The organism is Methylomonas montana, from assembly GCF_030490285.1.
In the GTDB taxonomy this organism is placed as follows: domain Bacteria; phylum Pseudomonadota; class Gammaproteobacteria; order Methylococcales; family Methylomonadaceae; genus Methylomonas; species Methylomonas montana.
The window spans coordinates 2,815,012-3,045,697 of sequence record NZ_CP129884.1 but is presented as its reverse complement, the minus strand read 5'-3'; the positions used below and the strand labels follow the sequence as shown (position 1 = coordinate 3,045,697).

Annotated in this window: 194 protein-coding genes, 2 tRNA genes, 3 pseudogenes and 3 riboswitches (2 of these 202 running past the window's edge); of the genes and pseudogenes, 101 read left to right on the top strand and 98 right to left on the bottom strand. The window is 52.7% G+C overall.

The annotated features are described in order from the left end of the window. Nucleotides 1-1,139 carry the 5' portion of an MFS transporter gene (locus tag QZJ86_RS13985; protein WP_301671037.1) on the bottom strand. It extends 340 nt beyond the left edge of the window, so 1,139 of the gene's 1,479 nt are visible here — the first part of the coding sequence; it begins with the start codon at nucleotides 1,137-1,139; its stop codon lies beyond the left edge, outside the window. Nucleotides 1,140-1,572: 433 nt separating this feature from the next. Between QZJ86_RS13985 and nirB the strand changes: the two genes are divergently transcribed. From nirB to QZJ86_RS13970, 3 genes are read left to right on the top strand one after another with little or no spacing between them, the layout of a single operon-like run. Then, nucleotides 1,573-4,113, top strand: a complete 2,541-nt coding sequence (gene nirB / locus QZJ86_RS13980) for a nitrite reductase large subunit NirB (RefSeq protein ID WP_301671036.1) — start codon at nucleotides 1,573-1,575, stop codon at nucleotides 4,111-4,113. Further along, a complete protein-coding gene (gene nirD / locus QZJ86_RS13975; RefSeq protein ID WP_301671035.1) occupies nucleotides 4,113-4,493 on the top strand; it encodes a nitrite reductase small subunit NirD in 381 nt (126 codons plus the stop codon). The genes nirB and nirD overlap by 1 nt, the downstream gene beginning before the upstream one ends. Before the next feature lie 3 nt (nucleotides 4,494-4,496). Next, entirely contained in the window at nucleotides 4,497-5,414 is a 918-nt protein-coding gene (locus QZJ86_RS13970) for a PhzF family phenazine biosynthesis protein (RefSeq protein WP_301671034.1), read from the top strand. Between the two features lie 86 nt (nucleotides 5,415-5,500). On the opposite strand, the gene QZJ86_RS13965 is transcribed toward QZJ86_RS13970, so the two are convergent. From QZJ86_RS13965 to ygfZ, 4 genes are all read right to left on the bottom strand, one after another. Beyond that, nucleotides 5,501-7,231 (bottom strand): DEAD/DEAH box helicase, encoded by a 1,731-nt coding sequence (locus tag QZJ86_RS13965; protein ID WP_301671033.1) that lies wholly within the window; start codon nucleotides 7,229-7,231, stop codon nucleotides 5,501-5,503. 122 nt (nucleotides 7,232-7,353) lie between these two features. Next, nucleotides 7,354-8,328, bottom strand: a complete 975-nt coding sequence (locus QZJ86_RS13960; protein WP_301671032.1) for a COX15/CtaA family protein — start codon at nucleotides 8,326-8,328, stop codon at nucleotides 7,354-7,356. Between the two features lie 18 nt (nucleotides 8,329-8,346). Continuing rightward, nucleotides 8,347-9,189, bottom strand: coding sequence for an HDOD domain-containing protein (locus QZJ86_RS13955; RefSeq protein WP_301671031.1), 843 nt, complete (start codon nucleotides 9,187-9,189; stop codon nucleotides 8,347-8,349). Between the two features lie 14 nt (nucleotides 9,190-9,203). Then, nucleotides 9,204-10,163 carry a CAF17-like 4Fe-4S cluster assembly/insertion protein YgfZ gene (ygfZ, locus tag QZJ86_RS13950; protein ID WP_301671030.1) on the bottom strand — a complete coding sequence of 320 codons (960 nt, stop codon included), beginning with the start codon at nucleotides 10,161-10,163 and terminating at the stop codon, nucleotides 9,204-9,206. Nucleotides 10,164-10,248: 85 nt separating this feature from the next. Here ygfZ and QZJ86_RS13945 point away from each other — a divergent pair, with 85 nt between their 5' ends. The 7 genes from QZJ86_RS13945 (at nucleotide 10,249) to QZJ86_RS13915 (ending at nucleotide 15,395) form a co-directional block, all read left to right on the top strand. Next, the gene (locus tag QZJ86_RS13945; protein ID WP_301671029.1) at nucleotides 10,249-10,680 is read left to right on the top strand and encodes a protein YgfX; all 432 of its coding nucleotides are present in this window, start codon (nucleotides 10,249-10,251) and stop codon (nucleotides 10,678-10,680) included. Then, entirely contained in the window at nucleotides 10,680-11,549 is an 870-nt protein-coding gene (locus tag QZJ86_RS13940) for an HDOD domain-containing protein (RefSeq protein ID WP_301671028.1), read from the top strand. The genes QZJ86_RS13945 and QZJ86_RS13940 overlap by 1 nt, the downstream gene beginning before the upstream one ends. Continuing rightward, entirely contained in the window at nucleotides 11,549-12,739 is a 1,191-nt protein-coding gene (locus QZJ86_RS13935; RefSeq protein WP_301671027.1) for a sensor domain-containing diguanylate cyclase, read from the top strand. Before QZJ86_RS13940 ends, QZJ86_RS13935 begins: the two co-directional genes overlap by 1 nt. 155 nt (nucleotides 12,740-12,894) lie before the next feature. After that, nucleotides 12,895-13,218 carry a hypothetical protein gene (locus QZJ86_RS13930; protein ID WP_301671026.1) on the top strand — a complete coding sequence of 108 codons (324 nt, stop codon included), beginning with the start codon at nucleotides 12,895-12,897 and terminating at the stop codon, nucleotides 13,216-13,218. Between the two features lie 43 nt (nucleotides 13,219-13,261). Beyond that, nucleotides 13,262-14,023: a complement resistance protein TraT gene (locus QZJ86_RS13925; RefSeq protein WP_301671025.1), complete on the top strand. Its 762-nt coding sequence runs from the start codon at nucleotides 13,262-13,264 to the stop codon at nucleotides 14,021-14,023. A gap of 150 nt (nucleotides 14,024-14,173) precedes the next feature. Further along, complete coding sequence (gene ychF, locus QZJ86_RS13920; protein ID WP_301671024.1) at nucleotides 14,174-15,265, top strand: redox-regulated ATPase YchF; 1,092 nt, start codon at nucleotides 14,174-14,176, stop codon at nucleotides 15,263-15,265. A gap of 52 nt (nucleotides 15,266-15,317) precedes the next feature. Next, a tRNA-Met gene (locus QZJ86_RS13915) sits at nucleotides 15,318-15,395 on the top strand. A 339-nt stretch (nucleotides 15,396-15,734) separates the two neighbouring features. On the opposite strand, the gene QZJ86_RS13910 is transcribed toward QZJ86_RS13915, so the two are convergent. Beyond that, complete coding sequence (locus QZJ86_RS13910) at nucleotides 15,735-17,810, bottom strand: carbon starvation CstA family protein (RefSeq protein ID WP_301671023.1); 2,076 nt, start codon at nucleotides 17,808-17,810, stop codon at nucleotides 15,735-15,737. Nucleotides 17,811-18,054: 244 nt separating this feature from the next. On the opposite strand from QZJ86_RS13910, the gene QZJ86_RS13905 reads away from it, so the two are divergent. Further along, nucleotides 18,055-18,546 (top strand): cytochrome P460 family protein, encoded by a 492-nt coding sequence (locus tag QZJ86_RS13905; RefSeq protein WP_301671022.1) that lies wholly within the window; start codon nucleotides 18,055-18,057, stop codon nucleotides 18,544-18,546. Nucleotides 18,547-18,575: 29 nt separating this feature from the next. Here the strand turns inward: QZJ86_RS13905 and QZJ86_RS13900 are convergent, their stop codons facing one another. Next, nucleotides 18,576-19,523, bottom strand: coding sequence for a histone deacetylase family protein (locus QZJ86_RS13900; protein ID WP_301671021.1), 948 nt, complete (start codon nucleotides 19,521-19,523; stop codon nucleotides 18,576-18,578). Between the two features lie 317 nt (nucleotides 19,524-19,840). Between QZJ86_RS13900 and QZJ86_RS13895 the strand changes: the two genes are divergently transcribed. The 3 genes from QZJ86_RS13895 (at nucleotide 19,841) to QZJ86_RS13885 (ending at nucleotide 22,808) form a co-directional block, all read left to right on the top strand. Then, complete coding sequence (locus tag QZJ86_RS13895) at nucleotides 19,841-20,221, top strand: hypothetical protein (RefSeq protein ID WP_301671020.1); 381 nt, start codon at nucleotides 19,841-19,843, stop codon at nucleotides 20,219-20,221. Between the two features lie 107 nt (nucleotides 20,222-20,328). After that, nucleotides 20,329-20,973 (top strand): DUF2760 domain-containing protein, encoded by a 645-nt coding sequence (locus QZJ86_RS13890; RefSeq protein ID WP_301671019.1) that lies wholly within the window; start codon nucleotides 20,329-20,331, stop codon nucleotides 20,971-20,973. After that, entirely contained in the window at nucleotides 20,970-22,808 is a 1,839-nt protein-coding gene (locus tag QZJ86_RS13885; protein WP_301671018.1) for an Hsp70 family protein, read from the top strand. The genes QZJ86_RS13890 and QZJ86_RS13885 overlap by 4 nt, the downstream gene beginning before the upstream one ends. A 100-nt stretch (nucleotides 22,809-22,908) precedes the next feature. On the opposite strand, the gene QZJ86_RS13880 is transcribed toward QZJ86_RS13885, so the two are convergent. Both QZJ86_RS13880 and QZJ86_RS13875 read right to left on the bottom strand, forming a co-directional pair. Continuing rightward, nucleotides 22,909-23,814, bottom strand: coding sequence for an OmpA family protein (locus QZJ86_RS13880; protein WP_301671017.1), 906 nt, complete (start codon nucleotides 23,812-23,814; stop codon nucleotides 22,909-22,911). A 567-nt stretch (nucleotides 23,815-24,381) separates the two neighbouring features. Next, nucleotides 24,382-24,864 carry a hypothetical protein gene (locus QZJ86_RS13875; RefSeq protein ID WP_301671016.1) on the bottom strand — a complete coding sequence of 161 codons (483 nt, stop codon included), beginning with the start codon at nucleotides 24,862-24,864 and terminating at the stop codon, nucleotides 24,382-24,384. A 611-nt stretch (nucleotides 24,865-25,475) separates the two neighbouring features. On the opposite strand from QZJ86_RS13875, the gene QZJ86_RS13870 reads away from it, so the two are divergent. From QZJ86_RS13870 to QZJ86_RS13860, 3 genes are all read left to right on the top strand, one after another. Beyond that, nucleotides 25,476-25,754: a hypothetical protein gene (locus QZJ86_RS13870; protein ID WP_301671015.1), complete on the top strand. Its 279-nt coding sequence runs from the start codon at nucleotides 25,476-25,478 to the stop codon at nucleotides 25,752-25,754. 44 nt (nucleotides 25,755-25,798) lie between these two features. Further along, the gene (locus QZJ86_RS13865; protein ID WP_301671014.1) at nucleotides 25,799-26,371 is read left to right on the top strand and encodes a hypothetical protein; all 573 of its coding nucleotides are present in this window, start codon (nucleotides 25,799-25,801) and stop codon (nucleotides 26,369-26,371) included. Between the two features lie 295 nt (nucleotides 26,372-26,666). Then, nucleotides 26,667-27,140 carry a DUF2059 domain-containing protein gene (locus QZJ86_RS13860; RefSeq protein ID WP_301671013.1) on the top strand — a complete coding sequence of 158 codons (474 nt, stop codon included), beginning with the start codon at nucleotides 26,667-26,669 and terminating at the stop codon, nucleotides 27,138-27,140. 26 nt (nucleotides 27,141-27,166) lie between these two features. Here QZJ86_RS13860 and QZJ86_RS13855 read toward each other — a convergent pair whose 3' ends face one another. From QZJ86_RS13855 to QZJ86_RS13835, 5 genes are all read right to left on the bottom strand, one after another. Then, nucleotides 27,167-27,787, bottom strand: coding sequence for a hypothetical protein (locus QZJ86_RS13855; RefSeq protein WP_301671012.1), 621 nt, complete (start codon nucleotides 27,785-27,787; stop codon nucleotides 27,167-27,169). A 348-nt stretch (nucleotides 27,788-28,135) separates the two neighbouring features. Continuing rightward, nucleotides 28,136-28,558 carry a hypothetical protein gene (locus tag QZJ86_RS13850; protein WP_301671011.1) on the bottom strand — a complete coding sequence of 141 codons (423 nt, stop codon included), beginning with the start codon at nucleotides 28,556-28,558 and terminating at the stop codon, nucleotides 28,136-28,138. Between the two features lie 9 nt (nucleotides 28,559-28,567). Next, nucleotides 28,568-28,873: a hypothetical protein gene (locus QZJ86_RS13845; RefSeq protein ID WP_301671010.1), complete on the bottom strand. Its 306-nt coding sequence runs from the start codon at nucleotides 28,871-28,873 to the stop codon at nucleotides 28,568-28,570. 91 nt (nucleotides 28,874-28,964) lie between these two features. Next, nucleotides 28,965-29,792 (bottom strand): MOSC domain-containing protein, encoded by an 828-nt coding sequence (locus tag QZJ86_RS13840; protein WP_301671009.1) that lies wholly within the window; start codon nucleotides 29,790-29,792, stop codon nucleotides 28,965-28,967. Nucleotides 29,793-29,805: 13 nt separating this feature from the next. Continuing rightward, entirely contained in the window at nucleotides 29,806-30,195 is a 390-nt protein-coding gene (locus QZJ86_RS13835) for a PilZ domain-containing protein (protein WP_301671008.1), read from the bottom strand. Between the two features lie 139 nt (nucleotides 30,196-30,334). Here QZJ86_RS13835 and QZJ86_RS13830 point away from each other — a divergent pair, with 139 nt between their 5' ends. Continuing rightward, nucleotides 30,335-31,507: an ABC transporter substrate-binding protein gene (locus QZJ86_RS13830; protein ID WP_301671007.1), complete on the top strand. Its 1,173-nt coding sequence runs from the start codon at nucleotides 30,335-30,337 to the stop codon at nucleotides 31,505-31,507. 93 nt (nucleotides 31,508-31,600) lie between these two features. Here QZJ86_RS13830 and QZJ86_RS13825 read toward each other — a convergent pair whose 3' ends face one another. Further along, complete coding sequence (locus QZJ86_RS13825; protein WP_301671006.1) at nucleotides 31,601-32,920, bottom strand: TolC family outer membrane protein; 1,320 nt, start codon at nucleotides 32,918-32,920, stop codon at nucleotides 31,601-31,603. Between the two features lie 144 nt (nucleotides 32,921-33,064). Here QZJ86_RS13825 and galU point away from each other — a divergent pair, with 144 nt between their 5' ends. Beyond that, the gene (gene galU / locus QZJ86_RS13820) at nucleotides 33,065-33,946 is read left to right on the top strand and encodes a UTP--glucose-1-phosphate uridylyltransferase GalU (protein ID WP_301671005.1); all 882 of its coding nucleotides are present in this window, start codon (nucleotides 33,065-33,067) and stop codon (nucleotides 33,944-33,946) included. A gap of 3 nt (nucleotides 33,947-33,949) precedes the next feature. Here galU and QZJ86_RS13815 read toward each other — a convergent pair whose 3' ends face one another. From QZJ86_RS13815 to dksA, 4 genes are read right to left on the bottom strand one after another with little or no spacing between them, the layout of a single operon-like run. Then, nucleotides 33,950-34,861, bottom strand: coding sequence for a DMT family transporter (locus tag QZJ86_RS13815; RefSeq protein WP_301671004.1), 912 nt, complete (start codon nucleotides 34,859-34,861; stop codon nucleotides 33,950-33,952). 1 nt (nucleotide 34,862) lies between these two features. Then, entirely contained in the window at nucleotides 34,863-36,803 is a 1,941-nt protein-coding gene (gene acs, locus QZJ86_RS13810; protein WP_301671003.1) for an acetate--CoA ligase, read from the bottom strand. A gap of 26 nt (nucleotides 36,804-36,829) precedes the next feature. After that, complete coding sequence (gene gluQRS / locus QZJ86_RS13805) at nucleotides 36,830-37,702, bottom strand: tRNA glutamyl-Q(34) synthetase GluQRS (RefSeq protein WP_320415856.1); 873 nt, start codon at nucleotides 37,700-37,702, stop codon at nucleotides 36,830-36,832. Nucleotides 37,703-37,725: 23 nt separating this feature from the next. Then, the gene (gene dksA, locus QZJ86_RS13800) at nucleotides 37,726-38,157 is read right to left on the bottom strand and encodes an RNA polymerase-binding protein DksA (RefSeq protein WP_301671002.1); all 432 of its coding nucleotides are present in this window, start codon (nucleotides 38,155-38,157) and stop codon (nucleotides 37,726-37,728) included. A 110-nt stretch (nucleotides 38,158-38,267) separates the two neighbouring features. On the opposite strand from dksA, the gene QZJ86_RS13795 reads away from it, so the two are divergent. Genes QZJ86_RS13795 through QZJ86_RS13785 form a run of 3 tightly spaced genes read left to right on the top strand, consistent with a single transcriptional unit; the run spans nucleotide 38,268 to nucleotide 40,494 of the window. Then, nucleotides 38,268-39,431, top strand: coding sequence for a pyridoxal phosphate-dependent aminotransferase (locus QZJ86_RS13795; protein ID WP_301671001.1), 1,164 nt, complete (start codon nucleotides 38,268-38,270; stop codon nucleotides 39,429-39,431). Then, the gene (locus QZJ86_RS13790; protein ID WP_301671000.1) at nucleotides 39,422-39,745 is read left to right on the top strand and encodes a rhodanese-like domain-containing protein; all 324 of its coding nucleotides are present in this window, start codon (nucleotides 39,422-39,424) and stop codon (nucleotides 39,743-39,745) included. Before QZJ86_RS13795 ends, QZJ86_RS13790 begins: the two co-directional genes overlap by 10 nt. A 17-nt stretch (nucleotides 39,746-39,762) precedes the next feature. Further along, nucleotides 39,763-40,494, top strand: coding sequence for a DUF3581 domain-containing protein (locus QZJ86_RS13785; protein WP_301670999.1), 732 nt, complete (start codon nucleotides 39,763-39,765; stop codon nucleotides 40,492-40,494). A gap of 75 nt (nucleotides 40,495-40,569) precedes the next feature. On the opposite strand, the gene QZJ86_RS13780 is transcribed toward QZJ86_RS13785, so the two are convergent. Beyond that, nucleotides 40,570-42,339 (bottom strand): bifunctional molybdopterin-guanine dinucleotide biosynthesis adaptor protein MobB/molybdopterin molybdotransferase MoeA, encoded by a 1,770-nt coding sequence (locus tag QZJ86_RS13780; RefSeq protein WP_301670998.1) that lies wholly within the window; start codon nucleotides 42,337-42,339, stop codon nucleotides 40,570-40,572. Nucleotides 42,340-42,421: 82 nt separating this feature from the next. Between QZJ86_RS13780 and QZJ86_RS13775 the strand changes: the two genes are divergently transcribed. From QZJ86_RS13775 to rpoS, 3 genes are all read left to right on the top strand, one after another. Beyond that, entirely contained in the window at nucleotides 42,422-42,913 is a 492-nt protein-coding gene (locus QZJ86_RS13775) for a DnaJ domain-containing protein (protein ID WP_301670997.1), read from the top strand. Nucleotides 42,914-43,242: 329 nt separating this feature from the next. After that, a complete protein-coding gene (locus QZJ86_RS13770) occupies nucleotides 43,243-43,386 on the top strand; it encodes a hypothetical protein (RefSeq protein WP_301670996.1) in 144 nt (47 codons plus the stop codon). A 23-nt stretch (nucleotides 43,387-43,409) separates the two neighbouring features. Beyond that, entirely contained in the window at nucleotides 43,410-44,390 is a 981-nt protein-coding gene (gene rpoS / locus QZJ86_RS13765; RefSeq protein ID WP_301670995.1) for an RNA polymerase sigma factor RpoS, read from the top strand. Nucleotides 44,391-44,480: 90 nt separating this feature from the next. On the opposite strand, the gene QZJ86_RS13760 is transcribed toward rpoS, so the two are convergent. After that, on the bottom strand, nucleotides 44,481-45,719 hold the full coding sequence (locus QZJ86_RS13760) for a hypothetical protein (RefSeq protein WP_301670994.1): 1,239 nt from the start codon (nucleotides 45,717-45,719) through the stop codon (nucleotides 44,481-44,483). Then, nucleotides 45,713-47,215, bottom strand: coding sequence for an exopolyphosphatase (gene ppx, locus QZJ86_RS13755; protein WP_301670993.1), 1,503 nt, complete (start codon nucleotides 47,213-47,215; stop codon nucleotides 45,713-45,715). Before ppx ends, QZJ86_RS13760 begins: the two co-directional genes overlap by 7 nt. 119 nt (nucleotides 47,216-47,334) lie before the next feature. Between ppx and QZJ86_RS13750 the strand changes: the two genes are divergently transcribed. Both QZJ86_RS13750 and QZJ86_RS13745 read left to right on the top strand, forming a co-directional pair. After that, complete coding sequence (locus QZJ86_RS13750) at nucleotides 47,335-48,240, top strand: ABC transporter ATP-binding protein (RefSeq protein ID WP_301670992.1); 906 nt, start codon at nucleotides 47,335-47,337, stop codon at nucleotides 48,238-48,240. Next, nucleotides 48,237-49,001, top strand: coding sequence for an ABC transporter permease (locus QZJ86_RS13745; protein WP_301670991.1), 765 nt, complete (start codon nucleotides 48,237-48,239; stop codon nucleotides 48,999-49,001). Before QZJ86_RS13750 ends, QZJ86_RS13745 begins: the two co-directional genes overlap by 4 nt. A 4-nt stretch (nucleotides 49,002-49,005) precedes the next feature. On the opposite strand, the gene QZJ86_RS13740 is transcribed toward QZJ86_RS13745, so the two are convergent. From QZJ86_RS13740 to QZJ86_RS13725, 4 genes and pseudogenes are all read right to left on the bottom strand, one after another. Further along, entirely contained in the window at nucleotides 49,006-49,752 is a 747-nt protein-coding gene (locus QZJ86_RS13740; protein WP_301670990.1) for a helix-turn-helix domain-containing protein, read from the bottom strand. A 17-nt stretch (nucleotides 49,753-49,769) separates the two neighbouring features. Then, the gene (locus QZJ86_RS13735; RefSeq protein WP_301670989.1) at nucleotides 49,770-50,774 is read right to left on the bottom strand and encodes a class 1 fructose-bisphosphatase; all 1,005 of its coding nucleotides are present in this window, start codon (nucleotides 50,772-50,774) and stop codon (nucleotides 49,770-49,772) included. A 149-nt stretch (nucleotides 50,775-50,923) separates the two neighbouring features. Beyond that, nucleotides 50,924-52,399 (bottom strand): flagellar hook-length control protein FliK, encoded by a 1,476-nt coding sequence (gene fliK / locus QZJ86_RS13730; RefSeq protein WP_301670988.1) that lies wholly within the window; start codon nucleotides 52,397-52,399, stop codon nucleotides 50,924-50,926. A gap of 314 nt (nucleotides 52,400-52,713) precedes the next feature. After that, nucleotides 52,714-53,946, bottom strand: a pseudogene (locus tag QZJ86_RS13725) (IS5 family transposase); the annotation flags it as partial. A gap of 441 nt (nucleotides 53,947-54,387) precedes the next feature. On the opposite strand from QZJ86_RS13725, the gene QZJ86_RS13720 reads away from it, so the two are divergent. The 3 genes from QZJ86_RS13720 to QZJ86_RS13710 all read left to right on the top strand — a co-directional run bounded on the left by QZJ86_RS13720 (nucleotide 54,388) and on the right by QZJ86_RS13710 (nucleotide 56,672). Then, nucleotides 54,388-54,630 carry a type II toxin-antitoxin system ParD family antitoxin gene (locus tag QZJ86_RS13720; RefSeq protein WP_301670987.1) on the top strand — a complete coding sequence of 81 codons (243 nt, stop codon included), beginning with the start codon at nucleotides 54,388-54,390 and terminating at the stop codon, nucleotides 54,628-54,630. Continuing rightward, nucleotides 54,630-54,932, top strand: coding sequence for a type II toxin-antitoxin system RelE/ParE family toxin (locus QZJ86_RS13715; protein WP_301670986.1), 303 nt, complete (start codon nucleotides 54,630-54,632; stop codon nucleotides 54,930-54,932). The genes QZJ86_RS13720 and QZJ86_RS13715 overlap by 1 nt, the downstream gene beginning before the upstream one ends. Before the next feature lie 168 nt (nucleotides 54,933-55,100). After that, nucleotides 55,101-56,672 carry an IS5 family transposase gene (locus QZJ86_RS13710; RefSeq protein ID WP_301670985.1) on the top strand — a complete coding sequence of 524 codons (1,572 nt, stop codon included), beginning with the start codon at nucleotides 55,101-55,103 and terminating at the stop codon, nucleotides 56,670-56,672. Nucleotides 56,673-56,774: 102 nt separating this feature from the next. Here the strand turns inward: QZJ86_RS13710 and QZJ86_RS13705 are convergent, their stop codons facing one another. After that, a complete protein-coding gene (locus tag QZJ86_RS13705) occupies nucleotides 56,775-57,320 on the bottom strand; it encodes a hypothetical protein (RefSeq protein WP_301670984.1) in 546 nt (181 codons plus the stop codon). A gap of 202 nt (nucleotides 57,321-57,522) precedes the next feature. Here QZJ86_RS13705 and QZJ86_RS13700 point away from each other — a divergent pair. Both QZJ86_RS13700 and QZJ86_RS13695 read left to right on the top strand, forming a co-directional pair. Next, a pseudogene (locus QZJ86_RS13700) lies at nucleotides 57,523-57,759 on the top strand (transposase); the annotation flags it as partial. 282 nt (nucleotides 57,760-58,041) lie between these two features. Beyond that, entirely contained in the window at nucleotides 58,042-58,254 is a 213-nt protein-coding gene (locus QZJ86_RS13695) for a winged helix-turn-helix transcriptional regulator (RefSeq protein WP_301670983.1), read from the top strand. Here QZJ86_RS13695 and QZJ86_RS13690 read toward each other — a convergent pair. From QZJ86_RS13690 to QZJ86_RS13680, 3 genes are all read right to left on the bottom strand, one after another. Beyond that, nucleotides 58,236-59,090 carry an IS3 family transposase gene (locus tag QZJ86_RS13690; RefSeq protein WP_301938983.1) on the bottom strand — a complete coding sequence of 285 codons (855 nt, stop codon included), beginning with the start codon at nucleotides 59,088-59,090 and terminating at the stop codon, nucleotides 58,236-58,238. The two genes, QZJ86_RS13695 and QZJ86_RS13690, sit on opposite strands and share 19 nt — an antisense overlap. A gap of 11 nt (nucleotides 59,091-59,101) precedes the next feature. Continuing rightward, nucleotides 59,102-59,416, bottom strand: coding sequence for a transposase (locus tag QZJ86_RS13685; RefSeq protein WP_301670982.1), 315 nt, complete (start codon nucleotides 59,414-59,416; stop codon nucleotides 59,102-59,104). Nucleotides 59,417-59,726: 310 nt separating this feature from the next. Next, nucleotides 59,727-60,788: a site-specific integrase gene (locus QZJ86_RS13680; RefSeq protein WP_301670981.1), complete on the bottom strand. Its 1,062-nt coding sequence runs from the start codon at nucleotides 60,786-60,788 to the stop codon at nucleotides 59,727-59,729. Here QZJ86_RS13680 and QZJ86_RS13675 point away from each other — a divergent pair. Beyond that, the gene (locus QZJ86_RS13675) at nucleotides 60,777-61,829 is read left to right on the top strand and encodes an IS630 family transposase (protein ID WP_301670980.1); all 1,053 of its coding nucleotides are present in this window, start codon (nucleotides 60,777-60,779) and stop codon (nucleotides 61,827-61,829) included. The genes QZJ86_RS13680 and QZJ86_RS13675 overlap by 12 nt on opposite strands. Here the strand turns inward: QZJ86_RS13675 and QZJ86_RS13670 are convergent. Further along, nucleotides 61,789-62,595, bottom strand: coding sequence for a DUF6538 domain-containing protein (locus QZJ86_RS13670; protein WP_320415822.1), 807 nt, complete (start codon nucleotides 62,593-62,595; stop codon nucleotides 61,789-61,791). The two genes, QZJ86_RS13675 and QZJ86_RS13670, sit on opposite strands and share 41 nt — an antisense overlap. 94 nt (nucleotides 62,596-62,689) lie before the next feature. Beyond that, a tRNA-Ser gene (locus QZJ86_RS13665) sits at nucleotides 62,690-62,779 on the bottom strand. A gap of 75 nt (nucleotides 62,780-62,854) precedes the next feature. Here QZJ86_RS13665 and QZJ86_RS13660 point away from each other — a divergent pair. The 5 genes from QZJ86_RS13660 (at nucleotide 62,855) to fae (ending at nucleotide 67,402) form a co-directional block, all read left to right on the top strand. Next, nucleotides 62,855-63,958, top strand: coding sequence for an ATP-grasp domain-containing protein (locus QZJ86_RS13660; protein WP_301670978.1), 1,104 nt, complete (start codon nucleotides 62,855-62,857; stop codon nucleotides 63,956-63,958). Between the two features lie 5 nt (nucleotides 63,959-63,963). Next, nucleotides 63,964-64,947 carry a methenyltetrahydromethanopterin cyclohydrolase gene (gene mch / locus QZJ86_RS13655; protein WP_301670977.1) on the top strand — a complete coding sequence of 328 codons (984 nt, stop codon included), beginning with the start codon at nucleotides 63,964-63,966 and terminating at the stop codon, nucleotides 64,945-64,947. Between the two features lie 88 nt (nucleotides 64,948-65,035). Then, entirely contained in the window at nucleotides 65,036-65,938 is a 903-nt protein-coding gene (locus QZJ86_RS13650; RefSeq protein WP_301670976.1) for an ATP-grasp domain-containing protein, read from the top strand. Next, on the top strand, nucleotides 65,932-66,801 hold the full coding sequence (locus tag QZJ86_RS13645) for a triphosphoribosyl-dephospho-CoA synthase (RefSeq protein ID WP_301670975.1): 870 nt from the start codon (nucleotides 65,932-65,934) through the stop codon (nucleotides 66,799-66,801). Before QZJ86_RS13650 ends, QZJ86_RS13645 begins: the two co-directional genes overlap by 7 nt. 85 nt (nucleotides 66,802-66,886) lie before the next feature. Further along, complete coding sequence (gene fae, locus QZJ86_RS13640) at nucleotides 66,887-67,402, top strand: formaldehyde-activating enzyme (RefSeq protein ID WP_301670974.1); 516 nt, start codon at nucleotides 66,887-66,889, stop codon at nucleotides 67,400-67,402. 54 nt (nucleotides 67,403-67,456) lie between these two features. On the opposite strand, the gene QZJ86_RS13635 is transcribed toward fae, so the two are convergent. Then, the gene (locus tag QZJ86_RS13635) at nucleotides 67,457-68,140 is read right to left on the bottom strand and encodes a HisA/HisF-related TIM barrel protein (protein ID WP_301670973.1); all 684 of its coding nucleotides are present in this window, start codon (nucleotides 68,138-68,140) and stop codon (nucleotides 67,457-67,459) included. A gap of 21 nt (nucleotides 68,141-68,161) precedes the next feature. Between QZJ86_RS13635 and QZJ86_RS13630 the strand changes: the two genes are divergently transcribed. From QZJ86_RS13630 to QZJ86_RS13610, 5 genes are all read left to right on the top strand, one after another. Beyond that, nucleotides 68,162-69,151, top strand: a complete 990-nt coding sequence (locus QZJ86_RS13630) for an ATP-grasp domain-containing protein (protein ID WP_301670972.1) — start codon at nucleotides 68,162-68,164, stop codon at nucleotides 69,149-69,151. 8 nt (nucleotides 69,152-69,159) lie between these two features. Continuing rightward, a complete protein-coding gene (locus QZJ86_RS13625) occupies nucleotides 69,160-70,206 on the top strand; it encodes a hydantoinase/oxoprolinase family protein (RefSeq protein ID WP_301670971.1) in 1,047 nt (348 codons plus the stop codon). A gap of 83 nt (nucleotides 70,207-70,289) precedes the next feature. After that, nucleotides 70,290-71,663, top strand: a complete 1,374-nt coding sequence (pabB, locus tag QZJ86_RS13620; protein WP_301670970.1) for an aminodeoxychorismate synthase component I — start codon at nucleotides 70,290-70,292, stop codon at nucleotides 71,661-71,663. Next, nucleotides 71,660-72,226, top strand: coding sequence for an amino acid kinase family protein (locus QZJ86_RS13615; RefSeq protein ID WP_301670969.1), 567 nt, complete (start codon nucleotides 71,660-71,662; stop codon nucleotides 72,224-72,226). The genes pabB and QZJ86_RS13615 overlap by 4 nt, the downstream gene beginning before the upstream one ends. Beyond that, the gene (locus QZJ86_RS13610; protein WP_301670968.1) at nucleotides 72,219-72,881 is read left to right on the top strand and encodes a DUF2959 domain-containing protein; all 663 of its coding nucleotides are present in this window, start codon (nucleotides 72,219-72,221) and stop codon (nucleotides 72,879-72,881) included. The genes QZJ86_RS13615 and QZJ86_RS13610 overlap by 8 nt, the downstream gene beginning before the upstream one ends. Before the next feature lies 1 nt (nucleotide 72,882). Here QZJ86_RS13610 and QZJ86_RS13605 read toward each other — a convergent pair whose 3' ends face one another. Continuing rightward, the gene (locus tag QZJ86_RS13605; protein ID WP_301670967.1) at nucleotides 72,883-73,317 is read right to left on the bottom strand and encodes a DUF6694 family lipoprotein; all 435 of its coding nucleotides are present in this window, start codon (nucleotides 73,315-73,317) and stop codon (nucleotides 72,883-72,885) included. Between the two features lie 117 nt (nucleotides 73,318-73,434). Here QZJ86_RS13605 and QZJ86_RS13600 point away from each other — a divergent pair, with 117 nt between their 5' ends. From QZJ86_RS13600 to QZJ86_RS13585, 4 genes are all read left to right on the top strand, one after another. Next, nucleotides 73,435-75,177 carry a GTPase gene (locus QZJ86_RS13600; RefSeq protein ID WP_301670966.1) on the top strand — a complete coding sequence of 581 codons (1,743 nt, stop codon included), beginning with the start codon at nucleotides 73,435-73,437 and terminating at the stop codon, nucleotides 75,175-75,177. Next, nucleotides 75,158-76,741: a GTPase gene (locus tag QZJ86_RS13595; RefSeq protein WP_301670965.1), complete on the top strand. Its 1,584-nt coding sequence runs from the start codon at nucleotides 75,158-75,160 to the stop codon at nucleotides 76,739-76,741. Before QZJ86_RS13600 ends, QZJ86_RS13595 begins: the two co-directional genes overlap by 20 nt. Before the next feature lie 194 nt (nucleotides 76,742-76,935). Next, nucleotides 76,936-77,718, top strand: coding sequence for a polyphosphate kinase 2 (gene ppk2, locus QZJ86_RS13590; RefSeq protein WP_301670964.1), 783 nt, complete (start codon nucleotides 76,936-76,938; stop codon nucleotides 77,716-77,718). Nucleotides 77,719-77,743: 25 nt separating this feature from the next. Continuing rightward, the gene (locus QZJ86_RS13585) at nucleotides 77,744-77,866 is read left to right on the top strand and encodes a hypothetical protein (RefSeq protein ID WP_301670963.1); all 123 of its coding nucleotides are present in this window, start codon (nucleotides 77,744-77,746) and stop codon (nucleotides 77,864-77,866) included. Between the two features lie 196 nt (nucleotides 77,867-78,062). Here the strand turns inward: QZJ86_RS13585 and QZJ86_RS13580 are convergent, their stop codons facing one another. After that, entirely contained in the window at nucleotides 78,063-79,202 is a 1,140-nt protein-coding gene (locus tag QZJ86_RS13580; protein ID WP_301670962.1) for a hypothetical protein, read from the bottom strand. Between the two features lie 466 nt (nucleotides 79,203-79,668). Beyond that, nucleotides 79,669-79,767, top strand: a riboswitch (cyclic di-GMP riboswitch). Between the two features lie 94 nt (nucleotides 79,768-79,861). Here QZJ86_RS13580 and QZJ86_RS13575 point away from each other — a divergent pair. The 10 genes from QZJ86_RS13575 to QZJ86_RS13530 all read left to right on the top strand — a co-directional run bounded on the left by QZJ86_RS13575 (nucleotide 79,862) and on the right by QZJ86_RS13530 (nucleotide 103,726). Continuing rightward, nucleotides 79,862-80,632, top strand: a complete 771-nt coding sequence (locus QZJ86_RS13575; RefSeq protein ID WP_301670961.1) for a hypothetical protein — start codon at nucleotides 79,862-79,864, stop codon at nucleotides 80,630-80,632. Nucleotides 80,633-80,702: 70 nt separating this feature from the next. Then, nucleotides 80,703-82,316 carry a hypothetical protein gene (locus QZJ86_RS13570; RefSeq protein ID WP_301670960.1) on the top strand — a complete coding sequence of 538 codons (1,614 nt, stop codon included), beginning with the start codon at nucleotides 80,703-80,705 and terminating at the stop codon, nucleotides 82,314-82,316. 250 nt (nucleotides 82,317-82,566) lie between these two features. Beyond that, the gene (locus QZJ86_RS13565) at nucleotides 82,567-84,222 is read left to right on the top strand and encodes a ShlB/FhaC/HecB family hemolysin secretion/activation protein (protein WP_301670959.1); all 1,656 of its coding nucleotides are present in this window, start codon (nucleotides 82,567-82,569) and stop codon (nucleotides 84,220-84,222) included. Nucleotides 84,223-84,622: 400 nt separating this feature from the next. Continuing rightward, nucleotides 84,623-84,701: riboswitch (cyclic di-GMP riboswitch) on the top strand. A 39-nt stretch (nucleotides 84,702-84,740) separates the two neighbouring features. Next, nucleotides 84,741-95,561, top strand: coding sequence for a filamentous haemagglutinin family protein (locus tag QZJ86_RS13560; protein WP_301670958.1), 10,821 nt, complete (start codon nucleotides 84,741-84,743; stop codon nucleotides 95,559-95,561). 202 nt (nucleotides 95,562-95,763) lie between these two features. Then, a complete protein-coding gene (locus QZJ86_RS13555) occupies nucleotides 95,764-97,551 on the top strand; it encodes a DUF2341 domain-containing protein (protein ID WP_301670957.1) in 1,788 nt (595 codons plus the stop codon). Between the two features lie 168 nt (nucleotides 97,552-97,719). Beyond that, nucleotides 97,720-98,124, top strand: coding sequence for an ExbD/TolR family protein (locus tag QZJ86_RS13550; RefSeq protein ID WP_036276642.1), 405 nt, complete (start codon nucleotides 97,720-97,722; stop codon nucleotides 98,122-98,124). Nucleotides 98,125-98,135: 11 nt separating this feature from the next. Beyond that, nucleotides 98,136-98,789 (top strand): TonB C-terminal domain-containing protein, encoded by a 654-nt coding sequence (locus QZJ86_RS13545; protein ID WP_301670956.1) that lies wholly within the window; start codon nucleotides 98,136-98,138, stop codon nucleotides 98,787-98,789. Nucleotides 98,790-98,808: 19 nt separating this feature from the next. After that, nucleotides 98,809-100,503, top strand: a complete 1,695-nt coding sequence (locus QZJ86_RS13540; RefSeq protein ID WP_301670955.1) for a putative porin — start codon at nucleotides 98,809-98,811, stop codon at nucleotides 100,501-100,503. 68 nt (nucleotides 100,504-100,571) lie between these two features. After that, on the top strand, nucleotides 100,572-101,183 hold the full coding sequence (locus QZJ86_RS13535; RefSeq protein ID WP_301670954.1) for a hypothetical protein: 612 nt from the start codon (nucleotides 100,572-100,574) through the stop codon (nucleotides 101,181-101,183). Between the two features lie 155 nt (nucleotides 101,184-101,338). Next, on the top strand, nucleotides 101,339-103,726 hold the full coding sequence (locus QZJ86_RS13530; RefSeq protein WP_301670953.1) for a tetratricopeptide repeat protein: 2,388 nt from the start codon (nucleotides 101,339-101,341) through the stop codon (nucleotides 103,724-103,726). A 49-nt stretch (nucleotides 103,727-103,775) separates the two neighbouring features. Here the strand turns inward: QZJ86_RS13530 and QZJ86_RS13525 are convergent, their stop codons facing one another. From QZJ86_RS13525 to QZJ86_RS13510, 4 genes are read right to left on the bottom strand one after another with little or no spacing between them, the layout of a single operon-like run. Then, nucleotides 103,776-104,558: a CpsD/CapB family tyrosine-protein kinase gene (locus tag QZJ86_RS13525; RefSeq protein ID WP_301670952.1), complete on the bottom strand. Its 783-nt coding sequence runs from the start codon at nucleotides 104,556-104,558 to the stop codon at nucleotides 103,776-103,778. Nucleotides 104,559-104,576: 18 nt separating this feature from the next. Beyond that, nucleotides 104,577-106,319 (bottom strand): lipopolysaccharide biosynthesis protein, encoded by a 1,743-nt coding sequence (locus QZJ86_RS13520; RefSeq protein ID WP_301670951.1) that lies wholly within the window; start codon nucleotides 106,317-106,319, stop codon nucleotides 104,577-104,579. Between the two features lies 1 nt (nucleotide 106,320). After that, nucleotides 106,321-107,661: a porin family protein gene (locus QZJ86_RS13515; RefSeq protein WP_301670950.1), complete on the bottom strand. Its 1,341-nt coding sequence runs from the start codon at nucleotides 107,659-107,661 to the stop codon at nucleotides 106,321-106,323. A 26-nt stretch (nucleotides 107,662-107,687) separates the two neighbouring features. After that, on the bottom strand, nucleotides 107,688-108,329 hold the full coding sequence (locus QZJ86_RS13510) for a polysaccharide biosynthesis/export family protein (protein WP_301670949.1): 642 nt from the start codon (nucleotides 108,327-108,329) through the stop codon (nucleotides 107,688-107,690). Nucleotides 108,330-108,558: 229 nt separating this feature from the next. Here QZJ86_RS13510 and QZJ86_RS13505 point away from each other — a divergent pair, with 229 nt between their 5' ends. From QZJ86_RS13505 to QZJ86_RS13485, 5 genes are read left to right on the top strand one after another with little or no spacing between them, the layout of a single operon-like run. Further along, nucleotides 108,559-108,912 (top strand): HopJ type III effector protein, encoded by a 354-nt coding sequence (locus QZJ86_RS13505; RefSeq protein ID WP_301670948.1) that lies wholly within the window; start codon nucleotides 108,559-108,561, stop codon nucleotides 108,910-108,912. A gap of 2 nt (nucleotides 108,913-108,914) precedes the next feature. Next, nucleotides 108,915-109,970 carry an NAD(P)/FAD-dependent oxidoreductase gene (locus tag QZJ86_RS13500; protein ID WP_301670947.1) on the top strand — a complete coding sequence of 352 codons (1,056 nt, stop codon included), beginning with the start codon at nucleotides 108,915-108,917 and terminating at the stop codon, nucleotides 109,968-109,970. After that, the gene (locus QZJ86_RS13495) at nucleotides 109,945-110,532 is read left to right on the top strand and encodes a tRNA (mnm(5)s(2)U34)-methyltransferase (RefSeq protein ID WP_301670946.1); all 588 of its coding nucleotides are present in this window, start codon (nucleotides 109,945-109,947) and stop codon (nucleotides 110,530-110,532) included. Before QZJ86_RS13500 ends, QZJ86_RS13495 begins: the two co-directional genes overlap by 26 nt. A gap of 36 nt (nucleotides 110,533-110,568) precedes the next feature. Continuing rightward, nucleotides 110,569-110,883: a pyrimidine/purine nucleoside phosphorylase gene (gene ppnP, locus QZJ86_RS13490; RefSeq protein ID WP_301670945.1), complete on the top strand. Its 315-nt coding sequence runs from the start codon at nucleotides 110,569-110,571 to the stop codon at nucleotides 110,881-110,883. 7 nt (nucleotides 110,884-110,890) lie between these two features. Continuing rightward, nucleotides 110,891-111,364, top strand: a complete 474-nt coding sequence (locus QZJ86_RS13485) for a LabA-like NYN domain-containing protein (protein WP_301670944.1) — start codon at nucleotides 110,891-110,893, stop codon at nucleotides 111,362-111,364. Nucleotides 111,365-111,383: 19 nt separating this feature from the next. Here QZJ86_RS13485 and QZJ86_RS13480 read toward each other — a convergent pair whose 3' ends face one another. Then, nucleotides 111,384-111,929, bottom strand: a complete 546-nt coding sequence (locus tag QZJ86_RS13480) for an outer membrane protein assembly factor BamE (protein ID WP_301670943.1) — start codon at nucleotides 111,927-111,929, stop codon at nucleotides 111,384-111,386. A 116-nt stretch (nucleotides 111,930-112,045) separates the two neighbouring features. Here QZJ86_RS13480 and fur point away from each other — a divergent pair, with 116 nt between their 5' ends. The 3 genes from fur to lolD are packed head-to-tail and all read left to right on the top strand — an operon-like array spanning nucleotide 112,046 to nucleotide 114,411. Further along, complete coding sequence (gene fur, locus QZJ86_RS13475; RefSeq protein WP_301670942.1) at nucleotides 112,046-112,462, top strand: ferric iron uptake transcriptional regulator; 417 nt, start codon at nucleotides 112,046-112,048, stop codon at nucleotides 112,460-112,462. 10 nt (nucleotides 112,463-112,472) lie between these two features. Beyond that, a complete protein-coding gene (locus QZJ86_RS13470) occupies nucleotides 112,473-113,720 on the top strand; it encodes a lipoprotein-releasing ABC transporter permease subunit (protein ID WP_301670941.1) in 1,248 nt (415 codons plus the stop codon). Then, a complete protein-coding gene (gene lolD, locus QZJ86_RS13465; protein WP_301670940.1) occupies nucleotides 113,713-114,411 on the top strand; it encodes a lipoprotein-releasing ABC transporter ATP-binding protein LolD in 699 nt (232 codons plus the stop codon). The genes QZJ86_RS13470 and lolD overlap by 8 nt, the downstream gene beginning before the upstream one ends. A gap of 310 nt (nucleotides 114,412-114,721) precedes the next feature. Here the strand turns inward: lolD and QZJ86_RS13460 are convergent, their stop codons facing one another. The 20 genes from QZJ86_RS13460 to QZJ86_RS13365 form a co-directional block, all read right to left on the bottom strand. Then, the gene (locus QZJ86_RS13460) at nucleotides 114,722-115,183 is read right to left on the bottom strand and encodes a c-type cytochrome (protein WP_301670939.1); all 462 of its coding nucleotides are present in this window, start codon (nucleotides 115,181-115,183) and stop codon (nucleotides 114,722-114,724) included. 40 nt (nucleotides 115,184-115,223) lie between these two features. Then, the gene (locus tag QZJ86_RS13455) at nucleotides 115,224-115,934 is read right to left on the bottom strand and encodes a cytochrome b/b6 domain-containing protein (RefSeq protein ID WP_301670938.1); all 711 of its coding nucleotides are present in this window, start codon (nucleotides 115,932-115,934) and stop codon (nucleotides 115,224-115,226) included. Nucleotides 115,935-115,951: 17 nt separating this feature from the next. Continuing rightward, nucleotides 115,952-116,845, bottom strand: coding sequence for a dienelactone hydrolase family protein (locus QZJ86_RS13450; RefSeq protein WP_301670937.1), 894 nt, complete (start codon nucleotides 116,843-116,845; stop codon nucleotides 115,952-115,954). A gap of 157 nt (nucleotides 116,846-117,002) precedes the next feature. Beyond that, complete coding sequence (locus tag QZJ86_RS13445) at nucleotides 117,003-117,413, bottom strand: ExbD/TolR family protein (protein WP_301670936.1); 411 nt, start codon at nucleotides 117,411-117,413, stop codon at nucleotides 117,003-117,005. Beyond that, the gene (locus tag QZJ86_RS13440) at nucleotides 117,413-118,186 is read right to left on the bottom strand and encodes a MotA/TolQ/ExbB proton channel family protein (protein ID WP_301670935.1); all 774 of its coding nucleotides are present in this window, start codon (nucleotides 118,184-118,186) and stop codon (nucleotides 117,413-117,415) included. The genes QZJ86_RS13445 and QZJ86_RS13440 overlap by 1 nt, the downstream gene beginning before the upstream one ends. 19 nt (nucleotides 118,187-118,205) lie before the next feature. Next, the gene (locus QZJ86_RS13435) at nucleotides 118,206-119,009 is read right to left on the bottom strand and encodes an energy transducer TonB (protein ID WP_301670934.1); all 804 of its coding nucleotides are present in this window, start codon (nucleotides 119,007-119,009) and stop codon (nucleotides 118,206-118,208) included. A gap of 916 nt (nucleotides 119,010-119,925) precedes the next feature. Continuing rightward, the gene (locus QZJ86_RS13430; RefSeq protein WP_301670933.1) at nucleotides 119,926-120,729 is read right to left on the bottom strand and encodes a PEP-CTERM sorting domain-containing protein; all 804 of its coding nucleotides are present in this window, start codon (nucleotides 120,727-120,729) and stop codon (nucleotides 119,926-119,928) included. Nucleotides 120,730-120,752: 23 nt separating this feature from the next. Further along, nucleotides 120,753-120,839, bottom strand: a riboswitch (cyclic di-GMP riboswitch). Between the two features lie 569 nt (nucleotides 120,840-121,408). Further along, a complete protein-coding gene (locus QZJ86_RS13425) occupies nucleotides 121,409-121,891 on the bottom strand; it encodes a cupin domain-containing protein (protein WP_301670932.1) in 483 nt (160 codons plus the stop codon). Nucleotides 121,892-121,926: 35 nt separating this feature from the next. Continuing rightward, nucleotides 121,927-123,411, bottom strand: a complete 1,485-nt coding sequence (locus QZJ86_RS13420) for an efflux transporter outer membrane subunit (RefSeq protein WP_301670931.1) — start codon at nucleotides 123,409-123,411, stop codon at nucleotides 121,927-121,929. Between the two features lie 17 nt (nucleotides 123,412-123,428). Further along, entirely contained in the window at nucleotides 123,429-126,557 is a 3,129-nt protein-coding gene (locus QZJ86_RS13415; RefSeq protein ID WP_301670930.1) for a multidrug efflux RND transporter permease subunit, read from the bottom strand. Then, nucleotides 126,557-129,691 carry an MdtB/MuxB family multidrug efflux RND transporter permease subunit gene (locus QZJ86_RS13410; protein WP_301670929.1) on the bottom strand — a complete coding sequence of 1,045 codons (3,135 nt, stop codon included), beginning with the start codon at nucleotides 129,689-129,691 and terminating at the stop codon, nucleotides 126,557-126,559. The genes QZJ86_RS13415 and QZJ86_RS13410 overlap by 1 nt, the downstream gene beginning before the upstream one ends. 2 nt (nucleotides 129,692-129,693) lie before the next feature. Further along, a complete protein-coding gene (locus QZJ86_RS13405) occupies nucleotides 129,694-130,968 on the bottom strand; it encodes an MdtA/MuxA family multidrug efflux RND transporter periplasmic adaptor subunit (protein ID WP_301670928.1) in 1,275 nt (424 codons plus the stop codon). A gap of 11 nt (nucleotides 130,969-130,979) precedes the next feature. After that, entirely contained in the window at nucleotides 130,980-131,624 is a 645-nt protein-coding gene (locus QZJ86_RS13400) for a CerR family C-terminal domain-containing protein (RefSeq protein ID WP_301670927.1), read from the bottom strand. Between the two features lie 298 nt (nucleotides 131,625-131,922). Continuing rightward, a complete protein-coding gene (locus QZJ86_RS13395) occupies nucleotides 131,923-132,480 on the bottom strand; it encodes a chorismate--pyruvate lyase family protein (RefSeq protein WP_301670926.1) in 558 nt (185 codons plus the stop codon). A 3-nt stretch (nucleotides 132,481-132,483) separates the two neighbouring features. After that, nucleotides 132,484-134,583 (bottom strand): ATP-dependent DNA helicase RecG, encoded by a 2,100-nt coding sequence (gene recG / locus QZJ86_RS13390; RefSeq protein WP_301670925.1) that lies wholly within the window; start codon nucleotides 134,581-134,583, stop codon nucleotides 132,484-132,486. Nucleotides 134,584-134,648: 65 nt separating this feature from the next. Then, entirely contained in the window at nucleotides 134,649-135,044 is a 396-nt protein-coding gene (locus tag QZJ86_RS13385) for a RidA family protein (protein WP_301670924.1), read from the bottom strand. Nucleotides 135,045-135,046: 2 nt separating this feature from the next. After that, entirely contained in the window at nucleotides 135,047-137,230 is a 2,184-nt protein-coding gene (locus tag QZJ86_RS13380) for a RelA/SpoT family protein (protein WP_301670923.1), read from the bottom strand. Nucleotides 137,231-137,235: 5 nt separating this feature from the next. After that, a complete protein-coding gene (gene rpoZ / locus QZJ86_RS13375; protein WP_301670922.1) occupies nucleotides 137,236-137,475 on the bottom strand; it encodes a DNA-directed RNA polymerase subunit omega in 240 nt (79 codons plus the stop codon). Between the two features lie 451 nt (nucleotides 137,476-137,926). Continuing rightward, a complete protein-coding gene (locus QZJ86_RS13370; RefSeq protein WP_301670921.1) occupies nucleotides 137,927-138,874 on the bottom strand; it encodes an IS1595 family transposase in 948 nt (315 codons plus the stop codon). A 118-nt stretch (nucleotides 138,875-138,992) separates the two neighbouring features. Beyond that, entirely contained in the window at nucleotides 138,993-140,444 is a 1,452-nt protein-coding gene (locus QZJ86_RS13365; RefSeq protein ID WP_301670920.1) for a M48 family metalloprotease, read from the bottom strand. 129 nt (nucleotides 140,445-140,573) lie between these two features. On the opposite strand from QZJ86_RS13365, the gene tusD reads away from it, so the two are divergent. The 6 genes from tusD (at nucleotide 140,574) to QZJ86_RS13335 (ending at nucleotide 144,530) form a co-directional block, all read left to right on the top strand. After that, entirely contained in the window at nucleotides 140,574-140,963 is a 390-nt protein-coding gene (gene tusD, locus QZJ86_RS13360) for a sulfurtransferase complex subunit TusD (protein WP_301670919.1), read from the top strand. A gap of 7 nt (nucleotides 140,964-140,970) precedes the next feature. Next, a complete protein-coding gene (tusC, locus tag QZJ86_RS13355) occupies nucleotides 140,971-141,327 on the top strand; it encodes a sulfurtransferase complex subunit TusC (protein ID WP_301670918.1) in 357 nt (118 codons plus the stop codon). 91 nt (nucleotides 141,328-141,418) lie between these two features. After that, a complete protein-coding gene (locus tag QZJ86_RS13350; protein ID WP_301670917.1) occupies nucleotides 141,419-142,003 on the top strand; it encodes a PilZ domain-containing protein in 585 nt (194 codons plus the stop codon). 51 nt (nucleotides 142,004-142,054) lie between these two features. Next, entirely contained in the window at nucleotides 142,055-143,047 is a 993-nt protein-coding gene (gene birA / locus QZJ86_RS13345) for a bifunctional biotin--[acetyl-CoA-carboxylase] ligase/biotin operon repressor BirA (RefSeq protein WP_301670916.1), read from the top strand. Further along, nucleotides 143,044-143,784 (top strand): type III pantothenate kinase, encoded by a 741-nt coding sequence (locus tag QZJ86_RS13340; RefSeq protein WP_301670915.1) that lies wholly within the window; start codon nucleotides 143,044-143,046, stop codon nucleotides 143,782-143,784. The genes birA and QZJ86_RS13340 overlap by 4 nt, the downstream gene beginning before the upstream one ends. Before the next feature lie 68 nt (nucleotides 143,785-143,852). Beyond that, entirely contained in the window at nucleotides 143,853-144,530 is a 678-nt protein-coding gene (locus tag QZJ86_RS13335) for a hypothetical protein (RefSeq protein WP_301670914.1), read from the top strand. A gap of 215 nt (nucleotides 144,531-144,745) precedes the next feature. On the opposite strand, the gene QZJ86_RS13330 is transcribed toward QZJ86_RS13335, so the two are convergent. From QZJ86_RS13330 to QZJ86_RS13305, 6 genes are all read right to left on the bottom strand, one after another. Continuing rightward, complete coding sequence (locus tag QZJ86_RS13330; RefSeq protein ID WP_301670913.1) at nucleotides 144,746-146,869, bottom strand: hypothetical protein; 2,124 nt, start codon at nucleotides 146,867-146,869, stop codon at nucleotides 144,746-144,748. A gap of 460 nt (nucleotides 146,870-147,329) precedes the next feature. Then, nucleotides 147,330-148,859, bottom strand: coding sequence for a tetratricopeptide repeat-containing sulfotransferase family protein (locus QZJ86_RS13325; protein ID WP_301670912.1), 1,530 nt, complete (start codon nucleotides 148,857-148,859; stop codon nucleotides 147,330-147,332). A gap of 118 nt (nucleotides 148,860-148,977) precedes the next feature. After that, nucleotides 148,978-149,976, bottom strand: coding sequence for a VPLPA-CTERM sorting domain-containing protein (locus QZJ86_RS13320; RefSeq protein ID WP_301670911.1), 999 nt, complete (start codon nucleotides 149,974-149,976; stop codon nucleotides 148,978-148,980). A gap of 341 nt (nucleotides 149,977-150,317) precedes the next feature. Next, on the bottom strand, nucleotides 150,318-153,674 hold the full coding sequence (locus QZJ86_RS13315) for a DUF3570 domain-containing protein (RefSeq protein ID WP_301670910.1): 3,357 nt from the start codon (nucleotides 153,672-153,674) through the stop codon (nucleotides 150,318-150,320). Further along, nucleotides 153,661-153,885, bottom strand: coding sequence for a DUF4266 domain-containing protein (locus tag QZJ86_RS13310; protein WP_301670909.1), 225 nt, complete (start codon nucleotides 153,883-153,885; stop codon nucleotides 153,661-153,663). Before QZJ86_RS13310 ends, QZJ86_RS13315 begins: the two co-directional genes overlap by 14 nt. Nucleotides 153,886-153,901: 16 nt before the next feature. Beyond that, entirely contained in the window at nucleotides 153,902-154,393 is a 492-nt protein-coding gene (locus QZJ86_RS13305; protein WP_301670908.1) for a TlpA disulfide reductase family protein, read from the bottom strand. Nucleotides 154,394-154,846: 453 nt separating this feature from the next. Between QZJ86_RS13305 and QZJ86_RS13300 the strand changes: the two genes are divergently transcribed. The 3 genes from QZJ86_RS13300 (at nucleotide 154,847) to QZJ86_RS13290 (ending at nucleotide 159,042) form a co-directional block, all read left to right on the top strand. Continuing rightward, on the top strand, nucleotides 154,847-155,605 hold the full coding sequence (locus tag QZJ86_RS13300) for a hypothetical protein (protein WP_301670907.1): 759 nt from the start codon (nucleotides 154,847-154,849) through the stop codon (nucleotides 155,603-155,605). A gap of 316 nt (nucleotides 155,606-155,921) precedes the next feature. Next, a complete protein-coding gene (locus QZJ86_RS13295) occupies nucleotides 155,922-158,219 on the top strand; it encodes a cytochrome c peroxidase (protein ID WP_301670906.1) in 2,298 nt (765 codons plus the stop codon). A gap of 79 nt (nucleotides 158,220-158,298) precedes the next feature. Continuing rightward, nucleotides 158,299-159,042 carry a hypothetical protein gene (locus tag QZJ86_RS13290; RefSeq protein WP_301670905.1) on the top strand — a complete coding sequence of 248 codons (744 nt, stop codon included), beginning with the start codon at nucleotides 158,299-158,301 and terminating at the stop codon, nucleotides 159,040-159,042. A 51-nt stretch (nucleotides 159,043-159,093) separates the two neighbouring features. Here the strand turns inward: QZJ86_RS13290 and QZJ86_RS13285 are convergent, their stop codons facing one another. Together QZJ86_RS13285 and QZJ86_RS13280 are read right to left on the bottom strand one after the other, a co-directional pair. Beyond that, nucleotides 159,094-160,065, bottom strand: a complete 972-nt coding sequence (locus QZJ86_RS13285) for a 2-hydroxyacid dehydrogenase (protein ID WP_301670904.1) — start codon at nucleotides 160,063-160,065, stop codon at nucleotides 159,094-159,096. 266 nt (nucleotides 160,066-160,331) lie between these two features. Continuing rightward, nucleotides 160,332-161,498 (bottom strand): aminotransferase class V-fold PLP-dependent enzyme, encoded by a 1,167-nt coding sequence (locus tag QZJ86_RS13280; RefSeq protein ID WP_301670903.1) that lies wholly within the window; start codon nucleotides 161,496-161,498, stop codon nucleotides 160,332-160,334. 190 nt (nucleotides 161,499-161,688) lie between these two features. Here QZJ86_RS13280 and QZJ86_RS13275 point away from each other — a divergent pair, with 190 nt between their 5' ends. From QZJ86_RS13275 to QZJ86_RS13255, 5 genes are all read left to right on the top strand, one after another. Beyond that, nucleotides 161,689-166,128, top strand: a complete 4,440-nt coding sequence (locus QZJ86_RS13275) for a YCF48-related protein (RefSeq protein WP_301670902.1) — start codon at nucleotides 161,689-161,691, stop codon at nucleotides 166,126-166,128. Nucleotides 166,129-166,243: 115 nt separating this feature from the next. Beyond that, nucleotides 166,244-167,197: an HpcH/HpaI aldolase/citrate lyase family protein gene (locus QZJ86_RS13270; RefSeq protein WP_301670901.1), complete on the top strand. Its 954-nt coding sequence runs from the start codon at nucleotides 166,244-166,246 to the stop codon at nucleotides 167,195-167,197. 115 nt (nucleotides 167,198-167,312) lie between these two features. Then, entirely contained in the window at nucleotides 167,313-168,530 is a 1,218-nt protein-coding gene (locus QZJ86_RS13265; protein ID WP_301670900.1) for a malate--CoA ligase subunit beta, read from the top strand. 18 nt (nucleotides 168,531-168,548) lie between these two features. After that, complete coding sequence (gene sucD / locus QZJ86_RS13260) at nucleotides 168,549-169,436, top strand: succinate--CoA ligase subunit alpha (protein WP_301670899.1); 888 nt, start codon at nucleotides 168,549-168,551, stop codon at nucleotides 169,434-169,436. 123 nt (nucleotides 169,437-169,559) lie between these two features. Further along, entirely contained in the window at nucleotides 169,560-173,780 is a 4,221-nt protein-coding gene (locus QZJ86_RS13255; RefSeq protein ID WP_301670898.1) for a DEAD/DEAH box helicase, read from the top strand. 40 nt (nucleotides 173,781-173,820) lie between these two features. Here QZJ86_RS13255 and QZJ86_RS13250 read toward each other — a convergent pair whose 3' ends face one another. Continuing rightward, nucleotides 173,821-174,150, bottom strand: coding sequence for a hypothetical protein (locus tag QZJ86_RS13250; protein ID WP_301670897.1), 330 nt, complete (start codon nucleotides 174,148-174,150; stop codon nucleotides 173,821-173,823). Nucleotides 174,151-174,590: 440 nt separating this feature from the next. Here QZJ86_RS13250 and QZJ86_RS13245 point away from each other — a divergent pair, with 440 nt between their 5' ends. The 5 genes from QZJ86_RS13245 (at nucleotide 174,591) to mscL (ending at nucleotide 180,483) form a co-directional block, all read left to right on the top strand. After that, nucleotides 174,591-176,741, top strand: a complete 2,151-nt coding sequence (locus QZJ86_RS13245) for an adenosylcobalamin-dependent ribonucleoside-diphosphate reductase (RefSeq protein ID WP_301670896.1) — start codon at nucleotides 174,591-174,593, stop codon at nucleotides 176,739-176,741. Nucleotides 176,742-176,862: 121 nt separating this feature from the next. Beyond that, nucleotides 176,863-177,543, top strand: a complete 681-nt coding sequence (locus tag QZJ86_RS13240) for a TSCPD domain-containing protein (RefSeq protein ID WP_301670895.1) — start codon at nucleotides 176,863-176,865, stop codon at nucleotides 177,541-177,543. A gap of 296 nt (nucleotides 177,544-177,839) precedes the next feature. Next, nucleotides 177,840-178,055, top strand: a complete 216-nt coding sequence (locus tag QZJ86_RS13235; protein ID WP_301670894.1) for a DUF2283 domain-containing protein — start codon at nucleotides 177,840-177,842, stop codon at nucleotides 178,053-178,055. A gap of 1,532 nt (nucleotides 178,056-179,587) precedes the next feature. Continuing rightward, nucleotides 179,588-179,815 (top strand): type II toxin-antitoxin system MqsA family antitoxin, encoded by a 228-nt coding sequence (locus QZJ86_RS13230; protein WP_301670893.1) that lies wholly within the window; start codon nucleotides 179,588-179,590, stop codon nucleotides 179,813-179,815. A 251-nt stretch (nucleotides 179,816-180,066) separates the two neighbouring features. Then, complete coding sequence (gene mscL / locus QZJ86_RS13225) at nucleotides 180,067-180,483, top strand: large-conductance mechanosensitive channel protein MscL (RefSeq protein ID WP_301670892.1); 417 nt, start codon at nucleotides 180,067-180,069, stop codon at nucleotides 180,481-180,483. Nucleotides 180,484-180,687: 204 nt separating this feature from the next. Here mscL and QZJ86_RS13220 read toward each other — a convergent pair whose 3' ends face one another. Continuing rightward, a complete protein-coding gene (locus QZJ86_RS13220; RefSeq protein WP_301670891.1) occupies nucleotides 180,688-181,200 on the bottom strand; it encodes a hypothetical protein in 513 nt (170 codons plus the stop codon). A 672-nt stretch (nucleotides 181,201-181,872) separates the two neighbouring features. Here QZJ86_RS13220 and QZJ86_RS13215 point away from each other — a divergent pair. Then, complete coding sequence (locus QZJ86_RS13215; RefSeq protein WP_301670890.1) at nucleotides 181,873-182,238, top strand: DUF167 domain-containing protein; 366 nt, start codon at nucleotides 181,873-181,875, stop codon at nucleotides 182,236-182,238. Between the two features lie 22 nt (nucleotides 182,239-182,260). On the opposite strand, the gene QZJ86_RS13210 is transcribed toward QZJ86_RS13215, so the two are convergent. Both QZJ86_RS13210 and QZJ86_RS13205 read right to left on the bottom strand, forming a co-directional pair. Then, a complete protein-coding gene (locus QZJ86_RS13210) occupies nucleotides 182,261-182,494 on the bottom strand; it encodes a VF530 family protein (RefSeq protein WP_301670889.1) in 234 nt (77 codons plus the stop codon). Next, complete coding sequence (locus QZJ86_RS13205) at nucleotides 182,487-182,750, bottom strand: RNA recognition motif domain-containing protein (protein WP_301670888.1); 264 nt, start codon at nucleotides 182,748-182,750, stop codon at nucleotides 182,487-182,489. The genes QZJ86_RS13210 and QZJ86_RS13205 overlap by 8 nt, the downstream gene beginning before the upstream one ends. A gap of 355 nt (nucleotides 182,751-183,105) precedes the next feature. Here QZJ86_RS13205 and QZJ86_RS13200 point away from each other — a divergent pair, with 355 nt between their 5' ends. After that, nucleotides 183,106-183,513, top strand: coding sequence for a DUF2750 domain-containing protein (locus QZJ86_RS13200; RefSeq protein WP_301670887.1), 408 nt, complete (start codon nucleotides 183,106-183,108; stop codon nucleotides 183,511-183,513). 76 nt (nucleotides 183,514-183,589) lie between these two features. Here the strand turns inward: QZJ86_RS13200 and QZJ86_RS13195 are convergent, their stop codons facing one another. Both QZJ86_RS13195 and QZJ86_RS13190 read right to left on the bottom strand, forming a co-directional pair. After that, nucleotides 183,590-183,916, bottom strand: coding sequence for a hypothetical protein (locus tag QZJ86_RS13195; RefSeq protein WP_301670886.1), 327 nt, complete (start codon nucleotides 183,914-183,916; stop codon nucleotides 183,590-183,592). A gap of 71 nt (nucleotides 183,917-183,987) precedes the next feature. Continuing rightward, on the bottom strand, nucleotides 183,988-185,148 hold the full coding sequence (locus QZJ86_RS13190; RefSeq protein WP_301670885.1) for a right-handed parallel beta-helix repeat-containing protein: 1,161 nt from the start codon (nucleotides 185,146-185,148) through the stop codon (nucleotides 183,988-183,990). 219 nt (nucleotides 185,149-185,367) lie between these two features. Here QZJ86_RS13190 and QZJ86_RS13185 point away from each other — a divergent pair, with 219 nt between their 5' ends. Next, the gene (locus tag QZJ86_RS13185) at nucleotides 185,368-185,724 is read left to right on the top strand and encodes a hypothetical protein (RefSeq protein WP_301670884.1); all 357 of its coding nucleotides are present in this window, start codon (nucleotides 185,368-185,370) and stop codon (nucleotides 185,722-185,724) included. A 272-nt stretch (nucleotides 185,725-185,996) separates the two neighbouring features. Then, a complete protein-coding gene (locus QZJ86_RS13180) occupies nucleotides 185,997-186,392 on the top strand; it encodes a CBS domain-containing protein (protein WP_301670883.1) in 396 nt (131 codons plus the stop codon). 222 nt (nucleotides 186,393-186,614) lie between these two features. Here the strand turns inward: QZJ86_RS13180 and QZJ86_RS13175 are convergent, their stop codons facing one another. The 4 genes from QZJ86_RS13175 to QZJ86_RS13160 all read right to left on the bottom strand — a co-directional run bounded on the left by QZJ86_RS13175 (nucleotide 186,615) and on the right by QZJ86_RS13160 (nucleotide 188,408). Beyond that, nucleotides 186,615-187,193, bottom strand: a complete 579-nt coding sequence (locus QZJ86_RS13175; protein WP_301670882.1) for a hypothetical protein — start codon at nucleotides 187,191-187,193, stop codon at nucleotides 186,615-186,617. A 191-nt stretch (nucleotides 187,194-187,384) separates the two neighbouring features. Beyond that, complete coding sequence (gene dtd / locus QZJ86_RS13170) at nucleotides 187,385-187,837, bottom strand: D-aminoacyl-tRNA deacylase (RefSeq protein ID WP_301670881.1); 453 nt, start codon at nucleotides 187,835-187,837, stop codon at nucleotides 187,385-187,387. Next, nucleotides 187,834-188,247: a gamma-glutamylcyclotransferase family protein gene (locus QZJ86_RS13165; RefSeq protein ID WP_301670880.1), complete on the bottom strand. Its 414-nt coding sequence runs from the start codon at nucleotides 188,245-188,247 to the stop codon at nucleotides 187,834-187,836. The genes dtd and QZJ86_RS13165 overlap by 4 nt, the downstream gene beginning before the upstream one ends. Further along, the gene (locus QZJ86_RS13160) at nucleotides 188,244-188,408 is read right to left on the bottom strand and encodes a hypothetical protein (protein ID WP_301670879.1); all 165 of its coding nucleotides are present in this window, start codon (nucleotides 188,406-188,408) and stop codon (nucleotides 188,244-188,246) included. Before QZJ86_RS13160 ends, QZJ86_RS13165 begins: the two co-directional genes overlap by 4 nt. Nucleotides 188,409-188,704: 296 nt before the next feature. Here QZJ86_RS13160 and QZJ86_RS13155 point away from each other — a divergent pair, with 296 nt between their 5' ends. Further along, the gene (locus QZJ86_RS13155) at nucleotides 188,705-190,303 is read left to right on the top strand and encodes a flavin monoamine oxidase family protein (RefSeq protein WP_301670878.1); all 1,599 of its coding nucleotides are present in this window, start codon (nucleotides 188,705-188,707) and stop codon (nucleotides 190,301-190,303) included. A 36-nt stretch (nucleotides 190,304-190,339) separates the two neighbouring features. Here the strand turns inward: QZJ86_RS13155 and QZJ86_RS13150 are convergent, their stop codons facing one another. Next, nucleotides 190,340-190,813: a copper resistance protein NlpE gene (locus QZJ86_RS13150; protein WP_301670877.1), complete on the bottom strand. Its 474-nt coding sequence runs from the start codon at nucleotides 190,811-190,813 to the stop codon at nucleotides 190,340-190,342. Between the two features lie 434 nt (nucleotides 190,814-191,247). Here QZJ86_RS13150 and greB point away from each other — a divergent pair, with 434 nt between their 5' ends. The 5 genes and pseudogenes from greB to QZJ86_RS13125 all read left to right on the top strand — a co-directional run bounded on the left by greB (nucleotide 191,248) and on the right by QZJ86_RS13125 (nucleotide 195,236). After that, entirely contained in the window at nucleotides 191,248-191,721 is a 474-nt protein-coding gene (greB, locus tag QZJ86_RS13145; RefSeq protein WP_301670876.1) for a transcription elongation factor GreB, read from the top strand. Between the two features lie 83 nt (nucleotides 191,722-191,804). Next, nucleotides 191,805-192,281 (top strand): FKBP-type peptidyl-prolyl cis-trans isomerase, encoded by a 477-nt coding sequence (locus QZJ86_RS13140; protein WP_301670875.1) that lies wholly within the window; start codon nucleotides 191,805-191,807, stop codon nucleotides 192,279-192,281. Nucleotides 192,282-192,540: 259 nt separating this feature from the next. After that, complete coding sequence (locus tag QZJ86_RS13135) at nucleotides 192,541-194,712, top strand: putative bifunctional diguanylate cyclase/phosphodiesterase (RefSeq protein ID WP_301670874.1); 2,172 nt, start codon at nucleotides 192,541-192,543, stop codon at nucleotides 194,710-194,712. A gap of 34 nt (nucleotides 194,713-194,746) precedes the next feature. After that, nucleotides 194,747-194,881, top strand: a pseudogene (locus QZJ86_RS13130) (hypothetical protein); the annotation flags it as partial. 52 nt (nucleotides 194,882-194,933) lie between these two features. After that, nucleotides 194,934-195,236 carry a hypothetical protein gene (locus QZJ86_RS13125; protein WP_301938981.1) on the top strand — a complete coding sequence of 101 codons (303 nt, stop codon included), beginning with the start codon at nucleotides 194,934-194,936 and terminating at the stop codon, nucleotides 195,234-195,236. Nucleotides 195,237-195,646: 410 nt separating this feature from the next. Here the strand turns inward: QZJ86_RS13125 and QZJ86_RS13120 are convergent, their stop codons facing one another. The 5 genes from QZJ86_RS13120 to QZJ86_RS13100 form a co-directional block, all read right to left on the bottom strand. Beyond that, complete coding sequence (locus tag QZJ86_RS13120) at nucleotides 195,647-195,856, bottom strand: dodecin (protein ID WP_301670873.1); 210 nt, start codon at nucleotides 195,854-195,856, stop codon at nucleotides 195,647-195,649. Beyond that, nucleotides 195,849-196,490, bottom strand: coding sequence for a thiamine phosphate synthase (thiE, locus tag QZJ86_RS13115; RefSeq protein WP_301670872.1), 642 nt, complete (start codon nucleotides 196,488-196,490; stop codon nucleotides 195,849-195,851). The genes QZJ86_RS13120 and thiE overlap by 8 nt, the downstream gene beginning before the upstream one ends. Beyond that, on the bottom strand, nucleotides 196,487-197,272 hold the full coding sequence (gene thiD / locus QZJ86_RS13110) for a bifunctional hydroxymethylpyrimidine kinase/phosphomethylpyrimidine kinase (RefSeq protein WP_301670871.1): 786 nt from the start codon (nucleotides 197,270-197,272) through the stop codon (nucleotides 196,487-196,489). Before thiD ends, thiE begins: the two co-directional genes overlap by 4 nt. Then, nucleotides 197,269-199,224, bottom strand: coding sequence for a helix-hairpin-helix domain-containing protein (locus QZJ86_RS13105; RefSeq protein ID WP_301670870.1), 1,956 nt, complete (start codon nucleotides 199,222-199,224; stop codon nucleotides 197,269-197,271). Before QZJ86_RS13105 ends, thiD begins: the two co-directional genes overlap by 4 nt. 221 nt (nucleotides 199,225-199,445) lie before the next feature. After that, complete coding sequence (locus QZJ86_RS13100) at nucleotides 199,446-199,934, bottom strand: transcriptional repressor (RefSeq protein WP_301670869.1); 489 nt, start codon at nucleotides 199,932-199,934, stop codon at nucleotides 199,446-199,448. A gap of 202 nt (nucleotides 199,935-200,136) precedes the next feature. Here QZJ86_RS13100 and QZJ86_RS13095 point away from each other — a divergent pair, with 202 nt between their 5' ends. Continuing rightward, nucleotides 200,137-201,375, top strand: a complete 1,239-nt coding sequence (locus QZJ86_RS13095) for a diguanylate cyclase domain-containing protein (protein WP_301670868.1) — start codon at nucleotides 200,137-200,139, stop codon at nucleotides 201,373-201,375. A gap of 67 nt (nucleotides 201,376-201,442) precedes the next feature. On the opposite strand, the gene ppdK is transcribed toward QZJ86_RS13095, so the two are convergent. Then, nucleotides 201,443-204,181, bottom strand: a complete 2,739-nt coding sequence (gene ppdK, locus QZJ86_RS13090; RefSeq protein WP_301670867.1) for a pyruvate, phosphate dikinase — start codon at nucleotides 204,179-204,181, stop codon at nucleotides 201,443-201,445. Nucleotides 204,182-204,324: 143 nt separating this feature from the next. On the opposite strand from ppdK, the gene QZJ86_RS13085 reads away from it, so the two are divergent. The 3 genes from QZJ86_RS13085 to QZJ86_RS13075 all read left to right on the top strand — a co-directional run bounded on the left by QZJ86_RS13085 (nucleotide 204,325) and on the right by QZJ86_RS13075 (nucleotide 206,374). Beyond that, nucleotides 204,325-205,506, top strand: a complete 1,182-nt coding sequence (locus QZJ86_RS13085; RefSeq protein ID WP_301670866.1) for a BaiN/RdsA family NAD(P)/FAD-dependent oxidoreductase — start codon at nucleotides 204,325-204,327, stop codon at nucleotides 205,504-205,506. A gap of 168 nt (nucleotides 205,507-205,674) precedes the next feature. Beyond that, entirely contained in the window at nucleotides 205,675-206,106 is a 432-nt protein-coding gene (locus QZJ86_RS13080; RefSeq protein WP_301670865.1) for an RNA recognition motif domain-containing protein, read from the top strand. 61 nt (nucleotides 206,107-206,167) lie between these two features. Next, complete coding sequence (locus QZJ86_RS13075; RefSeq protein WP_301670864.1) at nucleotides 206,168-206,374, top strand: DUF6494 family protein; 207 nt, start codon at nucleotides 206,168-206,170, stop codon at nucleotides 206,372-206,374. A gap of 105 nt (nucleotides 206,375-206,479) precedes the next feature. Here the strand turns inward: QZJ86_RS13075 and QZJ86_RS13070 are convergent, their stop codons facing one another. From QZJ86_RS13070 to QZJ86_RS13045, 6 genes are all read right to left on the bottom strand, one after another. Next, nucleotides 206,480-207,460, bottom strand: a complete 981-nt coding sequence (locus QZJ86_RS13070) for a response regulator (RefSeq protein WP_301670863.1) — start codon at nucleotides 207,458-207,460, stop codon at nucleotides 206,480-206,482. Continuing rightward, the gene (locus tag QZJ86_RS13065; protein ID WP_301670862.1) at nucleotides 207,457-211,155 is read right to left on the bottom strand and encodes a PAS domain S-box protein; all 3,699 of its coding nucleotides are present in this window, start codon (nucleotides 211,153-211,155) and stop codon (nucleotides 207,457-207,459) included. Before QZJ86_RS13065 ends, QZJ86_RS13070 begins: the two co-directional genes overlap by 4 nt. Nucleotides 211,156-211,469: 314 nt before the next feature. Beyond that, nucleotides 211,470-212,408, bottom strand: coding sequence for a peptidoglycan-binding protein (locus QZJ86_RS13060; protein ID WP_301670861.1), 939 nt, complete (start codon nucleotides 212,406-212,408; stop codon nucleotides 211,470-211,472). A 26-nt stretch (nucleotides 212,409-212,434) separates the two neighbouring features. Continuing rightward, the gene (locus QZJ86_RS13055) at nucleotides 212,435-213,103 is read right to left on the bottom strand and encodes a hypothetical protein (RefSeq protein ID WP_301670860.1); all 669 of its coding nucleotides are present in this window, start codon (nucleotides 213,101-213,103) and stop codon (nucleotides 212,435-212,437) included. Then, nucleotides 213,100-214,446, bottom strand: coding sequence for a hypothetical protein (locus QZJ86_RS13050; protein ID WP_301670859.1), 1,347 nt, complete (start codon nucleotides 214,444-214,446; stop codon nucleotides 213,100-213,102). Before QZJ86_RS13050 ends, QZJ86_RS13055 begins: the two co-directional genes overlap by 4 nt. 205 nt (nucleotides 214,447-214,651) lie before the next feature. Beyond that, a complete protein-coding gene (locus tag QZJ86_RS13045; protein ID WP_301670858.1) occupies nucleotides 214,652-215,353 on the bottom strand; it encodes a hypothetical protein in 702 nt (233 codons plus the stop codon). A 368-nt stretch (nucleotides 215,354-215,721) separates the two neighbouring features. Here QZJ86_RS13045 and ftsH point away from each other — a divergent pair, with 368 nt between their 5' ends. After that, entirely contained in the window at nucleotides 215,722-217,653 is a 1,932-nt protein-coding gene (ftsH, locus tag QZJ86_RS13040; RefSeq protein ID WP_301670857.1) for an ATP-dependent zinc metalloprotease FtsH, read from the top strand. A 138-nt stretch (nucleotides 217,654-217,791) separates the two neighbouring features. On the opposite strand, the gene QZJ86_RS13035 is transcribed toward ftsH, so the two are convergent. The 3 genes from QZJ86_RS13035 to QZJ86_RS13025 all read right to left on the bottom strand — a co-directional run bounded on the left by QZJ86_RS13035 (nucleotide 217,792) and on the right by QZJ86_RS13025 (nucleotide 221,600). After that, on the bottom strand, nucleotides 217,792-219,219 hold the full coding sequence (locus QZJ86_RS13035) for an alkaline phosphatase D family protein (RefSeq protein WP_301670856.1): 1,428 nt from the start codon (nucleotides 219,217-219,219) through the stop codon (nucleotides 217,792-217,794). A 174-nt stretch (nucleotides 219,220-219,393) separates the two neighbouring features. Continuing rightward, the gene (locus tag QZJ86_RS13030; RefSeq protein ID WP_301670855.1) at nucleotides 219,394-220,689 is read right to left on the bottom strand and encodes a hypothetical protein; all 1,296 of its coding nucleotides are present in this window, start codon (nucleotides 220,687-220,689) and stop codon (nucleotides 219,394-219,396) included. Next, the gene (locus QZJ86_RS13025) at nucleotides 220,686-221,600 is read right to left on the bottom strand and encodes an ABC transporter ATP-binding protein (protein ID WP_301670854.1); all 915 of its coding nucleotides are present in this window, start codon (nucleotides 221,598-221,600) and stop codon (nucleotides 220,686-220,688) included. The genes QZJ86_RS13030 and QZJ86_RS13025 overlap by 4 nt, the downstream gene beginning before the upstream one ends. 281 nt (nucleotides 221,601-221,881) lie before the next feature. Here QZJ86_RS13025 and QZJ86_RS13020 point away from each other — a divergent pair, with 281 nt between their 5' ends. Both QZJ86_RS13020 and acnB read left to right on the top strand, forming a co-directional pair. Further along, the gene (locus QZJ86_RS13020) at nucleotides 221,882-222,892 is read left to right on the top strand and encodes an isocitrate/isopropylmalate dehydrogenase family protein (protein WP_301670853.1); all 1,011 of its coding nucleotides are present in this window, start codon (nucleotides 221,882-221,884) and stop codon (nucleotides 222,890-222,892) included. Between the two features lie 64 nt (nucleotides 222,893-222,956). Beyond that, nucleotides 222,957-225,515: a bifunctional aconitate hydratase 2/2-methylisocitrate dehydratase gene (gene acnB, locus QZJ86_RS13015; protein ID WP_301670852.1), complete on the top strand. Its 2,559-nt coding sequence runs from the start codon at nucleotides 222,957-222,959 to the stop codon at nucleotides 225,513-225,515. Here acnB and QZJ86_RS13010 read toward each other — a convergent pair. The 4 genes from QZJ86_RS13010 to QZJ86_RS12995 all read right to left on the bottom strand — a co-directional run. Further along, nucleotides 225,512-226,801, bottom strand: a complete 1,290-nt coding sequence (locus tag QZJ86_RS13010; RefSeq protein WP_301670851.1) for a PepSY-associated TM helix domain-containing protein — start codon at nucleotides 226,799-226,801, stop codon at nucleotides 225,512-225,514. The genes acnB and QZJ86_RS13010 overlap by 4 nt on opposite strands. 89 nt (nucleotides 226,802-226,890) lie before the next feature. After that, a complete protein-coding gene (locus tag QZJ86_RS13005; RefSeq protein ID WP_301670850.1) occupies nucleotides 226,891-229,284 on the bottom strand; it encodes a TonB-dependent siderophore receptor in 2,394 nt (797 codons plus the stop codon). Nucleotides 229,285-229,453: 169 nt separating this feature from the next. After that, nucleotides 229,454-230,434, bottom strand: a complete 981-nt coding sequence (locus QZJ86_RS13000) for a FecR family protein (RefSeq protein WP_301670849.1) — start codon at nucleotides 230,432-230,434, stop codon at nucleotides 229,454-229,456. A gap of 57 nt (nucleotides 230,435-230,491) precedes the next feature. Further along, a protein-coding gene (locus QZJ86_RS12995) for an RNA polymerase sigma factor (protein WP_301670848.1) crosses the window boundary here: on the bottom strand, nucleotides 230,492-230,686 show its 3' portion. It continues 294 nt past the right edge of the window; 195 of the gene's 489 nt are visible here — the last part of the coding sequence; the start codon falls outside the window, past its right edge; it ends in the stop codon at nucleotides 230,492-230,494.

Genomic DNA, 230,686 nt, shown 5'->3' with positions numbered 1-230,686 from the left:
ATTAGCCAATAACCGCCGGCCAGCCCAGCTACGAATACATACAGGGACAGTTTGCGGCCGATCTTGTCGCTAAACCAGCCACCGGCAGGCCGAGCGATCACATTGGTCACCACGAAACTGGAGGCCAGGAAGCCGGCATCCAACATGCTGGTGCCTTGAGTTTCGTTGAAGGTTTTGAAGAAAAACATCGGCAACATGGACAATACCGCCAGCTTGGAGCCGAAGGTAATCAGATAGGCAGCCGCCAGGATGAATACTTGCCGGTATTGATAAAGATGAATGCTGGCGATTGGCTGGCTGAGGCGTTCGGCATTGTTGTTGACCAGCTGGTAGACGTGTATGAAAAACAGCGTCCAGACCACCAGATGGATCGTCAGATTCCAGCCTTCACTGAGAACCGGCGTCGCCGGCGTCGATAGTTTCCAAGCCAATAGCGAAATGGTGGCGTACAAGGGCACCAAGCTGAGCATGTATAAAAACAGGTCGCGGATGCTGGTGACTTCCATCGCCATAGGCCGGCGGGTTTTCAGCGCGGCGATTTCCGGTGGCAGGTTTTCCACGCTGAAATAATAAATCACCGAATAGATCAGCGCGATGACGCCGGTCAGCGCAATCGCCGCGCGCCAGCCGTGCTCTGCGCCGAAATAAAACGCCAGCCCCGGCAGGAAAATCGCCGCGATCGCCGAGCCGAAATTACCCCAGCCGGCGTAAATACCCTCGGCGGTGCCGACCTGGCTGGCCGGAAACCAGTCGCCGATAATACGCACACCCACTACAAAGCCGGCGCCGATGAAGCCGAGCAAGAAGCGCGACCAGGCCAGTTCGGTAAAGTTTTCCGCCATCGCGAACGTGAAACAGGGGATGCTGCACACTGCCAGCAGTACGCTGTAACTGATCTTGGCGCCGAATTTATCCACCAGCATGCCGGTGATCACCCGAGCGGGTATGGTGAGAGCGACGTTGAGCAGCAACAGAATCTCGATTTGGGTTTCACTGATACCCAGGTCTTGTTGAATCAGCACCAGCAAGGAGGCGTGGTTAAACCAAATCACGAAACTGATGAAAAACGCGATCCAGCTCATATGTAGCACTTTGGTTTTTCCGTGCAGGGACAGCAATTTAAAAGGCGTAAAAGACATGGTTTATCCGTGGTGATGATCGATCCTTGGATTAATCCAAGCATCTTGTATGCCAATGGCGCGGCAACGGAGAAACTGGCAATAGATGCTGACGTGGCTCCATGGTGGTGCAAAGTGCCGGTTTTTATGCCTTATTTGGGTGCGTAATGGTTCGCAGGATGCGGTGCTCTGGTCTGGAGATGCGATGTTTCAAGGGTTTAGGTTGTTGGCACTAATTTTGTTATAGATTTATCAAGTCTCGTCGTTAGACTTACCCCCGTATTAAACCTGGACAAAGGCGTCCTGCTTGAATGAGTTAATCATTCGATCAGGATGCCTTTTTTTTTGGGTTTGAAAAAGGGGTGACGACGAGACGGTAGCTCATTTAACCGCGCTACCGCCTGTTTGGCCGGGTAGCGCGTTTGGATAAATCGAAGTAAACAGAGGCCCACTGATGAATATAAAGCAAACCCTGGTTGTTATCGGAAACGGTATGGTCGGCCAGAATTTTCTGGCTGGATTGGTCAGCAGCAGCGCGAAAGATCGCTACCGGATAGTTACTTTTTGCGAAGAGCCCAGAGCGGCTTACGATAGGGTACATTTATCCGAATATTTTTCCGGCAAAACCGCCGCCGATTTGTCGCTGGTGGCCGACGGTTTTTTCGAAGAGCACGGCATAGAAATTCATTTAGGTGATAGGGCGGCGAGTATCGACCGGGAACGTAAACAAGTCACCTCCACCAACGGCGTAGTGGTCGATTACGACAAATTGGTATTGGCGACGGGCTCCTATCCTTTCGTGCCACCGGTACCGGGCCATGAAAGGCCGCAATGTCTGGTGTACCGCACCATCGAAGATTTGGAGGCGATGACCGCCGCGGCGGCTAAATCCAAAGTTGGCGTGGTGATCGGCGGCGGCTTGCTGGGCTTGGAAGCCGCCAAAGCTTTGAAGGATTTAGGGCTGGATACCCATGTGGTCGAATTCGCGCCGCGCTTGATGGCGGTGCAACTCGACGATGGCGGCGGGGCGATGTTGAAACGCAAGATTGAAGCGCTCGGCGTCAAAGTACATTTAAACAAAAACACCAGCTTGATCGATGACGGCAGCGAATGTCTGCATAAGATGAATTTCGCCGATGGCGAAACCTTGGAAACCGACATTGTGTTGTTCTCCGCCGGCATCAGGCCGCGTGACGATATTGCCCGCGGCTGCGGTTTGGACGTCGGGCCGCGCGGCGGTATCGTCATCGACAATCAGTGCCGTACCTCCGATGCCGATATTTATGCGATTGGCGAATGCGCATTGTGGAACGGCCAGATTTTCGGTTTGGTAGCGCCCGGTTATGCGATGGCGCGAACCGTAGTGGCCGATTTGGCTGGCGAAGTGGGCAATTTTACCGGCGCGGACATGAGTACCAAGTTAAAACTGATGGGGGTCGATGTGGCCAGCATCGGCGATGCGCATGCCCGTACCCAAGGCGCGCTGGTCTATACCTATCAAAACGGCTCCAGCGAAATTTACAAACGTCTAGTCGTCAGCGAAGACCGGAAGCGTCTGTTGGGCGCGGTATTGGTCGGCGAGGCCGCAGGTTATGGCACCTTGCTGCAATACTGTTTAAACGGCATCGAACTGCCGGAAAACCCCGACGCCTTGATTTTGCCGCAACGCCACGACGAATCTGTCGGTTTGGGTCCGGACGCGTTGCCGGCCTCGGCGCAAATCTGTTCCTGTCACGATGTCAGCAAGGGCCAGGTGTGCGGTGCGATCGAAGCCGGTTGTACCACGATAGGCGGCTTGAAAGCCGAGACCAAAGCCGGCACCGGCTGCGGCGGTTGCTCGGCTTTGTTGAAGTCGGTATTGGATTGCGAGCTGACCAAGCTTGGTGTGGAAGTCAGTACCGATATTTGCGAGCATTTTCCGCATACCCGCCAGGATTTGTATCACTTGGTGATGGTGGAAGAAATCAAAACTTTTGACGAATTGCTGGATAAACACGGCAAGGGCCTTGGCTGCGAAGTCTGCAAACAGGCGGTCGGCTCGATCCTGGCCTCGTACTGGAACGATTACATCTTGGAAAAAGAGCATATTGGTTTGCAGGATACCAACGACATCTTCCTGGCCAATATGCAAAAAGACGGCACCTATTCGGTGGTGCCGCGCGTCACCGGCGGCGAAATTACTCCGGATATGTTGATTGCGCTGGGACAAGTAGGCAAGAAATACCAGCTCTACACCAAAATCACCGGAGGCCAACGCGTGGATCTTTTCGGCGCTCGCGTCGAACAATTGCCGCTGATTTGGCAAGAGCTGATCGACGCCGGTTTCGAATCCGGCCATGCTTACGGCAAATCGTTGCGCACCGTCAAATCCTGCGTCGGCAGCACCTGGTGCCGGTTCGGCGTCGACGATAGCGTCGGTTTGGCGATTGAGTTGGAGAATCGCTATAAAGGTTTGCGGGCGCCGCATAAGATCAAGTTTGCGGTGTCCGGCTGCACCCGAGAATGCGCAGAGGCTCAAGGCAAGGACATCGGCGTGATCGCTACCGAAAACGGCTGGAACTTGTATGTGTGCGGCAACGGCGGCATGAAGCCGCGTCATGCCGATCTGTTCGCGACCAATCTGGACAAGGCAACCCTGATCAAATACATCGACAGAGTGTTGATTTTTTACATCCGTACCGCGAACCGTTTGCAGCGTACCTCGGTCTGGATGGAAAACATGGAAGGTGGCTTGGATTATTTAAAAAGCGTGGTGATTGAAGATCGGCTGGGCATAGGCGAGCAGCTGGAGCAGCAGATGCAGCATGTCATCGACACCTATCAATGCGAATGGAAAACCACGCTGGCCGATGAACAGCGCCTGAAACGCTTCCGGCATTTCGTGAACAGCGATCAAGCCGACGACAATGTGGTGTTCGTCGAGGAGCGCGGCCAGGTTCGGCCGGCCAATGCGCAAGAGCGTAGGCATTTCAAACTGATAGAGGAGGCGGCATAATGTGTGCGTGGATAGAGGTGTGTCATGTCGACGACTTGCAAGCCGATTCCGGGGTGTGCGCCTTGGTGCAGGGGAAGCAAGTGGCTATTTTTTACCAGCCGCGCCGGCAGTCGGTATATGCTATAGGCAATTTCGATCCGTTTAGCGGAGCCAATGTCTTGTCCAGGGGCATGATAGGCGATATCGGCGGCGAACCGATGGTGGCGTCGCCGATGTACAAGCAGCATTTTCATCTGCGGACCGGGGTTTGTTTCGAAGATGCCAATGTGTGTGTGCCAGTCTATCCGGTACGGCTCGAACACGGCAAGGTGGCCGTGTTGACAACGCCGATGTCTGTCGAACGCAAATCGCCGTCCCTGACGGCATGTGAAGTGGGGTAACGCGTGAAATACCAATATTACATCGCCGATGTATTTACCGACCGGGTTTTCAACGGTGCTCAGATTGCGGTGTTTCCGAAAGCCGACGGTTTGAATGCCGAGAAAATGGCTGTGCTTGCCAAGGAATTGAACCTGTCGGAGACGGTGTTTATTTTCCATAAACTTCAAGAGGACGGTCGGCGGCGGATGCGGATTTTTTCGCCATTGGGCGAAATCAATTTCGCCGGCCACCCGATTATCGCCGCCGCCTATGTATTGGCGATCTCCGGCGATATAGCGCTAACCGACCCACTCACTAAGTTGGTCTTCGAACAAAATGTCGGCGCTATCGAAGTCAATATTTCCAGCCGGGATGGTCAGCCTAGTCTGGTGCAATTTAGTCGTAGCGTCAGTTCGATTATCGATCGGTTTGCCCCCAGCGACGACGAACTTTGTCGTTTCCTTGGCTTGAACTTGGCCGATCTGGATCATAAAAAATACTCGCCGCGCCTGGTTTCTTGCGGTTTCCCTTATCTGGCGGTGCCGGTATGGAATTACGAGTCGGTGCGCAAGGCCCGCTTCAATTATGCCGCATGGTCGCAATCGGCCGCGCCGCAGACTGCCGCGCAGGAAATTTTGCTGTTCGCGCCCAAGTCGTCCGGTCCGGAAGCCGACTTTAACGTGCGCTTGCTTGGGCCTAATATTGGTATTCACGATGATCCGCCGGTCGGCAGCGCGATGCCGGCATTTTGCTGCTATTTGTGTTCGTTCGAGCAAACCCGAAAAGGCACCCATGTGTTTGCGGTGGAGCGTGGAGACCAATTCAGCCGTCGTAGCTTGATTCAGCTGGAAATGGATAATAAGGGCTTGGAGAATTTGACGATCAGGGTCGGTGGTCAGGCGGTGTTGTTTGCGGAAGGTAGCGTTAATTTGCCTGATTAACGGAACGGTTCTAACAGCGAGGCCTTAAGCAAGCCAGGCCCCGCTTTGATCAGCACAAAGCAGGGACTTCAAGCTTCGCGACCAGATTATTCCTTGTTTTTACCGCGTTTCGACGGCGAACCGACGCGTTTTTTGCTTTTATCTTTCTTGACCAGGTTGGCGTCGAATTTGGAAATATCCAACGTTTTGCCGGCTACTCTGACTTTCTTCAGTGCTTGAAATAAATCTTTGGGCATGCCGGCCGGCAGTTCCACGGTGCTGTAGTGTTCCTCGATCTTGATGCGGGCGATGTGGTCGCCGTCGATACCGGTCTCGTTGGCGATGGCGCCGACGATATTGCCGGGTTTGACGCCGTCACTATGGCCGACTTCGATACGAAATGTCTCCATTTCCACCGCGCCGACGCGGCCCTTTTCACGTCGTGGACCGCGATCACGGTCTGGGCGGCCTTTGTTATCGTCTGCATCTTTACGCGGTTTTTTGCTGGGTTCCTTCAACAGCAGCGGTGTATCGCCCTGCAACAGTTTCGCCAGTGCGGCGGCAATGTCTAAAGCCGGTACGTTGTGCTCGACCTGGAATTGGTTGATCAGCTGGTTGTAAAAGCTGAGTTCCTCGCCGGCCAGGGTGTCGGTAATGCGTTGTTTGAAGCGGTTGATGCGGGCGTTGTTGATGAACTCGGTCGAAGGTAGTTGCATTTCCTCGACTTTTTGTTTGGTGGCTTGTTCGATATTGGCCAGCAGGCGTTTTTCGCGTGGCGAGACAAACAAAATCGCATCGCCGGTGCGACCGGCGCGACCGGTACGGCCGATACGATGCACGTAAGATTCGGTGTCGTAAGGAATATCGTAGTTGACGACGTGGGTGATGCGGTCCACGTCCAGGCCGCGCGCGGCGACGTCGGTGGCGATCAGGATGTCCAGTTTGCCGCTTTTCAGGTTATCGATGGCCCGTTCCCGCAAGGCTTGCGACATATCGCCATTGATCGCCGAGGCGGAAAAGCCGCGCGCTTCCAGTTTTTCGGCGACTTCGATGGTAGCGGTTTTGGTGCGGACGAAAATAATCATGCCGTCGAAGTTTTCCGCTTCCAAAATCCGGGTCAAGGCATCCATTTTGTGCACGCCGCTGACGAACCAGTAACGTTGGCGGATATTGGCCGCCGTGGCGGTTTTGACCTTGATGGTGACTTGTTCCGGGTTGTTCAGATATTTCTGAGCGATTTTGCGGATCTCGGTCGGCATGGTCGCCGAGAACAATGCGGTTTGCCGGGTCGACGGGGTTTGTTCCAGAATCCACTCGACATCGTCGATGAAACCCATCCGCAACATTTCGTCGGCTTCGTCCAAGACCAGGGTTTTCAGTTGATCGAGTTTCAGCGTGCCGCGACGCATGTGGTCCATGACCCGGCCAGGGGTGCCGACGATGACGTGGGCGCCGCGATTCAATTGACGCAGCTGGCTGGTGTAGTCTTGGCCGCCGTAAATCGGCAATACATGAAAGCCTTTGATATGCGCGGCATAGCTTTGAAATGCCTCGGCTACCTGAATCGCCAATTCGCGAGTCGGGGCTAGCACCAAAGCTTGCGGGTCTTTTTGTTTAAGGTCGATACGCGACAAAATCGGCAACGCGAAAGCGGCGGTTTTGCCAGTGCCGGTTTGTGCCTGGCCCAGCACGTCGCGGCCGGCCATCACGAAAGGGATAATCTGTGCCTGAATCGGCGAAGGGGTTTCGTAACCGACACTTTCCAGGGCTTTGAGAATGGGGTCTGAAAGCGATAAATCTTTAAAGGAAGGCGTGGCGGAGGAGGGGGTGTCGGACATTAATAATACCTGTAGAAAAAAAGAGAGTAGCCGGCCGTTGGCAAGCAATGCTCGACATTGTATCGCAATTCGAGCTAATCCTGTTTAACTTATTGATAATTACAGTAAAAATCCTGGCTTGTCTATTCGGTCCGGTTTGCCGAATACTTCAGGCAAATATAGATGAAAAATTGCGCGCCGAATATCAGATTGGCCATCAATAAATGCACCGGTTGGGCAATGGCCGGAAAGCCAAGTCGGTCGAGGCTGACGCCCGCCAGAATGGCGGTGGTAATCAATCCCATCAATATATAAGCCATGCGCAATAATGGGCTGGTTTTCGCAGCTTGTTGATAGATCTTCCAGGCCAGCCAAAGGTTGGTGAACAGAATGATCGATGAAAACGAGCGGTGCACGTAGAAAATAATCGGAAAACTGTCGCGCCAGTATTGTCTATCGATGTAGCTGTGTTGATGAGCGATGTAATCGACCGTTTCCCGGACCTGGGTGCCCATCGCTATTTGCAATAAGGTCATCGCCATCGCAATCTTTAACACCAAGTTGAAACGCGGTATTAGCCAATGGCTGTCGATGGTTTGCAGCAAGGGCTTTTGGGAGCGGGCGATGGCATAGATCAATAATGCGACGATGAATAAAGCCAGCAACATGTGCAACGTGATCATCAAGGGTTTTAAATTGCTGGCTACCACGGCCGAGCCGAGCCAACCTTGAAAACCGACCAGAAAAAACACCGATACGGCCAGATAAAAGATGGTTTTGTCGGCTTTCAAATAAATCCGCGACGACCAGGCGGTTAGGAAAATCAGGAAACCGATCGTCACGCCGACCAGGCGGTTGGTGTATTCGGTCCAGGTTTTGACCGGATTGAAGGTCGTACTTTCGTAACCGCGCGCCGCGTAGATTTCGTGGTAATTGGCGGGTAACTGCGATTCGTCGGTGGGCGGCACCCATTGACCGAAGCAGGTTGGCCAATCCGGACAACCCATGCCGGCCCCTGAGGCGCGCACGATGCCGCCGACTAAAATCACGAAATACACGGCAAAAATAGTGAGCGTGCCTAAGCGGCGAAAGCGGGCGGCGGCCTGGGTATCTATCATGGTTGTTTGGTTTATTGCTTACAGAAACATGGAGTGGGTGAGTTCAATATCGTCCGATACGCCTTCGATTTCCAGAATTTCGGCATCAGCATTCAAGCCTAATTTAGCAAAGGCCGGCACGGTGTGCCAATCGACTCGGCATGCCGGATGGCCGGTGCCGGCTATGCTTTGCAGAAAGGCAACTTGCACTAAGTCTACATAATCGGCCTTAGGTCCGGAGTCGCGTTGAAAATCCACATATTCGGAAGGCACCGGCTTGAGTTCATTCGGAAAATTCCAGGTGTTCATAATGATTTTGCCGACATGGGGGTGGGCTTTTTCCAGTAATTTATCCAGCCTGGACGGACTATCCCTAAATTCCGGGATTTTTTCGACCAAAGTCAGTATCGGCAGTTTACCGATTTGGTGTATCAGGCCGGCCAACATGGCTTCCTCGGCATTCAAGTGCGGAACGAATGCACTCAGGGCTCGGCTGATCGCGGACACGTTGACGCCTTGTTCCCAGACGCTACGGAAATAACTTTCCAACAGCGCGGTGGGCGGTGCGAACATTTGCTGCATGATCAGGCTGGTGATCAGGGTGCGGATGGTATTGTTGCCAAGTCGAGTGACCGCCATTTGAATGTTTTTGATTTCGACGGCGCCGCGATACAACGGGCTATTGGCAACTTGTATCAAACGTGCTGAGATGGCGGCATCGGTCGCAATTATCTCCGCCAGACTTTGTGCAGTGGCATCGCCTTTACCAACAGCATCGCGTACTCTGATAGCCACGTCCGGCAAGGTGGGCAGCACTAAACGATTGGCGTCCAGCTCCGCTTGCACGTGGACCAGAAAGTCTTGAACAGATCTGAATTGCATGGATTGGATTTCCGTTAATAATCCGAAATAATCGCCAAGGGGGTGCGATGGTCGTCGTCAAGTATAAGGTTTTTTGGCTGACCATCAACTATTTGCAGGACTAGCAGTAGCCGGGTAACCCCCGCCCAAGTTCTGGCTGCCAGTACGCATCCGAGATTTTGCAGGTTGTTGCTGTCCAACACCGCGCAGCCATGATCGAATGTGCCGGGTTGGTGGCATTCCGCAACGAACAGTGCCCGTTTGACTTTACCCAGATAATGGCTGCGGGCAACGATTTCCTGGCCAGTATAGCAACCCTTGTTGAAACTGATGCCGCCTAGCTGGTCCAGATTCAACATCTGCGGGATATGTTGTTCCGTTTGGTCCATATCGAACCAGGGCAGCGCGGAACTTATGTCTTGGTAACGCCATTCGTCGAGATCGCCGGTTTCGAAACCTTGCCGCTCGCGCAGATGTGCTATCAGTTCTTGGGCTTGCGTGGGGTCGGCGACCAACAAGTAACGTGGTGTCGAAGGCAATTTAACCAGCATGGCCGGGTGATGGCCGACCGCGAAATCGGCGGTTGGCCAATCAAATTCATTGACTTGATTCGGCAGCGCTTGCAAGCCTAATAGCTGGCATTTATCGGTTTGGTCGTGCAATTTCACTTGAGCGCGCAGCACATACATGCCGAGCTTTTTTATGACCGTGTCGAGTAGGGAGATGGGCAAAATCAACAGGAACGATTGTTGGATTTTGACCACCACCAGCGTGCTGATCACGCGGCCTTTGGCATTGCAGAATGCGGCTATGCTTGCTTGAGATTCCGATAAGTCGTTGACATTGCAAGTCAGCTGGCCTTGCAGGAATTTTGGAGCGTCTTGGCCGCTGACTTCAATGACTGTCAGGCCAGTGGCAGTGAAAATCTTGTTCTGAAGCAGATGGCTAGAACTAGAGTGGTTGGTATCAAAAAGGGAGGGGACGACTTCAATCATACTGGTTGCGGTTCTTTCTTAAAGAGTAATGATGAACAAAATGGTTGGCGGTAGTTTACCTTAGCTCAAAAAAGACGATTCGATTGTGTCCAGAAATCTTGATCAGAGTTTACATTTTACGATTCAGTCTTCACGGTTACTGACTTTCACCGTGATTGCCATTCATCTCCTGGCAGCCTTGTCCTGTTGGCTGGCAGCAATGGCGATAAGCTATAAATTAATGCTATTGGCGCTGGTGTGTTTTAGTTGGCTGTTGAACGGCGCATCCGCTAAAACTTGTCCTATTTTTCTGCGTTATACTGCACAGCAAGATTGGTGTCTGTGTGGCATGGGCGGTGAATATCTGCCGATTCGTATTAGGCCATCGACTGTGATAAGCAGGACGCTAATCGTTTTACATTGGACCAGGGATGAGAAATGCATAGGAAACTTAGTGATCTTTAAAGACGCCATGTCTCCAAATGACTATCGTAGACTTTTGGTTTGTTTAAAAATTTCGGGTTGTGGTCAGGGTTAATGGACGCAAAAGCAAAGCAAAAGATTCAAATACAAGTCGGTACGCTGAAAAACTTGCCGGTATTGCCCGAGGCCAGCTTAAGGATTTTGGAGGCTATTAACACGCCAGACGTCTCCATCGATAAATTGGCCGCAGTGTTGTCGCTATCGCCGGGATTGGTCGCCAGACTGCTCGGATTGGCCAATTCGGCGTATTTTGCGCGCGGCAAAGACGTTGGTGACGTGCGTACAGCTATTTTTCAGGTTCTAGGCTTGGATTTGGTGAAAGCGTTGTCGATGGCGATTATTTTCAATATTCAATTCGATACTCGTAAATGTCAGGAATTCGATAGCGAACATTTCTGGATGCGTTCGCTGCTGACTGCGGTCGCGGCGCAAAAATTAGCCGCCGATGCCGGGCAACTGCGGGCATCGGCACCGTCGGCGGTTTACGCTAGTGGTTTACTATTGGATATCGGGATTATGGTATTGGCTTATTTGATGCCGGATGATCTGAACGATATTTTTTTGGCATCTAAAAAAAATCAGTTAACCGTTAGCGAGGAAATTGTACGTCGGCTCGGGCAAAGTCATTTTCAGCTAGGTTACTTACTACTGAATAAATGGCAATTGCCGTTGTTGTATCAAACCGTTTTGCAGCATTATGACGACGACCAGTTTAGCGGTCCGGAGCAGCCGTTGTTAATGCTGTTGCGGATTTGCCGGCGTCTGAGCGCCGTTTTGGTTGCAGGTAAAGCGATTGATACGCTAGAGTTTGAGCACGTTTGCCGACAACTTGATTTGCCGATGGCAAGGTTGAACGAGCTAGTCGAGCAATTGAGCGAGAATAAAGAGGCTATTCAAAACCTGGCATCTATTATGAGAAATTGATGATCCAAGAAATCAAAGACAGCCAGCAGCCGCCATTCGGTGGTTTAGGCGTGCAAGATTTACTGATCGGTTTGGTCAATGCGCTTTCCGCGGTAAAGCAGTTGTCGGAGTTGGATTATCAGGTTGACGACGAACGCAACTTGATCAGGCAGGCTCTGGCTAGCCTTCTTCAGTATCAAGACATGGAAAGGTGTTCTTTTTTCATCGTCGATGACGAAGGTTTATTGACCAATGTCACCGGTATCAGCATAGCTGAAAATGTGCCTGAATCACCCACAAGTCTGGAACAGCCGTTACAGTTCAAAATAGGCGAAGGCTTAATCGGTGCGGCAGCGGCTAGCGGCGATTTGCAATATTGCCAAAACTGTCATGAGGATCCACGCTTTGAAAAAAAACTGAATTCCAGACAATTGCCTGGTTCTATTATCAGCGTTCCGGTTTTTACCTTAAATCGGGCCTTGATCGGTGTTTTAAATGTCTCTCATCCCCAAGCGAATTATTTCAACGATTGGCATATACGTTTGTTGGAAGTATATAAAAATATCCTGGGGCAGTTGATCACCACGCGACGATTAGTCCAGCAAATGGAGCAGCAAATTGCTTCTCGGACAGCCGAATTGGAATCTTTGGTCGTGGAAACCAAGCAGTTAAAAGATCATTTCGCTAGTATGTCCATGCATGACCAATTGACGGGTTTGCATAACCGGCGTTTTTTTTACGATCAGGTTGAAGTCGCAATTGCTCATCATAAACGTTACAAGAGCAGCTTTTGTCTGTTGGTTTTAGATATCGATCATTTCAAATTCGTTAACGATCGCTTTGGACACCTGTTTGGCGATCAAGTATTGACTGGCGTGGCTGATGCCTTGAGAAGACAGGTGCGTGCTACCGATATTTTGGTCAGATTTGGTGGTGAAGAATTTGTAGTGATTTTTACTAACACTCGCTGTGATAACGGCAAAACATTCGCCGAACGCATTCGGCAGGAAATAAAAAATCTACAGTGGCAAGTCGATAACGAAGTGGTTAAGGTCACGCTGAGTATCGGCTTATATTGTCTCAATGCCGATACTTATCCTGCCCAACAAACGCCAGATATCGATCAGATGATTAATTGGGCGGATACGGCCTTGTACCAGGCAAAAGCTAGCGGCCGAGATCGGTTGGTGGTGTTTGGCGAGGAAGGCTGAACGACACTTGGCGTTGTATCGCCAAACTAGTTGTTCGGGATGGCTATCGATTTTACAATCGGGAGAGTTGAACAAAAGGCATGGAATTGGGCAATATTTTTCGAGGGTAAATGACTAAGGGGTTTTCTGCAAAACTGGGATTGACGGAGTAGAAAATGAAAAAGAAAAAGAAATTATGGCAATACCTATTATTGGGTCTGATAGCGGCGAATAGTGCCGGTGTAATGGCTGATCAAGCTAGCGACATGCAAAAAATGCTCAACGATCAGGTAATGGCCAAGCCGTTCAGCGTGGAAGACGAAGCAAAGCTGAACAGTTATATCGAAGAGGCGACAAAAAGAGGCACGCCGCCGAAATCGGAACCTAGCAAATATTGGCGTAAAGGTTATACCTGTGGCGATTTAAGGCGCTATTCCTGGAACGATTACCGGGATTGCAGTTATTACCATCATTATTACGGCTATTATTGGCCCTATTGAGTAGGTGTTTTCATTGTTTTGGATAATTTTTTTGGAGATATAAATGGCTATAGATAGAGCTAGATGGGTCAATATTGCCGGTGTTGTTGCTATGACTGCAGTGTTGGGCGGTTGCGCCGCTGTACATACTTCGATTGCTAAAAAGGATCTGGATGTGCAAACCAAAATGAGCGACACGATATTTCTCGATCCGGTCGGCCCGGAACAGCGGACTATTTATTTAGACGTGCGCAATACCTCGGATAAAGCCAATTTTGATGTACTGTTGCCGGTCAAACAAGCTCTGCAATCGAAAGGTTTCATCATCTCGAACGACCCGGAAGCCTCGCATTACTGGTTGCGCGCCAATGTGTTGAGCGTCGATAAAGCCAGCCCGACGGCGGCTGAGTCGGCTTTACATTCCGGTTACGGCGGTGCACTGGCCGGAGCAACTGCTGGTGCGGCTATTGGCGGCGGCTTGGGAGGCTGGTCCGGCGCGGGTATCGGTGGTTTGGCCGGTGTTGCGGTGGGTGGCGCCCTCGAAACAATTGCCGATGCGGCGGTAAAAGATGTTACTTATATGGTCGTCACGGACATCGAAATTGCCGAAAAAGCCAAAAGCGGCGTGGTGGTCAGACAGGATAGTCAGCAAGATGCCAAACAAGGTATCGGCGGTTCGCGTCGTCAAACTTCATCGGAAGTCAGCGATAGAAAAAAATATCGTACTCGCATCGTCAGCACCGCCAATCAAGCTAATCTGGAATATGAGGCGGCCGCGCCAAGTTTGACTTCCGGTTTGGTAAGATCTATTTCCGGCTTGTTCTAACGGATCCCATCCAAGCTCTCCCGGCTGCGTCACGAGCGGCGGGGAGGGCTGAGTTAGTTTTCAATTTCCAAATTCGCTGTATAATCGCGCCTCGCTTCAATCCCGGTATCTGCCGGTAATCCTCCTCTTAAATTCAAAAAAAATATTGCTATGGCACTTTATTGCGGAATCGTTGGGCTGCCCAACGTCGGTAAATCGACTCTATTTAATGCACTGACTAAAGCGACTATCGCCGCCGAAAATTATCCGTTCTGCACCATAGATCCCAACGTCGGCGTCGTGCCGGTTCCCGATCCGCGCATGGATAAACTCGCGGAAATTGTCAAACCGGAACGTGTATTGCCCACCACGATCGAGTTTGTCGATATTGCCGGTCTGGTAGCGGGGGCGTCCAAAGGCGAGGGCTTGGGTAACCAATTTCTGGGGAATATTCGCGAAACCGATGCCATTGTGCATGTAGTGCGCTGTTTTGAAGACGACAACGTGATTCATGTCGCTGGCAAAGTCGATCCGATTAACGATATTGAAGTCATCAATACCGAATTGGCGCTGGCGGATATGGCATCCGTCGAAAGAGCGCTGCAAAAAGCCGCGAAAGCGTCAAAGTCGGGTAACAAAGACGAGTTGGCTAGGAAAGAAGTCTTGGAGCGCGTCCTGGAGCATCTTAACGCCGGCGAAGCCGTGCGGACTTTAGGGTTGACCGAAGACGAAGCCAAACTTATCAAAGAGTTGTGTCTGATCACCATCAAGCCGACACTATATGTTGCCAATGTTCAAGACGACGGTTTTGAGAACAATCCGATGCTGGACAAAGTCAAGGCTTTTGCCGAAAAAGAAGGCTCAAAAGTGGTTGCGGTCTGTGCTGCGATAGAAGCTGAGATCGTTCAATTGGACGAGGACGAAAAGAAAGAATTTCTCGAAGACCTGGGCCTTGACGAGCCCGGCTTGAATAGAGTCGTACGTGCCGGTTATGAGTTGCTGAATCTATCCACATATTTTACCGCCGGTGTCAAAGAAGTAAGAGCTTGGACGATTCCGGTCAATGCGACCGCACCACAAGCGGCCGGCGTGATACATTCCGATTTCGAAAAGGGCTTTATCCGAGCGGAAGTCATGTCTTATCAAGATTTTGTGACTTACAAAGGCGAGCAAGGTGCGAAAGACGCCGGCAAATGGCGGCTTGAAGGTAAAGAATACAAAGTCCAGGATGGCGATGTCATGCATTTCCGCTTCAATGTTTGACAATCGAAAAGGCGCCACCTATAATGCGCGTCTTTTCAAAGCTGTTCCCAGTGGCGATATAGCTCAATCCGGTTAGAGCGCGGGATTCATAACCCCGAGGTTCCAGGTTCGATCCCCGGTATCGCCACCATTTATAGCTTTAACAGTACCCAAAGAAAGCCTAAGTCCGTTAATTACAAAGACTTGGGTTTTTTTATGCCCTAAACATTTAGTTAAATTCTTGAAGTCACGACGACTTAAAAGCCGAATTGCCGCTCAAGCGGATTGGGACGGTGGCGGTGCAGGATGAGGAATAATTCTAAAACGCCAACTTATGGCGGTAGGATTATAAGAACTGGATTGTCGATAAGCGTTGGCTACAACATGCGAAGAACGACTTAAACGCTGCTGCAGATTCTTTTTGTTGAAAATGCTCATAAATCATGGCAGTTCATTCCGTCAACGCGACGGAATGGCTTTTTAAATCCCGTTAATCCCTTACCCATTCCTCGACCAAACGGCTGGGCATATGCTGTGACTCGCTGGATTGCGGGTAGTTTTTGCCGGCGAGGATGCAATAGATCACCCGTAAGGTATCCGCCAGCAATAGCCAGGTGATCAGCATGAACAAACTGGTCAAGCCGGCATTCAAATAGTCATTAAAAATCAAATGTGGAGCGGCTTTGATTTGCTCGGCCGGCAGCGTGCCATTATTCAGTTTGGTGGATAAATCGGCGGCATGTGCCAGAAAACCTACTCGCAAATCTTCGGCGAACAGTTTCTCCCAGGCGGCGCAACTGGTCACGATAATCAGCCACACTAAAGGTAGTGCGGTGACCCAAACGTATTTGAGCTTATCGGTTTTCACCAATATCGTGGTGGCGACGCATAAAGCAATCGCGGCAAGCATTTGGTTGGCGATGCCGAATAAGGGCCACAAACTGTTGATGCCGCCCAACGGATCAATGGTGCCCATGTACAGGAAATAGCCCCAGGCGCCCACCACCAAACCACTGGTCAGCAGGATGCTGGGATAACTGTTGGTTTTGGCGAGACCGATATTACCCAGCATGTCTTGCAGCATGAAACGGGCGACGCGGGTGCCGGCATCCAAAGTGGTCAAAATAAACAGCGCTTCGAACATGATCGCGAAGTGATACCAGGCAGCCAGCAGATGCTCGCCAAACACTTGTGCGAACAGGCTGGCCATACCTACCGCCAGCGACGGCGCGCCGCCGGTGCGGGCGAACAGCGTCGACTCGCCCATGGTTTTGGCCAGGGTTTGCATTTGTTCTACACCGACCGGAAAACCCCAGCTACTGATCTTGGCGACCGCATCGACCGCTTCCTTGCCGACGATGCCGGCCGGGCTGTTGATCGCAAAATACACACCAGGCTCTAACACCGATGCGGCGATCATCGCCATGATGGCGACGAAGGATTCCATCATCATCGCGCCGTAGCCGATGAAGCGGGCGTCCTGCTCGTTAGCCAGCAACTTGGGCGTAGTGCCGGAGGAAATTAGCGCATGAAAGCCGGAAATCGCGCCACAAGCGATGGTGATGAACACGAACGGAAACAGTTTGCCGCCGAAGATCGGTCCGCTGCCGTCGATAAACTGGGTCAGGGCGGGCATTTTCAGTTCCGGGCGCAGCACCACGATGGCGACCGCCAGCGCGGCAATGGTGCCGAGTTTCATGAAGGTGGACAAGTAATCGCGCGGCGCCAGCAATAGCCAGACTGGCAATACCGCTGCCGCGAAGCCATACAGAATCACCATCAGTGCCAGTTGTGGTGCGTCGTAATCGAACCAGACGCGAATGGCAGCGTTATCGTCGATCCAGCCACCGCCTACTACCGCGAAAATCAGCAAGGAGACGCCGATCAAAGTCGCTTCCAACACCCGGCCCGGCCGCAAGTGGTGTAGATAACAGCCCATCAGCACCGCTATCGGTATCGTCGCGGCCACGGTGGAGGTCGCCCAGGGGCTGTGTTTCATCGCGTTGACCACCACCAGGCCCAGTACCGCGATCAAAATTACCATGATCATCATCACGCCTATCATCGCCGCGCTGCCGCCGATTGCCCCCAGCTCGTCCTTGGCCATTTGTCCCAAAGAGCGGCCGTCGCGGCGGATCGAGAAAAACAGCGTAACGAAATCCTGCACGCAGCCGCCCAATACTGCGCCGATCAAAATCCACAAAGTGCCTGGCAAATAGCCGAATTGCGCGGCCAGGGTCGGGCCGATCAATGGGCCCGGTCCGGCGATTGCCGCAAAATGATGGCCGAACACTACCCATTTGTGGGTCGGCATGAAATCGCGGCCGTCATCAAAGCGTTCGGCCGGCGTGGCGCGGCTGGGATCCAGCACCAAGACTTTAGTGGCGACAAAGGCGCTATAGAAGCGATATCCCAGCGCGTAGATGCAAATCGCCGCGACGATCAGCCACATGCTGTTGATGCTTTCGCCGCGTTGCAAGGCGATGCCGCCGACGGCAAAGGCGCCGGTCAGTGCGACGCCGGTCCAAAATATAATGGACGGTAATTGTTTGTTGTTGCCAGGCATGGCGAATTCCTTTCGAAAGTAGTGCGGTGTATTGCGCGATAAAATTCGCAAAATGGTAGCACGCCGGCAACGATTGGCGTAGACGGGTTTAACGCCGAATCAGGCCGGTTGAGCGGTGTTTATCGGCTATTGGCTCACGGTTAAGGATGATTGCGGTCGATAGTATTGGTGGCTTATCGCGTTAGTCGTTAAAATCCGCAGCGCATGAGTAGACTTTTTTGATGGTTGATTACGGAGGATGAAGATGAATAAAAATACTTTCAGCGGCTTGTTATTGGCGGCGACCGCATTACTGACGGTCGATGCGGCATTCGCCGAAACCGCGCCGGCCGCGAAACCGGAACATGGCGAATACCGCGATTGGCGTGTGCTGGGCGTATCCTTGCGTCACGACAAAAACAGTATGCGCGCTATCGTCGGCAACCATGTGGCTATCGCCGCGGCTCGGGCCGGCAAAGTCAAACCCTGGCCGGATGGTAGCATCATCGCCAAGATCAAATGGGGCGAAAGGAAGCATCCCAATTGGGAACAAGCCACCGTTCCCGGCGAATTCATCGCCGCCGAAGCGATGGTGAAAGACACCAAGAAATACGCTGAAACCGGCGGCTGGGGTTTCGGTATTTGGGAAGGCAAGACCTTGAAAATGCTGGATCAGGAAAAATCCGCGCCGTGTTTCGCTTGCCATTTGCCGATGAAGGATAGCGACTACGTCTATACCCTGCCTAATCTACAATAAACGCGATACCCCTAACTCGAGAGGCGAGTTCATTCGCCTCTCTTCGCCGCGCCCAGTAGACCAGTAACATGCGCCGCAACACTGGCCGCCAAGGCCCTCAGATTGTAACCGCCTTCCAAAGCCGAAATAATCCGGCCCTGGCAGCAGGCATCGGCGATCGCGATCAATTCATCGGTAATCCAGCGGTAATCGTCTTCTTCCAGTTGTAAAGAAGCCAAGGGGTCGTCTTTATGAGCATCGAAACCGGCCGAGATCAAGATCAGTTGCGGAGCGAATTTTTTCACGGCAGGCAAGATAATCTCGCGATATTTGGCCCGAAACACCGCGCCGTCGCTACCGGGCGGCAAAGGCACGTTGATGATGTTGCCGACGCCGTGTTCCGACGGATGGCCGCTGCCCGGATAATGCGGCCATTGATGGCTAGAGGCGTATAACACTTGCGCTTGCTCGTAAAACGCCGCCTGAGTACCGTTGCCGTGATGAACGTCGAAATCGACGATGGCGATCCGCTGCATGCCATAATGGTGGCGAGCGTATTCCGCGGCTATCGCGATATTGTTGAACAGACAAAATCCCATCGGATAATCCGGCATGGCGTGGTGCCCCGGTGGCCGCACCGCACAGAAGGCCCGATCGGCTTGTCCTCCGAATATCTTATCCACCGCATCGCAAAGCGCCGCTACCGCTCGCAATGCCGCTTGCTTGGAACCGGGCGAAACCACGGTATCGGCATCGAAATGGGCGGTGCCTTGCTGGGGTATCGTCGTCAACACCTTGGCGATCATGGCCTTGCCATGCACCAGCGCGATTTTGTCTTCGATATCGGCCGGAATAGCGGGTTCGATTCTGATCAGGGCCGCAAATTCCGGCTCTGCCAGCGCCTCATCTATCACCCTAAGTCTGTCGGCGCATTCGGGGTGCGCCAGGCCGGTATCGTGAATCAGAAAATCCGGGTGACTGTAATAAAGCGTATTCATAAGCTGGACTCCGGCGGACATTGCGCTGAGGTATCACGGTCTAGTGATTGCTTGGATGCAGTGTATCTCGCTCCACGGCAAAAAAGCTATGAATATTAGTTATTTATACAAATTAATCCGTAGCGTTTTTCAGCGGTATGAGGATACTTTATTCAAAATTGATGTAGTGAATTCGCGGTAAGGCAATGGCGCTGTCTACAGACACCCAGTAGATTACGGGGCACGGATTTTGGATGCGCTTTTCCCTACATTGTCCATTTCAGCTCGCATCGCGTAAAATCCGTTTTCAAAATCATGCTCGCTTTGGAGAAAAACCCATGAAATACCCCTTGTTTGTTGCATTAATGTTGGTCGCCGGCCTGGTTGGCGCGGAAGAAGCCAAGGAAGAGTGGAATGAAACGACGCTGAAGGACGAGACGATTCAGAAAATTCAGCAGGCTCAGTTTACCTATAAAAAATGCGTGGTCGATACCATGCAAAAGCCTGAATATGCCAAGATGGAAAGCCGCAATGCCACCGATGCCATCATCAGACTGTGCGAACCGACGCTGGCCGAAATACGCAAAGTGTATACCGATGCCGAAGTACCGGGCGTGATCGCCGACCGGCATTTGAAGAAAATGCGGATTCAAGTGACGCGCAATTTGCTGCAAGAATTGATGTATGTCGAAGCGGCCAAGAAGGCCGGCATGCCCTAAACCTATCAGGATGCGCCTCTGCCATTGTCACGCGGTCGTGCCAGTCGAACGGCCATAGTGTTAACGGGCGCCGCGATACCTCTTTTTAATTCATCATTTAGTCTTTCATGAATACCTACACCATCGATTTATCCTTGCGCCCGACCACCTTCGATTTGTGGCATGTGTGTTTAGCCGGTACCGCCGCGCTGTTGGCTTTGATCCTGATTGTGGTTTTAGTCTCGGTACTGCTGGGCATGCGCCGTTGTAAATCCGCCGCGCCGGCTGTAGTTGCCGTTGCGCCGCAACCGGAAATCAAAATCGTCGAGAAGATCGTCGAAGTGGAAAAAATTGTCCAAGCTCCGACGCCGGAACCGGTGGTCTTGAAGGAAACCACTCCGGATGCGGCTTTGCAATTATTGAGTTTGCTGCAAAAAGAAGCCCGTTTTATCGACTTTATCAAGGAAGATGTCAGCGCCTTCTCCGACGCCGAAATCGGCGCGGCGGCGCGGGTGGTGCATCAAGGTTGCAGCAAGGCGGTCAGCGAGCACTTCACACTGGCGCCGGTCAGCAACGATCCGGAAGGCAACCGGGTGACCTTGAATAAAGGCTTCGATGCCGCGTCATTCCGTTTGACCGGCAATATCGTCGGCGAAGCGCCGTTTACCGGTACCTTGGTGCACAAAGGCTGGCAAGTCACCGAACTGCGCTTGCCGAAATTGACCGAAGGCCATAACGCCAAAATCGTCGCACCGGCCGAGGTGGAATTATGACGGCGCGTTATTCGGTCGGTATCGACTTAGGGACGACGCATTGCGTTTTGTCTTATGTCGATTTGGAGGCTGGCGACGATCAAGTGGTTCTGGATGTGTTGGCAATCCCGCAACTCACTGGCCCCGGCAGCATAGAAGACAAGGCGCAACTGCCGTCCTTCACCTATTTGGCCCACCCGGCCGAGATTGCCGAAGGCGCGACTGCCTTGCCGTGGACTGCTAAACCGGAGTATCTGGTCGGTGAAATCGCCCGCAATCTGGGCAGCAAAACCCCTATCCGGCTGGTGTCCAGCGCCAAGAGCTGGTTGTGTCATGCCGGCGTCGATTGCAAACAAGCGATTTTGCCTGTGGAAGCGCCGGAAGATGTGGAGCGGATTTCGCCGTTTGCCGCTACCAAAGCCTATCTGCAACATCTGCGCGATGCCTGGAATCACCGGTTCCCGGAACACAATTTACAAGATCAGGATGTCACCATCACCGTGCCGGCCTCGTTCGACCCGGCCGCCCGCGAACTGACTGTCGAAGCGGCGCGAGCGGTGGGCTTGGGGCAGGCGGTGTTATTGGAAGAGCCGCAGGCTGCCTTGTATAGCTGGATCGAAAACAGCGAAGGCGACTGGCGCAATCACGTGCAAATCGGCGACGTGATTTTGGTGGCCGACATCGGTGGTGGCACCACCGACTTGTCGTTAATTGCAGTCACCGAACAGGACGGCAATCTGCAACTGACGCGGGTGGCGGTTGGCGATCATATCTTGCTGGGCGGCGACAATATGGATTTAGCCTTAGCCTATACCGTGAAAGCCAAGCTGGAACAGGATGGCGGTAAGCGCCTGGAATCCTGGCAATTGCAGGCTTTAACCCATGCCTGCCGAGAAGCGAAAGAAAAACTGTTCAATCAACCGGAATTAGGCAGCATGCCTTTGGTCGTAGCGAGTCGCGGTTCGTCCCTAATCGGCGGCACTTTGCGTACCGAGCTGACCCGCGATGAGCTGAACCGCATTTTGGTCGAAGGCTTTTTGCCTTGGGTACCAATTGACGAAAGACCGGTGGTCAGGCCGCGTAGCGGTTTGCGTACCGCCGGTTTACCTTACGCGCAGGATGCCGGGATTACCCGCCATCTGGCCGCATTTTTGTCCAGGCAAAAAGAGGCTACTGGCGAACTACCCGATCACGTTTTGCCGGAACACGCCAGTTTCCTGCATCCGACCGCCGTGCTATTCAATGGCGGGGTGCTAAAAGCAGGCTTGATGGCCGAGCGTTTGATGCAGATATTAAATAACTGGTTGCAAGCCGAACAGGCCGAGCCGGCCAGATTATTGCAAGGCGCCGATCTGGATTTGGCGGTGGCTCGTGGGGCGGCGTACTACGGTTTTGTGCGTAAAGGCAAAGGCGTACGCATCAAGGGTGGCACGGCGGCAGCCTATTATGTCGGCATCGAGAGTTCCATGCCTGCAGTACCCGGATTGCCCGCGGAAATCGAAGCCTTGTGCATCGCCCCGTTTGGCATGGAGGAGGGCAGCGAACAGGAATTGCCCAACGACGAATTCGGCTTGGTGATTGGCGAACCGGTGCGGTTTCGTTTCTTTGCCTCGAAAACCCGCCGCGACGATGTGGTGGGCGTACGCCTGGAACATTGGCAAGACGACGAACTTGAAGAACTGGACGAAATCGAGATTACCTTGCCGGAAGAGGGCCGCCATGCCGGCGACATCGTGCCGGTGCATTTGTCGGCGGCGGTGACCGAAGTGGGGACTTTGGAACTAAAAGCCGTTTCCAAACGCGATCAACAGCGCTGGAAAATCGAGTTTGATGTCAGGGCAGGCGAGGCAGGATAGAGTTTGAATCGAGCTTGAACCGAATGGCTCAAGCTTTGGACGATTGCTCTGTTTATGGTTAACCCTCTCCGGAAAGGAGAGGGTAACTTGATGGATGGCCTTATCGTTGTTGATAGTAAGGCTGCTGGTATTGCTGCTGCGGGTATTGCTGGTACTGTTGAGGATAGCCTTGCTGTGGATATCCTTGTTGTTGCGGGTACTGTTGTTGAGGGTAGTTTTGCTGTGGATACCCTTGTTGCTGATAAGGCTGGTTTTGCTGAGGATAACTCTGTTGCGGATAACCGCCCTGTTGATACGGTTGGTTTGGTTGTTGCGGGTAACCTTGCTGCGGTTGCTGTGCGGCACCGGCATTTTGATTGGCGTTAATAGCCAGTTCTACCCGGCGATTGATCGCGCGGTTGGAGTCACTGGTGTTTGAAACCTTTGGCGAGCTTTCGCCCATGCCTTGCTGCGATATACGCATACGGTTCACACCGCGTTGGCTTAAAAAATTGGCAACGCTGGTCGCGCGGGCCTCCGATAAGCGTTGGTTGTCAGCGTCGGAACCGACATCGTCGGTGTGGCCGGTGACCGAAATAGTCGATTCGGGATAGTTGTTCAGGATTCTGGCTATCGGATCGAGGGCATTTTGAGCCTCCGGTGTTAAGTCCGCTTTACCGAACGCGAAGGTGACATTGCTGGTGCTGGGCATGTTCAAAGTCAACTGGTTTTCGGCGGTACGCTGAACCTCGATGCCGGTACCTTGCAACGATTGCTGCATCTCTTCTTGTTGTTTGTCCATGTAATAACCGACACCTGCGCCCACCGCAGCCCCGGCTAAAGCGCCCAGGCCGGCATTTTTCCAGTCGTTACCGCCGAACAGGGTGCCGGCACCCGCGCCCACTGCCGCGCCAACGCCGGCGCCCTTGCCGAGGTTGCTGATGCCGGATTGGCCGGTGTAGGGATTGGTAGCGCAAGCAGTGGTTAATGCCGCGATGATGCCCGATATAAGTATTTTTTTTGTCATAGTTATTTCCCAATGTGAGTGCCTAAAAACCCGTGAATTGTCCGCCGATATGACAATCTCTACAAGTGCGCACGAATTAAAACTAAGCTTGCTTAATCTTGGCTTAAAGCGGCACGATTTAGCAATAATACCTTGTCAGCCTGTCGAAGCATGAACGGATATATTTTTTTAGAGGTCCATGAATAAAAACGGTACCGTTGTCCGGTCGGATATACCGGGAATGCAGCGAGAAGGGGGATGGCCCAAGTAAAAACTCCCTTATTTACGGATCAAATCATCAGCGTTCGAGTTATTTTCTCCATCAATCAAGCTCGGAACCGCAACGACCGAGAAATTTTCTTGAATGATCGAGCTCAGAGCTCAATCGGCCGAGAAATTTTCTCAATCGATTGAGTTCTGAATCGGAACGTTCGAGCTTTTTTCTCGATCGTTCTTCTTCGGAGCTGCATCATTCGGGCTCCGAGCTAAAACGTTGGAGTTATTTTGTCCAATGGTCGAGAAAAAAGCTTGGCCGTTGCAGAAAATTTGTGCAACAGCCAAGAAAATAAGTCAATTTGCGGTACTGGCTTAGTGAGCGGTTGGCGTCGTGGCCTGGGTGGTCGAGCTGGTCGATTTTCTGGCGAAGCGGCGGCTTAAACCGTCCAGGTGTTGTTCCAGGGCGCCATTTTTGCCGGCCAGTTTCGCCGCTTGATAAACCAGCAAGGTCTGGCTGTAAGCATCGCTGCCCGCCGCCAAAAACGTATCCTCCAGTCGGCCTTGTAACTGCGCGAGGGCCAATACCAGCGGCTCCAACTGCCGGACTAAAGTCACGTCGCGCTGGTATTCGTCCAGATCGAAACTGCGCGGCAATATGCCGGGATTTTGCACGGCCAACACCAAGCCCTGGTCTACAAACGCCCGGCTCTTGTCGCCCAGCTTGGGCAAGGCCCGGCGCTCGTCGGCATTTAAATCGATCAAAAACGGCAACAGGCTCTGAATTTGACCAATCAAACCCAACACGGCGTTCTGCTGGTCGGCGGAGAGTTCGCCCTTGACTAAATCGTTGTTCATAATTGCTCCTTGTCAAAAATATTAATACCGGGATTCATGCCGATGCAAGCATAGAACGGGTTGAATGCCTGTATTTTAAGGGGATAGTAGTGGGGTGGCAGTCGCTGCACACTTAAACTGCCGCTTTCGGCAACCGGCAAGCAAGGTATTGCGCGTAAACGGCTAAAATGAGTCGCCTTTGGGTTGCCGGCTGAGTTTAGTGGAAAAATGGCAGGGATTCAAACCTATCGGAACCCGAATGCTAAGCACGGTTAATATTTTTAGCCGGTTTATATTTGATCGCAATGTCTAATGGCCGCTTGGTTTGTATAGTGGCTATCCAGTTCAAACGTTCGAGTTCGGCCAACTCCTGCCGGTCACGAGTGGCGCCTTTATGGTGGCGAATAAAGTAGTGCGAGGTTGGGCAACGAACTAATATTGCTGGAAGCTGCTAAAATAAAAAGGTTTCTTTTTATGCGGCATTTTTGAGACAAACTTTTGAAACTTGCAAACCCTTGATTCTGAGGGCTTTAGAAAGCATGTCAAAACTTACCCTTTGTGAGAATAGTATTTAGGATAAGCCGCTTTCGATTACAATGTCATGGTCAATTAAATAGCCACGTGGTAAAACTATGACAAAGCTAAATCGTGAAGATGCCTCAAAAAAAGGGGCTGATTTCTATCTTAAAAATCAAGATAAGTGCAGTAAAATTTTTTCAGAACCTGATAAACTCGAATATTATAAAATTGCAAAAAATGTAATAGGCGAAGGCGATGATAAAGATAATAGTCTCAATAAACTAATAATGTTTATTGGTGGTTATAAGTGGGAAGCATTTAAATTTTATGATTTAGATGAACATGCACAATCCGCGCTAAAAACGATTTTAGACGACCAAAAAGAACAATGAATCAACGCGGGAGCGCGTGTTCTCGTTAGCCTTTAGGAGAAGATATGGGATTTTTAAATAATTTGTTTGGTGGAAAAAAAAGCATTTCATCAGTTTTAGTCAATACACAAAAAAAGCTTTTTAGAATATATAATATATCAAATCCAAGTGATGCTCAAAAAATGAAAGCATCCGTTTATCTTTGTATCACTGGAATTGCTAGTTTTAATGAATTAGGAAATAATAAGCCAGAATTAAGACCACATTTATTGCCACTAATTGACAATTTAGTTCAAGAAGCAAAAGAACTTACAAAATCATTATCAATTAGGGTTAAGGATATAACGAACGATAATGAAGAGCTGAAAGGTATGCTTGATTTTTTTCCTAGACATATTCCGATAAATGAATCAACTAACCTAAACGGTTTGGCAGCATTTGAAGCTCTATATAACTCTAAAGTTACAAATTTGATTGACGAAATTCTAAATCATACACGCGGCCCGTTTGGATCTACAGGGTATGCGGCAATTATTGTTGCAGATGGAATATTTGGCAAAGGTGCATCAGAAGATTATTTTATTGATGTTGCGAAGGAACTTGAAAAGTTCACATTAGAGCTTTGCGAAGCGCGTTAAAATGGTTATAAGCTACTTCAAAAGGTGACACAATGGAAAACTCTATACTGTACACGTTTAGCACCATCGCTCAAACTTTATCTGGTTCAATTACAGTATTGGCCTCGTTTTTTCTTTATTACTTACAGAAATCAAATACAAAATAGAAAGTATTAGCGAACAATTAATGAGTTGGATTGATCATATAAAAATCAAACCTAATTCATGTCTTTATAAGATTAGTTAATGAAATAAGAATTTATTCATAATAAATCAATAAGGTATCAAGTAATTCTATCCTAATATAGGAATAGGTATGAAAAAAATAACATTATGTTTGGTTTTATTCTGCTCTTTTGTGTTTGGTTCCACGGCTTTTAGTGAAGACAGCTCCGCACAACTTTTACTAGCGCGTAGCGCAGGATCATATCTCGGTATATTTGAGTATATTAGGGTTTTTAAATATTCTAATTGTGGATATACAATGCCAAAATCCTTTCCATCTGTTGATGAAGTGCTTGTAAGTGAAGTTATTCCAGTAATCCAACCAGAGTATAGAGATGAGATAAAGACCTCACTAATTAGCATAAAACCTGAGTTATCAAAACAGGCAAATGAAATTGTTAGTGGCATGATTGCTTCAGCTCGAAAGGATTATGATGATAAAACAGCCTGTGGTGTGGCGGCTTCAATTATGGGAGATATACATGGGCGCGCAAGTCAAAAATGGGAATCAGACAAAGCAAAGTATGGCTGGAAAGAAAGTAAATGGAAATTTTTGGCCAAGTAATATACACCTTAAATTCAATGGTAATATTACAAAAAACCAACAGAAACTTTAAATTGGTTTAAAAAGCACATACTTATAAAATATCTGTAATCACCAAATTGAGGTGTGCATATATAATAAAAAATATCTCTATTATCCCCAGAAATATCTGGTTGGTTAAATAAATTTAGTATATTTTGGTCTGTATCTTTTTCTAAAAAGTGTATGTGGATTTTTGTTTTCCCTTCGAATCTTTTTTTATGCTGATGAAAAAATAGGCCACGAGACAGACAATTGAAAAATTCATGTATTCTTTTTATACAAACTTTAGCATAAACAACTTCTTTTCCAGATGGTTCAATACATATCTTTGCTTGATTTAAAATAGCATGTCTAAAACGAGATTTTCTTTCAAACATTGCTCGATGCGATGACTCAAGTAATGAAATCAAACTAGAATCATTTTCAATTTTTTCAGATGCGTTAGCAAATAAGGTTTTAATATATTCGTCATTCATTGATTTGCTCGAGTTATGCTCATCACATGATGGAACAGTAATTAGATTATTTCTTTTTCCTTTGGGAAAGAAACATTTAGGCGGGAGATGCTCCATTGAAGTTTTTTTTGCATTGCAAAAATAACATCCATTGCTCTTATCGTTTTGCATCGTTATAAGCCAAATTAAAAAGTCAAAAATTAACCTTTAGTTTACAATAAATTTATAAGTCTGTTAGTTTGGTAGCATCAAAATCTCAAATATGAGACATTTTAATACGTTCTGTCTCATGTTTTGACTGCCTGTTCATTGCTGTTTGCCAAACATCGTGAATGACAGGATTTGGGCGTCTTAAATCCAAAGTTGACTGGCAGATGTGGGTCGATAACGCCAACCCACTAATTTCATATGCCGAATAATTTCTGCGCAGCCACATTCAGACTTCTTATTAAAACTTATCTAGCTATAGCCATATGTCTGGATGCGCCGAAACTTAAGTCACAAGTATGCCTATCAGCGTTATGGCAACGCGTTGATCATTCGAGCGCATTTCGCATAATATTCGCCGCCTTCCCAGGCTAAGGTAACCAGGCTGAGTGCCTTGCTATCGGTATCATTCGTTGGATCAGCAATTAGCGATAATTGCGTTTGCCAGTACCAGTTAACCGACTCTACTGATTTGGTGCAATCGCCGAACGGAGATATAACATCGCCAAACAAGGTTTCCGCTTTTGTTCGCAGTGATTTGAGTAATTCGGAGAGTTCTTCCCGCTTCAAATTGCTTTTTAACACTATCCCGTCTCGGGTCATGTCTTGGGCATCGGTAAATGCATTCAGCCATGCTTCCGCATCGGCTTTGCTGGGCGCTTTAAATGATAGATAGTTGTCGGCATTGGCGGCCGAACAAAAGGCCAGAATAGTCCCCAATAGATGTCTTTTCATGATGTCTGGTTAATAGGTGGATGGTTTGGTTTGGGTGGCGGACCGAACTTGGTTTAAAACCTCTAACAGCTGAGCAATATCTTCACCCGTTGCTTGAGGAGTTGTTTGCGGTTTGCCCTGAATTTTTGCTTCAGTCCAGTCGACCACTTCGCCCGATCCCCAGGACAACAGAGAGGCTAAGGTAAACACCAGCAGACTACGTGTCGTGCCTTTCGGCAAACCTTGATTATCCAGGAAACCTCGGGCACGCTTGGCTATCCAGATGAATACGATGGTGGTAATAAGCAGGTTCCAGATGGATGGTAAGGTAAACAAATTCACTCCAATTTTTTATAACTTAAGAGCGGGATGGGGTACATACCCCGTCCCGCGAGTTTGAAACCAACATTGGAATTGACGGGATTTTCTAGGTTGCGGATACCGGTGGCTGCGGCTCGCCGGTTTCCTCAATACTCACCGGCTGGCCGACCGACAAGTTGCCGGGTTTGTCGTGCAAGGCATTTTGGCCGAAATAGACTTTGTTTTGCCATTTGCGTAGCCGATTCAGCGTCGTCAGCGGTTCTTTGCCGCTTAACGCGGTCAAAGGATCGATAGTCGGTACCGAACAGCGTGAACAAGGTTTGGGTAATCTGAAGCCGATATGGTTGATGGTGATGCGCCGCCAAGCGTCTTCGGCGTAGCTGTCGCAGTCGGCGACCACGAGATTAGGCCGGAAGCGAACCATATCCAATTCCAGTTGCATGGCTTGATTCAGTGCATTTAAGGAATTTTCCGAAACGATTAAAAATGGAAAACCGTCGGAAAACGAAGTTTGATCATTATCTGTCGCATATTTCGGATCAACCTTGCGAATGTCTTGGTCGGTTTGATAGACCAGCCTGCAGTCGATTTCCAGAAAACGGCTTAACCAAACGTCTGGATCACGGCCGCAGGATTTAGCCAGACAATGGTCGTGCCAGACATCTACTTCAAGCACTTCGCCGTCGTCCGCTTGTAAGGGCAGTGCTAAATCGGCTTGACCCGGCGCGGATAAAATCAACTGCTCATCGTCGATATGGGTTTTGATTAACGCCATTTTCGGCAAACGCCGTTGGCTAAGGAACTGTCCGTCCTTGTCGACCAGCATCCATTTTCTGTCGTACAACAAGCCTTTGTTATCGACCGGCCAGTGTTGCACCGGAATACCGGCTAGCGATTTGACCGGATAAACATATATTTGGCTGAGTATCGGCATGGTTTTGATTGTATCAGCTGAAATTTAAGTCTGTTTGGGTATGCAGTATGTGGTCGGCTAGCGCCGCATTGGTGGTGTCGAATTTAATGCCATAACGGTGGGCGGCACAATCGCAATGGACGACAACAGCATCGATTTCAAAGCGGCTCCCGTCGCTAAATAACAAAAAAAGCTTTATCCGGCATTTTTTGACCATTTTTTTTTCGCTAAGCACCAAGGCGCCTCGGCTGCTGATATCGCGCAATAATACCGGAAATAGGCGGGGAAACCACAGGCTGCGGATCTTGATGGCGGCTTTGATGTCATCGCGCAAATATCGGACCGCACTACGCTTGTGAGACCATGGGTCATCGGGCGTAACCTTCTGATCGAGAAAATCCAAAGAGAAATCTGGCTCTGACATGGCGAAAGCTGCGAATGTAAAGGTGGCTAAGTATTGATGTTAAACCGCTAAAATTCAATAGACGGCCAGTGATTATTGGTTGAGCCTGCCGCTTGGTAATCCGTTAAAATTATGATTTTGTGAAAAGATTCCGCGAAATATGAAAAAAACCAAGCAACTTGTAATTTGTGCGTTGATATTGGCATGGCTTACCCAGGGTATCGCGCTGGCGGCGCCGGCTAAACAGTTGGTGAAAATAGCTTATCTGAGTCAGGAACAAGCCGTACCGGTGGCTTTATCGAATCTTGATCCGTTTATCCAAAATAAAGGCCAAATTGGGGCCGAGCTGGCCATCAGCGATAACAACACTACAGGCCAGTTCACTGGTCAGCAGTATGAATTAAAGAAAGTCGTGGTGCCGGTCGACGGGGATATTCAGCAAGCGTTTAATCAATTGGGCGACGATATCGGATTGGTGGTGCTGAATGTCGGTCCCGAGCAACTGAATCAGCTGGCAGATTTGCCTTCCGCTAAGAATAAATTGTTGCTGGATGCCGCGACTAGCGATGACGAATTGCGTAACGGCGGCTGTCGGCATCATGTCTTGCATCTCTTGCCGAGCCGGGCGATGCGGGCCGATGCGCTAGCGCAATACATGCTGAAAAAACGCTGGCAAAACTGGTTTTTGGTGACAGGACCCAGTCCGGCGGATCAGTTGTATGCGGCGGCGGTCAAGCGGGCCGCTAAACGATTTGGTATGAAGCTGGTCGCTGAAAAAGCCTGGACCAACGATTACGACGCGCGCCGTACTGCCCAAGCCGATGTGCCGGTGTTTACCCAAATAGACGATTATGACGTATTGGTAGTGGCCGATGAGCAGGGCTTGTTCGGCGAATATCTGGATTACCGCACCTGGAAGCCGCGGCCAGTGATAGGCACGCAAGGCCTGATCGCCACTGCTTGGCATAGAACTCACGAACAATGGGGGGCGGTGCAATTGCAGAATCGTTTTAAGGAGGCTGCCGGCCGCTGGATGGAAGAACAAGATTACGCGGCCTATCTGGCTGTCAGAGCGATAGGCGAGGCTAGTGTCCGCAGTAAGTCCAATCAGGTGCTAGCCATCAAGGATTATATGCTGTCGGAGGCGTTTGCCTTGCAGGGGTACAAGGGTATGCCGCTGTCGTTCCGTGCTTGGGACGGACAGTTGCGCCAGCCGTTGCTGCTGGCTGCGCCACGCTCAATGGTCGGTGTGGCACCGGTAGAAGGTTTTTTGCATCCCAAGACCGAGCTGGACACCTTGGGTTACGATCAACCGGAAACGGCCTGTAAATAAGGGTTGATTTAAGGTTGTTTTATAGGCGCGGATTTTTTGCGCCTATAAACGAGAAACCGGATTTGCTTGGCGTTTTTGGCACTAAAAGCTCCGCTAATTCTGGCTGAGCTGACCCTGCAAATACTGATTGATCTGTTCTAAGTCCTGTTCGTTCAGGCTGCCGGCGGCTTCCTTCAGTTTGATACCGTTGATCAGATAATCGTAGCGGCTTCTGGCGTAATCGCTTTTGGCTTTGAACAGGTTACGTTGTTCGGTTAACACGTCCACCATGGTGCGGGTACCGACTTCAAAACCGGCCTCTGCCGCTTCCACAGCCATTTCCGCGGATTTGCTGGTGGCGTCCAGAGCCTTGACTCGGCTGATGCTGGACACGACGCCGCGAAATGCGTCCTTGACGCCACGATTGACGCTGCGCTTCACTTTAATTAAATCTTCCTTGGCGGCTTCGTATTCGTGTTCCGCTTGACGGGTACGAGACGAGGTGCCGCCGCCTTCGAACAACGGTAAATTCAATTGCAAGCCCACGCTTTCGTTATCGCCGCGCAAGCCGTAACGGTTACCGTTGTCTTCTTCGCCATATTGGGCAACGATGTCCAGGGTCGGCAAATGTTTGGATTGTTGCAAGTCGACGTTTTTGCGAACGTATTCGGCTTGGTTGATCTGAGCGACTATCGAGAAATTATTGCTTTCGGCAGAGTTGGACCACGAGGCTAAATCTTCCGGGGCTGGTGGGCTGAGCGGAATATGCGGCTGCAAACCATTTAAATCGGCGGCGTTTTCACCGATGATTTCCCGCAAGGCTTCCTTGCTGTTATCCAATAGGTTTTGCGCCTCGATTTCGCTGGCTGTGGCCCGGTCGAAACCGGCTTGCGCTTCGTATACATCGGTAATGGCGATAATGCCCACATCGAAGCGCTGCTTGGCTTGTTCCAATTGTTTTTCGATAGATTTTTTCTCAGCCACGCTGAATTCCAGGTTATCCTGCGCGGCCAGTATATTGAAATAAGCCTCGGCGGTTCGACGCATCAAGTTCTGTTGTTTGGCTTGGAACTGGGCTTCGGCCTGGGCGATTTTATTATCACTTTGATCAAGCTGGATCCAGTGGTCCCAATGAAACACGGGTTGTTTCAAGTTAAAACCCAGCTTGTGGTCCCAATAGTGCTGTAAGGTGGTACCCAAAAAGCTGGAGCTTTCCAGACGATTGCGGCTGCTATTGGCGCTAAACGAAATATTCGGCAACATCTGCGCAATACTTTGTGATTTTATCTCTGCGGTCGTCAGCTTATTGATATCCGAGCTTTTAAATTCGGGGTCGTTTGCCTTTGCCAGCTGATAAGTTTCCAGCAAATCCTGGCTAAAAGCCGATTTCGCCGGAATCAACACGGCCAAAAGCGTGAATAACAGTCTTGTCATTGCTATATCTCGTGCGGAGAGGTGAAAATAAACCAACATTATCGCCTAAAATACAGGCGCTTCTGTTGTTAATTAAGAGTGCCATAAGGTTAGGCACACATTATTCGTTCGTCAAAAATAAAACCTAAACCCAAAAGAGTCATTATGAGTCAGAAAATTACTAAAGCTGTATTTCCGGTTGCCGGCCTGGGAACCCGTTCTTTGCCCGCCACCAAGGCCGTTGCCAAGGAGATGCTGCCCGTCGTCGATAAACCCTTGATTCAATACGCCGTGGAAGAAGCGATTGCCGCCGGCATCGATACCATGGTGTTTGTGACCGGCCGTAATAAAAATTCTATTCCAGACCACTTTGATAAATCCTACGAACTGGAAAAAGAACTGGAAAAAAGCGGTAAAACCGAGCTGCTGAAAATGCTGCGCGAGTTGTTACCGCCACACGTCTCTTGTGTGTTTGTCCGTCAAGCCGAGGCGTTGGGCCTGGGTCATGCGGTGCATTGCGCCAAGCCGGTGGTCGGTAACGAACCGTTCGCGGTGATTCTGCCGGACGACTTGATCGAAGACGGCAGCCGCGGTTGCATGAAGCAAATGGTCGAGCTGTTCAACAAAGAGCAAAGCAGCATTCTGGGCGTGGAGCGGGTCGATCCCAAGGAAACCCATAAATACGGTATCGTCGAGCATACCGAAACCGCGCCGCGCATCGGTAAATTAAGTTCTATCGTCGAAAAGCCGAAGCCGGAAGTGGCGCCTTCCAATATCGCCGTGGTGGGCCGTTATATTTTGACGCCGGCGATCTTCGAAAAAATCGAAAACACCGGTCGCGGTGCCGGCGGCGAGATTCAGTTGACCGACGCGATCGCCGCGCTGATGAAAGATGAACAAGTGCTGTCTTATGAGTTTGAAGGCAACCGCTACGATTGCGGTTCCAAATTCGGTTTCTTGCTGGCCAACGTCGAATACGGTTTGCTGCATCAGGAAATCAAATCCGAATTCGCCGCGTATCTGAAACAACGCGTCAACCGCGTTTAAGCGCTAGACAACGGAATGGCGACGATTAACGCCATTCCGTTGTTGCCGGCGATTGACGATCTCGTAAATCAACAACGCGCACATAATCAGCGCAGTGCCTAATATGGTTTTTACCGTCAACGGTTCATGGTTGACGCTATAGCCCAGCAACAAGGACATTACCGGTGTCATCAGATTCATCATGGCCACATTGGTCGCTTGCATATTGTTCAATACGAAATAATACAAAGCAAAGCCTAGCGTCGTGGCAATCACGCCCAGGTAGATGATCGAATACAAAGTTTGCGGCGGAATATTGGTCGGTAACGCGCCGTCGTCCAGCCAATACCAGGTGCAGAAATACAAGGGCACCGCTACCAACAATCCACCGGTTACTAACTGCAGGGCCGATAGGCCAGCCTGAATCTGTTTGACCCACACCGCGCTGGCCGCGTGGATAAAGGTGGCGACCAGCACGCCTATCACGCCTTGTAAAGCCAGCTCGTCCAATTCCAAAGCCGAGCTGAACATCACGACTAATCCGCCAACGCCCAAGCTGTAGGCGATTAATTTACCCCAACCCAGGCTGCGTTCTTTCAAATAGGCTGCCGCCATGAAGGCTGTCATGAAAGGGCTTAAGCCGAAAATCACCGAAATCCAGCCGGAAGGTACGAACTGTGCCGACCAATAAGTGACCAGCATACTGCCATAGAGCTGCACTGCAACCGCCAAGTAGGTTAACAACGCGGCGCGATGCCAGGGCAGTGGCCGGCGTATCAGCAGCAATAGCAACAGCAGACAAACCAAGCCCGTGGTCATCCGCGCCGTTGCGCCGAACACGAAACTGACGCCGTTGCTGCTCCATTTGATCGCCAACGGCGTGGTGGTCCAGACCAGTACTACGCTGATATAGGCTAAAGCCAGCCGAGTTTTCACCTTAAGGTAGTTTCAAGCGATTGGCGATTAATTGCTCAACTACCGATGGATCGGCAAGCGTCGAAGTATCCCCGAGATCGTGGAATTCGTTGGCGGCGATTTTGCGCAGGATGCGGCGCATGATTTTGCCGGAACGAGTCTTCGGCAAGCCGGGCGCCCACTGAATCAGATCGGGCAGCGCGATAGCGCTGATTTCTTCTCTGACCAAGTCTTTTAATTCGCCTTTCAGACTACTGTTGCCCTCGATGCCGACGTTTAAGGTCACATAAGCGTAAATCCCCTGGCCCTTGATCGGATGTGGGAAACCGACCACGGCGGCTTCGGCCACCAGATCGTGCAGCACCAGCGCGCTTTCGATTTCGGCGGTGCCCAAACGATGGCCGCAAACGTTCAGTACATCGTCGATCCGACCGGTAATCCAGTAATAACCGTCTTTGTCGCGGCGGGCGCCGTCGCCGGCTAAGTAATAGCCGGGGAATTTGCTGAAGTAAGTATCGACGAAACGTTGATGGTCGCCATAAATAGTGCGGGCCTGGCCGGGCCAGGGATAGGTCAGCACTAAAATGCCTTCCGCTTCGCCTTCCAGGACATTGCCATCCTGATCGAGTAGAGCGGGTTTGATGCCAAAGAACGGCAGTGTCGCCGAGCCGGGTTTTAACGCGGTGGCGCCGGGCAGGGGCGTGATCAGAATGCCGCCGGTTTCGGTTTGCCACCAGGTGTCCACCAGTGGGCAACGTTTGCTGCCGACTACTTGGTAGTACCATTCCCAGGCCTCAGGGTTAATCGGCTCGCCAACGCTACCCAGGATGCGTAAAGAGCTGCGTTTGGTGCGGGTAACGAATTCGTCGCCCTGTGCCATCAGTGCGCGAATCGCGGTCGGCGCGGTGTAAAAAATATTGACCTGATGTTTGTCGATGACTTGCCAGAAACGATCGGGGTGCGGATGAGTCGGTACGCCCTCGAACATCAAACTGGTGGCACCGTTGCATAACGGTCCGTACAGCACGTAGGAATGGCCGGTAATCCAGCCGATGTCGGCGGTGCACCAGTAAATATCGCCCTCTTGATAATCGAAGATATATTTATGCGTCATCGCCGCATACAGCAAATAACCGCCTGTGGTATGCAGCACGCCTTTCGGTTGGCCGGTGGAGCCGGAGGTATACAGGATGAACAGCGGATCTTCGGCGTCAACCATCACCGGTTCGCAGTCGGCCGACGCGGTTTGCATGGCTTCGTGATAGCAAATGTCGCGACCTTCAGTCCACGGGATTTCGTGGCCGGTGTGCTTGATGACGATGAGGGTCGTTAAATTGGGGCATTGCTTGACGGCTTTGTCGGCATTCAGCTTGGAATGAACCAGCTTGCCGCCGCGATAACTTTCGTCGGCGCAGATCAACAGCCGGCAATCGGCGTCGATAATCCGGTCGCGCAATGCATCCGCCGAGAATCCGCCGAACACAATGGAATGCACCGCGCCGATCCGGGCGCAAGCCAGGATCACCACGGCGGCTTCGGCGATCATCGGTAGATAGATGCAGACTCTATCGCCTTTCTCCACGCCGTTGGCTTTTAACACATTGGCAAATTGGCAGACTTGGTGATGCAGTTCCCGATAGGTCAGCGTTTTCTGATGGGCCGGATCGTCGCCTTCCCAGATGATGGCCACCTGCTCGCCGCGTTTTTCGAGGTGACGATCCAGACAATTGACGGTGACGTTGAGTTTGCCACCCTTAAACCAGTGGATTTCGCCTTTTGGATAATCGTATTGCATCAGCTGCTGCCAGGGCTGATGCCAGTCTAAAAACCGCGTCGCCTGTTCGGACCAAAAAGTCTCCGGATCGTCTATCGACTGCCGGTAGAGGCGTTGATAAGTATCGGCGTCAATATGCGCGTTACCGGCGATGATCGGGTTGACCGGATAGATTTTTTGATCTGACATAACGTAACCTCCTTCTTTGAACGTTATTAGTGATGTTTTAGGTCTGAAACGGTTTGGATTTTTGCCAATCGCTCGACTTGCCAATGCGCTATAGCCCATTCCAGAATACTGTCGATAGGGGCCAGCCGCAAATCGAGCGGCGGATTTTGTTCGAGTAAGGTTAGCAGCAGAAACAAGGTTGGTCCGGCTAGTGCGGTATTTACCGCTTCGGCGCGGGTTTGTTTGCTGAGCTTATTGCCGTCTCGGTCGACAATCAGCGGTATATGCATATAACTTGGCGACGGATGACTCAATAGACTTTGCAAATACAATTGCTTAGGCGTCGAATCCAGCAAGTCGTATCCGCGTACCACATGGGTAATGCCTTGCCGATAATCGTCGACGACTACCGCCATTTGGTAGGCAAAGATGCCGTCCTTCCGCTTGACGATGAAATCGCCATGTTGCGTCGCCAGGTTTTCACTGATTTCACCTTGCAAGGCATCGACAAAAGCGACTGGCGCATCGGCCGTTTTGACGCGTAAGGCGTGCGGACTATTGGTCGCAGGATGTTTATCGCGGCAGTAGCCCGGATAGATCAGCGGCGCATTGGCCAGCAAACGACGGCTGCAAGTGCACGGATAAAGCTGCTGCTCATTTTGTAATACCGCGACGGCTTTTTCATATTCGTCAAGATGCCGGCTTTGGTAATCTACCTCGCCGTCCCAATGCAGCCCGAATCTTTGCAAGCAATCTAAGATTTTGTCAGTTGCCCCAGGCATATTGCGCGGTGTATCGAGATCGTCGATACGCAGCAACCAAAGCCCTTGATGATGACGGGCATCCAAATAACTGGCCAGCGCCGTGTATAGGGAGCCGAGATGAAGCGGGCCGGTAGGCGAAGGCGCGAACCGGCCGATATACGGAGTCGAGTGGGGCAGAGTTAACCCAATTGTTTTTCCCTGATTTCATCGAGTGTTTTGCAATCGATGCACAGGGTCGCGGTCGGGCGCGCTTCCAGACGACGGATGCCGATCTCGATGCCGCAAGTTTCGCAAAAACCGTAGTTGCCGGACTCGATTTCCTTTAAGGACTCGTCGATTTTTTTAATCAATTTGCGTTCGCGATCGCGAGTACGCAGTTCCAGACTGAACTCCGATTCCTGCGTAGCCCGATCGTTGGGATCCGGAAAGTTGGCCGCTTCGTCCTGCATGTGGTGGACGGTACGATCCACTTCCATCATTAACTCGGATTTCCATTTGTTTAAAATGGCGGAAAAATGGCTCAACTGCGCCTCGTTCATGTACTCTTCGCCTTCTTTTTCTTCATAAGGCTTAAAAGTAAATTCCGATGCGGCAGGGTTAGAATTGTTCATCCAATGACTCCTGACGGTCTGTAAAAAAATCGGGGCTTTTTAACAGAATAGCAGGGGGCAAGCAAGAAGTTTGTTATGATGCGGACGCTTAAGACTAACGGAATTTTGGCATGAAACAACACGTCGCCGAGCGGATGCGCGGCATCAGCTCATTTTATGTGATGGAATTATTACAACGCGCAAAGCAACTTGAGCAGCAAGGTCGCGACATCATTCACATGGAAATCGGCGAGCCGGATTTTGCCACCCCGCAAGCAGTATTGGAGGCCGGTCAGGCTTTTATGCAGGGCGGCGAAGTGAAATATACCGCTGCAGCCGGATTGCCGGAATTGCGGCGCAGCATTGCCGATTATTACCAAACGCAATACGGCGTTAAGCTGGACCCGAAACGGGTATTTATCACGCCCGGCGCTTCAGGCGCGTTTTTGCTGGCGTTTGGCATCAGCCTGAATCCGGGCGAGCAAATCTTGATGGCCGATCCCTGCTATCCGTGCAACGATAACTTCGTACAGCTGTTCGACGGCATAACCCGTTTTATCGATGTCGAGGCAGACAGTGCGTACCAATTGAATGCCGAGCTGATTCGGCAGCACTGGCAGCCGGCTAGTAAAGGCGTATTGATCGCATCGCCCTCCAATCCCACTGGCACGGTGATCGGCAATGATGGGTTGCGCGATGCGGTTCGGCAGACGCAAGCGCTGGGGGGCTGTTTTTACTCCGATGAGATTTATCACGGCTTGGTTTACGGCGAGTCGGTGAGCAGCGCGCTGGAATACAGCGACGATGTATTCGTGATCAACAGTTTTTCGAAATTTTTTGGCATGACCGGTTGGCGCATCGGTTGGCTAGTGGTGCCGGAAGATTTTATCGATGCGGTCGAAAAATTGGCGCAAAACATTTTTATTTCTACGCCGACCCATTCCCAATATGCCGCGCTGGCGTCGTTCAGCCCGGAAAACATGGCCGAGTTGCGTAGACGCCGCGACGAGTTTGAAAAACGCCGGGATTTTTTATACGAGAACCTGTTGAAGTTGGGTTTTAAAATTGCCTGCAAACCGCAGGGCGCGTTTTATATTTACGCCGACTGTAGTGCTTTTACTCAGGACAGTTTCGAGTTTGCTAAACAATTGCTGGAACAAGAAGGGGTGGCGGTAACGCCGGGTAAGGACTTTGGCCGGTATCGTGCCAACCAACATATTCGATTTGCATATACCGCCTCAATCGATAGAATGGCCGCCGCGCTAAAAAGACTGGAAAGATTTATATGCCAATAAGCCAATATACACCGCAACAATTACAGCAACACATACAGGACGCTCCGTCAGTGTTTTTGCTGGACGTCAGAGAGCCTCATGAATTTGCTTATGCGCAAATCGCCGGCAGTGTATTAATTCCGTTGCAACAACTGCCGTCGCGCATCGGCGAAGTGCCTGCCGATCAAGATGTGGTGGTGATTTGTCACCACGGCATGCGCAGCCAGCAGGCCTGCCATTTTTTGCAACATTCCGGGTTTCAACGGTTGTTCAATCTGAAAGGCGGCATCGATGCTTGGTCCGCGCTGTGCGATTCTTCCGTTCCACGCTATTAATAAAAATAAATAAATCTATGTTTTTAAAAGAGTTTTATGATCTTCAAGGTGGCGGCATCGCTATTAGCGCCGCACAGGCCAGCATGTTTGCCAAGGAAGTGGCGCACGATTTCAATCCCTTGCACGACGAAGACGCCAAACGCTTTTGCGTGCCCGGCGATCTGTTGTTTTCCTTGGTACTGGATAAATATGGGCTGAGCCGGAACATGCATTTCATCTTTTCCGGGATGGTTGGGCACGGCGTGTTGTTGAATTTCCCGGATAGCGACGCCGAACGGATCGATGTGACCGATAACCAAGGCAAAACCTATCTGCAAATTGAGCGCTCTGGTGAGGTGATTCGCGATCCGGCTCTGATCGAGGCCTTGATTCGCGATTACGTGGCGTTTTCCGGGCAAAACTTTCCCTATGTATTGGTGCCCTTATTGGCCAAGGAACAAGTGATGTTCAACATCGACCGGCCGCTGGTGATATACGAAAGCATGACCTTGAGTCTGAATCGGATGGATTTTCACGAGCCGCGCTTGGAAATGCTGGAACCGAAAATGGAAGTGAACGGCAAACGCGCGACCGCTTATCTCTATTTTCAAATCAAATGCGGCGAGGAAGTGGTTGGTTCCGGATTTAAAAAATTGGCTGTGAGCGGCCTGCGCGAATACGAGGCTGAGCCGATGCAAGCCTTCGTCGACGAGTATTTGGCCAGAAAACATGGTTATTTGGGCGATTTAGCGCTCGCGGCAGCGAGCTGAGCAGTGAGTGTCAACCGCCCAAGCAAAAAGACGAGTTTTCCATCCGATGTTTGCTTGGGTTGAATGCGGCGCTAGTTAGATCAAAATATCGAAAGGTTCTACCGTCACGCTCTCTCCGGGCGAGACGCCTGCACAATCGGCGTCCAAAACAATAAAACAGTTGGCGATGCTGGCGACCTTGAGTTGGTGCGAGTCTTGTTGGCCGGCCAGTTTGACCACCAACTCGCCGTCGGCGGATTGGCTGAGGATGCCGCGCTGATATTCTTGGCGCCCCGGCGACTTTCTAAGCGGGCTGTCGCAACGAGCTTGCAATTGCAAGGCATCGGCATGTGGGCAACCGGCCAACTGGGCAAGCCCCGGTTTGACGAATTTGTGGTAGGTCACTAATACCGCTACCGGGTTACCGGGTAGGCCGAAAAACCAACAATCGTTAATTTTGCCGAAGGCCAACGGTTTACCCGGTTTGATGGCTAGCTTCCAAAAATTGACCTGTCCGCATTTTTCCAGAGTCTCGCCGACAAAATCCGCATCGCCCACCGAAGCGCCGCCGCTGGATAGCAGTACGTCGTGCTGCCGGGAGGCTGTTAATAAGATTTGCTCCAGTTGCTGTCGGTCGTCACCGACAAGGCCCAGGTCGTTGACGATGTGATTCGAATCGCTTAGTAACGCGGCTAGCAGATAACGGTTGCTGTCGTAGATTTGGCCGTAAGCTAACGGTTCTCCAATCGCAGTCAATTCGTCGCCGGTTGAAAAAAAACCGATTTTTATCTTTCTTTTCACGCTGATTTTTGCGATACCGGCCGCCGCTAGCAGGCTGAGATCGCAAGCGTTGAGTTTTTTGGGGGCGGCGACCAATATCTGATGGCGTTCGACATCACTACCGGCGGCGCGAATGTTTTTGTATGGCGGGCAGTCTTTTGGGAACGTGACCATATCGCCGTTAACGATAACTTGTTCTTGAGCGATGACGCTGTCGGCGAAGTCGGGGACGACGGCGCCGGTAAATATGCGCACGCATTGGCCGGACGCAACCGGTTGCAGATAAGGTTGACCGGCCCAGGCAGTGCCGACCACTTGCAGATCAAAGGCTTGTAGCGTGTTTATGTCGGCCGAGGCAAATGCGTAGCCATCCATGGCCGCGTTGCGTTGCGGTGGTATGTCGATAGGTGATTGGACGTTTTGTGCCAGTATCCGGCCCAGCGCTTGCGGCAAGTCGATTATTTCCGGTTCGGCGATTGGGGCTATGGCCTGGCGAATTTCGGTCAAGGCTTGCTCGACGCTTAACAAAGCGGTTTTCTTGGGATAACAGATATCAGTCACGAGATGGCTGCTCAAAAATGTATGAAGGATGAAGTCGGCGATGGCATGCGGATTGTTTAAATCCAGGCAAGGCAAAGCGGCGGGTGTCGACAGCGCTTGATCGCTGGCTATGGCAATAATCGCATGGTCGTCCGGATAGAGTAAGGGTTTGCCCAAGCTGGGTCTATGCAGTTCTATCTTTGGGAATATTTCATGTCTGAAGCCTTCCACCAATATCAAATCCAGCTCGTCATACGGAAATGCGGCGAGTTGGTCTGCTAGATTGATTTCCCGGTCCGCAGGCAATTCGCTGATCAGCGCGCACCGGTAGGGCGAGACCAGCATTACCGGTGAGGCGCCGGCCTTGCGTAAACGGTAACTGTCTTTGCTCGGTTGGTCTATTTCAAAATCGTGATGACTGTGTTTGATGATGCCGATTCTCAGACCTTGATCTTTAAGTATGGGGATAAGTTTAGTCAGTAGGCTGGTTTTGCCAGTGCCGCTGGGGGCGGCAAAGCCCAGAACGGGAGGGCGGCGATCAGACATTGGGTGGCTCAGCGGTTATCGAACGAAGAGCCGTTATTCTAAGGTATTATGGTTTGCAATTGTTAGAGTGCTCGGAGATAGAGTGATACGCATAGGCATACTATTGGTTGTGATATTGGCGATTTTGGCCGTGCGGTGGTTTTTGAAAACGCCGCGGGAGACATCGGGCAAACAACTTAAACAAATAGTCTGGATTGCGGCAGCACTATTTCTGGCGATTTTGTTGCTCACCGGTAAATTGAGTGCGCTAATCGCATTGCTGGGTGTGTTGTTGGCGTTCATCGTGCGCTCCATGCCGATAATATTGAATTATGGGCCGCAGTTACATCGTATTTGGTTGAAATTTAATGCCTCAAAACAACAGGAGCAAGGCAAATCGAGCGGCGCGGTTCGAACCGCCGGGATGACAAAAGCCCAGGCGTTGGAAGTTTTGGGGCTTAAAGCGGGCGCATCGGACGAAGAGATTATCCAAGCCCACCGTAAACTGATTTCGCGAGTTCATCCCGATCGGGGTGGTTCCGATTATTTGGCTGCGCAAATTAATCAGGCTAAAAAAGTCTTACTAAAGCGTTGAATCGGTGTTTCTCTAAGTAATAGTTGCTGAGTTTTGGTTTTGTCAGCGTGCGTTCTGTTTTTTGGCTTGCGTAAATAATTGTGATGAACGCCGCTATCTTGTTTGATAATTTTGCGTAAGAGTGTGGTCTTCTTTTTAATCGGCTTTTTTTGACGTTGTTTGGGAGCGGCAAAAGAATGCGGATAATATCAAAAAAGAGATATGTGCCACAAAAAAACCAGTAAATTCAATTTATAAGATGAATCTTTTAAAGTTATACTGGCACTCGCCGTTAAGGCCAATATGGATTCGAAATGCGTGCTTTAAGGGGATAAAAAAGCGGAGACTTGGTGCCGGATGACTCAGTATTGTCGGTGATTTTGCGCAATTGCCGGCGTGATGTAGCGTTGGATTTCAATCTTATCCGTATTGAGATTAACAATGGAAGATCGGTGATCGGGCTGGATACTTACCAAAAACAACTGAATCAGTAAGCCAAATACCTGGGAGATTAATCATGATGGAAGAAGCGATAGGTGTAATAAAAGACATGGATATTCCAGATTTCATTTCTTTTGAAGATGTGGACGAAGAAGTGGTTGAAATCGATCCGCAAGAAACGTTTAAACTCACAGACATTGAAAGTAGTGAATCACAGAATGAAAGTGCTTTCGACGCCACTCGTGCTTATCTGAACGAACTCAGTAAATCGCAGTTATTAACGGCTGATGAAGAAAAAATTTACGGCAAGCGCACTCAACAAGGCGATCCTAAAGCCCGCAAAATCATGATCGAAAGTAATTTGCGCTTGGTGGTCAAAATATCAAGGCGTTACCTCAATCGTGGTTTACCGTTGCTTGATTTGATTGAAGAAGGCAACTTAGGGCTGATCAGAGCCGTCGAGAAATTCGATCCGGACCGTGGTTTTAGATTTTCAACCTATGCAACCTGGTGGATCAGACAAACCATAGAAAGAGCAATCATGAATCAGACGCGGACCATACGCTTGCCGATTCATATCGTTAAGGAAATGAATATATACCTCAAAGCCCAAAGAAATTTGGCGCAGCAACTCGATCACGAGCCTACGGTCGACGAGATTGCCAAGCATCTCGACAAACCGGTCAAGACAGTCAGTAAAATGCTGAAACTCAACGAACGGGTCACTTCGGTAGATGTTTCATTCGGTAAGGACTTCGATAAACCGTTACTCGATACTATTTCGGAAGAAGAAAGTCGTAATCCCGCCGAAATTCTGCAAGATGACATTATTCAAAATAATGTCACATACTGGGTGTATCAACTCGCTGAAAAACAACGTGAAGTGATTTGCCGCCGATACGGATTATGCGGATTTGAAAATGCGACGCTCGAGCAGGTGGCGCTTGAGTTGGGTGTTACTCGCGAACGAGTCAGACAAATTCAAATGGACGGATTGAAACGACTAAAAGAAATTCTGGAAAGTAGCGGTTATTCGTTCGAATCTATTTTTAGCTGATTACGGCTTGGCATCCGAACCTGATTTGACACTTTGTGTAAGATCAGGTTCGGATGCCGGTGCACTGTCCCAGCTTTTCGACTTCAGACTTCAGGGTTGTTGATACAGCGGTAAAGCCGCTATCCGGCTGTCAATTTGCTCAATCAATTGTCGGTAAGCAGGGCTATCGATCTTATCAAATTTCAATTTAAACGCTTGTTCGTCCATCTGTTCCGGCAAATCCTGCGGATTAGGGATGATAGAACCGTAGTCTTTGGTGGCCGACATTATTCTCTGTAGTTCTCTGGCTTTTGGGTTGGAGGCAATCGCTAGTTGGCCAAAACGGCTACCGGCGCGGTCTGCCATCAAGTCTATAAAGCTGAAGCCACTACCTGTTTGCGCATCACCTAATTCCTTATCGATGCCGATTTGTTCGCCTAGTAGCGAGGAATCGACGGTTGCTAATAGCGCCGACGCGATAAAGTGTTGAGGGATGTCGACGCGTTTATACGCGAATACCGGGTATTCCTTGCTGTAAACCAGGCCTAATGGCAAATAGCGGCGTAAATCATGTTTATAAATATAACTGCCGACGGCAATGATAATGGCGCGGTTCTCTTGAATCGCATTCTTTTCAGTGGTGTTCTGATAGGCCGAGCGAAACAGCGGTTGTAATAAATCAATCAGCGATAAGCGCCAGCTAGGGTCGTGTTGGCTGACGATTTCATTGATCTGTTGCTGGTAAAGATGCAGATTGGGATATTCGCGATGTTTGCGAATCGCCAATTGTTTCGCGGCGTCAACGATGGAACCCAGATAGCTGATTTCCAGGGCTTGTGGGCTGATACGTACGTTTTTGACGTATTGGCTCAAGACCCGCCAATATTGATTGAGTGGTGTGTGATGGACGATGGCTGGAATCAAGACATTGGCGGCTGGGTCCGGGATCGAAATTTCGCCGACTTTGAATGATTTGATCCGGATCGTATCGCCAGCCTGGCGGAGGCTAAAACTGAAATCCAGATATCTGCCCCAAAGGCTTTTCGGTACGAATATCGCAATTTGGAATGCAACCCTATCGTCTATAAATTGAATCTGAGTGGTGTTTTCGGCGAAGTGGTTGAGTAGGTAGCTGACCGCGATATTCAGATCTTTTTGATCCAAATTGACCGTTTTGATTTGATTGCGTTCTTCCGGCGAAACATGCAGCAATTGCTTGGCACGTTGGATGTCGTCGCGATTCAGGCCCTGGTGGATACGTAATAACGGTGAATCGTCGATCGCAAAAAATAGCAGCACTACTAATAAAGCCGCCGCTGAAAGCAGCAGGTATAGTAGCGGTCTTAGCATTGATCGAAGATTAAATTGAAGTGGGCATTTTTTAGATAATGCATTTCTTGTTTGAGATCGGCATGCGTCAAAGGCGCTTGTTCCAGCCAATGTTCCGGGAAATCAATTTTTATATCGTTCTGGTCAATGGTAATTTTAAAGTCGGAACGCTGGTCGTGGCGATTGCGATGCAACAGAGTGGCCAGTCGAAACACGACCGCCATGAGTGGAGCACGTTGCCGCCAAGGCGACGGTAAGTCTTCGAAACGGTCCAGGTTGAGCTTTTTGCGATGGCTGCGTACCAATTTCGAAAGCAGTAGCTGATCTTGTTTGGAGAATCCGGCCAGATCGCCGTTTTCGATGATATATGCGCTGTGTTTGTGATATTGGCTGTGCGCAATTTCGAAACCGATTTCGTGCAATTCCGCCGCCCATTCCAGAAACTGTAAACTGGCGGGATTATCATGAAAGCAGGAATGACTGTCCAACTGTCGGACGATGTAACGTAAGGTCTCCTTGAGCTGTTGGCTATGGCCTTTGTCGGTGTGGTAACGCTCGGCAATGATCTGACTGGTCTGCGAGCGGATGTCGTCGTCGTAAATTCTGCCTAATAAATCCTGAATCAAGCCTTCGCGTAGCGCGCCGTCGGAAACTGTCATTTGTTGGATATTCAGGGTTTTGAATGTGGCATAAATAATCGCTACCGCGCCGATGAACACCGGCCGTCTCTCGATGCTCAAGGCCGGAAAGCTGATTTCATCAATCCGATTTAGCTTTAGTAAGTGTCCGACTAATTGTTCCAGGCCTTCGTTGGTAATCCCATTATTACTCCAGCCCATCGTTTGCAGGACATTGCTGATGGCTTTTAGGCTGCCGGAGGCGCCGATAGCTTCGTCCCAGTTTTTGGAATTAAAGGTGTTCTGAAAAGGTTCCAGATGCTGTTCGGCGAACAGCATCGCTTTGCGGAAGGCCTTTTTGTTAAGTTCGCCGTTCTTGAAAAAATTCTGACTGACGGTCACGCAGCCCATGTTCAAGCTTTCTTTGGTGTGGGCAATATCGTCTCGGCCGATAATGTATTCCGTGCTGCTGCCGCCGATGTCCATCACGAAGCGGTTATTGGCGTTGCTGCCCAGGCTGTGGGCGACACCTTGGTAAATCAACCTGGCTTCTTCGATACCTGAAACGATGTGGATCGGATGGCCCAAAGCCTTCTCTGCCTTATTAATGAATTGCTGAGAATTTTTGGCTACACGTAAGGTATTGGTGCCGACTATCGCCACGCTATTGGGAGGGAAGTCGCGGATGCGTTGGCCGAAGCGTTGCAGACAAGCTAGCGCTCTTTCTTGGGTGCTCTGATCGATGTTTCTATGCTGATCGAGTCCGGCGGCCAGTCGAACCATCTCTTTCAAGCGATCTAAAGTTTGCAACTTGCCGTTTTGCAGGCTGCAAATGATCATATGAAAACTGTTGGAGCCAAGATCCACGGCAGCAACGCTGGTCGGTATTTGATGTGGCAAGAGTCTATTCCTGTTCAGGCTGCTGAGAAATTGCGAATTCTGATAGAATTTCGAAGCTTAACTGGCGCTGTTTTATCGAATGACGCCAGCCCTTATTGCTTGGCATTATAACTTAGAGCATGACGGCTTTATCCATCCAAAACCTAAAAAAAACCTATAACAATGGCTTTGAAGCCTTAAAAGGCGTTGATCTTGACGTCCAGCGCGGCGACTTTTTTGCCTTGTTAGGTCCTAATGGGGCAGGTAAATCGACGCTGATCGGCATCATCAGTTCGCTGGTCAACAAGACTAGCGGTTCGGTTAGTATCTTCGGACATGATTTGAATAAAGACAATGTCGCCGCAAAAACCTGTATTGGTGTGGTGCCGCAGGAAGTCAACTTTAACCAATTCGAAACCAGTTTGAGTGTGGTGTTGAATCAAGCCGGTTACTACGGTATCCCGCGTAAACAAGCCTTGCAGCGCAGCGAACAGTGTTTGCGGCAAATGGAGCTTTGGGACAAGCGTGACCTTGTTTCCCGGCGCTTGTCCGGTGGCATGAAGCGGCGCTTGATGATCGCGCGGGCCATGGTGCATTCGCCGCGCTTGCTGATACTCGACGAGCCCACCGCCGGTGTCGATATCGAGATTCGTCGCTCGATGTGGAAGATGATGCAAGAGGTTAACCAGCAGGGTACCACCATTATCCTGACCACCCATTATCTGGAAGAAGCCGAAAGCCTGTGCCGGAATATCGCCATCATCAACAATGGCCAGATTATCGAAAAATCGGCGATGAGCAGTTTATTGAGTCGCCTGCATACCGATCATTTCGTGCTGGATATCGCCCAACCGCTGACCGCTACGCCTGTGATTGATGGCTACGGTATCAATCGTGGTACCGATAACACATTGGAGGTGGCGGTGCCGAAAAGTTTAGGCCTTAATCGTTTGTTTCAGGAATTGTCCGCACAGCATATCGAGGTGTCGAGCCTGAGGAATAAATCCAACCGCCTAGAACAATTATTCATGGATTTGGTGCAATGAATTACTCGGTCGCATTTTTCACGATACTGCTCAAAGAAATCCGCCGTTTTACCCGAATTTGGCCGCAAACCTTATTGCCGCCGGCTATTACCACTGCGCTGTATTTTCTGATCTTCGGCAAGTTGATCGGCGATCGTATCGGCTTGGTGCATGGCGTCCGTTACATGGATTACATCGTGCCGGGCATTATCCTGATGTCGGTGATCAGCCATTCTTATTCCAATGTGGTGTCGTCCTTTTATTCCACTAAATTCCAGCGCCATATCGAGGAATTGCTGGTGGCGCCAGTGCCGAATTATGTGATTCTGGCCGGCTATGTTTGCGGCGGCATTGCCCGCGGGGTGCTGGTCGGCGTGGTGGTGATGGGTATATCGATGATGTTTACCCATACCACGGTTCTGCATTGGGACATTGCAGCGGCGGTATTTGTGCTGACCGCCACCTTGTTTGCGCTGGCGGGGTTCATTAACGCAGTGTTTGCCGATAGTTTCGACGATATTTCCATCATCCCCAACTTTGTGTTGACGCCGTTGAGCTATCTGGGCGGTGTGTTCTATTCGGTGGCAATGCTGCCGGGCATTTGGCAAAAAATTGCCCAAGCCAATCCGATTCTATACATGATCAACGCCTTTCGTTACGGCTTGATCGGGGTAAGCGATGTCAAAATCGAACTGGCTTTCGCGATGATTACCGGATTTATCGTATTTTTAACCGCACTGAGCCTATTGCTATTGCATAAAGGTATAGGCATCAAAAACTGAAGTCTTAATCCATGGGTAGCAGCAAGTTTCTTAAGGCTGTGGAGTTTTTGATCGCGATAAAACGGTTTTGGACGATGATCAAGTTTTCGTCCTGAAATTTCTTCAATAAGCGGCTGACGGTTTCCAGTGCCAAACCCAGATGATTGCCGATTTCCTGACGAGTGAGCGATAGCTTGAATTCCGAGGAAGAAAATCCGCGCCGTTTCAGGCGTTCGGACAAGCTGATCAAAAAATAAGCCAAACGTTCTTCCGCCGGTCTTTTGCTCAACACCAGCTGATTTTTGTCCTCTATCATTTTTTCGCCGGTATGACGGAACAGCTCTCGCGTCAAGCTAGGCATGTTTTTGAACAATTCTTCCATATTGTCGGCGGGCAGGATGCAAAAGCTCATGGTCTCCAAGGCAATCGCCGCGCAGCCGTGTTTTTCGGCCGACAAGCCGTCAAATCCTAGCAATTCACCTGGCAGTAGAATATTCAGGATGTGTTCGTTGCCATGACTGTCGTTAGCCACCAGTTTGGCGCTGCCGGATTTTATCGCCAGGATGCCGCGAAAATTGTCGCCTTCGCGATAGATGAAATCGCCGCGTTGCAGGGTTTTGCGGGCCCTGACGACTTGGCTGATATTATTGATCTCGGCTTGGGACAAGCCGCGAGGCAGACAGATATTGTCCAGACTACAATTGACGCAATTGACTTGGTTTTTGATCGACACGTTGGGTTGGGTTTCCGGTAAAGAGTGTTGATGTTGCAAAAGGGATCGCCTGTGCTTTAGTCCTGTTGGTGATAGCCGATAATCCGCTCAACTTCGGATTTCGAGCCTAAAATCAGCGGGACTCGCTGATGAATACTGCTAGGCTTCAGGTCCAAAATCCTATCCCGACCCGTTGAACATAGGCCGCCGGCTTGTTCGATAATAAACGCCATCGGATTGGCTTCGTACATCAGTCGTAACTTACCGGGTTTGGATGGATCGCGTAAATCGTGCGGATACAGGAATACGCCACCGCGGTTCAAGATTCGATAGACTTCCGCCACCAGCGAGGCGACCCAGCGCATATTGAAATTCTTGCCGCGCGGACCGTCTTCACCGGCCACGCATTCATCGATATAACGTTTGACCGGCGCTTCCCAGAAACGTTGGTTGGACATATTGATGGCAAATTCGCTGCTTTCCTCGGGAATTTTCATATTGCAATGGGTGAGGATGAATTCGCCGACGTCTTGATCCAGCGTGAAGGCGTTAACGCCATTGCCTGTAGTCAACACCAGCATCGTCGATGGGCCGTATAACACGAAACCGGCACAGACTTGTTCGGTGCCCTTGCGCAGAAAATCCTCGGTTTCGGGTTCGACGCCTTCGCGGCAACGCAGAATCGAGAAAATGGTACCTACGGTCAGGTTAATATCGATATTGGATGAGCCGTCCAGCGGGTCGAACAACACCAGATATTTACCTTTCGGATACTGATTCGGGATTTTGATCGGGTCGTTGATTTCTTCCGAAGCCATGCCGCCCAGCGAACCGCTCCAATCCAGGGCTTTGACCATGATGTCGTTGGTGATGATGTCCAACTTTTTCTGCACTTCGCCTTGCACATTTTCCGATTCCGCACTGCCCAACACTCCGATCAAGGCGCCGCAGTTGACGCGGTGAGAGATTTGTTTGCACGCCGTCACGATATTATTCAGCAGCAACGTAAAGGTGCCGGACGCATCCGGCAAACCGCGCTGCTGTTCGATAATGAACTGGGTTAGGGTGACTTGGTGGGTCATGCGTTAAATCTCCGTTGGGTAAGCGGGTGGTGTGATGACGGGGTCTTGCTAGGCAAGGCAGCGGTCATCAATTGTCTGGGTAAAAGCCGGGGTTGCCAGCTCATTTGTGTATGGGGTTCCCATGCGCCGTAGTCTGATCAAGCACAGTTTCAGACTTTTTCACTTAACAGGTTGGTTGGCATGGTTTGCAGGTTGGGTTGCGCAGGTTTACCTTGTTGAGCATCCATAAATCCGGGCTTTAATCCTTTTTCTTCGAATTGCTGTCTCAGATAATCGAGACGGGCATTAATTTTATCAACAGTGCTGGTGGACTCACTCCAGAAACGGGTATTTACGCTACCGTCATAGCAGGAGATTTTGCAGTGTATTGTATCAAGTTCGGGCGGGGTAATGGTAATGCTCACTACCCAGTTTTTTTGTCCGCCCTGTTGATCGGCTTGTTTGTCTTGTTCGATCAGCAGTTGCACCGTTTCCGGCGTGGCATTATTGAAGAACGGCAATTCCAGCAGCCAGACCTGTTTTGGCGAGTCGTCTCTGGGTAATGAATTGAGTTGATCCAGAGTAATCCGGGCTAGACTGCCTTGGGCTTTTTGCAAGATTTCCTTCAACAGCTCATTGCCGCCCGACTGGGCCGACGTCGCCATTTCCAGACCCAACTGGGCAATAAATTTGCTTAAAGTCAGCTTGAAATCCTGTTGCAAAGCCAGTGTGGGTGGGTTCGATTGTGCAGTGTCCAGTAAACCGCGCTCCATGAATAAACCCGATTGAGCGATGAGTTGCTTTAACGATGCCGGCTCAAACAGCCTGGCCTTATCGGGAATGGCCAGCAAAATTTTGAGTGCCAGTTGCTTAAGTGTTTCCCCGACATTTTGAGCGTCGATTAGCGTGGATATCGCTTGGTTGAGTTGATGCAGTAGCAGGGCGGGCGGACTTTGTTGTGGCAGCAATTGTTTATAGGCTGCCACGATGTGTTCTTCAATGGCGACTGCCGAAAGCGAAGCTTTAAAAATCGGGTTGGCGCCGGTGTTCGAGACCTGCAAATCAATACGGCTGCCAACAGTCAATGCCGCTTTATCGCCGGTTTGCGTCCAAAGCAATTGTTTGTTATCCAAGACCAATGGCTGAGGATTAGTGCTGGAACCCGTCGTGTTTTCCGCGAAGTTACCGCTAGGCAACGATATAAGTTGTACGGTAAGCGTATGTTTGCCTATATCCACTATCTGGACTTGAAGCTGCTGACCGCTGCTTAAGGTGTTAATCAGGCTGCTAGGAGACGTGGTTGAGGACGACGTGGGGGGCGACAATAATTTCAATATCGCCGGTTCGGCGCCTTGAGCGGTTAACGAACCGCTGGTTGACGGCGGCTCCAGAATTTTTAGTTCCAGCGTCGGCAACAGTTTTGCCACTTGCAATTGCAGAGTTTGACCGGGTTGTAAGGGTAGTGCTTGTTGGTTTTGCAGCGTCAGCGTTTTGCCGGCTATGCTGACCGACAAAGTGTTCAGCGTGGCCTGATGCGTAATAATCTTAGCGTCCAATATTTGGTTCAGCTTCAATTCCGGAGCAGTGCCGCCGACTTTATCGATCGCCAACTGCAGCTTCGCATCTAAGGGCAACTTGATATCCATGAATTTTCACCTTGGCACTGATCGCGTCGAGCGGTCACGGAGCGGGGGAGTAGTTTGAGATGCCGCGGCACGAAAACCAGTAAGGCTATCATTTTCGTCGCCTCTGTTCGTATAGCAGGGCATCCTGAATTTTGTCCAAACCAGGAATAGTTTAACGGCTCAGCCGTGTTATTGACATCGCATGGTAAACCGGTTCAGAGCGGCTTTCCAGTCTCGCAACGGTGCCTTAGCATTTTTCTGGACTCAGCCTTTAGGCTGCTGTGATGTTATCTAGTCGCCCCTGAAAAAGCCGAAATTTTCATAGATACTTGGTTTTATGCAGTCAGAAAGAATTGCTCGACTGATGAAGTCATCCCAAGCCGAGACAGTAGTTCCCAAAAACGAGGCAAAAAAATCCTCAACCGCCTGAGGATCATACGGATGTTGTGGCCGGCACCACAGAGGATGGCATGCAACGCATCGCCCACTTCGCCTTTCAGGCAGTTGCGCCCCAATAATCAGTCGTTCTTCAGGTGGCCGATGATCGGTTCGATAGCGTTGCGACGTTTCAGGACCCGTTTGAGACGTCGAGTATCCACGCCGCGCTTTTGTCGGGCTTTATAAATCGTGACTCCTGGTACCTCGACGCCCCGATAACCCAAATCCACAAAGGCTTCTTTGGCGCGGGCACCGCTTAGTATCTCTGCCTGTTCCAGACACGACTCCAGGGCATGTCCATCATAAGGATTGCCAGGAAAGCTGCGAGCGCCGAGCACGAAATTGCTTTTGTTGGTGACGGTGATGCCCACTTTGACGCCGAATTCATATTTTTTGTGGACTTTGCCTTTGGCAATGCATTCCACTTCCGGGGCATGAAAGCTGTACAGCTTGTTTTTATCCTGGGGTTGCTGATTTAAAATCCGTTGGGTTTTTTCCAGCGTCTCTTTGAACGCACCTTTGACGATATCAGACTGATTGCCTAATTGACGCTCGATGTCTCGATACACCCGGCCCACCAGGGCTTTCAGTTGCTTGAGCATTTTACGTTTGCGCTTCATTTGCTTGGCATGATGGTAACGGTTGGCCATTAGCAGCAAATACGGGGCTTTGCGATTGTAGTTCTGCCGTAGTGGAATCTCATGCCGCTCGGCTAAACGCACCAGGTGCTGGCGGCAGCGTTCATACAATTTGCCATCCGTCGGATACGTGATGGCTTTCTCCTGGACGGTACTATCCACCGTCACTGATTCAAAGTCTTGCTGCTTCACGGTCTTGCTGTCGACGCCTGCTTGAATCGTCACCATTAACATCCACTCACAGCCTGCTTCACCGATCCGCTTCCGCCAATAGGTCAGCGAGGTGGGATGACAGGGTGTCTGGTGTTGGAAAGACTCTGAGCCGCAAAAATATTGCCAATAGGGATTTTCCAGCCACTGTGCCACGACCGCTTCATCAGAGCGTGCGAACGCATGTTTGAGGTAATGAAGCCCGACAATCAGTCGCGTGGGCGTGGGCGTGGGCGTGGGCAAGGCGGGCGCACCTTGATTCCGGGTAAAAAACTCACCAAAGGCAAACGGGTGAGGCTGTCCATTGCGATCAACGCCCCTTAACGGTAAGCAATCAATGTTGAGATGGTTTGATGGTGTATTCTGTAAAGCAATACCCAATCGATTTTCTTATGGTAGATACGATGGTAAAATAAAAAAATAAGCGCCACTGAGGGCGCTTATTTTAAGGGAATATGGCGGAGAGCTAGGGAAAAACCGCGCCATTTCGCAACATATTGAATATTAAGCTCTTTTTTGGTTGTAAAAAGAAGTCCTGTATCTTTGCTCTCCGCCAAATCATACCCTTTGTCCTCTGACTGGGGCAAGAGCGTTAAAAGAAATCATCATGCGATCGAAACCCTAAACTCTGTCGGAGGGGACGGTAATTTTGGCACCCCAATTAATACCAATAAATATTATTTGATGCTATAAAGTGCTGATCAACAGAACAGGGGTAGAGACATGCAAAAAAACACAAGCGTTACGCTCGGCGCACACTTCGAGCAATTTATTTCGCAGCAAATTACCGATGGTCGTTATGGATCAGCGAGTGAAGCAATCCGGGCTGGTTTGCGTCTGCTGGAAGAAAGAGAAACAAAGCTTTCCGCCTTGCGTCTTGCGCTTAAGCATGGCGAAGAAAGCGGAACAGCCGATTATTCATTGAAGGGGCTACTCGATGAGCTCGACAGCGAAAGTCACCACTAGTGTCGCGATTCCTGCTAACCAATGCGGCCAAAGCTGATTTGAAAAGCATCGGTCGTTACACTCAAGAGACATGGGGCATCGAGCAGCGTAACCTTTATCTAACTTTACTTGATAGAAGTTTTCATGATTTAGTGGTTAATCCGCTCATGGGGAAAGACTGCGGCGACATTAGGCCCGGTTACCGAAAACTACCAGTCGGAAAGCATCTTGTTTTCTACCGCCAAAAAGAACCTGATCTGATTGAAATTGTCCGCGTTCTGCATGAGCGTATGGATAGCGAGTCACACCTAACCAGTGGGTAAAAATTGTATCGCCTGTTCGATTGATAAACCAACATTCGAACAGGCATTAGTTTTGTTATTTAGAGTCTGCTCAGAAAATATAACCCATTGATTAAGCGTAGTTATTGAGGAATTTTGGTATAATTGCTGCACGAAAAACATGCCATTAGCCTCAAAAACCGTGCAGCCATGATTCGAACCACGAGCTCAAAACAACTGACGATAGCTGAATTCGACTGGCCGTTCGAGACAGCCCTGGATAAACACAATCGCTGGGTAAAACTGAGTGAGTGCATCCCGTGGGACGAACTGGCGGAATGCTATTACCAAGGGATGAGGGCGGACCGGGGCCGGCCGCTGAAAGACGCGCGGCGCGTAATCGGCGCGGTGATCATCAAGCACAAACTGTGTTTGTCAGACGTGGAAACCGTCCAGCAAATCCAGGAAAACCCGTACCTGCAATACTTCGTCGGCTTGCCCGGCTACCAAGCGGCGGCGCCGTTTGCGCCGTCGTTATTGGTCGAAGTGCGCAAGCGCATGGGCGAAGCCGTGTTCGAAGGCTTTCACCGCGCCATCATCGAGGCGCACGAGGGGCAAAAGCCGACCCCGACCAAACTGGAAACGCCGCCGGCCGCGGCAACGCCCGCTGCGTCTGAGCCGAAGGCCGCGGCTAGCGTGACCGCGCCTGAAGCTGAGGTTCAGCCCGAGGCGGCCGAAGCGGCCTTGGATTTTGCCGATAAAGACGGTGTCCCATCGGCACCGGAGCCGGAAGCACCGGCCGCCCCGCGCGGCCAATTGATTCTGGATGCCACCGTGGTCGAACAAGCCATCCGCTTTCCCACCGATTTGAGCCTGTTGAACGAAGCGCGGGAATTAACGGAACGGATCATCGACACCCTGTGCAAGCGCCTGAAGGTCACGGACAAACCCAGGACTTATCGCCACAAAGCCCGCAGTGCGTATCTGGCCGTCGCCAAACAAAAGCGCCCCGGCCGGAAAGTGCTACGCCGAGGCATCAAGCAACAGTGGCAATATCTGCGCCGCAACCTGAGCCACATCGAACAACTCTTGGCGCCCATCCCTCAGGGTTCGCCGCTGCCGTTGCCGGGTTGGCTGCTGCATCGCTACTGGGTGATTCAGCATCTGTACCAGCAACAATGGGACATGTATCGAAACCAGACCCGCCGCTGCGACCGCCGCATCGTCAGTATCAGTCAACCCTATGTGCGGCCGATGGTGCGCGGCAAGTTGGACAAGCCGGTCGAATTCGGCGCCAAACTCAGCGTCAGCCTGAGCGGCGAAGGCCTAGCTCATGTCGATCACCTGCGATGGGATGCCTTTCACGAAGGACTGGATCTGGTCTCGCAAGTCGAAGCGTACTTGGCGCGCTACGGCCACTATCCGGAACGGGTGCTCGCCGATCCGATCTACGGCACGCGCGCCAACCGCGACTACCTGAAGCAACACGGTATCCGCTTTGCCGGCAAACCGCTCGGCCGCCCCAAACGCGAAACCGAGGCCAACCGGGAGCAACTCAAACACGACAAAGAACAGCGCCGGCAGGAATACCTGCAGCGCATCCCCATCGAAGGCAAATTCGGCCAAGGTAAAAACGGCTATCGTCTCACCGACATCCGCGCCAAGCGCGCCAACACCTCGTTCGCCTGGATCAACACCATCTTCTTGGTGATGAACCTGCTGGTCCTGCAAGGGATCTTTTTGCCCTCGGTCAATGCCGCCTGGTCGGGTTACTGCAAATGATCGTGCGCGCCTGGAAACAAAAGATTTGGAATCTGCGCACCCATTCTAACTTGGCCGACCCGATTTGCTCGTCATTGCCACAGCTGATTTACTGAGCAGACTCTATTTAGAGATGGATTTCTTTAACTCAGCATAAGCAAGATTAAAGTCTTGTAAATCAATCTCAAAGTAGACTCTATTATTTGGCCATTTATATGTTTCGACTATTCCGGACTTTTCAGACTGCATTTGACTTAAGACCTTATTCGCTTGATTTCCGGTAATGAGGAATTGATTAAATTTTTCAGGCTCATTTTTTCCGAATCTGATCTGTCCACCTATAGTCGGGTCATCCTGAAAGCCAAATCTTAATTCTAAATTTTGTTTATCGGTTAATGTGACGGAAGCTGACTCGTAAACGCTGTTTTTCTCTTTGTGGTGCTCGTTCTTTGAGCTCACAAAAAAACGTTTCATTTCACAAGATTTAGTATCAGTAAATTTGTCAACGTTGCAGGTGATCACCCATTTGGGGGGGTATAGACTATCCCTTTCCCTTTGAATATTGGCGAAGCTTTGTTGGTTACGCTCTTCAAATGTTGGTTCATGCGCACAACCTGTCATTAAAACAGTTGTCACAGCTATCGCAATTATTCCTTTGCTTTTTTTCATTGTATTGATTGTAGTTTGTTAGATGCTGAGTCTAGCGGCTCAGGCAGATTGTAGAGCTCGGCATTGTAAAAATGTTCTTGTTGCGACGCTATTACAAATTTCAAACCTGACTCATAACCCTTCCTGATTACCCACGACCCTCAGCAACTTACGAGCATCCTGCTAGTCCAATGAAAGCTATGAACTGACAGGAGATCGTGGCATGAAAAAGAATCCGATCCAATTTCAAAAAGGCTTTAGCCTGACGGATTTCATGAATCGCTACGGTACTGAAAGCCAGTGTGCCGCAGGGCTATTTCAGGCGCGATGGCCATCCGGGTTTCAATGCCCAGGCTGCGGTCGCCGCCGCTATAGCGTGATCAAGACTCGCAATTTGTATCAGTGCACGACGTGCCATCACCAAACCTCGTTGATCAGCGGTACGCTGTTCGAACAGACACCTAGATAGACGCTTTGCCAGTTATGTCACAGCAAACGGCCTTCCTCATTTGGTAAACAAAGCACCGGATTTTCGAACACTGATTGATGAGAATATCCGCGACGAGTTCCCGCCATCGGCAACAGCAGCTGGTAAACGTAGAGGCAACCGGAACCTGTATGGGGCTATTCCGCACCTAAGACAAAGCAGGGGCAAAAATTCAGCGCTGTTTTTTCGCTTGACCGATCTCGATATCTGGTTTGACTCTCGATACTTACCGGCTATTGCGAAAAGGTTGCACTGATGACAGGTCGGCTCAAAACAGCCGATCAGTTGAAAGAGGCCGTCATTCTTAGGGATGGCGGCTATTCACTTGCGGCCATAGCAGTTAAGACCGGAATCAGCGCCAGCACGCTATCAAGACACTTCAAAAAGATTGGCGCGGCAAAAGGTGGGCTGACTGAAGATGTAATGGTCAACAAAAACCGGACACCTGTTCAGGCAGCGTTTCTATAAAATTCCCGCTCGAATTCGATCGGGGATTGATAGCCCAATGTTGAGTGCGATCGACGACCGTTGTAAAAAGCCAAATAGTCGATCACGCTCAGTTTTGCCGCCTCTTGGGTTTTGAATTTTTCGTAGTTGAGCTGTTCATGCTTCAAGCTACGGAAAAAGCGTTCCGTCGGCGAATTGTCCCAGCAATTGCCTTTTCGGCTCATGCTTTGCTCCATGCGCATCACGGCCAGATGTTGGCGATATTCCCGACTCGCATACTGACTACCACGATCCGAGTGATGCAGCAGACCAGGCGACGGTTTACGACGCCAGAAGGCCATTTGTAAGGCGTTGACACAGAGCGAAGTTCGTATGTGGTCGTCAATCGCCCAGCCCACCACTTGCCGGGAGAACAGATCGATCACGACCGCGACATAAAGCCAGCCCTGTAGCGTCCAGACATAGGTAATATCCGTCGTCCACACTTGATTCGGCTGAGCGACCTTGAATTGGCGGTCCAGCCGATTGGGTGATATGGCCTCATTGTGGTTGCTGTCCGTGGTCACTTTAAATCGTTTGGGGTAGCGAACTTTTAACTTCAACTCCCGCATGATCCGCCGCGTTTTAAAGCGACCGGCAGTAATCCCCTGTTTTTGCAAACGATCGGCTAGGCGACGCGAACCAAAGCACTGCTTATTGTCGATAAAAATCTGCTTGGCTGTTTCGGCGATTTTTCGGTCTTGTTGATCTTTATCGCTGTCTTTCGGGGCTTTTAACCAATCGTAATAGGCGCTGGCACTCACCTGCATCACTCGACACAGCACGGTCACTGGATACGTCTTCTCTTGCTCTCGAATAAACCCGTACTTTATTCGGTTTCTTTCGCAAAGAAGACGGCCGTCTTTTTTAATATTTCGCGCTCCATCCGCAACTGTTCATTTTCCTTGCGCAAGCGAATCAATTCGTCATGCTCACCCAACGTCACGCTGATTTTTTTCGTTACCGAACCCATGACAGAGGGCTTGCGTTCCGCACGAACCCAGCGTCCCATTGCGCTTAGCGATACGCCCAGATGATCCGCAGCCTGCTGTTGACTGTAACCTTTTTCCAGAACCAGCTTGGCAGCATCTTGCCTAAATTCCAAACTGTATTTAGGACGGTTGTGTTTATTCTCGTTTTTCATGGTCACCTCCACTGACAGTATAAAATCTGCCTTTAGAAGTGTCCGGTTTCATTAAACCATTTCATATTGAATTGAATTGCTAGTTTAGGAACATCGAGTTCCATCTCATTAGCTGAAGTTGAGTAATCTTTTGCATAGATTATCTCATGGGCTTGCCTCTGATATATTGAGATTTCCTACAAAAAACAGGTGTAATCCAAAACAACAAATCAAAACAATCACCGACTGACTAGCCGGAATCCCAATTGGTGAGACCACGACCTTCACAATCAATCATGCCGGCGCACTTATCGGGCAAAGCAACAACGATTCAGGGCCGCAGTGGCGCGTTTTTGATAGGGCTGGGAAATTTAATACCGTAATCAAGGTGTTTGATAACTGCAGCCAAATCACATAATTTGCTGTCCACGTTCTCGATGATGTCATTGTCGGCATAGCTCAATGTCATGCCGACATCTTTACCGTTTTCGTCAAGCGTTCCTTCAGTGTGACCGACAAGCGGCTGAATTAATTTTGCCGCTTCATGCTTTTTATGGCCATTATCCATCAGACACTTAATGAGGTGGCTAATAAAGGTTGATCGAAGCGAGTGCATGCCCAAGACTTTCTTTTTGAGGGTCTCGTCTCTAAGCCCAGTGTCGCGTAAGTAATCCCTAAAAAACTCTTCGGCGTAGTAGCTTGCCTTGCCGTCTTTCGGCTTCCATTGATTGAAAATTCTATCGTGTCCAGCTGACTGTATCTTGTGGAGGTAATCTTCGAATCCACAGGTTGTCAGCGTGGGGTGTATCGGGACTTTTCGGCGGCTTGATTCGTTTTTATGTGATTTCTCAACGCCTTCGCCGCCTTCGGTTTCTTCAGTAAAATTGAAAAACCATACGCCGCTATCAATATCTTTCACAATGTCGTGCTTTGGGTTGAGTTGGCATATCTCATTTACACGAGCGCCAGTAAACAATCCGATCATTGCCAGCCAGAATTTGCAGACCGATTTTTCTTTTGTCAGATAGTCGCGCATTAACTCATGATTCAATAACTGTTCAACTTCGGCAGTCTTTAGGGATCGTTGTTTGTCTTCGCCAGCCTCGCGAGCGCCGCCGAGCTTGTTGTAGTCAATGTGCTTTGTGGATAGCTGAATATTCAGCTCTTCATGGTGTAGCGCGAGATATTCAAAGAACAGGTTAGCGGAGCTGACATAGGATTTGAATGTTTTAGGTGCTATCAGCGGGTCCTTAGATTTTTTGGCGTGTTCGATACGTTCGCGAAAAGTCATTTTCTTAAAAGCCGGTGTCTGGCCGCCTCTGCCACCAGGGTAGTTATTAATCCGGCCCACAAATACCCTGTAATTTGATAAAATAAGCGCATGGACAAACATAAAATTGATGCGCGAAAATTAACGGTTGAAGGGCGAGTGTTGTTGCGCCAAATGGTGATTCGTTTACGCAAGCAGTCCGGCATGAGCCTGAAAGAGTTAGCGGCGGTTGCCGGGGTTCACCATCGAACCATTGAAGAGTGGCTGGCTCGAGCCCGTAAAGGAGGCGAAGGCGCTTTGCAGGAAAAAAGCCGAGGACGTCGGTTGGGCAGTGGGCGCAAGCTGACGATGGCGGACGAATGCTGGTTGCGTGACCAAATCGTGGGTGAATGCCCGCAGCAACTGAAACTGCCGTTTGCCTTATGGACGCGACCTGCGATCAAGGCGCTCATCCGGGAGCGCTTTGGGGTAGAGATGCAGGATCGTCTGGTTGGTAAATATCTCAAGCGTTGGGGCTTTACCCCGCAACGGCCGATCAAGCGCGCCCTGGAGCAAGATCCTGTCAAAGTCGCTACCTGGTTAGAGCAGACCTACCCTCAGGTGTTGGCTAGAGCCAAAGCCGAAAACGCCACGATATTATGGGGCGATGAGACCGCCGTTAAAGAAGACGCGCATTGGATTCGAGGCTATGCCCCCAAAGGCCAGACACCGGTACTGAAGACGTCGACGCGTTGGCACAAACTATCGATGATTTCAGCGATTTCCGCCCGGGGGGAACTGGCTTTCCAAATCGTCGAAGGTTCGATTAATACCGCGCGATTTCTGGAATTTCTCTCCCGCTTGATCGAAGGCGCGCCCCGCAAAATCTTTCTGGTGGTCGACAACCTGCGTGTCCACCATGCCAAACAAGTCAGCGAATGGTTACAGGACAAGCAAGAGCGGATTGAGTTGGTGTTTCTGCCGCCGTATGCGCCGGAATCGAATCCTGATGAATATCTCAATCGGGACTTCAAGACAGCACTCCGCAGTGGGCCGGTCAGCCAAAATACCGCAGAGTTGCTTGAAAAAGCGCTGGCGTTCATGAGTCGTATTGCAACCCTACCGAATCATGTCGCCTCTTACTTTAAACACCCTGCTGCGATATACGCAGCCCAGGGTATTTAGGGGCCGGGTTAATAATCAATAATCGGAAGAAGTCATTAACTTCTTTTTGTGTAATCTGATCTATTTGCTTGCTACCTAAGAAGCTGGTGAACAAGCCACCAAAAGCGTTCAGTTTTGTCTTATTTGCTTCGCCGTCCTTACTGCCATCGCCTTTGTATTGCCTTACGAACTCTTCAAACATCACAGAGAGCGCTGGCGCCTTGCTTGTCTTCTTGGCTGCTTGAGTATCGGGGGCAGGAGGAGTGCTTTGTGTTGCTGGTAAGATTAGCTGATTGCCAATTACCTTGCGGTAAGCCTCAAGTTCACCCATTGCTTTTGCAAGGTCGGTTTCCTTTCGAAGCTTGCGGTGAAGCTCCATATTTTCATTCTCAAGCGCCTCAATTTTGGCATCTTTAGCTATCTTAGCCCTTTCATCACGGGCGGCTTGCTGACGGGCTTTTACGAGCTTCAAGCGCGCTTTTTCTATGGCTTCATCGGCTTCAATCTCTTCAATCGCTTGTCTGAGAAAGTTTTCGTCAATGTCGTCTTGGGATTCTTCGCGGCTCATGGCAGCATCAATGTAGAAAAACAGTATTTTTGCCTCGCTAGCCAGTTTGTAAGCCAGTGGTAGGGCGTCTTTATAGCTTTGGGTGTTTAGCGATTGGGTTAACTCTCTGACGCCTAATACGGGGCGAATGCGCGTAGGAACCCACATTCGAAAATACAACGTATCTCGGCGCCTGTGAATATGCGGGTAATTGGACAATTGCGGCTCTGCCTGTATCATCGCGCTGTAGCAAAGCTTGTTAAGCGCGGCGAAAGAGCCTAGAAATCAACGAAGTTGCAGGCTTGTCAATGACTTAGACAAGCCTGCGAAAGAATGGCGGAGAGCTAGGGATTCGAACCCCAGGAAGGGATAAACCTTCAACGGTTTTCAAGACCGCCGCTTTCGACCGCTCAGCCAGCTCTCCAACAGCCCTGTATTATTACAGAAAATTTTTTAAAATCCAGCGTTTTTTGCCAATCGAATTTTACGCGTTAATCGAATGCAGCCATTGTTAGTACCTAAGTGTTTGTTAGTCATTGCTAAATCGGCGCGGATGCTGGTGCAAATGTGCGTCGATGCAGGGTGTGAAGTGGTGGCTATCGATTGCTTTGCCGATAGCGATACTCGGCAAATGGCAAAACAGACTTACCAGGTGTCGTCGCTGGCCTTGGATGACATAAGAACCGCTGTGGAATCGGTGCGGCAGGCTTATGGTATTACTGATTTGCTTTACGGTAGCGGTTTGGAAACCTATCGGGAAACCCTGAATTATCTGGAAAGGTATTGGCGGATATGCGGGAATTCAGCCAATACTTTTCAATGTGTACAAGATAAACGCGATTTCTTTGCCCGGCTGGTATCGCTGTCGATTCCGCATCCGGATGTGGTTTTCACAAGACCCGACGATAACGGTGATTGGTTGCTAAAACCGTGGCAGGGCGAGGGTGGCTTGGGCATAAGCCGCATTGATACGAGTACCGAGCCCGGCAGCGGCTATTGGCAGCGTTATATTGACGGTCGTTCGATGTCGGTGTTGTTTGCGGCGAGTCGCGGCGGGGTTGAACTGATCGGTTTTAACGAACAGTGGGTTGACGATTGCGATAGTGAGCATCCGTTTACATTCGGCGGGATTGCTAATCATGCCGAGGTTCCGGAACGAGTGCGAGGGTTGATAGAGGGGTGGGTGGTAAAATTGTCCGCTGACTATGGTTTGCAAGGGCTGAATAGTCTGGATTTTATCCTCAATGGGGGTAATTGCTATGTGCTGGAAATCAATGCACGGATTTCCGCCAGCGCCCAGCTTTACGGCAAATCGGTGTTAATCAAACATCTGCAAGCCTGTTTCGATCGACTTGGTGACGGTGTCGAATTATCTGCCTGGCCAAGTGCTTATCAGATCGTTTATGCGCAAAAACCTGTGACGATTTCCGAACGACTGGAATGGCCGGCATGGGCGGTGGACAGGCCGAATCCCGGTGCAATTGTTGCCACAGGCGAGCCGATATGCAGTATTATTGCCACCGGAAAAAATTCGGGGCAGGTGCGAGACACGCTGCATCGCCAACAACGCATCCTTGCAAATCTTTTGGAAACAGGTCTTTAAAACTCATGCAATACCAGGCAAGCGTCAATAAACTTTCCCAGCCCTTGGTTCGACAACTGCTGGATAATGCGGATAAATTACGGTTGGGCATCGAAAAGCTGGAAAACGGCTGCACCATTATCGATGCGGGTATCAAAGTGCCGGGCGGTCTGGAAGCCGGACGGATTATTACCGAAATCTGCATGGGCGGTTTGGGTACCGCGACGATTTCGCAAAGTGCCTACACTGCTAATTGGCCGCTGACGATTAATGTACACGCCAGCAACCCGGTATTGTCTTGTCTGGGCAGTCAATACGCGGGCTGGAGTTTGTCGCACGGCAAATATTATGCGTTAGGTTCCGGTCCGGCGCGGGCTATGGCCACCAAACTGAAAGATGGCGCGGTCGAGCCGGTGGAAGAACTTTATAAAGAACTGGAATACCGCGATAGCGCGGAGCAAACCGCGCTAGTCATCGAAAACGACGCGTTGCCGCCGCTGGAAATCGTCGAAAAAGTCGCGGCGGCTTGCGGTGTATCGCCTGCCAATTTGACCATCATCGTGACGCCCACCAGCAGTCTGGCCGGCGGCGTACAAGTCGTCGGCCGGGTATTGGAAGTGGCGATGCACAAAGCCCACGCATTGCATTTCCCGTTGGAAAACATCGTCGACGGTTCCGGCAGTGCGCCAATTTGCCCGCCGCATCCTAATTTCGTTAAAGCGATGGGGCGGACCAACGACGCGATTTTGTTTGCCGGTCAGGTACATTTGTTTGTGAAAGGCAGCGACGAAGCGGCGGAAAAATTGGCCAAGGAATTGCCAAGCTCGACATCGAAAGATTACGGCAAACCGTTCGCAGATATTTTCAAAGCCTACGAATACGATTTCTTCAAAGTCGATGCGATGTTGTTTAGCCCGGCTAGCGTCATTGTTACCGCAGTCGAGTCCGGCAAAAGTTTCCGCGCCGGTAAACTGGATAATGCCTTGCTCGATCTTTCGTTCGGAGCTTAATTCGCTCTAACGCTCTTCGACAGTTAACGGGTTTTGCGTCGCAAAGTCCGTTAGCTTGTTTCGTCAACTTCACTCGTAACACATTCCCTTGCGCCGAATTGCAATTATCACCGACGATCCCGGTTGGCATGGCAAGCAGTTGTGCCTGGCTTTTGCTGAACGCGGCTATGCCGCCGAATATGTCTCGCTGACTGCCTGCAAATTGCAGTTAACGGTTGCCGACCTGCCCATTATTATTCCTGGTTTTGAGCAAGAATTGCCGTCGGCAGTTTTCGTGCGCGGTGTGCCTGGCGGTTCGCTGGAAGAGGTGGTGTTTTATCTGGATGTTTTACACGCCTTAAAAATATTAGGTGTACCGGTTTATAACGATGCCGGCGCGATCGAGCGCAGCGTCGATAAGGGCATGACCAGTTTTTTATTGCAGCACGCCGATTTGCCGACCGCTTTGACCTGGGTGCTGCGGGATCGCGACGAAGCGTTGGCGGTTGCCGAGCAGCAGTTACGCGAAGGACACTATCTGATCAGTAAGCCATTGTTTGGTTCGCAAGGCGAGGGAATTCGGCGTATCGAAAAATCCACCGATTTGTTGTGGTTGACCAGCAGTCGCGGTATTTATTATTTGCAGCGCTTTGTCGAATGTGCGGGCGACGGATATTCCGATGTGCGGGTGTTTGTGATCAACGGCAGGGCGATTGCTGCGATGCGTCGGCGCGGAATTTCCTGGCTGAATAATGTGGCCAGAGGCGCCTCTTGCGAATGTATTGAGTTGGAGTCGGCTTTGGCGGAACTAGCGATTGCTGCGGTCGCCGCGTTAAAAATGGATTATGCCGGTGTGGATATTATTCAGGATGTAGACGGTTGTTACCGGATAATCGAAGTGAACAGCGTGCCGGCCTGGAAAGGCTTGCAAAGCGTTTGCGATATTAATATCGCCGAATGCCTGGTTGCGGATTTGCTCGACCGTTACGGTGAGGGCGGCAAAATATGCTAAGCAGGCAGCAATTGATGGACGTTTATCTGCAAGCCTGTGAAATCGAGCTGCAAGCCTTCAAGCCGGGGAACGTCAGCGTTTATAGCGCCGCCGACGATATGACGGTCGAAGATTTCCGCGTCAGCGCTTGCGTCAGCAGCGAGCCGATCACCAATCCGGAATACGGCTTGGGCGAAAAAATTTATTACGCAGTCAAGGCAACCCGCGAAGCGGTGGCGTGCAATACCAATTTAGGCATTATTCTGTTGTGCGCACCCTTGTTGCAGGTCGCTGCTAAGCTGGCGATCGGCGAGAATTTGCGCGATGGTTTACGGCAATTACTGGAAAATACAAGCCGCGAGGATGCCGATTGGGTCTTTAAAGCGGTCACCTTGGCCGCTCCCGCCGGTTTGGGGGAATCAGCGCAACACGACGTGCAGAAACCCGCCGATGTAACGCTGACCGAAGCCATGGCGTTTGCCGCCGACAAGGATAGAATCGCGCTGCAATACACAACAATTTTTAAAGACGTTTTTGATTTTAGCGTTTTGCGATATAATCGTGCTTTCGTTTTGTCTGGCGATTGTGGTTGGGCTGCGTTAGCGGTTTTTGCCGCTACGTTGGCTCAATATCCCGATAGTCATATTGAGCGGAAGTATGGAAAGCGGTATTCAGAGTGGATCAAGGCTGAAATGGAAATGCTCGACAGAGCGATGCAAACAGCCTGTGAGCCTCAAGAGCTTTTGCCGGTATTGTATGATCTGGACAGAGCTTTTAAGGCGCAAAGAATCAATCCGGGTACAACAGCTGACATAACTGTAGCGACGGTACTGGTGGTGCTTCTGGAACAGCTGATCGGTCAGAAATTGGCTGGTGAGCGATAGAGGGATCTAGGCAGAAACTACAATCTAGAGACATAAACATGTCTAATTTTTTGGTTCAATCTTATCTTTAGGGGATAAATTTAAAATGGCAAAAATCAATAACTTGCGTGTTGGCGAATCTTTGGTTGGTGAAGGCAACGAAATTGCTCACATCGATTTGATCATTGGCCCACGCGGCTCAGCAGCTGAAACTGCATTCGCAAACGCTTTGACCAACAACAAAGATGGTTTCTCAACTCTGTTGGCTGTTGTTGCACCTAACCTGTTGGTTAAACCAGCAACTATCCTGTTCAACAAAGTAACCATCAAAGGTTCTAAACAAGCTGTTCAAATGTTTGGACCAGCTCAACGCGCAGTAGCTCAAGCGGTTGCAGACGCTGTTGAAGAAGGTATCATCCCTGCTGCCGAAGCTGATGATTTGTTCATTTCTGTAGGTGTTTTCATCCACTGGTTGGCTGAAGACGATGCAAAAATCGAAGAATTCAACTACAAAGCCACCAAAGAAGCGATTGCACGTGCCGTTGCCGGTACTCCAACTGCTGCTGAAGTTTTGGCTGCTAGAAAAACCGCTTCACACCCATTCGCGCCAAACAAAGTTTAATTTTTTAAATTTTGGGTGCCTAAAATACCCCGGCTTGCCGGGGTATTTTTTTGTCTAAAATTTTTCCAGCACGGCGGCATCGATGCTGCCGTTATGTAGAGAGCTGGCCAGCAACACCGCAGCAATGCCGATTGTTTTCAGGCGCACTAGATCGCTAAGATCGCGAACGCCGCCGGCCGCGACGATACGTTTATCGGGATGCTTGTTGCACAGTCTGCCTAGCTTCTCAAAGTCTGGGCCGTTATTACTGCCGACCAAATCCAGCGTCATCACCACGACGGTGTTCGGCCAGAGTTCGGGGCTTTCTAGCCAAGCGGGATGACCCAATGCCTGGTTATGTTTAAAATCCAGCGATAGGATCAGATCGGCTTGAGTTAAAGAGACCGGTTGAGCTTGTGATTCGGTGCCGATGACCGGTTTGTAATTGCCAGGTTGAGTAGCGGTGGACACGGCTGGATAGCGGCTGCCGTTATCCAGCCAAAACTCCACGCTCGGATAATTGCATAGCAGTTTGCCGATGGCGTCATGGTGATTTCCGTTGCCGCTAATAGCGTCGAGGTCTGCAATATAAAACGTTTGGAATGGATACAGATTTAAAAAACTGGCTACGACTTCGGCTATCTCACTGCTTTCACACAATCGAGAAGAATAATGCACGGGCTGATAACGGCTGCGGTCGCCGCCGCTGGCATGGACTACCAGGCCGTCTTTCAAATCAATGACTGGAATAATCTGCATTAGGTTAAGCGAGTTTTATAATTGAAAATTCTGGTGTTTGAATACATTACCGGCGGCGGGTTCGCAGGGCAGACATTGCCGGCGTCGCTGGCTGCGGAAGGCGGCATGATGTTACAGGCTTTGCTTGCCGAACTGAAGTGTCTGGACGACATTCAGCTTTGTGTGCCGCTGGATGCGCGCTGCAATATGCCGGCCTTGCTGTCGGATTCTGAAACGGTAACGGTCAGTTCGGATTGTGACATCACCAGCTTGTTGGCGGATTTGCTGATTGAAGCTGATTTATTTTGGCCGATTGCGCCGGAAAGCGACGGTATTTTGCAAAGCTTGGCCGAGTTGGCCGCCGATGCGAATGTCGAAGTTTTGTTATCCCATCCTGCTGCGCTGGCAATCTGCGCCGATAAATATGTGACCCACCAAATGTTGAGAATGTGGGCGATTCCGCTTGTGGAAACCCGTTTGCTTAATGATGGCGCTGCCGATCTAGGCGAGAATATCGTTGTCAAAATGGCCGACGGCGTTGGCTGCATGGATAGTGTTGTGATCAATGCCGAACAATTGCCGACCGCCGTTGCTGAATTGAGCGAACCGCAACGCTATGTTTTGCAACCTTATCTCGACGGTCAAGCCGCCAGCCTGTCCTGTTTGTTCAGGCATGGTCAGGCTTGGCTTATTTGCTATAACCATCAGGAAATTGTTTTGGAAAATGACCGCTTTAGTTTGCAGGGCTGCTTGGTCAATGTTCAAACCGATAAGTGGGATTTTTATCGAAACCTAGTCAAGCGGATCGCCGCAGCCATGCCGGATTTATGGGGGTATATCGGTATCGACATCATCGAGAACGCCGAACATGGGCCGCTGGTATTGGAAATCAATCCGCGCCTGACCAGTTCTTACGTCGGTATCCGGCAAGCGACCGGCATTAACGTTGCCGAACAGGTTTTACGCTTACGTCGCGCCGAACCGATTTTGCAGGCTAGTCGCAATGAAGCGGTTCTGGTCAGTATCAATTAAAGGAAACCATGAATAAACCGATTGCAGGTTGGGATATTGGCGGCGCGCACGTCAAGTTGGCGTTGTTGAATGCATCCGGCCAAATCATCGCAGTTGCTCAACAAGCTTGTCCACTGTGGAAGGGCGTGGATTATCTGCATCGCACTCTGACCGAATTCGCTGGCCAATTCGATTTGCAAGATTGCCATCATGCCGTGACGATGACCGGCGAATTGGTGGATTGCTTTACCAGTCGCGAGCAAGGCGTCAAGGCTATTGTTCAGGCCGTTTGTGAGCATTTCGACGTCGAGCGGGTGATGGTCTTTACCGGCCTGCGTGGTTTTTTATCGGTCGCGCAAATTCAGCCGGCCGATTGCATGGACATTGCCTCCGCGAACTGGTTAGCCAGTCTATTACTGGTGGCCAAGCGATTGCCGAATGCCTTGTTTGTGGACATAGGCAGTACCACTACCGATATTTTGCTGATTGAAAAGCATCAACTCAAGGTGCAGGGATTCACCGATTATCAGCGCTTGGTGTCTGGCGAGCTGGTGTATACCGGCATTATCCGTACCGCGGTGATGGCTATCGCGCCGGATGCGGAATTCAACGGCCAACCGATGGGCTTGATGGCCGAGTATTTCGCGACGATGGCCGATGTGTATCGTTTGACCGGCGACTTGAACGAAGCGCACGACCAGAGCGACACCGCCGATGGCGCCGAAAAATCCGTGCTGGCTAGCGCGCGGCGGCTGTCGCGGCTAACCGGTTACGAGTTCTGCGAGAGCGATCTGCCTTTATGGCGAGCCTTTGCCGAGCATCTGAAAGCCAAACAAATAGATAAAATCTATCAGGCCTGTGCTAGGCAAATCCGGTTGGCCGGCGATCATGCGGCAATCAAATTAGTCGGTGCCGGCGTCGGCCGGTTCTTGGCGCGCGATATTGCCTGGGATTTAGGAGTTGATTATCTGGACTTTACCGAGTTGCTGCCAGCAACCGATAAAAACCAGACTATCGACGCCGCCGACTGCGCGCCGGCTGCCGCCGTAGCTTATCTAGCCGGCGGGTTTGGTTAAAGCCGCTTGGCTGGGTTAAAATCGGCGTATTGCAAATCATGTCCTTGTGGCACATTCCGGCCGCTTATTAGCATCCCCCTTTAATGCCTTTAGCAAAACCCATTAAACAGTCGCTGCCGTATTTTCCGGACAGCGCACAATTATTTGCCCCTCTTGCGGAAAGACCTTGGGCGGTGTTTCTGGATAGCGCCCAGCCTCATAGCCGGCAGGATAGATTCGACATCATCGCTTACGCGCCGATAGCGACCCTGCAAACCCACGGCAACATCACCCGCATCGCGCGCGACGGCGTAGTGACCGAAAGCCAAGCCGATCCATTTCTGTTATTGAAACAACAGCTGGGCACGCCGTTAGCCAGCGTCGACGGTTTGCCGTTCAACGGCGGGGCGATCGGCTATTTTGCTTACGATTTGGCTCGGCGCATCGAACGCTTGCCGGCGCTGGCCGACGATACGGAAAATCTGGCCGAGATGGCGGTCGGCATTTACCGATGGGCGCTGATCGTCGATCATCAGCAACGGCAAAGCTGGCTGGTTAGTTATGACTTACCGGAAAGCGAACGGCAAAGGCTGATCGCTGAATTCAGCGCGATTACCCAGCCGGCGACAACCGAAGACTTCAAAGTGCTGCAAGCGCCGCTCGCCAATATGGATAGGGCGGCGTACGCCACGGCTTTTCAGCGTATCAAACATTATCTGAAAGAAGGCGATTGCTATCAGATTAATCTGACCCAGCGTTTCGAGAGTCCTTGTCAGGGCCAGCCCTGGCAAGCTTATCAGGTCTTGCGGCAGATCAACGCCGCACCATTCAGCGCGTATCTGAATTTCCCCGATGTGCAAGTGTTGAGTTCCTCGCCGGAACGGTTTTTAAAAGTAACGGACGGGGCGGTGGAAACCAAGCCCATCAAAGGCACCCGGCCGCGCAAAAGTACTCGGGAAGCCGATCAGGCGCAGATAGAAGCCCTGGTATCCAGTACCAAGGATAGGGCCGAAAACGTGATGATCGTCGATCTGTTACGCAACGATTTGGGTAAGAGTTGTCAGAAAGGCTCGGTATGGGTGCCGAGCTTGTTCGCGGTGGAAAGCTATGCCACCGTCCATCATCTAGTCAGCACGGTGACCGGGCAACTGGCCGCCGGCCAACATGCCATCGATTTATTGCGCAGCTGTTTTCCGGGCGGTTCGATTACCGGCGCGCCGAAAATTCGAGCGATGGAAATCATCGAGGAACTGGAGCCGCACCGGCGTGGCATTTATTGCGGCGCGATCGGTTACATCGGTTTCGACGGCAATATGGATACCAATATCGCCATCCGTACCCTGGTCCACAACCATGGCACCATACGCTTTTGGGCGGGCGGCGGTATCGTCAACGACTCGCAACTGGACGAGGAATATCAGGAATGTTTCGATAAAGCCGCCGCTTTACTGCAATTGCTGCAGCAGTTTAGCGCATGAGCCGGGTGATCAAACTGGGCGGCAGCTTGCTGGAAACGGCGGCCTTGCCGGCCTGTCTGGCGGCGGTCGATCACTATACCGGGCCGGTCGTGATCGTGCCGGGCGGTGGACCGTTTGCCGAGCAAGTGCGCATCGCGCAAAGTCAGTGGCATTTCGACGATGTCGCTGCGCATCGGATGGCGATTCTGGCGATGCAGCAAATGGCCTTGTTGATGCATAGCTTAAGACCTGAATATGCCCTCATTAGCGACGTTGGCAGGCTAAGCTCAGCCGGTCAAATGCAGTCTGTTCTGATTTGGTCTCCGCAAATCGAGCAATTGGATGAGGCCGGTATAGCCGCCAGCTGGGATGTTACTTCCGATAGTTTGGCCGCGTGGCTGGCTGGCCGTATCGACGCAGAGGAACTGATCATTGTTAAATCGGCGCAGATTCCCGTCCCCACCAATTTGCAGGGCTTGCAGCAGCAAGGCATCCTCGATGCGGCTTTCCAGCGTTTCACCGCCCAGGCTAACTACAAAATCACCGTGATCAATAAAGACCGTTTCTTGTCCTGCCATGATTAATTTTATCAAAGCCATTCTGAACAAGCGTTTGCGCAAGGCCTATTATCAAAGTCGCGAGTCCTTGCTGGGGCACCAAAAGCGCGACATCGTGGTGGTGCAGGTGGGGCAGGCTTGCGAGAGCTTGAAGGAAAGCCGAGATCAATTTGTCGATGCGCTGGATAAATTCAAAAGCATCGTCAGCCTGCCGGACAGTTCACTGGAACAACGCTATCAACAACTCAAGCGACGTTACGATTTATGTCGCGGCAAAGCCGATCAAGTCAGCCAGCGGATTCAGGCGGTGGAAGACATCAGCGAAGCCTTGTTTGCGGAGTGGGAAGCAGAGTTGGCTTTGTATAGCAACCGGGCCTTGAAGGCGCGCAGCCAGCAGCAATTGAAAAAATCCCGCCAGCAATACGCGCGTTTATTGAAAGCCTTGCAGACCGCGGAAACCCGGATGCATCCGGTATTGGCGGCGTTTCAGGATCAGGTCTTGTTTTTAAAGCACAACCTTAACGCCCACGCGATAGCGGCGTTGCGGCATGAATTTGTCGAGATAGGCGTGGATATTTCCAGATTGATCGAGGTGATGGAGAAAACCATCAGCGAGGCCAGCCAGTTTGTCACGGTTCTGGTGGAACAGAAGCAACTGCCGGCCCCGGTGTTGCGCAAGTAGATTACATGGAGTGCATTTTGTAATCGATCCGAGCCGGTGGATTTTTATCGCGGGCGTCAGGGGTTTTTTTGCGGTTTTGATCGATACGTTCTTGCGAATATTGGGCGATCATTTGGTCCCAGTTGGCGTATTGTTGGTAGTCCTTGGCGCCAGCGGCTTTGCGTTTGTTAAACAGTTCCTTGCCGGCATCTATCAGCTGTTCCGGTGTTTTGCCGTCGATAGCGTCCAAAAACTCCTTGTTATTACGGATTTCATCGCGTAAGGTCCAGAAAGACACTTCGAATTCGATACGCTGATCCAGCGGCAGTTTTTCCTTGATTTGGCTTATCGATCTGTTGACTGTTTTTAAACTGCTGCCGTTGATTTGGTTGCTTTTATTGCAACCGGCCAATAACGCACAGAGCAAAAAAACCATAACAGTAGATGCTTTTTTCATGATGCAGCCCCCCAGTGGCTAAATAAACAAACCCGAATTTTGTATTTATAATGGTTGCAACGCGGGTTACCAAACAAACCAAATTACTCGGTAATTAAAAAAACACAAGCTTACCACATGCTGGAATTTATCCAACTTCTCAAACAGCGTTACCAAAGCGTGTTACTTCAGCTGGATAAAAAAAATCCCCAGTATCTGGATTATCAACAACGTATCGAACAACTGCTGCACGGCGAGGCCTTCATTCGCAAGGGCGAGCTGTTGGAAAGCCATCCTGGCTTTCCTTTGCAAATCGCCGTGATCGGGCCGACGCAGGCCGGTAAAAGTTCTGTTGTTAACTTATTGCTCAACGCCAATGCGGCCGGCGTCAGCCCGCTGGCCGGTTACACGGTGCAGGCCCAAGGGTTTTGTCATGGCCTGACACCGGACGATTGCGACGGCCTGCAACATTATTTCGGCCGCTTTCAGTGTCTGGACCGGGCCGAGTTGCGGCCGAGCCGATACGACTGTTTTTCGTTGAGCCAGAGCGCCGGTGCATCGCCGCTATTGCCGGCTAGCGTTTGTTGGGATACCCCGGATTTCGATTCGATCGATGCCGCCGATTATCGGGAAGGTGTGATTCGCACCATCGCCTTGGCCGACATCGTCGTGCTGGTGGTGAGTAAGGAAAAATACGCCGACCAATCGGTCTGGGAAATGATGAAAGCCATTGAGGTTTTCCAGCAACCGACGCTGATTTGCGTCAATAAACTCAACGAAGGCAGCGAACCGGTGATTCTGGATTCGCTGCGGCAAAAATGGTTGCAAACCCGCCAAGACCCTTTGCCGGTCGTGGTGCCGCTATTGTTCCAAAAAGCCCCAGCTGTGCCGAGCTGGCCGGCGTCGGCGGAGCGAGCGTTAACCGAGCTGGCCAAGAAAGTCTCGCGTAGCAAACATGGTGGCCGGCAGCAGCAATTGCTGAATCGCTACTGGCTGCCATGGTTGGAGCCGGTGTTTGCCGAGCATCATGCCCAACGGCATTGGCAGACTTTGGTCGATCAATGTCTGGCGCAGGCGGTCAAGGAATACCAGCGCGACTACTTGAACCACCCGCATCATTACGAAACCTTTCAAAACGCCTTATTAAATCTGCTGACACTGCTGGAAATTCCCGGTATCGCCAAAGCATTAGGCAAAACTCGGCGAGCGATGACCTGGCCGTTTCGCAAATTATTCGAATTGGGCGGCGGCCGCTCGACCATCAATCCCAATCAGGAATTGGCGGTATTGAATCAGTTGGGCGAGCATCTGATGATCCAGCTGGCCGACCGTTTGCTGGAAAGAACCGAAACCGAACCGGCCGACAGCCGCTGGTGGAAGGAAACCGCAATGGCGCTCCGACAGAAGCGCACCGATTTATTGCAGACCTATCGCCAGGCGGTCAGCGACTATCACAGCGATTTTCAGCAGGATGTCGAGGCTTCCGCTCAGCGCTTGTATCTGAAACTGCAAGAGCAACCGATAGTTTTGAACAGCCTGCGCGCCACTCGCGTCACCACCGATGCCGGCGCGTTGTTACTGGCGATTCAGGCTGGCGGCATTGGCATTCACGATCTGGTGATCACGCCGTTGATGTTGACCATTACCTCCTTGTTGGCGGAAAGCGCCATCGGCAGTTATATGCATAAAGTCGAAGCCGAGTTAAAACAACATCAGCTCAATACCGTCAAAACCGCGCTGTTCGAGGCTTGCCTGAAACAGCGCCTGTATTTGCTGCCGCAAGGCGTGCAGTCGCAAACCCGCTTCAATATTTCCGAACAACTTTTGTCACAGGCGGAACAGGCGCTGAAAGAGAAGAAACATGGCTTACGATTACTCTGAATTGTTGACGCAGGCCCGGCAATGGGCGGCAGCCGCGCAAGCCGAAGGCCGCCTGAGCGCCAAACGAGCGCAGTTATTGACGACGATAGACACGCGCAGCGCCGACAATCTATTCGCCGCCAGCGTTTCCGATCCGGATGCGCGGCCGCTGATCGTTGCCTTCATGGGCGGCACCGGCGTCGGCAAAAGCAGCTTATTAAACCGCTTGGCCGGCCAAGCGATTGCCAGAGCCGGCATCGAAAGGCCTACCTCGCGAGAAGTCACGCTGTATCACCATCAGAGTCTGGCGATCAATAAACTGCCGGCCGGCTTGCCACTGGACAGCATCAAGATCAGCCAGCATAACGACGCAGCCAATAGTCATATTGTCTGGATCGACATGCCGGATTTCGACAGCGTCGAACTCAGTAACAAACGCTTGGTTTTGGAGTGGCTGCCGCATATCGACGTCTTGCTTTACGTGGTCAGCCCGGAACGCTACCGCGACAACAAGGCCTGGCAGTTGTTGTTGGCGGAAGGTGCTAAACATGCCTGGTTGTTTGTGATGAACCAGTGGGATCGTGGCCAGCCGGTGCAATACGACGACTTTAAAAAGCAGCTGGGCAAGGCCGGTTTTAGCGATCCCTTGATCTTTCGTACCAGTTGCAGCGAACCGGACGGCGATGAGTTTGCGCAATTGCTGGAGCAGTTGCGGCAACTATCCGGCCGGCACAGCGTCGCCCAACTGGAATTGCGCGGCGAGCAATTTCGCCGGCAGCAATTGCAACAAGCTTTGCAACAGCTGGCCGACGAGTTTTCCGGGCAGGATTATCAGCAATTGCTGCAAAATCTGGATGCCCTGTGGCAACATGCGGAAGCCAGCTTGCAGCAGGGTTTGGCCTGGCCCATCAAACAACTCGCGCAATTCTGGGCGGAAAACCTTGGCCAAAAAGCCGAGATCAAACTGTGGGACGACTGGGCGCAAAACCGTTTGAACGATCTGTTGGACGAACTGATATTGCAGGCCGCGCAAGCCAATATCCCCAGCAAGCCTTTAAAAACCGCGCTGCAAACCATCCGGGACAATGCCGAGAAAAATCTTACCGCCCAGACCGAACTGGCCGGCCGCCAGGCTTTGCTCAAGCCCGGCAACGGCGCCCAGCGCTTTTTATTAAAGCTGACCGCGATCTGCGAAACGCTGCTGCCGTTGGCGGCAATGGGCGCGGTCGGTTATCAAGTGTTCTCCGGCTACTATCACAGCGCCGCAGACGCCACGGCTTATCTCGGCACAGACTTTGCGGTTCATAGCGTATTGCTGATTGCCCTGAGCTGGCTGATCCCGTTTTTCCTGCATAAAAAAATCCAGCCATCCTTGCAGAAGGCGGCGTTGAAAGGCTTGCAGAAAGGCTTGCAGCAGGGCTTGTCGGCGGTGATGGCCGAGATCAAATTGACGATGCAGGCCGAGCAACAGCGGAACGAATTATTGCGACAGCAATTATTGACGATGATCGAACGTTGCGCGGCGGAGCCGGTTGCCTCGATCGACAAGGGGAGTTTATTGGGTAGGGTGTTGTTGGCGGATTGAAATTAACTTGAATTTTGATAGCTAGCCGGGAGGCATATGTTTTTCGTGCCCACGCGAAATCGTCCAATTCGGTGGACAAGCGAAAAACGCTTGCTCGCCCAACATCTAATAAAGTGGCCAAATTTATCCGGCCATTACAATACGCGCGCATTGTTGCTATGTTTACCGACACACTTTAAACAAGGCCGGCCACCATGAGCAAAAAACACGCACCCAAACCCGATAAACAAGTCTACAAAGATACTTTGCAACAACTCCAGGAGGAACTGGTCAAGTTGCAGAACCACATCATCAAGCATGGCGACAAGATTCTGATTATCTTCGAAGGCCGTGATGCCGGCGGCAAGGACGGTACCATCAAGCGCATCATTCAGCATCTCAGCCCGAGGGAAATTCGGGTGGTGGCGCTGGGCAAACCGTCCGATCGCGACCTTAGCACCTGGTATTTTCAACGTTACACGCACCATCTGCCGGCCGCGCAGGAAATGGTATTGTTCAACCGCAGTTGGTACAACCGGGCCGGCGTCGAGCGGGTGATGGAGTTTTGCAGCGACGCCGAATATCACGAATTCATCGAAACCGTTTCCCACTACGAGCAATTGCTAGTGCGCTCCGGCATCAAACTGCTGAAATATTATCTGGACATCAGCAAGGCCGAACAGAAAGAACGCCTGAAACAACGTGAAAAAGATCCGCTTAAACAATGGAAAGTCAGCCCCATCGACAAGGAAGCGCAAAAACATTGGCAGCAATACAGCGACGCCCGCAACATCATGTTTGCCAGAACCCATCATTTGTCCGCGCCGTGGACCGTGGTCAGGTCGGACGACAAGCAGGCCGCGCGGATCAACATCATCAAGGATTTACTATTTCGCTTGGATTACAAGGGCAAAAACGAGGCGCTGGTACTGCCGGACGCCAATATTGTCTTCAATTACGAAGAAAGCTATTTGCACAACGGCATGATTGCGCCTTGAGGCGGGTGGGCAAGGTTCGGTAGGCATGAGTGATCGAGTGCTCGCGAAAACCGGCGTTTCCGATAACCCTGCAATCGTCCAGATACAGGGTGCGGCCTGGAAAATTGCGCGGCTGGATGCTTACGTCATGATCTGTAACCAGTGGTGAGGGTATAAGTTACTGATATAATCCCCTGATCTCAACCTTCTCCTGGAGGAGATTGTCGTAAAAGGTAGGTTGGGCTGAATACAATGAAGCCCAACATTTTGGTTTTGTTGGGCTTCGCTCTGCTCTGCCCAACCTACATTTGACTTTTACGACAGCCTCCGGAGGAAGAAGGAGATTTTAGAGATCCCCTCCAGTTTTACAGGCTTAAATCGGCCGAGGCAACTTGCTTGGTCGGGGTGCAGGCAGGGCAGCTTACCTGTAGCAATTCGCCGCTATGCCGATGCCGCAAAGGCCGGGCCAGGCCATCCATTTGATTCATGTCTTGGTATAGCTCGTTTTCGTGCGAGATCACTTCCCGCTCATGCTCAAATGGATACAAGGTTTGAGCCATACCGCCGCCTTCGATGAAATGTTGGCTATCCAATAGCATCAATTTGGCATGCAGTAATTCGTGTAATAAAGCGTCGGCCGGCGAAATGCTACAGGCCGGCGTGGCGTCGCAGCCGGGGGCGTTCAGCAATTGCGCGCCCAGCCGGGTGTCGAAGTAGATGGTGACGCTGTCTACGCCATATTGGTTGCCCCAGGCTTGGGTCTGCCAGTTGTTTTGCCGATATTTGAGTGTCAGTTTTTGGCCGCGTAACTCGTTGATTAAACCGATGACTTGCGGATAGCGCGAATAATAGTCGGCGATGGCGGCCAGGTCGGCGTTGATCGAAGCAGGGTCGCCAGATTCGGCTTGATAGAGCGTGGTCAGGAAGCCGGCGATTTCGGTTTCCGCGAGTTGATTGCTTGTTAACGTCGCTTGTTTCTGACTGTACGCGGCCAATACCTGGGCGGCAGAGGGCGGTTTTTGCTGACGCAAGCGAATCACCGAGACGCCATCGCCGCCGACCGCCAGGCTGGCTTGCATCCGGCTAATCGGCTCGGTAATTTGGCTGGCCGCCGGCTGCACGGCATTGACCGGCAGCAAATCTTTGGCAGTGACGACCCGAGAAGTCGCCATCATGCCGATACAAAAACTTAACACCAAACAGACATTGCGGCGGCGGTTATGCGGAATCGAGTCATCGTTCTTTAAGCGACTGTCTTCCTTTAAATAAATGCCGTAACGCCGGGCAATATCTTGCAACGCTGCAAAGGCTGCTTGGGCATTGAGACTCAAACCGGCTTGGCACACCAGCGCCGGTTTACCGTCGATCACACAAGGATGCAGGAAGTGATGCTCGGCCGGCTGGTTCAAATACCAGCGATTCAAATCCCTGGCTAAATGCTCCAGCCCTTTGATTGGGTGGGCGGCGCTGCCAAAAGCTTGTTCCAGGGTTGTTGTTTCGCTCATTCCGTTTCCTTTCGTTTGACAGCCGATAGTGATGTTTAGTCGGCAAGCGCAAGACTTGCAGTCCTTAAAAGTCCAACTGTACAGCCGGATCGGTTTACCGGCAAGTTCCCTTGGCTGAAGTCATTTCAGCATCGTCGCGGAAAGCTATTCAATTAAAACAAACGCTTGGGCCGATATGGCTGACGGCTTTTCGGCGAGTCGCGGTGGCGTGCGTATTACATTTAACGAAACCGTAACAGACGTGTAACGGAAACCCCCGATTTGCTCTGGAATAATCCGCCGCAACTGAAGGACAGGCCCTATTCGGGCGGTTCGTAAAGATTCAGGACAGATTAGGGAGCAAGGACGGCACGCATAGGGAGTAGGCGACGGAAGAGGTTAGGGAGTCGGCGAGGGTAGAGCGACATGCAACATGGTAGCGGGGAGAGCAGCACCGTCTTGGTGTTAGATAGCAGTGTAAAAATAAGCGTGTAAAAGCCAAACTCGTCGCGAGGCGGGGACGGAAAGCTTCGGATCTTGAGTATTGAATGTCATGCCTGCTTTGGCGGGTGGCCTGGATGGCTGGCGATGATAAGGACGTACATTGACAATGCTCAAGATGGCTGGGCTGTCACCTTGTGTATTTAGACTTTTATTTTTAAATCATAAGGAAACAAACAATGAAACATTTCGGCAAAACTTTAATGGCTGCGGCTCTGTTGGCAGGCGCTGGCGCGGCGAACGCGAGTATCGCAACCGGTAGCGCTACACTCTCAGAAGCCTTTTTGTCTGTTTATGACAAAAGCCAAGCCCTGACTTTTACGCTGGATTTGGGTCTGACCAACGGTGATTTGATTGCTAATGTTGGTAATGCTTCATATACCAAAAGCTTTGATCTGTCAGCTTACGCGCTGTGGAATACTTTTTCAGCCGGTTTGGATGCATCACAAACTGTATTTACGGTTGCGGTAGGTAATGGCTCCAAACAATTGGCAACCAGTGCGGGTGCTCCGGCTGCTTACACCAACTTAACTGTTGCGGCTGCTGCTGGTACTGGTATCAAGAATCACGCCGGCGCGATCAACGGCGGTGCGTTGGCTGATAACCCAGGTGAAACAGTGTCCAACACAGCGGCAAACTTGAGTTCATTGGTGGCCGATTCCGATACAGCCAATACCGGACAGCACAATCAACTCAACACTGCCGATACCTTGTGGGGAACCAAAAGTGATGCGGCAGCGAATATTGCCTATGGTTCGGCCGGTAACTTCTTTTACTTGAACGGCACTGCTGCACCTGTGTTGACTGCCGGTAAATGGACATTGGCAGGCAACTCGTTGAGCTACGGTCCTGCCGTTGCCGCGGTGCCGCTGCCTGCCGCAGTCTGGATGTTCGGCGCCGGCCTGATGGGCGTGTTGCGCATGACTCGCCGTAAACACGCTGCCGCGTAAGGTTCCCAGGGATGGCGTTTGTTTGCCATCCCGTCTCAATGATTCAATCTTAACACCAGAGGAAAAACTCATGAAAAAATTAGTATTAGGCGTGGCGATTTCCGCCGCCCTGTCTTCCGGCGCGCAAGCGGCCATCAACGTTGATGCCAACAACTTGCCGATCATCGATCCCGCGCAAACCAACACCGTATATTTGTCCGGCGCTTCCGCGGCGGTCAACTTCATCGAAAAGCTGATCACCGATTCCACCGTGCCAGCTGTCGATAAAGTTTGCGACAGCAGCAAAAAAGTCTGGAAATATAAAGACAGCTTGACCGGCTCCGACCAAAACGCTTATTTGTGCGAAAAAGCCGCCACCAACAGCGGTTTGCCAACCAATAAGCCTAACATCCTGGTTTATAAACGCAGTGCTGGCGGTTCCGCGTTCGGCGTCAGCCCGCTGATCGCCGAAGCCAATGGCGATGCCGCTAGTGCCAGTATCGAGTTTTTGAAAATCAGCTCGGCTTGCACTCAAGTCACCGCACCGGTTGCCGGCACCACTTTGGGTGTCATCGAATGCCCTTACGACCTGGCTGATCCTACCAAATACGTCAAGCACATCGCTGACTTCGGCATTTCCGACGTCGACCCTGCGCAGTTTACCGGCAACAATACACCAGCCGGTTATTCGGACGTGACTGCCGACGACGTGGCCAAATTGACCGTGAAAAGCGCCTCGGCGCTGGCCTTTGGCGTACCTGTCACTAAAAAACTGTACTTTGCCCTGCAAGCCGCGCAAATTTCGACCGGCGCGATTCCGGCGACTTGCACCGTCGGCAGCGAAGCCGAAGCCTGCATGCCTAGCTTGAGTTCTGCGCAAGTGGCGGCGATTCACGCCGGTAACTGGGCGGACTGGAACCAAATCAAAGTCGGTGCTACCGGTTTGGGTCTGTATGATTGGGCTGCTGCCAATGCTGCCGCTTATTTGCCAGGCGCGTCTAACCTGCACACCTGCCGCCGCGAAAACGGTTCCGGTACACAAGCGCAATCCAACATCAAATTCCTGCAAGACCCCTGCACCACTGCCGCTGGCGCTACCCCGCCAGCAGGTGACGCGGTTGCCTTGGGCTTTGCTGAAGGCGACGGCTATCCGATGATCCACGAAAACAACACTTCCGGTTCGGTCGGTAACTGCCTGGATGAATTGGATGACGGCACCAACGCCGCTAACGGCTTTGATAACACCTGGGGCGTGCGTTGGGCGGTCGGTATCCAGTCGCTGGAGAAAAAAACCGCCGCTGCCAGCAAATTCCGTTTCGTGAAACTGGACGGCGTCGCGCCGACTCTGGCTAACGTAGTCAGCGGCAAATACAGAGATTGGGCGGAAAATACCTTCCAATACTGGACCAACCATGTGTTCTCCGCCAACGCCACCGAAAACACCGCGCTGAAAAAACTGACCGATGCGGTCATCAAATCGGCTGGTGCGCCTGAAGTAATGGCGGCTCTGAACAACGGCTTTACCCACACCTTTACCACTGAAAAAGGCGCTTATCTGGCGGTTCCGACCAACTTTACTCCAGAAGCCAACGGTGCGTTTTTGTCCAGCAGACCGGTCAACCCATACAGCCACGCTACGTCATCTGTGTCGGTCAATAACTGCCGCGTCCCTACCTTGTACAACAACGGCGACGCCAAGTTGTAATAGCTAGCCAAGCCGGGGCAATCCCGGCCGGTCATGGATGACCATCAATATTACCAGGCCAGCTCGCTTCATCGCGGTTGGCCTGGTTTGTTTTTATTAGGGTATCAAATCAAGTCGGAAGCCATGCTTGGCAGGGTTTGCGAATACCTGCTCCGAACAGCGCTGTCACAAAAACTTAACCTAAGCTTCATACAATGGCGGTTCGGCGGTTTTCATCGGGAAGACCGGGTCATGCACATTCATCGGATACATGCAGTTACATCACACAACAGTCGTTAAACCCTGCCTATTGGTGTTGAGTTTGGTCGCACTGGCTGCCGGCAGTTTTAGCGTGTCGGCGCAGCAAAATTTGGAAACGCCGGCGGCGGAAACCCAAGCGGTCCAAGCCCAACCCGCACCGCAAGCAGCGGCCAATTTCGATCTGCTGGAACTACGGGTCAAGGGCAACACGCTACTGGACAAAAAACAATTGGAGCGCACGGTTTATCCGTTTCTCGGTCCGAAAAAAAGCATCGATAACGTCGAAATGGCTCGCACCGCGCTGGAAGACTTATACCGCACCAACGGCTATCAAACCGTGGCGGTGGACATACCGGAACAGGATGTGAAAAACGGCATCGTCTATTTGCAAGTCGTGGAAGGCAAGGTCTCCAAGTTGCGGGTCAAGGATTCCCGGTATTTTTCGCTGGGCAAAATCAAGGCCGGTGTCCCGGAGTTGGCGGAAGGCAACGTCCCCAATCTGCCGAAAATGCAGCAACAATTGGCCGAGTTGAGCGGGCAGAGCGCCGACCGGCAGATTCAGCCTATCCTGCGGGCCGGCGAAACGCCTGGTACTTTGGAAGTGGATTTAAAAGTTAAAGACGAACTGCCGCTGCACGGCCGTATCGAGTTGAATGGCCGCAATACCTCCACTACTTCACGCTTGCGGTTGGTGTCGTCCTTACGTTACGACAATCTCTGGCAGGAAATGCACAGCGCTTCGCTGATGTATCAAGTCTCGCCGGAAAACAACGAAGAAGTAGACGTTTGGGCCGGTACCTACGCGCTGCCGCTGTTCGACAGCCCGACTCGCTTGGCTTTTTACGCGGTCAGTTCTTCGTCCAGCGCTCAGATCGCCAGCGCCGGCGCGCTGTCGGTGATCGGTATCGGTAATATCTACGGCGCCCGTCTGGTTCGACCGTTTAAATCGCTGAACGACTACAGCCACAACGGCACCTTGGGCGTCGATTACAAGGATTTCAAGGAAGACGTCAATTTGCTGGGGGCCGACTCGATTAAAACCCCGATCAGCTATACGCCGTTCCTGGCCCAATACAGCGGAAATTGGCGCAGCGAGCATGCCATGACCAGCTTCGATGTGGGCATGCATTTTTCGGTGCGCGGCTTGGGTAATTCTCAAAAGGAGTTCGAGGAGAAGCGCTATCTGGCCAAAGCCAATTATCTCTATCTGACCGGCGACCTGAAAACCCAGCACGAATTGCCGTGGGGCATGGAAATGGTCGGCCATTTCTCCGGACAAGCCGCCGATTCGCCCCTGATTAGTAACGAACAGTTCTCCCTGGGCGGCGCGCAGAGCGTGCGCGGTTATTTCGAAACGCAGGCCTTGGCCGATGACGCGGTGTTCGGTTCGCTGGAGCTGCATTCGCCGCACCTGGGTGCCAGCGATTGGGAGTTTGTCGATCAATTGAAATTACTGGCTTTCTTTGATGCGGGCAAGGGCTGGATCAAAAACGCCTTGCCGGGTAACGCCAAGGGCAATTTTCTCAGCAGCGGCGGTGTTGGCTTGCGCTTTCAAATGTGGAAAAAGCTTAGCGGCGCCTTGGACATCGGTATTCCGTTCAGTTCGTTGGCGCCGGTCAATAGCGGTGATCCTCGGGTGCATTTCAATATTGCCACCGAGTTTTAAAGTATTTTATCAGTGGCGAATGTTACCTATTTAACTATTCGTTAAATAGATATTTTGTCATTTTTTCGTCATAAATAGACGAGCTGATTGCTGTATTAGGAAGTCCTGTTTTATTGGAATTAGACTCTATATCGATAGGGTGATTCGGCTTTTAAAAATATTTTGCAATATGGGTCAAATAAATTTGGCCACAAAATGTGTTTATAAGTGGTTTATAGAATAAAATATCATAATAATCAATAACTTGTAAATTTATTGGTTTTTATTTTTTGTCATAATTTTGTAATAAATAATCATTAATACCTTGGTACAGTTATTAAAAGTTATATGGATATTAAACTCATATTCGAAGACGATATTGATGAATTTAATATTTCATTGGTATTGATTTTTTAATAACGAACGATAAAGCCAAACTCGTTGCGAAGCGGGGACGGAAAGCCACGGGTCTTGTTATTCAAGGCAGCCGGGTTGCCAATATCAGATGTTTGTTAATGACTTGGGTAAGGGCAACCAATATGGCTAACAAAACCGCAATGCCGCGGCAGAAAAATTCCGAAAATTTCAGATTAAAACCCCTGGTCGCCTGCGTGCGATTGGCGGTAACCGGCGGCATGTTGGTCGGCAACGCGATACCCGCCCATGCCGAATTGCCGATCGCGGCAGCGACGTGGATATCCAGCGGCAGCGCAAGCAGTCAAATCATCGGCAATACCTTACGCATCGATCAGCAAACCGACAAAGCCGTGATGAATTGGCAAAGCTTCAACGTCGGCAAGGAAAATACCGTGCAATTCGTCCAGCCCAATAGCTCGTCGATTGCGCTGAATCGGATCGGCCAACAAGACGCCAGCCGGATCATGGGCCAGATCATCGCCAACGGCCAAGTCTATTTGTACAACAAGAACGGTTTTATTTTCGACAAGGATTCGGTTGTCAATGCCAATAGTTTCATGGCCAGTACGTTGAACATCACCGACGATGTGTTCGAGCGAGGCATTACCCGAGTATTCAGCGAAAACGGCACAGCGGCGCTGGCCATTGAGCCGATGACGGCAGGCGATAAACTGGATCCGAAAACCGCTCAAATCCTGATCGAGGCTGGTGCCAAAATCCATACCGACAAGGGCGGACGGATCATCATCGCCGCGCCCAATATCGAAAATAGAGGCTCATTATCGGCTGGCGAACAAGGCCAGATTATCGTCGCGGCCAGTCAGGACAAGGTTTATCTAAAGCCGTCGCCGAACGATGTCAACAATCCGTTCGCCGGTTTGCTAGTGGAAGTCGGCACCGGGGGTAAAGTCACCAATACCGGCGATATTGCGGTCAGGCAGGGCAATGTGACCTTGGCCGGTTTCGCGGTTAATCAACAGGGCCGAGTCAGTGCGACGACTTCGGTCAACGTCAACGGGTCGATACGGCTGGTGGCGCAAGAGGGCGTCGATGAAAACAACAAGGATAAATTGTTCGCCAATAAAACCCAGCGTGACACCGATCTTGGCGACGAGTTAGGTACCGAAGCCACGGTGAAATTGGGCGGCGGCAGCGTCACCCAGATTCTCGCGGATACCGGCGGCGGCCAGGCGATCGACGAACAAGAGCAGCCGGATTCTTACCTGCAAATCACCGCTAATACCGTCCGTGCCGAGGCTGGTTCGACTATCAAGGTGCCGGGCGGCAAGGTCGATATTAAGGCGACCGATAATCTGTTGCAGGCGACGCAGGGTACTAAAGGCCGAATTTTCATCGACAGCACCGCGCTGATTGATGTGGCCGGTTACAAAGGTGTCGCAGTCGATATGGAACGGAATGTCGGCGAGATTTCGGTGCAGAGTTACGAATTGCGCGATGCACCCTTGCAACGCGACGGCGTGTTAAAAGGTAAAACCATTCGGGTCGATTTGCGCAAGGGAACCGATATGGTCGATACCAGCGGCGCGCAGGCCAGGATCAGCCGGGGAATCGAGGAACGCCTGAGCAAAGGCGGCCAGATCAATTTAACCGCCAGCGATGACATTATCGCCAACGATGGTTCGGTGTTCGATATCGCGGGCGGTACGGTGCAATATCGGGACGGTTATATCAGCAGCACCAAACTGGTGACCGATTACGGGCGGATCGTCGATATCAGCGAGGCCGATCCCAACGAACGTTACACCGGTATTTTCGGGGTAGTCGAGGAAGTTCACACCAAATGGGGCGTCAAGAAAGTTTGGAACATTCTGGACCAATTCGGTTTGGGGCAATTTCAGCGCGGTTATACCGAAGGCAAGGCCGCCGGCAGCCTGAACATCGTTGCGCCTAAATTAGCTTGGGACGGCCTGGTGAATGCCGGTTCCACGCTAGGCATCTACCAACGCGACGCGGCGGCGGTACCGGCCGGCGGCAGTTTCAATATCGACATGGCTGTGTTCCAATCCCTGCAGAATGTGCGATTTACCAGGGAATCGGATCATATAGCGCTCGCCGACAATTTTATATTCCCGATGGCCGAGGAGAAGCAACCCGGTCTCGATTTGAAGCTGTCGCGACGGCTTTTCACAGATACCGGACTTGGCTCGGTGTCGGTTAGCACCTTGGGCAATGCGGCGCTGGAAAGCGACGCGGACATTACGATGCGGGCGGGCGGCAAGTTGAGCGTGGCTGCCGGCAGTGTGGCCGTCGATGGCCGTTTTCAGGTGGCTGGCGGTAGTCTGAGCCTGACATCGGCCGCCGACGCCGCTACCGCGCCCTCGTCCGGCGATGGCAGCCTGACGATAGCCTCTCAAGCCGTGCTGGATGTGTCGGGTCTATGGGTCAACGATTTAAGGCTGGGTGTCGATGTGTCCCCCAACGATCCGCTGATTCTGGACGGCGGAACGGTGACTTTAAAATCGCGCGGTGATTTGCATTTCAATGCCGGGGCGTCGATTAGAGCCGACGGTGGGGCATGGCTGCCGCTGGATGGCGAATTGCGGGCCGGTAAGGGCGGATCGATTACATTGGCCGCCCTAGGCGCTAAGGATAGCGACGGTAACATCACAGAGCCGGCCAGCTTGACCTTTGCCGGTCAAGTATCGGCTTATGGCCTGGAGCAAAACGGCAAACTGGCCTTGGCCAGCAGCAAGATCATTGTTGGCACACCGACCGGCGAGGACGATACGGCCGATGCCTTGTTGCTGTCGGTCCGCAACGGCAATTTCGATTTTTCTCAGCAATTGGCTTTCAGCGAGATTCAATTGTCGGCCAATTACGGTCGCTTGACGGTTAAATCCGACGCGCATTTGAATTTGCGCCAGCAAAATCTGGAACTGACCTCGGCTTATCTGAATGCGCCTACCGGCCAATCCATGCGCGGTTTCAGCAACATTGCCGAATTACCCGAACATTTGCGCCAACCGCTGAAGTTGGGTTTATCCGGCAACGCCGGCGCGATATTAGAAACCGGCAGCCGCATCGTGGCCGACAAGGGGTCCGAGATCACGATCGCCAGCCAGCAAGGCAGCATATTTGCCGACGGTTGGTTACAAGCGGACGCCGGCAAGATCGACATCAGTATCGTGCCGAGCAATGGCCTGGAATACGACGCGAGCCAAACGATTTGGATAGGCCAACGCGCCAGTTTGCTGGTACAGGGTAGCTCCCGGTTGCAGCCGGCAGATCAGTTCGGTCGAGTAGCCGGCGAAGTGCTGGATGGCGGGACGATTAATTTCGATGCCCAGCGCGGTGTGGTGGTGTTGGCGGAAGGTTCGATGCTGGATGTTTCCGGTAACCGGGTCAGTGTGGATATTCAAAAAGTCGGCGGCGGTTCGGCTGTCGAGTATGTCAGGCAAACCCTGGCGTCCAATGCCGGTAAGATCACCATTCGTGCCGCCGAGGGTATCGTTATCGATGGCGAAATGCGCGCGGTGGCGGGTGCCGTCGGCGCGCGTGCCGGCAGCTTGTCGCTGAGCCTGGATCGCTCAAAACGCAACACTCCCTTGTTGCCGACTATTCCGTTCCCGACCGGTACGCTGACCATTAATGTGGTGCAGGGCGCTCGTCGCGGGATGGACGAAGAATTCAGTTTCGGCGACGACTTCACCGACTCCACTATCGGTCGAGCCACACTCAGTGCGGATCGGTTCGCCCAGGCGGGTTTCAGTGATCTGAGCCTGTTCAGTCGTGGCGGCAATGTGACGTTTGTCGGCGATGTCAACTTAAGCGCCGCCGAACGTATCGCTATTGATGTCGCCGAGTTCAAGGCGGCGGGGATGGACGGCGCGGCCGCCGGTAATGTGGTGTTGGCGGCCAATTATCTGGAATTGGGTTCATCCTTGAATCGGAGCATCGCGACGACCGCCGAGGCTGGCGATGGCGAATTCTCCGCTAATGCGCAATGGATACAATTAGAAGGCGCTAGCCGCTGGAGCGGCTTTAGCAAGGTCGCGTTGAACAGCCAACACGATATCCGCACGCTGGGTTTACATAACGAACCGGAGGAGCGCGATTATGTCGGCGCATTGGTGACGGCGGCCGATTTATATTTGCATGCCAGCCAGATTTATCCGACCACCCTGACCGATTTCACCTTTGCGGTGCGCAATAACGATACCGGCCGCATCGTCGTGACCGGCCGCAATAGCGATGTCTCGCCGTTGGCGGCGGCCGGTTCCTTGACACTGGAAGCACCGTTCATCGATCAGCAAGGCGTATTAAAAGCGCCGTTGGGTACGATCAATCTGAATGCGGGGCAGCGACTGACGCTTGCGGACGGCAGCGTCACCTCGGTGTCCGCCGCCGGTTTATTGATACCGCTCGGTGTGACGCAGGGTGGTCTGGACTGGCTATATCCTTTGGACAAGTTGACCAATCTGGTATTCGATAATGCGCCAGTGACGACCGACAGTTCCGCTGTCGAAAATTCGGCCTTCAAAGGCACACCGGAAAAACGCGTGAAACTGTCGGCCGTCGAAATCGAGATGGCGCCCGGCAGTGTGGTCGATTTGTCGGGTGGCGGCGATTTGCAGGCTTATGAATTCATCGCCGGCTCAGGTGGTTCTAACGATTATTTGCAGACCGGCGGTGCCGGCTACCAAGGCGGTTTTGCCATCATCCCCACGCTGGGTACGCAGTGGGCGCCTTATGACCATTACGAAAACACCGGCTGGACCTATGCGCCCGGCGCAACCGTTCATCTGGACGGTACTGGCAATTTGCCGGCCGGCGAATATGCGATTTTGCCGGCGCATTATGCCTTGTTGCCCGGCGCTTATCTGGTCACGCCGCAAGCCGGTACTCAAGATCAATCCATTACGCAATATACCGTGGATGGCCGAGCTATTGTCTCCGGATATATGGCGCAGGCCGGCAGCGAGGTGCGGGACGCGCGCAGCAGCGGCTTCCTGATCGAGACCGGCGCGGACGTGCGCCGCCACGCGGAATACAAAATTTATACCGCCAATGCGTTTTATACCGAGAAGGCCGCCAAAAGTGAAAGCGCGGTGCCGATTCTGCCGATGGACGGCGGCCATATCTCATTGGTTGCCCAAACCCGGCTGATTATGGAAGGTCAATTCATGATCGACGCCTTGAGTGGCGGCAAGGGTGCCAGAATGGACATCGCCGCCAACCGAATCGTGGTCGCCGACCATTTCAGCGAGATTCCGACCGAGGGTATCTTGGAGATTCTGGCCGGTGATTTAACTGCGTTGAATGTCGATAGCCTGCTGTTGGGCGGTGCCCGGCAGCGTAACCTTAAAACGGGCGAAACCGATATTCAGGTAACGTCTGATCAAGTGATCTTTTCGGCGGGTATCAGCCTAGAAGGCGCGGAACTGATGGCAGTTGCCAAGGATGTTGTGGCAGTAGAGGCGGACGCGAGCTTGGCAGCCAACCGTATAGCCGCAACCGGCGATAGCGTCATTAATATCAGCGGCGACGGTGCGATGTTGCGTTTGTCCGGCGGTAGTCAGGTCAGCTTGAATAGAACCGACAGCAATGGCTCGGCTGGTGATTTGAAGGTGGCGGCCGGCGCCCGCTTGCATGCGTTGGAGTCGATGTTGCTGGACGCCTCGCACGCCACCGAATTGCTGGGCGATATCGATATGCAGGGCGGATCTTTGAATCTGGGCGCCAACGCCATTAACCTCGGCGAAGTCGACGGCTTGACCGGCAATGCGTTGAATCTGTCCAATGCTAAATTGACGCGTCTCAGTGTCGACGAATTGGTACTGACGGCGCGCGACAGTCTGGCTTTTTACGGTAATGTCGGCCAGGTGGATGCGAACGGCGAATTGATCGTCGAGGCTGACAATCTGCCCAAGGCTTTGCAATTCAGCAAGCTGAGCATCAATGCCGCCGGTTTGAGCGGTTTTGGCGTCGGGGGCGACACCGCCAGACTGCGGATCGGCTCGCTGCAATTGCAAAACACTGCCGAGGCGGAAAGCGTCCAAACCGCTGATGGCCTTGGTCGCCTGCAATTGTTGGCGGATAGCGTGGAAATCGGCGACGGCAAGTTTACGCTACAGGGCTTCGATACGGTGGATATTCAGGCTCGCGATCAATTCCGCTCCACAGGTGACGGCGATCTGCGGATTGCGGCCGATTTGAACTTGGCTACCGCCGCGTTTACCGCCGATGGCGGCAGCAAACTGCGCTTGGATGCGACGGGCGGACAAGCCCGATTCGCCAGTTTGAACAGCGAGTTGGCGCCGACTAGCGGTTTCGGCGGCAGCGTCGATATCGTCGCCGATGCGATTGACTTCAACACCAAGGTGCTGCTGCCTTCCGGACGTCTGGGATTGCATGCCTTGAGCGGCGATGTAACGCTCGGCGGGGAAGCTCGCGTGGATCTGGCCGGTCGTACCGTGCAATTTGGCGACATCAATCGCTATACCGCCGGCGGCAGCTTCAAGGCCGTGGCCGATCAAGGTCGTATCGCCACCGGGGCCGGATCGCTGATCGATGTTGCCAGCAGCGGCGACGCCGACGGCGGTTCGATTAGCTTGCAGGCTTTGCAGCAAACCGTGAGCTTGCAGGGTGAACTGAAGGCGCAAGGTGCTAGTGCGGCGCTGGAGGCGGACCATTATGCTCAAGGCAACGATTTCGACACCTTGATGCGAGCCTTGAATACCGCTGGCGCCGACCAATCCATCTATTTCCGGGTCCGTCATGCCGATATTCGCCAAAGCAATCAGTCGCTTATCGCGGCGGAGCAAGTGAGCCTGGTTTCCGATACCGGTACCGTCGAACTGGCTGGCAGCGTGAACGCCGACGGTGCGGCACATGGCGGCAAGATCAAATTGTACGCCGGCGACAAATTGGTATTGGCGAACGGCGCGGTATTGTCAGCTCAAGGCATCGGCGAGGGTGCGGCCGGCGGGACCGTGCTGCTATCGGCGGTGGATGGCGACAACGACGGTATCGGCGGCATCGAAGTACAACGCGGCTCGAGTATCGATGTGTCCGGCAAGGGCGCCGCCAATGGCGAGGTAACGCTACGGGCTAGACGCACCGCCGACGGCGGTGTGGACATTCTGCCCATCGCCGGCGATATTAAAGGCGCTTCGGCTATCTACGCGGAAGGCGTTGCAAAATATGGCAATGCCGATCTGGGAGACGATGGCAACATTGATACTGCCGACATTGCCAAAATCAAGGCCGAAACCGATGCCTATATGGCAGCGGCCAATATGTCCGCCGTGACCGAAACGCTGGGATACGGTATCCGTTTATTAGCGGGTGTGGAAATCGATTACAGCGGCGATTTGGTCTTGAAGGATACATGGGACTTGGCCGATTGGCGTTACGACGAAAATAACGATGGCAATGTTTGGGACGATTTACCGGGGCGTTTGGTGATTCGTACCGACGGTCATTTGACGTTGGATCAGTCGTTGACGGACGGCTTTAAGAACGAAAATTTCGAATATAACGATAATGGCGTCGTTAAATCGGTCGCGGTGATCGATCGCTTGCAGAAGGGCGCATCCTGGTCGTATCAATTGACGGCCGGCGGCGATCTGCAAAGCGCCGATCCGAATAAAACCTTGTCCGCGAAAAACCTGACGCTGGCCAGTAACGTCAGATTACGAACCGGCAGCGGCGATATCGAGGTCAACGCCGGGGCGGATATCATTCTGGCGTCGGGCCAGAAAATCAGCAATAAAGTCGTATCCGCTGCCGCTAAAGGCAGCTCGACGCTGGCAGTCGCCGATATATCCGCCTGGAAAGTGGGCGGCTATTTGTCCGGTAGCACTGCTATTGCGACCGGCGCCTATATTACGGAGGTCGATCCCACCAGCGTGACCCATACGACCAAGGAGGCGGCCATCCTTAAAAGTTTTTCGTTACGCATCGATAGCGATGAGGCCGACGGTTGGCGGGTAGGTGATTATCTGTCCGGAAACGGTATCGATACCGGCACCACGATTACTAAAATCAACACCGCTGGCTTTGCTAGTCTGACTGCGAGTGCGACTGCCAAAAACAACAAGAACATTAAAGTAGCCGATGTTAGTGGCTGGGTGGTAGGTGATTATTTGACCGGTAACGGTGTTGCTGCCGGCAGCGTGATTACCGCCATTAATGCTTTGACCAAGACTGTCACGCTGAATAAAGCTGTGACGGCGGCGGTCCCGGTCAACACCACTTTGAAGACCTTGCCTTCGGTACAGTTGAGCAAGGCATTGAGCAAGGCGATTTCCCAAAATGTGGCGATCAAAACCCTGCCCGTTGTCGAGCTCAGCCAAGCGTTGACGACGCAGGTTAATGCGAATATAACGCTGACTGCCGAATACACCGCCGCTTCGATTTACAGCGCGGGTACCACCTCTCAGAGCAATCCTTACGGCAGCTTGTCGGACAAAGCCGTGGCCAGGCAGCTATACGCCGATTATCCGGTGAACGGTGGCGATTTGAGCTTGAACGCTGGTGGCAATATTCGCGGTACGGTCGGCACGAACGATTTTAACGATTGGCTGTTGCGTCGTGGAGAATGGTCGGATGCGGCACATACCGAACCGACTGCCTGGGGCGTGGCCTTGGGCTATTTGCCCGGAAAGCTAAGTAGCGGCCAGAAGACCGATCAGTACGGTAGGGCGCCGATGCCGCAGTTCCAACAAAGCATAGGCTCTTTCGGTGGCGGCAAGGTTTCGATTAGCGCGGGTGGCGACATTATCGATCTGGACGTGGCGATGCCCACTACCGGCAAGCAGGTCGGCGATGCCAACGGCAGTAATAACTTCAGCGGCTTTAAAACCAATCAGGTTGAGATTAACGGCGGCGGCACCATGCAGATCAGTGCCGGCGGCGACATTATCGGCGGCAGCTATTTTCTGGGACAGGGTAACGGTGCAATCAAGGCTGGCGGTAGCGTTAAGGGCGGCACAAACACCGATAACGGGCCGATTTTGTTGCTGGGTGATAGCCGGTTTTCGATTTCGGCCACCGGTGATGTCGGCTTGGGTGGGGTCAGCGACCCGATGATCACGCATAAAGATGGCGTCAACTTCTTTAGTTATAGTGCTGCCAGCGCCTTGAACGTCGCCAGTTTGGCCGGCGACGTGCTGTTATTCTCCAACGGTAGAGTCTTCGCGGACGGCAATACTTTTAAGGAAACCTTATCCGCTATTTATCCGGCTTCGTTAAACGCCAGCGCTTTCGGTGGCGACATCAAGCTGGGCAACGAAATTACCCTGTTCCCTTCGGCCAGCGGCCAATTGAATTTGTTGGCAGAGCAGAATATCAGCGCCGATAAGGGTGATCTCGGTGTGCGTCTGGGTATGTCGGATGCCGATGCGACGCTGCTTCCCGGAGCGGAGTCGCCACTGACCGAAACCGGCTTGGGCGACATTTTGCGCTATTTCGATACGTTCAACGCCACTAAAGACCGGATGGAAGATATCCATGCCGCGACTCCGATTCACCGCGGCGACGCCGAACCGGCGCGCTTGGTGACCCGCCAGGGCAATATCGAAAACATCGGTTTTACCCTGCCTAAAAAGGCGTTGATCAAGTCCGGCAACGATATTACCAATCTGTTGTTGTATCTGCAGCATGCCAACGACGACGATGTGACCTTGCTGGAAGCGGCGCGCGATATCAGCTATCCGCTGGTTCGGCTGGCCAGTACCGGTAAACTGGATAACTCGTCCAGCCGTGAAATTGAGATTGGTGGTCCCGGCGATGTCCTGGTCAAAACCGGCCGGCATATGGATTTGGGTGGATCGAAGGGTATTTCGACAGCCGGCGATTTGATCAATAGCGCTTTGCCAGACCATGGCGCGAATTTGACGGTATTGACCGGTGCCAATGGCGAGCTGGACTATGCCGGCTTTATTCGCACTTACTTACAAGACAAGTCTGAATATGCCGAGGCTTGGCAAAAAGCCAACTTGCTGATTACCGGTTTCATGCGAGAGCGGTTGAATGACGCCAATCTTAGCGACTCAGCTGCGTTGGAAGCTTTTGCCAAATTGAACAGCGGCGATTTCGTGGCGATACAACCGCAATTGAACGCCATTGTGCTGCCGGTATTTTTTAACGAAATCAAAGTCTCGGGTAGTGCATCGGCCGGTACCTCTTCGTTGGGTAATGAAGGCGGCTTTGCCGCTATCGAATCGTTGTTTCCCGGTAGCGATTGGAAAGGCGATATCAGCGTTTTCTTCAGTAAGATTCATACCAAGGACGGCGGCGACATCAATTTGCTGGCGCCTGGGGGGCAGATCAATGCCGGTGTAGCATTCTCTTTTGACGAGAGTGAGAAGAAAAAAGCATCGGAATTGGGCATCGTTGCCCAAAAGGATGGGAATATCAACGTGGTGCTGCGCGACGACTTTTTAGTAAATACTTCGAGAGTGTTCGCGCTGGATGGCGGCGACATCATGATCTGGTCGTCGGAAGGCGATATCGACGCCGGCCGAGGTGCCAAATCGGCGATTGCCGCGCCGCCTCCGGAGATCGGCTATGACGAAAAAGGCAATATGACCATCACCTTTCCAGCGGTCGTTTCCGGTAGCGGGATTCGCACCGCGGCCAGTTCGGCCGGCGTAGTGGCGGGCGATGTTTACTTGTTTGCCCCAAAAGGTGTCGTCGACGCCGGCGAGGCCGGTATCGGCGGTACTAACGTGACCATTTCTGCCACCGCGGTGTTAGGCGCTCAAAATATCCAGGTCAGCGGTGTCGGCACCGGTGTGCCGGTAGCGGCCACCGGCAGCGTGGCGGCCGGGTTGACCGGTACCAGTAATATGACGGCCGGCGTCAGCCAGATGGCGGAAAGTTCGGTCGGCGGCAATGTTGGCAAGGATGCGAGTAAGGCGATGGCAAAAGCAGTATTGGGTATATTGAACGTCGAAATTCTGGGTTTCGGCGATTAACCTATCGTTAAAGTTCTAAAGCTTGCCGGCACTTTGCCGGCAAGCCTTTTTTCCGTGCCAGCCGCGATTATCGGCGGCGTCATGCGTATCTCTTTCGTGATGATTTTTCAAATGGCGTCGAGCAATAAAATTCAAGGAATTGTCATAAAAATGTAAACAAATGTCGGGATAATCCGCGATATGTTTTGATTTGAGAGTGAACATGAAGCGGATTGCCCTGTTAGTATTGACCCTGTTAGCGGTACCCGGCCTGGCGCAAGCCTGGTGGAACGACGACTGGGGTTACAGAAAGAAAATCACCATCGATGCCCAGCGATTGCAGCAAGACAGCGTCAAGCCGGTCGGCGAGGGACTGGTGCTGGTGCGTTTGCATACCGGCAATTTCAGTTACTTTGCCGATCTGGCCGAGAACGGCAAGGATTTGCGGTTTCTGGCCGGCGACGATAAAACGCCGCTGAAGTTCTATATCGAGAAAATCGATCCTATCAATGAAATGGCTTTGATCTGGGTGAAATTGCCCAAGGATATTGCCACGGCCGACGAGCCGATGTTCTGGATGTACTACGGCAACCCGAAAGCGGTGGACGGTCAGGACGGCGCGGGCCTCTTCGATGTCGCCCAGGCGGTCGCTTATCATTTCGAGGCTGGTCCGGTTAAGGATGCCACTGCTTATGCGAATCAACCCGCTTCCGCCACCCAGACTGTGGTCGAAGGCGGGGCGGCCGGCGACGCGGGCGGATTCAACGGCAGCCAATCTATTCGTATCGCCGCGACACCGGCGATCCAAATGTCCGTCGAGTTCGGTTGGACGGTGTCTTCATGGGTGAAAATCGACCAGGCGCAAAGCAATGGCGTGCTGTTTCAACGCGACGGCTTGATTTTATCCGTTAGAGGCCAGACGCCGATTTTGGAAGTCAATCGTAAGGAATTGGTCAGCCCGGTGGATTTGAATCTGGCGGCTTGGCAACATTTGGCGGTTGCCGGCAATAAGGACGGTTTTACCTTGTATGTGGACGGCAAAGCCGTCGGTATCTTGCCGGCCAGCGTCTCGGCCTTGTTGGGCGATAGCAGTATCGGCGCGGCCGTGGACGGTACACGCGGTTTTGTCGGCGCGATCGACGAGTTTGGCATTGCTAAAGTGGCCCGCGATCAAAACTACCTGCAATTCGCGACGATGATGCAGGGCCAGTCTTCGGCATTGTTGAACTACGGCGAAGACAGCACCCCGGACAGCGAAGGCGGCAGCGAATCCTATCTGGTTTCGACGCTGAATAACGTCACCATCGACGGCTGGGTCATCATCGGTATTTTAGGGGTGATGTTTATCATCAGTACCCTGGTGATGATCAGCAAAGCCATCGTGCTGAGCCGTACTCGCAGCGAAAACAAGAAGTTTGAAGACGCTTTCAGTCAGTTGGGTGCTAAGAACATCAGCAATCTGGATCATCAGGACGAAGAAGGGCAGGCAGATTTCGACGAGTCGCCGCTGTTGTTGTCTTTGACCGGCAATCATGCCGCCTTTGCCGGTTCGTCCATCTACCGGATTTATCACGTCGGCGTACAGGAAATGAACAAACGTCTGCCTAAAGGCGTTGGGGCCGAGGCTGCCGACATGATTCTATCCTCACAAGGTCTGAATGCGGTGAAGGCGTCTATGGACGGCGTATTGGTGCGGGAATTGCAAAAACTCAATTCGCAAATGGTGTTGCTGACCATCGCTATTTCCGGCGGTCCGTTCCTGGGACTGCTGGGTACCGTGGTGGGGGTAATGATTACCTTCGCCGCCATCGCGGCGAGCGGGGAAGTCAACGTCAACGCCATCGCACCGGGTATCGCCGCCGCGCTGGTGGCCACGGTCGCCGGTCTGGCTGTGGCTATTCCGGCGCTGTTTGGCTACAACTATCTGGGCAGCCAGATCAAGATGGTGACCGCCGACATGCACGTGTTCGTCGACGAGTTCGTCGCCAAACTGGCCGAGCAGCATAGCTGATCATCTTTCGCCCGTTTACGGTAGAGCATTAGAAAAATGTAGGTCGGGTTAGTCCTGAGCGCAGTCGAAGGGCGTAACCCGACGTGTTGGCTTCGATGTGTCCGGTTGCGCGCTATCGAGGGAGTCCAACCTACGTGACAGCCACCTGTTGATCAAGAGAATAACGATATGAAAGTCCAAGAAGAAAATGCCGCGTACGACGAAATCAACGTCACGCCGATGCTGGATTTGGCGTATGTACTGTTGGTGGTATTTATTTTAATGACCACCGCGGCAGTACAGGGCGTGCAAGTCAACCTGCCCAAAGCCAGCAACACGCCCAGTCTGGCCAAGCCGCAAACCAAGGCGATTACCGTCACCGCCGACGGCACTATTTTTCTGGATACTTTTCCGGTGACCATGGAGCAACTGGAGTCGACTCTGTTGCAATACAAGGCCGCCAATCCGGAGTTGCCGGTGGTGGTGAAGGGCGATGCCACGGTGCAATATCAAAGCGTGGTGGATATTCTGGCCTTGCTGGGCAAGCTGGAAATCACCCAGGTCGGCTTGGTAACGCAAAGTCTTGTCAAATAGCGCATTCAGCCATGTCCGAAAAGAAACACTTACGGGTGTATATCCCCAGAATTATTGGCGGCTTGCTGGCGGCGCTGGCGGTGTTTTACATCGTCAAAGTCATCGTCGACTTTATCGATAAGAAGCCGGCGAAAAACGAGAAAAAGATCCAGCCCATCACCTTAATGAAACCGCCACCTCCGCCTCCGCCGAAAGTGGAAAAGCCGCCCGAGCCGGAAATCAAGGAAAAAATCGAACAACCGGAGCCTGAACCGGAACCGATGCCGGAAACGCCACCGGACGAAGCGCCGGCTCGCGATCTGGGACTGGACGCCGAAGGCACGGCGGGAACGGATGGTTTCGGACTGGCGGCCCGCAAGGGTGGGACTGGCCTGTTCGGTGGCGGCGGCAATCCTTACGCTTGGTACGGTGGCTTGGTCAAGAACGGCATCCTGAATCTATTGAGTAGCCATGAGGAACTGCGTCGCAAAGGCTATACCGCGATCGTCAAGGTGTGGCTAAAGGCCGACGGTTCGGTGGAACGAGTCGAATTAACCAAGGGCAGTAACGACGCCGACATCGACGAGCTTCTGGGTCGTTTATTGAACAAGTTCGACCGGGTAGCCGAGGCGCCGCCGCCCGGCATGCAGCAGCCGATCAAGTTAAAGATTTCATCACGTATTTAATCATCCAACGGGTAAACAAATGGCGAACAAAAAACAGCTGATGGCCTTGGCGCTATCCGGGCTGATCGGCACGGTGCAGGCCGGTGAAAAGGAAGAGTTACTGAAACTGCGCAACACCACGACCAATTTGATCAAACAACTGGTCAAGCAAGGGGTGATCACCGACAAAGCGGCAAACGAAATGATCAAGCAGGCCGAAGTCGAAGCAGGCCAGCAAGCTGCCGAAGCCAAAGCGGCGGCGGGCAAGGAAACGGTGCCGGCCGACGAAGTGCGGGTGGCGTATGTGCCGGATTTTGTGAAGGACGAGATCCGCCAGCAGGTGCGTAGCGAACTGCGCGAGGAAGTGGTCGGCGACGTGATGCAGAAGGCCAAGAACGAGCAATGGGGCTTACCGAATGCGTTGCCGGATTGGACTAAGCGTTTCAAGTTGTCCGGCGATATTCGCTTGCGTTCTCAGCATGAATATCAGGCCGATGACAATATTGCCGATTCTTACATCGACTACCAAGCTATCAACGACAACGGCGGCGTGACGAATGCTGGACTTGACCGGTATTACAACACGACCAACGACAGACAACGGTTTCGCCAGCGGCTGCGTCTGGGAATCGATGCCAATATTACCGACGGTTTGAAAGCCGGCGTGCGCTTGGCGACCGGCAATCAGCGCGATCCGGTGTCGACCAATCAAACCATGGCTAATTACGGCAACAAATACGACTTTACGGTGGATCGGGCCTATTTGCAATACGATGCTGTGGACGACGAAAAATTCAAATGGCTGACGCTGAGCGGCGGCCGGATCAAAAACCCCTGGTATACCGGCGGCGGCGAGTTTAGCGGTGGCAGCGAAATGGTCTGGGATACCGATTTATCGTTCGAGGGTTTTGCTGGTACGGTTCGGCATCGTCTGGGCGGTTCCGATAGTTTAATGGAGTCTGGCGATCATTCCCGGTCGGTGTTTTTTACGGCCGGGGCGTTTCCGTTGCAGGAGACCGCATTCAGCAACGACAAATGGTTGTTCGGCGGTCAGGCCGGCTTGGATTGGGGCTTTGTCAACCAGGATAGCCTGAAAGTGGGCGCGGCCTATTACGATTACGTCAATTTACAGGCGACACAAAACACCACAACCTCTGGTACTTGCGATACCAATAATCGCGCTAATAACGCTTCGCGGCCCGACTTTATTCAGGGCGGCAACACTTTGGCGACTATCTGTAAGGAAGGTACACGCTTGGCGCCGGGTACATTTCCAGCCACGGTTGGTTTAGCGCCGGACTTCAACATCATCAATCTGAACGCCTCCTATGACATGGCGGTGTTTGCACCGTATCATTTGCGGCTCAGCGGCGATTACGCAAAAAACATTGGCTTTGATCAAGAGCAGGTCAGCCGGCTTTACGGATCGAGCGTCGATGCGAAAACCACCGCCTGGCAATTCCGTGCCGATTTCGGTTGGCCGAAGGCGGAAGTGGCTGGGCATTGGAATGTATTCGCCGCTTATAAATATGTTGGCCGCGACTCGGTACTGGATGCGTTCACCGATTCCGATTTCCATCTGGGCGGTACCAATGTTAAAGGCTGGTTTATCGGTGGCAATTACGGCTTGATGAAAAATGTCTGGCTGACGGGTCGTTGGTTGAGTGCCGACATCATTACCGGGCCGGCCTGGGGTGTCGATGTGCTGCAAATGGACATCAATACGCAATTTTAGGCGGGGTTTGTATGAAAAATGTGAGCAAACAATGCTTAGGCTTGGTTTTTTTATCGACTTATTTACTTGTGTCACCATCGCAAGCCGCCCCACGCGACGCGGGTAAGGCGGATAGCGGTGCGGTGCTGAAGCTGCAAGCCATGGTCAAAAGCCTCACCGCCGAGCGCGATGCGGCGAAAGCCGAATCGGCCAAACTGACCGAGCAATTGCAGCAGTTTGAACAACTGAAAAAAGACCATTCCGCCGCCGTCGCCGCCAAGGAACGACTGGGTGGCGAACTGTCGGTGCAGAAAAACTCCACTGGCGAGGTACGCGAGCGTCTGGAAAAAACCAATGCCAGGCTGCTGGAAGTTATCGAAAAACATAAGGAAATCAGCCAGGCTAAAGCCGATTTGAATGCACAATTCACGGCATTGAACGGTAAGCAGCAAGCGACCGAGCAGCAGTTGGGTGTTTGTGATGGCCATAATCTCAAGCTTTACGAAGCGGCCAAGGAACTGCTGGAACGATACGAACATAAAGACGCCTTGGCCAGCCTGCTGGAACACGAAGCAGTGCTGCAATTTAAAAGCGTGGAAATGGAAACTATCGTCCAGGAATACGAAGATAAGCTGAACGCCGCTCAGTACCAAAAGCAGTCTGCCGCCGACTCCATCGCGCGGCCGACTACCACGCAATAATCCCTCGTTTGGCTAGGTGCGGCGTAATGCCGCACCTTACGCACCCCCTATTTACCCAAAGCCCTAAGGATTAACGGCCCAAATAAGTTAAAATCCAGCAAGCGGCAATTTTTTAAGCGGCTAAATTACCAAACGCAAGAAGCATCGAGAGACTAATGACGACAAAACAAAATCTTTTAAAAAATTTGGGCATTGTTGTGTTGACGACCGGCTTGGTGGCCTGTAACGGCGCCGATGAACGGAAAGCGAAATACATGGAGGAAGGTAAACAGCTGTATCAGGCGGGCGATTATGAAAAAGCCCAGCTGGCTTTTAAAAATGTGCTGCAAATCGATCCCAAGGATTGGGAAAGCCATTTTCAAATGGCGGAGGCCTTAAGCAAGCAAGGCAAAATTGAAAATGCCTTTAAGGAATACAGTATCGTCGTAGCCGGCAGTGAAAACCACGTGATGGCCAGAGTCAGGGTCGGTCAGCTGTTATTGCTGAACCGTGCTGTCGAAGACGCCGAAAAAATGGCAGGAGAAGCCTTGGCTAAAGAACCCGACAATGTCGAAGCGTTGGTGTTGTTTGCAGGCGTGCAGGCCGCGAAAAATAATAGCGACGGCGCGATTATGACGGTCGAACGCGCGCTGAAAAACAATCCAGACGATGTGCCGGCGACGTTGATGATGGCCTCTATCCAGGCCAGGCTGGATAAAGTCGATAAAGCCATTAGTTTGTTAAAACAGGCTATCGAGAAGAAAGCCGATAATGTGGCGTTGCGCAGCATGTTGGCCGGATTGTATGCGAAAAACAATCAAATAGCCGATGCGGAAGCGATGCTGGCGGAAATCGTCAAGCTGGAGCCGCAGCAATTGCAGCATTATCGGACATTAGCCTTGTTCCAGATTGGCACCAACCAGGTCGATAAGGCCGAATCGACCTTGCGCAATGCCGTACAAGCATTGCCGGACAACGACACCGCCAAAACCTTCCTGGTGGATTTTCTGATGGAAAAACGTAGCCCGGAAGTCGCAGTCGCCGAATTATTGCCGATGATTGAGCAAAAACCGGACGCCTATGAACTGAAATTCAAGCTGGCAAATATCCAACTAGCCAAGAAAGAACTCGATAAGGCCGAAGCGACTCTGAAGGAAGTAGTTGATCAGGACAAACTGGGCCGAAATGGGATTGTTGCTCGCAATAAATTGGCTGCTCTATATGCGATGACCAAGCGCGGCGACGAAGCCAAGGGTTTGATCAAGGAGGTATTGGATAACAATCCGCGCGATGCCGAGGCTTTAACCATGCGCGGTCAATTTTCCTTGGCCGAGAACAAAATTCCCGAGGCGATTGCCGATTTCCGGTCGGTATTGGTCGATCAGCCCAATAATATCGGGGTTTTAAAGATGTTGGCCGCTGCTCATCTTCGTAACAATGAGGAAGAGTTGGCAAAAGAGAACATGGAGAAGGTAGTCGCAGCGGCGCCGGCTGACGAAACCGCGCGCTTGGATCTGGTCGGTTTGTCCTTGAAATCGGGTCATCAGGATCAGGCTAGACAGCAGATAGAAGCGTTACTAAAAGCCAATCCGAAGAGTCTGAAAGGGCTGGAGGCGATGTTCAAACTGGAGATTGGCCAAAAACATTGGGATAAGGCCCAGGAAATCGCCAAGCAGGTTCAGCAGTTATTCGATAAGGATGCCACCGGCTTTTATATGTCCGGTTTGGGTTATCAGGCGGAAGGCAAATTGGAAGCCAGCGTCGAAGCATTTCAAAAAGCCCTGGCCCGTAAGCCGGATGCTATCGAGCCGTTGACCGAAATGGTGAAAAGTTACCTGGTACTGAAACAATCCGACAAGGCTATCGGCAAACTGCAACAAGTCGTCAAGCAGCAGCCCGATCATTTTATTGCCTATAACCTGATGGGTGGCGCTTATCTGAACGATCAAAAATTCAGCGAAGCCAAAACCGCTTATTTGAAAGCCCTGGATATTAAGCCGGAGTGGTACAGCCCGTATCGCAATTTGGCCTTGATCGAACTGGCGCAAAAGAATAAACAGGGGGCGATCGATATTTATAAAAAGGGTATCGATAAGAGTAAAGGCGCCTTGGAATTGGTGGACGATCTAGCGCGTTTGTATCACCGAGAAGGTCAGCATGAGCAAGTGTTGGCGCTTTATGAAGAGTCTTACAAACAGCATCCGGATTCGGTGGTCGCGGTTAATAATCTGGCCAGTTACTTATCGGATTTTTCTTCCAGCCCGGCTAATTTAGAGCGTGCGGCGAAGTTGGCCGAGCCTTTATTGCAAACCAATAACCCCAACATGATGGACACCGTAGGCTGGATTGCCTACAAACAAGGCGGTTACGACAAGGCCAAGGAGATTCTGTTGAAAGTGGTTGAGCGCGATCCGCAATCGCCGATCAGCAATTACCACTTGGGTATGACTTATTTCAAACAGAACGACCCGCTAAAGGCTCGTGAATATCTGCAAAAAGCGGTGGATAAAAAGGTCGAGTTTGATGGCTTGAACGAAGCGAAGGATGCTTTGAGTAAACTCTGATAGGCAATGTTGGAAAGTGTGGCTGCCGACGCAGCCACACCAGATCAGTCTAAGCGCCGGTAAAGCTGATTTTGTTATCGGTGGCTTTATTGAATACCGTCCCCAGCACATTGACGTCTTTCAACAAAGACGCAGCGTGCTTCAATTCATCGGTCTTGGTATGGCCTTCATCGATGACCAGCAACACACAATCCACATAGGGTGAAAAGCCCAAGGTATCGTCATGCGATAGAATCGGCGGCATGTCGAAAATAATGATGCGGGATGGATAGCGACTTTTCAGTTCGTTAACCAAACGCACCATCTTCGGCGAACGCAACATTTCGGTCGAGTTGAATAAGGGTTTGCCGGCCGGTAATACCACCAAACGTTCTATGCCCGGATTAATCAACATGGAGCTGATTTCGCTATCGTTCAGCAAATAATCGCTCAGGCCCAAGCTGGGTTGTATGCCGAATAATTGGTTGATACTGGGGTTTTGGAAATTGGCATCGACCAGCAAGGCGGTGCGGTCGAGTTCCATCGCCATGCTGATGGCTAAATTCGCGGCAGTTAAGCTGTTGCCGGTACCTTCGCCGGTACTGGTGATAGCCATCGTCTTCCATTCCATCGAGTCCATTTGCTGCAAGCAGCGAGTACGCAGCATTCTATAGGATTCCAGCCATTTGGCGGGCGAGGCGGCCGAGATGATTCGGTTGTGTTTGAGCAGATTCTGGTCGGGCTTGTGCACCCGGGTTTGGGTGTAAGCGATGTTAACCTTGTCGCCGGATTGGGCACTTGCCACTGTTGCCGATGAATTGCTTTTTTCCGCGAGGGTTTGAATAGAGTTCATGAGTTTTCCCTTGGATGATTAATTGCTCACAACGCGCAGTAATTTGTACCAGAACACATCAATCGGCATGATGATGAAATGAAAGAGGAGAACTGCCACTAATACTGCAATTGCGCTGCCGATTAGCAACATGCGTCGTTCATTTCTGCGGTCTTGATGTTCTTTTTGGCTTTCAAGATAGGGTATCGCGGCCAAGGGTTCCACACCCAGGATCGCGGTGACCGATTTTGGGCTATTGATAGTGGAATCCAGCATCTCGGCGAGTGCTACCGCGCCGAAACCGCTGGCCAGGGCCAGCACCACGCCCAACACCAGAATAGCAATCCGGTTGGGACTAACCGGTTCCAGAGGTTCTTGCGGCGGGTCGATCAGCGTGAAACGCTCGCCTTTCCTTTCCATTTCCAGCTGTTGTGATATTTGCGCTTCCATTTCGCGGGCACTGACCTCGCGATAGCGCAGATTGGTGTTATCAAGATCCTGGATCAAATCCAAATATTCCTTTTCGACCAGCGGCGATTGGCGCAGGCTTTGGCGCAACTCCTCCATCTTGCTGTTAACTCGGCCGCGGGTATAGTTCAAAGATTCGATTTCGGTGCTTACCGAGTCCAGCTGGGATTTTAGGGTGATGTAGGCCGGATTGTCCGGCTGGATAGCGCTATTGCTGTATTCGTCGTGCTTGGCGCTGACCAAACTCTGCTGCAGGGCGCTAATCTGTTTTTGCAGTTTCAGCACATCCGGGTGTTTTTCGGAATACTGTTTCAACAATAATGCCAGTTCGGCTTTTCTATCCGTCAGTTCTGCGTTCATCGCGTTAAGATCGGTATTGGAACCGATTTCTTTCTGCAAGGAATCGATCTCGCGTTTGATTTTGATGACGTCCGGATGGCTAGCCGAGTGGCTAGATAACACGGATGGATATTGGGATTGCAGTTCCTTCAACCGGTCTTTCATGTCGAACACCCGGTTGCCCGTCGCGTTGGTCGCCATCGCATTAGGGTCGATTTGCGCCAACTCGCCTTCCAGGTAAAAACGTCGATCATTGAGTGAGCGCTCTTGGGTATCCAGTTGCAGCAGTTGGTTGCTCAGCGAAGTCAGTTCTTGTTGATTCAGCGCACTGATTTGCGGTAGCTGATTCAGGTTTTTTTCCTTGAATGTCGCCAAGCCTTGTTGAATTTCCTGAATTTTGGCTTTCAGCCGTTTGGATTCCTCGCTTAAAAACAAGGCCGCATTTTCGGCTGATTCGGTGCGCGATTTAATATTTTCCTTCAGAAAAAGCGAAGTCAATTCATTGGCGACTTTTTGCGCGACGGATGAGGATTTATCGTCGAATGTCAGAGTAAAGGCGATAGTCGCTTGTTGCACCGGTCCGCTTTTGTTGTTGGCGACATCGGCGCTGATGGTCTCCACTTTGATGCTCTTGCGCATTTTTTCCAGAATCACTTCCTCTGGCTTGTTTTTGCGGTCTTCGGCGTAGAGGTCGTATTTTTTGATAATCTCCGTCAAATTAGGCCGGGTCATGATCCGTTGACTGATCATCTGAATCCGTTGGTCGGCAAAGGTAGTCACCGTGGAACGCACCAGTTCGGCGGGAATTTCTTGCGCTTCGATCAAAATGGTCGAGGTGGAACGGTACATGGCCGGCAATAGCACCGCCAAGACGATGCTGATCAACGCAATGATCAGAAAAGGAACAAACAAAAATTTTCTGCGTCGTTTGATGATTTTTAGATAGTCCTTGATGTCGATGGCTTGATTTTCCACGCTATTTCACCTGACGATTGATTTGAGGTTGATAAGAGAATTGTAGTTGCACGCTGTTGCCGATAGCGGTCTGATTAGTCGATTCATATTGTTGCTGGCGGTACGAATACGAAAGATCCAAATTGATTTCGGGTGTCCAGCGCCACTGAATATTGGGGGTAAGCGTAGTGTACGTCCGGTTGTTGCTGGCATTATTGCCATTGAAATTGGTAACCGATTCAGACATCTGATAACTGGCGTTGATGCCGGTATTCCAGCGGTCGGTTAAGTTATAACGGGCGCTAGCGGAAAACAATGTGGTTTGTTGTTGGGTGCCGGTACTGGCTGGATTTAATTGTTGACTGGCGCTTAGGCTCAGGTTGCCCCGCTCAAAATTGCGGATCAGACTGGCCGAATAGACGTTGCCGCTGGTGCTGCTGGATTGCGATGATTCCGTAGGCAAAAAACTAGGGTCGTCAAACGTTGTCCGGCTATTGAAGTCCGAATTGATATTGCGGATACCGGCGGCAAGCGATAATTGCATTTGTTCGCAGAGCGCGTATTGCAAGCCCAGCTGATAAAACAGGGTGCGTTGGATTTGACTGAAATGAGTATTGCCGGGAGCGCCAAATTGGAATTCCGGGCGAAGTGTGACCGAAGCACCGTTTGGTGCCAACACACGCTGCACCAGGCCTAGACCGCGTTGCTCACTCGGCGAATCGAACTCCGAATAAGCACCGGTCAAATTGAATGACAAGCGTTCCGAGTAAACATGCGTCAGGGTAGCGGAAAACTGTTGATTCGAGTAGTCGGAGTAATAGCGGTTGCTCGCTAGGCTAGCTTGGCGGTCGTAAGCGACATCGACATAGTTATATCCCAATTGCAGCGCATTGGTTTCGTTCAGGTTGTAAGTAATACTGGGGGCCACCGACTTGGTCGTGCGCGGCACCAGGATTTGTATGCCGCCTAATTCATTGATTTGTGCGGGGTCCAGTTGGTTATTGATGGAAGATTCTTCGCTGTAACCGGCGGTCAGGTCGGTTTTGAATAATTCAGACCTAAACATATGGTTAACGTTGACCAGCTTCTCGGAAAAATCCAGAGCCGAATCGCCGTGATAAATCAACTCATTCCATTTGAATCGCGTTTTCAGCTCGTTGTCGTCCGCTAGATATCCGAACAACACTCCCGGCGAAAGCGTGCTGATTAGATTGGTGCGCCTGGGTTTAATCTGCATGCGTAGGTTATCGTCATAACGTTCCTTAAAGCTGAAGTCAGGCTCGAACAACAACTCCAGTGCGTAGCTATTACCTGTAAACAACACCAACGCAGCAGGCAGCAAAAAATCCGTTTTAATCTTCATAGATAGCAACTTCTATCTAAATCCTTTCAGGGTACGGTGACCGTGTCTCCCGGTTCCAGCAGGATATTTTGTTCGAGATTTTCCCCATCGATGGCGTCGCTGTAATCGAAAGGAAACACTTTGACTTGATCGCCGCTGCGGCGAATGATGCTGATTGAGCTTTCTTTGGCAAAAATCGTCAGACCGCCCGCCAGGCTGAGTGCTTGCAGTACGTCCAGGCGCCGGCCGGAAAACACTTGTCCGGGTTTGTTGACTTTACCGATCACGAAAATCGAGTTGCCTTGGTTGTTGAGCAATTTCACGGTAACCGACGGATCGGAGATGTAGTCCGAAAGCCGACTGGTGAGGTTGTCCTTTAGTTCGGTAATGGTTTTGCCAGCTGCGCCGACGGTGCCGATCAATGGGAAAATAATGGTGCCGTCAGGCGAAATTAAAATCTGCAACTGCTGTAAGCCTTCTTCTTTCCAGACCGTAATTTCCAGCGCATCGCCTGGCGAAAGTTGATAAGAAGCATAATTGGTTTGCTCGACAAACACATTAGGTGTGGAGTTGGCCGTGGCGGGGGCAGATTCTATCGGTGGTGCGGGTGGGATTTGGATTTCCTGGTCTGCAAACGCAGTGCTTGAGCAAAGCAGACAAAACGATAAAAGAGTAATTATCTGTTTCAAAATGTATTCCTTTATGATGTTATTGAGATTGCAGTCCGTACGGTCTAACAAGCCGACAAAGCATTGCGCGATTGTAATGACGGAATATAACAATAATAAGACGATCCTAAACGCAATCCTGGTGCTTAAATACCGGGACTCATCGCCGGATTATAACTGTTAATGCAGCTATTTTGGACAAGTAAGGCAGTAACAATTCAAATAATAAGGGAATTATGTAGGTAAGCAAATGATATTGAACGATTTTTTGAAAGCAGTAAAAACTGGGCAAGCGATTGATTTTCAGGACACCATGGCTGTAATCGCCAAATATTACCATTATCAGGCTACCGAATTCAGCAACGGCCTGGAGCAGTCGCTCATCAACGAAGCCGGCCATAACGAGGGGTCTTGCAAGATTTTTGCATTTGCCAAATTGCATCGGCTCACTGTCGAACAGACTCTGGCGCTATTTGGCGATTACTACTGGAAGGATGTCTTGAACAATCCCGAGGGTCAGGACCATCAAAATATCAGAAACTTCATGCGGGATGGCTGGGAAGGCATTGTTTTCAAAGGCGAGGCCTTACAAGCTAAACAATAGCCGTGCAAATCGATGTATTACTGATCGGCCAGGGGCTTGCCGGCAGTCTGCTAGCTTGGGAGTTGCTTAAGCGGCAGTTTCGAATACTGGTGGTCGATAATGGCTTGGAAAATGCCTCGCAAGTCGCCGCCGGCCTGGTTAATCCAGTTACCGGGCAACGCTTGGTCAAGCAAGCGGATATCGAAATCTTGCTGCCGGCCGCGTTGGCTGGCTACCGGCAACTTGCCGAGCAGTTTCAGCAAAATTTCTATGTGCAGATGCCGATGTTGAAAATTCTGCGCACGCAACAGGAGCGGGAGTTGGCCATGCGGCGCTTAAGCCAGCCGGATTATCTGGCTTACTTGTCGGAATGGCTCCCGATGCTCGAGGCTGTCCATGCGCCGTTTGGGGTATTACAACAGCAGCAAACCGGTTACTTGAAAACCGAGGCATTATTAAAAAATCTGCGCGATTTTTTGATCGGCAATAGTTGTTATCGGCAAGCCGATTTGCAATATGGCGACATTAGCGTGCGGCCGGATCTGCAATGGCAAGATGTTAAACCCCGCCATATCGTGTTTTGCGAAGGTCATCGGGCTGTCGCGAATCCCTGGTTTGGCGGTTTGCCGTTTCAATTGGCGAAAGGCGAGATCCTGGGCTGCGAAAGTCGGCAGGATCTGCCGGAGCGGATTTTGAACTACGGTCACTGGCTGATTCCTCTCGAAGCGCGGCGTTTTAAAACCGGTGCCACTTTCGATACCCAGCATACAGACAATTTACCGAGCCAGTCGGCGCAAAACGCCTTATTGGCTAGTCTGCGAACGGTTTGTCCGCTACAGCCGTCGATTAGTGTTTACCAACACCGGGCGGGGATTCGGCCGGCCACCTTGGACAAACAGCCGTTTATCGGCACTCACCCCCGACATCAACAATTGCATATTTTTAATGGTTTCGGCGCTAAAGGCAGCTTGGCGATTCCTTTCTACGCCGCCCGGTTTGCCGATTATCTGCAACAGCAAGCCGACTTGCCGCCCATTTGCGATATACGACGCTATGATGAAACGCATTTCCTTGCTTGAGATGGCCCACGATATCGTCGGCTCATACCTGAAACCTGGCGATATTGCGGTCGATGCGACGTTAGGTAACGGCCATGACACCTTGTTTTTGGCGCAATGCGTGGCGGCGGAGGGTCATGTTTACGGTTTCGATATACAGCGACAGGCGTTGATCAAAACCTATCAACGCTTGCTGGAACACGATCTGCAACGGCGGGTGACGCTTTGTCTGGCTAGTCATGCCGACATGCTGAATCACCTGCCTCAGCAGTACTATGGCCGCTTAGGGGCGGCGATGTTTAATCTCGGATATTTGCCGGGTGCCGATAAAACCGTGATTACCCAAATCGATTCGACCTTGCTGGCCTTGAATACCGCATGCGGTTTATTGGCGCCGCGTGCGGTGGTGACAGTATTGGCCTATCCGGGCCATGCCGGTGGCGATTTGGAAGCCGAGCAACTGCTGGCTTGGAGTCAGCGTTTGGATAGCGCCTGTTTTAGGTCGGAAGTTATTTTGAGCAGTCATGACAAGCCCACCGCGCCCAGGCTTTTTGTTATTCGCAAACAAGCCGATCTGCTATGATTGCGCTCCTTTTTTTAATAGCAGTAGATACTCATCATGTCAGAATTCAATAACGTCACCATCGTCAAGCAGGCCAATGTGTATTTCGACGGCAAAGTGAATAGCCGCACCATTAAGTTTGCCGACGGTTCTTCAAAAACCTTGGGATTCATGCAACCCGGCGAATATACCTTTAACACTGCCGATCCTGAGTTGATGGAAATTCTGGCGGGCGAATTGGAAGTGCTGCTACCGGGCAACGATGCCTGGCAAACCGTGAAAGGCGGCGAGTCTTTTAACGTACCCGCTAATGCCCAATTCACGATGAAGGTCAGCACCGCCAGCGATTATTGCTGTTCTTTTTTGAAGTAAGCGCGGGATGGAAAAGGTAGCGATTTTTGTCGATGTCCAAAATATTTACTACACCACCCGGCAACGCTACCAAAAACATTTCAATTACAGCGCTTTTTGGCAGCAGGCAACCGTTGGCAAGCAGGTTGTCGCTGCCTTTGCCTACGCCACCGATCGCGGCGACAGCAAACAGCAGGGTTTTCAGCAAATCCTGAAAAATATCGGTTTTACCGTCAAACTCAAGCCTTATATCCAGCGCCGTGACGGTACCAGTAAGGGCGACTGGGATGTGGGGATAACCTTGGACGTGATGGAGTACGCCGCGCAGGCGGACCGGATCATTCTATTGTCCGGCGACGGCGATTTCGAATTGCTGCTGCAAAAGGTGCGCAACGATTTTGGTACTACCAGCGACGTTTACGGCATTCATAGCTTAACCGCGCCAGCCTTGATTCAGGCGGCCGACAACTTTATTGCCATTGCCGGCGCGTTGTTGCTGTAAAACGTTTCGGCCGGATGGCTTATTTTTTGTCGGGCTCTTGTTCGACCAGTTCCTTACCTTTTTCCGCGGAACTGCTGGCTTCTTTTTTATCGGGCTGACTGGTTCTGCGAGCTAGCGTGTCAGGTTCGTTGCCGAACATACCACTGATTTTCTCCCACATCGACCGTTCGAGATCGCGCTTGGGCACATCGACGCTGGCTTCGGCAGATTCTTTAACGACCGGCAACGAGCTTGGCCTAAAGTCGCCTTGCACGCCCATCAAATTGTCGCCATTGAAAAACAAGGAAACCCGCTTTTGCACCCGATCTTCGCCGCCAGGTTGTTCAGAATATAAATAGTCCCAGCGTTTTTCGTGAAAGGCATCGGCCAGCATCGGCGAGCCCATGATGTAAAGCACTTGACGCTTGGTCATGTTAGGCCGCAGTTGGTTGACCATGCTTTGGTCGATGATGTTGCCTTGCTCAATATCCAAGGTGTAAACGCCGGGTAGATTATTGAGGATGGTGCTGCAAGCGCCTAGGGGCAAACTGATGACGGCCGCGAGCAAAAATGACGATTTTTTCATGGGGAGTAGGTTAAGTCCGACGACAAGCGATGAAGCATTATCCCATAATTCTGTCAGCGGCTTAGCGCAAAAAACGATACAATGCCGTGGATTATAGGTTTAAAGAGGACAGGCTTGTGGAAACTCAGGATTTGCGTAATGCGGGCTTAAAAGTAACCTTGCCCAGGATCAAAATTCTGGAGATCTTGGAAAAACAGCAAGACGACCGTCATTTATCGGCCGAGAAGGTTTACAAGATTTTATTGTCCGAAGGCGAAGAAATAGGCTTGGCGACCGTGTATCGGGTGTTGACTCAATTCGAGGCGGCCGGTTTGGTCGAGCGGCATCACTTCGAGGGCGGCAACTCGATTTTCGAATTGAACAAAGGCAACCATCACGATCATGTGGTCTGTATGAAATGCGGTAAAGTCGCGGAGTTTACCGATGAGATCATCGAGAAACGCCAGTCGGAAATCGCCCAGAAATTAGGTTACACCCTTACCGATCACAGCCTTTACCTATACGGTTATTGCGCCGTTTGTAAAAACCCCTAAGCCCAAAAGCATGTTCAAACCACTCATCCTGTATATCGGGTTACGCTACACCCGTGCCAAAAAGCGCACCCAATTCATCTCGTTCATTACCTTAACATCCGTGCTCGGTATCGCACTGGGCGTGACAGCCTTGATTACCGTGTTGTCGGTGATGAACGGTTTCGAAGCCGAGCTGCGCGAGCGCATCCTGGGCATGACCGCGCATAGCACGATCACCGGCCGCTTCGGTCAGTTGGACGATTGGCAAGTCTTGGAACAGCGCACCCGCAACATGGCGCATGTCGAAGGCGCCGCGCCGTTTATTCACGGCCAAGTAATGATCAACGCCGACCGCCAGGTCAGCGGCACCTTGCTGCAAGGCGTGCTGCCCGAGTACGAAGCCAAGGTGTCCGAAGTAGCCAGCAAAATGATGTTCGGCAGTCTCAACGATCTGGTGCCCGGCGAGTTCGGCATCGTGCTGGGCGTGGAATTGGCTAATTACCTGGGCGTGACGATGGGTGATAAAGTCACCGTGATCACCCCGCAGATCAATTCCACCCCCGCTGGCATTCTGCCGCGGATGAAAAGGTTTACCGTGGTCGGCGTGTTCAAGGTCGGAATGTACGAATACGACCGCAACATGGCGCTGATGCATCTCGACGATGCCGGTAAATTGTTCCGTCTGGAGCAGGCGGTATCGGGATTACGTTTAAAACTGGACGATTTGTTCAATGCGCCGCGCATCACCCAAACTTTGGCCGATAACTTGGGCGACGAATTTCGGGTCAGCGATTGGACCAAAGCCCACAGCAACTTCTTTAGAGCGGTACAAACCGAAAAGCGGGCCATGTTTATCATCTTGTTGCTGATCGTCGCGGTGGCCGCATTCAATATTGTCTCCACGCTGGTGATGGTCGTCACCGACAAGCGCGGCGACATTGCTATTCTTAAAACCCAAGGCTTGTCGAACGGTTCGGTGATGGGCATTTTTATCGTATTAGGCTGTGTAATCGGCAGCATCGGTACCTTGTTGGGGACGGTCGGCGGCGTGTTGTTGGCGCTGAACGTGGAAACCATCGTCCCTGCCATCGAGAAAGCCTTTGGCGTGCAATTCATGGCCGCTGATGTCTATTACATCAGCGAAGTCCCGTCCAAACTGATTTGGACCGATGTCTATTGGATAGCTTGCATAGCGTTTTTATTGTCCTTGCTGGCTACCTTGTATCCGGCCTGGCAGGCGGCTAGAGTCAATCCGGCCGAGGTGTTGCGTTATGAATAATCCCGTCATTTTGCAGTGCCAACAGCTCACCAAACGCTATGCCCAGGGCGATCTGAACGTCGAGGTGTTAAAAGGCGTCGATTTGGCGATTCATGCCGGCCAACGCGTAGCAATCATGGGCGCATCCGGCTCCGGTAAAAGCACCTTGTTGCATTTGCTGGGCGGCCTGGAAAAGCCCAGTTCCGGGTCGGTGATACTCGACGGTTCGGATTTGAATCAGATCAGCGCCGGCAAATTGAGCCAGTTGCGCAATCGCTCGTTAGGCTTTATTTATCAGTTTCACCATTTGCTCGGCGAATTTACCATCCTGGAAAATGTGGCGATGCCGCTGTTGATCGGCAAGCGATCGGTCAAACAGGCGCAACAGCAAGCAGCCGAGTTACTGAAACGGGTCGGTTTGGGGCATAGGATGTTGCATAAACCCGGTGAGCTGTCCGGCGGGGAGAGACAGCGTGCCGCCGTGGCACGGGCCTTGATCAACAAGCCTAAATGCGTATTGGCCGACGAGCCGACCGGCAATCTGGACAGTAAAACCGCCGAACAGATTTACCAACTGATGTTGGAGCTGAATCAGGAATTGCAGGTCAGTTTTCTGGTGGTTACCCACGATCCCGATCTGGCGGCGAGAATGGATCATGTGTTGTACATGGAAGACGGCTTAATTGTGCCGGACAGAAGTCATCATTTTTGAGCGGGTGGGCCAAAAAGCAATCTAACGCGAAGGCTACAGCAGGGCGATGTAAAATCTGAATGTTGGGTTCTGTTTATGTGCAACCCGACAAAATCAAACCTGGAAAAGCTTTCGTGAGTGGGGCATATCGCCAAGAACATCGATAACGTTGGCGAACGCGGATAGAGTAAATGTTCCTTGGTGTCCAATGTAATCTGCTATTGAAATGCCGCCTGCCCCGGTAGGCTCGGCGGTTGCACTACTAGTGTGTTTTTCAATTAACCCTGCTCGGAAAGTCCACCTCAAGCCGGGCTAAGTTGGCTAATAGCCGTTATTCGCGTACCCGAATCAAATCGTGGCAGCTTTTGCAGGTGGCGCCGACTTTGCCGAATTGGGCTTTAACTTCCGCTGCATCGCCATTGGCCGCTACTTTTTGCAACTCGTTGGCTTCCTTGATGAAAGTCGCTTCGATTTCCTTTACTTCATCCTGTTTCTCGAAGAACTCGGGTTTCAGACGGGTCGCTTTCCAGCCCGTGCCTTTATCGGTGCCGGGACCGTAGAGTCCGAGCAGGCCTGAATTGGCGACGGCGGCAACGGCATTGGCAGCGGCGATCACTTGATCCTTATTAAACGTTTCCGGATGATCGGCAGCCTGAGATTTGATTTTCGCGGTATTCCAGCCCAGGAAGGAATAGGCGGATTGACGGAATCTGATCTGATCTTCCACCTCTCCGGCCACTGCTGCCGTGGTAATGGCGCCTAGCGCCAGTGCGATGCTTAGTTTCAATTTCATGGGGGTTAACTCCTTGTGGTGTTGTAGAAAAAGTAACGCTTTAAGATTTAGGATGGGCCGAAGCGGTTTGGAAGCTGGCCAATGGCGCCAGATAATCCACGAAGCCGCCGCCCCAGACACCCCATACCACCGATACCGCAATCAATAGGGTGATCACGAAACGTAGTGGGCCGACCGGTTTGATCGGGGAGGGCGCCAATGATCTGGGTAAGTGTTTTTTGCCGGTCAGCATCGCCCCGACCAGATTGGTTTTTTTCAGGCGTTGATAAAGAACGATGGCGGTGACATGCACCGCTACCAGACCCAGCAGCAGATTCACCGCATAAATATGCCAGCCGCTTAATTTGTCGCTGAGTTCTTTATCGATGGCATGAAACAGCGGGCCTTCGAAGGCGATGTCGTCGTTGGCAAACAGGCCGGTGACGGCCAGGAAGCTCAACACGGCCAGCAGGACGATAATCGCTATCGCGCCGGCCGGATTGTGACCGACACCTTGCCATTCGCCTTTGATATATTCCACCAGCCTGGAAAAAGTCGGGAAGAAATTGGCGAAACGAGCATGAGTGGTGCCGACGAAGCCCCAGATCAATCGAAACACCAGCAAACCCAAAATCAAACTGCCGAAGCGGGCATGCCAATCAGTCAAATTGCCGCCCAGTTTGCCGGTGGCGTAGGCGCCGACCACCGCCAGCACCAGCAGCCAGTGAAACAGCCGTAACGGCCAATCCCAAATATGCACTTCCACTTTCATTGAATCCTCCCGGCGGTTTAACTGTCGCGCAAGTAAGCGTTGAAGAAACTGATAGTCCTATCCCAGGCCAGCTTGGCGGTGCCAGCGTCGTAGCGTGGCGTGGTGTCGTTATTAAAGCCGTGCTGTACACCCGGATAGGTATGGGCTTCGTAATTGACACCGGCTTTTTGCAACGCGGCTTCATAGGCTGGCCAGCCGGCATTGATCCGATCATCGACGCCGGCGTAATGGATCAGCAAGGGGGCCTTGATTTTCGCGGCCTGCTCAGCGGAAGGTTGTGCGCCGTAGAAAGGCACGCCGGCCGCCAGATCCGGAATCCGGGTAGCCAGGAAGTTGACGATGCCGCCGCCGTAGCAAAAGCCCACCGCGCCCAACTTGCCGTTACTTTGCTGCAATTTTTTAATGGCTTGTGCCGCCGCCAGGAAATCGGCCTGGGTTTTGTCTTTATCCAGTTTTTGGAACAATTCGCGGGCCTTGTCTTCGTCGCCTGGATAACCGCCCAGCGTAAACAGGGCGTCCGGGGCGAAGGCGATGAAATTATCCAGCGCCAGGCGACGGGCGATGTCTTGGATATGTGGATTCAGGCCACGGTTTTCATGGATGACCAGTACGATTGGCAGCTTGCCGGCGGCTTTGGCTGGTTGTACTAAGTAGCCGCGAATCTTGCCGTTGCCGTGGGGAGATGGATATTCCAGATAACTGGCCTTGATGCGCGGGTCGTTGTCGGCGATTTGTTGAGCTTCAGCGAAGCGCGGGTTCAACGCTTCCAGCAGCGCTTCGGCGGTCAGGCCCAGCAGGGCGTATTTGGGCACCGACGATAAAAAATCCCGTCGGGAAATATCGCCATGCACGTATTTATCGAAAGCCTGCAGCGCTTCCGGGTGAAAGTCTTGAGCGGTCTTGCGCGCCATCGTATTTGTCTCCTAAAAATGTGTATTTGTAAACGCAAACAAACCCTGGACGCAGCGAGTGCATCTTAGGTTTTGGCGTTGTTCGAATTTTGCTAGTGCTGCGGCGCTTAGCGCCGCAGTGGTTAAGCCGGTTTAGGGCGTTGTTCGCTTACCAGGTCTATTGCGGTACCGTCAGAACCGACAGCTTGGTGACGCCAGCCCTTTCGATGGATGACATCACCTTGGCGACGATGCCGTATTGCACCGCGTCATCGGCGTTCAGATTCAGCGCAAACGCCGGGTCGGCGGCCAAGCGGTTTTTCAACTCGGTTTCGATGACATCGGCAGCGTATTCTTGTTTGTCGAGGTAAATCTTGCCCTGGGCATCGACGCTCAAATAAGCCGCGGCTTTGTCGTCGGGCGGTGCGGTTTCGGCGGTTTTCGGCAAATTCACGTGCACGGCCTGGGTCAACAAGGGCGCGGTAACGATGAATACCACCAGCAATACCAGCATCACATCCACCAGCGGCGTGACGTTGATTTCGCCCATTACGTCGTCGCCGCCATCTTCCTTAGTATTGAATGCCATTATGCGTGCGCCTCTTTCGCCAGTAATTCGTCATGGGTGTCTTTGAACGATGGTTTTTTTCCGCCGCTGACGTCGGTCAAACGCGCCGATGCCGCTGAACCGGATTTGCTGTTCGGACGTTCGATGATGAACGAGCTTTTCAATGCCAAATGTACGAAGTCGATGGCAAAATCGTCCAGAAACGCCCAAACCACTTTATTGCGGCGGATGAAAAAGTTGTAGCCCACTACTGCCGGCACCGCCACCGCAATACCCACCGCCGTGGCGATCAACGCCTCGCCGATGGGGCCGGCGACGACTTCCAAACTGGCCGAGCCGGTTTTACTGATATTGGTCAAAGCGCCCATGATGCCCCACACGGTGCCGAACAGGCCGACGAACGGCGAGATGCTGCCGATGGTGGCCAGTACCGCCAGGCCGCTTTCCAGCGAGCCGCGTTCTTTTTGCATTTGCTGGCGTAAGCGTCTATCCAATAATTCCTGCCTGTCCCAGGTGTGTTCCAGGTCGTGAGTGGAAGCACCGCCGTCGGTTTCCACCAGTGTCGAGAATCCGATGCCGGCGACTCTGGCGGCCGGGCCGTTCTGGTTTTCCAGGTGTGCGGCGGCCTGGATGTTGGGGGCACTCCAAAATTCTTTGTTATATCGACGGTTGTGATATGAAATTCGGATGTGTTGGACGCCTTTGATCAAAATCAAGGCCCAAGTGACCACCGAGGCGGTGATTAATGTATTCAGGGTGCCATCGACGATGACGTTGGTTGCTATATCAGACATGTATGATCCTCAAAAGTGATTACAATTTAAAAGTGAATGGAACCGTGGTGTAGCGGGCAATCGGCGTATCGCCGCGTTTGGCCGGCACGAAAGACCACTTTAAAACGGCTTTGACGGCGGCATCGTCCAGGACTTTTTGGCCACTGGATTTGCTGACGGTAACGCTATCGGTGGTGCCGTCCGGCAGCACGTGGACTTTCATGATGACTTTACCTTCCCAGCCGCGCTCCTGCGCCATCTCCGGATATTCCGGCAATGGGTTGTGCAGGTAAGCCGCGTCGGCTAGCGGTTCGGTGATTTTTTCTTCGACCACGGGAGCCGGCGGCGCCGGAGGTGCAGGTGGCGCGTTATCGACCACCGGGCCGGCGACTGGCGCGGGGGCTTCTTGCTCAACAACCTTGGGCACCGGCTTAATTTTCGGCGGCTTCAAAGGCACTACTTTAGGCTTAGGCGGCTGGGGCTTGACTTGCGGTGGCGGCGGTACCGGTTTCGGTTGCGGCCGAGTCAGCGTGATTTGGACTTTGGTTTCCGGCTTGACCGGTTCGGCGATTTCCTGCTCGAACGCCGCGCCGCTGAAACGATCGACCACGGTGTTATGGATAAATACCGATAACAGGCCTATCAATAAAAAGTCGACCAATTTGTGATCGCGCGTTTCGCTGACGTATTTAAAATCCCCCAGCGCGACGGCTATTCGCGAATGGGCGATACCCTCCGCCAGTGGGCTGAGCGACGGTTTCAGCGAAACGACGTCGGTCGGTTCCCAATCCGCGGCAGTGTCCGCCGCTGCAAATTTATTCAATGTGGCTAAAGGACTGCTCATTGCGATGTTCCCCATACTTAAATAAAAACGCCGTACTCCTTGCTATTGCGCGCCGAATCGGCGGGCATTTCATGCAGTGGATCGGCTGTGATTAATGCTGCTGATTTCTAATAAAGCATGAGGCGTGCCAGATTTTTAAGTAAGCCAGGCGGGATGGTCGGAAATATTGAAGACGATTTATAAGGTTTTATTTTTAAATGGTTTTTAATGGAATAAATCTTACCCCGTAATACGGTTAGGGTCGGGGGGTCAGTGATTTCAGCAGGCGTTCAGCGCAGTGCTGCTTGTTCAGCACCAATTTCAATAGACTTCTGTTTAAGGGGTGTTTGCTGGGCAACAGCACAAAGCTTGATAACGGTCGCTGGGAGCAGGACTCTAACGTCAGTTTAGTATCCCGACTTTGGGCATTTGCGCCGAATGTTGACCGCCGGTTCATGGCTCGAAATGGCTGGAGGGAACTTATAAAAACTCCTTCTCCCGGGCCGAGAAGTAGATTTCACTATGAAACAGGACACACCCCGCTCGTCCGAACCGGCGATCCGCAGGAGTTTCAACGCCATTTCCTGGAGAAGTCGTTGGCGATGAGGGCGCAGGCCTATCAAGTGGAAGTCAAGGCCAAACCGCCAAGGTAGCGGCCAGCATCCATCGGCATTTCGATTTTCCCCGATCATAGCAACGACGGCGACAAACTGATCGGCTATGCCGATGGCACGATTTACAAGATCAAGAAGTCGGGTAAGAACGCCTATGCGTTTCACGTAGAAGCAGGCTAGTCACGGAGCCTGCGAATTAGCGTTTGATGGGGGATTGTTTATCCCATCCTATGGCCCTATTTTGGCTGTTAGTGCAATGGATGGCCGTGTAACTGAAGCCACGCTGACTTAAAGCCAACGTGGCGTGGGCTAGGTCATGTATTTTATACGGCAAGTCTTGAGCCAACGGCTTTGCGCCGGCCAGCCAGCAGGCCTAACAGACCAGTACCGAACAGCCAAACCGCGCCAGGGACGGGAACGGAAGCGACGGATACGACATTTTTAATGGTTTTTGACGAACCGATCAAGGAGCTAAATGAGCCGTTGCCGTTATTACCATCCAATGCGTTGACCAGATCTAAAAAGCCGTTGCTCAGACCCGCCAACCAGAGGTTTTCGCCAGTAGAACCGCCGGTCAAACCAGGGTTATTCGCAGCCCAGCCACCGGTGAATTTGGTTTTGAAACCCACAGCGAAACCGCCATAGGTGCCGACATAGTCGGGTGTATTGTTGTCAGGGTTGATATCCAGTAGTTTGGCGCTCAGCAACAATTGCTCGGGCTGGTTGGACCATGAGGTGTTGCCAAAGGTGCCGGCAGGCAGGCTGCCCTTGATTTCCAAATAGTTGCTCAAGCTCGTAGAGCCGATTGATGTGATCAATTTGCCGGCCGAGTTGAAGTTAGCCTGGTATTTCACGCTATCGCGACCCAAATTAACATAATTGTCCACATCGCCCCAGAATGAAGCAGTGGAACCGGTGCCTTTCAATTGCCAATAAGTGCTTGATCCAGAACCTTTTCTCTCGATCTTGATCGTTTCGTTGACATCCAGGAACAAAGGCCAGCTTGGCGCGCCGACGCCAGTGGCGTTATATGAGTATGGCACGGTATCGGCTACTGCGTTACCCGTGGTGGCTGCCAGCGGCAACAACAGGGCGAAAGCCCAACGTGCATATTTAACGACTTTCATTTAAATCTCCTTAAATTAATTAAGGTGGCAACCCGGCTATCGTGATGTATCGAACCCTCAGACCCGCAGTTTTCCGCCCCGACCTCACGATCGGTTTAGCTTTTACACACTTCTGATTTTGAATTAACACAATATTGGTACAACATGCCCTGCGCTTCCAGCGATGACTTAAAACCTCGGCTCAGTCCCTATCCATGCCATCCCTGTTCCCTAGCTATTCCCAGCTGATAGCCAAACGACTGGTCTCAGCGTTAAAGCCTGCGGCATCTTATTCAGGTGAGTAGGTCTTTTCGGTGACGGGTGCATGAACTTTGCAAGAAATGTAATACGTACGTATTACTGATGACGATCAGGTTAAAAATGCTGTTAAACCGGCAGTAGAATCATTTAAAGGAAGAGGTTCCTGCGCCGGAAAGACAAACCTTGCGAAATGGCGTGATGAGATCTGAATATAAGGGGCAAGCTTGATGTCATTAGCTTATCGGACCCAAAAACCGGGTGTTGCGGCGCGAGGTTCCGGCCTTGCGTTTGGCCGCCGGATGAACCATTCGGGTATCGGCAGACCCAGGGGATATGTCCTAGATACGATTAACGTAGCGTAATCGTAAGAATGAGGTGAAATGCATTGCATTGCATAACCATGCCTCCGAATATGCTACGTTAAAAGGCGAAGATTAGTTTACGTGTACGGTGTGTCGTCTTTATGAACAAACTTCCACTTCCCCTCCACGAGTATGGCTTTGAGATCGTCATCGGGGTAACTTCCTTCGTCTCCCGGCGTCCGGTCGCCGATTTCGAGGTAGATGACTGCCTCCGACGTTTCGTTAATCAGATGGTGTCCGTTGCCGTTGCCAGCCTTGAAGCCGGCGCACATTCCCGGCGAGAGCTGGCTGCGACCTTCGTCAGTATGTAAGGTTGGATACCCTTGCAGGATATAGATAAATTCGTCTTGCTTGGTGTGAGCGTGACGAAGGGCAGAAACGGCATTGGGAGCCAAACGTGTCAAGTTGACGCCAAAGTTTGTAAGACCAAACAGATCGCCAAGCCGGCGCTTCTCCCGACCCAGCATAAGCGACGCGAACGGTTCGGGATAGCTTGATGGCTTGCTTCTTGCCGGTGCCTCAGTCGCAATGATGGCGATCGGATTGGATTTTTCTGACATAAGAGCCTCGCGAGAAGGGGCAGGGTTTACAAGGATTACTCTGCTAGCGGCAAAATCAAATAATCCGTCCATTTCCGTTCGCCGCCGGCTTCATCTTCGCTAGGCAGCAAGGTTTCGTTCCAGCCGCCGCCCAAGGCTTTTACCAATAGCACCGATGCGCTAAGTTGCTGGCCTTGCAGTTGCACGGCGGTTTGGCGGTTGGACAACGCGGCGGCTTGGGCCGTCATTACGTTGATGTAACTGACGGTGCCGGCCTGATATTGATTGTTGGTTAACGCCAGCGCCTGGTTAGCAGCGGCGACGGCTTTATCCTGCACCTGTTTTTCTTCGTCCAGGATACGCAGCGCGGCCAGATTGTCTTCCACTTCCTGAAAGCCGGTCAGCACGGTTTGACGATAAGCGGCGACCGTGGCGTCGTAAGCGTCGACAGCCTGTTTGTACTGAGCGTTCTTGGCGCCGCCGTCGAATAATGTCAGCGCCAGGCCGGCCGGTCCCAAGGACCAATAGCGGCGCGCCATCGTGAACAGCGTGTCGGCGGTAGGCGACTGAAAGCCGTTGGTCGAGGCCAGATTCAAGGTCGGGTAATAAGCCGCCTTGGCGACGCCGATCTGGGCGTTGGCGGCGGCGATTTTGCGTTCGGCGGCGGCGATGTCGGGACGGCGTTCCAACAGTTCAGAAGGCAGGCTGACCGGAATCCCCGGCGCTTGCACATCTAAAGAGGTTGGTGCCAACGATAATTCGGCCGGCGATTTGCCGATCAGCACCGCAATCGCGTGTTCCAGCTTGGCGCGCTGCACGCCCAGATCGATGGACTGCGCGCGCACCGTTTCCTGCTGGGTTTCGGCTTGCACCACATCGGCCTTGGCGACCACGCCCACCGCGTAGCGGTTCTTGGTGATTTCCAGGGTTTTGCTGTAAGCGGCCACCGTTTCGTCCAGTAAGGTCTTTTGCGCGTCCAGCACCTTTAGTTGAAAGTAATTGTCGGCCAAGGTCGTCTGACTGGACAATATCAGGCCGTGCAGCGTCGCGGCGCTGGCCTGGGCGTTGTCGGTATTGGCTTCCAGTTGGCGGCGGACGCTACCCCATAAATCCGGTTCCCAGGCTACATTGACCGCCTGGCCGAACAAGTTCCGCACCCCGCCTACCGCGACGTTCTGACCGGTGGCGGCTCTGAAGCGGTTGAAGGTGCCGGTCAGCGTGGCAACCGGCAGCAAGGACGATTGCGCGGATTGCACCAAATGCTGGGCTTGCCGGTATTGAGCCTCGGCCTGGATGATGGATTGATTGGCGCCGGCGACCTGTTCTTCCAGTGCGTTCAATCTGGGATCGTTGAATATTTCCCACCATTTGCCCGGCAATCCCTTGTCTCTGGGTTGAGCCTGCTTCCAGCCCTCGAGTTCCTTGAACTCGGCGGGCACTGAGCTGGCTTGCGGACGAGCATAATCCGGGCCGACCATGCAACCGGTCAATTGGGCGGCGAATAAGGCATAAATCGGAGCGTGCTTAAGACGAAAACTCATGTAAATCTCGGTGAAACTCAGGCAGGTTTGCGCGCTCGGGAAGCGGCGCGGTTAAAAAAACGGCCATGACACCACAGCCGGAAACGATCCAGGTAAAGATACACCACCGGGGTAGTATACAGCGTCAGCATCTGGCTAAAGATCAGGCCGCCGACGATGGAAATCCCCAGCGGTTGACGCAATTCCGCGCCATAGCCCGTACCCAGCGCCAGCGGTAGTGCGCCGAACAACGCGGCCAATGTGGTCATCATGATGGGCCGGAAGCGTAGCAGACAAGCCTGAAAAATCGCCTCGCGCGAATCCAGGCCTTGCTCGCGCTCGGCCTGCAAGGCAAAGTCTATCATCATGATCGCGTTTTTCTTGACGATGCCGATCAGCAAAATCACGCCGATCAAGGCAATGATGCTGAACTCGGTGCCGCAAGCCATCAGCGCCAGCAGCGCACCGACTCCGGCGGAGGGCAGGGTGGAGAGGATGGTCAAGGGATGCACGAAACTTTCGTAAAGCACGCCCAGCACGATGTAAATACTCAACAGCGCGGCCAAAATCAGCCAGGGTTGATTACGCATCTGATCCTGAAAGGCTTTAGCCGAGCCTTGGAAGCTGCCTTGCACCGCCACCGGCACGCCGATCTCGCGCATGGTTTCTTCGATTAAACGCGTAGCGTCCGATAACGAGACGCCGGGATTCAGATTGAAGGAAATGGTGTTGGCGGCGAACTGGCCTTGATGATTGATGGTCAGCGGAGTATTGGTGGGCGCAAAACTGGCCAGCGCCGACAACGGTATCTGCCGAGCCGGGGCTTCCTCGCCGCTGGGCAAACGCTGGCTGGGTACGCTGATATAAACCTGTTTTAAGGCTTCCGGACTTTGCCAATATTCAGGCGCCAGTTCCATCACTACCCGGTATTGGTTGAGCGGATTGTAGATCACCGATACCTGGCGTTGGCCGAAGGCGTCGTTGAGGCTGGCATCGATCATCGCCTGGCTGACGCCGTAACGTGCCGCCATGGCTCTATCCACCACCAGGCCGATCTGCTGGCCCTTGTCCTGTTGGTCGCCGTTGACGTCGCTGAGTTCCGGCAGTTTGGATAATGCGGCTGCCACTTTCGGTGTCCATTCCCGCAACAAATCCAGATCGTCGGATTGCAGCGCATAATCGAAGGAACCAAACGAGGGGCGGCCACCGATCCTGAGTTCCTGGGCGGGGAACATATGCAATTTGGCGCCGGGGATGCGGTTTAGCGTGGCGCGCAGGCGATCTTGAACCACGTCTATCGGTTCGCGCTCGCTATGCGGTTTTAGTACCACGAATACATCGGCGCTATTGCTGCGCTGTTGGGCGCCGGCGAAACCGACCACGGTGCTGACCGCCGGATCTTTTTGCACCAGCTCGGAAAATTGAAACAGCTTTTTCTGCAATGACCAGAACGAGGTGCCTTGGTCGGTTTGGATGCCGCCTACCAAGCGGCCGCCATCCTGGGTGGGGAAGAAGCCTTTGTCGATCACTGCGTACAGATAAAAATTCAAGCCTATGGTGCCCAGCAAGATCAGCAGCATGATCCGGCTATGCCGCAATGCCCAGCGTAAGGTCTGTTCGTAGCGATCTTGCAGCCAGTCGAAGGCTGAGCCTATGCCCCGATAAATCCGGCCATGCTCGGCCGCATTTTCCTTGCCCAGCAAGCGCGCGCACAGCATCGGCGTGACGGTCAATGAGATTAATAAAGACACCGCTACCGCGGTGGCCAGCGTCATCGAAAACTCCCGGAACAGCCGGCCGGCGACGCCGCCCATCAGCAGAATTGGCAAAAATACCGCTACCAGCGATACGCTCATCGCCAGTACGGTAAAACCGACTTCCCTGGACGCCATTAACGCAGCCTTGAAGGGTTTCACGCCTTTTTCGATGTGGCGGCTGGCGTTTTCCAATACCACGATGGCGTCGTCGACCACAAAGCCGGTGGCGATGGTCAGTGCCATCAAGGTCAGATTGTTCAGGCTGTAGTTCAGTAAATACATTGCCGCGCAGGAGCCGATCAGCGAAACCGGTACCACGATGATCGGGATCAAGGTCGAGCGTATATTTCGCAAAAACACCAGCACCACCAAAATGACCAGCACGATGGCGATGAACAGGCTGTGCTCGACTTCGGCGATCGAAGCGCGTATGGTCAGGGATCGATCCACCGCCACCGACAGATCTATCGTGCTGGGGATGGCGGCGCGCAGCTCCGGTAATAGCGCCTTGACCTGATCGACGGTTTCGATGACATTGGCGGTGGGCTGTTTGGTCAGAATCAGCAACACCGAGGGTTTGCCGTTTTTCAGGCCGGTGTTGCGTAAATCTTCCACCGAATCGACCGCATTGCCCAGGTCGGAAATTCTGACGGCGGCGCCGTTGCGGTAACTGACGATTAGCGGCAGATAGTCCTCGGCCTTGCGGGCCTCGTCGTTGGCTTGAATCTGCCAGCGTTCGCCGCCGCTTTCCATCAATCCTTTCGGGCGGGTGATATTGGTTTGGGTGATGGTATTTCGGACATCTTCCAGGCCGATGCCGTATTTGGTTAAGGCGTTGGGATTCAGTTCCACCCGCACCGCCGGTAGCGAGGCGCCGCCGATCTGCACCTGGCCTATGCCGGGCACTTGGGCGATTTTTTGCGCCAGGATGGTGGAGGCAACATCGTACATCTGGCCGCGATCCAGGCTTTCCGAAGTCAGCGCCAGGATCAGAATGGGCGATTCGGAAGGGTTGAAGCGGCGGTAACTGGGCCGGTTGGGCATGTTGGTCGGCAACATGCTGGTGGCGGCATTGATCGCCGCTTGCACATCGCGGCCGGCACCGTAAATGTCTCGATCCAGATCAAATTGCAGGGTAATCCGGGTATTGCCTTGCGAGCTGCTGGAGGTCATTTCGGTGACGCCGGCGATGCGGCCCAAGGCTCTTTCCAATGGCGTAGCCACCGTGGCGGCCATGGTTTCGGCGCTGGCGCCGGGCAATTGGGCCTGCACGGAAATGGTCGGAAAATCCACCTGCGGCAGCGAGGATACCGGCAAGTTCAAGTAAGCCAGGGTGCCGACCAGTGCGATAGCGATGGTCAACAACATGGTCGCCACCGGCCGATAAATGAACAGCGCCGACAGATTCATCACACACTCCCGTCGCTTTCGGACGCTTCCGTGGGATTAAGCTTTAGCCAGCCCGATGCCCGCCGGGCCAGGCTGTCCATCCATAAATAGATCACGGGCGTGGTGTATAGGGTCAGCAATTGGCTGACCAATAAACCGCCAACCATGGTGATGCCCAGGGGGTGGCGCAATTCAGAGCCGACGCCGTTACCCAGCATCAAGGGCAGCGCGCCCAGCAAAGCGGCCAGCGTGGTCATCAGAATCGGCCGGAAGCGTAGCAAGCAGGCCTGGAAAATCGCCTCGCGCGGCGGCATGCCTTGTTTACGCTCGGCTTCCAGCGCAAAGTCGATCATCATGATGGCGTTCTTTTTGACGATGCCGATCAACAAAATGATGCCGATAATGCCGATGATGCCCAAATCGCCGCCGGACACCAGCAGCGCCAACAAGGCGCCGACGCCGGCCGAGGGCAGGGTGGAGAGAATGGTCAAGGGGTGAATATAGCTCTCGTACAGCACGCCCAGCACGATATAGACGGTGACGATGGCCGCCAGAATCAGCCACAAGGTATTGTCCAGCGAGGCTTTAAACGCCTGCGCGGCGCCCTGATAGCTGGTGCGGATGCTGGGTGGCAAGCCGATGTCCTGCTTGGCGCGTTCGATGGCATTCACCGCGTCGCCCAGTGCTACGCCCGGCGCCAGGTTAAACGACAGCGTGGCGACCGGAAATTGATCGAGATGATTGATGGATAGCGCGGCCGGCCGTTCGGATAATTCGGCCAGCGCCGATAAAGGCACTTGGCTGCCGTTACTGGACGGCACACGCAAATCGTTCAGTGCTTGCGGCGAGCTTTGTGCGTCCGGATCTATCTCTAACACCACCCGATATTGGTTGGCCTGGGTGAAAATAGTCGAGACCAGCCGTTGCCCGTAAGCGCTGTACAGCGCGTTGTCGATCGCGGCGGTGCTGACGCCCAGCCGGCTGGCGGTGCTGCGGTCGATATTGACATACACTTGTTGGCCCTGATCCTGCACATCGCTGGCGACTTCGGCAAACTCGGGCTGGCCGGTCAGTTGCTCTACCAGTTTATGCGTCCAGCTGTTGAGTTGGTCCAGGTCTACGCTCTCCAGGGTCAATTGGTATTGAGTACGGCTGACTCGGTTTTCCATGGTCAAATCTTGTACCGGTTGCAAGTACAGCCGAATGCCGGCCAGATCGGCGAATTTAGGCTTCAGGCGGGCGATCACCTCGTCGGCGCTGACGCCGCGCTCGGCATGCGGTTTAAGATTGATCAGGAAGCGGCCGGCGTTAGGGGTAGTGTTGATGCCGTCCACGCCGATAAACGACGACAGGCTATCCACCGCCGGGTCTTCCAGAATCAATTTGGCCAGCTGTTGTTGGTATTCGGCCATCGCCGAGAACGAGACGTTTTGCGGCGCTTCGGAAAAACCCTGGATGATGCCGGTGTCCTGCTGCGGGAAAAAACCCTTGGGGATGAAGATATACAACGCAACGGTCAAGGCCACGGTAGCGAAGAAGGCCAGCATGGTCAGCACTTGTCGCTTCAGTACCCATTCCAGTGTACGACCGTAGCCGGCGATCAGTTTGTCGAACCAGCCGTTGCCAGGGTGTTGGTCATGCTCCACGCCTTGATGCAGCAGCTTGGCGCACATCATCGGCGTCAAGGTCAGCGAGACGATGGCGGAAATCAAAATCGCCACCGCCAAGGTGATGGCAAACTCTCGAAACAGCCGGCCGACCACATCGCTCATGAACAATAGCGGGATCAACACCGCCACCAGCGATACTGTCAGCGAGATGATGGTAAAGCCGATCTGTTCCGAGCCTTTCAGCGCGGCTTTTAACGGCGATTCACCGCGTTCGATGTAACGGCTGATGTTTTCGATCACCACGATGGCGTCGTCGACCACGAAGCCGGTGGCAATGGTCAGCGCCATCAAGGTCAGGTTGTTGATGCTGAATTCGGCCAGATACATCACCGCGAAGGTGCCGACCAAGGACAAGGGCACCGCAACGCCGGGAATGATGGTGGCCGGCACATTGCGCAGAAACAGGAAAATCACCATGACGACCAAGGCCACCGCCAGCAGCAGTTCGAACTGCACGTCGTGTACCGAAGCGCGTATCGTCACGGTACGGTCGGTCAATGGCAGCACCTCGATACTGAGCGGCAGCGTGGCCTGCAATTTGGGCAGCAGTTCCTGAATCCTATCCACTACCTCGATGACGTTGGCGCCGGGTTGGCGCTGGATGTTGACGATCACCGCCGCATTATCATTGGCCCAAGCCGCCAGTCGCACGTTTTCCGCGCCGTCCACCACGTCCGCCACTTCCGACAGCCGTACCGGCGCGTTATTGCGGTAAGCCACCACCAAGTCCCGGTATTCCGTCGCAGAGCGTAACTGGTCGTTGCTGTCGATGATCGCCGAGCGTTGTGGGCCGTTGAACATGCCTTTGGGCTGGTTGACGTTGGCGGCGGCGATGGCGCTGCGCAGGTCTTCCAGGCTCATGCCGTAGGCGGCCAGGGCTTTATGATTGGCCTGAATCCGCACTGCCGGCCGTTGGCCGCCACTGATGCTGACCATGCCCACGCCCGGCAACTGGGAGATTTTCTGCGCCAGCCGGGTATCGACCATGTCCTCGATCTTGAACAACGGCAAGGCTTTGGAGCTGACCGCCAGCGTCATGATCGGCGTGTCGGCGGGATTGACTTTGCTGTAAATCGGCGCTTGCGGCAAATCGTCCGGCAGGAAATTGGTTGCGGCATTGATCGCTGCCTGCACGGTTTGTTCGGCAATATCCAGGTTCAGATTCAGATTGAATTGTAGGGTAATCACCGAAGCCCCGCCGGAACTGGTCGAGGACATCTGGCTGAGCCCAGGCATCTGGCCGAACTGGCGTTCCAGCGGCGCGGTGATCACCGAAGTCATTACGTCCGGGCTGGCGCCGGGATATAAGGTCACCACCTGAATGGTCGGATAATCGACTTGCGGCAAGGCCGAAACCGGCAGCAGCCGGTAAGCCAATATGCCGACCAGCAGCAAGGCCACCATCAACAAGGAAGTGGCGACCGGCCGCAGGATGAATAGCCGGGAAGGATTGAACTGGGATTGCGACGACTGAGGCGTGGTCATGTTCAGGAACGGCGGCCGCGTTTACGGAATTGGCCTTCCGTTTTGCTTAGCGCTTCCGGACTGGCCGCTACCGCCTGGCCGTCTTTTTCGGCGATATCGACCTGAGCGCCTTCGCGCAACCGGTCGGCGCCGTCGACCACCACGGTTTCGTTGGCGGCGAGATTGTCCAGCACGACCACTTTGTCGGCTTCGGTTGGCCCTAAGCTGACTCGGCGCATCTGCACGGTTTTTTCCGGGCTGACCACGTAAACAAATGCGCCCTGAGTGTCGTGTTGAATGGCGGCGCTGGATACCTGGGTGACGCCATGCAAGGTATCCAGATGCATCTGGATGTTGACGAATTGATTGGCAAACAAGCTGCGTTCTTTATTGTCGAACTGTGCCTTTAATTTTAGTGTGCCGGTGCTGGAGTCGATTTGATTATCCAGCGCCAGCAACTTACCTTCGGCCAGTTTGGTTTTGCCGGCCCGGTCGTAAGCGGCAATGTTGACCGGTTCGTTGGAACGCCAACGTTGGATCACTGCTTGCACCTTGTCTTCCGGCAGCGTGAACACCACGCTGATGGGCTGCAACTGGGTAATCACCACGACGCCGTTGGCGTCGCTGGCATGGACCATATTGCCCTGGTCGATTTGCCGCAAGCCCACTTGGCCGGCAATCGGCGCGGTCAGGCGGGTATAACTGAGCTGCAGTTTGGCGTTATTGACCTGCGCCTTGTCCATTTCCACGCTGCCGCGATATTGTTTGACTTGCGATTCCTGGGTCACGGTTTGCTGAGCGGCTATCGAATCCTGTTCCAGCAGCGTTTGATAACGGGCGTGGTCCAGTTCTGCGTTTTTCAGCATCGCTTCGTCGCGTAGCAACTGGCCTTCTGCTTGTTGCAATTGCACCTGAAACGGCCGCGGATCGATCTCAGCGAGTAGGTCGCCTTCCTTGACCATCTGGCCTTCGCTGAACGCCACTTTTACCAGTTCACCGTCTACCCTGGGTTTGACGGTGACGGTGCGCAATGCGGTGACAGTACCCAAGCCATTCAGATATACCGGGAAATCGGTTTTGCTGACCGTTTCGATAGCGACAGCGCTCGGGGCGTCGAAGTCGTCATGGCCGAATTTGCCGCCACCGCGCTTGAACTTGCCGTCGTCAGGGGCCGCCGCGGAATGCTGGAAATAAAAGCCGGCGGCGGTAATCGCCAGCGCCATTAGCGTACCGGGTAGGGCATAACTTCGGCGCCTGGTTGGGGAGGGCGGTAATTCTGGGCGTTGATGTTGACTCATGCGGACGTTTATTAATTTAGGGTTTGGGAGCGGATGGCTTGAATGCCGGCCAGCGAAAATTGCACGACGTGTTCGGCAAAAGCATTGATGTCGCTCAGATCGCTAGGATGAGCCCGACGCGGCCGGGCCGATTGCATTTGTTTTAAGCGCAGCAGTTGAAAACATTGGCCCATGATGCTGGCATGGCAGTATTGAATCTGCTGCTCGCTGGCGGCGTGCCCCAGACATTCTTTTAACAAGCCAAACATTTGCAGGCGCTGCGGGTTGATTTCCTTTTCCAGAATGTCGGCCAGCAGCCGGGTAGGCTGGGCCATTTCCTTATGAATAATCGCAAACGAATAGGAATCGTCATCGGCCACGCGGCCGATCATGGATTTAATTCGGCCGGCCAGGCGCTGTTCGGCGGGGGCATCATTTTCAACGCCGCCGTCTGGCGGATGCTGGGCCAACTCCTGATTAAACGCAAAACGCCAGGATTCCAGGTATAGGGTTTCCTTATCGCGAAAATGATAATTGACCGAAGCGATATTGGTTTTGGCTTGCTCGCAAATCTCGGCGATCGTCGCGTCCTGAAAACCCTTTTCGGCAAAGATGCGGCAGGCCGCGACTAACAGTCGATCGCGGGTCTTTTCCGGCTTGATTTGAGGGTCCGTCATGCTTGGGCTTGGAAACTGGCTAGTGGTTTGTGTTTGGAAATTGAAATTGCTAATTCAAATCTGCATTAGATAAAGCAAACTTTGTACCAAACTTAGCGGTCTGTTTTTGTTAAGGTTTTTTTGAATGGCGTCAATAATTGCTTGAAATTCAGCAGTGACTGGTCAGCAGGTGTTGGTGTGGAGGCACGGGCGAGATGTCGCCGAGCGAACTTATGCGGGTGAGAATTTTATTCAGTCAGGATGGCAAGCATCTCTATCTGGAATTTGCGGGACCACTATAGTTTGTGTTTTTGACGGTTCAAGCTGACTTGAACGGTAGGAAAAATTCCGCTACCAGCAAAGGCTGGTTGTGGATCGCGTAGACGGTGCGGCGTCCCCAGATGCTTTGATCGACGCCGACAGAGGCTTGCAGACGCGGCGACCAGATGGCGGTTTCCGCGCAACTGAACTGGCGATGGCGGAGTTCCAGATCCGGGTAGGCGAAAATTACTTCACCCAGCGGCCGACTGCCTAGATGCGACAGGTTGCGGTGGGCGATTTCTATGGTCGGTTCCGGCAGCACGGTGCGGGCCAGCACCAGCGGCAGGCCGTTGGCGTGCAGCAACACTTCGCGGATCAATTGATAGCGGGCCGGCTGCAGCTTCAATAAGCGGCATTCGTCGATAAAGGCCGGTTTCCAGCGATGAAATAACACTTTAACGCCGAACTGTTTGCCGTAAATGCCGCGCAAGCGCTTGGTCAGCGATCCGGTTTCGTTGAGCCACGATTGCAGCTCTGCGGGTAATTGCCGTTGGCTGCTCTGCTCATGGCTTTTCCAAATCGGCGGACGGCTGAATAAAAAACTTTTGTCGGGCAAGGCTTAAACCTCGGCGTAATGGCGGCTATGGCCGATCCAGCGCTGGATCAGCGGTTGAATGGCGTCGGGATGTTGTTGATGGATCAGTTGCGCGGCCGACGGGATCAGCTCCAGCAGGTCGCTGTCGCGTTCCAGGTCGGCGATTTTGAATTGGATTTGTCCGGTCTGGCGGGTACCCATCACTTCGCCGGGGCCGCGCAGTTCCAGGTCTTTTTCGGCGATCACGAAACCGTCGTTGCTTTCCTTGAGTATTGCCAGCCGTTGTTTACCGGCTTGCGACAGCGGCGATTGGTACAGCAGCAGGCAATAGCTGTCTTGGTTGCCGCGACCGACCCGGCCGCGCAACTGGTGCAGTTGCGATAGTCCCAGGCGTTCGGGATTTTCGATGATCATCAGGCCGGCGTTGGGCACGTCGACGCCGACTTCGATCACCGTAGTGGCGACCAGCAAATCGCAATCGCGGTTTTTAAAAGCCTGCATCACGGCATCTTTTTCGGCGGCTTTCATCCGGCCATGGACTAAGCCAATCCGTACCGTTGGCAAAGTCTCGGTTAGATACTCGGCGGTTTTTTCGGCAGCCTCGCACTGCAATACTTCGGATTCCTCGATCAAGGTGCAGACCCAATAAGCTTGGCGCTGCTGAGCAACCCAGTGCTCGATGCGGCCGATCACATCCTGGCGGCGTTCGGAGGATATCACGCTGGTGACGACCGGCTTACGGCCGGGCGGCAGTTCGTCGATGATGGATATGTCCAGATCGGAATATTGCAACATCGCCAAGGTGCGTGGAATCGGTGTGGCGGTCATGATCAATTGATGCGGTCTCAGGCCGCCGTGCTGGCCTTTTTCGCGCAAGGCCAAACGCTGATGGACGCCGAAGCGGTGTTGTTCGTCGATGACGATCAGGCCCAGCTTATGAAAATAGACGCTGTCCTGAAACAAGGCGTGGGTGCCGATGACGATGCCGGCCGTGCCGTCCGCTAGCGCTTGTAAGGTAGTCTGTCTGGCCTTGCCTTTTAACTGACCGGTCAGAAATACGACCTGGGTGGCGGTATCGGCGAACCAAGTGCTGAAATTTCGAAAATGTTGCTCAGCCAGCAATTCGGTGGGGGCCATTATCGCGACCTGAAACCCGGCGTTGAGTGCCATTAACGCGGCCAGCGCCGCGACCACAGTCTTACCGGAGCCGACATCGCCTTGCACCAGACGCAGCATGGGTTGCGGCTGGCGGCAATCGTTTTCGATTTCGGCGATCACCCGTTGTTGTGCGCCGGTTAGCCGAAACGGCAAGTGCTCGATAAAGGCTTGTTTGACCGTATCGTTCAGTTGAAAAACCGGCGCTTGCCAGCTTTTATACGCCAGCTTGCCTTGCAGCAGCGCCAAATGGTGGGCCAGAAATTCCTCGAACACCAAACGTTTCAAGGCAGGCAGGCTGCCACCACTGATGATGTCGGCGGATAAATGCGGCGGCGGGTTGTGCAGGGTTTGCAGCGCGTCTGTCAACGACGGATATCGATATTGTTGCAGCAAGCCGTGCGGTAGCCAGTCGGCGATGGCGCTATCGCTTTGAAGGCATAGCGCCACGGCTTGTTTGATGGCCTTTCTTAATATGGATTGCGACACGCCTTCGGTGAGCGGGTAGACCGGCGTCAGCGTGGTTTCCAACAGTTGTTCGGCGCAGGCGACGATTTTATATTCCGGATGTACCATTTCCAGGCCTTGATAGCCGTAGCGAATCTCGCCGAAACAGCCGAGGAGGGTGCCGGGTTTGAGCTGTTGGCTTTGTTGCACCGAGAAATGGAAAAAACGTAGCGAAAGCGTACCGCTGGCGTCGGCAATTCGGCAAACCACGCTGGGGCGACCGCGTTGGATACTGTCAGTAAATTCCACGGTGCCGCAGACTAAGGTAGTCATGCCCGGCAGTAATTCGGCAATTGGCACGATGCGGCTGCGGTCCTGGTAGCGCAAGGGCAGATGAAACAGTAAATCCTGAACGGTATGGATGCCGAGTTTTTCCAGGCGAGCGGCGGATTGCGAACCGATACCGGTCAATGCGGTAACCGGTAGCGTGTGCGGTGCGGAATGGTTTATCGAGGCGGACATGGTAGGGGCGCTCAATCGTATCGCGCGTCAGTTTCGGGGCGAACGAATTCGCCCCTACCACGGTATCAGTAATATTCGCTTTGAATGACCATGATGGCGTCCATTTCCACACCAACGGCTTTGGGGAGTGCGGCGACGCCGACCGCGGCGCGGGCCGGGTAGGGCTGGCTGAAATATTCGGCCATGATTTCGTTGACGATAGGGAAGTTGCTCAAATCGGTCAGAAACACATTGAGTTTGACGATGTCGCTAAAGCTGCCGCCGGCGGCTTCCGCTACCGCTTTCAGGTTATCGAATACCCGGCGGATTTGTACGCTGATGTTGCCGTCGACGACTTGCATGGTTTCAGGATCCAGCGCAATTTGCCCGGACAGATAAACGGTGTTGTCCACTTTAACGGCTTGCGAATAGGTGCCGATGGCTTGCGGCGCCAGTGGCGTCGAGATGATTTCCTTGCTCATGATTAGGCCTTGATGCGGGTGATTTTTAAAACGATGGAGAGTTTTTTCAGTCTACGGATGATGCTGGCTAGATGCACGCGGTCTTTCACCGCCAATGTCAGCAAATCCACGGAAACCCGGTCGTCCTGACTGACCACGGTGATGTTCTCGATATTGGAGTCCAGGCTGGAAATGGCCGAGGCGATGGTGGCCAACGAACCGCGCTGATTGAGCAGTTCGATGCGGATTTCGGCCGGAAATTCGCCGCTGGCTTCCGGGCTCCATTCCACGTCCAGCCAAGTGGTCTGTTTTTTTCTGACGTCATTGCTGTTACGGCATTCGTGATGGTGAACGACGATGCCCTTGCCGGGATTGAAGAAGCCGATGATAGGGTCGCCCGGTATCGGCCGGCAGCATTTGGCCAGGCTGACGACGATGCCTTCGGTGCCTTTAATGATCAAAGGGGTTTTATGACTGGGTTCGTTGTCGTCCAATTTGACGGCGGCGTTGACGTCGGTCTGGCTGATGCGCTTGGCCACCAGGAACGGCATCCGGTTGCCCAAACCGATGTCTTCCAGCAATTCGTTCAGCGAGTGTTTTTTCAACACTTGCAGCACTTGAATGATGCGGGTGTTGTCGACGTTTTCCAGTTGGATGTTCAGGCTTTGTAGTTCTTTTTCCAGCAAGCGGCGGCCGAGATTGATGGCTTCTTGTTGGTTGAAGTTCTTCAGATAAGCGCGGATACAGCTGCGGGCCTTGGCAGTAGTCACGTAATTCAACCACAGCGGATTGGGGCGGGCCCAGGTGGCGGTGATCACTTCCACGGTCATGCCGTTTTCCAGTTTGGTTTGCAGTGGCACCAGTTTTTTGTCGATCCGCGCCGAGATGCAGGCGTTGCCGACATCGGTATGCACCATGTAGGCAAAATCGACGATGGTGGCGCCGCGCGGCAGCTTGATGATCTTGCCCTTGGGGGTAAAGACGAAGACTTCCTGCGGGAAAAGATCGACTTTCAGGTTGTCGATAAACTCCAAGGAATCGCCGGCGGATTTCTGGATTTCCAGTAAATCGCGCAGCCATTCGTTGGCGCGCGCCTGTATCGTTTCGCTCTTATCTTTATCGGATTTGTAAAGCCAATGCGCGGCGATACCCGACTCCGACAAGCGGTGCATTTCGTGGGTACGAATCTGGATTTCGATGGGTACGCCGTAAGGGCCGATCAATATCGTGTGCAGCGACTGGTAACCGTTGGCCTTGGGCAGCGCGATGTAATCCTTGAAGCGGCCAGGGATAGGTTTGTACAAATTATGCACGCAGCCCAGCGCCCGGTAGCAGTCGTCGACTTGTCCGCAGTAAATCCGGAAGGCGTAGACATCGAAGACATCGGAAAAAGAAATTTTCTTGCTGAGCATTTTTTGATAAATGCTGGCAATGTTTTTTTCCCGGCCGGCGACGGTGCCGTCCAGTCCGGTTTCCTTTAACCGGTTTTGGATGGCATTCTGAATCGTGTCGATGATTTCCTTGCGGTTACCGCGCGATTTTTTCACGGCGTTATTGATGACCGTGAATCGGTTGGGGTAGAGCGCCTTGAAACCCAGCGATTCCAGTTGATGCCGGACGTCATTCATGCCCAAACGGTTGGCGATGGGGGCATAAATTTCCAAGGTTTCCTTGGCGATGCGGCGTTTTTTATCGACCGGCATATTGCCCATGGTCTGCATATTGTGCAGACGGTCGGCCAGTTTAACGACGATGACTCTTAGGTCTTGCGCCATCGCCAGAAACATTTTTCTGACATTTTCCGCTTGCGCCTCGGCGCGGGAGCGGCTGTCGATTTTGGAAAGTTTGGTGACGCCATCGACCAATTCCGCGACTTCCATGCCGAATTGTTCTGCCATTTGCTCCTTGCTGACCGGCGTGTCTTCGATCACGTCGTGCAGAATGGCAGCCATGATCCCGTGGCTATCCATATGCATGCTGGCTAGCGTGATCGCGACCGATACTGGATGGCAAATATAGGCTTCGCCGCTACGGCGAAATTGTCCGGAATGTGCGGCCGCGCCAAAGTGGTAGGCACGGACCACGTCGTTGATTTGTTCTTGGTCGAGATAGCTGCGCAGAATATCGCAGAGCTGATGAAGAAGCTTCTCTTCAGGATGCTCGATGGCGGGCAGTGCGGCGGCTGGTTTGACAGCTATCTCGGGCATGAGGGTTAGAGCTCCAGATGGGTTTCCGAAACGTATCCGGAGCGATGCAGACGGTCAATGTTTTCTTCATTAACGAAGCCCGCCGCTATTTCCCGTAGCGCCAGCACAGTATCTTTGTCCTTGCCGCGCGGTATGAATTCGTCGGCGCCTTTTTCCAGTTGGCGTGCTCTTTTACTGGCGAGTAAAACCAATTTGAAACGGTTTTCCACATTTTCTAAACAATCTTCAACGGTAACGCGTGCCATGATTAAAGCCTTATCTGAGTTTTCGGGGGAACTAAGCTTGATTCACTGAGACAGTCTCAAGCGAAGAAGGTTGAATTATAAGATAAATGGCAGACTTAGGCCAATCGGGCCTTTATCTTGCTTGCCGGTGACGGCAAAAATGGCGGGCAATAAAAAGCCCGCATGAAGCGGGCCCGTCCTGTTTGTTGTAATTATTATTGTTTTAATGTTGGACGCCTGCCTAGGGCAGTTTAGTCAAGCAGTTACTATTTTATTGTTGTTATTATCAGCCTTTATTACAGGCCGCTTTCCTCCCCCTCATAAAGATACGATCTTTGCAGATCGAATGCACTCCGTAAAAGGTGGGCGAAGTTTATTTTAAAAAAATCCGGGTGTCCAACAAAAAAACCGCTTTTTCGCCAAGAAATAGTTTCGTCCCGAAATTGATTTTTTTAAACAAAAGCTTACCTGATTACCCATAAGCCTCAGCTAATTTGAGCAAACGGCCCGGCATGGGTGGAGAATTAGCCGCAGCGATGAGAAACCGCGGCATTATGGTTTGCAGATCGAATCTGCGATTAAAACGATAACAAAACTCGGCCAGATAGCGGGGTAAATGCTTGGACTGAATGGCATGGTAAGTGCCATTGATGGAGCGCTTCACGTTACCGATCATGGTATTGACCCAGGCGAATTCTTCTTTCGTCACGCTGTCAGGACCACCGCCGGTGACAATGGAGTAATGGTGACAACCGTGATCGAGCACGGCGGAAAAGCAAGCTAAGCCGTCCGAGTACACCAGACTACCCGGCTGAAGATGATGGCCGGCCCAGCGCTTGATTTCGCTGTTGCGGAAGCCTTTGACGACATTCAAGTTCATCGCGATAGGATGGTGTTCCTTGTTCAGCGCCACCGCCGCGACAAAAGGCGTCTTGTTTTCCGAACCTCGCCCGCGTTTGCCACCCCGATGCTCGCCGCCCCAGTAAACGTCATCGAGTTGAATAATGCCGGTCAGCGGTTTGCGATCATCGCGCTCTTTCATTGCCTGCATGATCTTGTGCTTGAGGCTCCAGGCGGTGTTGTAGGAAACGCCGATTTGCCGCTTCAAGGCTAAAGCCGACAAACTGGTTTTGGCTTGAGTCAGCAGATGAATCGCCAGAAACCACACGGTGAGCGGCAACTTGGTTTGTTCGAACAGCGTACCGCTGATCAACGAGGTTTGGTGATGGCACGTCGTGCACTGATACAAATTGCGAGTCTTGATCACGCTATAGCGGCGGCGACCGCAGCCTGGGCATTGAAACCCGGATGGCCATCGCGCCTGAAATAGCCCTGCGGCACACTGGCTTTCAGTACCGTAGCGATTCATGAAATCCGTCAGGCTAAAGCCTTTTTGAAATTGGATCGGATTCTTTTTCATGCCACGATCTCCTGTCAGTTCATAGCTTTCATTGGACTAGCAGGATGCTCGTAAGTTGCTGAGGGTCGTGGGTAATCAGGAAAGCTTATAAATTATAAGTGATTTCTAATGCTTGAATTTAACGCTCCAATCTACGGGCTTCTTCTTCGCTAAGGAAAAAATTTAGCCGTTCGTTGAGGATGGCTTGCAACTGAAAACTTAAATCGCTTTCTTGTTTTGCCAGCCTGATTTGCATGATCGCCGATTCGGTGTCGCCGCTGGTGTAATAGTATTCGGCCATGTAGCGATGCGATTCGCCGGGTTGTTTCAGATCGGCAAAAATCTGCGCCAGCAATTCGTAATAAAACGGTTGATCTTTTTGGCTGTCGGACAAGCTTTGCAGCACTTGTTTCGCGCGTTGCGGTTGTGCGTTCTTGACCAGACTGCGGGTGTATTCGATTTTGATGGCGTCGTTGTTGGGAAATTTATTGATGGCTTTTTCGAATAATTTACCGGATTTCTCGTATTCGTGGGCGTCCATCGCGGTGCGAGCCAATGCGGCAATATATTGCGGTTGCTCCGGATATTGTTCGGTCAGTTTTTGAAAGATTTCGCTGGCGGTGGGGTATTGCTGGTTTTCCAGATGGATCAAACCTATGCCGTAACGAGCCACTGCTCTTTGCTCCGGTGTGCCTTGCATTTCCAAGGTGGTGAAATGCTGCATCGCGGTCCGCTTGTCTTGGGCGGACATGGCGGTGAGTTTAGCCTTGGTGAGCAAATAGGCCAAGGAGTCAGGGTATTGTCGATAAGGATAGATCTCGGCGCGGCCGCGGGTATCGGCGACGCGGTTTTCCGATACCGGGTGAGTTCTTAAAAATTCCGGTACGCCTTTGCCGTAATAACGGGTCGATTGTTGCAGTCGTTCGAAAAAAGTCGGCATGCTGCGCGGGTCGTAATTGGCTCCGGCCAAGGTTTGCATGCCCACCCGATCGGCTTCTTTTTCGTGATCGCGAGTAAAGTCGATTTGAAATTGAATATTGCCGGCTTGAATCGCCATCAAGGCGGCTTGGCCCATGTTGGGCGATTGGGTGCCGATCAAAATGGCCGCCAAGGTGGCCGCGACGGTCGGAATCGACATTTTGCTGGCTTTTTCGATGGATCGATACAGATGCCGTTGGGTGACGTGAGCAATCTCGTGAGCCATGACCGATGCCAATTCGCTTTCCGCTTCCGTCAATAAAATCAAGCCGGAGTTGACGCCAATATAACCACCGGGGCCGGCAAAGGCGTTGATGTTGGAGTCCATTACCACAAAAAAATGGAAGGGGTTGGACGGCGTGTCGCTATGGGCGGCCAATTGTCTGCCTATGGTTTGAATGTACTGCTGAACCTCCACATCCTGATTGATCTCGGTTTGCTGATGCAAATTACGGAAAAATGCTTCGCCGAATTCTTTTTCTTGAATCGGTGAAATGATGGCCCCGGCGGAGTCACCCATCTCAGGCAGTTGGATTTTTTCGATTTCCACCGCGTGCTGTGGTGCAGAGAATACGGTTAGGCCAAGGCTGAAAATGAGGGGCTTAAATTTCATGGAAACTGGGACAGGGGGCTGCAAAATTGGTTCAATTGCGAAGCAACTCGCGGCAAAAACGGGCATGCGAGGTTTGCACGTATTAAAATGCGGCGAATCTTTAGTTCAATTAATACATTTTACCGTGCGATGAAATACGCCGTACAAGTTAATGCCAGTCCTTATGCCAGCAATGCCGGCCTCAATGCCTATCGGTTTGTGCAGGCCTTATTACAGGCGGAACACCAGGTTTTGCGGGTGTTTTTCTACAAGGAGGGGGTTTATCACGCCTTTCGCTACGCCAGTCCGCCGGACGATGAGTTGCAGATCAGCCGGAATTGGTCGCTGTTAGCGGCGCAGCACGGACTGGATCTGGTGGTGTGTATCTCGGCGGCTCAACGTCGCGGCTTGCTCTGTCTCGACGAGGCCAGGCGGCAGGGCAAACAGGACGACGATGTAGCGCCTGGATTTCGGATAGCCGGTTTGGGGCAATGGCTGGAGGCGACCTTGCTGGCTGATCGTTGCATCGTGTTCGGTTGATTGCCTTATGAAACAGTATTTGTTTGTGATGCGCCGTTTACCTCATGACGGTAGCCAGCTTCAGGAAACCCTGGATGCGATTTTGACCGCAGCTGCCTTCGATCAGAAAGTGGCGTTGCTGTTTGCCGACGATGGTGTCTGGCAATTGAAAAAACATCAGCAACCGAGCGAGTTGGCGTTGAAGGATAGCGCGGCGATATTTAAGGCTCTGGCAATCTACGATGTCAACGATTTATACGTGGAGCGGGAGTCTTTGCAGGCTAGAGGCCTGGATGTCGATGATTTGATCTTGCCGGTGGTGAGTGTCGCGCGCCGGGAAGTTAACCGCCTGATAGCCGGATACGATGTGCTTATCCCGGATTGATACGACCCATTACCTGAATTGAGGCCGCATAGGCTAAAATCTCAAGTTCGGAAATTTTAACCTTACCCAATAAACTGAGGACAAGCACGCCATGGCGGATGAAATTGAAGAAAAAAGGCGCTATTTTCGGGTTAATGACACCATCAATCTGCTGCATAAAGTCATCGATAAAAAAGACGTTAGTGAGTTGAGTCATGTTTCCAAAGATGTATTGGGTAATTGTTCGCTAACGGCCGCGCTGGAGGTGTTGACGCAAGAGGCCCGAATGTTATCGCCGCGCCTGGAGCGACGGGATCCGGAAATGTTCGAGTATCTTAAAATCATCGACACCAAGATCAATCTGATTGCGCAGGCGATCAACGCCCAGAGCGAACAATTTTCCGAACACGATACCCGCGAAGTCAGTCTCAGTGCCACCGGTTTGGCCTTTAGCAACGAGGAGGCCCTTGACGAAGGGGAACTGCTGGAATTACGCATGCTGTTGACGTCCTGCATGGCGGTGATCGTTGCTTATGCGCGGGTGGTGCAATGCAAGGACATTTCGGCAGACAATCCGCAGCGGCCGTTCGCCATTTGCGTGGAATATATCAATCTTACAGACGACGACAGGGAATTGCTGATCAAACATGTCATCAAGAAACAATTACAGCAATTGCGCGTTAAAAACGAAAGCTGATCTCGATTTGTGGTTCTCTACGTTAATGGGTGGTAACCGGATCATGCGTGGATGTTGATTTCGCCCAAGCTTAAACAACTGTTATCGCTATTGGCAGACGGTCGGTTTCATTCCGGCACCGAGTTGGCGCAAACGCTCGGGATTAGCCGTTCGGCGGTCTGGAAACAACAACAGGTCTTGGCGGAGCTGGGCATCGAACTCTCGGCAGTATCAGGCAAAGGTTACCGCTTGCCAAGACCTTTGCAATTGCTGGAGAAACAGAAAATCGATCAGCATCTTGAGGCGCAGACGAGGCAATTGTTCAAACAGCTGGAAATTCACGACCAAATTCATTCCACCAACACTCATTTACTTGAACAAGCCCAACGCGGCGGCGAAAGCGGCCTGGTTTGTCTGGCCGAACAACAGACAGCCGGGAAAGGCAGGCGTGGGCGGCAGTGGGTTTCGCCGTTCGGACACAATGTTTACCTATCGATTTTATGGCGGTTCCAGGGTGGGCCGGCGGCTATTGCCGGGCTGAGTTTGGCGATGGGTGTCGCGGTGGTGCGCGCCTTACGGGGCTTAGGCATCGCGGAAGTCGGGCTGAAATGGCCGAACGATATTTATTGGCGGCAGCGCAAATTAGCCGGCATTTTAATCGAAGTGTCCGGCGAAAGCAGCGGGCCCTGTCATGCGGTGATGGGCTTGGGTTTGAATATCTACATGCCCGAGCATCAGGCGCAAGGTATCGAGCAGGATTGGGTGGATTTGCATGGCATTTTGGCAAATGCCATGCATTGCCAACGCAACCAAATCGTCGCGGCTTTATTGAATCAACTGTTGCCGGTGATTGCCGAATTTGAGTCGCGAACCTTAAGCGGTTATATCGAGGAATGGCGCGGTTACGATTGCATGCAAGGAAAACAGGTCAGCATTTTTATGGCCGAGCAGGCTTATCATGGTACCGTGTTGGGAATCGATGAGCAGGGTTTATTGCTATTGGCACAGGCAGATGGTCAGGTTCGCGCTTTTGCGTCCGGCGAAGTCAGTTTCAGGCCGTCATGATTTTACTGGTCGATATCGGAAATTCGCGTCTGAAATGGGCGATTGCCGACGCTGATGTCATTCACCACACTGAATTTGTCGACTATAGAGCAGCGGATTTTATCGAACTATTGCGGCAGATCTGGTCCGGTATCGATAGGCCACGGCAACTGGCAATCGCGACGGTAGCGGGGCAGCAAGTAGCCGCGGCTATTGTACAACTGGCTAAACAGCTCTGGCCGGCAATCGAAATCATCGTGCCGCTGGCCGAAGCGCAGGCCTTTGGTGTCATCAACGCCTATTGCCGACCGGAAAAACTGGGAGTGGATCGCTGGTTGGCGCTACTGGCTGCGCATCGTTATTATCCCGGATGCAGCTGTATCGTCGATTGCGGCACCGCTATCACCATCGACTTTATCGAGGCGGATGGACGGCACTTGGGTGGGCTGATCAGTTCGGGTTTATTGTTGATGAAAAAGGCCTTGGCGCAAAATACCGCGGCGCTGCCGTTTAGCGAAAAACAATCCGCTACAAGTCTGGCGACCGCCACCGAAGCGGCTATCGACAACGGCACTTTATTGGCGGCGGTAGGTATGGTGGAAGCGGTGTTGCGCAGACAATCCAAACCCTATCGACTGATTTTGAGCGGTGGCGACGCAGAAAGGGTCGCCGGGCAATTGGCCGTCCCCTCTATCGTCGATAGTCAATTGGTCTTTAAAGGCCTGCTTAATTATTGCCGAAACGAAAATGCCTCATGAAGTCCCTGTTTTTTGTCGTTTGTCTGCTTAATATTCTATTTTTTTTCTGGGAATTCCATGCGGGGGGATTGACTCCACCCGTTGAGTTGCCAAGCAGCCTACCTTCGTTATTATTAGTCAGCGAACGAGATACGGCGCGGCGCGGCGCAGAAATTTCGGCGCATCAGGATCGGCAGCTTGCTGAATTACAAGCTCAGCAAGTGACAGACATATTTCAACGTTTGACGGCGCCACAGGGCAACGCTTTTATCATGAAAGGTCAGCCGGCTCCTAAGCCGACAGCTGCAACCGAGCAGCAAGCCGAGAGAAATAATTGTTACGAAGCCGGACCGTTTGTCGATCAAGCCGATGCGCGGCGTTGGAGCAACGCTGAGCATATAAAGGCTTTCGAGGTCGTTTCAAAAGAGTTGGCCATGTCCGCCGATTTTCAGGTTTATTACCCAGCGGCGAAAGACGCCGAGCAAGCGCGTATCAATAAAATGATGTTAAAAGCCAAAGGATTTACCGATATCTGGACGGTAATGGACGGCGAGGTCAAAGGGGCATTGTCGCTAGGCGTTTTTAGTGATAAGCAGCGGGCAATCGTATTTAAAGCCCAGTTGGCGGAGCGCGGTGTAATGGCCGAAATTAGGCAGAGAACCAAGACTCGGTCGGCATTATTCATTCGATTTATGCAGCCTCAGAGCGCTGCTGCTCGGAATATTTCCTATGTCCGCTTGCCACTTGCCGATTGCGAAACGCGCTAACCGGCTTTTTTATGACTGCTGGAAAATACATCATCACAATACGGACTGCATATTTGGTCTTCAACGATGAATTTGGATGCCGACGGTATCGCGATTGGTTTTGATTGAAGGGGGTATCTGTTACCGGTCCAAAATACAAAGCCCGTTGCCCGCGCTGATCGGGGGAAACGGGCTTTGTTAAGTGGGCAACAGAATTGCTTGTCTTGAGAGTTCGGTTAACCGCCGCTGACGATCAAGTCGCGGGCCTGACTTTTGAGCGCCATCGCTTTGCGCATTAAAGTGCCTCGGCGTGGATTGAATCTGTTAGCGGCCTGGTTTTCAAGATAAAGCGCTTGTTGCAACTTTTCCAATGCATCGGGATAAGGATTGATAACCGCCTCCTGCAACACGTCGATGGCATCTTGGGTATCGGCGATGGCCAGCTTCAAGGATCTAATGCTCTGTTCGCCGTTGAGCGCGATCGCTTTCTGATCCAATAGATTGGAACTGCGGATGTTTTCCAACACATTGATCGAGCGTAGGAACATGGCCACGGCAATGACTTGCGACGAATCCAGTTTGCCTTGGCGGTTAGCCTTGCTGGAGGTATACGCACCCGGCGAAGCGTTGAACGCATCGGTATTGTAATAGGCGACGGTTTCCTCAAGCGTGGTTACGCTGTTGTTGTGGAAGTAGGGCGCGGTATCGGCCGCTTCAATCAAAGACGGTGTGTTGAAACGATTCAAGCCGTGATGATCGCTCGGGCGAGTCGTTGTGCCGCTGGGGGCTTGACTACCGTCGCTGTAGCAGGTCTGGTCAAAATTGGGGCCGCAATCGGTCTGCAACTGTTGACCAAAACCGCCGTCGTAGGCGACATTGGGATCGGCTAAATGATGCAGTTGATCGCGCATTCGCTCGACACCGGTGTCGCGGGTGGGATTGGCGTTGGTGGTGGAACTGATGCCGCCGGCATTGGAATGGCAACCGTTACAGTTGGCGGTCGTACCATACACCACACTGCCGTCGCCCAGTTTCGGATTGTTCTTGGTGTTAAACAACAACAAGCCGTTTTGGACCAGCGGCGATTTGAAATACATATTCGCCAGATTGATCTCGCTACTGCGCCCCAGCGATAACATATAGGCTTCCAGCGCATCTAGTTCGTCTTCGGTCGGTAATCTGAAATCGATGTTCTCCGCTCGTACCAGGGTTTTCGGCATATGTTGTTTGATGGCGCCCTTGGCGAAATCCCTAAGCGATCCGCCGTCAGGCGCGCCATCACTGGACCAGCCGATGGCTTGGGTGTGGGTGCCGGACTGTTGCGCCTCGGCGTCGTGGGCGTTGAAATAATCGTTGTCCTGGCTAAATTCGCCGTTCCCATAGCCTGGGTTAACCGCTGTTTCGAAGGTCAAGGTATTGGCGATACCCAGCAAATGGGAGGCGCTACGCATCACGGGCGGCCTGTCGAAACCGTCGATGTTGGCTATGAACAGGCCAAACTGCCTGAGCAAGGCTGGCTTTTCAAGATCGGCCAGCTCGGGACGGGTTTCGGCGACAAACAGCGGATCGGTTTTGGGTAATTTGGCAATGTAGTTTGGATCGATGGTGTGATTGTTGTCCGGGCGGTGACAGGTCGCGCAAGTGCGGCCATTGCCGGCAAAGGTTTCCTCGGTAAAAATCTGCTGACCACGGGCAATCAATCGAGTCAGTCGATCGTTGGATTCGCCAGCCGAGGCTTGCGCCGTTTTCGGTAACAGAAACTCGAATGGCGCTCGTGCCGGCTGAGGTTGGCCGACTTCGGCCTTGGCTGTGCCCAAATTGGCGGTGGGCCAATAGCGTTCGGTGTAATAGAGGCGTTGCAAAAGGCTTGGCGAACCAAACAATAGGCCGCCGGATTGCGGTGTCTGGTTGGCGGTGGCAATGGCGATGCCATCTATCGCGAAACCGTTCAAACGGTCGGCATCCAGCTGCGTGATCAGCCTATGATTTGCCGACAAGCGGCCGATTTTGATGGCGCTATCGGCGTTAGCCGTTTTGTGATTGTCTAGCAGCCAGACATCGTGTTGCTCCGCATCGGATAAGCCATTGACGGCGACTTGTAACTGGCCGCTGACCAAATTCAGCAAGGCCACGCCGCTTGCACTAGTCAGGTCCTTAGACTGAGCTTTAGAGTAAGTTAACGCAATGCGTAGCGTTTCAATATTGCCCTGTTGCTCGTGACTGGTTTTCCAACGGTTGTAGAGACTGCTTAAGGTATCGACGTTACCGTGGCCGGTGAAAGGAGCTTCTGGCCGTGGCGTCAATACATATCCGAGCGTTAGCACGGCAAACGCCATAGAGAGTTTTATGTGTTTTTTCATTCTTATCATCCTGTGTTGTACGAAGTAAGGCGGATGCGGCGGACAACGGTGGGATTTGACAGAAAACACAGCTCCGGATGTTTCTGATCATGGCAACCGATAGGACTGTTTTCCGACTCGACATCACTATCGCAAACGCAATAGCCATGCCTGATTGTGTTTTAAGACTAAATGTTTATATAAAATCAACAAAATCAAAGTGTTGTTAATCATTTGCTGTTGGGTTTATTAGTAAACACTGGGTGCGTGGCCGCTGCTAGTCGATTTTTTCGATAAGTCAACTTAATGCTGGTAGGTAAACTGGGGGAAATGCCCTATGGGTAAGTCATATCCCGCAGTTTTTAAGATTTTCGCGATTTAGCCTCGGCAAATATCTGTGCGATTATCGTTTTGAGATGCTTTGCCGTATCGCCAGGCATGCTGGTTAACGTCTAGGGTAGAGCAGGCGGATTGCGGGGGCTTAGTTTTCGTAACCAAATTCGCCGATAAAGGCTTGCAAATAGTCTGCGACTACAGGGTATTGCGATTGATAGCGCCGCCAGCGGCCGACGGACGACGAATACAGCGGTTGGGCCACTTGATTAAAGCTCGGGCTGGCGATGTATTTGCCCGCCGCATGTTTATGAAATTCGATTACCGCCGGGTCCCAGCGTAGATTAAGAAAGTCGAATACGTTGCGGAAAGCCTGTTCGAAATCGAAAACCGCGTCTTCATAACGGAACTCGATAAAGTCCATGGTCAATTGCGGTTTTACCGTCAGCCACCAATCCATGACTTGCGCATAAAACCGTGCCGTTCCGTCCCAGCTTAACAACTGTACCGTCGATGGCGTAGGCGTCATGGTCTGCATGAAGCAACTCAAACAGACGTCGCGAGGGTCGCGCAACAGAAACACTAATTTGGCATCCGGAAACAGGCAATTGATCAAGCCCAGATCAATAGTGTTCATCGTGGTTTTGTCCAGCAGCAAGCGCTTGCCGATTTTTTCGCCAAACAATGCGCGGGCGCGATGCCAATAAAATCGGCGTAAATGCAGCACGCCGGCTAAATCGAGCTGACGCAGTTGCTCGGCGAGACTACCTTGGCCGTTTGAGAGGCGGTTCAATTCCTTGACAACCGAAGCAATCAGATCGGTCTCATCAGCGACGAAAATATTCGGATGGGCGGCCAGCACTTCCTGGGTCAACGTGGTGCCGGTGCGCATAAAACCCAGCAAGAACACCGGCGCGGGTTGGTCGTCCGGAAAACAGGTGTTCGACCAGCGCCCGAGTAGTTCACGGTCGAATTCGCGGCGGTGGCTTGCCAGCATGTTCGGTACTAAATCCGGGTCTTGGCGCTTTACTTCCGGCAAGCGTGGCGCGATCTCGGCCGCGGCATGCAGATGGGCAAACACCTGATCGTAATCGCCAAGTTTATCCAGGATGCGCGCCAGTTCCTTATGCGCCCGAAATTGCTCTTCGATCGTTAATAAGGGATTTTGCAAAACCTTTCCCAGGCGTTGCTTAGCCTCCGGATTCAGGCCGTCCGCAGCTTCCAGCGTGGCCAACAAAATGGTCAGCATGGCGCTATTGGGCACCAGCTTTAATGCCTGTCTGCCTGCCGCCAAAGCGGATTTTTTTTGGTTCAGGCGCGAGTGAGTCAAGGCTAGCAATTGATAGCCTCGAACCGCTCCGGGATTAATTTGGACGGCTTGCCGACATACTTCGAGTGAGCCGGGAAAATCGCTCCAGTATTGCAACTGGTCGGCCAAATCCAATGCCAAGCCGATGTCGCGGCTTTTGCGGGCTTTTTTCAATAATAGCTGCCCGGACTGACGTAAATGCGCCAGACCTTCATTTTTCTTGCCTAGCCAGCATAAGGACTGCCCTAGGCAAGCCTTGATTTGCGGGTCCTTGGGATTGTCGGCCGCCGCTTTGGCAAACCACTCCACGGCAGATCCGAAATCCTTATTTTGAACGGCGGCTTGGCCGAGTTGCATGAACGGGTTCATCGTGTTAATCGTTTTTTATTTCAAAATGTAACAGTCTATCGATGCTGGGGGCGCCATCAAAAAACCCGTTCGGCCCTTAAGGCCGAACGGGTCGATAGTGCCGACCTTGGCTACAAGCTTACGCGAGTGTGCGTTTACGACGCCGTAAGCCGATGAAGCCGGTCAGCGCGCTACCAAACAGCCATACCGCGCCCGGAATCGGAACCGGTGCGGCCGTGATGGTCAACTGGTAATCGTTGCGTGTTTCGATCCAATCGCCACCTTGATAGCCGCCCAGCAAGATGGTGTATATCTTGCCGGCTTCGGCAGTAAAGGTGGCACTGTTGCCAAACACGTCATCGAGAATTAACGTCGTCAGGCCGCTGCCGCCGAAAGGGTTGGGATCGGTGATCTGGGTGTCGTTATTGCCGACCGCGTCCGCGCTGGTTGGATCTATGGTATGCCAGGCGCCATGGTGGGTATAATTGGTAGTACCGGTGTTTTTGCCTTCAAATACGGTAAAGCCGTAATCCGGGGTTTCGTTTAAGGCGCCATTGCCGAGCAGGCTGGAGATGGACAATGTCACGGTCTGAGTCACATTCGATTTGAATAAACCGATGTCGGTATCGTGTTTCCAGCCATCGCTGGTACCGTCGTGCCAAGCACCTTTCGCGGTATCGATATCGGCGTAGTTAAAGGTGGTGCCGTCCGCCAGCACGGTGCCGCCGTAACGAGTATTGGAATCCAGTCTCGATACTGTGGCGGTTTCGTCGGCGCCGATTACCGCCGTCCAGTTCAATGTTTGGGTGCCGGCATAGTTGAAGTTGGCATCGGTGCGGGCGTCGTTGCCAACCCAGGCTACGGCACCATTGCCGGCCGCAACGACTTTGGTCGGGTTGTTACTGGTGGCAGGGCCGGCTCCGCAACTGCTGCCGGCAGAACCGCAAGCATTGGCCGCGGTTCTCATCCAGCCGTCCGTGCCGTTGCCACCCGATACCAAGGCGTTGGGAGCGGAGCGGTCATGGTTGAACGCGTTGTAAGATACGGTCGCAGCCGCGGCGGTTGAACTGGAAATTGCCGTCATCGTGACGCTGGTAAGGGCAAGCGCCACTGCCTGAGATAACTTGGTTTTTAGCATGTATTTGCCTCGCAAGCTTGGTTATCGGCCGGTTCGTAATTAGGGGCGGGATCGCCGGCCTGGATTAAGTCAGGAAGAGGCGGCTTGACAGTCTTGAGGCAAGATTTCAAGCTTTCCGAACCCGCTTTACAACGAGTGTGGCTTTAACTCTTCTGTGGAACGTGCAGGCTCTTCGGCCTGGCACATATTGCTAAAAGCATTTTTTGGGCCATAAATAACTCATTGAATTTTAATGATTTAATGGCTTTTAATAGCAAATATACGGGATATGCCATATCAGGTGTGTGGAATCCCTTGATTCTCGGCGGCTATAACAGTCTGCCATTCGCTTTCAGACGCATTTAAAAGCCGAAACTCCAGGTGGCATTTAGCGTGCCTTCCCGTTCGAGTTGGTGGCCGTTAAAGTCATCCGCGACTGGTTGTACCCATTCAACGCTGAGATGGTGTCCGGCAAGCGGTCCGACGGGGAGGACCGCATTTAGTCCGAAGCCGACATCCCAGAAGCGGCCGCCGTAATTACCGGCGTAGTCGACGCTCGATGTCAGCGAGTGTGCTCGATTAAACTGGCCTTTGATGGCACCTTGTTCGGTATAGATGCCGCGAACGGAAGCGGACAGGCCATTGATAATATTGAAGCTGCCCCATGCGGTAGACGTAAACGCGTCGCCCAATGCATAGCCGACGCGATTTTGATTTTGCATGCGTTTAATGCCGCTCAATTGCGCGCCCCATGACCAGCCTTCGAACTGGCCGGTATAGGTCAGACTGGGTCTGAAATCCCAAGTGCCGCTGCCAAGCTGCATGCCGTAATCCTGTAATTCGCTGGTCGGCGTGTCCTGCCCGTCAACCGTCACTTCGGTGCTGCCGGTCGGTACGCTGACGCCCAAGCCTAAATGCAGATGATGGCCAGGTACGTCGAACACTTTGATCATGGCCGCCATCAGGGTATCGCCCAAGCCGCCGCTACTGTGGCCGCCGCCGTGGCTGTTGGCGGCTGTGGCGCCGGGAACCTCCGACAGCGACATTTTCATGTCCATGATTTGCGGCATCAGCATTAAATTCAGCCAATCTGTGGGGGCGTACATGAGGTCGAGCATGTGCATGTTCATGCTCATTTCGCTAGGTCGCGTCGCGCATTGGTAGCCGCCACAGGCGGTGTTCAGCAGCGAGGCGTCGCTGACTGCGTGGCCTCCCGATTGCATAGCGCCGGTCTGGTTGGTGTAAGCGTATCGGTAACCGACCATCAACTCGCCGGGGTTGTGCATCATGTGGCCGAACATCACGCCGGCCGGTAAGGGTGGGCCTTGGTGATGGTGCATGTGCTGTGCATGCCGGTCGTCGGCTTGGGATGCCAGCGCGGACAGATTGACATTCAGGTTGGCGTGAACCATGTAATAGCTGTAATCGGCATAACTGTTATCGCTGCCGCCGCCCAGTTTCAAGTCGCTTTGCCGGGTGTAATACTCAAAGCCGGCATCGAGTGCGACGCCCTTATTGAATTGTTTTTTGAAGTTAATTCCGCCGCTGAAGGCGCCAAAATCGGCCAGCCGAAAATCGCTGGAATAATGGCCATCGGCGCGCGGCGCTAAGAAATACGGTGCGAAAAAATCGGCTTGAGATTGCGAGTAATACCTAAAACTCGGGGTGATGGTAAAACCTAGCGGCAGCGACTGATGCCATTTCAGCTCGAAGGTATGTGAATTGATACCCCAGTCATCGGTATAAAAACGGTAATCGAAATGCAACGAGGCATCCAGCGCGGGAATGTGCTGATTGAGGCGATTGGAAAAAGACCATTGCTGACGTTGATCCGGCCTGACCTCGCGGAACAACTCCAGGCCGACCATTTCCAGTTTGGTGATGGCGTTCCAGTCAATAGCGGCGCCCGAAGAGGCTTGTTCTATTGTGTAATATTCTTCCGGCGTGACTTCCCCACGAACGTAGACGTATTTATAGGGGTTGCTTAAGTAGCCGGTTTGATTGGTGTAGCCGGCGGTCGATTGAAATAGTGTGTTCTTGCCCAGTACTTGCGCTAGGCCGAGGTTAACGCCATGCGATGTGCTGCTCGCGTTCAAGGCCGAATAATTGGGCGAATTATCGTTTAGTCCGTGAACGTGGCCGCCGTCCGCGCTATGGATATTGTCGGTGCTGCGGGTGATTCGGTTGCTGGCGGTGTTATAGCCGATAGACAAAGTCGTCAGCTTATTATTGAATTCGCGGCTGAAATTGACCGAGCCGAAATCGGAAAGAAAGTCGGGTTCTTCGGATTTGCCGCCGGAAAAGGCCAAAGTGCTATTGTCGAAGTAATATTTGCCGCTGAATGTCGGCATAGTGCGGGTTTCTAGCGGTTGTTCCTGATATTTCTGCACGACAGACGACATCGAGGGCGTGGCGCGGTTAAGAACCGCTCGGTAGGCGGCGATGGTCAGTTGTTTGGTCAATTCGGCTTGCAGCTGGGTAAAGCTGGCGTTCAAATCGCTTTCCAGCGTGGATCGATAGGCGTCGAACGCCGTTTGCCAGGCTGCCGCGCCGGGATTGCCGGATATCACTTCTTGGTAGACGATTAAATTGACGTCGTCCATCCGCATTTTGTACGGAAATCCAGGCGTGATGAATGAATCCGGCTCGCCGACAAAATGTATCCAAAACGCCTTGATATCGTTGTTTTGAAAACTGCTATTCAGGGTTAATGTGCCGTTTTGAACATCCGTGCCAACATTGCCGACACCAATATTATTCACGAGTTGGTAAGCGATTTTAGAGCCGTAGTTAGTCCCGTCGCCGCCGGACAGATTGGGGTTGTCGGCTTGACTAAAGCCCAGGATTTCCCAGGCTCCTTGCCGCCGGTTGCCAGCCGCGATTCCCCAAGGCGCGGAAAAATTCATGTCCGCCAATTTGAACGCCGCGCCGTCGGTACGGCGAATATAGATGCCCGAAGAATCGTTGTGGTAGGCCACTTCATACAATGGCGTCACGCCATCCGCGGCAAGGGCATTAAGCTCCTGATGCAGATGGTTGGTCGGATTAGCGTCGCTGACCACACCCATCACAAAACCGGACTCCGCATAACAGTCTGCGCACGATCCGTTCGCGGCGATATTGGCATGTCCACCGTAGGCCGCCTGAGTCATGCCGTCGAAGTTGATCGTGACGTTTTCTGGGGTAATCGTCGTGAGGCTGCCGGGCGGTTGCGGATTTTGCGCGGTGTAATCGTTTAGCGACGCTGTCAAGGCCGACGATTTTTGTTCGGCAATACCGGCATCCAGTGCCGTCTTGCCGGGATCGTAAATATCCCGAAATTCCTCGAAGGTGTTGAGCCCGCCTAAAATAGTCAGCCCGCCGGCGCTGATGCCTTGCGAAGCAGCCGAGACAATATCGACGGAACCCAGCCGCCCGTCGTTATAGTTGGGCTGGTTGATCATGCTGGTCGGCACGCTAAACGCCGGCGTCGCGCCGCTGTAGGTATCGCGATCGATACTGAAAGACAGTTCCAGTCGGTCGGCAAACGGGACCGTCACATCGGCATGATAAACGTCGACGCGCATGCGGTCGTCGCTTTCCTGGTAATGGCCGTATTGAACATTGGCTTCGGCTTGGGCGATGGGTGCCGCTGCGTGAGCGGTAATGCCGGACAGGCCGAGTGCGGCCGATGTCAAAGCCGCTAAAGCCGCACTGCTTTCGGATTTAGTTGCAACCACAACCGCCTCCGCTGCCGCTGTGTCCACCTTGCGAAGCCTCCTTGCTGGTAAAGATATGATCGCGGAAATGCGTCAAATTCGGGTTTGGGGTGATGGCCATTTCTTGTTTGGCTAAATTGCCCCGTTCCCACGGCGACACGCCCGCGCACCCCTGGATGGCAAGGGCGGCGCAACACATTGAAAACATAAGCATCCCTTTAAACTGGTGCATCGAAACTCCCTGGGTCTTACTCGCCAAGCAAGGTTATGATTTGCGCTCTTAATCGGGCTTGGTCGTCTTCCCGAAAGCCGAGATGTATTTTTCGGATCGTGCCGGATTTATCCAGCAAATAAGATGAAGGCATCGCTTTGACCTGATAGATTTTTGGACACTCACCCTGAGGGTCGAACGCGATCGGATAATCAACCGGGTGCTGGCTTAAAAACTGAGTCACGCTGTCGCTGTCTTCGTCCAGATTGATTGCCACCACTTCAAAACCTTCTTTCAGAAACTCCTGGCGTAAGTCATTGAAAAAAGGCATCGACTTAATGCACGGCGGGCACCAGGTGGCCCAAAAATCCAACAAGACGACCTTGCCTTTGTAAGCGTTGGGATCAATCGACTTTTTGGTTTCCGAGAGCATGGCCGGGCAGGCGGGGGCGGTTTGACCTTCTTCGGCGGCGTTTGCCGGAACATTGCCGAGCAGTAAAAAAAATGCAAGAAGCGATGGATTATTCATGATGTAGAAAGCTAAGGCCTTGGAATTGGATGACTTCAGCAAGCACGAATTATGCCCAGCGTAACTTTTGGCTAGGATGACGTTTTGGCAGGGAAGAATGGCACGGGCAAGCAGCATGACGATCGGCTTGTCGGTTGCAACGAGCGGCCGGCTGACAGACGCGAGGCATATTCGCTATTTGCGGGCCGGTAAATAACACAGTTAAATTAATCCGCTTAGTTTTCGAGTTAGTTTTGCTGGTTCAAGCTGGGCATCATTATGATTGATAAAGGATTAAATATTATGGTCCGTATATTGCTTTATTTGAATGGCGCAAAGTGAGTTGCGTAACCTGGGGGTAGGCGACAGCTGAATGGTCAATTGCCTGGTGATTCTTTGGTAATGATTAACCAGGGAATTGATGGCGAAACATATCTTTTTGAATGAATTAACCCAAGTAAGGAGTATGGATAAATGAAACAATTAACAACAATCAGCGCGCTGCTGATTGCCGGCATGGCGTCGGTTTCTGGCGCGGCATCCGCTGCGATAACCACCACGACTATCAATTTCGATGGCTTGAATCAAGCAGCCTATGGCGGGCATTCCAATATTGCCGCAACCGGCGTGTGCGCGGACTGTTACGCAGAGTCCGGTTTTGTGCTGGGCGTGGTTAGCGACGCCAATCCCACCAACCATCTGCATCAGGAGCTTAACGACATTGCGGCGGATGGCGTAACGCCGCTGTATGAAGTGGCTTATCACAATGACTCGTCCGGGATTTATATGCGCGCGGTCGATGGCAGCGCATTCTCATTGCAACAAATGACTTTTTCGGCGCCATGGGGCGTGAGTGCCGGCAATGCACGCGGCGGGTCCTGGGAGATTCTGGGTTTTAGCCAGGCGGATAACGCGAATTTATCCAGCGGCGACGGTACCAACTATGCCACCCGTGTGGCGTATCAGACTGTCGCGAACAGCGCCACGAACAATTTTAGCGGCACGCTGGCGTTGAATAGCGGTTTTCAAGACATCAGCGCATTCTGGATTCATTTTATCGGCGAGCCGGATTCTTTCGTGACGTCTGGGCTGCCTTACAAAATGCGGCTCGACAATGTCGTGATTCAACAAACTTCCGCTGTTCCGGTGCCCGCGGCGGTGTGGATGTTTGGCAGCGGCTTGCTGGGATTGTTGTCTTTCGGAAGAAAGAAAAATCTGTCTTTAGCGGCCTAGTTTTACAACACGATTATTGTTGGGTCAGCGGGGTGGGAGCCGGTCGGTTCCCGCCCCGTTTTTTTTGCGCACGAGGTGCGACAGCGTTTTATCGGGCTGTTTTAGGTCTGAATGTGCGGGATTTGCATGCCCATTTAATACGGGTGTGGCAAATGGCGTATTAACTCTAGGGTTTAACTGGAAAGATCAGCGTCGGATTTTCTATAAGTATCTGTTTTTTATTTTTATTGTGGAAATGGTTTGTTTATTGCTGAAGCGATACAGGTTTCGATTGTTGAAACCAATAGGTTTGAATTTTGACGAGGTAATTATGCGAATGATGATGAAGATTGGCTGGATCGTGGCGGGCTGCTTGCTTGGTTTGCCATGGGCTGTGGCCCACGGCCCGCAGCCCATGCCGTTACAAAACGTTCCTATCCCGCATGTGGCTGGAACCTTGGGTGACGTGCCGGTTAACTTTTTAGCGACGGACGGTTCGGATCCTATCGTCATCGATAAGCAAAAAGCCATCGCTTTGGGTAAGGCTTTGTTTTGGGATGTCAATGTCGGTAGCGACGGCATGGCCTGCGGCTCCTGCCATTTCCATGCCGGCGCGGACAATCGGGTGAAAAATCAAATCAATCCAGGCTTGAAAGGCAGCACGGCTACTGCGGAATCGTTCGAACGCCTGCCTTCCAGCGTCGATAGCGGCGGCCCGAATTACACCTTAAAAGCCAGCGATTTTCCGACTTTCCGCTTTAACGATCCATTGAACAAGGCCAGCGGCGTGGCTTTTTCGACCGATGACGTGGTGTCTTCGGCCGGCACCTTTAGCGGCGACTTTAGCGGCGTTTCGAAATTTAGCGGCGAGCAGGATCAGTGCGCACGTAGTGCCGACCCGATATTTCATATCGACGGCACCGGCACGCGGCGGGTTGAGCCGAGAAACGCGCCGACAGTCGTCAATTCTATTTTCAATTACCGGAATTTTTGGGATGGCCGCGCCAACAATATTTATAACGGTAGCAATCCCTGGGGCGCGCGCGATGCCGATGCCGGCGTCTGGGTCAAAATCGGCTCCAGAACGGCGGCTAAAAAGAAGCTGAGATTGGAAAATGCGGCATTGGCGTCTTTGGCCATGGGGCCGGCGTTAAGTGATCTGGAAATGTCTTGCCGCAGCAGGCAATGGCCCGACATCGGTCGAAAGCTGTTGTCGCGCCAGCCCTTGCAAAATCAGCGAGTGCATCACCAAGACAGCGTGTTGGGCGCCTTGAGCTTCAGCACGCAGGGTAATCTTAAACCGGGTTTGAATACCACTTATAAAAACCTGATCATGGGAGCATTCAATCCCAAGTTCTGGTCGTTTAGTTCAACGGGGCCGTTTGGGACGGCGCTGGATCACGAGCCTTACAATCAGATGGAGGCCAATTTTTCGATGTTCTTCGGTATCGCGCTGCAACTGTATCAAGGCACGCTGGTATCGGATCAGGCGCCGATCGATTTGACCCCGCGCGACCCCATCACGCATATGCCGACCTGGGAGGGCATGGGCAAAAGCGCTGCCGAAATCACTTCCTTGAACAACGGTTTGGCAACATTTACGAATAATCACTGTAACTTGTGTCACTCGGGGCCTGTGTTGACGACCGCAGCGATCGCATTGAACAGTGCGCTAGTCACCGAAACGCCCAACGCGTTCTACGGTCCCGATTTGGCGATACCATTCGGCCCCGACGCCTTGGGGCCGGACGCCGGCGCGTATGCGGCCGGCATTAGTCCGCATGTCAGTGTGGTCACGCGCAATACCACGGTGGGCGGGATCAAACTGATGGATCTTGGCTTTGCCAATACCGGGGTGGCTGATCCGGCTGCCGATCCGGGCTTGGGTGGACTGGACGACTTCGGTAATCCTTTGTCCTACTCGGATCAATACGTTCAATACTTGTTGGGCAATTATTCAAACATTAAGGATACGGCGGTCAAAACCGTGCGTAGCTGCGATTTTCTGGTCGAGATCGCTAAAAACGTCACGACCACTAATCTGGTGATATTCACGGCACCCAACGGCATTCAGCCGGATGGCTCCAGGGAAAATGCCTTGAGAGACCAGGATTGTATTAACGATTTCGCGCTCAAGGGCAATATTCCGACAATTGCCGCTGCTAATGACGCGCTGAGTTCGGCGCCGTTGAAACTGGGTGTTGCTAAAACAGCGGCATTTAAAATTCCAAGCTTGCGCAATATCGAGCTTACCGGTCCTTATATGCATAACGGCAGTATGTCGACCTTGGAGCAGGTCATTGAGTTTTATGCCCGCAAAGGCAATAACGATAATGTAGACAGACACACCCTGGTTTCCAATATTGCCTTGGCAAATGCACCCGAGCAGCGTGCCGATTTAATTGCGCTGTTAAAGACCTTTACCGATGAAAGAGTGCGTTATGAAAAAGCGCCTTTCGATCATCCGGAAATCAAGGTGCCCAATGGCCATGCCGGAGATCATCTCCAGGTTACGGCAGGCAATCCATTAAACGCCGAATTGGCTCGCGAAGATTTTCTGCTGATCCCGGCGGTGGGTGCTAATGGTGCGCAAAGCCCGATTCTGCCGTTCGAAAATTATTTGCAGGCCCCTTAACTTAATCAATTATGCCAGCCATCGCCAAGCCGGCAAACCTGCCGGCCTGGCGATGGCATGGTGACGCTAGGATTTAGATATGAAAAAAAACAGTAACAATCATGCAAGACTGACCGGTCTGGCGGCATTAATTTGGCTGGCGGTTGGCGGGCATGCGCAGGCGAGCAGTTCGTTCAATAGCCAGGCCACCATTTCGTTCAGCCTTGGCAGCGCGGCAAATGCTGTCACGGTCGCAAGCGCATACGCGCCGGCCGATCCCGGCTATTCCTATATCTTTCAAGCCCCCGGCAGTATCGGCGAGATATTACCGGCTCCGGATAATGCGATAGCGATTCCCGCTCTTGGTCTGGATGCCGCGCATACATTTGCGGTGAGTGGTTATGCGACGGCGGGCAGTTTCAGTTCACAGCATATCGGTTGGTATCAACTGGATTTTTTAAATCAAAGTTCCCAAGATCAACAAGTAGCATTAACGCTTAGTTACACGATGCAAACGCTTATCCAAGGCGAGGCCGATAGCGATGTGGTCATTGATTTTTCGGATGGCGATGCTTTATTGGCCAATGCGTTTTTTAACAACGGTTTGTTAAATGTCGAGGCTTACGATCCCGCCATTGCGATCGCTAGCGATAAAAGTGCTATCACTTACAGCTTTGCGCTCGCGCAAGGGGAGGCGAGAACCTTTTATGCCGATGTGACGATTAACGCTGCCTTGCAGCCCGCTCCGGTGCCGTTGCCGGCCGCCGCATGGTCGTTTTTGATCGGCTTGATGGGCTTGCTTGGCGTAAAAAAACGCAAGTCGGCGAATTCTGCGTTAGCTTAAAGTCACTCGCTACGAATCGACGTGTTTGCTTCGTAGCGGGATTTTTCTCCATTAAACCACGCGGTCGGGTAACGCTTGGCCGTTAAAAAAAGCCGCCAGATTTTCGAGTACTTTTTCACCCATCGCGGTACGCGTCGCAATCGTGGCGCTGCCTAGGTGCGGCAGCAGAGAGACATTGTCCAGCGTCAAAAAGCCGGGATCGATGTTGGGTTCGCCTTCATACACATCCAGACCGGCGCCGGCAATGCGTTTTTCCCGCAAGGTATTGATTAAGGCTTTGCTATCGACGACATCGCCGCGCGCGGTGTTAATCAAATGCGCGCTCGGTTTCATCAAGCGTAAGCTGTTTTCATTGATTAAATGCCGAGTGTCATTACCACCCGGACAATGTAACGACACATAATCGCATTGCGGCAACAACTCTTCCAGGGTCTCGCAGCGTACCGCTTGCAGTTCGTCGACGATGGCTTGATCGGCCGGGCTGGGTTTGAAATACAGAATCTTCATGCCAAAGCCGTGATGGGCCTTGCGAGCCATGGCCTGAGCGATGCGGCCGAAACCGATCAGCCCCAGCGTGGCGCCGGTGACGTCGCTGCTCATCATATGGGTCGGACACCAGCCGGTCCATTGCCCGGCGCGCACCAGTCGGTCGCCCTCGGCGCCGCGCCGCGCCGACATCAGCAGCAAGGTCATCGCGATATCGGCAGTGCTTTGCGTCAATACGCCCGGAGTGTTGGTGACGATCAAGCCTTGTTGCCTGGCGGCATTGATGTCGATGTGGTTAAAGCCCACGCCAAAGTTACCCAGAATCTTGCAGCGTTTATTGCCGACATTCAACACCTCGGCCGGTAGCGAGTCGCAGACGCTGGGGCAAACCGCATCGTAATTTTGCAGCGCTGATTTGAATTCGTCGGCGCTAAGCGGATGATCGTCTTGGTTCAAGGTCGTGTCGTAGAGGTCCAGCAATTTGGCTTCGACGCTAGCCGGCCAGCGGCGGCTGATCAGGACTTTTGGCTTGCTCATGGGCTTCCCTATCGTAAAAAAACGGAATTTCTTCTTAGTATAAAGCAAGCCGTCATGGCGTGTGATACCCGAGTCAGCGCTTGTTATCGGCTTGGGGGTGTTGGTTTGGCCGCCGATTAACGTGGCCCAGGAGGGGCGGGAGCAGGCTTTTAAGAAACGGGCGATGGTAGAAGAACTGCGGAATTTATATCGATCTGTCGGTTGGTATTGAAAATCGAATCAACGGGCGGCGGATCAAACCTGCCGCCCGTTGTTGCCGATCGGTTTTATTTGGCGCTTGAACGGTAGTATTCGATCGCCGCCGCGACGCCGCTACCGGCTTTGATGTCGAAGCCGTTATCCAGCATCGCCATTTCCACGCCAGCAATCGCGCCCAACAGGGACACGTCGTTCATGTCGCCGACGTGGCCGATGCGGAATACCTTGCCGGCTACTTCGCTCAGGCCAGCGCCCAGCGAGATGTTGTATTTGCTGTAAGCGGTGCCGATCACATGGCGGGCATCCTTGTCGGCCGGTACCACGATCGCGGTGACGGTGTCGGAATCCCAGCCGGCTTGCGCGCAAGTTTGCAAGCCCCAGGCCGCCACTGCGCGGCGTACGCCTTCGCCCAAGCGGTGGTGGCGGGCATAAACATTGTCAATGCCTTCTTCCAGCAGCAATTCCAGTGCTTTGCGTAGGCCATACAGCATCGGGGTGGATGGCGTGTAGGGGGTGTAGCCGTCTTTGTTGGATGCAGCCATGTCTTTCAACGAAAAGAACGAACGCGGGAAGTTGCTGTTATCGACGGCCGCCAGGGCTTTTTGGCTGAAGCCCAGAATCGCCAAACCGGCCGGCAGCATGAAGCCTTTTTGCGAACCGGCGATGGATGCGTCCACGCCCCATTCGTCCTGGCGGAAATCGATACTGCCAATGGAGCTAACGCCGTCCACGAATAGCAGAGCAGGATGGCCGGCCGCGTCCAGTGCCTTGCGGACGCCGGGAATGTCGCTGGTCACGCCGGTCGAGGTTTCGTTATGGGTGGCCAGGACGGCCTTGATCTCGTGGTTTTTGTCTTCTTTCAGGCGCGCTTCCAGATGGTCCAAAGGAATGCCTTTGCCCCATTCGACTTGGTGGATTTCCACGTCAAAGCCCAATTTTCTGGCGGCTTCCGCCCATAAATGGCCGAATTGGCCGAAACGGTAAATCAATACTTTATCGCCTTGATTCAGGCAGTTGGTCATCGCCACTTCCCAGCCGGCGGTACCGGTGGCCGGGAACACGAAGCATTGGCCGGTTTCGGTGCGGAACACTTTTTTCAGGTCTTCCAGAATCGGCGCCAGCAATTTGGGGAAAATCGGCGAACGGTGATCTTCCATCGGCACATGCATCGCGCTCAGAATTTCATGTGGGGTATTGGTTGGACCTGGAACAAAAAGGTGATTGCGACCCGCCATCTGGTTTCTCCTTGGAATTTTGGAAGCGTAGAAAATCGCGGGATGGTGCCACAGAAGGCGGTTTTGAGCAAGTCGGGGTTCATATTTACCAGGCTTAGGTGGGTGTCGGAATCACGGTAGCGGCTCGATCGCTTCCCAGTTGGCGGATTTACTGCTAAAACGGCGAGAAAAACATTAAAACTCCGCCGCCATGCAAGCACCCGATCAAACCAAGCCGCATTTACCGCTCTGGCTACTGCCGGTGTTCAATTTTCTGCTGGCTTTGGCAGCCACACTTAGCTTCACGCTGTTTGCCTTCATCCAAGATCCGCATCCCGATGCATTTCGGGCCGAGCCAACCTGGACAAGTTTGGATTTTTGGAAGTATCCCATCGAACGCAATGCCTTTCGCCGACTGCCGGTGATTGGCGCAAAATTGAACGATATCGCCGTATCGGCGGATGGTTCGCGAATGTGGGCGGTGGGTGGAAGTGGCTTGTTTGGTGATGTCACTATTGTTTACAGTCATGATAGTGGAAAACATTGGCAACCCGCGACAATAGCCTGGCAGGCTAACGGTAATACTGAGGCTAATTCATCCAGCGCATTCGCAGCCCAATCCGCGAACTCGCCAGCTCAGGCTAAAGTCGCCACAGCCAACGAGGTCGAGCCAATCGTTCTAAGGCGTCTGAACCGCATTTCATTCATCGACGACAACCGCGGCTGGGCGGTGGGAGTCGGCGGCACGATCCTGAACAGTGCCGATGGCGGCCAAACCTGGCGAATGCAGAGTAGTGGCACGCGGGCATCGCTGAACGCGGTGCAATTTCTCGGCGATGGCCAGCGCGGCTGGGCGGTGGGAGACAATGGCACTATCCTGAGTAGCGCCGATGGCGGCCAAACCTGGCAAATGCAGAGCAGCGGCACACAGACATGGCTGAGCGCCGTGCAATTTCTCGGCGATGGCCGGCGCGGCTGGGCGGTGGGAAGCAGTGGCAGTATCCTAAGCAGCGCCGATGGCGGCCAAACCTGGCAAGCGCAGAGCAGCGGCACACAAGTGGAGCTAACCGCGGTGCAATTTCTCGGCAACGGCCAGCGCGGCTGGGTGGTGGGAAGCAGTGGCAGTATCCTAAGCAGCGCCGATGGCGGCCAAACCTGGCAAGCGAAGAACAGCGGGACGCAGGCGCTGCTGAGCGCCGTGCAATTTCTCGGCGATGGCCGGCGCGGCTGGGCGGTGGGAAGCAGTGGCAGTATCCTAAGCAGCGCCGATGGCGGCCAAACCTGGCAAGCGCAGAGCAGCGGCACACAAGTGGAGCTAACCGCGGTGCAATTTCTCGGCAACGGCCAGCACGGCTGGGTGGTGGGATACAATGGCACTATCCTGAGTAGCGCCGATAGCGGCCAAACCTGGTTGGCGCAGAGTAGCGGAATACAGACATGGCTGAGGGCCGTGCAGTTTCTCGGTGACGGTCAGCGCGGCTGGGCGGTGGGATACAATGGCTCTATCCTGAGTAGCGCCGATAGCGGCCAAACCTGGCAAGCGCAGAGCAGCGGCACGCAGTCATGGCTGAGCGCCGTGCAATTTCTCGGCGACGGCCAGCGCGGCTGGACGGTAGGACAGGATGGCACCATCCTGAGTAGCGTCGATGGCGGCCAAACCTGGCAAGCGCAGAACAGCGGGACGCAGGCGCCGCTGAGCACCGTGCAATTTCTCGGCGACGGCCAGCGCGGCTGGGCGGTGGGAAGCAATGGCACGATCCTCAGTACCGTCGATGGCGGTAAAACCTGGCAAACGCAGAGCAGCGGCACGCAGTCATGGCTGAGCGCCGTGCAATTTCTCGGCGATGGCCAGCGCGGCTGGGCGGTGGGAAGCAGGGGCAGTATCCTAAGCAGCGCCGATGGCGGCAAAACCTGGCAAGCGCAGAGTAGCGGCACACAGGCAGAGCTTAGGGCTGTGCAATTTCTCAGCGACGGTCAGCGCGGCTGGGCGGTGGGAAGCAATGGCACGATCCTCAGTACCGCCGTTGGCGGCAAAACCTGGCAAGCGCAGAGCGGTGACAAGCAGGCAGAGCTATCCGCCGTGCAAATCCTCGGGGATGGCCTGCGCGGCTGGGCGGTGGGAGACAATGGAACTATCCTGAGCAGCGCCGACGGCGGCCAAATCTGGCAAACGCAGAGTAGCGGCAAGCAGTCATGGCTGAGCGCCGTGCAATTTCTTGGCGACGGCCAGCGCGGCTGGGTGGTGGGAGAGGATGGCACCATCCTGAGTAGCGCCGATGGCGGTCAAGTCTGGCAAGATATTCACTATCGCAAAACGCCGGCGCCGTGGTTTTACGCTCTAGTCTGGTACCTTTGGGCTTGGCTGGTGCTTTCCGGTAAGCGTATGTTTAAAGCCCTTATGGGTAAGGCAGGATCGGATCAGACCGTCGAAAAATTTGGTCTCAACGCCATAGGTACCACTGACAACCCTGGTGGCCCGGCCAGTGCCGATTATCTGGGTAGTCTGCAATTGGCGCGCGATATTGCCGATTTTTTGCGCAACGAACACACCATGCCGCCGTTGACGTTGGCGATTACCGGTGATTGGGGCAGCGGCAAAAGCACGGTGATGACCTATCTGCAAGCGCAATTACGCCGGGCCGGCATGCGGCCCGTGTTATACAACGCCTGGCATCATCAGGAAGAACAGCAGGTTTTAGGCTCTATCCTCGAATGTGTGCGCCAACAAGCGACGCCGCGTTGGTGGCCATGGCTATTGCCGGCACTTTGGTTTCGGGCGCGCTCCCTTATTCATCGACGCTGGTGGTTGAAATTGCTGATTTTGATGTTGGCGGCGGCTTTGGTATTTCTGGCTAGCCATGCCGAGCGCCAGCAAACCGTGGTGGCATGGTGGCACGATCTTGCTGAACAGCTAAATCTGGAAAAGCCCGCGCTTCTGAGCGGGCGAGGCTATGCCAAGTTATGTCCGGCCGAGGCGGGCAGTTTGGACAAATCCAATCCAACCGTCGGCAAAACCGTTACCGAACTTAGTGCCGAGGAATGTCGGAAATTGGTATGCCTGGTGCAACCGCAATTGAAAAGTGAAGTGCAGCGGCCGGAGGACTGCGCCAAGGCAGTTCATTTCAATAACGATGCGGAATTTCTCGATGAAGTGGAGCGAGCATTCGGCATGTTGACCGACGAACGCCGGCAACTGATAACGGCGCAATTAGAGCACGCAGGCGATAGCAACTCGTCGTTGCCATTCTGGTTGATCACCGGCTTAGGTGGTTTGATGCCGCTGATACTGTTGATCATCAGAGCCTCGTCGATGTTCGGTTTGGCTAGCACCGATCTGCTGAAATCGGCTGTAAAAACGGTGGGCTTGACGGGGCCGGCCGAACCGTTGGGCACTCGGCAAATTTGGCAGCAACGTTTTCAGCGCCTGACCCATTTATTGGGCGGGAGAACCTTGGTGTTGTTCATTGACGATCTGGATCGTTGCCAGCGCGAACATGTGATGCGGGTGTTGGAAATCTTGAATTTTTTGGTGAATGCTGGCGATTTATACATCGTCTTGGGTGTGGCGCCTAAATATGTATTGGCCAACGTCAAATTACATTTTGAAGATTTGGCCAAGGCGCTGCACGAATTCGACGGTAACGGTGCTGAACAAGACAGTAGCCAAACCAAATCCAAGCCGCGCAATCTGGCCCGTTTTTACTTGCAAAAGCTGATCAATATCGAAGTGCCGGTACCGAAAGCAAGCCCTGAATCTATGCGTAAACTGCTGTTCGGCGAGGGTGGTGAAATTGACAGTGAGGCGCAGCGCGAGGAAAAGATTCAGAAGATTGGCGTTTATCTGGACTTGGGTTTGCAAATCGTGCTGGCAGTTGCTGTTTTGCTCGGAGCGGCTATTTACCCGTGGCCGAATAGTCAGCGGGTGAGCGAGTCTTCAGTGCAAAGCAGTTCAGCCGGCAATTCTACGAACCCCGCGCAGCGGGTTGCCAAGCCTGGTACTGCAGTCGGAACGGAGCAAACTGCTGCCCAACCTGATAGGGTTGAGCTCGTCGAATCGGGTTACTTCCGTCCTGCGCCGGAGGCATGGCCAACGTCGGCGCAATTGACAACATGGGGGTTAAGCCTGCTTGCCCTTTTTGGCGTGCTGTTCGCCGGGTTATTAGGGATATGGCGCGACCCCCAACGCTGGCAACAATGGCATTCCGCTTTCCAACGCTTCGGCAAAAGCTTTCGCCGTGAATTTGTCGGCGCCGAGCCGCTGAAAGATAGTGATGTGTTTAAGCAGGCTTTGGAGATCTGGATGCCGTTGATCGCGGCGGACCGTTCCGGCGTGATTCATGCCCCACGCATAATCAGGGCTTTTTTGAACCGTCTGCGTTTTTTAGCGGCGCGTTGGCCGAAGGACAGGCCGTATAGCGAGGCGCAACTGGTATCTCTGGCGGCGTTACATTTTCATTTGGGTGATGACGATTTCAAAAACGTTTTGGCGATAATTTTGTTGGATCACGGAACTAAGACCAATTGCAGTTACATTTCAAAGCATGTTGTACCTATTCTCGAGTGTCATTTAGATCGATTCGGCATGGCTGATGAAGAAGATCAGAACTTGTTCGAATATTTGATTTCTGGTCTGGAAATCCACAAACCCTAATCTGGTGCACCGTGCAAATTGACTTTACTCGGTCTGAAAGTAAAATGGCGAGCTATTTATTAATAGTCGGAGCGGCAAAAATAGCCGTTCGCTCTCTTACCTTAGGAATTGATACATGAGCCACACTTTATACGAAGCCAATGCCCAACGCGTTCAGCGCTGCGAATTGGCGGTGCCGGGTTCCAGCCCGGAAATGTTCGAAAAAGCCCTGAAAAGCGGTGTGGACTTCGTGTTTCTCGATCTGGAAGACGCCGTGGCGCCGGACGACAAACTGCAAGCGCGAAAAAACGTGATCCAGGCCATCAACGATCTGGACTGGAAAGCTCACGGCATCACCTTGTCCGTACGTATCAACGGTCTGGATACCCAATACATGGTGCGCGATGTGGTCGATCTGGTGGAACAGGCCGGCGCCAAAATCGACACCGTTTTGATTCCCAAGGTCGGTGTTTACGGCGATGTCTATATGGTGGATGCGATGTTGACCCAGCTGGAAATGCAGGAAGGTCTGAAAAACAAAATCGGCATCGAATGCCTGATCGAAACCGCGCTGGGCATGGCCAATGTCGAAGACATCGCCAAAAACGGCGCGATCGGCGGCCGGGTAGAAGCGCTGCATTTCGGCGTTGCCGATTATGCTGCCAGTAACCGTGCCCGTACCGTCAATATCGGCGGCTTGAACCCCGATTATCCCGGCGACCAATGGCATGCGGCGATCAGCCGGATGACGGTGGCCTGCCGTGCCTATGGTTTGCGTCCGATCGACGGCCCGTTCGGCGACATCAAAGACCCGGAAGGTTATAAAGCCGGCGCCCGCCGCGCAGCTGCGCTGGGTTGCGAAGGCAAATGGGCGATTCATCCCTCACAAATCGCGCTGGCTAACGAAGTGTTCACGCCGCCAGCCGCGGAAGTCGAAAAAGCTAAACGCATATTGGTCGCGTTGCAGGAAGCCGCCGCCCAAGGTAAAGGCGCCGCCGCACTGGACGGCCGCTTGATCGATGCCGCTTCCGAACGGATGGCGAACAACATCGTCCGCGCCGCCGAAGCGATTGCCGCGAAAACGAAATAATCCCAATGTAGGCTGGGTTATATGCAACGAAACCCGGCTTTAAGGCTGAAATGCTGGGTTTCGCCAATGCCCACCCAGCCTACGAGATTTCTATAATAATTCTTAGAGAGATACCATGGACATTCATGAGTACCAAGCAAAGCAATTGCTGGCCGAATATGGCGTCAAAATAGCCGACGGCGGATTGGCCTACAGCCCGGAAGATGCCATACAGCGTTCGCGCGAAATTGGCGGTCACGTCTGGGTGGTCAAGGCCCAGATTCACTCGGGTGCGCGCGGCAAAGCCGGCGGTATCAAAATCTGCAAAACCCACGAGGAAGTCAGCGATGCCGCCGAAGCCTTGCTAGGCAAACGTTTGGTGACCCATCAAACCGGTCCCGCCGGTAAACAATGCTTGCGCCTGTATATCGAAGCCGGCACCGACATCGCCAAGGAACTGTATTTCAGTTTGTTGATCGATCGCGCCCAAGAACGCATCGTCATGGTTGGTTCGGCGCAAGGCGGTATGGAAATCGAGGAACTGGCCGAAACCAATCCCGATGCGATCAAAAAAATCTATATCGAGCCGGCGGTGGGTTTGCAAGATTTTCAGGCGCGGGAAATGGCTTTCGCCTTGGGTTTGGAGCCCGATCAAATTCAGCATGCGGTGAAGCTGATTCAAGGCTGCTACCGCGCGATGCGCGAGCTGGATGCCAACATGGTCGAAATTAACCCGTTGGTGGTGACCGGCCACGGCGAACTGATCGCGCTGGACGCCAAAATGGGCTTTGATGATAACGCCTTGTTCCGTCGCCAAAAAATCTCCGAATTGCGCGACAAAACTCAGGAAGACCCGCGGGAAATGGCGGCGGCCGATAGAGGCCTCAGTTACGTTGGCTTGGACGGCGACATCGGCTGCATGATCAACGGCGCTGGTCTGGCGATGGCGACCATGGATATGATCAAATTGGCGGGCGGCGAACCGGCCAACTTCCTGGATGTCGGCGGCGGCGCTTCGGCCGAACGTACCGAAAAAGCCTTCCGCATGGTGTTGGCCGACAAAAACGTCAAGGCCATGCTGGTCAATATTTTTGCCGGTATCAATCGTTGCGACTGGATCGCCGAGGGTGTAGTGCAGGCCGTCAAAAACATCGATATGAAAGTGCCGCTGGTGGTGCGACTGTCCGGCACCAACGTTGAGCAAGGCCGTAAAATCATCGAAGACAGCGGTTTGCCCATCATCACTGCCGATACCTTGGCGGAAGCCGCCGAGAAAGCGGTTCAGGCCCGTAACGAAGTCGTCGCTGGTCGCTACCAGCCTCCTGCTTCGCGCGACACTATTACTTCCCTGTAAGGCGCAAGGTTAATCAACATGGCAATTTTTATCGATAAATCCACCCGCATCATCGTCCAGGGTTTCACCGGCAAGATCGGCACTTTCCATGCGCAAGACATGATCAACTACGGCTCCAATGTGGTCGGCGGCATCACACCCGGCAAGGGCGGTCAGAAACACCTGGATCGGCCGGTGTTCAACACCGTCAAGGAAGCGGTCGAACAAGCCGGTGCCGAAGCCAGCATCGTGTTCGTGCCGCCCGCTTATGCGGCCGATTCCATCATGGAAGCCGCCGAAGCCGGCATCAAATATTGCGTGGCAATCACCGACGGCATCCCGACCCAGGACATGATGAAGGTCAAAATCTTCCTGAGCCGTTTTCCCAAAGAACAGCGCATGGTGTTGACCGGCCCTAACTGCGCCGGCACCATCAGCCCCGGTAAATCGATGCTGGGCATCATGCCTGGCCATATCTATATTCCCGGCAACGTCGGCATCGTCGGCCGCTCCGGCACGCTGGGCTACGAAGCCGCCGACCAGATGAAACGACTGGGCATCGGCGTGTCGACTTCGGTCGGCATTGGCGGCGACCCGATCAACGGCAGCTCGCACCGCGACATTCTGGAGCGCTTCGAACAAGATCCTGAAACCAAGGTCGTGATGATGATAGGCGAGATCGGCGGCCCGCAAGAAGTCGAAGCCGGCATGTTTGCAAAGGAACATATGACCAAACCGGTCGTAGCCTATATCGCCGGTCTGACTGCGCCGAAAGGCCGCCGCATGGGGCATGCCGGCGCGATTATTTCCTCGACCGGCGAATCGGCGGCGGAAAAAGTCGAAATGCTGAAGGAACTGGGCGTCACCATCGCGCCAACGCCGGCGGCGATGGGCGAAACCGTCGCCAAAGTCTTGGCCAAGCTGTAACGCATCGTCAATCGGTTAGGCAAAAAGCCCGCATTGCGGGCTTTTTTATACCCGGTGGCCAAGCTATTCAGCTTCGCGGCTCAAACTGGTACCATCACTCCTTTTTGTCATTTTGCCGGACCCATGCAATCTTCTCGTTTAATCGAACGCCTGAAAACTTATCGAACCTTGACCGCCGAGCAGCAAACTATTCTGAAACTGCTGGCGATGTATTATGGCTATAGCTCTTTGACCAATCTGGCTAAATGCTTGTCCAGCCTGGGCATCAAGGAAGGCAGCAAGGTGCTGAAATCCGAAGCGGTCAAGGCCCGTTTAAAACCGCTGATCAAGGCCGAACTGGTGGAAGAAAATGCCAAGTCCGGCGGTAGCCGGTGTTGCCGGACGCTGACGGAAGTGATTACCCGACAAACCATCGTCGATAACGAATTCGAAACCTACGCGGCGGCGGTGTTACAGCATAATCCACCCGGTCCTGGTTACTACCGCTACAACACCGTGGACGATTGCATCCGCGAGGCGCGGCTTCAATTCTATCGAGGCGATTACGCCAAAGTCGACGAATGTCTGGAAAACGGCGGGCGCTATTTGGGTAAGCTGCCGGTCGGCAACGAACTATATTTGACCTGGTTTTTAAATCCGCTGGATGCGGCGTGGTTTAGCCGCTATCACCCGCAATTGCTGGTCGGTTTGAGCGGCTACGCCGGATTGCATCAGCTGCTGTATTTATATGCCGATCAAAAATTGGATGGCTTGTTGCAACAGTTGTTGTTCGCCGGCCAAGGCATGCAGCAAGAGCTGTTAAATCGGGTGGCCTTGGAGTTACTGCTGTTACGGGGCGAATGGGACGAGGTTGAAACACGCTTGGCCGGCCAAGATGATGCGGAGTTGCAAGCCCTGGCCGCAACGTTGATTTTTCTGCGTGGCGATTATGCCGGTGCCGTCAGTCGATTCGAATCCGCCTTGGCTGTACTGAGAAAATCCTCGGGTAAGCGCAGTGCTTATTTTTACGGGCTGGCCGGGGTGTTTTACCCGCTGGCCATCCTGAAAAACAACGATGCCAAGCAACGCACCAAATTAAGCACGCTGCTCAATCAAGCCATTAAGGCTGATGGCTACTGGCTGGGCGTTTATCACGAGCTAGCCTTGTTTAATCGGTTTTTGCAGGGCGATTTATCGCTACGCGATCAGCTGTTACAGACGGATTTGCCTTATAGGATAGTTAACGGCTATCGGGAAAGCGGCGCTCCCGACACTTTGCAAACTCCGCCGTTGCTGTTACATGTGTTTTTAGCGCTGATCGGTTTTTGGGTCAAAGCCGATCATAGCAAGCAGGTCTCGCCACTTAGTCAGAAGCTTTACCGGCATTTGCTGGATAACGGCTACCATTGGCCGGCGGCGGAACTGGCGAAAATATTCAAAACCATCGAGCCGCCACGATCCAAGCAATGGGATAGCGGTTTTCTCGAGGATAGGCCGGCGCTGGTCGATTTGTTCGCCAGCCGCCCTGATTGGGAGCTGGCGCTGGATGCCTTGTTGAATCTGCCGAAAACCGAAAAAAAGGCCGAAACCTCGCTGCAAGTCGACAAACCCACCCGTTTGGTGTGGCTATTGAGCTACGACGAGGCCACTCATCATCTGGACATCGAGCCGCGCGAACAAAAGCAACAAGCCAAAGGCGGCTGGAGCAAGGGCAGGGCGATTGCCTTGAAACGGCTGGCGCACGAAACCGACAGCTTCGATTATCTAACCGAACAAGATATTAAACTGTGCTCGCATATCAAGGAGTACCGCGACAGCGGTTGGTACGGCAGCGGCACCTTTTTCGAATTCGACGGCAGTATGCCGCAGGCCTTGATCGGTCATCCGCATTTGTTTTGGGTCGATGCGGTGGAGGTGCGGGTCGAAGTGGTCAAGGGCGAAGCGGAATTGCGGGTTAAAAAACTGGACGGTAAAGACAAGATTAAAATCAGTTTGGATCCCGTGCCCGGTTACGAACAAAAATTTTATATTGCCAAGGAAACCCCGACCCGGTTGAAGGTATTGGAGTTCACCGCCGATCATCACAAAATCCAAGCGGTGCTTGGTCCCAAGGGTTTGGAAGTGCCTTTGTCGGCCCAAGAACGGGTTTTGCAAACCCTGACCAGCATTTCCGGTTTGTTGACCGTGCATTCCGACATCGGCGGCAGTTCCAGCAGTGCGGAGCAAGTCGAGGCCGACGCTACGCCGCGCGTGCATTTGTTGCCCTTGGGCGAGGGCTTGCGCGTGGCCTTGCTGATCCGGCCGTTCGCGACCGGCGGCGCGTATTTTCAGCCGGGCCACGGCGGCGAAAGTGTGCTCGCCGAGATCGACGGTAGACGTTGCCAAGCCAAGCGCGATCTGGCCTTGGAAAAAAGGCGCGCGGATGCTGTCTTACAAGCCTGCCCGGCGCTGGCGCAGGCGGAACGCGACGCGTCCGGCGATTGCTTGCTGGAAGAGCCAGAGCAATGTCTGGAGTTATTGCTGCAATTACAGGCCTTGCCTGCCGAGCAAGCCGTGTTGGAGTGGCCGGAAGGCGTTAAATTCCGCTTGTTGGGTCATACCGGCGGCAGCGGTTTTAGCATGCAAATCAAGCGCGAAAACGATTGGTTTGCCTTGCAGGGCGAGTTGAAAGTCAACGAAGATACCGTCATCGAAATCCAGCAACTGCTGGGTTTATTAAACAACCGCCAGGGTCGCTTCTTGAAATTGCAGGACGGCCAGTTCATTGCCTTGACCGAAGAGTTCCGCCGCCGCCTCGACGATTTGAAAGCCTACGTCGATCTACACGGTAAAAAAGTGCGCATCAATCCGCTGGCGGCCTTGACCTTGGAAGATTGGCAAGACGATGCCGGTTTCAAAGCCGATCAGCATTGGCAAGCGCATATGCAGCGGCTCAAGGATTCTCGCGATTATCAACCGCAGGTGCCGTCCACTTTTCAAGCCGAATTGCGCGATTATCAGGTCGACGGTTACCGCTGGCTGGCGCGCTTGGCGCGCTGGGGTGTCGGCGCCTGTCTGGCGGATGACATGGGCTTGGGGAAAACCGTGCAGGGTTTGGCGCTGCTGGTGGACCAGGCGCCGAACGGCCCCAGTCTGATCGTCGCGCCGACCTCGGTATGCATGAATTGGGAAAACGAAGCCGGCCGCTTCGCGCCGACGCTAAATCCGCAAATTCTCGGCAGTGGCGACCGTCAACGCTTGCTGGATAATCTTGAGCCTTACGATTTGCTGATTTGCAGTTATGGCTTACTGCAGCAGGAACAGGTCGCCGAGATGCTGGCGAAGATTCAGTTCCAGACGGTGATTCTCGACGAAGCGCAAGCGATTAAAAACATCGCCACCCGTCGTTCGCAAGGCGCCATGAATCTGCAAGCCAGGTTTAAATTGATCATGACCGGCACGCCGCTGGAGAATCATCTGGGCGAGTTGTGGAATTTGTTTCGCTTCATCAATCCCGGTTTGCTGGGCTCGCTGGAGCAATTCAATCAGCGTTTCGCCGGTCCGATCGAACGCGACCGCAGCGTCGAGGCGCGGTTTCAGCTGAAAAAACTGATCCAGCCCTTCATCTTGCGCCGCACCAAGACCCAGGTGTTGCAAGAGCTGCCGCCACGCACCGAGATACCGGTGTATGTGCAGCTCAGCGGCGAGGAAATGGCCTATTACGAAGCGCTGCGTCGGGAAAGTCTGGCGGCGTTGGCAAACGCAGCGGCGCCGGCGGGGCAGAAGCAATTGCAGATACTGGCGGCGATCACTAAATTGCGCCGCAGCTGTTGCAACACCCGGCTGGCCAATCCCGATATGACGCTGGCCAGCAGCAAGCTGGCGGCCTTCGGCGACATCGTCGACGAACTGCTGGATAACAAACACAAGGCCTTGGTATTTAGCCAATTTGTCGATCATTTGCAGCTCATCAAAGCCTATGTCGAAAAGCGCGGCATTCGTTACCAATATCTGGACGGCAGCACCCCGGCCAAGGACAGACAGCAACGAGTCGATGCCTTTCAGCGCGGCGAGGGCGAGTTGTTTTTGATTAGTCTGAAAGCCGGTGGTGTCGGTTTAAACCTGACCGCGGCCGATTATGTGATTCATATGGATCCTTGGTGGAATCCGGCTGTCGAGGATCAAGCTTCCGACCGCGCCCACCGAATGGGCCAGCAACGGCCGGTGACGATTTACCGGATGATCGCCAAGCAAACCATCGAAGAAAAAATCGTCGCCTTGCACGGCCATAAACGCGATTTGGCCGATAGTTTGCTGGACGGCGCCGATATCAGCGGTAAGGTGTCGGCCGACGAGTTGCTGAATCTAATGAAAGGCGATGCGTAAATAAAAAATCCGGCGATACTGCCGGATTTTTTAGCGTCGTTTATTGCCGTCTGACATTATGTTTTTTGCGGGCGATGTTGCGGCTGGCCTTGTTTTGTTGGTGGGTCAAGCGGGCCCGTTCTACTGGGGTCACCGTGCCGTCGGCCTTGGCGGCGTCTTCTTGATGTTCTATCCGCATTTGCTGATGTTCCAAACGGTTGGCCTCGCGGTTGGTTAAAGCACCGGACGCCTCGCCTTGCTCGATGCGTCTTTCCTGGTTTTCCTGACGTTGGTCGATACGCGGTGTTTCCAGGCCGGCGAAGCAAGGCTGCGCCAAGCCAACAGACGCAAATAAAGCGCCCGACCATAAAATTTTGCTGATGTTCTTCATGTTTGCCTCGGTGGTGTAATCGTTGCTTGCCAACTCAATCTTCAATCCGCTGTAAGCAGCTGGCGAATTCATTGTAGCCAGAAATATTAACTATGCCTTAAACGTAAAATCTTACCCCGACGCGTTGCTGAGATGGGCCGCTTGGTCTGCGGAATGCCGAGTGCTTGGCGGGCATCCGAGCCGTATCCACATCATTTTAAAATTAAATGCCGCCGCTAACTCCTTGAGTTAAAAAAACAAAGCTACAAGAGGGGCTTTTTAGTAAAAATTTCCCGCTGACAACACAATATGTTGTGCTAAAATTTATCCATAAACACTATATGCAGTATGTGGCCTGGCTGCAGTGTTTTCGGTTCTAAACCAATAAACATCAATATCTTAGCCGTACCGGACCGGTGCGATTGTCCAGTAACCATTCAACTAGAAAAGGGAACCCACGAATGACAGCTAAACTGCATGTTGTGACGCAAAACACTACTGAAATCCCGCTGCAAAGCGCCTCTCTGGACATTTGGGACAGCAAGTACCGCTTAAAAACCAAGGACGGTAAAGCCATCGACGAGACTATCGACGAGACCTACAAGCGCGTTGCCAAAGCGTTGTCCAGCGTCGAAACCACCAAAGCCCTGCAAGAAAAACACTACAAGGAATTTTTGTGGGCCTTGCGCAAGGGCGTGATTCCGGCCGGCCGCATCGTTTCCAACGCCGGCGCGCTGGAACACAAACCGGCCACCTCCACGATCAACTGCACCGTGTCCGGCATCATCGAAGACTCGATGGACGACATTTTGCACAAAGTCCACGAAGCCGGTTTGACCCTGAAAGCTGGCTGCGGCATCGGTTATGAATTCTCTACCCTGCGTCCGCGCGATGCTTATGTGTCTGGCGCCGGCGCCTATACCTCCGGCCCGCTGTCGTTCATGGATATTTACGACAAGATGTGCTTTACCGTGTCGTCGGCCGGCGGCCGCCGTGGCGCGCAGATGGCGACTTTCGACGTGGCCCATCCGGATGTCGTCGATTTCATCCGCGCCAAGCGCGAAGACGGCCGCCTGCGCCAGTTCAACTTGTCGCTGCTGATTACCAGCGAATTTGTCGAAGCGGTGAAAAACAACGGTCAGTGGCCGTTGTCCTTCCCGGTTACCGAGCGCGAAGCCAGTACCGACAAACTCGATTTGACCGACGCCAGCAAAATCATCTGGCGCGACCTGCCCAATAAAAAAGGCTATGTGGTTGACGAGGCAGGCCTGGTGGCTTGCCGCATCACCAAAGTCATGCCTGCGCGCCGCCTGTGGGACATCATCATGTCTTCCACTTACGACTACGCCGAACCCGGCTTCATCCTGATCGACAAGGTCAACGAGATGAACAACAACTGGTTCTGCGAGCACATCCGCGCTACCAACCCCTGCGGCGAACAACCCTTGCCACCTTACGGCAGCTGCTTGTTGGGTTCGATCAACCTGACCCGTTTCATCGAAAAACCCTTCGGCAAGGAAGCCAGCTTCGATTGGGAAGCCTACCGCAAGACCATCCGCATTTTCACCCGCATGCTGGATAACGTCGTCGAAATCAACGGCCTGCCGCTGGAAAGACAACGTGACGAAATCACCGGCAAGCGCCGCCACGGTATGGGCTATCTGGGCCTGGGCTCGACCATCACCATGCTGGGCATGAAATACGGCAACGAAGAGTCATTGGCCTTCACCGAACAAGTCACCAAGGAATTGGCGCTGGAAGGCTGGAAAGCCGGCCTGGAACTGGCTAAGGAAAAAGGCCCGGCACCTATCATGGAGCAACTGTTCACCGTCACCGGCGAAATGTTGCACAAACGCCCGGAGATGAAAGCCGACGGCTATAAACTTGGCGACCAAGTGCCTGGCAAGGTGTTGCACGCCAAATACAGCCGCTACATGCAAAAAGTCGCGCAAGATCTACCGGAACTGGTGGCGGAACTGGCCGACGTCGGCTGCCGTTTCACGCACCACAGTTCCATCGCACCGACCGGCACCATCTCGCTGTCCTTGGCCAACAACGCCAGCAACGGCATCGAACCGAGCTTTGCCCACCATTATTCGCGCAACGTGATTCGCGAAGGCAAAAAGTCCAAGGAAAAAATCGACGTGTTCTCGTTCGAATTGCTGGCCTACCGCCATTTGGTTAATCCGGAAGCGATGCCTTACAGTGAAAATCCCGACCAGCAGTTGCCGGACTACTTCATTTCCGCCGACGAAGTCACGCCCAAACAGCATGTCGACATCCAGGCCGCCGCGCAAAAATGGATCGATTCGTCGATCTCCAAGACCGCCAACGTGCCGACCGACTATCCGTACGAAGACTTCAAGTCCATCTACGAATACGCCTACGACCAAGGCCTGAAAGGCTGCACCACCTTCCGCTTTAACCCGGAAGTGTTCCAGGGTGTACTGGTCAAGGAATCCGATCTGGAAAACACCACCTACCAATTCACACTGGAAGACGGCCATGTGGTGGAATTCAAGGGCAACGAGGAAGTGGAATACGACGGCGAAACCCACACCGCCGCCAACCTGTTCGATGCCTTGAAGGAAGGCTATTACGGCAAGTTTTGATAAAAAAATGTAGGTTGGGTTCACCCTAGAGGGCATAAAAGCCGATAGGTGTAACCCAACACGAAGGCCATCAATGTTGGGCTACGCTTCGCTAGCCCAACCTACAGATTACGGAACACCCATGACCCTACACAAAATCAACAAAAAAATCGTCGGCTACAAAGTGCTGACTAAAGACAACACCGAAACCGTCCAGCAGGAAGCGGAAAAACCCTCGCTGGAGTCGATGAACGAAAACTTGGCGCGCCCGGAAGTGTTGCTCGGTTCGACATACAAGATCAAGACTCCGCAGTCCGAGCATGCCTTGTACATCACCATCAACGACATCATCCTCAACCAGGACACGATTCACCAGGAACGCCGGCCTTATGAAATCTTCATCAATTCCAAGAATATGGAGCATTTCCAGTGGGTGCTGGCGCTGACCCGGTTGATCTCGGCGGTGTTCCGCAAGGGCGGCGACGCCACCTTTCTGGTGGAAGAAATGAAAGCGGTGTTCGATCCGCACGGCGGCTATTTCAAGAAAGGCGGGGTGTTCATGCCATCGCTGGTGGCTGAAATCGGCTACGCCATCGAATCGCATATGAAACACATCGGCATGATCAAGCCGGAAAAGCTTAGCGATCATCACCAGCAGATGTTGGACGAAAAGCGCCGCGAGTTCGAAGCTCAGCATGGCGCGTCGGAAGGGCAGGCGTTTCCGGAGAAGGCTGTACTTTGCTCTAAATGCAGCACCAAGGCGATGGTTTTGATGGATGGGTGTATGACTTGTTTGAATTGTGGGGAGAGCAAGTGCGGCTAATGTCGGATTAAATCGATTGTCGATTTTTTGATCCGCTGGCGAATTTCAATTATGCGGTTTACAGTGTGGTGATGAACGAAATCATCACGACGGAATATTTTCGTAACGATGTATTGGCAAAGCGCCCTTACATTAGATTGGAATGGTGCCAGTCGGCGTTATCGAACCCTGCTTGCCGCGAAATTCAGGAGGATGGGCGAATACGCCATTGGGTGTTTGTGTCTGAGCTGAATAAATATTTACGTGTAGTGACCCTAGAAGATGGGGTGACCATCCATAACGCGGAGATTTAAACCATGAAACTGAGTTACGACCCTGCAACCGATTCTTTATATATCCATTTAACGGATAGGCCATCTGTGGATTCCGACGAGGTCGCCGATGGCGTCGTGTTGGATTTTGATGGTGATGGTGCGTTGGTCGGGATCGATGTCCAGCATGCTAGTAAGAAGACGGATATTCGGTCTTTGGCGTTGTCGCATTTGCCTTTACGGGATTTACAGGCGGCTTGATCGGCTAGTGACGCTGGCGCGTCTGGGGATGCATTTCCACGTTGGAACGTGGGATAAGTGCAGCACCAAGGCGATGGTGTTGATGGATGGGTGTATGACTTGTTTGAATTGTTTGAATTGTGGGGAAAGCAAGTGTGGGTGATGTGGGGCGGAAAAGCGTAGCGCCTTCCGCCGGATGGCATTTAAACAATTGGCGCATGACGCTATCGCTTATGCGCCCTACAGCTCTAATTGCAGCAGGATCCACCTAAGCCTTCGCCATTCAGATGACCTCGCTGCGGATTCGTTAGATTGATGCACGTTAAGCAAAACTATAGCCAAACCACGTAAGCGGTATTGACGACTTAATGATTCTCTCAATTCCCCAGTAACTTAAAAAAATTAGGAGTTTTTATGGGTGAAAGAAAAAATGATCCAAATTGGAATCCTCGAATGCGGAACCAGGGAAATCCACATGCCCCCAGGGATACTCGCCAAGTACCTGGTCAGGGCCGTAGGTCCGATTAGCGTTAGCGTAATCGGACGCATGTTTTAATTGAAATACTTTCCAACGTGGGGATGCCGCAGCAGACGCTCTGCGTCGTCTTGAAATAATGTTTCGCTGCCGCGAAGCTTTGTTTAACCCGTTTCGCGGACCGGCAGCCGCGATACTTTCTTTTGCGTCGCCAAAAGAAAGTATCCAAAGACAAATCTGCCGGGAGCAGATTTGGACGCTATCGGCGCACGAAGTGCGAACGCCTGGATGGCGTGAGTCAGCAGGCGACCCGAATGCCGCTTTAATCCTGCGCTCCTCGTTTTTGCCGAGGATTTTCGGAAGGGGCTTCCTGCCCCTCCGAAAACGAGCGGCATCCCTGTCGCTCCCCTGCGGGCTGATCTCGCCAAAAGCTCCGGTGCTCGGCGCGGCATACGGGAAAAACCGTCCCATTTGCGTAGGGTGAGCACGCTTTTTGTGCCCACGCGGAAATGATCGGGCATGCTTTGACTGGTATTGATTGTGACGCTGGAGCGTCTGGATATGCGTTCCCACGTGGAACGTGGGAACGATAAAAATTTGTGCGTCGCCAAAAGAAAGGGCCGTAGGTCCGATTAGCGTTAGCGTAATCGGACGCATGTTTGATTGAAATGCCTTGGTTTTAGTTGTGTCGCTACCGCGAACTTTAATCTAATGCCGGTTCGCGGACCGGCGGCCGCGATACTTTCTTTCGCGTCGCCAAAAGAAAGTATCCAAAGAAAAAGCGACCCGGATGCCGCTTGAATCCTGCTCTCCGAAGCTTTTGTCGAGGGTTTTCGGAAGGGCTGTCCTAGCCCTCCGAAAACGAGCGGCATCCCTGCCGCTCCCCTGACGGGCTGATCTCGCCAAAAGCTCCGGTGCTCGGCGCGGCATACGGGAAAAACCACATCCCACCGGAAAAGCTCAATTACTGGTAACCAAACTCCAGCTTTCGCAACGGCCAAGATGGTGAGATTATTGTTATCACGGCTTATCAACCAAGCCGCACTCTTTGGGAAAAAGACTTCAAGAGGAAACGTCCATGAAGTGTCCGATTTGTAAACATGGGGAAACCGTCAACGGCACAGCTAGCCTGACTCTGGAACGAGGCTCTGCAACGTTGGTGTTTAAAAACGTGCCGGCGCAGATTTGTAATAACTGCGGCGAAGAATATTTTAGCGAAGACATCACTCGTTCGATTCTGAATCAGGCCGAGTCCGCTATTAATGCCGGCGTGGAGATTGATGTGCGGCAGTATCGGGCGGCTTGAAAATAGTCGTATCCCCTGTCGGGCTAATCTCGCCAAAAGCGCCGGTGCTCGGCGCGGCATACGGGAAAAAACCGTCCCATTTGCGTAGCCGGTAGGGTGGACACGCTTTTTGTGCCCATGCGGAAATGATCGGGCATGCTTCGGCTGGTATTACCTGATTGCTATTTCATGCCATACTATTTCCAGGCATGAGGTCATGTCTACTTATCGATCAAAATCCTAACAACAACTATGTATAAGGGGAGTTTGTAATGGGGATGCTTCAAGAATTTAAAGAATTTGCGATGAAAGGCAATGTCGTCGATATGGCCGTGGGGGTGATTATCGGCGGCGCATTCGGGAAAATAGTGTCTTCGCTGGTGGCCGATGTGGTTATGCCGCCGATAGGCGTGATTCTGGGCGGCGTGGATTTTTCGGATTTGGCGGTTACTATCAAGGAAGCGTCGAAAAACGCTGCTGGGGTTGATGTACCTGCCGTGGTCATCAGCTATGGAAAATTTATTCAAACCTTGATCGATTTTACGATTGTTGCGGCGGCAATCTTTCTGATTATCAAAATATTGTATTCGTTTAAGAAAAAAGCCGAGGAAGCACCAGCGGCTCCACCGGCGCCCAGCAACGAAGAGATTCTGCTGACCGAAATTCGCGATTTGCTGAAAAATAAGTGAGCCACGCAGGTTGGGTTGCGAAAAGCAAGCTAACACTCATGATCTCCACACTTCGGCATGACAATGCTACCCCAGCTTGCGTAGTTCCGATTGACGTTGCGTAATCGGACGCATGTTGGGGGCATATTGGAATGCTAGGTTATAAAAATAATGCTTGGCTATTGCGAGGCTTTATTGAATGGCCGACCCCCGATTTTCACCCATTCACAAGCGATCGATAATCTCCAGGCCGCGATGAAAAGCGCTACGCACAATGAATAGAGTCATGGTAAGCGGATAGGACAAATAATGTTCGGGAAACGCCAGGCAGACTAGTACGAGAGCGGCCAACAAGCACGGATCAACCCGAGATAAGTATTTTTGCAGATGCCGTAAATCCTGTTGCGATTCCCAATCAAACCGCGGGCTTCTGTTAATAAAGCCAAGCAGCATCCAGGTGCTGAGCAGGGCGAAATAAACCGGAAACACACTAAACTGGGGCGAGCCTTCGCTGAACAGCGGTTTCCAGTAACCGTACCAAGCCCATAAGCTGGAACAGGCGAAACCGTCATGCCAGATACTGCTGGGCGCTAGTTTCAAGCATCCGCTAGCCAGGAACAATACCGCGAGGCAAACGGCGGAAACCCATACGGCCTCGATATTCAGTAAGGGTAGATATGGGTTCTGAGTTTGAATCAGCGTGGTTAATACTAAACAGCAGACGATGAAAATAGGCATGGCAGTCACAAAGGATTGTAAGTTCGCTCAGTCTGCACTAATTTTTTAATTATCCCAACAAGCCATGTACGGTGGGCACGCTTTTGTGCCCGCGCACAATGGCTTTTCGAACTCGGCCTATCCGGAATTTACGCAGAATCCCCAGCCGAGTTTGTCGTTATTGACTCATGGTTTCTTTCTTGGCTTTTTTCGCGGCCTTTTTTTCTTTTGGGCTTAGCGAGGGTTGTTTCTTGTTTTCTTTATTGCTTTTTTGCATTTTGCTCATGGTGTTTGCTCCGAATGATCGATGGGGGGTTTCTGAAAATCATGGAAATGATGCCTGTCTGCCAGTGAACACCAACGAATCGAAACAATCCGAAATTAAACTTATACTCCTTTTCCGGCGGCGGGATTCAAGTTGTTTCGATTCCGCTTAAGCTGGCGATCGAGTTGGAGCCGAATCCGGTGACGACGGTGCTGTTATACACTACGTTTGTAATGACGGATGCTATCGTCGCCACACATATTGTGGGGCTGTCGCATTGGTGTTAATCAGTGTAGGGGGATGGAGCATCGTCCAAGCAACGGCGAAGCGGATAAAATCGGCAAGCTTAAGCAATCATTGGAAACTGCCCGAGCCGGCAGATTTCTTGTATCTTGTTATGTATCAATTTATGGAGTACCTATCGGTCAATGGCAAAAGTAAAAAAATCAAAAGCAAAGGGCGGCAACAAGGAAACCGGCAAGGGATTGGCGATCGATGCCTTTTGTGGCTGGGATGGCGAAGTGTTGGTGCTGAATATTCTCGGCACGCCTAGCGCCAAGCAGGATGCCATCGGCAAGCCCAAGGGGCAGCAATTGAAGGTCAGCGTGACTGCCGCGCCAGTTGGCGGTAAGGCGACCGACCATATGGTGCGTTTTTTGGCGAAAGAGTTTGGGGTGACGGTTGGCGATATCGAAGTGGTATTCGGCCGTTTTAACGTCAATAAGCAGCTGCGGATTAAAGCGCCCAAGCAACTGCCAGCCGTGATCGGCAAGCAATTAGCCGAAGCCGGTTAGACTTCAATGCCTGGGGTTGTGGCTAATCGTCGTCGGCAGGCCAAGGGCTGTGCAGATAAAGCGCCTCGACTTTTTGCCTGGCCCACGGCGTTTTGCGCAGAAACTTAAGGCTGGAAGTGATGCTGGGATCGTTGGCGAAGCATTTGATGTCTATGCAGCTAGCCAGCTCTTCCCAGCCGTATTTTTCCACTAACCGGGTCAGCAGCATTTCCAATGTCACACCGTGCAGCGGATCTTGGCTGCTTGATCTAGTCATCCGCTTCGCCGCCGGGTTTGGTTTCGGCTTTTTTGACGCGAATCTTGCTGCCGTCCACTTCCTGACCGTTCAGTAGCTTGATAGCCACCTTGGCTTCGCCGGGTTTGGGCATCTCGACGAAGCCAAAGCCTTTGGATAGTTGGGTGTCTTTATCGATGACCAATGCGCAGGACTGGACGGTGCCGTGTTCTTCGAACATCGCCCGCAATTCTGTTTCCGTGGTGGTGCGAGCAAGATTGCGTATCAAGATTTTCATGGTTCAGGCTGGTGGTATTTAAGGCAGGCAACTATACAGCTTATGGCTAAACCATTCACGGTTAATCGGTAATATCGGGGGCTGGATAACCGAGGGGACGGAGGGAGCAGGCCGTGTGCGTTGTATTGCCGTATTAAGTCATTCGATAGCGGACAGATTTTTGTTGGACTTGGTCAGGGTGGCGCATCGCCTTATTTTACATTTGTCGTATATCCGACATAGACCGGATTAGGTGTTTTGCCGGCGATGGGCACTTTTGCTTCATTGCCAGCGAGTTTGTGGCGCGTCGAAAAGCACTTTGAAGCATGGTGTGGTTTTTGCTGGATTTTAGTTTTCCCATCAACAGAAACCGACTATGCGCTACGAACCTTACGAAGACGAATATATCGCGGCCCAAACCATGACCGATGAAGAGTTACTGGAGTATTTCATGTATCGCATCGTCGAAATGGACGAAGTGTGGGGATTGAAGGACGGCTCTCAATGGATCACTCGGCAGGTCGAAGGACGAGAGACTCAGCCTTTTTGGCCCTACAAACGCTATGCCGACGACGCGGCAGCCGGCGAATGGCAGGGTTTCAAGGCGGTTCCGGAATCGCTGGAGTGTTTTATCTATCAGACCTTGAATAAACTGGCTAAGCAGGGCGTACTAGTGGAGATCATGCCGCGAAAATCGGCAGCCGGTTGTCTGATTAGCCCGCAGCGCTTGTTTAACTTCCTGGAAAGCATGAAAGAGTCGCGCGATTTTGTGTTGGACGATTGACGGCTGAATGGTCTGATTGCGCGCTGACACTTCCCGACGCCTAGCTTAGCGGAGTTTGTCGGTGTTTTAGCCGGTTTTACTTCTTCCGGTTCAACTGTTGCGCAAAAAAGATAATTAGGCCGATCACGAAAACGCCCGAATAAACCGCCAAACCCACTTTGTCTTCTCGGGCGACGCTGTGGCTGCGTTTGGCGGTCAGCACCGAAGCGGAAGTGCGGCCGTCCACTTCATAGCCGGTATATTTCGAGTCACGTTGTTCTTTCGGGCGCATTTTACTGGCGGCGGATGGCGGGCTGGTGTGGGTATTTTCCGCATAAGCCGAATTGGCAGGGAGCGCCAGCATGAATGGACCGATTAACAGCACCAGCCGGCATAGTCTGTTCAAATGTTTGCTCGTTTTCATGTCTCACCTTACTGCCTTCATTAGAAGAATTTCTGTGTCGGCCGACTTTTCCGCAGTCCTTAGTAGCGACACTATCGCACACGGTTAAATTCATACGCCCCCACATCGATAAGGCCCTGTTGTCGGCGCGGGTCGATAGTCGACGGATGACGGTACTGAAACACCGGGCGAAGCGGGAAACCGCTAATTGCGCGTTCCGGTTCGATGCCTTGATCGATCGCCGGCGAATTCGGCAATAAACGATAATCATAGGCGGCGGGGTCCGTGAATAGTGGGTGCTCAGTCAGAATGTTGTGCGATTGCCGGTGCGGGCCTATCAGTGTCGTCGCTTGTCCCACCAGCAGGTTATTGATTAACACGGCCTCAGCCACACTATGGTTGTTGAGGAAGGAACCGCCTGGATGATCGTTGACGAAGGTGTTATTCACTAAATATAGCTGCTGCGACGGTTCGGTCTGGTTATGTTCGGCCGCGAAAGCCAGCATCGCCGCATTTTCTGAACCGACGCTTTGATGAAACAGATTGCCGATCAGATAAGCGTCGCCGCCGTCGGCCAGATCGACCAGATAGCTGGAGCCGTTACGCTCGTCGTTAATGCGATTGTAGAGCAGGTAGTTTTGCCGGGCACGGGATTTGACGTTATGGCCGGTTTCGGCGTCATGGATATAAGAATTTCGCAACGTAAAGCGATGGATATTGCCAATGTAGATGTTGTGGCCGAGCTTTCCGTGATGTTTATAGTTTACCGTGTTGTCGTTAAATTCCGAGCCTTCTATCAGTATGTCGCTGGCGGCGTTGGCGCCGGTCAAAATGCCCATTTGGTTATGGTGGAAGTGGCAATTCTTTAGGCTCAGGTTGGTGCCTTCAAAGCGGATACCGGCACCGTTCAACGTCGGTGCAGTCGCGCCGGAGAATTCTATATTCTCGACATGCACATCGTTACCTTTAATGAGCCAGATGGCTTTGTCTTCGGCGGACTTACCCATGGCCTCGAGGTGAGCGCGTGCGCCGACGCCGCGCAGGGTCAAACGATGTTGCGGCCAACTAGCGACATCGCCCGAATACAGGCCGGCTTCTATCTCGACGGTGTCGCCATCCTTGGCCAGCCTGGCGGCTTCGCTGGGTAAGCTGAGCGCACGCCGTGGACCGACCTGCAAGGTGGCGCCGAAGGCTTGACCAGACAATATATTGGCTATGGCTAGCCAGATGACTGATCGTATAACTGGATTCATGATCGCTTCCGGGCCTAAGGGGAGAGAACGCCAAGCGTTTAAAAAACGCATCGTCGCCATCTTAATACGGACCAATCGAAATCCGTTGCGGAATTTATCGCTGATTAGATGAAGCTTTTTTGAATATTTAACGTAAAGCCGCCGCTGGATCGGAGTATCATCAACCAATCGGCCGGTTTCGGCCGATATTGACATTATTAGATTGCTACCGGAGGAAATATGGCTTCACTTGAAATGCAGGGGGCTTATGATTTGAGCAACGCAAAAATTAACGAGCTTATCACGGAGAGCTCGGAGGGCAATTACGCATTGGGTATTATCAATCAAAAGACCAACAAGTTCGTCGTTAAATATGTCGGACGCTCCGAGACTGATTTAAATGCCCGCCTCAAACAACATGTCGGTCGGTATCCCAAATTTAAGTTCAGTTACGCAGCCTCGCCCAAGGAGGCGTTTGAGAAAGTCTGCAAAAATTTCCACGATTTTGGCGGCACCAAGAAATTGATTAATCATGTTCACCCGGTTCGGCCGGCGAATGTCGATTGGAAATGCCCGTATTGCGATAACTTCGATTAGATCGGCTAGCTGGTTTCCGGCGTGTAGCGGAATTTAGATTGATAGGGTGTTATGAGGCTAAGTTGCACCTGATGGTGTTGAGTGGGCAGGGTTATCGCTTTTTTCGGGCGATGGTATAGAAGGTAAACCGGTTAAATCCGAATAACCGGCCTAGAATAACAATGCCGAATAGAGTAGGGAATTTTTATAATAATCCATAACGCAGAGACTGGCCCGCCAACAAAACGGCCGGGGGTATTCTGTCTACAAAAATAATAAACAGGAGGTATACCATGCTAGCAAAAATTGCCGTAGTCGATTACATGTCGACCAAAATGATTACCGTTACCCCTGACACCGAAATTTCTCAGGCTGTTAAAAAATTGTTGGACCACAAAATCACCAGCGTCCCGGTCATGGACGAGCGCGGTAAATTAGTCGGAATTTTTTCCGAGAAGGATGGCATGAAGGTGTTCGTCGAATCGGCTTATAACCAAAGCATGGCCGGAAAAGTGGGCGAATATATGACCAAGGATCCGCAGATCGTCAGTGTCGATGCGAGTTTGGTAGATGTCGCCAATCAGTTTCAGGAAACGCCGACTCGCAGTTTCCCGGTTTTTAAAAACGGGGAGTTAGTCGGGATGATTAGCAGAGTCGATGTATTAAGAGCGCTGGCGGCCATCCGTTAGACCCCAGCAGTACCGAGCGGCGGCCCATCATTCAAGATGATGGGCCGCCGGGATCAGCTTCGCTCACACCCCTGCAAAAACAAAGCGGCTGACTTTATGCCCAGTTGCCGGTCCTGTTTCGTTAGGGTCTTCGTTGAACTCATATAAGCTATAAAGCATTGGATAGGCGCATCGGTAATTGTCAGCGCCTATTCATTTCGAACGGCTGTCAGATGGCCGGTCTTACATGTCGCATTTGTGGCCGGCACCGCAGCAATCAGCCATCGCGCCGCCGTGTTTTTTACAATGATCGGCGCTGCAATCATGAGCCGCATCGCCTTGGTGGTGGGCGCAATGGCTGGCATCGCAGCTTTTAGCCGCGGCAGCATCGTGATGCGCGCAATGTTCGGCGCTGCATTCATGGGCTTTGGCATCGGGATTTTGCGCGCAATGTTGGGCACAGACTTGGTCTTTTGCGCCTGGATGATCCGCGCAATGTTTAGCGCAATCGTGTTCAGCCGCCGCTTTGTCGGCGCAATGTTTCAGGCAGGCTTTATTTTTTTTGCCTTTGGTTTTGGCGCAATGTTTAACGCAATCGTGAGCGGCTTCGGTTTTATGTTTAGCACAATGTTCAGGACTGACGGCTGGCGCAGCCGGTTCGGCTTTAGCGGCCGGTGCAGCGGCCTCAACCGGCGCGGCGGCGGTTGGCGCCACTAGCGCTGGTTCGGCGGTGGCTTCGGTAGCCGGTTTTGCGGTTTCGCAGCCCGTCAGGGTGAGTATTGCTGGCAACGTCAAGGCGAGCAATAAATGTTGAATTTTCATATGTATTTCTCATTTTGTGATTTAGGGTGGCGCAATTGTAGTGAGAAGTGATGTGGCAAGCAAATTAAATTGCGTTATTTAACATAGATTAATTTATAGAAAATCCATGGCTCAATTTGCTTACATTGATGTAGAAAACAGCAATATCGAGGATGCGGCGACGTAGTCAACGCGCCATCGAAGCGGAGGGCTCAGCAGGTTTTCTCTTGGCAGCGCAACGTAAAAGTGACCGGGCCGTCGTTCACCAGCGCGACTTTCATATCGGCGCCAAATTCGCCGAATTGGCTGCCGGGATAGATGTTCAAGGCGCGTTGCTGGAAATAGCCGAAAAGCTTTCGACCCAGCGCCGGCGGCGCGGCGCTAGCGAAACTGGGACGGTTGCCGGTATCGGTATCGGCAGCCAGCGTGAATTGAGGCACTATCAATAAGCCGCCCTGAATGTCGCGCAGGCTGAGATTCATCTTGTCGTCGGCGTCGGCGAAAATTCGGTAATTCAGAATGCGTTCCAGCAGGCGGTCGGCTTGTTTGGGCGTGTCGGATTTCTCGACGGCAACCAGTGCCATGATGCCAGAGCCTATCGTGCCGATGTCGATGCCGTTGACCGTGACTTTAGCTTGGGTAACGCGTTGAATGATGCTGATCATGAGTTTTCTAATGGATTATGACAATAATCGCCGGAACGAATGCGGCTCAGGCCGTCGATTGGGCGATTGTAAAGATAAGTCCAAGCCGACAACGGCTGTTGTCCGGGCAGGATGACCGGGTGCTGGCTGCGGGCATATTCGTGTGGTGCCTGGAATTGCGCGGCACATTCTTCGTAAATATCCAGCATCGCCAGAGTCTGTTCGGGGTTTGGCAGCCGATACAATTCGCCCGTGACGAATCCGGACTCGGCAGCGATGGCCGCCGGATAGCGATCGACTTCATATAATTCCGCGCCGATACGCGCCTCGCCAATGTATATACAGTCGGCAAGCAAGGGGTGATTGATTAGGCTGGTTTGATCCCGGCGTAATGTGCCGTAAACAAACAGATATTGCAGTACTTGCGTCATGAATAGAGGCGGTCGATCAAATCCTTGAACCAGTGTGGGCGAAACGCCAGGATATAGAGAAAGGTCAAGCCCAGCAGTGGAATCGGGCCGATTTCGATAATAGTCATCAGCAAAATGATCAAAAACCATTTTACGCGCAGAAAAAATGAATCATTGCTCATGACAGTTTAGTAATGGTCGCGGTGAGTGAAGGCAAGCACGGTGGTAACTAGCGGATATGCTATCGATTTGGATTCGATATAGGGTCAATGAAACCTGACTACACCGGCGTATCTTACCCTCCGGAAACCACGGCTGCCAAAGCTTATCTTTAGCAATCTGGTCTTCCGACAGCGAATCAGATAGGTGCCAGGTTTTAACGGCATATTCAGTCACTGCTTGGTATGATTAAATCGATCGGGGTAGGCTGCGACTCGAACATCATGATCGTCACATAAATTAATGGAGAGATTTCACTATGGCGCATACGCTGTTTTTCAGAAAATTGGTTTTGGCTCTACAGGTCGCCAGACGAGAGCATTTGCAAACACAGCATCGGCCTGCGCCCGTTTCGCTAGCCGCAGCAGAGTGGAGTCGGCGCAGATTCATGAAAACCAGCTCGGTGGTGGGCATGGCCGGCTTGGTCAGTCAGGCATTGCCGTTTCCGGCGATGGCCGATCCGCGACAGGCCGCGAATCGAGTAGCCATCATCGGTGCGGGCATCGCCGGCCTGAATGCGGCGTACCAACTGAAGAAAGCTGGGATCAACGCGACTGTCTACGAAGCCCGGTCGACTGTCGGCGGCCGGATGATGTCTGCCGCGATTGAGGATGGCTTGGTGATCGACTTGGGTGCCGAGTTGATTAATACCGATCACGCCGACATGCTGGCCTTGGTTAAAGAATTTAATATCGGTCTGTTCAATAAGTTAAAAGACGCCAAACGTCAGCCCTATCCGAAGGAAATCTATTTGTTCGACGGCGTCCGTTACACGGAAGCACAGCTGATTGACGATTTACGCCCGATCGCCGCGCAAATCAGCGACGATTCGAGAATTCTTTATCAGGATTGGGATGCCAATGCGCCGTTATTCGATCAGTGGTCGGTCAGTGATTATCTGAATCAACACGCCGATAAAATTTCCGAACCCTATGTGCGCGAATTATTGGAAACGGCTATTCGCACCGAATACGGTGCCGAGCCAGATCAGTCGTCGGCCTTGCAGTTGTTATTTATATTACCTGAGGTGAACGGTCAATCCGTGGAATTGTTGAGCTACAGCGACGAGGCCTATGCGGTGGTCGGCGGCTCTGCCAAAATCACCGATGCCTTGGCGGACGCGCTATCCGGCCAGATTCAACGCAATAAAGTCTTGCTGGCCATCGATCAGGAAGGTGGCGAGTATCGGCTGGCTTTTTCTGATCATACCCAGGCGGTTGCCGACATCGTCATCGTCACCGTACCATTTCCACCGTTGCGGAAAGTGGCGATCAATGCGCCGCTGCCCAATCTGTTCCGCCGTTTCATCGACGAAACCGGCTTGGGCGTCAACGAAAAATTATTGGCAAGTTTTAGCGAGCGTTTTTGGCATCAGGCGGATGGTTTCAGCCTGGCGGCATGGAGTGACCTGGGATTTTCCGAAGTTTGGGACGAAACGCAACGCCAAACCGACCGCCGCGATGGCGTGTTGAATTTTTTCCTGGGTGGTGACCAAGCCACGCTCGCTAACAGCCGAAATACCAAAGTGTTGGGTAAACAACTTATCGCGGAGCTGGACATGTTTGTTCCCGGCGCCGTCGAATCTGCCACCGGTACTTTCGCCAAAAGCGCCTGGGCTAAAAGTCCTTACACCCTAGGCGGTTACGCCAATTTCACGCCGGGACAATTGACTACCTTTGGCAGTTATTTCTGGATCGAATCCGGTAATCCGGCGGCGCAACAACGAGTCGGATTCGATAATCTGATTTTTGCCGGCGAACATCTGAGCGATGCCTATTACGGTTTCATGAACGGCGGCGCCCAGACCGGCCGTCTGGCCGCCGGTCTGGCCTTGGAGAAAATTGCTGCAACCGGCTAATGGCAGGTTGAACTGATCTGATTCAGCATCAGCCGCTTAATGCCCGGCGTGTGACGGCGGGGTATTGGTGATATCGTTTCTGCGCAAAATATAGCGATCGGCCAGTTTGCCGGAGACCCGGTTGCCGTTGTTATCGAGCTGAATCAGCTGGTTCTCGCCGACCAGATATTGCTGCGAAGCTGAACTATTGCGCGGCGTCAGCACAATGGTATTGGCTTTGTCGCCCCAGGCAAATTTACCTTTTTCGACAAATTCTCTTTCCGATTTGCCGAGGTATTGGGTAATCAACACGTAGCTGCCGTTTTTGTTTAACGCCAGCGTGGTTTTCACGCCGATACAGTCGGCGCAAGGTGTTAATCCGTTATAAATGCCCGGCCAATCCAGGCTGGTTTTGGCATGATGATGTTCATCCTTTTCCTGCGGCGCGGCTGTCTCGGCAAAAGCAGGCCGGTAGGCGCAGAAAGCCGCGACGACGAGAAAAATAGGTAGAGTTCTTTTAAGTTTTCGCATAATTAGTTCCTAAATGAATGGTGATAATAGTTAAGTTGGAACGCTGTCAGGCTGCAAAATCCATGATTTGCGGAAAATTCGTTGGCGCGGTTTACATGGTGTAAATTATTGAATTATCAGGTTATGGCGGGCAAACGCACGTTGTCTGGAACGCCTATTGTGGCATAGCTGGCCGCCGGTTGGCTGATTTGATGTGTCCGCCGGTATTTTGAGGTGCTGCAAGGCATTATGCAATGTCAGCTGCGGTTGCCGCGGCCGCCAGGAATGACTTCCTTCGCTGTTATCATCGTGCAGAATTTTTTAAGATAGTAAAACAGTCATGCCAGCTTGGTTTTGATCGGCAAGCCGTATCGATGCCAAGTGTTCGCTGGAGAATCAATCAAATCAAGCTCTGCGAAGGGTTATCTGCAAACGAGTTAATTCCAGACATTAATATGGCTACACCACTGATTACAAGGCAAGGTTTTGAAAAATTAATGCAGGAGTTGGACCATTTGTGGCGCGTCGAGCGCCCTGAAGTGACCAAAATGGTGACTTGGGCCGCCAGCCTGGGCGACCGAAGCGAGAACGCCGACTACCAGTACAACAAAAAAAGATTACGGGAAATCGATAGGCGAGTCCGCTATCTGCAAAAACGCCTGGATAGCCTTAAAGTGGTCGATTACCATCCGGATCAGGATGGCAAGGTGTTTTTTGGCGCCTGGGTGGAAATCGAAAACGACTCGGGCGAGACCAAACGCTTTCGGATTGCCGGCTACGATGAAATTTTCGACCGCAAGGATTACATATCAGTAGATGCGCCGATGGCGCGTTCCTTGTTGAAAAAAGAGGTCGATGACGAGGTCGTGGTGAAGACGGAAGCCGGGACATTTGTCTGGTATGTCAGCGCCATTGAATATGAGAAATAGCGGGCTTTTACTCGCGATATCAGCATGTTTTTTATGGAAAAAGGTTATATGATGTCGGCTTTTTTCATCCAGCAAAGGCACTTATGCAAATTACAGACAAAACAGCGGTTTCTATCCACTACACCTTAACCAATCAACATGGGGAACAGTTGGATAGTTCGCGGGGCGAGTCGCCTTTGGTTTACCTGCACGGTTCCGGCAATATCATTGCCGGTCTGGAAGCTGCGCTGGCCGGCAAACAAACCGGCGACAAGCTAAATGTGACCATCGCCGCCGATCAGGCTTACGGCGAAGTGTCCGAAGACATGATTCAAGTGGTTTCCAGAACCATGTTCGACGGTATGGATATTGAAGTCGGCATGCAGTTCCATGCCGAAGTCAGCCATGGACCCGGCATCATCACGATTACCGAGATCGACGGCGACGACATTACCATAGACGGCAATCACCCCTTGGCCGGCGAAGCCTTGACATTCGATGTGGAAGTGATCGATGTCAGACCGGCGACTGCCGATGAAATTGCCCATGGCCACGTCCACGGCGCGGGTTGCCATCACTAAGAAGTCTTGAAAACAGGCCAGGGAGGGTCTGTTTGATGTCGGTTTGCGGCGCATAAATTGTTTCGATGTGTCGCTGAAAATACCTCGATTCCTCCTGATCCCGTCTTAAAGTAACGTTGGCTTTCAAAGGCAAACGGCTTGGTGCTGCATTCATTCGGTGCGTATACCCCGTTTTTGGTGCAAACTTAGCTCGCGCTTGCGCAATAAAGTACTGATTTTTTGCTTTTTAGTCTCGGCATGAATAATGCTTTACTGTTCCATGCGCCTATCGACAAACTTATCTTTATTTCCCGATACCACCAGACAGCTGTCTGCTTCCGACATTCCCATCAACCTTAGCTTAGGCTTGCGCAAATTGCTTCAGGATCGCGAGCGCATGCTCAGCACGCTGATGAGCAATCTGAAAGGGATGGTTTACTGTTGTTTGCTGGACGAGCATTGGAGCATGGTATTCGTCAGCGATGGCTGCAAGCGACTGACCGGTTACGATGCCAATGATCTGCTGTTCAATCGCCGCGTTTCGTATGAAGAGTTAACGCTGAAAGACGATAGGGCCTGGGTGCGCCAGAAAATCGAAAGCGCCGCCAAACTAGGCGAACATTTCGAGTTGGAATATCGCATAGTGCATGCCGATGGTGAGATTCGTTGGGTATACGAGAGCGGTGAACCATTGTTCAACGAAAAAGGCGAGTTGGAAGCGCTGGAGGGCTTCATTCAGGACGTGACTCGGCGTAAGCAGAGCGAGCAGCTTGCCTACGAAGCCCAGGAGCGCTACCGGTCCATTTTCGAAAATGCGATCGAAGGCATTTACCAGACCAGTCCTTCCGGCCGGTATCTGAACTTCAATCCGGCCTTGGCGCGGATTTACGGTTACGAATCCACGAATGAGCTGATGCTGAGTATCTCGGATATTCAGAACCAGCTATATGTCGATCCCCGCAAGCGCGCTGAATACATTGCGATGATGCGTGACCATGGTCAAGTGCACAATTTCGAGGCTCAGGTGTATCGCAAGAACGGCGATATTATCTGGATTACCGAAAATGCTCATGAAGTGCGCGACAAGGATGGAAAACTATTGTTTTACGAAGGCACCGTTGAAGACATTTCCGATCGCAAAAACTACGAACAACAAATCCAGTATCAGGCGACGCACGATAATTTGACCGGTTTGCCCAATCGCACCATGTTGGCCGACAGGCTGCAACAGTGCATGAGTTTTGCGGACCGTTACCATCATAAACTGGCGGTGGCTTTTGTCGATCTGGATCAGTTCAAACTGATCAACGACAGCATGGGGCACCATGTAGGCGATCAGTTATTGGTGATCATGGCGGAACGCTTATCAAACTGTGTGCGTGAATCTGACACGGTGGTGCGATTGGGCGGCGACGAATTCGTGTTGTTGTTGACCAGCCTGCATAAGGTCGAAGACATCACCCAGAGTATGCAGCGTATTCTGGCTGCGATTGCGGCGCCTTGCGTGATCGATGGTCGGGATTTTATCGTGTCGTGCAGTATCGGCATCAGCTTATATCCGGGCGACGGCAGCGATTCGAACGCGCTGCTCAAACATGCCGATTCGGCGATGTACAAAGCCAAACAATCGGGGCGGAATAGTTTTCAGTTTTACACGCGTGAATTGAATCGGGTGTTGACGGAGCGGATGGAGGTCGAATATCGCCTGCGCCATGCGATAGAAAACCACGAGTTTTTACTGCATTACCAGCCTAAACTGGATTTGCTGACCAATACCTTATGTGGCGCCGAAGCGTTGATTCGCTGGCAGCCGCCGGGGAAGAGCATCATTTCTCCGTTAAGCTTTATTCCGGTGGCGGAAGAGACCGGACAAATCGAGGATATCGGTCGCTGGGTATTGATTAATGCCTGCCGGAAGGCTGGTGAGTTTAAGCAATTGACGGGCATCGCCGTACCGGTGGCGGTTAACGTTTCGCCGCGCCAATTCCGGCAACTGGATCTGGTTACGACCGTGGAAGCGGCGCTGAAGGATACCGGCATCGATCCGGATAGTCTGGAGCTGGAAATTACCGAAAGCAGTCTGGTCCACGACACACGCAATTTCATCAAAACTCTGCGAGACTTAAAGGCACTGGGCGTCAAACTGGCGATAGACGATTTTGGCACCGGTTATTCCAGTATGGCTTATTTGAAGGATTTTCCGGTGGACCGATTGAAAATCGACAAAGTGTTTGTCGGCAGTCTGGAGACCGAGCCGGCCAATATCGCCATCCTCAAAGCGATCATCGCGCTTGGGCATAGCCTGGGGCTAAAGGTGATAGCGGAGGGCGTGGAAACCGTTTATCAACGAGAGTTTCTAACCGGAATTGGTTGCGACGAATTGCAGGGTTATCTTTACAGCAAACCCTTGCCGTCGGAGGCATTTGTGCAATTGCTGAGGGATAATATTTGAACGGGATCTAGTTTTTTCCGCTTGTCCCGGTCCCGTGGTGACCATCGGACTTGATGGCGTCGGCATTTCGCCGCGCGAAGACGGCGACGCGGTCAAAGCCGCGCACCCCCCGACCCTCGACCGTCTGATGGCGAATTATCCAATGACTAAATTGCTCGCTCACGGCGCCGCAGTCGGTATGCCCAGCGACGAAGACATGGGCAATAGCGAAGTTGGCCACAATGCCTTCGGTGCGGGCAGGGTGTTTGCGCAAGGCGCCAAATTGGTCGCCGAAGCCATCGCCAGCGGCCATTTATGGCCAGGCCAGGCACGACGTGGTGGTGATCGCCAAGCAAGGCGGTACGCTGCATTTCCTTGGTTTGTTCTCCGACGGCAACGTGCATTCTCATATCGACCATCTGCGGGCGATGCTGGAACAAGCCAAGCAACAAGGCGTGGCGGCGGTTACCGCGATGCAAGGCCTGGATCTGCTTAAGCTTGATCCTGGTGGTCGCCAAGCTGGAATTAGGACCATGCCATCTTAAATTAATCCTATCCCGTCCCGAATCAGCATTTGCCTGGCTGGCGGGTAACAACGTCGAAAACTCTTTGTTAAAAGCTTTAATCCCAGCTGAGCCATATTCAGCTTACCAATTGCCGGATTAACGCATTGCCGTCGGAGAGCAGAGCACGGAGAACAAACCGAAACCACTCAAGGCTGACAATGTTCCCAAACTAAACGATCGCAAGAATTTTGCCTCTTTCTAAGCATCGCCGCGGCAAACAGCCGGCTTGTAAAAGGCCGCAGCGTAGATCTGGAGACAATAGGTGTGGCGTTTTTTGCTAATTTTTTGGGAATTCCTTTGCCAAAAAAATTAGCCAAAATAGAGATTCCCTTTCAACAAGGGCTGAAAACTGGCCACGCCATTTTGACGAGATTACGAAGAAAAATGTGTTAATTCGTCAAGGTATAGCCCACCTTGATAGTCACTTGCCAATGCGCGACTTTACCGTCGTCAATATGGCCGCGCGTATCCACCACTTCAAACCAGCGCATGTTCTGGATGTTGTGGCTGGCCTTGGCGACGGCATTTTCGATGGCTTGCTGGATACCGGCGTTGGATGATCCGGTCAGTTCAATTTTTTGGTAAACATGTTCAGACATGGCTTGACTCCGCTTGAAAGGAATTGAACAAGGCTTGGTAAGCGCGGGCTGCCGTCTCCGGTTCGTAGTCGAAGATGCCGCCTATCACCGCCAACAAGTCTGCACCCGCCGCCAGCAACTGTCCACCGTTTTCAGGCAGGATGCCGCCAATCGCGACGATGGGGACGTTTAACAGCTGCTTGGCGCGTTGCAAGGTGGCGATGTCGGCCGGCGCAGCCAGCGGTTTGGAACCCGAGGTGAAGAAGCGGCCGAAGGCCACATAATCGGCACCGGCGATTACGGCGCTTTGCGCTTTTTCGACATCGTTATAGCATGAGACACCGATGATCGCGTTGGATCCCAACTGGCGTCGCGCTTCGGCGATGTCGCCGTCATCGCGGCCCAGATGCACGCCGTCGGCGCCAATCGCTAAGGCCAGCTCGACGCTGTCGTTGATCAGCAGCGGGGCTTGGTAAGCATGGCAAATTTTCAGTAGTTGGCCAGCCAGTTGTTCGGCATTTAAAGGATTTTTGTCGCGGTATTGAATCGCCGTCGCGCCGCCCTTCAGGGCTGCTTCTACGTCTTGCAAGACTTGGCCGATGGATTTGTGGTCGGGTTGGGTGATGGCATACAGACCTCGGTGGGGAAACTTCATGTTTCCACCCAAAATAGCCGGTCGGGATTGTATTGGCCTTGTCCGGGACGGTAGGCGGCGGCCAGGGATTGCCAGGTGAACTCCTGGGCTTCGCTGACGGCTGTGAACACATCCAGACCCTGCGCAAGCAGGGCGGCAGTGGCGCTAGCCAGCGTGCAGCCGGAGCCGTGATAGCTGTGCGGCAGGCGTTCCCAATTGAAGGTTTCTTGGAGATTGTCCGGCATGAACAAACGGTTATGTACCAGCGCCGAGCTTTCGTGGCTGCCGGTGATCAGCACATATTCGGCGCCATTGTCTTGCAGAAAGCCTCCGCAATCGGCCAGATCGCTTTGTCCGGAGAGGCGGCGGGCTTCTTCGCTATTGGGCGTTAATAGCGTGGTCAGTGGCAATAGTTGTTGAACGATGACATCGATCAATTGTTGGCCGGCCAGTTCGGTGCCGCCGCCGGCCGCCAGTACTGGGTCCAATACCACCGGAATTGACGGATGTTGTCTTAACACCTGTGCAATCGCTTCGGCGACGCCGGCATCGCCGATCAGGCCGATTTTGAAGGCGGAGACTTTAAAGTCCGCCAACAAGGTGTGCGCCTGGTTGAGAATATCCTCGGGCTTTTGCGGAATCAGCTTGTTGACGTTGCGGCTGTCCTGTTCGGTTAAGGCAGTAATCACGCTGGCGGCATGGCACTGATGGCCGACGATGGCTTCGATATCGGCTTGCACGCCGGCGCCGCCACTGGGATCGTGGCCGGAAAAACACAACACGATAGGGCGATTGCGGCTCATATGCCGTCTCCATTCAGCAATTTCAGAAACTCTTGTTCACTGATGACGTTGACGCCTTTTTCGCGGGCGGCATTAGTTTTATTGGCGCCGACATTGTCGCCGGCTACCAGGTAATCAGTCTTGGCCGATACCGATCCGCCGACTTTGGCGCCCTTGGCCTTGGCTTGTTTACTGAGTTCGTCGCGGCTGCCGCTGTGAAGTGTGCCGGTGAACACCAGGGTTTTGCCGGCTAGCGGATGGGCGTTGTCGGTGGCCTGGTTTTGGGTGGCTGTCAGATTGAAACCCAGTCCCATCAGAATATCGAACAAGGGCTTGATCTTGGCGAAGCCTTCCGTGATCACCGCGGCAGTTTTCTCCGCGAAACCTTCGATGGCGACGATGTCGGCTTCGCTGAGATTGAAAATCTCCGCCAACGTGTAATGCGCCAACAGCCGCTCGCAGTTGCCCAGTCCCATCCGAAACACCCCAAAAGAAGCCAGGAAGCGCCAGTCTTCGATGGCTTCGTGACGGCTGCGCACCAACTGATCGACCAGATTTTGCGATTGCTTGGGTCCGAATCCCATGCTTTCGAATTGTTCGGCGGTTAAGGCATAAATCGCGTCTACCCGGCGGATGCCATATTCGTAAAGCTTCTTGATCGTCGCGGCACCGAAGCCGTCGTTATTTTTTAGCACCCGGAAGAAATGTTCCATGCTGTTGCTGATTTGCGCGGGGCATTCCAGGTTATTGGGGCAGATCAGGTAGTCGTTGTCCCAAATCAATTCGTGGCCGCAGCTAGGGCAGGCAGTGGGTACGGCGGGTTCGGCCGGGCGCAGCACTGCCTCGATTTTCGGGATGACCTCGCCGGAGCGCGCCAAACGGATCAGCGCGCCGGGGCCGATACCTTTATCCAATACCATTTTGTAATGGTGGGCGGTGGCTCTGGATAATAATGCGCCGCTGAGGCGGACCGGTTCCAGTTCGGCGACTGGGGTGATGCGGCCGGAACGGGAAGTTTGCGGGGTGACGCCAATGACGGTGACTTCGGCGGTCTCCAGATTTTCCTTATAAGCCAGTTGCCAACGGTGATGATGGCGGGTGGCGCCCATCGCTTGTTTGAGCTGGTCGTCGACGATTTCCAGAATCACGCCGTCGACGTCGTAATCCAGCTTATGCCAGATGTCTTTAATGATGGTTTCGAAATCGGCGATCAACTCCACCCATAAACCCGTCCAGCAGGGCAGAATCGCAAACGGATAAAATACCGCGGCATGATCGGCAATGGCGCGTTCGGCGTGTTCGTCCAACTCCTTTTCCTTGATGACGCTGGCCTGGAAGTTACGGGCGTTATCAAAAAACTCGGCCAGATTTGCGTCGAAATAGCTGCGGCTGACCACGATTTCGCCGGCACCCAAACCGCGTTGACCATGATCGGCGACTTGCAAGCCGCGCTCGAATACCCGGGTAATATCGGTGCCTTTGCGACCGTCACCGCGGGTATACAGCATCTGGCCGTCGTCGTAAGCGGCGTAGCCGTCCAATTTGGGCGTGACTTTGAAAATCAGCTCGACAAAGTTTTTATCCAGTTCCTGTGCGGCCTTCTCGATACGGCCGGCCCAGCGCTCCACTTCTTCGCGGCTATAGGCTTTATCGGTGGAGAGCATGACGGTAGGCAGGTCGACGGTTTTGCCGGCGAAAGCCGGTTCGGGTTCGACGTCTTGCAGTAGCGGGTGATCGGGCTGGCGCTTTTTCAGTTCAGCCAGATAAACGAAGTCGTAATCGGCATCGCTGATGATCGGTTCGCCGCCGCGATACAAAGCATTGGCGATTTGTAGTAGAGCGACCAGTTCGGCATCGCTGGCGCTATCCAGTAATTCCGGTTGCCGGCATAACAGGCAAAAACGCTGTTCACCGATGCCTTCCAGATCGATGGCGGCTTGCTGTACGAGGATTTTTTGACTGTCGGTAAGCATGCGAGGATAGATGATTCGGGTAGGACGGCGATTATAGGATAATATCGCAAAAAAAAGGCGGGAGAGAAGAACTCGCCCGCCGAAGCATCTATCTTTCAAGAGGATCATGTCGACGGTAGGAAAGCGCGTGACATGGGTTGTATCTTAGAGATTTAGAGCGGGCCGGCGTTGATCTGGATCAATGTTTACCGGCTTTTTAGTGCAGATTGAAGGCTGCTTTATCATTGTTTTTGACAGGCTTCACATAATCCGTGGATTTCGATAGTTTTCCGTTGTGGGATAAAGCCGGCCTCGCCGAGCTCCTGGGCCAATGCGCTTAATACCAAGGGCGCCGGGCGTTCTTCCACCATGTGGCAGGCGGTGCAGATCAGCAAGAGTTGATCGTGTTGAACGCCGGAGCTATGGCAGCCGACGAAGGCGTTTAAACTCTCGACGCGGTGAATCAGGCCTTGTTCCAGTAGAAAATCCAAGGCCCGGTAGACGGTGGACGGTTTGGCGGCATCGTTGATAGGCCTGATTTGATCGAGCAAGTCGTAAGCTTTAACCGCCTTATGGCTGTTCCAGATCAGCTCCAGCACTTTATGGCGTATCGGCGTGAGCTGTACGCCACGAGACAGGCAAAGTTGTTCGGCTACGCTGATGGCGTTGCGGATGCAGAGGTTATGGTCATGCTCTTGCTTCGGGATGGGTGCTGTTTCGGTCTCGATCATTTGCAAAAAAGGCGACTAAGTTCATTCATTTTGCCGGGGGGGCGAAGTTATAGTGCCAGCATCAACAAGTCATTTCAATTCATATCGTTAAATCGAGTATGAATGTTTTTGCTGGCCTTTGCAGGAGCGCCATAGTATGGTTGTTTGGTTGTGTGTCGGCGGATTTTGGAAAAATGGCGACAAGTATTTTTTGAGGCAATAGATGAGAAGGATTACGTTCCTGGTTTACGCAGCACTATGGATTATGTTGATTAGCCTGAATCTTTATCAACAAGTCAGGGATACCAAGCAATACGCGCAAAATATCGCCACGCGGCAAGCCGAGATGTTTTTCGATCATATTGTTTTGGTCAGAAAATGGAATGCGTCTCACGGCGGTGTGTATGTGCCGATTACCGAAAATACCTCGCCTAATCCTTACTTGGACGTGCCGGATCGGGACGTTGAAACCACCGACGGCAAACGGCTGACTTTGATCAATCCAGCCTATATGACTCGGCAATTGGCTGAAATGAACGATGGCCAATCGGTTATCGTTTTTCATCTCACCGGATTCAAGTCCATACGCCCCGAGAATAAGCCCGATCTTTGGGAGTCTAAAGCGCTGTTGGCTTTTCAAAAAGGCGAAAAAAGCGTCAGCGAGATTGGCAACCTTAACGGTCAATCCTATTATCGCTATATGGCTCCGCTAAAAGTGGAGCAGGCTTGTCTCAGTTGCCACGAGAAACAAGGTTACAAAGTGGGGGATGTGCGTGGCGGCATTAGCGTGGCTATTCCCACTGCCAGTATTGATGCGTTTATCAATGAGCGACTGGAACATTTGACGATCACCCATGGGATTGTGGCGTTTATCGGCTTGCTGGTGTTGTTGTTGTCGTATTTGGCGCAAGCTCGACTCAGTCAGCGGCTGAACAAGGCGCAAAGCCGCTTGCAACTGGCTTATCTGGATTCCCTGACCCTGTTACCCAACCGGCGTTATTACGATGCCTTTGTAAAACGGGAATGGAAGCGGGCCTTGCGACACCAGTATCCGATCTCGATGATCATGATCGACATCGATTTTTTCAAGTTGTACAACGACAATCTCGGCCACATCGAGGGCGATCACTGTTTACGGCAGGTGGCTAAAACCTTGAAACGTTTCTTCAGACGACCGGGCGATTTGATCGCTCGTTACGGAGGGGAAGAGTTTTGTGTGGTGGCGGCTTGCGATGCCGAGCAAATCATGGTGTTGGCGGAGATACTCAGAACAGCCGTGGAAAGCATGCGTTTGCCGCATCCGGCTTCTAAAGTTTCCGAGTTCGTCACTATCAGTCTTGGGGCGGCGACTATCGTTCCCGGAGACGATCAGGCCTTCGAACGCTTGCTGCATAGTGCGGATCAGGCCTTATACGATGCCAAGGCCTCCGGCAGAAATCGGGTCTGTAAGTACAGGCCATGAAAAAGGGCCGGGTGATCCGGCCCTCATTTGCGTTCCATCGGCCCCCTTTATTAAAGAGGCATGAAAGTTACGAGTGTTTTTCCAATAACTTGGCGTGAGCGGCCGCCAGACGGGCTACCGGAATCCTGGGTGCCGAACACGATACGTAATTCAAGCCCAGATCGTGAACGAAACGGATAGAGCGCGGGTGGCCGCCGTGTTCGCCGCAGATGCCGATTTTCAAATCCGGCCGTTGCTGACGGCCCAGTTCGATGGCCATTTTCATCAACCTGCCCACGCCTTCGGAATCCAGCGTTTCGAACGGATTATCTTCCAGCAAGCCCGATTCCTCATACAGCGGTAAGAATTTGTTCTCGGCGTCTTCGCGCGAGAATGAAAAAGTCGCTTGGGTCAAGTCGTTGGTGCCGAACGAGAAGAACGCGGCGGTATTGGCCAAACGGTCGGCGCGGGTGCAGGCTCGCACGGTTTCGATCATCGTGCCGAATTTAAAGTTGAGCTTGAGTTTGTATTGGGCTTCGACTTCGCTTTGAATCTCGTCGACATAGGCTTTGACGGTTTTCAGTTCCTGCACGGTGATGACTTGCGGCACCATGATTTCCGGTTCGACAGGAATCTTCTGTTTCACGCAACGCGCCGCGGCTTCCAGAATCGAGCGTATCTGCATCTTGTAAATTTCCGGATAGCTCATGCCCAGCCTGACGCCGCGATGGCCGAGCATCGGGTTGACTTCGTACAGTTCCAATACCTTGTCCAGCATCATCTGTTTTTTGGTGATGGCTTCGAGGATTACGTCTTCATTCAGCATATTGAACGGTGCCGGCAATTCCGCTGGATGTGCCAGTGTATCCAATGTGACGCGTTGACCTTTGACGATGGTCAGATAATGCTTCAGCGCATCCAGCTCTTCCAACAATTGATGCTCGTTGGGTAGAAATTCATGCATCGGCGGATCGAGCAAGCGCACGGTAACCGGATGCGGAGACATGGCTTCGAACAGTTGTTGGAAATCGTCGCGTTGGATCGGGAATAGCTTGGCAAGGGCGGTTTCGCGTTCCTCGGTGTTGTGCGCCAAAATCATGTCCACCACTAACGGTAAGCGGTCGGCGGCATTAAACATCCGTTCGGTGCGGCACAAGCCGATGCCTTTGGCGCCGTAGCTGGCCGCCAGACGTGCAGTTTCCGGGGTATCGACGTTGGCATGTACCCGTAGACGAGCGATGCTGTCGGCCCAGCTCAACAAGGTTTTTAAGTCCTCGGAGAATGAGGGCGGAATGGTTGGAATCCGGCCCAGATAAATATTGCCGTTGCTACCGTCGATGGTGATCAGATCGCCTTCCTTGATGTGAATATCGCCCACAATCGCTAATCTTGCGCGCACGTCGACCTTGATATCCTCGGCGCCGGCGACGCAGGCTTTGCCCATGCCGCGCGCCACCACCGCCGCATGCGAAGTCTTGCCGCCGCGGCTGGTTAGGATGCCTTGCGCGGCGAAGAAGCCGTGAATGTCTTCGGGTTTGGTTTCCTCGCGCAGCAGGATCAGGTCTTGGCCGGTTTTGCCCAGCCGGACGGCGGTATCGGCGTCGAATACGCAATGGCCGCAGGCGGCGCCAGGCGAAGCCGGCAAGCCTTGGGCGATGGCCTTGACCTCATGGTTGGGCGCCAATTGCGGATGCAACAGTTGCTCCAACATGTCGGGGTTAATGCGCAACAGGGCTTGTTCCTTGCTGATCAGATCTTCGCCGACCATATCGATCGAGGATTTCACCATGGCCGCCGCGTTCATCTTGCCGTTGCGAGTTTGCAGGCAGTAAAGCACGCCGCGCTCGATGGTGTATTCGTAATCTTGTACTTCGTGATAATGCGCTTCCAGTTTATTGCGCAGCTCCACCAATTGCCGGTATTGCTCGGGCATTTCCTTGGCCATTTCCTGCACCGGTTTCGGGGTGCGGATGCCAGCCACCACATCTTCGCCTTGGGCATTGACTAAATATTCGCCATACATTTCGTTGACGCCGGTGCCGGGGTTGCGGGTAAAGCCGACGCCGGTAGCGCAGTCGTCGCCCATATTGCCGAACACCATGGTGACGATATTGACGGCGGTGCCGTTGGCGACTTCCGGCGTGATGTGAAACTCGCGCCGATAATCCAGCGCGCGTTTACCCAGCCAGGAGTTAAATACTGCGCGGATGGCGATTTCCAGTTGCTGGTAAACATCTTCCGGAAACGGCCGGCCGGTTTCTTCATGCACGACTTTTAAGAACAGTTCGCTGATTTCCTGGAGTTGGTCGGCGCTTAAAGCCACGTCGGCCTTGATACCGGCGGCGCGCTTGACGTTGTTGAAATGCTCGTCGAATTTTTCGTCGTCGATACCCAGCGCGACCTTGCCGAACAATTGAATGAAGCGCCGATACGCATCGTAAGCAAAGCGCGGGTCATCGGTCATTTCGATCAAGCCGGCCAAGGTTTGTTTGTTCAAACCCAGATTGAGAATGGTGTCCATCATGCCTGGCATTGAAATCGCCGATCCGGAACGTACCGACACTAACAGGGGCTCGCTGGAGCCGCCGAAAAATTTACCGGTGTCGCGTTCGATGTCGGCGATTTGTTGGCGAACTTCGTCCATCAAATCGGTCGGCAGTTGCTTGTTTTCCAGATAGCTCAGGCAGGTTTGCGTGGTAATCACAAAGCCTGGCGGTACATTGAAACCCATTTGCGTCATTTCGCACAGATTGGCGCCCTTGCCGCCCAGTAATGCCTTATTTTTGCCGTCGCCCGTGGTGAATGAATAGCTGTATTTTGGAGTCATTAATCGGCCTTTTGGAAGTGATGAGTAAGTCGAGTGTAGCTGGAAACGCGATGAGTGCTTGACGTGCGTCCCTGTGCACCAGCATTGAGGTTAGAATACCTTTCTTTTTACCGACTTTTTCGCGTCTTTACAAGTTATGCTCCATGGATAAACCAGATGTCATCATCATCGGCGCCGGCGCTTCCGGCCTGATGTGCGCAATTGAAGCCGGCAAGCGCGGCCGTCGGGTAAGCGTTTTGGAGCATGCCAATAAACCCGGCAAGAAAATACTGATGTCCGGCGGCGGCCGCTGCAATTTCACCAACTACAGCGTCGAGCCGGAAAACTATATTTCCCGTAATCCGCATTTTTGCAAATCGGCGCTACGCCGTTTCAGCCAATGGGATTTTTTGGGCTTCGTGCAGCGCCACCATATAGCTTTTCACGAACGCCTACACGGCCAATTGTTTTGCGACGATAGCGCCAAGGACATTCTGGATGCGCTATTGAAAGAATGCCGACAATATGGCGTGACGATCGATTTGAATTGCCGGGTCGAGCGGCTGGAAAAACAGAGCAACGGCAATTTTTTAGTGCAGACCAGCCAAGGCGAGTCGACTAGCCCGGCGCTAGTGATTGCCAGCGGCGGCCTGTCGATTCCGAAAATGGGCGCGACGCCGTTTGGTTATCGGGTAGCCGAACAGTTTGGCATCAAGGTCTGGCCGACGCGGGCCGGCTTGGTGCCGTTCACCTTGCAGCCGGACGATAAACAGCGCTTCGCGCCGCTGACCGGGATTGCCGTGCCTTGCAGGGTCAGCAATCAGCAGCAATCTTTCAAAGAAAATGTGTTGTTTACCCATCGCGGCCTGAGCGGACCGGCCATTCTGCAAATCTCCTCGTATTGGCGGCCAGGCGAGGCGTTGACCGTGGATTTATTGCCGGATGAGGATATGGCCAGACTACTGAAAGATAAGCGCACTCAAGGCAGCAAGCTAAAAATTCAAAATCTGTTAGGGGATTATCTGCCGAAACGCTTGCTGCAGGCTTTGCTTGAAGAACGCTACCTGGAGATGATTGTTGCCAATTGTGCCGATAAAGACCTGACTGTTATCGCTGCGAGCCTGCACAGTTGGACGATCAAACCCAATGCCACCGAAGGTTACCGCACTGCCGAAGTGACCGTCGGTGGCGTCGATTGCGATGCGGTTTCGTCGAAAACCATGGAAAGCATGCAGGTGCCGGGTTTGTATTTTGTCGGTGAAGTGCTGGATGTGACTGGTTGGCTGGGCGGCTATAATTTTCAATGGGCCTGGTCGTCCGGTTGGTGCGCTGGGCAATACGTCTGATAGGCAGGACGATTTAAATGCCGTGCTCGTGAAAAACGGGCGTGATGTTCAATCTATTCATGGCCCATCGCCAAAATTCAAATTACGTCACAGATTATGTGCGATTTTGGACGCGGAAGAATTTGCGAGGTAACATGCTGCCGGTCGCCCATTAATGATTTCCCTGTCATGATCCTCTTTGTAAGAAACATTCCGGTAAATACGCATATCAGCGAATTACAGCAATATGTCACGTCTGCAGTGAAACGCAGCTTTCCTTTTCGTAGTGGGCGGGTATTGAAAGTGGAGATTTTGGTTATTCAGGACAAGCGTACCAAGGCATTTGAATTTCATGGCTTAGTGTTCGTCGATTCGGATAAAACCGGGCAGCGAGCAATACAAAAGCTAAAGGGTAAACGCTTTAAAAATAAATTGGTGTTGGTGAGAGAATACCATCATCGCACCTGGCATAACGACCGTAGGTTCAAGCAAGAGCATGTGCCGAACAAGTTCATCGAAAAACGCGTTACCGATCGTAGACGCGGTAGCGGTGTGGAAGTTTTTAAGGATCTATCGAGGATTTTCAGTTCACCCGAAGATTTTGCGCGAAAGCTGATATAACGCTATTAACCGATATCGTTGTCGCGAGGTCTACCATTCATCCAACCATGAGGCGATCAACATGAACGAAGATACATTCAATATGGAAATCAGAAAATTTCTAAAAACGGTGGGCATTAGCTCGCAACGTGAAATCGAACATGCCGTCGCCAAAGCAATGGAAGCTGGAAAATTAAGCGGTTCGGAAACGATCAGCGTCAAAATGACCTTGGAATCTTCGGCCGTCGGCATTAACCATTGTATTGAAGGTACGATTGCGCTTGAGTAATCGTCAGTTTGCTGGATAGTGGTTTTCGCCAATAATGAATTGGCATTGCCCGCAATAACCGTATAAACGCTGTTAGAACGGTCGGGGGCGCGACGGCCTCCGCTGTTACTGTCCCCACATCGCCTTGAGTCGCAGGATTTCGGGCATGATTTCCATAAACAAGGCCAGCAAATGTGGGTCGAAATGGCTGCTGGCCATGTTTTGCATCGTTTTTAAGGTGTCTTCCAGCGGCCAGGGTTCTTTGTAAGGCCGTTTGGTGGTCAACGCATCAAATACGTCGGCAATCGCGACGATCCTTGCCGCTTCCGGAATGTTTTTGCCGGCGAGGCCTAGCGGATAGCCACTGCCGTCCCATTTTTCATGGTGATAGCGGGCGATTTCCGCAGCCATTTTAAAGACCGGATTGTTGCTTTTACTGAGGATGTCGCAGCCGATTTGCGAATGTGTTTTCATGATCAGCCATTCCTCAGCGTTTAGCGCGCGCGCCGCTTTGAGGATGCCGTGCGGAATGCCGATTTTGCCGGTATCATGGGTGGGGGCGGCTAATTCGATCATACCGACTTGCGACGGCGTCCAACCGGCTGCCCTGGCCAGCGCCGTCGAATACGCCGCCATCCGCCAGATGTGGTCGCCCGTGTAGGGATCGTTGTAGTGACCGGCATCGCCGAGCATCTCGATCGCGGCCCGCGCCAGATTGTCCAACTCGTCGACCCGCACCAGCGATAGGTGGGTCTGCACCCGGCGCAGCACGATGGGCCCCGACACCGGTTTTTGGATGTAGTCGACCGCGCCGACATCGAAGCCATGCGCCTCGTTCTCCATTTCGCCCATCGCGGTCACGAAAATCACCGGGATGCTGGCGGTGAGCGGATCGGCTTTTAAGCGCGTACACACCTGATAACCATCCATGTCCGGCATCATGATGTCCAACAGTATAATGTCCGGGGTATGCTCTCTGGCGGCGGCCAAGGCTTTTTCGCCGTTGATCGCAAACAGCAGTTGAAAGCGGTCTTTGAGTATTTGCTGGAGCACTTTCAGATTGTTTGGTTCATCGTCCACCAGCAGCACTTTGTAGCTGTCTTTCATCTCGCGTCTCCATTTGGCGGAAGCGCCAATTTCTCGATCAAGTGTTTTACCTCGGTTTTGGCGCCGTCAAAGTCAAAACTATCCACTTCAAAACGTATCGCTTTCAGTTCGGTTTCACCCAGGTAAGCTGTCAGTTGTTGCAGAATGGGTTCGGCGCTGTCTGGATTGAGCGCCTCCAAGGCCGTCAGGAGTGCTTGTAATAGACTAGCGACTCGCTCGGCGTCAAATGTTTGATTTGTTACCAGGGCTGGTTTATCCGGCAGCTGGAGACGGTGGATAGCCGTGGCGGCATCGCTCAGCGCAGCTTCCAGCGCATTGGTTTTTTCGACGATATTTTGCGGATCGCCGGATTTAAATTGCGCATCGATGTCGCTGGCCAAGGCAGCGATTTCGGACAAGGCCAAATTGCCGGCCACGCCTTTCAAGGCATGGGCGATGCGTCTCACCGCTTCTGTGTTGTCCGGGCTTTCTTGCAGATGCCGCCGCAGCTTTGCGGCGTCGGCGGCATGTTGCTCAGCGAAATTCAGTAGTGCATCGGCGTAAATCAAAGGGTCCAGCCAAGTCGCCAAGCCTTTTTCATAATCCGCGATAGCCGCTAGCGGCGCAAAGTCGACAGCGATTTTCACCGGCTCGGCAATAGTAACACCCGTATTGGCGATACCGGCACCCTTGGGAACCAGTCGTTCCATTTGCGCGAGCAGGTCGTCGACATCGATAGGCTTGCCGACGATGGCGTCCATGCCGGCATCCAGCGATTCCTGGCGTTCATGGCTCAACACGCTGGCGGTCAATGCCAGAATGGGGATATGTCCACCGCCGGCTTTTTCCAGCTCGCGAATCTGACGGGTTGCCGCTATGCCGTCCAGCACAGGCATTTGCAAATCCATCAGGATCAGGTCGTGGCCGCCACTACGGAAGGCATCGACCGCTTCCTGGCCGTTTTTCACCCAACTTACTTGGTGGCCTTGTTGTTCTAGTCGTAGACGGGCCAGCGTGGCATTGGCTTCGATGTCCTCGGCCAACAACACTTTGAAGCGGCGCGGCGAGAAATAGGCCACCGGCCGCGGGGCGCTGACTTGATACAGACAGTTATCTGTGGTCGCCGATTCCGGCAGATGCACGGTGAAATGAAACACCGAACCCACGCCCAATTCGCTTGTCACCCAAATCCGCCCGCCCATCAGTTCGACGATTTGCTTGCTGATGGTGGTGCCCAGACCGGTGCCGCCGAAGCGGCGGCTGGTGGTGGCGTCGGCTTGCGAGAACGATTCGAAGATGCGTTCGGTTTGTTCCGGCGTCATGCCGATACCGGTGTCGGCGATGGCGAAATGTAGCATTTCAATGCCTTCGGCGCGCGTGATAGTGACGGATATGCTGCCGGTGTCGGTAAATTTCACCGAATTGCCGACCAGATTCAAAATCACTTGCCGCAAGCGATTGGGATCGCCGACGAAATGATGCGGCAGACCGGCTTCGATCGCCAGGTCGATGCGCAGGCCTTTCTCGGCGGCGCGCAAGCCCATGATCTGCAAAGCCTCCTGCACCGCGAACGGCAGGTTGAAACACACCGACTCCAAATCGACTTTGCCGGCTTCGATTTTGGAAAAGTCCAGGATATCGTTGATGACGCCCAGCAGGTGCCGGCCTGAACTGAGGATGGTCTTGATATGGCTCCGGGTATCGTTGGAAAGGTTTTGATCCTGCAAGGCCACTTCGGCGAAACCGATCACCGTGTTCATCGGCGTGCGAATTTCGTGACTCATATTGGCCAGGAAATTGGCTTTGGCTTTGGCGGCCGCCTCAGCGGCTTCTTTGGCTAATCTCAGCTCCTGTTCGGCCTGTTTTTGCAGGGTAATGTCGGAAATGAAGCCGACGAACAGATGCCGGCCCTCGGAGATGATGCCGTGACCAACCGCCAGGTTGGCTGGAAAGCGGCTGCCGTCCTTGCGCTGGGCTACCACTTCCCGTTCGATGCCGAGAATTTTGGCTTGGTTGGTGGCTAGAAAATGTTGAATGTAACTGTCGTGGGCGGAGGCATCGGGTTCGGGCATCAGCAATGAGACATTTTTGCCGACGATTTCCGCGCTGCTCCAGCCGAATAGCTTTTCGGCTGCCGGATTGAACATTCTAATCAAACCGTTGCTGTCGATCGAAATCACGCCGTTTACCGCCGTTTGCACAATGGCTTTGACTTCGGTGGTGGCCAAGGCGACCAATTCTTCCAGATGTTCGCGGTATTTCAGCAATTCGGCTTCGGCGGCCTTACGTTCGGTGATGTCGGTGATCGAGCCGACCATCCGCACCGGGTGGCCGTCAACATCACGGATAGCCTCGCCGCGGTCCAGCACCCAACGATAACTGCCGTCCTTGTGGCGCAAACGCAATTCGGTGGTATAGCGTTCGTTGTATTCCAGATGCCGACGAAATACTTCGCTGGCTCGGTGTTTGTCGTCCGGATGAATCAGTTCGAAGAAAATCGATTCGACATTGGGTAATTCGCCATCAGCATAGCCAAGGATCTTGTTCCAGCGCGGTGACAGGTAGTAATCATGGGTGAGGATATTCCAGTCCCAGATGCCGTCGTTGACCGCGCGTTCGGCCAGCATGTAACGCTCTTCGCTGGTGCGGAGCGCCTGAGTACGCTCGGCGACCTTGGCTTCCAGATTGTGTTGTGCATCCGCCAGCGCGTCGGTCATGTGATTAAAGGAGCTGGCCAGTTCGGCAATCTCGTCTAAGCCGGCGACCTCGGCACGCACCGACAGATCGCCGTCGCGTATCCGTCTGGCGGTACAAGTCAGACGGGAAATCGGCCTGACGATGCGCCTAGCCAGGGCATTGGCGGTTACCGTGGTCAAGCCGACAAACAACAGCACGATGACCAGCATTTGTTTTTCCAGCGCTTGAATCGATGCCAAGGCCTCGGCTTTTTCGATATGGGCCATGATGCAACCACCGCCGGTTTCCGGAATATAGCGAAAGCCGTGGATAACCACTCGGCCGCGATAATCGCTGTCTATCATGGCGGTGTTTTGCCGGCTCAAGCAGGCCTGCATCGGCCGCGCGGAGATCGGGTGACTATTGCCTTGTGTACTGTAATAGCGGGAGGCGGTGACGAAGAAGCCATTGCCATCGGCCAGGAAAGATTCGCCGGATTGGCCTAAATCACGATGCGCGGCAAAGATGCTTTGTATCAGACTGACCGGATACGTGACCAGCAGTTGCCAGGGTGATTTTGCGTCTTTAGCGACGACATAGTAAAACCGGCTTTGTCCAGCTAGCGGTTTGCTAAAGTCTGCTAACTGGTCCGCTTGAAAGGGCTTGATATCGCTAATCGAAACAGATTTGTCGCCGGCGCTAACCGTACCAGAATCGGCATCGGGCCGAAAAAACGAAACGCCGCTGGCTCCCTCGGTGTGCAAATAATCGTTTAAAAAGTTGGCAGCGCAATCGCGATGCAGATTGTCCCCCGTCACGCATTTCATCAACACATCGGCTAGATAAGCATGGGCGCGGCTATCGGCGCGTTGCAATACCAACTTGAGTTGCTCGTGGCGGCTTTCAGCGACGCGGCCGACGATTTTGAAGCGATCTTCCCGGATATTGTCGATCGCAAACCGATAGGCCATCCAGCCGACCAACAAGGTTGGCAACAAGATCAACAGCAACAGCAGGGCAATCAAGCGTTTTTGCAGCATGTTGGGCCTCATGGTTGGCAAGAAGGTCGGCCGATGTTATGCCATGGATGTAGGCAATGCGGCAATACCTTAGCCTAATCGACACATCCATGCCGCTAAGATTCCTCAGCTGCCGGAATTGTCAAACTGAAGAGGAATATGATTGTCGTAGCCGACGCGTATGTGTCATGCATTTAAAACGCAGGCTGCAACAAAGGCGCTTTAGGCGGCGTGGCGCTGTGGTCGAGATCGGGGAAGATTTTTTGGAATAAATCCCCCTAGATCAGAAGGGGGGAGATAAATTGAGCGTTGATTGACTGTTGCGTAAGCCGGGATTATTTCCGCAACGCGTTAAAAAAACTGCATTCCGGCGCGCCGCCGTTTTTGTCGAAAAAGATAAAGCAATCGTTAAACCATTTCACATAGCGGTCGGCGTGCTCGGCGCTACCGATCGGGTATTGACGCATTTTCCAGCGATTGCGGGCGGAGTCGTTGTGATAAATGCCGCCGGCATTGTAGGCACAGGCCACTTTCGGCGGATCGAAATGGGTCTGCTTCCATTGCCCGGCAATGTAAGCAGTGCCAGCCTGGATCGAATTACTGGGGTTCAGCAGCCAGGCTTTATCGATATCGTCTTTGTTCAAGGCGGCGCGCGCGGTGGAAATAAGGGTTTGCATCAAGCCCGGCGAGATTTTATGCGGAGTGCGGACTTCGTCGATAAAGCCGGGTTCCTCGCGCACCGCGTTCTGGTTGCCGGACGATTCGGTGCAGATGGTGGCTATGATCAGTTCCACCGGTACTTTCAGCTCGGTCGACCAATGCGTCAACGGGCTGCTGTATTGACTCCAAACTCGTGCGATCGTTTTCGGCTCGCCGCCGCTACCTTGCGGGATGCTGTCGTTGTCGATCAATAATCCTTGCCCGCTTAAAGACCATGACACACCGTTTTGGTAGGCATGTTTGGTTTTCAGCTCATTGAGTAAATCTTGGCCGAGCACCTGGCTGCCCGCATCGTTGGCGGCTTGCCGTAGCGTATTGGGTAAGCTGTCGTCCTGGAACAAGCTGGCCCAAGTCAGCGGCCCGACGATGCCGTCGCCTTTCAGACCATGGCTGTTTTGAAACTCCAATACCGCGGCGGATGTCTTGGCGCCGAATAAACCGTCAGGTTGGCCGATATTATGAATCTGCAAGGCTTTTAAGCGCAGTTGTACTTCAAGCACGTCGCGGCCACGCAGCATCGGAAGTTGAAATTTAAGAGGGCGACTAAATGCCATGATCGGCTCCTATCTTTGCTAAAGGCTTATGGGCAGCCGGGAATCGAGGCTTTGATTCCGGCGATGTCGTTCAACAAGCGCCGATGATGGTCGGCGTAGCGGCTCTGCGCGGCTTGTAGGGCGGCTTGGGCTTCGTTTTGCTGTAATTGCTTCAGTGCCTGACAACTACCGGTAGCGTCGATTTGAAAGCGAATGGTCGCCAGTTCGGCGTTATGCAGAAAAAATGTGGCGGCCGGTTTTAAATCGCCGGGGGCTTGTAGAAACTCGCGGGCGCAGCCGAGTAGTTTTTGATTGTACGGCACCGCGGTGGCTGTACTGGTTTGTTCGCTACGCAATAAACGTAGCGATTCGCACCAGTTTTCAAAATACTGGGCGCGTTTGCCGACTGCGGCTTCCGCCGCAGTCCAGTCAGGTGTCTGGCGTATGCCCAGTTCCAATTGCTCGGCGGCGCATTGGTAGTTTTTGACGGTGTCGGCGTTTTGTTTAGCCAATCGGTAACAGGCGTCGCCTTTCAGTAAATGCAACTGGTTGCAGGCCTGATCGTCGGCTTTGCAATCGACTTCCGCACCGGCAATTTCCTGCCAATTGTTTTGGGCGGCGGCTTCTTTGAAATTTTTCAATTGTCGGGTGGCGCAGCCGGAGATTAATAAGCCGGCTAATAATATCGGCATGACGGTTTTCAGGTTAGGCTTCATGAGGCTTTGCCCTCCAAGATTTGTTTGATCATGCCGGCGACGGGTTTGTCCTCGGCTTGTAGCTTTTCGGTGACTACGATCAAACTGTCCAAATCCCGCAAGGCCTCCGGGTTTTGGTGCAGCTTGTCGACGGCCTGCAACACTGATTCGTAACCGCCGGTTTGGCCGAACATGGCCGGGTCGCGGGCCAGGATCAAGGATTTCAATTCTCGATCGGCGGCGGCGCGATGAAATTCGTCCAGGCCTTCCTCGAATTGTTCGATGGTTTTAAAGCCGCCTGACTCGGCATATTTTTCGAATAGTTCCGCCGAATTGGCATTGCCGATGAAATCGTTCACGGCGTCTTTCAGAAATTTGGGATTATCCATTTGTGCCTGAAATGCGACATTGAATAAGGGGCTTTGCCGTAACAACATGAAACCGGTATTGTCGTCGACCGGCTCCAGCGTCAAGCCGGCGGCCGGCGAAAATGGCATGTGTAAAATCCGGGCTTTCCATTTTTGATAATAAATGCCGGTCAGTTTGACGGTACCGGCCACCAGCGCCGCGATCAATGCTGCCGGCGGCATGAAGGTGCCAAGGGTGGCGCCGAAAGTTTTCACCGCGCTGCCGACGATGTCGGTCAACGGGCCGTCCTGATCCAGCGTATTTTGCGTGTCAGTAACGGCGCTGAGCGCGTCTTCGATTTTGCCGCCGTCCATCAAGCCTTTGGCAACGGTGACGCCTTTTTCCACTTTGTTGGCCAGATCGACGTATTTACCGCCGACCTCCTTGGGCAGCAAACCGGCAACGGCGCGGGCCATGTCGATGCCGGTTCCGAGCGTTTTCAGCATGCTGTCAGTCTTGGATTGTTGTTGCTGGCTGATGGCCTCATCGCGCTGACTGGTGGCTTCCTTGGCTTGCTGTAACACGCCGCTTTCGGAGTCCTTGTTCTGGCCCCTGGCGCCAAAATAAAAACCGATGATGGTGCCGAGGATGCCGCCCAGCACATCGGGAAATTGATTATTGGGTAACGCCAAAAACAGCATGGAGGCGGTGACGATCAACATCGCAATGACGCCGCGTATCGTGCCTTCCGGCAGGCCGGCCGGGCTTTGGAAGAATAGCGCCAGTTGTTTTTCCTGGGTGCAGGTTTCCAGAAAGGTTTTTTGCAGATGCCGTAAGTACAGTAAAACAGCGATGACGATCACCGCCATGATACCCAAGGTCACTAAAAAATGGACGGATAGTGCGATCGGTTTTTCTTCACCGTTAACCGCCGCGGTTTGTGCGAACGCGGAGAGCGGTAGCAGGCTGAGGCCTGCGTAAATTAAGGCTTGTAGTGGATAGCTTGGTTTATTCATAAGTCCGCCTTTTTGTAATGATCCAACGGATCAGCAAGGTCTCTGGTGTGGCTCAGTAGCCGGATAATATACCCGGCTAACCAGCCGGTCTAGTATTTGTTCTCGGTGCCTTCGCGCGCACGATCTCGGCGAGCCGGTGCGATAACCGGCCATGTCGGACTATCCTCTAGCCTGAAATACGCATCGTATTCCGGTAGGGAGTACGCTAACTGATTGACTCTATATCGCGCGGCCGGGATGTGGTTTTATTGGCATGAAAAATCGGCGATGCCCATATCGGGCGTCGGCGTTCCTGCCGGTAATACGTTTCGTAAAGCGCCCGATAAACCAATTCCGATGCTGTCCAGCGGTCCTTTAGAAAACTGCTTAGCATCAGCGCAGTGACAACACTGCAGACCAGGGCCAGTAAAAACAGATGTTTGCTCAACAATACCAAACTAAAGATCGCCAATATCAAGGTCAGGCTGCGCGCCAATTTGGATTGGATTTGCAGCGCATCGACTTGGGCGACGACCGGGTTATTGTTGTCCCGCAGCCGGTCTAGCGCTTCGCAGTATTTGCTGAGTAAGGGGTCGTTGGTGGATAGCGCGAGGTTTTGAGCGCGCCGATACCAACTGACTTCCTTACGGCGTTTGCGGTCGCGGTAAAGCCGGTCGTACAGGCTGTTGAGTATATCGTGCGAGAGTCTTTTGATAATGATGGTGACTGCCAGCGTCAACACTAAAAAAATCACCGCGCCGGCGGTGCTGGCGGCGAAAGGGTCCGGCAAGTGCCGTAAGGCCGGATGGATCTGCTCTCGGTAACTGAAAAACACCGCGACCAAGGCTGCCGATGGCAGCGCGATGCCGACCTGTTCCACCGGATCTTTGAATACACTAAAGAGCAACTTGCTCAGTGAGTTTGGCATTTTGTCCCTCCTTCAAGGTTGGGAAAAATGAGTTGCGGGACGTATGCGTCCTGGTTGTTGTTATCGGTATCATTAAATAGCAATTACGCCTAAACAGCAACTCAATTGATAGTCAGGTTGTGCAATATCACGGTTTATCCTGATGTACCAAATATCCGAAAATTTGGATGCAAATTTGATTTTAGCGAATGGTTAAAAATCCCCTCATCTTGAAGGCAATTTTTGGGTTTTAGCCAAATAGCCATGCGATTGAGTGGCTACAGCGCTTGTCATTTATCCGTTATCTTGGTGGCGATTGATTAGTCGATAAAATCTGGTAAAACTAGCGTAGAGTAAACCCACAAAAAATACAGCGGGGGCAACGCGCCATGATAGATAAACAAAAACTGACCGAGCTTTATCAAGCTCTAATCGATTTGTTATGCACGATATGGGCTTGGCTCAAGTCGACATGGCAGTCTTTGGCTAAACCTCAGCCGGATGCCAGCAAACCGGAAGGCTCTGAAACGAAACCTTCGCGGCTCTGGTTGTATGTGCTGCTGGGCATTTTCGTGTTGTCCTTATTTGCCGGCGGCGAGCGCATTCAGGGCCAGGAAATTCCCTACAGCCAGTTTTTAACCTTGGTTAACGACAATAAAATCGAAAATGCCGTCGTCACCCAACGCTTCATCAACGGCACGTTAAAAGAAGAAGACAAAAAAATCGGCAAGCACTTCTTCACGATACCGTTGTGGGACGAGTCGCTGGTTAAAAATCTGCAAGAGCACAAAGTCGAGTATGTGGTCAGAAGCGGAGATAACTGGCTGAGCAATTTGCTGTTCAACTGGGTGATTCCCATCGCGATATTTGCCGGTATCTGGATGTGGCTATTGCCGAAAATGACCGGCGGCGCAGGGCGCGGCTTTCTTAACTTGGGTAATAAAATCCGTATCCAGCAGGAAACCTCCAAAACCACTTTCGACGACGTGGCCGGCGCTGAGAGTGCCAAACAGGAGTTGAAGGAAACCATCGAGTTTTTAAAATCCCCCGAAAAACTGCAAAAGCTGGGCGGGCGGATGCCGAAAGGCGTGTTGCTGGTCGGCTCGCCGGGCACCGGTAAAACCCTGTTGGCCCGCGCGGTGTCCGGCGAAGCCGGGGTGCCGTTCTTTAACATTAGTGCCTCGGAATTTATCGAAATGTTCGTCGGTATCGGCGCGGCGCGGGTGCGGGATTTGTTCGAACAAGCCAGGCAAAAAGCCCCGTGCATCATCTTCATCGACGAACTGGATGCGATTGGCCGTTCGCGCGGCGGCCCGGCCATCATGGGCGGCAACGACGAACGTGAACAAACCCTAAACCAGTTATTGACCGAAATGGACGGCTTCGATGCCACCTCCGGCGTGGTGGTGATGGCTGCGACCAACCGTCCGGAAATTTTGGATAAAGCCTTGCTGCGTGCCGGCCGCTTCGACAGGCAAATCGTCGTCGACAAACCGGATTTGCACGACCGTATCGAAATCCTGAAATTGCATAGCAAAGCCATGCAATTGGACAAAGACATTGACCTAAGCACCGTCGCCAAACGTACCCCCGGTTTCGTCGGCGCCGATCTGTCCAACATCGCCAACGAAGCGGCGATCATGGCTGCGCGCAGTGGCCGCGACACCGTCAATATGGCCGATTTCGAGGCTGCCATCGATAGAGTGATGGCAGGCCCGGAAAAGAAAAACCGCATCCTTGGCCCCGAGGAAAAACGCAGGGTGGCCTACCACGAAGCCGGACACGCGCTGGTCGCGGAAAACGTGCCCACCGGCCAGCCGGTGCACAAAATCTCGATCATCCCGCGCGGCGTTTCGGCGCTGGGTTTTACCTTGCAACTGCCGGTCGAGGAAAAATACTTGTCCACTGAAACCGAATTGAAAGACCAACTGGCGATCCTGCTCGGTGGCCGCGTCGCCGAACAACTGGCTCTGCAAAGCGTCTCCACCGGCGCCCAAAACGACCTGGAAAAAGCCAGCGAAATCGCCCGCAACATGGTTTGTTATCTGGGTATGAGCAAAAAACTCGGACCGTTAATCTACGGCCAACGCCAGCAACTGCAATTTCTGCCTGGCGACATGTCCGAACAACGCAACTACAGCGAAGAAACCGCCCGTGTTGTCGATGCCGAAATCAAGGCGCTAATCGAAGACGCCGAACGCCGGGCGCAAAAGATATTGAGCGAAAAACGCGGTTATTTGGATAAGCTGGCTGAGCTGTTGCAGGAGAAAGAGGTGATTCAGCGGGAGGAGATGGTAGCTTTGATTGGCGGTGGGAAGTAAACCGCCGTGCTTGGCTCCGACGCTGTAACCAATCTTGACAGTCTTAAAGTCGACAGTCCCTTCTCCCTCCGGGAGATGGTTAGGATGAGGGTATATAAAACAAATTGCTCTGAGGGAGAAGAAATTTTTAGGTGATCCTTAAAACAAAAACGGATTTGGATAATCGGGAAACTTCCGACCCTTCCGATCAAAAATCTCCGCGCTACACCAAGGCTTGCCCTTGCCAATATCCACCGACACTCGGGTGAAGCTCTCGTCGCCGATAAAGCCTTCGCCTTCGTAGCGGTATTCGACGCGGTCGCGGAGCCGACGGGTACCATCCGACCACTGCATGAATTCCAGCGTCTTGCCGCCGTAAAAGTCGCTTTGGCTTTCGTGCGGGTAGGGCCAATAAAATGGCGATGATACCAACGAGGTCAACAAAAACTGTGGGTCCTGGTAGCAACGCATCCGTGCAAAACTGGAGTTGTGCACGTCGCCGGACAAAAACACCACGTCGCTAATCCCTTCCACGCGAATGAATTCCAGGATCATGCTGCGTTCGTCGTTAAAGCCAGCCCATTTGTCTTCGCTGCCTTTCATAGGCTTAGGGTCCGGGAAGAAAGGTACGCTGGATACTACAAACTTCACCGGAGCATGGCGGTTTTGGTGCAGCCAATCCAGAAACGCATTCAGCTGCTCACGGCCGAGCATGGTTTTACCTTCGATGCTGCTTGCTTCGCTAATCCGCAAGGTGCGGGTGTCCATCACGAAAAACGGAAACGGCCCCTTGTCGAAGCTGTACCAAAACTGGCCGTTAGGAGTATCAGGGTTATGCAGATGCTGGTAAGAGGCGTAAGCCCGCATCCGCGTCGCGAAAAAACCGCCGTTCTCGTCGCGCATCTGGTTTTTCGACCAGTCGTTACGAATTTCATGGTCGTCCAGAATCATGTAAGTAGGCACGCTACTCATCAACTCGCGGATATTGGTCAACTTGAACGACTTGCGATAAATCTCGCATAATTCGTCGAAGTTGGAATATTCGTGCAATTTGTTCAATGGGTCGGCGTACACCTGATCGCCGACCGCCAAAAAGAAATCAAGCGGATTTTGTTGATGCAGATTGAAAATAGAGCGGAAGGTCTTGTCGCCTTTTTCAGCATCGTTCAAAACAAAATTGTCCCAATACAAATAGCGGCAGGAACCAAACACAAAATTCAGCGTGGTATCGTTGCTGGGCCGGTGGGTTTTAAATGTGGTGCCGACTTTTTCTGCGCTATTCACGGCTGGTCCCTGAACAGGAACATCGGTAGCCGGCGCTTGTGCATCGCGTTTATAAACCAGGCCGCATTCCAGCCGATAAGCGGTATTGGCTTTTAGACCATCGAAATTCACTACTCCGGTAAAATCGTAATAGTCCTTTAAAAAGCAATACTTCGACGCTACGAGCTTTGCGCCCTCGTACAAATCGAAAGCGCCATAACAAAACTCGCGACTGGCGTGATTGGGGCCTTTCGCGCCGCGTATCCAGATTTTTGCCGAAGTGTCGGTGGTGTGGCCGATGATGGGGCCTAAAGTGATAGTCATTTGTTAGTCTCCATCGTGAGCTACGAACGATTAATTTATTCAACTGACAAGTTACCGCTTACACAATTTTTTAAATTTTTATAAAGTCCATTTTCTTCATACCTCTGGTTTTTCTTCATTCTGCCTGGTTTAGGCAAGAATAGTTTGCTAACAGGCAGGTCGGTTCGGTTGGTGTTAAATACTTTGTCGCCAGCGTTGATAAAGCAGGCTTAAAATCAATGCGCATTGCAATGCCGCGCAGATCAAGGCGCCAAATGCGGAATCGGCCCACAGCGGAAAAAACAACGCCGAGATACCGGTCATGCCGATCGCACTGAACAGACCGGGTAGCACGCCATACAGTAGCGCGGCAGACAGCAAGCTGAGGCTAAAAGCGCGTTGCGGGTTTTTGCCGTAACAAAAGCACAGATACAAGGCGCAATCGCGCAGCACCAGTAAGGCAACGGCCAACGGGTAGGCGTGCAGGGAAATATCTAGCCAGGCAAATTGCTGTTCGCGGAAACTCAGAAAGATTGCAAATGGCAGGCTTAGCGTAAAACTCAAGGCGCTCAGCGGCAATTCCTCGCCAACCCGCTGCCAGTTGGCTTGCCGCCAATATTCCAGCAAGCGTTTGATGCGCATCGGTTCGTGGCGCTCGACGATTACCCCGATGTAGGTCAGCACGCTGCAAACCGCAAAGGCGGCCAACGAGAACGAATAACTGGAGCTGGGAATAAAGCCGCCCAAATAGACGATCAAAAACAGCGTAAATCCCAGCCAGGCCCAAGGCAAATTTCGCAATCCCAAGTCTTGCGCCAACAGACGATAATTGCCTGTCATGCACCAGAATACAGCGGCAAGCAGACTGAATTGGTGCAAATTCTGCGCGTCCACCGCCATGCTGTACCAAAAACGGGTTTGGGCCACGCCGGGTAAATAACTCGATACGCTGGATACATCCGTCAACTGCGGCGCAATGATAATAAAACCCACCAAAGCCAGTGCCAGGATAGAGCCGGTCTTTAGTTGGCCGCGTTGTACGGCCAGCAAGCCCAGCAGCAGGCCCGCGCTTTGCACCAGCAATGCCGTGCCTATCGCATAAAAAAACAGCAAGGGCAGGGCGGCCGGATGGTCGGTAGCTAGTGCATAGACCAGCAAGCAGATGCCGGCGCAGTACCAGACCATGCTGGTGCTACCGAGCAGTTTGCCCCAACTCATTTGCCACGGGCCGAGAGCTGACAGGCGTTGAGTATCCCAGGTGCGGTCCCGGTATTCCTCGACGATGCTGTCCAGGCTTTGCCGAGTGCCCCACAGCAGCGTGATCAGCATGAACAAGGTCAACGCGGCTTGCGCGGTCAAGTTGCCCAGCCGGTAATCGTCCATAAAATAAGTCAAGGTAAACACAGCGCCCAATATCGCCGGCGCGCCGACCAGCCGGGCTTGCGAGCATTCCAAAATCAGCTGGCGTTCAAATTCGGGATTTAGATTCATGAGGCGTGGCGAATGGTTTGTAAATAAGCGTCTTGTAGATTGCTGGCGGCCGGGGCGAATTCGCAGACCGGTAAATCCATAGCCATCAGGGCTTTTAATATTTGATGTTGTTGCCCGGTGTCGCCGTCTATTTGCAATAAGGCTTGCTGTTTGTCGTCGCTATTTAGCACCTTAACGTCGGGTAGGGATTGTAGGAGCCGGAGCAGGTTTTCCACCGGTTTAGCGAGTAATAATTTAAACGGTTTGACCAGCGATGGCGCTTTTACCGCGACCTGTTCGACGATCCGGCCTTGGCGCAACACCAGCATATCGGTGCTGTAGGCTTCCAGTTCGGCCAGAATGTGCGAGGACACCAACAGCGTCATGCCTTGGGCTTGCAAGTCCAAAAATAGCTCGGCCAGTTCGTGGCGGGCTTCCGGATCCAGACCGGAAGCCGGTTCGTCGAGTAACACCACCGGCGGCTTGTGGATGATGGCCTGGGCGATGGCCACTCGCTGGCGTAGGCCGCGCGATAGCTCGGACGGACTGTTTTCCAGGCGATCCTGGATATGCAAACGCCGGCTGACATCGGCAATCGCTGCTGCGCAATCGGTTTCGGCGATACCTTGGGCGCGGGCCACGTAATGTAGGCATTGCCGTACCGTCAAACGTTGATAGAGTCCAAAAAAATCAGATAAATAGCCGATAATGCGATGGCAGGCGCGCGGCTGTTCCAACACGTCGATGCCGCCGATATTGATCGCGCCACTGACCGGCTGATCCAAGGCCGCCATGCAGCGCAACAGTGTGGTTTTGCCGGCGCCGTTAGGGCCGACCAACGCGGTAATGCTACCGGCGGCGATTTTGAACGATACATCGTCCAAGGCGCGCAGACCTGGGTATTCGAAAATCAGCTTGTCGACGGTGATCATGGCTGGGCGAGGCGGTTTTTTAAACGATTAACAAAAAGGTTGTCGGGCCCGATCATACCGCTTTTTTGCTTTCGCGATACGTTAAAACGAGACGGTATAAATTTTGCTGGATGGTTTGTGCGTTTCCATTTGGCATGGCCGCGCTGGCAGCCGGGAATGCCATTAACTTCGGGTATTTTACACCGCGCGAAACCAGATCGCCGGCGCTGCCGCCGGTGCGGAATGCGCCGAAACTGTGTATGATTACCGATCATTTTTTAAACATAAAGCAGGAGATATGAATGCATAACGTCACGTTGATTAAGGGTGATGGTATCGGTCCTTCGATCATGGACGCGGCAGTGGCGGTGGTCAATGCTTCGGGCGCGAAAATTCACTGGCATGAGGCGGACGCCGGCATGTCGGCCTATGAAAGAACCGGTACGCCGCTGCCGGACGCGACCATGGAATCCATCGCTCAAACCAGAGTGGCATATAAAGGCCCGCTGACCACGATGGTGGGGGAAGGCTTTAGAAGTATCAACGTCGAACTGCGCAAACAATACGATCTCTACGCCAACGTCCGTCCGGCGAAAAGCTGGAAAGGCGTGAAAACCCGCTACGACGATGTCGATATCGTCATCGTCCGGGAGAATACCGAAGGTCTTTATGTCGGTCTGGAACATTATCTGACGCCCGCGAAAGACATCGCCGAGAGCTTGGCGGTGGTCACCAAAGCGGGTTCGGAACGAATCGTCGAGTATGCGTTCAAATATGCGATCGACAACGACCGTAAAAAAGTCACGGTCTGCCATAAGGCCAATATCTTGAAATATACCCAGGGCTTGTTCCTGAGAGCGGCTCGCGAAGTGGCGGCTAAATATCCGGATATCGAATTCGACGAAAAAATCATCGACGCGGCCTGCATGCATATGGTGATGAAACCGGAGCAATTCGATGTGGTGGTAACCACTAATATGTTCGGCGATATTCTGTCCGATTTGACCGCCGGTCTGGTGGGTGGCCTCGGCCTGATTCCCGGTGCCAACATCGGTAGCGATGCGGCGCTGTTCGAAGCGGTGCATGGCAGCGCGCCGGACATCGCCGGTAAAAATATCGCCAACCCAACCGCGGTAATGATGGCTGGCGTGATGATGTTGAACCATTTGGGCGAACACGAAGCCGCTATCCGGATGCAAAACGCCATCGAAAAAGTCGTCAACGAAGGTGTGTATGTAACGCCGGATTTAAATCCGGGTAGCAAATATGGCACCCAGGAAATGGGGCAGGCGATCGTGGACGCCATGGCTTGAGCCAGGTTTGCTTGTACTGAAGCATTCACACCATGCCAATCCACATTCATTATTGGATACTCATATGTTAGAACAATACCGACAACATGTAGCCGAACGCGCCGCCGAAGGCGTGGTGCCTAAACCGCTGGATGCCGAGCAGGTTGCGGCGCTGGTTGAATTGTTGAAACAACCGCCTGCGGGAGAGGATGCCTTTTTGCTGGATTTACTGGCAAACCGGATTCCGGCCGGCGTCGACGAAGCGGCTTATGTCAAAGCCGGTTTCCTGACCGCCGTTGCTAAAGGCCAGGCAACTTCGCCTTTGCTGACCCCGGAAAAAGCGACCGAACTGCTGGGTACCATGCTTGGCGGTTACAACGTCGCGCCGTTGATCGAACTGCTCGATCATACGACTTTGGCGCCAATCGCCGCCAAAGCACTGTCGCAAATCCTGCTGATATTCGATGCTTTCCATGATGTGCAAGAAAAAGCCGAAGCCGGCAATGCTTACGCCAAACAGGTACTGCAATCCTGGGCCGATGCCGAATGGTTCACCGCTAAACCGGAAGTACCGGAAAAACTGACCGTGACGGTGTTCAAAGTCAGCGGCGAAACCAATACCGACGATCTGTCGCCGGCGCCGGATGCCTGGTCGCGGCCGGATATTCCGTTGCACGCCAAAGCCATGCTGAAAATGCCGCGCGACGGTATCACCAACGCCGAGCAGCAAATCACCGAACTGAAGGCCAAGGGTTTCCCGGTCGCCTACGTCGGCGACGTGGTCGGCACCGGTTCTTCGCGTAAATCGGCGACCAACTCGGTGCTGTGGTTCATGGGCAACGACATTCCGTTCATCCCGAACAAACGCGGCGGCGGCGTCTGTATCGGCGGCAAGATTGCCCCGATCTTTTTTAATACCATGGAAGATTCCGGCGCATTGCCTATCGAATGCGACGTCACCGGCATGGCGATGGGCGATGTGATCGACATTTATCCCTATCAAGGCGTGGTCAAACGCCACGGTACGGATGAAGTAATCTGCGAGTTTGCATTAAAAACCGAAGTGATCTTCGACGAAGTCCGTGCCGGCGGCAGGATTCCGTTGATCATCGGCCGCGGCTTGACCGACCGTGCTCGGCAGTTTTTGGGCTTGTCGGCATCGACTGTGTTCCGTCGTTTGGGCGTGGCCCACGACAGCGGCAAAGGTTTTACCCTCGCGCAAAAAATCGTCGGTAAAGCGTGCGGCGTCGCCGGTGTTAGGCCGGGCAGCTATTGCGAACCGAAAATGACCACGGTCGGTTCGCAAGATACCACTGGACCGATGACCCGCGACGAGCTGAAAGACCTGGCTTGCTTGGGTTTCTCGGCCGATCTGGTGATGCAATCCTTCTGTCATACCGCCGCTTACCCGAAACCGGTGGATGTACAAATGCAGCACACCTTGCCGGACTTTATCATGACTCGCGGCGGCGTATCACTGCGTCCCGGCGATGGCGTGATTCACTCCTGGCTGAACCGAATGTTGTTGCCCGATACCGTCGGTACCGGCGGCGACTCGCATACCCGTTTCCCGATTGGTATTTCCTTTCCGGCGGGTTCCGGTCTGGTGGCGTTTGCGGCCGCGACTGGGGTGATGCCATTGGATATGCCGGAATCGGTATTGGTGCGCTTTAAAGGCCAAATGCAACCCGGCATTACCCTGCGCGATTTGGTGAACGCGATTCCGTATGCGGCTCTGAAAAGCGGCTCGCTGACCGTTGCCAAACAGGGCAAGAAAAACGTTTTTTCCGGGCGGATTCTGGAAATCGAGGGTTTGCCGGATTTGAAAGTCGAGCAAGCGTTCGAGTTGTCCGATGCTTCGGCCGAACGTTCCGCCGGCGGTTGTACGATCAAACTCAACGAAGCGCCGATCCGCGAATATCTGAACTCCAACATCACGCTGCTGAAATGGATGATCGCCGAAGGTTACGGGGATGTCAGAACCATTCAACGCCGCATCAAGTCGATGCAGGATTGGCTGGCGAACCCGGTATTGATGGAAGCGGATAAAGATGCTGAATACGCAGAGATTATAGAAATCGATTTGAATGAAATCACCGAGCCTTTGCTGGCGTGCCCGAACGATCCGGACGACATCAAACCCTTGTCGGAAGTGGCAGGCACCAAGGTCGACGAAGTATTCATCGGTTCCTGCATGACCAACATCGGCCACTTCCGCGCCGCCGGTAAATTGCTGGAGAAAGCCGGGGCCTTGCCGACCCGTTTGTGGGTGGCGCCGCCGACCAAAATGGATCAAAACCAATTGATCGAAGAAGGTTACTACGGCACCTTCGGCAAAGTCGGCGCCAGGACCGAAATGCCCGGTTGCTCCTTGTGCATGGGCAACCAGGCGCGGGTAGCGGAAGGTTCGACCGTTGTTTCAACATCGACCCGCAACTTCCCCAATCGTTTGGGAAATGGCGCCAATGTCTATTTGTCTTCGGCAGAATTGGCGGCGGTGTGTTCTCTGTTGGGCAAGATTCCGACGGTTGCCGAGTATATGCAATACGCAGCCAGCATCGAACAAACCAGCGCGGATACCTACCGCTATCTGAACTTCGATAAAATTGATAGCTATCAGGACAAGGCCAAGCAAGTGGCCTAGTCGTCACCGACAGTTCCCGAGCGGCGCTCGGGAACTGTCTTCCGTGCAAACGCACGCCGTTTTTGCAGCCAACGAATCACGCCGGTGATATACAGCACCGGGCAAGCCAGGCCAGCCAGCAATACCAAGATTCGTCCCGGCCAACCAAAGGCATGACCACTGTGCAAGGGCCATTGCCAATCGTAAAAGACATCGGCGTTCGAGCCTGTGCCGGAATCGTAGACTTTCAGAATCTCGCCGCTGTATTGGTCGACAGCAAAATCCCGATAGCCGACAAATTGGCTCAATTCAGTGATGTCACGTTTCATCACCCTAAACACATCCAGTCGGTCCTTCGGTGCATTCAACATCCACAGTCGGCCGGCAGGGTGGCTTTGCTGCACTATCGTTTCCACCTGCGCCAAGCTAATCGTCTGTTGTCCGGCTTGGGGTGCGGCGCTGTCAATCGTTTCCGGAATGCCGTTGTACGCATTTGGGCGGGTGATAGCCGAGAAAGGCTTGATCAACACGTCTATTCGGTCCGGCATCGTCATGTAGATACCGGAAAACAATACCGGTATCAACACGATGCCGGAATAAAAGCCGACGGTTTTATGTAAATCGAAGTTAAACCTGACTGATCCCGCATGGCGCTTGAAAGTCAGGGCTTGCCTAAATTTACCGGTCAACGGCCACCAGACGATGATTCCGGTCAATACCGATAAAATGGAAAATGCACCGAGAATCGAGACGATAGTGCCGCCGGTTTTACCCAGCAGCAAACACCAATGTAATTGCATAATGAAACTGACCAAAGGCCGGCCCCAATATCGATCTTTGGGATGCCAGAGCTGCAAGCCCTTGACTTGAGTCGTATAGGGGTCGACGAAGATATAGTAGCCGTCGCCGTTATTGGTTTGGCTTTCGTCCCGGACGAAATATAAAAATTTATAGGCAACTTCGGCTTTACGCGGGTAATACACCTTAAAAAAACGACTACCTGGCGGTTTGGCGTTTTCCGCCGCGGCGACGATGTCGTCTAAAGAACGTAAATGTCGTTGTTCTTCGGCGGGTAAGGACACGACGGACAGCTCCGGGTTTAATAGTTCCTGCATTTCCTGATAAAACACCAATAGTCCGCCGGTCAGACCGACCACAGCCAGCAACAATCCCACGCTCAAGCCGAGATAAAGATGAACCGCCAGCCAGCGTTTCCGACGGGCTTTGAGCGTGTTTAAACGGCGGGAGGAAACTGCCGACGGAGCGAGTTCAACCATTCGCGAAAAAATCTCGGGGGCTGGTTTCATGGCGATTTTCATAATACGGCATTGGCTGTGGTATACGAAGCGGCGGGTGGGCATGCGCGGCGCGCGCACCCTCCCAGACCGGTTCCGGGTTAAAACTCGACCTTGACCGAACCCATGAAAGATCGCGGCGTGCCCCAGGTTGCACGGGTTTGAAACGGCATCGCAAATCCGTCGTGGACATATTCCTTGTCCAGTAAATTGGTCACGTTGAGCTGTAACGTCACATTAGTTTTTGCCACTTTCCGCGTGTAGGCTGCCAATAGATCGATGACGCCGTAGCCGGCAAAACTAAAGTCGTGATTGTCGAAAGTGGCTTTCTTATCGCTGACCAGTTCCAGACCCGCCCCAAGCTTGAGTCCGCGTAGATATTCCTGCTGGAAATCGTATGTCGTCCACAGCGTGGAGGTCTGTTTGGGAATGCCGCGAAAGCCGCCGCCAACCCTTATGTTATCTGGGTTGTTTTCTTTAAGGACTTCGGTTTCGGTATACGCGTAGGTGGCTATGGTGTTCCATCCCGGCAATATTTCGCCTTTGACATCCACTTCAACGCCCCGGCTTTGCGCTTCGCCAGTCGCTACGGAAAAGTTTGGATTGATCAAGTCGGTAGTTGCAATGTTTTGTTTGGTCAATTGGTAATAGGCGACCGTACTGGTTAATCGGTCATCGAAAAATGCGGTTTTAAAGCCCACTTCCCATTGCTGCGCCGTTTCCGGCGGCAAAAACGATCTATCACTCGTTAGATTACCGTTGGTAACGCCAAAATTTTCGACGTAGTTGCCGTATAGACTCAACCAATTCATCGGCTGCCAAAGAACGCCAACCTGCGGCGTCACCGCATCGGCTTTCTGGCCGATTTGTCCGGCAAGTACATCGTATTGCTCGACATTTTGATAGCGAAAGCCACCCATGACGTGGACGTTATAAGGCAGCTTGATTTGGTCCTGCAGATAAATGCCGTAAAAATCAGTTTTTGTATGGAACGACTGGCTGGCGCGCGTCGTGGGATCGATGGGCGGATTGCCGGTGTGAACGGGGTTGTAGATGTCGATGGTACTCGCGGCCGTGCTGCTATAACCGACGGAATTCATGTCTTGCAGGTAATAATCGCCGCCTATCAACAAGGTGTGTTTCAAAAATCCGGTATCGAAATGGCCGGTCAAATTGGTGGTCGTGAAATAACTGTCGTTTATGAAAAAGTCGCTGGTGAGGATGCGCCTATTCAATGTGCGTTGGTCGGCTTGCAACGTGCCGGGCAGCATCACCAAACGGTCTCGGTCCAATAATTGGATATTCAACTGCTCGGTCAATACCCAATCGTCGTTAAATTTATGGGTAAGATTAAAGCCGATCAGCTTGTCTTCGACATGGTTGCGGTTGTCCTCCATCAAATTCCGTTCGCGCGGAATATCCGCCAGACGCGGATTGATCCAAGAACCATCAGCTCTGGTGCCATCGATGATTAACGGCCTTGAGTGAAGATCGTAAACATTGTTTTCCTTACGATACTCGAGTTCTAAAAGTGCTGTTGTATCCGGACTGATATTCCATTGCAGTACCGGCGCGACGAACAGTTTGTCGTAATCCACGTTTTCCCGGAACGAACCGCTCTTTTCAAAGGCAATATTCATTCGATACAACAAATCCTTATTCTCGGTAATCGGCCCAGTGGCATCGATACTGGTGCGGAATAAATCAAAAGAGCCGAATTGCTGCTGCAAAGCGTAATAGGCGGTATCCAAGGGTTTTTTAGTGACAATATTCAGCATTCCGCCGGGTTCGACTCGCCCATATAACATCGCGGCAGGCCCCTTTAATACTTCCAGGGTTTGTACGTTTGCCATATTCCTTGTGCCTTCAGGGCCCGATGCATCGATACGAAAGCCGTTGCGAAACAGGTTGTAGTTATAAAAACCGCGGATGGTAACTTGGTCGGTCAAGCCTCCTGCAGCCTGACCGGTGGTCACGCCGCTAACGTATTTGACGGCCTGATCGAGTTTTATGGCTTGATTGTCATCCAGTACCGCCTTCGGAATCACCTGCACGTTTAGCGGTGTCTCCATGATCGGCGTGTCGGTTTTAGTGGCGAAACTGGTGTTGGGAACCGAGTAGTCCTTGTTATAGGGGGCGGTGGGATCGTAAGTGCGTTGTCCGGAGACAGTTACCGCCGGCAAACTGTTCACTTCTAGCGGCTTAATCGATACGGCATTGTCGGCAGTAAAGGTGTAACTCAGACTGGCGCCGCCGACCAGAATCGCTATCGCCTGTTTGGCGCTATAAGTGCCTTGCAGCGCCGCACTGGTTTTGCCGGCTAGCGTTTGCTCCGCGTAGAACAGATGCAGGCCGGTCTGCTGTTTGAGCGTGTCCAGCGCGCTGGACAGGGCTTGCGCCGGAATGTTCAACTGATAGCTTGGTTCCTGAGCCGCAGCAACCAGCGCAGTGCCGGTCAGCAGCCCGCCGACTAGCGTTCTCGAAAGTGAATACATTTGCCCTCCCGTGGTGTGTGGTGATTTCACTACCCAGTAAGAGCGGTTATCTATGGTGAAGGCGCCACTTTTTTTTCGATGGGTTAAAAATATTTAAAAGGTGCGGATTACAACGATTCAATGGCTAGTTCTAACGGTATCCGCGAAGCGGAGATTGATGTGGGCGTGGTCAGCGTTCGAATTCGATCAGTCGCTCGTTTTTTCGAACAGCCTTGATCGGCAACGCAGCGCTGATGGCATTGAGGGCAAGATTCAAGTCGTCGGTGGGAAAGTCGCCGCTGACTTTAAGGTTTTGCAATTGCGGGTCGGCGACACTGAGTTCGACGTCGTGATAACGGCTCAGCTGTTCCAGAACTTCAGCCAGCGCGGTCTTTTTAAATACCAGCATGCCTTCCCGCCAGGCGGCGACAGTAGTGGCGTCGAAACTGGTCGGCGCGGACGATGCTAGGCCAGCAGCATCGTATTTAATCTGCTGGCCGGCCGCCAGATTTTGCGGAATAGGCCGATGTTCGGTGGCAACGGCGACTTCGCCTTCCAGCACACTGACCGTGACGGCGTTGTTTAGCAAACGCACGTTGAAACGGGTGCCGATGTCGTGGATCTTGCCATTGCCGGCGACGACGTCGAATGGTTTGCTCTCGTCGTGCGCCACGTTGAATAACGCTTCGCCGCGTTCCAGCACCGCTTCGCGGCTGCGCCAGCCGTAGTGGACTCGTATCTGGCTGTTGCTGTTGAGTTCGATCGTCGAGCCATCGCGGAGCGCGATGTGTTGCCGTTGGCCTTTCAGCGTCAAATAACGGTCGGTGTTTATCCAGTCCCAGGCCAGCGGCACGCCTATTGCCGCTATCAGTAACGAGGCGGCTATCGACAGCCGTTTGCCGTGGATTGCCCGGCGACGCGCGATTTGCGCACGGCGTAATCCGTTTCTGGCCGCAATCAGTCGCGGGTCGGGTTGTGCGTCGACGCTACTAAAATCTCGCCAAATCGCTTCGGCGTTTTGATAGCTCTGGCGATGGCGAGGGCTTAACGCCAGCCAATCCTGAAACGCCCGGCGCTCGCTGGCCGAGCAATCGGGTGCGTGCAGTCTGACCACCCAATGACTGGCTTGTTCGTGCAGCGATGGAGAAATTGGCGGGGTGAGTCGGTTCATGGCTTTAGTGTATCGCATCCGCAACCGGCTGCGACGGCCGGACGGGATTTGCCGATATTAGTCAAAGCCCCGGTTGACGGATTTGCTGCAGTGGGCCAGCGCCTTGATGCAATAGCGCTCGACGGTGCGCGGCGGGATCGCGAAAGCCTTGGCGATTTCGGTATACGTCAGGCCATCGACGCGATGCAACAGGAACACGGTGCGGACGATTTCCGGCAGGCTGTCCAGGGATCGCAGGCAAATTCGCAGGCG

Bases quoted from the DNA above. Each gene is read 5' to 3' on its own strand.
- nirB (WP_301671036.1), top strand. From the start codon at position 1,573: ATGAATATAAAGCAAACCCTGGTTGTTATCGGAAACGGTATGGTCGGC.
- nirD (WP_301671035.1), top strand. From the start codon at position 4,113: ATGTGTGCGTGGATAGAGGTGTGTCATGTCGACGACTTGCAAGCCGAT.
- QZJ86_RS13965 (WP_301671033.1), bottom strand. From the start codon at position 7,231: ATGTCCGACACCCCCTCCTCCGCCACGCCTTCCTTTAAAGATTTATCG.
- QZJ86_RS13960 (WP_301671032.1), bottom strand. From the start codon at position 8,328: ATGATAGATACCCAGGCCGCCGCCCGCTTTCGCCGCTTAGGCACGCTC.
- QZJ86_RS13955 (WP_301671031.1), bottom strand. From the start codon at position 9,189: ATGCAATTCAGATCTGTTCAAGACTTTCTGGTCCACGTGCAAGCGGAG.
- ygfZ (WP_301671030.1), bottom strand. From the start codon at position 10,163: ATGATTGAAGTCGTCCCCTCCCTTTTTGATACCAACCACTCTAGTTCT.
- QZJ86_RS13940 (WP_301671028.1), top strand. From the start codon at position 10,680: ATGGACGCAAAAGCAAAGCAAAAGATTCAAATACAAGTCGGTACGCTG.
- QZJ86_RS13935 (WP_301671027.1), top strand. From the start codon at position 11,549: ATGATCCAAGAAATCAAAGACAGCCAGCAGCCGCCATTCGGTGGTTTA.
- QZJ86_RS13930 (WP_301671026.1), top strand. From the start codon at position 12,895: ATGAAAAAGAAAAAGAAATTATGGCAATACCTATTATTGGGTCTGATA.
- QZJ86_RS13925 (WP_301671025.1), top strand. From the start codon at position 13,262: ATGGCTATAGATAGAGCTAGATGGGTCAATATTGCCGGTGTTGTTGCT.
- ychF (WP_301671024.1), top strand. From the start codon at position 14,174: ATGGCACTTTATTGCGGAATCGTTGGGCTGCCCAACGTCGGTAAATCG.
- QZJ86_RS13910 (WP_301671023.1), bottom strand. From the start codon at position 17,810: ATGCCTGGCAACAACAAACAATTACCGTCCATTATATTTTGGACCGGC.
- QZJ86_RS13905 (WP_301671022.1), top strand. From the start codon at position 18,055: ATGAATAAAAATACTTTCAGCGGCTTGTTATTGGCGGCGACCGCATTA.
- QZJ86_RS13900 (WP_301671021.1), bottom strand. From the start codon at position 19,523: ATGAATACGCTTTATTACAGTCACCCGGATTTTCTGATTCACGATACC.
- QZJ86_RS13895 (WP_301671020.1), top strand. From the start codon at position 19,841: ATGAAATACCCCTTGTTTGTTGCATTAATGTTGGTCGCCGGCCTGGTT.
- QZJ86_RS13890 (WP_301671019.1), top strand. From the start codon at position 20,329: ATGAATACCTACACCATCGATTTATCCTTGCGCCCGACCACCTTCGAT.
- QZJ86_RS13885 (WP_301671018.1), top strand. From the start codon at position 20,970: ATGACGGCGCGTTATTCGGTCGGTATCGACTTAGGGACGACGCATTGC.
- QZJ86_RS13880 (WP_301671017.1), bottom strand. From the start codon at position 23,814: ATGACAAAAAAAATACTTATATCGGGCATCATCGCGGCATTAACCACT.
- QZJ86_RS13875 (WP_301671016.1), bottom strand. From the start codon at position 24,864: ATGAACAACGATTTAGTCAAGGGCGAACTCTCCGCCGACCAGCAGAAC.
- QZJ86_RS13870 (WP_301671015.1), top strand. From the start codon at position 25,476: ATGACAAAGCTAAATCGTGAAGATGCCTCAAAAAAAGGGGCTGATTTC.
- QZJ86_RS13865 (WP_301671014.1), top strand. From the start codon at position 25,799: ATGGGATTTTTAAATAATTTGTTTGGTGGAAAAAAAAGCATTTCATCA.
- QZJ86_RS13860 (WP_301671013.1), top strand. From the start codon at position 26,667: ATGAAAAAAATAACATTATGTTTGGTTTTATTCTGCTCTTTTGTGTTT.
- QZJ86_RS13855 (WP_301671012.1), bottom strand. From the start codon at position 27,787: ATGCAAAACGATAAGAGCAATGGATGTTATTTTTGCAATGCAAAAAAA.
- QZJ86_RS13850 (WP_301671011.1), bottom strand. From the start codon at position 28,558: ATGAAAAGACATCTATTGGGGACTATTCTGGCCTTTTGTTCGGCCGCC.
- QZJ86_RS13840 (WP_301671009.1), bottom strand. From the start codon at position 29,792: ATGCCGATACTCAGCCAAATATATGTTTATCCGGTCAAATCGCTAGCC.
- QZJ86_RS13835 (WP_301671008.1), bottom strand. From the start codon at position 30,195: ATGTCAGAGCCAGATTTCTCTTTGGATTTTCTCGATCAGAAGGTTACG.
- QZJ86_RS13830 (WP_301671007.1), top strand. From the start codon at position 30,335: ATGAAAAAAACCAAGCAACTTGTAATTTGTGCGTTGATATTGGCATGG.
- QZJ86_RS13825 (WP_301671006.1), bottom strand. From the start codon at position 32,920: ATGACAAGACTGTTATTCACGCTTTTGGCCGTGTTGATTCCGGCGAAA.
- galU (WP_301671005.1), top strand. From the start codon at position 33,065: ATGAGTCAGAAAATTACTAAAGCTGTATTTCCGGTTGCCGGCCTGGGA.
- acs (WP_301671003.1), bottom strand. From the start codon at position 36,803: ATGTCAGATCAAAAAATCTATCCGGTCAACCCGATCATCGCCGGTAAC.
- dksA (WP_301671002.1), bottom strand. From the start codon at position 38,157: ATGAACAATTCTAACCCTGCCGCATCGGAATTTACTTTTAAGCCTTAT.
- QZJ86_RS13795 (WP_301671001.1), top strand. From the start codon at position 38,268: ATGAAACAACACGTCGCCGAGCGGATGCGCGGCATCAGCTCATTTTAT.
- QZJ86_RS13790 (WP_301671000.1), top strand. From the start codon at position 39,422: ATGCCAATAAGCCAATATACACCGCAACAATTACAGCAACACATACAG.
- QZJ86_RS13785 (WP_301670999.1), top strand. From the start codon at position 39,763: ATGTTTTTAAAAGAGTTTTATGATCTTCAAGGTGGCGGCATCGCTATT.
- QZJ86_RS13780 (WP_301670998.1), bottom strand. From the start codon at position 42,339: ATGTCTGATCGCCGCCCTCCCGTTCTGGGCTTTGCCGCCCCCAGCGGC.
- rpoS (WP_301670995.1), top strand. From the start codon at position 43,410: ATGATGGAAGAAGCGATAGGTGTAATAAAAGACATGGATATTCCAGAT.
- QZJ86_RS13760 (WP_301670994.1), bottom strand. From the start codon at position 45,719: ATGCTAAGACCGCTACTATACCTGCTGCTTTCAGCGGCGGCTTTATTA.
- QZJ86_RS13750 (WP_301670992.1), top strand. From the start codon at position 47,335: ATGACGGCTTTATCCATCCAAAACCTAAAAAAAACCTATAACAATGGC.
- QZJ86_RS13745 (WP_301670991.1), top strand. From the start codon at position 48,237: ATGAATTACTCGGTCGCATTTTTCACGATACTGCTCAAAGAAATCCGC.
- QZJ86_RS13735 (WP_301670989.1), bottom strand. From the start codon at position 50,774: ATGACCCACCAAGTCACCCTAACCCAGTTCATTATCGAACAGCAGCGC.
- fliK (WP_301670988.1), bottom strand. From the start codon at position 52,399: ATGGATATCAAGTTGCCCTTAGATGCGAAGCTGCAGTTGGCGATCGAT.
- QZJ86_RS13720 (WP_301670987.1), top strand. From the start codon at position 54,388: ATGCAAAAAAACACAAGCGTTACGCTCGGCGCACACTTCGAGCAATTT.
- QZJ86_RS13710 (WP_301670985.1), top strand. From the start codon at position 55,101: ATGATTCGAACCACGAGCTCAAAACAACTGACGATAGCTGAATTCGAC.
- QZJ86_RS13705 (WP_301670984.1), bottom strand. From the start codon at position 57,320: ATGAAAAAAAGCAAAGGAATAATTGCGATAGCTGTGACAACTGTTTTA.
- QZJ86_RS13695 (WP_301670983.1), top strand. From the start codon at position 58,042: ATGACAGGTCGGCTCAAAACAGCCGATCAGTTGAAAGAGGCCGTCATT.
- QZJ86_RS13685 (WP_301670982.1), bottom strand. From the start codon at position 59,416: ATGAAAAACGAGAATAAACACAACCGTCCTAAATACAGTTTGGAATTT.
- QZJ86_RS13675 (WP_301670980.1), top strand. From the start codon at position 60,777: ATGGACAAACATAAAATTGATGCGCGAAAATTAACGGTTGAAGGGCGA.
- QZJ86_RS13680 (WP_301670981.1), bottom strand. From the start codon at position 60,788: ATGTTTGTCCATGCGCTTATTTTATCAAATTACAGGGTATTTGTGGGC.
- QZJ86_RS13670 (WP_320415822.1), bottom strand. From the start codon at position 62,595: ATGATACAGGCAGAGCCGCAATTGTCCAATTACCCGCATATTCACAGG.
- QZJ86_RS13660 (WP_301670978.1), top strand. From the start codon at position 62,855: ATGCAGCCATTGTTAGTACCTAAGTGTTTGTTAGTCATTGCTAAATCG.
- mch (WP_301670977.1), top strand. From the start codon at position 63,964: ATGCAATACCAGGCAAGCGTCAATAAACTTTCCCAGCCCTTGGTTCGA.
- QZJ86_RS13645 (WP_301670975.1), top strand. From the start codon at position 65,932: ATGCTAAGCAGGCAGCAATTGATGGACGTTTATCTGCAAGCCTGTGAA.
- fae (WP_301670974.1), top strand. From the start codon at position 66,887: ATGGCAAAAATCAATAACTTGCGTGTTGGCGAATCTTTGGTTGGTGAA.
- QZJ86_RS13635 (WP_301670973.1), bottom strand. From the start codon at position 68,140: ATGCAGATTATTCCAGTCATTGATTTGAAAGACGGCCTGGTAGTCCAT.
- QZJ86_RS13625 (WP_301670971.1), top strand. From the start codon at position 69,160: ATGAATAAACCGATTGCAGGTTGGGATATTGGCGGCGCGCACGTCAAG.
- pabB (WP_301670970.1), top strand. From the start codon at position 70,290: ATGCCTTTAGCAAAACCCATTAAACAGTCGCTGCCGTATTTTCCGGAC.
- QZJ86_RS13615 (WP_301670969.1), top strand. From the start codon at position 71,660: ATGAGCCGGGTGATCAAACTGGGCGGCAGCTTGCTGGAAACGGCGGCC.
- QZJ86_RS13610 (WP_301670968.1), top strand. From the start codon at position 72,219: ATGATTAATTTTATCAAAGCCATTCTGAACAAGCGTTTGCGCAAGGCC.
- QZJ86_RS13605 (WP_301670967.1), bottom strand. From the start codon at position 73,317: ATGAAAAAAGCATCTACTGTTATGGTTTTTTTGCTCTGTGCGTTATTG.
- QZJ86_RS13600 (WP_301670966.1), top strand. From the start codon at position 73,435: ATGCTGGAATTTATCCAACTTCTCAAACAGCGTTACCAAAGCGTGTTA.
- QZJ86_RS13595 (WP_301670965.1), top strand. From the start codon at position 75,158: ATGGCTTACGATTACTCTGAATTGTTGACGCAGGCCCGGCAATGGGCG.
- ppk2 (WP_301670964.1), top strand. From the start codon at position 76,936: ATGAGCAAAAAACACGCACCCAAACCCGATAAACAAGTCTACAAAGAT.
- QZJ86_RS13585 (WP_301670963.1), top strand. From the start codon at position 77,744: ATGAGTGATCGAGTGCTCGCGAAAACCGGCGTTTCCGATAACCCTGCA.
- QZJ86_RS13580 (WP_301670962.1), bottom strand. From the start codon at position 79,202: ATGAGCGAAACAACAACCCTGGAACAAGCTTTTGGCAGCGCCGCCCAC.
- QZJ86_RS13575 (WP_301670961.1), top strand. From the start codon at position 79,862: ATGAAACATTTCGGCAAAACTTTAATGGCTGCGGCTCTGTTGGCAGGC.
- QZJ86_RS13570 (WP_301670960.1), top strand. From the start codon at position 80,703: ATGAAAAAATTAGTATTAGGCGTGGCGATTTCCGCCGCCCTGTCTTCC.
- QZJ86_RS13565 (WP_301670959.1), top strand. From the start codon at position 82,567: ATGCAGTTACATCACACAACAGTCGTTAAACCCTGCCTATTGGTGTTG.
- QZJ86_RS13560 (WP_301670958.1), top strand. From the start codon at position 84,741: ATGGCTAACAAAACCGCAATGCCGCGGCAGAAAAATTCCGAAAATTTC.
- QZJ86_RS13555 (WP_301670957.1), top strand. From the start codon at position 95,764: ATGAAGCGGATTGCCCTGTTAGTATTGACCCTGTTAGCGGTACCCGGC.
- QZJ86_RS13550 (WP_036276642.1), top strand. From the start codon at position 97,720: ATGAAAGTCCAAGAAGAAAATGCCGCGTACGACGAAATCAACGTCACG.
- QZJ86_RS13545 (WP_301670956.1), top strand. From the start codon at position 98,136: ATGTCCGAAAAGAAACACTTACGGGTGTATATCCCCAGAATTATTGGC.
- QZJ86_RS13540 (WP_301670955.1), top strand. From the start codon at position 98,809: ATGGCGAACAAAAAACAGCTGATGGCCTTGGCGCTATCCGGGCTGATC.
- QZJ86_RS13530 (WP_301670953.1), top strand. From the start codon at position 101,339: ATGACGACAAAACAAAATCTTTTAAAAAATTTGGGCATTGTTGTGTTG.
- QZJ86_RS13525 (WP_301670952.1), bottom strand. From the start codon at position 104,558: ATGAACTCTATTCAAACCCTCGCGGAAAAAAGCAATTCATCGGCAACA.
- QZJ86_RS13515 (WP_301670950.1), bottom strand. From the start codon at position 107,661: ATGAAGATTAAAACGGATTTTTTGCTGCCTGCTGCGTTGGTGTTGTTT.
- QZJ86_RS13505 (WP_301670948.1), top strand. From the start codon at position 108,559: ATGATATTGAACGATTTTTTGAAAGCAGTAAAAACTGGGCAAGCGATT.
- QZJ86_RS13495 (WP_301670946.1), top strand. From the start codon at position 109,945: ATGATGAAACGCATTTCCTTGCTTGAGATGGCCCACGATATCGTCGGC.
- ppnP (WP_301670945.1), top strand. From the start codon at position 110,569: ATGTCAGAATTCAATAACGTCACCATCGTCAAGCAGGCCAATGTGTAT.
- QZJ86_RS13485 (WP_301670944.1), top strand. From the start codon at position 110,891: ATGGAAAAGGTAGCGATTTTTGTCGATGTCCAAAATATTTACTACACC.
- QZJ86_RS13480 (WP_301670943.1), bottom strand. From the start codon at position 111,929: ATGAAAAAATCGTCATTTTTGCTCGCGGCCGTCATCAGTTTGCCCCTA.
- QZJ86_RS13470 (WP_301670941.1), top strand. From the start codon at position 112,473: ATGTTCAAACCACTCATCCTGTATATCGGGTTACGCTACACCCGTGCC.
- lolD (WP_301670940.1), top strand. From the start codon at position 113,713: ATGAATAATCCCGTCATTTTGCAGTGCCAACAGCTCACCAAACGCTAT.
- QZJ86_RS13460 (WP_301670939.1), bottom strand. From the start codon at position 115,183: ATGAAATTGAAACTAAGCATCGCACTGGCGCTAGGCGCCATTACCACG.
- QZJ86_RS13455 (WP_301670938.1), bottom strand. From the start codon at position 115,934: ATGAAAGTGGAAGTGCATATTTGGGATTGGCCGTTACGGCTGTTTCAC.
- QZJ86_RS13450 (WP_301670937.1), bottom strand. From the start codon at position 116,845: ATGGCGCGCAAGACCGCTCAAGACTTTCACCCGGAAGCGCTGCAGGCT.
- QZJ86_RS13445 (WP_301670936.1), bottom strand. From the start codon at position 117,413: ATGGCATTCAATACTAAGGAAGATGGCGGCGACGACGTAATGGGCGAA.
- QZJ86_RS13440 (WP_301670935.1), bottom strand. From the start codon at position 118,186: ATGTCTGATATAGCAACCAACGTCATCGTCGATGGCACCCTGAATACA.
- QZJ86_RS13435 (WP_301670934.1), bottom strand. From the start codon at position 119,009: ATGAGCAGTCCTTTAGCCACATTGAATAAATTTGCAGCGGCGGACACT.
- QZJ86_RS13430 (WP_301670933.1), bottom strand. From the start codon at position 120,729: ATGAAAGTCGTTAAATATGCACGTTGGGCTTTCGCCCTGTTGTTGCCG.
- QZJ86_RS13425 (WP_301670932.1), bottom strand. From the start codon at position 121,891: ATGTCAGAAAAATCCAATCCGATCGCCATCATTGCGACTGAGGCACCG.
- QZJ86_RS13420 (WP_301670931.1), bottom strand. From the start codon at position 123,411: ATGAGTTTTCGTCTTAAGCACGCTCCGATTTATGCCTTATTCGCCGCC.
- QZJ86_RS13415 (WP_301670930.1), bottom strand. From the start codon at position 126,557: ATGAATCTGTCGGCGCTGTTCATTTATCGGCCGGTGGCGACCATGTTG.
- QZJ86_RS13410 (WP_301670929.1), bottom strand. From the start codon at position 129,691: ATGACCACGCCTCAGTCGTCGCAATCCCAGTTCAATCCTTCCCGGCTA.
- QZJ86_RS13405 (WP_301670928.1), bottom strand. From the start codon at position 130,968: ATGAGTCAACATCAACGCCCAGAATTACCGCCCTCCCCAACCAGGCGC.
- QZJ86_RS13400 (WP_301670927.1), bottom strand. From the start codon at position 131,624: ATGACGGACCCTCAAATCAAGCCGGAAAAGACCCGCGATCGACTGTTA.
- recG (WP_301670925.1), bottom strand. From the start codon at position 134,583: ATGTCCGCCTCGATAAACCATTCCGCACCGCACACGCTACCGGTTACC.
- QZJ86_RS13385 (WP_301670924.1), bottom strand. From the start codon at position 135,044: ATGAGCAAGGAAATCATCTCGACGCCACTGGCGCCGCAAGCCATCGGC.
- QZJ86_RS13380 (WP_301670923.1), bottom strand. From the start codon at position 137,230: ATGCCCGAGATAGCTGTCAAACCAGCCGCCGCACTGCCCGCCATCGAG.
- rpoZ (WP_301670922.1), bottom strand. From the start codon at position 137,475: ATGGCACGCGTTACCGTTGAAGATTGTTTAGAAAATGTGGAAAACCGT.
- QZJ86_RS13370 (WP_301670921.1), bottom strand. From the start codon at position 138,874: ATGAAAAAGAATCCGATCCAATTTCAAAAAGGCTTTAGCCTGACGGAT.
- QZJ86_RS13365 (WP_301670920.1), bottom strand. From the start codon at position 140,444: ATGAAATTTAAGCCCCTCATTTTCAGCCTTGGCCTAACCGTATTCTCT.
- tusD (WP_301670919.1), top strand. From the start codon at position 140,574: ATGAAATACGCCGTACAAGTTAATGCCAGTCCTTATGCCAGCAATGCC.
- tusC (WP_301670918.1), top strand. From the start codon at position 140,971: ATGAAACAGTATTTGTTTGTGATGCGCCGTTTACCTCATGACGGTAGC.
- QZJ86_RS13350 (WP_301670917.1), top strand. From the start codon at position 141,419: ATGGCGGATGAAATTGAAGAAAAAAGGCGCTATTTTCGGGTTAATGAC.
- birA (WP_301670916.1), top strand. From the start codon at position 142,055: ATGTTGATTTCGCCCAAGCTTAAACAACTGTTATCGCTATTGGCAGAC.
- QZJ86_RS13340 (WP_301670915.1), top strand. From the start codon at position 143,044: ATGATTTTACTGGTCGATATCGGAAATTCGCGTCTGAAATGGGCGATT.
- QZJ86_RS13330 (WP_301670913.1), bottom strand. From the start codon at position 146,869: ATGAAAAAACACATAAAACTCTCTATGGCGTTTGCCGTGCTAACGCTC.
- QZJ86_RS13325 (WP_301670912.1), bottom strand. From the start codon at position 148,859: ATGAACCCGTTCATGCAACTCGGCCAAGCCGCCGTTCAAAATAAGGAT.
- QZJ86_RS13320 (WP_301670911.1), bottom strand. From the start codon at position 149,976: ATGCTAAAAACCAAGTTATCTCAGGCAGTGGCGCTTGCCCTTACCAGC.
- QZJ86_RS13310 (WP_301670909.1), bottom strand. From the start codon at position 153,885: ATGCACCAGTTTAAAGGGATGCTTATGTTTTCAATGTGTTGCGCCGCC.
- QZJ86_RS13305 (WP_301670908.1), bottom strand. From the start codon at position 154,393: ATGAATAATCCATCGCTTCTTGCATTTTTTTTACTGCTCGGCAATGTT.
- QZJ86_RS13300 (WP_301670907.1), top strand. From the start codon at position 154,847: ATGAAACAATTAACAACAATCAGCGCGCTGCTGATTGCCGGCATGGCG.
- QZJ86_RS13295 (WP_301670906.1), top strand. From the start codon at position 155,922: ATGATGATGAAGATTGGCTGGATCGTGGCGGGCTGCTTGCTTGGTTTG.
- QZJ86_RS13290 (WP_301670905.1), top strand. From the start codon at position 158,299: ATGAAAAAAAACAGTAACAATCATGCAAGACTGACCGGTCTGGCGGCA.
- QZJ86_RS13285 (WP_301670904.1), bottom strand. From the start codon at position 160,065: ATGAGCAAGCCAAAAGTCCTGATCAGCCGCCGCTGGCCGGCTAGCGTC.
- QZJ86_RS13280 (WP_301670903.1), bottom strand. From the start codon at position 161,498: ATGGCGGGTCGCAATCACCTTTTTGTTCCAGGTCCAACCAATACCCCA.
- QZJ86_RS13275 (WP_301670902.1), top strand. From the start codon at position 161,689: ATGCAAGCACCCGATCAAACCAAGCCGCATTTACCGCTCTGGCTACTG.
- QZJ86_RS13270 (WP_301670901.1), top strand. From the start codon at position 166,244: ATGAGCCACACTTTATACGAAGCCAATGCCCAACGCGTTCAGCGCTGC.
- QZJ86_RS13265 (WP_301670900.1), top strand. From the start codon at position 167,313: ATGGACATTCATGAGTACCAAGCAAAGCAATTGCTGGCCGAATATGGC.
- sucD (WP_301670899.1), top strand. From the start codon at position 168,549: ATGGCAATTTTTATCGATAAATCCACCCGCATCATCGTCCAGGGTTTC.
- QZJ86_RS13255 (WP_301670898.1), top strand. From the start codon at position 169,560: ATGCAATCTTCTCGTTTAATCGAACGCCTGAAAACTTATCGAACCTTG.
- QZJ86_RS13250 (WP_301670897.1), bottom strand. From the start codon at position 174,150: ATGAAGAACATCAGCAAAATTTTATGGTCGGGCGCTTTATTTGCGTCT.
- QZJ86_RS13245 (WP_301670896.1), top strand. From the start codon at position 174,591: ATGACAGCTAAACTGCATGTTGTGACGCAAAACACTACTGAAATCCCG.
- QZJ86_RS13240 (WP_301670895.1), top strand. From the start codon at position 176,863: ATGACCCTACACAAAATCAACAAAAAAATCGTCGGCTACAAAGTGCTG.
- QZJ86_RS13235 (WP_301670894.1), top strand. From the start codon at position 177,840: ATGAAACTGAGTTACGACCCTGCAACCGATTCTTTATATATCCATTTA.
- QZJ86_RS13230 (WP_301670893.1), top strand. From the start codon at position 179,588: ATGAAGTGTCCGATTTGTAAACATGGGGAAACCGTCAACGGCACAGCT.
- mscL (WP_301670892.1), top strand. From the start codon at position 180,067: ATGGGGATGCTTCAAGAATTTAAAGAATTTGCGATGAAAGGCAATGTC.
- QZJ86_RS13220 (WP_301670891.1), bottom strand. From the start codon at position 181,200: ATGCCTATTTTCATCGTCTGCTGTTTAGTATTAACCACGCTGATTCAA.
- QZJ86_RS13215 (WP_301670890.1), top strand. From the start codon at position 181,873: ATGGCAAAAGTAAAAAAATCAAAAGCAAAGGGCGGCAACAAGGAAACC.
- QZJ86_RS13210 (WP_301670889.1), bottom strand. From the start codon at position 182,494: ATGACTAGATCAAGCAGCCAAGATCCGCTGCACGGTGTGACATTGGAA.
- QZJ86_RS13205 (WP_301670888.1), bottom strand. From the start codon at position 182,750: ATGAAAATCTTGATACGCAATCTTGCTCGCACCACCACGGAAACAGAA.
- QZJ86_RS13200 (WP_301670887.1), top strand. From the start codon at position 183,106: ATGCGCTACGAACCTTACGAAGACGAATATATCGCGGCCCAAACCATG.
- QZJ86_RS13195 (WP_301670886.1), bottom strand. From the start codon at position 183,916: ATGAAAACGAGCAAACATTTGAACAGACTATGCCGGCTGGTGCTGTTA.
- QZJ86_RS13190 (WP_301670885.1), bottom strand. From the start codon at position 185,148: ATGAATCCAGTTATACGATCAGTCATCTGGCTAGCCATAGCCAATATA.
- QZJ86_RS13185 (WP_301670884.1), top strand. From the start codon at position 185,368: ATGGCTTCACTTGAAATGCAGGGGGCTTATGATTTGAGCAACGCAAAA.
- QZJ86_RS13180 (WP_301670883.1), top strand. From the start codon at position 185,997: ATGCTAGCAAAAATTGCCGTAGTCGATTACATGTCGACCAAAATGATT.
- QZJ86_RS13175 (WP_301670882.1), bottom strand. From the start codon at position 187,193: ATGAAAATTCAACATTTATTGCTCGCCTTGACGTTGCCAGCAATACTC.
- dtd (WP_301670881.1), bottom strand. From the start codon at position 187,837: ATGATCAGCATCATTCAACGCGTTACCCAAGCTAAAGTCACGGTCAAC.
- QZJ86_RS13165 (WP_301670880.1), bottom strand. From the start codon at position 188,247: ATGACGCAAGTACTGCAATATCTGTTTGTTTACGGCACATTACGCCGG.
- QZJ86_RS13160 (WP_301670879.1), bottom strand. From the start codon at position 188,408: ATGAGCAATGATTCATTTTTTCTGCGCGTAAAATGGTTTTTGATCATT.
- QZJ86_RS13155 (WP_301670878.1), top strand. From the start codon at position 188,705: ATGGCGCATACGCTGTTTTTCAGAAAATTGGTTTTGGCTCTACAGGTC.
- QZJ86_RS13150 (WP_301670877.1), bottom strand. From the start codon at position 190,813: ATGCGAAAACTTAAAAGAACTCTACCTATTTTTCTCGTCGTCGCGGCT.
- greB (WP_301670876.1), top strand. From the start codon at position 191,248: ATGGCTACACCACTGATTACAAGGCAAGGTTTTGAAAAATTAATGCAG.
- QZJ86_RS13140 (WP_301670875.1), top strand. From the start codon at position 191,805: ATGCAAATTACAGACAAAACAGCGGTTTCTATCCACTACACCTTAACC.
- QZJ86_RS13135 (WP_301670874.1), top strand. From the start codon at position 192,541: ATGCGCCTATCGACAAACTTATCTTTATTTCCCGATACCACCAGACAG.
- QZJ86_RS13125 (WP_301938981.1), top strand. From the start codon at position 194,934: ATGCCTTCGGTGCGGGCAGGGTGTTTGCGCAAGGCGCCAAATTGGTCG.
- QZJ86_RS13120 (WP_301670873.1), bottom strand. From the start codon at position 195,856: ATGTCTGAACATGTTTACCAAAAAATTGAACTGACCGGATCATCCAAC.
- thiE (WP_301670872.1), bottom strand. From the start codon at position 196,490: ATGAAGTTTCCCCACCGAGGTCTGTATGCCATCACCCAACCCGACCAC.
- thiD (WP_301670871.1), bottom strand. From the start codon at position 197,272: ATGAGCCGCAATCGCCCTATCGTGTTGTGTTTTTCCGGCCACGATCCC.
- QZJ86_RS13105 (WP_301670870.1), bottom strand. From the start codon at position 199,224: ATGCTTACCGACAGTCAAAAAATCCTCGTACAGCAAGCCGCCATCGAT.
- QZJ86_RS13100 (WP_301670869.1), bottom strand. From the start codon at position 199,934: ATGATCGAGACCGAAACAGCACCCATCCCGAAGCAAGAGCATGACCAT.
- QZJ86_RS13095 (WP_301670868.1), top strand. From the start codon at position 200,137: ATGAGAAGGATTACGTTCCTGGTTTACGCAGCACTATGGATTATGTTG.
- ppdK (WP_301670867.1), bottom strand. From the start codon at position 204,181: ATGACTCCAAAATACAGCTATTCATTCACCACGGGCGACGGCAAAAAT.
- QZJ86_RS13085 (WP_301670866.1), top strand. From the start codon at position 204,325: ATGGATAAACCAGATGTCATCATCATCGGCGCCGGCGCTTCCGGCCTG.
- QZJ86_RS13080 (WP_301670865.1), top strand. From the start codon at position 205,675: ATGATCCTCTTTGTAAGAAACATTCCGGTAAATACGCATATCAGCGAA.
- QZJ86_RS13075 (WP_301670864.1), top strand. From the start codon at position 206,168: ATGAACGAAGATACATTCAATATGGAAATCAGAAAATTTCTAAAAACG.
- QZJ86_RS13070 (WP_301670863.1), bottom strand. From the start codon at position 207,460: ATGAAAGACAGCTACAAAGTGCTGCTGGTGGACGATGAACCAAACAAT.
- QZJ86_RS13065 (WP_301670862.1), bottom strand. From the start codon at position 211,155: ATGCTGCAAAAACGCTTGATTGCCCTGCTGTTGCTGTTGATCTTGTTG.
- QZJ86_RS13060 (WP_301670861.1), bottom strand. From the start codon at position 212,408: ATGGCATTTAGTCGCCCTCTTAAATTTCAACTTCCGATGCTGCGTGGC.
- QZJ86_RS13055 (WP_301670860.1), bottom strand. From the start codon at position 213,103: ATGAAGCCTAACCTGAAAACCGTCATGCCGATATTATTAGCCGGCTTA.
- QZJ86_RS13050 (WP_301670859.1), bottom strand. From the start codon at position 214,446: ATGAATAAACCAAGCTATCCACTACAAGCCTTAATTTACGCAGGCCTC.
- QZJ86_RS13045 (WP_301670858.1), bottom strand. From the start codon at position 215,353: ATGCCAAACTCACTGAGCAAGTTGCTCTTTAGTGTATTCAAAGATCCG.
- ftsH (WP_301670857.1), top strand. From the start codon at position 215,722: ATGATAGATAAACAAAAACTGACCGAGCTTTATCAAGCTCTAATCGAT.
- QZJ86_RS13035 (WP_301670856.1), bottom strand. From the start codon at position 219,219: ATGACTATCACTTTAGGCCCCATCATCGGCCACACCACCGACACTTCG.
- QZJ86_RS13030 (WP_301670855.1), bottom strand. From the start codon at position 220,689: ATGAATCTAAATCCCGAATTTGAACGCCAGCTGATTTTGGAATGCTCG.
- QZJ86_RS13025 (WP_301670854.1), bottom strand. From the start codon at position 221,600: ATGATCACCGTCGACAAGCTGATTTTCGAATACCCAGGTCTGCGCGCC.
- QZJ86_RS13020 (WP_301670853.1), top strand. From the start codon at position 221,882: ATGCATAACGTCACGTTGATTAAGGGTGATGGTATCGGTCCTTCGATC.
- acnB (WP_301670852.1), top strand. From the start codon at position 222,957: ATGTTAGAACAATACCGACAACATGTAGCCGAACGCGCCGCCGAAGGC.
- QZJ86_RS13010 (WP_301670851.1), bottom strand. From the start codon at position 226,801: ATGAAACCAGCCCCCGAGATTTTTTCGCGAATGGTTGAACTCGCTCCG.
- QZJ86_RS13005 (WP_301670850.1), bottom strand. From the start codon at position 229,284: ATGTATTCACTTTCGAGAACGCTAGTCGGCGGGCTGCTGACCGGCACT.
- QZJ86_RS13000 (WP_301670849.1), bottom strand. From the start codon at position 230,434: ATGAACCGACTCACCCCGCCAATTTCTCCATCGCTGCACGAACAAGCC.